The organism is Pseudomonas sp. CBS, from assembly GCF_024734645.1.
Classification (GTDB): Bacteria; Pseudomonadota; Gammaproteobacteria; order Pseudomonadales; family Pseudomonadaceae; genus Aquipseudomonas.
Window position 1 is genome coordinate 1 of record NZ_CP102929.1, and the last position, 228,640, is coordinate 228,640.

Below are 228,640 nucleotides of genomic sequence, written 5' to 3' on the forward strand. Positions count from 1 at the left end.
GTTTCAGACAATCCAGCGCCTGATCAGCCGAGGTTCGGGCCATCTCGATGAGGTGCACGGTAATTTCGGAAGCGGCCAGCGGAGAGCGGACCCCGCAACAGGCGCTGGATGGCTTGGCCAAGGATCAGGACGCGATCATGACGCGCCTGGAACGCTCCAAGGTGCAGCCGATTTGCGGACCGAAAATGAACGAAGAGCGGGACGCGCAGTACTGGTTCGACCAGCCGGGTGCGCCGAAGCCTAAGTTGGCGAATGAGAAGCCACAGGGCGAAACCGTCAGCTATAACGAGTTGCTGAAGTCGTGGGAGGCGGCGCGCAAGTAACCCAGGCGCAGCAGATCAAAAATGTGGGAGCGGGCTTGCTCGCGAAGGCGGTAGATCAGTCAGCAGCTATGTGACTGACAGACCGCTTTCGCGAGCAAGCCCGCTCCCACATTGGGTTTGCGGTGTTTTCGAATTTAGTGTGGTTTCAGACAATCCAGCGCCTGATCAGCCGAGGTTCGGGCCATCTCGATGAGGTGCACGGTATTTCGGAAGCGGCCAGCGGAGAGCGGACCCCGCAACAGGCGCTGGACGGGTTGGCCAAGGATCAGGACGCGATCATGACGCGCCTGGAACGCTCCAAGGTGCAGCCGATTTGCGGGCCGAAAATGAACGAAGAGCGGAACGCGCAGTACTGGTTCGACCAGCCGGGTGCGCCGAAGCCTAAGTTGGCGAATGAGAAGCCACAGGGTGAGACGTTTAGCTATAACGAGTTGCTGAAGTCGTGGGAGGCGGCGCGCAAGTAACCCAGATGCAGCAGATCAGAAATGTGGGAGCGGGCTTGCTCGCGAAGGCGGTAGATCAGTCAGCAGCTATGTGACTGACAGACCGCTTTCGCGAGCAAGCCCGCTCCCACATTGGGTTTGCGGTGTTTTCGAATTTAGTGTGGTTTCAGACAATCCAGCGCCTGATCAGCCAAGGTTCGGGCCATCTCGATGAGGTGCACGGTTTTTCTGAAGCGGCCAGCGGAGAGAAGACGCCGCAGCAGGCGCTGGACGGGTTGGCCAAGGATCAGGACGCGATCATGACGCGCCTGGAGCGCTCCAAGGTGCAGCCGATTTGCGGGCCGAAAATGAACGAAGAGCGGGACGCGCAGTACTGGTTCGACCAGCCGGGTGCGCCGAAGCCTAAGTTGGCGAATGAGAAGCCACAGGGCGAAACCGTCAGCTATAACGAGTTGCTGAAGTCGTGGGAGGCGGCGCGCAAGTAACCCAGACGCAGCAGATCAAAAATGTGGGAGCGGGCTTGCTCGCGAAGGCGGTAGATCAGTCAGCAGATATGTGACTGACAGACCGCTTTCGCGAGCAAGCCCGCTCCCACATTTGCTTCGTGGTGTTTCTGCAAAGGGGGGCTACTTGGGATACAGCGGCGGCAAGCTGGTGCTGTCCCCCGCAGGATCCTGCTCGCGCTCCGCCATCGGAATCGCCTTCACCGCCCGCCACAATTCCTCACCCTGCCAATACTGCCCACTCTCGCTGTACAGCGCGCCGTTCAACCCATCCAGCGCATCCGACAGCGGCACAAACCGCGCGGCCATGTCCGCCAGGGTTTCCGGCTGCTGCCGCGCCCAGGCATCCAGTGCCTGGCGCGTGGCCTGCGGGTCATTGGCCTGGCTCGCCCGCTTGAGGTCGTCCAGCAAGGTGCGCGGGCTCGGGCCGGTTTGCGCGGCGCGCAGGATTGCCGGCTGCCAGCGCGCACGCCACCACAACCCGAAGCCCAGCAGGGTGGTGCAGGCCAGGATCAGGCTGGTCAGTTGCCAGATCCACAGGCTGTCATTGTCCGGCGCGGTGATCACGGTCGGGCTGGCCGGCGTGTCGACGATCAGGCTCGGGTTGGTCGCCACTTGCAGGGTGCGCGCCGGCAGGCTGGTGCGTTCCAGGTGGTCTTCGTGGGTGTTCCACCACACCACTTCCACCGCGGGCAGTTCGAGTGCGCCGACACGGTTGGGCACCAGGGCTTCGCGGTCTTCACGGCTGCCGATCAGGCCACGGTCGTTGTTCTGGTTGCTCAGCACCGGCTGGTCGGGGTAGCGGCGCAGGCCGGGGATGTCGCTCAGCGCCAGCGGCGGCAGTTGCGCGCCGGCCAGGCCTTCGGCTTTCAAGGTGAGGCTGCGGGTCAGGGAGTCGCCGACCTGTACGTGATCGGGCTCGGGGTTCCAGCTTTCCGTGAGAGTCAGGCTGCGTGCCGGCAGCCAGGGAGCGTCGGCCGGGTACATTGCCGGTTTGGCCTTGACGGTCAGCGACAACTCCGGCGAGCTGACGTGGATCAGTTTGCCGGGCTTGGAGCCTTGGGGGTTGTTGTCCTGGGCGGGCCGTGGCTCCACCAGGGTGGCGCTGAATGTCTGCGCCGGAATGGTCAACGTGCCGCTGTGCTGCGGGTAGATCGCATAGCGGGTTTCGATCACGCCATGGCGTATGCCATTGATGACTTTTTCGTAGGTGCGCGACTCGCCCAATTGTTCGATGCGCGTATCGGCAACCTGCAACGGCGTGAGGCTGCTGTCGTCGTACAGCGACACCGAGTGGTAGACACGCACGGTGAGCAACGCCTGGGCCTGGACGTAGACACTGTCCTGGTCGAGGTTGGTTTCGATGAATACCGGGGCCAGTTGGGCCTCGGTGTTCTGGCTGACGGTCTCCACCACTTGCAGGGTGATCGGCTGGGTCTTGAGTTCGCCGATCTGCAACGGCGGAATCACCACGGTGCCGTTCTGCCTGGGCAGCAGGGTGATGATCCAGCGGGTGGTGGCGTGGTTATCGCCACCCAATGTAGTGAGCTGGTTGATCTGGCGGGTGCCGCTGACTTCAAACAGCGGGTCCAGGGGCGCCAGGTCCGGCTTGCCGAACAGCGTGACATCGTTGGACTCCACCGTCAGTTCCACCGTCTCCCCGGAATTGATGCGGCTGCGGTCGACACTGGCCACCAGGCCGGCTGCCTGGGCCTGGCTGGCCCACAACGCGAGGGTGAGAAGAAGGGCGGTGCAGCGGTTCATCGAGTCTTGTCCTGATGTTGTTGCTGTTCGTACCAGAATTTGCGTCGCAGCAGCTCGCCGGGGTTGTCCGGGATCTGCCGCAGCCATTGTTCCAGGGCCTGGCGCTGTTCGCCTTCAATGTTGCCGTTTGCGGGGCGCAGGGGCGGGGTGGTGGTTTGCTCATCACCCAACTCGCTGCCGGGGACCTCGTTGCTGCCGGCGTGGGGCGTGGCCCCGGTTTGCGTGTCGGTCGCGCCGGGCTGGCCCTGGCCTTGGGACGTCTGCTCGCCACCGGTGGCGGTCTGGCTGCTGGCGCCCGGTTGCGCAGTCTGGCCGGGTTGCGTGGTTTCGTCATCCTCGTTTTTTGCCGGTTTGGCCGGCTCGGTTTTTTCCGGTTCCTGCTGCATCAGGCTTTCCACCAGCGCTTTGTTCTTCAGCGCCGGCTGCAAGTCGGGCTGGGCTTCGAGGGCTTGTTCGTAGGCGTCGATCGCCGCTTCCAGCTCGCCGCTTTTGGCCAGGGCATTGCCCCGATTGTAGTGGGAATAGGCGTCGTTGCCCTCGGCAAACCGTTTGGCGGCTTCGGCATAGTTGCCCGCTTCATACAGCGCGACGCCTTGCCATTGAGGGTCTTCGAAATGTTCGGCCGCTTCGGCCGGGCGTTTTTTCTTCAGCAGCAGTTGGCCCTGTTGGTCGGGGCGCAACCACAGGTCCTGGAAGTCGAAGGCATAGCTGGGCTGCGGCGCGCCCAACAGCAGCAACGGCAAGAAGAACAGCCAGCCACGGCGCCCGGCGCAGGCGGCCAGCAGCAATAGCGGCAAGAGCAGCCAGTAACCCTGGTCGGCCCAGGTGTCGAGGTGCAGCAGTTGGCCGTCATTGCGCAGGCTTTGCGGGCCGTCCAGCATCCCGAGGTGGCGCAGGTCCTTGTCGTCCAGGCGTGCCTGGCGGTAGAGGCCGCCCATTTCGCTGGCGAAGGCCTTGAGGGTCGGGCTGTCGAGACGCGGTACGAGGATTGCGCCTTGGGCGTCCTTGAGGAATTCGCCGCTTTCCTGGGTCACCGGCGTGCCTTCACGGCTGCCGATGCCGAGGATCGACAAGCTCGGCGCCTGGTTGCTTTGCAACTGCAGGCGGATGCCCTGGCGCTCCTGCTTGGACAGGGAAGAGCCGATCAGCAGCAGTCGGCCCTGGCCGAGGCCGCCATGCTTGAGCAGGCTCAGGGCTTTTTCCACCGCCAGGTCTGCGCGGTGGCCGGGCTCGGGCATGATCGAGGGGCGCAGGGCTTCCAGCAGGTTATGGCTGGTGGCCAGGTCGTCGGACAGCGGCACCAGCGTGTGCGCGCTGCCGGCGTAGACCACGATGGCGGTCTGCGCATCGCTGCGGGCCTGAAGCAAGTCGAACAGCTTGCGCCGCGCCTGTTCGAGGCGGCTGGGCGGGCTGTCGGTGGCGAGCATTTCCGGGGTCAACTCCAGCAACACCACCAGCGGGTCGGCAGGTTTCTGGCTGGGCTGCTCGACGCGCTGCCAGCTCGGGCCAAGCAACGCCAGCACGGCCAGCAGCCAGGCGATGCCGAGCACCACCCATGGCGACTTGCTTTCGCGGCCACTGCCGCCGCTGAGCAACGCGGCATGGAACGCCGGCGGCAGAATCATCTGCCAGCGCCCGGCGCGTTTCTGGCGGTGCCACAACTGCCACAGCAGCCAGCCGAGCAGCGGCAACAGCAACAGCCACCAGGGGCGGAACCAGTGCGGCCACAAGGCGATCATCGACGCCTCCGCAAACGCAGGCGTTTGAGGCGCTCGCGCCATTCAGGATTGGGTTGCAGGAAACGGCCCTTGCTCGAGAGTTTGTTGAGCAGCCGTTGCAGGGCGTTATCCGGCCAGCGCTCCTGGATCACCAGCAGCATGCTGAGGACCAGCGCCAACGCCAGCGGCGCGCTGTACAGCGCTTGCGCAGGGCGCGCCTGAGTCGGTTGCTGGGCCACGGGCTCAAGCTGGTCGAGGGTTTCCTTGACCTTCAACAGTTCGTTGCCGTCGCGGGCGCGGAAGTAGCGGCCGCCGGTGGCATCGGCGATGGCCTTGAGGGCCGGTTCGTCAAGATCCAGGCTCGGGTTGACGCCGAGGACGCCCAGGGACCCGGTTTCCTCGGGGTCTGCGCCGATGCCGATCGGATAGATTTTCACGCCTTCTTCGGCGGCCAGGCGGGCGGCGGTCAGCGGGTCGATTTCGCCGGCATTGTTGGCGCCGTCGGTAACCAGAATCAGCACCCGGCTTTGGGCCGGACGCTGGCGCAGGCGCTTGAGGGCCAGGCCGATGGCGTCGCCAATCGCGGTGTTTTTACCGGCGATGCCGATTCGTGCTTCGTCCAGCCAGGTGCGCACGGTGCGTCGGTCAAAGGTCAGCGGCGCTTGCAGATAAGCCTGGCTGCCGAACAGGATCAATCCCACTCGGTCACCCTCGCGGCCCTCCAGGAAATCCCCCAGCAGGTGCTTGACCAGGCTCAGGCGGCTGACGTCCTCGTCCTGCCATTGCATATCGGGGAAGTCCATCGAGCCAGAAACGTCCACGGCCACCAGCAAGTCGCGGCCGCTGGCTGCAATCGGCAAGGGCTCGCCGAGCCATTCCGGGCGCGCGGCGGCGGTTAACAGCAGCAGCCACAGGAACACGAACGGCGCTTGCTGGCGCCATCCCGGCAGGTTGACCCGCGCACGGCGACGGGCCAAGCCTTCGAGGTCGCTGAGGAAGCTGACCTTCAGCGCCGGTTCGCCACTGTCGGCCGCCGGCAGGATGAGGCGCAGCAACCAGGGCAATGGCAACAGGGCAAAGATCCACGGCCAGGCGAACTCAAACATGTTTGCGAATCCAGGTGTCGACGGCTTGGGTCAGCCCGGCGATGGCCTTGTCGTCGAGTTTGCATTCGGGCTTGTAGGCACCTTCCACCAGCACCATCCAACGGGTCAGGCCAGCGGCGGGGCAGCGGTTGTCGAGGAACGCCAGCCATTTGCGGCCGTTGAGGGTGTGGCTCTGGCTGTAGGGGTAGTCATTGCGGCACAGGCGTTTGAGCAGGCCGTTGAGTTGTTGCAGCCAGGCACCGGCCGGCGCGCCGTCGTAGGGTTTGGGCATCAGGGCCAGTTCGGCGAGGGCGGCGATGCGCAGCGGGTCCAGGGGTTGCTCGGCACGGGCCAGCGGGCGCTTGGCCGGCAGGAAGCGGCGCAGCCACCAGAGGCCCCAACCCGCCAGCGGGATGATCAGCAGCAACAGCCACCAGCCCGGCGCCGGCGGCCAGAAGCCGATCACCGGCGGGGCGATCAGGGGTTGCAGTTGGTCGAGGCTGCTCATTGCTTTTTAACCGGGCGTTGCGGGTTCAGGTATTCGCGCAGTTGCTCGACCATTTCACCCTGGGTACTCAAGGGCATCAACAGCACCCGCAGCTTTTGCGCGAGCAATTCCCAGCGTGCGCTGCGGGCTTCGGCCTGGGCCTTGTAGGCCTGGCGCAGATCAAAATTCAGGGTGTCCAGTTCCAGCTGGGCGCCACGTTCCGCGAAGCGAAGCAGGCCGGCAGCGGGCAGGGCGTGGTCCAGCGGGTCGGAAACCGGCAACAGCAGCAGGTCGCAATGCCGCGACAACAGGCTCAGCTGTTGCTCGGCGCCTTCGGTCAGGGCGCGCTCGTCGCAGATTACAATCACCAGACTGCCTGGGCGTAGCACTTCCCGGGCACGGCGCAAGGCCATGCCGAGGGCGTCGGCTTCCGGGCGGCGCTCGGTGTTGAGGCTCTGGTTGACCCGTACCAGACGGTTGAGCAGTTGCAGCAGGCTTTGCTTACTGCGCCGGGGTTTGATTTCGTAGTGCTCGCTGTCACCGAACACCAGCCCGCCGACCCGGTCATTGTGGCCCAGTGCCGCCCAGCCAATCAGGCTCGCCGCCTGGGCCGCCAGCACCGACTTGAACATCTGCCCCGAGCCGAAGAACAAGCGGCAGCTTTGCTCCACCATGATGAAGATCGGCCGTTCGCGTTCTTCATGGAACAGCTTGGTGTGGGGCTCCTGAGTACGTGCGGTGACGCGCCAGTCGATGGTGCGTACGTCGTCGCCGGCCTGGTAGACCCGCACCTGATCGAAGTCGACCCCGCGCCCGCGCAGTTTCGAGTGGTGCAGGCCGATCAGCGGGCTACGCTGGCTCGGCGTGGAAAACAACTGCACTTCTCGGACGCGATGGCGCATCTCGATCAATTCGCTCAAGGTGACACGGGTTCCATCGCCAGCGTTCATGGGCGTCAAGCGACGGCAACGACGTCGAGAATGCGTTGCACCACGCGGTCCTGGTCGATACCGGCCGCTTCAGCTTCGAACGACAGAATGATCCGGTGACGCAGCACGTCGAACAGCACCGCCTGAATGTCTTCCGGGCTGACGAAATCGCGACCGGCCAGCCAGGCGTGGGCCCGGGCGCAGCGGTCCAGGGCAATCGAGCCGCGCGGGCTGGCGCCATAGGCAATCCACTCGGCCATTTCCGGGTCGAACTTGGCCGGGGTACGGGTGGCCATGACCAGTTGCACCAGGTATTCCTCCACCGCGTCGGCCATGTACAGGCCAAGGATTTCCTTGCGCGCGGCGAAAATCGCCTGCTGGCTGACCCGACGCTCGGGCTTGGTCTCGCCGTTTAGCGCTTCGCCACGGGCTTGCTGCAGGATGCGGCGCTCGACAGCGGCGTCCGGGAAGCCGATTTTCACGTGCATCAGGAACCGGTCGAGCTGGGCTTCAGGCAGCGGGTAGGTGCCTTCCTGCTCGATGGGGTTTTGCGTGGCCATCACCAGGAACAACGGCGACAACTCGTAAGTGCTGCGCCCCACGCTGACCTGGCGCTCGGCCATGGCTTCGAGCAATGCCGACTGCACCTTGGCCGGGGCCCGATTGATTTCGTCCGCCAGCACCAGGTTGTGGAAGATCGGGCCTTGCTGGAACACGAAACTGCCGGTTTCCGGGCGATAGATCTCGGTGCCGGTGATGTCGGCGGGCAGCAGGTCGGGTGTGAACTGGATGCGATGGAACTGTGCCTCGATCCCTTCGGCAAGCTCCTTGATAGCCTTGGTCTTGGCCAGGCCGGGAGCGCCTTCAACCAGCATATGGCCATCGGCGAGCAGGGCAATGAGCAAGCGCTCGATGAGTTTTTCCTGGCCGAGAATCTGCGTTGAAAGAAAGGTTCGCAGCGCAAGCAGCGCTTCACGATGTTCCATCGATGACGGTTCCTGGAGGGGTGAGACTGGGCATTGCGAAAAATGCCAGGCCTGGGGGCGTTACTTTAATGCATCGGAGGGGGTGGAGACTAACGGCGCGGGGGGTATTTTTTGGCAAATGTGGGAAATTTCTGAGGTTTTTGCCGACGGGTACCCTCCTTTGTGGCGAGGGAGCTTGCTCCCGCTGGGCTGCGCAGCAGCCCCAATAAGGCTGCCCAGTTTTTCCAGGCAGAACGCAGTTGGCTGGATTGGGGCCGCTTCGCAGCCCAGCGGGAGCAAGCTCCCTCGCCACATTGTGCGGGTTTGGCAGCTAGGCCCGGATATAGGTCCCGGTGCCCTTGAGAATGTTCTGCAGGGTTTCCTCCACTTCGGCCAGGTCCGACTCGGCGGTGCCGTGGCTGATTTCCAGATGATCGCTGCCGCCCAACGCATCTGCATCCGCTGCGCCAATCTCCACCACCAGCGTCGTAGTACTCAGGGTGATCTTCAGCCCGTCCAGGGTCGACGGCTCGTAATCCCAGGTGATCTCCACTTCGTCCTCATCCGGATAACGGGTCACCATGAACATCTCGCCCTTGTCGCCGTGGCAGCAGAGCATGGCCATGTTGTCTTCTTCGTCATCGCACGGGTTGACGATCAGGTGGGCGGTGGTGAGTTGCAATGGCATGGTTAATCCTGTCTGGGGGAGGGCGAAGCAGGGCAATTGTGCCATTGCGGCGAATTTTGTGCTGCATCGTGTGTCAGACCTTGTGGTATGACCTGACGGGCTATATCAGTCATTTCCGGTACTCGGCGCCTCGGGATTTCTCCGAAAACACTCGGTTGCCCAAGTCGCAACCCGTCAGCAGCGTGCCGATGACCGAATATGTCGCAGCGTCGCAAGCAGCCTGCTTCCTACACTCGTTAAGCTGCGCAACGGATGCGGCTCTCGTTCCAAGCCTGCCAGGAGTCTGACCTGCCCGTCGTACCGTCACCTGGCAAGGTACGCATCCTATGGAAGTTGAATGTGACCTCATTGTCTTGTCCAGCTTCACCCACCTGTCACTCTGAATTCGTTACTGTAGACCGCGAACAGAGCTGACGGTCTCCCCGCAAGGGGATAACACGCGACGCTTCCATCAATAACAAGCCCAAGCGGAGTACCACAGATGGCGTTCTTCACCGCAGCCAGCAAAGCCGACTTCCAGCATCAACTGCAAGCGGCACTGGCGCAGCACATCAGTGAACAGGCACTGCCACAAGTGGCGCTGTTCGCTGAACAATTTTTCGGCATTATTTCCCTGGATGAACTGACCCAGCGTCGCTTGTCCGACCTGGCCGGTTGCACCCTGTCTGCCTGGCGCCTGCTTGAGCGCTTTGATCACAACCAACCGCAAGTGCGGGTCTACAACCCCGATTACGAACGTCATGGCTGGCAATCGACCCACACCGCGGTCGAAGTGCTGCACCACGACCTGCCATTCCTGGTGGACTCGGTACGCACCGAGCTGAACCGTCGTGGCTACAGCATCCATACCCTGCAAACCACCGTGCTCAGCGTGCGTCGTGGCAAGAAGGGCGAGTTGCTGGAAATCCTGCCGAAAGGCACCCAGGGCGAAGACGTTCAGCAAGAATCGCTGATGTACTTGGAAATCGACCGTTGCGCCAACGCCGCCGAGCTGAGTGTCCTGAGCAAGGAACTTGAGCAGGTACTGGGCGAAGTGCGCGTTGCAGTCGCCGATTTCGAACCGATGAAAGCCAAGGTCCAGGAGCTGCTGGCCGGTATCGACGCCAGCTCGTACGTGATCGACGGCGAAGAAAAAGCCGAGATCAAGAGCTTCCTGGAATGGCTGGTGGGCAACCACTTCACCTTCCTCGGCTATGAAGAGTTTGTGGTACGTGACGAGGCGGATGGCGGTCATATCGAATATGACACCCACTCGTTCCTCGGTCTGACCAAGCTGCTGCGCCCGGGCCTGACGGCCGATGACCTGCGCATCGAAGACTACGCAGTGAACTACCTGCGCGAGCCGGCTGTGCTGTCGTTCGCCAAGGCTGCTCACCCAAGCCGCGTACACCGCCCGGCCTACCCGGACTACGTGTCGATCCGCCAGATCGATGCCGACGGCAAGGTCGTCAAGGAATGCCGCTTCATGGGCCTCTACACCTCCTCGGTGTACGGCGAAAGCGTGCGAGTGATTCCTTACATCCGTCGCAAGGTTGCGGAAATCGAACGTCGTTCGGGCTTCCAGGCCAAGGCGCACTTGGGCAAGGAACTGGCCCAGGTGGTCGAGGTGCTGCCCCGTGATGATCTGTTCCAGACCCCGGTGGACGAGCTGTTCAGCACCGTGATGTCGATCGTGCAGATCCAGGAACGCAACAAGATCCGCGTGTTCCTGCGCAAAGACCCGTACGGTCGCTTCTGCTACTGCCTGGCCTATGTGCCGCGGGACATCTATTCCACCGAGGTGCGCCAGAAGATCCAGCAAGTCCTGATGGACCGCCTGAAAGCCTCGGACTGCGAGTTCTGGACTTTCTTCTCCGAGTCCGTACTGGCTCGCGTCCAGCTGATCCTGCGGGTAGACCCGAAGAACCGCCTGGACATCGACCCGCTGCAACTGGAAAAAGAAGTGGTGCAGGCCTGCCGCAGCTGGCAGGACGACTACTCCAGCCTGGTGGTGGAAAGCTTCGGCGAAGCCCACGGCACCAACGTGCTGGCGGATTTCCCGAAAGGCTTCCCGGCCGGCTACCGTGAGCGTTTCGCGGCGCATTCGGCCGTGGTCGACATGCAACACTTGCTCAGCCTCACCGAAGCCAACCCGCTGGTGATGAGCTTCTACCAGCCATTGGGCCAGGTTTCCGGTCAGCGCGAGTTGCACTGCAAGCTGTATCACGCCGACACCCCACTGGCACTGTCCGACGTACTGCCGATCCTGGAAAACCTCGGCCTGCGTGTACTGGGTGAATTCCCGTACCGCCTGCGTCATGCCAATGGCCGCGAGTTCTGGATTCACGATTTCGCGTTCACCGCCGCTGAAGGCCTGAACCTCGATATCCAGCAGCTCAACGACACCCTGCAGGACGCGTTCGTGCACATCGTCAATGGCGATGCCGAGAACGATGCGTTCAACCGCCTGGTACTGACCGCCGGCCTGCCATGGCGCGATGTCGCGCTGCTGCGTGCCTACGCCCGTTACCTGAAGCAGATTCGCCTGGGCTTCGACCTGGGATACATCGCCAGCACCCTGAACAACCACACCGACATCGCCCGCGAGTTGACCCGGTTGTTCAAGACTCGCTTCTACCTGGCGCGCAAGCTCACCGCCGAAGACCTGGAAGACAAGCAGCAACGCTTGGAACAAGCGATCCTCACGGCCCTGGACGACGTTCAGGTGCTCAACGAAGACCGTATCCTGCGTCGCTACCTGGACCTGATCAAGGCTACCTTGCGGACCAACTTCTACCAGGCGGATGCCAACGGTCAGAACAAGTCGTACTTCAGCTTCAAGTTCAACCCGCACGCCATTCCAGAATTGCCGAAGCCGGTGCCGAAGTTTGAAATCTTCGTCTACTCGCCACGGGTTGAAGGCGTGCACCTGCGCTTTGGTAACGTCGCTCGCGGCGGCCTGCGTTGGTCTGACCGTGAAGAAGACTTCCGCACTGAAGTATTGGGCCTGGTAAAAGCCCAGCAAGTGAAGAACTCGGTGATCGTGCCGGTGGGCGCCAAGGGCGGTTTCCTGCCGCGTCGTCTGCCATTGGGCGGCAGCCGGGACGAGATCGCGGCCGAGGGCATCGCCTGCTACCGCATCTTCATTTCCGGCCTGTTGGACATTACCGACAACCTGAAAGACGGCGCCCTGGTGCCACCGTTGAACGTGGTACGCCACGACAACGATGACCCGTACCTGGTAGTAGCAGCGGACAAGGGCACTGCGACCTTCTCCGACATCGCCAACGGCATCGCCATCGATTACGGCTTCTGGCTGGGTGACGCGTTCGCTTCCGGCGGTTCTGCCGGTTACGACCACAAGAAAATGGGCATCACCGCCAAGGGTGCCTGGGTGGGTGTGCAGCGTCACTTCCGTGAGCGCGGCATCAACGTCCAGCAAGACAGCATCACTGTGGTGGGCGTGGGCGACATGGCCGGCGACGTGTTCGGCAACGGCCTGTTGATGTCCGACAAGCTGCAACTGGTCGCGGCCTTCAACCACCTGCACATCTTCATCGATCCAAACCCGAACCCGGCCAACAGTTTCGCTGAACGTCAGCGCCTGTTCGACCTGCCGCGCTCGGCCTGGACCGACTACGACACCAGCATCATGTCGGAAGGTGGCGGTATCTTCTCGCGCAGCGCGAAGAGCATTGCCATCTCGCCGCAGATGAAAGAACGCTTCGACATCCAGGCCGACAAGCTGACCCCGACCGAACTGCTGAACGCCTTGCTCAAGGCGCCGGTGGACCTGTTGTGGAATGGCGGTATCGGTACTTACGTCAAGGCCAGCACCGAAAGCCACGCCGATGTGGGCGACAAGGCCAACGACGCCCTGCGCGTCAACGGCAACGAGTTGCGCTGCAAGGTAGTGGGCGAGGGCGGTAACCTCGGCATGACCCAATTGGGTCGTGTGGAATTCGGCCTCAATGGCGGCGGTTCCAACACCGACTTCATCGACAACGCCGGTGGTGTGGATTGCTCCGACCACGAAGTGAACATCAAGATCCTGCTCAACGAAGTGGTGCAGGCCGGCGACATGACCGACAAGCAGCGCAACCAGTTGCTGGCGAGCATGACCGACGAAGTCGGCAGCCTGGTGTTGGGCAACAACTACAAGCAAACCCAGGCCCTGTCCCTGGCTGCCCGCAAAGCCTTCGAGCGAGCGGCCGAGTACAAGCGCCTGATGAGCGACCTGGAAAGCCGTGGCAAGCTGGACCGCGCCATCGAGTACCTGCCTTCGGAAGATCAACTGACCGAGCGTGCCGCCACCGGCAAGGGCCTGACCCGTCCGGAGCTGTCGGTACTGATCTCCTACAGCAAGATCGACCTCAAGGAAGCGTTGCTCAAGTCTCTGGTACCGGATGACGACTACCTGACCCGCGACATGGAGACCGCGTTCCCGCCGAGCCTGGTGGCGAAGTTCTCCGAAGCCATGCGTCGCCATCGTCTGAAGCGCGAGATCGTCAGCACCCAGATCGCCAACGACCTGGTCAACCACATGGGCATCACCTTTGTTCAGCGGTTGAAAGAGTCCACCGGCATGAGCCCGGCGAACGTGGCCGGTGCTTACGTGATCGTGCGTGACATCTTCCACCTCCCGCACTGGTTCCGTCAGATCGAAGCCCTGGACCACCAGGTTTCGGCTGAAGTGCAACTGGCGTTGATGGACGAACTGATGCGCCTGGGCCGCCGTGCTACACGCTGGTTCCTGCGCAGCCGGCGCAACGAGCAGGATGCTGCCCGTGACGTCGCGCACTTCGGTCCGCACCTGGCGGCGTTGGGCCTCAAGCTCGACGAACTGCTGGAAGGTCCGACCCGCGAAGGCTGGCAGAACCGTTACCAAGCCTATGTCGAAGCCGGTGTGCCAGAGTTGTTGGCGCGCATGGTGGCAGGCACTACCCACCTGTACACCTTGCTGCCGATCATCGAAGCCGCTGACGTGACTGGTCAGAGCGCTGCGGACGTGGCCAAGGCGTACTTCGCCGTGGGCAGCGCCCTGGACTTGCCGTGGTACCTGCAGCAGATCAGCGATCTGCCGGTGGGCAACAACTGGCAGGCCCAGGCCCGCGAAGCCTTCCGCGACGACGTGGACTGGCAGCAACGGGCGATCACCATCAAGGTTCTGCAAATGGCCGATGCGCCAGAAGACATGGAAGCCCGCGTGGCGCTATGGCTTGAGCAGAACGCCAGCATGGTGGAGCGCTGGCGCGCGATGATGGTGGAGATTCGTGCTGCGGTCGGTACGGACTACGCCATGTACGCGGTAGCCAACCGTGAGTTACTGGACCTGGCGATGAGCGGCCAGTCGGTGCTGTAACGGGTCTGACTGAGCGTTAAAACAAAAAGCCCGGTATCGAAAGATGCCGGGCTTTTTTGTGTGCGCCATTTACAGGGTTGGCTCTGCGTAGCAGCTGTCGAGCCTTGGCGAGGCTGCGTTTGCGGTGTATCAGACACACCGCCGACGCAGCCTCGCCAAGGCTCGACAGCTGCTACGTGATAAGGAGCTTGGCTTCCAGATGGTCCAGATGTTGAGTCATTAAGGCTACGGCTTTGCCGGCATCGCCTTGCTCCACCGCCTCCACAATCGCCATGTGTTCCTGCCATGCGCAATACGTGCAAGCCTTGGCCTCAAACTGCGCAATCGCCAATGAGGTGAGCGGCACCAGGCTGTTGAGAAATTGTGCCAGCGGCGCGTTGCCCGCAATTGCCGCCAATTGCAGGTGAAATTCTCCGGAAAGGCGAATCGCCGGGCCACGTTCGTCACGCTCGATGCAGTCGCGCTCCCGTGCGATCAACTCCCGCAGTTGGCGGATCTGCGCCGGTTTCGCCTGGGCACACGCCAACTGCACCACGGTGATTTCCGTCAGGCGTCGCGCCTCGAGAATCTGCTGGGTCTGTTGTGCATCCGGTGCCGCCACCTGGGCCCGATGGTTGGGCCGCAGGATGATCACTTGCTGGTGCGACAGCCGCGCCAGCACTCGGCGAATCACGCTGCGGCTGACGCCAAAACTTTGCCCGAGGCTCTCCTCGGTAAAACGGCTGGCGGGGGCGATGCGTTGCTCGAGAATGGCGTCGAACAACGCCGGGTAGATGTCGTCCACCGAGAGTTTCGGCTTGCCTACCAGGCGCAACGGCGTAAAGGGGAAAGGGGTGTGCAGGGCGTGAGCGGTCATGCGCGGTCTCCTGGAAGTCAGCTACCCAGATGGTCATCCGGGATGTTCAAGCGAATGCCCATGCGCAAGCCTTCCTGCAGGATATGCCGGCGCATTTCGGCGCTGGCGAGGGCGCTGTTTTTGTTGCGGATCGCGCGCACCACGGCGTCGTTTTCCTGCAAGCGTTCCGCCAGGTGTTCGGGGGAGTTGCGCAGCACCTGGGCGCTTTGCTTGAGGGCGTTGCTGGTCTGTTGCACCACGTTCTGGAAGATCGGGTTGGAGGTCAGGGCGAACAGTTCTTCGTGGAACGCGATGTAGGCGTTCATCCCGGCTTCGCTGTCGCCGGCGTCGAGGGCTTCGCGCATGTCCATCAGGGTCAGGCGCAGTTGCCCGACTTCCTTGCTGCTGATGGATTGCGCCACTAAACCTACGATAAACGGCTCGAGGGTGTAGCGCAGTTGCAGGATGTCTTCGAGGCTGGCGTCGGCCACGCCGCTGTCCTGGGCCTGGGATTCGCTGAGGGTGGTTTCCAGCACCACCACGCCCTTGCCGGGCATGGAACGTACCAGGCCGAGGGTTTCCAGTACGATCACCGCTTCGCGCAGGCTTGGGCGGCTGATGCCCATTTGCTCGGCCAGTTCACGCTGGCCGGGCAGCATCTCGCCGCGCCGCCACTGACCCCTCGCCAGGGCGGCGCGCAGTTTTTCTACCACTGAATTGACGACGGTTGACGAGGTGATCACGTGTGGCTCCCTTTAAATTGGACTGTCTGCTTTGTGTGGCGAGGGAGCTTGCTCCCGCTGGGGCGCGAAGCGGCCCCAAAAAATGGGCCTGCTGCGCAGTCCAGCGGGAGCAAGCTCCCTCGCCACAGGGGATGAGTCAGTCTCATCAGAACTCTTGGTGGGCGGGCACTACCGGCTTCTTGGCCTGGAAGGCATACCCTTGTTGCCCGTCCAGCACCTTGTTGGCGCGCTGGATATCGATGTCTTTTTCCCAGCGGGCGATGGCCACGGTGGCGACGCAGTTGCCGATCAGGTTGGTCAGCGCCCGGCCAATGCCCATGAACCAGTCCACCGCCAACACCAGCACCAGGCCCACCACGGGAATGGCCGGGATTGCGGTCAGTGTCGCCGCCAGAATCACCAGTGCCGAGCCCGGAATCCCGTGGGCGCCCTTGGAGGTGATCAGCGACACCAGCAGGATGGTCAGCAGGTCGGTCATCGACAGCGGCGTGCCGGTGGCGTTGGCGATAAACACGATGGCCAGGGTCAGGTAGATCGAGAAACCGTCGAGGTTGAACGAGTACCCCGTCGGAATCACCAGGCCCACGGTGGAGCTGCCAATCCCGAGGTGCTCCAGTTTACGCATGATCTGGGGCAACACTGCATCGGAGGAGGCGGTGCCCATCACGATCAACAGTTCTTCCCGCAGGTACTTGAGCAGCGGCATCATCCGCAGGCCCGACAGGCGCATCACCAGGCCGAGAATCACCGCGACGAACAGGAAGCAGGTGAGGTAGAACAGGCCCACCAGGCTGCCCAGGTGTTGCAGGGAGTCCAGGCCATAAGTACTGGTGGTGAAGGCGATGGCGCCGAACACGCCGATGGGGGCGAGGCGCACGATCATGCCCATGATGCGGAAGATCACGTGGCTCAGCTCGTTGATCAATCGCGAGATACCGGAGGCGGCTTCGCCCACCAGGTTCAGCGCGCTGCCAAATAACACCGAGAACAACAGCACTTGCAGCACGTTGTTGTCCGCGAAGGCGCCGATCACCGAGTTGGGGATCAGGTCCATCAGGAACTGGCTGGTGCCCTTGATGTGCTGGCCTTTGTCGGCCAGCTCATTCAAGCCGGCAGACGACAGTTGTTCCAGGTGAATATTGGCGCCGGTGCCGATCCCGGTGCTGAAGGCCATGATCAGGCCGATCACCAGGGCCACGGTGGTCAGTGCTTCGAAGTAGATCACCGACTTGAGGCCGATGCGTCCGACTTTCTTCAAGTCGCCGGCGCCGGAAATACCGCTGACCACCACGCAGAATACGATCAGGCCAATCAGCATTTTGATCAGCTTGATAAAGCCGTCACCCAGAGGTTTGAGTTGCGAGGAGAATTCGGGGAGGGCGAGGCCGCAGATTATGCCGATCACCAGGCCAATCACGACTTGCAGGAAAATCGAACGCGAGCACCATCTGAGCATGGGGAGGATCTCTATTCGGTGCCCTGGTGGGTCCAGGGCTTAATTGTTGTGGTCTGACCGGTATGTCCAGTGCGGGGCCAGTCTACGCTCGGATTTTTTCAAGTCGCAAGTAAATATTACGTGGTTGGCCGGTCCCGGTCTGACCAGTGGGTATGTAAGGTCTGTGCTTGAGCGGTTGGCGGCGGGAATTTTTTTTCGCTTATCATCCTCAGCTTGGCCAAACAGGTGAGCTATGGATATTCCGGGACTGACGACGGATGAGAATGGCCTGACGCGCTGTACATGGCGCACGGCAGCAGCGGAATACCCCGATTACCACGACCATGAATGGGGCGTGCCGGTGGCCGATGACATTGCGCTGTACGAGAAGATTTGCCTGGAGGGATTTCAGGCGGGCATGGCGTGGATCACCATCCTGCGTAAGCGCGAGGCGTTTCGGCGGGCGTTCGAGGGCTTTGATTTTCGCCGGGTGGCGCAGTACACCGAGCAGGATATCGAGCGGCTGATGGCCGACCCGGGCATCGTGCGCAATCGCGCCAAGATCGTGTCCACCATCAATAACGCCCGGCGCGCGTGTGAGCTGGTGGATGAAACCGGTTCGCTGGCGGCGTGGCTGTGGTCGTTTGAACCGTCCGCCGATGAGCGCCCGGCGCAGGTCGACCTGGCGTACTGGACGGCCAACCCGACTTCAGCCGCTTCAACACGCTTGTCGAAGGCCCTGAAAAAACGCGGCTGGAGCTACGTGGGGCCGACCACCATGTATGCGTTCATGCAGGCGATGGGCATGGTCAACGACCACCTTGAAGGCTGTGCCTGCCGACCTCGAATCGAACAGCTGCGCCACCATTTCAAACGCCCCTGAGCCACTGACTGTGCGCGGTTAAAACGGTGGGATCAGGCAAGCCAGCTCCCACAGGAGGGTGCGGTGGCGCGGGTTAGTGTGGCAGCGGCGTGAGTACGTCGGCCTTGTCATCCATCACCATCACCACCAGCAGTTTCGCCGGTTGGGTCTGGCTGGCATTGCTCGATTCAAAGTGCCGCGAGCCGGCGGGCTCGTAGAACGATTGGCCGACCTTGTAGGTGATCGCCTTCTCATCGTTGACCCGCGAGGTGATTGCACCTTCCAGCACGTAGGCCACGGCAGTGCCGGTGTGGCGGTGGGGAACGGTGGCCTGGCCCGGCGCATAGTCTACGGTGAGCATCACGGTTTTCTTGCCGGGGACGTTGGTCAGGGCGTGTTCCTGCAACACGTTGATCTTTTCCTGGTTGTACACCGGGTCGTGGGCAAAGGCGCTTAACGAGGCCAGCAGCAGGGTGGTGCCGAGCAGTACTTTCATGGTGAGGCTCCGAGTGAGTCGAGACCTGTTCACCCTAGGCCCCGATCCGGATTTGACCAATAGCCAATCCGGCGGAAATTCCCTCAGCCAATCTGTCGCAGGATATCCCGTACCACGTCCAGCGCCGGGTCAATGTCCAGGGTTTCGATCGCGCCAAACCCGATCTTCAGCCCCTCGCGTACCGGTGTGTCGTGGAAAAACACGCTCAGCGGATAGAGCCCCACGTCAGCCTCCCGTGCCAATTGGGTGAGCTGCGGGATATTCACCGGCACCTTGCACAGTGCGGCCAGATGGAACCCGGCCACGGTGGGCACCACGTCGAACCACGGCGAGAGGTCCCCCGCCAGGCGCTGCAGAATCCGTTCCCGGCGCCCGGCATATACCCCATGGCAGCGCCGAATGTGCTTGAGCAGGTAGCCTTCGCTGATGAACTTGGCCAGGGCCCATTGCGGCAGGGTGGAGCTGTGCTGGTCGGTGAGTTGCTTGGCCTTGAGCACCGCGCCGAAAATCGCCGGCGGCAACACCGTGTAGCCCAGGCGCAGCTCCGGCAGCAGGGTTTTCGAGAAGGTCCCGACGTAGGCGACCACGCCGCGGGTGTCCATGCTTTGCAGGGAGTCGGTGGGGCGGCCCTCGTAGCGGAATTCGCTGTCGTAGTCATCCTCGATCACGATGGCGCCCAGCGCCAGCGCACGTGCCAGCAATGCCTCACGGCGTGGCACGCTCATGGGCATGCCGAGGGGGAACTGATGGGACGGTGTCACGTAGATCAGCCGCGTGCCATCGGGAATCAAGTCGACCCGCAGGCCGTGCTCGTCCACCGGCACGCCCACCACGGTCGCCCCCATGGCGTCGAACATCAGTCGCACCGGGGTGTAGCCGGGGTCTTCCATGGCGACGACGGTGCCCGGTTCCAGCACCACGCGGGCGATCAGGTCGAGCGCCTGCTGGGCGCCGTTGGTGACTACGATGTCGTCTTCACTGCACCTGACTCCACGGGAAAATGCGATATGCCCGGCGATTGCACTGCGCAGGGCCGGCAAGCCTTCCGGCCGGCTGTAGAAGCCGCTGTCCTGTGAGATACGGCGCAAGGCATCGAGGGTGCAGCGCCGCCATTCATCCTGGGGGAACTGGCTGCGGGCGGTGGCACCGCCGATAAAGTCCCGGCTCGGGCGGGTTTCACGGTTGGGGTGACCCATGGGCGCGGGAAGGGCCTGCCACTTGGCCAGGTTGGCGGCGCAGGCAAGGTCGGCGGCACTTTGCAGGTGTTCGCGGCGCGTGGCCCAGGCGTTGACGAACGTGCCACGGCCGATCCTGCCGACCAACAACCCTTCGTAGGTCAGCGCCGCGTAGGTGTCTGAGACTGTCTTGCGCGACACGCCCAGTTGCAGGGCCAGCAAGCGGCTGGGAGGCAATTGCGACCCGGCCACCAGTTGTCCCGACTCAATGGCCGTGCGCAGTTGCTGGTAAAGCTGTTCGGCCAGGTCCTTGCGGCCCTTGATAACGACGTGCAGTTCCATGTTTCATCCAGAGGCAAGCAATCACCCGCAAGATTACCGCAAGTCACCCGCCAGCCGAATCAGGACAGGAAACCGCCGTCTACATTCAGCGACACGCCGGTGGTGTAGCTCGACGCATCGCTGGCCAGGTACAGCACCGCGCCGGCCATCTCGCTCGGGTCGGCCACGCGCTTGAGGGGAATCTGCGCCAGGGCCATTTTCAGGATCGAGTCGTTCTTCACCAGGGCCGAGGCGAACTTGGTGTCGGTCAGGCCCGGCAGCAGCGCGTTGCAACGAATGCCGAACGGCGCGCATTCCTTGGCGAAGACTTTGGTCATGTTGATCACGGCGGCCTTGGTCACCGAGTAGATGCCCTGGAACACACCCGGGGAAATCCCGTTGATCGAGGCCACGTTGATGATGCTGCCACCGCCGTTCTCGCGCATCAGCTTGCCGGCTTCCACGGACATGAAGAAGTAGCCGCGAATGTTCACGTCGACGGTTTTCTGGAACGCGCCCAGGTCGGTGTCCAGCACGTTGCAGAACTGCGGGTTGGTGGCGGCGTTGTTGACCAGGATATCCAGGCGGCCGAACTGTTCGCGGATCGCGGCAAACACATTCGTGATCTGTTCCATTTCGCCGATATGGCAAGCAATGGCGGTGGCCTTGCCGCCGTCGGCGATGATCGCGTCGGCCACGTGCTGGCAGCCGTCGAGCTTGCGGCTCGACACGATCACGTGGGCGCCTTGCTGGGCCAGCAACTTGGCGATGGCTTCACCGATACCGCGGCTGGCGCCGGAAACGAAAGCGATCTTGCCGTCGAGGTCGAACAGTTGAGTCTTGGACATGGTTTTTCCTTGAAGAGGGTCAGAGGGAAGACTGTTTGATGACGTTCAGGCTCATCTGCTCCAGCAGCTTGTTCATGTGAATGAACTGCGCAAAGCGTTTGTCCTGGGTCTGGCCATGGAAGAAGCGGTAGTAGATCTGCTGCACGATGCCGGCCAGTCGGAACAGGCCGTAGGTGTAGTAGAAGTCGAAATTGTCGATCTGGATTCCGGAGCGTTCGGCGTAGTAGTCGACAAACTGACGCCGGGTGAGCATGCCGGGGGCGTTGCTTGGCTGGCGGCGCATCAGTTGCACCGGCGCCGGGTCGGCCGCTTCGATCCAGTAGGCGAGGGTGTTGCCCAGGTCCATCAGCGGGTCGCCGAGGGTGGTCAGCTCCCAGTCCAGCACGCCGATGATCTGCATCGGGTTATGCGGGTCGAGGATCACGTTGTCGAAGCGGTAGTCGTTGTGGACGATGCTCGAGGTGGGGTGGTCGGCGGGCATCTTGTCGTTGAGCCAGGCGCGCACGGCTTCCCAGCTTGGGGCGTCGGGGGTCAGGGCCTTTTCGTAGCGGTCGCTCCAGCCGCGAATCTGCCGCGCCACATAACCTTCAGGCTTGCCCAGGTCGGCCAGGCCGCAGGCGCTGTAGTCGACCTGGTGCAGCTCGACGAACTTGTCGATAAAGCTTTTGCACAAGGCTTCGGTTTTCGCCGCGTCCAGGCCCAGTTCCGGCGGCAGGTCCGAGCGCAGGATGATCCCCTTGACCCGCTCCATCACGTAGAACTCGGCGCCGATCACCGACTCGTCGGTGCAGTGCACGTAGGCCTTGGGGCAATACGGGAAACCGTCCTTGAGCTGGTTGAGAATCCGGTATTCGCGGCCCATGTCGTGGGCGGACTTGGCCTTGTGGCCAAAGGGCGGGCGGCGCAGCACGAATTCCTGGCCGGGGTATTCCAGCAGGTACGTCAGGTTCGAGGCACCACCCGGGAACTGGCTGATTTTGACGCTGCCGCTCAAGCCCGGGATATGGGCCTTGAGGTAGGGATCGATGAGGCTGGCATCAAGTTCTTCGCCGGGGCGAATCTGGGTCGATTGGTCGTTAAGCGCCATGCTTATCCCTTCTGCTTATTCTTAAGGCCTTGGACTATTGGCTAATCTAATGCGCGCGGCCGCCCAGCCACAAGGTTGGGGCGGCTTAATAGGTTAGCGTGTTGGCCGATGATCAGCGGGCTTGATGTGTTCAGATCACCAGAATTGCGCGCCCGCCGGGGCTGCAGGACAGGTTGGCACCGATTTCGACTTTTGCCAGGTCTACGCCCAAACCGGCGAGAAGGTTATTGACCAATGGGTCGAGGAGCGGGCTGAGCACGCCGGAGATGATGCTGGTGAGGAGATTGAGCACGCCCGTCACCAGGCCGACCACCACATTCAGCACCAACCCCAAAAGCCCGCCTTGTGTGGGTGGATGGTTGATCAACTGGATGCCACTGAGGGTGTTGCTCAAGCTGCCTACCACGTTACTTGAACTGAAACTGAAGTAGGCGGGGGGCTGATTCACCTCCGGCGGCGACCCATAGGTGTGATTGCGGGTGGTCTTGGCCACGCTGCTGTCGACTCGCAGGCTGATGCCGCCCACGGCATAGGGTTGCCGAGGGTCGCAGGCGCCCTTGCTGCAGGTTTGTATGCCCAGGTCGAGCAAAGGAAACTCGTCGACGCTCAGCGGGGCGGTGGAAGAAAACAGGTTTTTCGGATCGATCTGGCCGACCATCAACCGCACGGCCGAAGTGGTGCCCACCACCGACAACGATTTGTCCGCCGGCCCATTGCAGCGAAAGCCGGTCACCTCGCTACTGCCACTGGCGGCTTCCAGGGCCACGTCGAGTTGGGTGCCGATTTTCGCGTCCAGGGAGCTGCCGAGCAACAACCCCAGCAGGCCTGTCACCCCGCCCACCACATCGTTCAGCACACCGACCACGGGCAAGTTCACGGAGATCAGGGTCCTGACTTGCGCGGTCCTGACGTAGATCGGCTGGGTGGCGATCAGCTTCGGGTTGCCGATGGCGGATATCTGCGCCGGTTCAATCACCTTGGTCTTGACCGTGATGTTCAGCAATCCCAGCACATCCACCGGCAGCTCCACCGCCACGGCGTTGTACTTGTTCGACAGTTGCACAAACCCCTGGATCAGGTTGAACAGTTGCAGCTTGACGTCCAGAGCGCTCTTGTCGGTGCCGTTCTGGATGGTCAGCAGGTCGCCCAGGTGCAGGATCTTCGTGCCGGGAGCAATCAGCTTGATCGCTTCCAGGTTATTGATCACCACCTTGACCGCATCGCCCCCTATCTTGATGACATCAATTGCGGCCTGGATCAAGTCGCCAACACTGGCGTCGGTCTTGAGCAGTTCGTCGTAGTTGCCGGCGCTGACATTCAGCCGGATGGCCAGGGCGTCCAGATAACTGAGCAGGCTGATGTTGGTGTTGATCAAGCCCTCCCAGCCCACCGCGTTGAGTTGCAACTTGCCCCCCAGCAGGCCGCCGATGAGCGCGTTCAGCGCTGCGGACTTGGTGCTGTCCACGGTCAACAGCGTGCTGCGGATGGTCAGCGTCGCCACCGGTGGTGCGGGGACGGCGGCCACGGCCACAGCCTGCAACCGGATGCTCGGCTCGAAAGGGCCAGGGGAGAACAGCATGAGCAGGCCATTGGCGATACTGGTGACAACACGATGGGTGGCGATGACCTGGATCGCATCGGCCTTGGAGGGATTGGGGCTGAAGGTGCGTATGAAGTCAGCCCCGGAGACCAGGGTGCCGCAGGCGGTGGCCAGGGTGCGGTTGTCGTCGATCGGGAAGTCATTGCGGGTCGCGCTTTGAATCGCGAATTGCGCGGCGTTGGTGTTCGGCGAGACGCAGGCGCCGCCGCGGGTCACCACTTCCAGTGCCGCAGTGTCGGCAACCCGTTGCAGCTTGCGCTTCTCCAGGTACAGCCGGCCGCTATCGACTACCAACAACATAAACAGCAGGGCGATGCCGAGGGTCATCGCGCCCATCAGTCCTATTGCGCCGCGTTGCCGGGCCGGGCCGAGTCCGTGGCAAACCATCCTGCGTTCCTTTGCCGGTCCAGTGCCGACGTCCTGAGCATCCCCGCAAGAGTGTAGTCAGGATTTGGATGGTTGCTGGCTATTGGCTACTATTTTTTAGGTGGCAATGTCACGGGTGTCAGTACAGGGCGGCCGGCGAAGTACTCCTGCAGGTTGTCTGCTACGCGCTGTACGGTGTCATGGGCGGCCTCCGGCGACAGGCCGGCGACGTGGGACGTGAGTACGGTGTTGCTGAGGCGCTTGAGCGCATCGGGCACGTTGGGTTCATCGTCGAACACATCCAGTGCCGCGCCGCCGATGCGCCGTTGTTCCAGGGCGGCAATCAGGTCGGCGGTGACCACCACGCTGCCACGGCCGATGTTCACCAGGAAACCGTTGGGCCCCAGCGCGTCGAGGGCCTGGCGGTCGATCAAATGCCGCGTGCTGGCGCCGCCGGGTGTGGCCAGGATCAGGAAGTCCGAGGCGCGCGCCAGTTCCACGGCGGTGGCGCAATAGGTGTAGTCCACGTCTTCGCGGGGCTGGCGGTTGTGATAACTCACCTCCATGCCGAAACCCAGGGCTGCGCGCTTGGCGATCTCCAGGCCTACGGCGCCCAAGCCAAGAATGCCCAGCTGTTTGCCGGCCAGGGAAGGGCGCATCACCTTGGGCCATTCGCTGCGCCGTACTGCCGCGTCCGCCCGGGGAATGTCCCGCACCAGCGACAGCAACAAGGCCATGGCATGGTCGGCAACCGACGGTGCATTCACCCCGGCGCCATTGGTGACCACGATTCCACGGTTGCTGGCGGCTTGCAGGTCCACGTGTTCATAGCCGGCGCCGACCACGCAGATGATCTCCAGCAGCGGCAGCGCGGCGATTTCCTCGGCGTACAGGCCCAGCGGGCCACGGGTCAGCACCGCCTGGATCTGCCCGCCATGGGTCTTGATGGCCTTGGCGCGTTCGGCCGGGGTCGGCGCGAGAATCACGTGAAAGCCATTGCCTTCGATGATCGGCAGGTAGTCGTTGATGGTTTCAACCAGGACCAGAACGGTGACGGGCATGCGAGGGCTCTTCCTGAAGGGTTTGATGGCTTCAGTATGCGACATTTTTTCCGAATGAATCCCGCGTTACGCGAAGAAAAATCCGACGCCCGCCGGGTATTGGTACTCCGGCGGGCGTTTTAAAGGGGAGGCTAAAAGCCGATATCTTCCGCCTTCACGCGCCGCACAAATGCCCCGGCCAAGGTCCCGTTGTGATGCTCGATAATTGCCTCGGCCGATAGCGCCGGAGTGTCCATACAAGTATGGGCATCCTCCGGCAGCAGCACCGAGAACCCCAGCTCCACGGCCACTCGGCACGTCGTGTCGATGCAGTACTGGGTTTTCATCCCGACGATCACCAGTTCATTCACCTGTGCCGCCGCCAGTTGCTGCGCCAGCTCGGTGCCGAGAAAACAGCTGGGCCGGGTTTTATTGAAAACCGTGTCGCGAGCTTCATCAACCTCCAGTGCTGGCCATAGCTGCCAAAACGGGCTGCCCACCTCGATGGGCGAACCCGCAGGGCCGGTGTGACGTGCAGCGAAAACCGGCACGCCAGTGTGTCGGGCGCGCTGAATCAGCTGGTTAATGTTGTCGAGTACGCGCTGGCGTTCGTAGGGTTTTTCCGGACCATCGTACAGACCGGTCTGCATGTCGATGATCAGCAGGGCGGGGCGCTTGTTATCAGGCATGGTACTGCTCCTTGTGTTTGCCAGATGGCGGAGCAATAAAAAGGCCCCGTCCATTGCTGGCGGGGCCTTGGGTAAATCCGGGTGGCTTAGTTTGCGCGCCACTCACCGCTACCACACGACCCGCCGGAAGCGGTCGTGGTGGTGGTGCGGGTGAGGGCCAGCTGAATAAGGTTCATGGGCCGATCATGCTGGCGCTGGCGTTTGGCTGTCAACGCATCAACCGAGGTTTTTTTTCGGGATCAGCAAATTCCTGGCGGCAGCGAGGAATTCATCAGACAGGCCGTTGCCTTTGGTCGCACGGGCCAGGGTGAGGGCGCCGACCATGATCGCGTACTGGGCAATGGCGGCCTGCCGATCACCTTCGGGTGTTCCGGTGGTCTGGGTAGCGGCCAGGATCCCCATGGACGCTTCAAAGCCCTGGATGAAGCTGCGTTGCAACGCGCTGTCGGCGGCTTCATGGCACATGTCCCCGGCAAACGCCGCAACCGGGCAACTGTCCCCGGGGTTGTCACGATTGGCCGCCGACAGATACGGATCAATCAACGCCAGGCGCGCAGCCTCGGGATCAGGGCTTTGCTCGACCCTGGCCTGCCAGCGCTCGCTCGACTGTTCGAACGCCCGGTTGCAGGCTTCGGTGGCCAGTGCCTCGCGGGACTCGAAGTGCCCGTAGAAACCGCCATGGGTCAGCCCGGCAGCCGCCATCACGTCCGACACGCTGATGCCATGGATGCCCCGCTCACGAAACAGCCGCGTGGCAGCCTCCACGATGATTTCGCGATTGAGTTCGGCTTGTTTGCGGGACACGCGTGGCATCGGGGGCTCTCTGGATCAGGTTGTGGCAGGAATAGGCGGCATCATAAAACGTTTAGCTGGCGTACTGCGCAATCCCGTTGCCGAACGACCAGTTTTCCTTCTTGACCTCCACCAGGCTGATAAACACGTCTTCCAGGCGCACCGCCAGTTCACGGTTCAGACTCTCGGCGATGGTCTTGTACAACAGCTTTTTCTGCTCGGTGCTGCGGCCTTCGTTCAGGGTGATCTGGATGATCACCAGGTTGTCGCTGCGCTGGATACCCAGGTACTCGGGGTCATAGATGAAGTGGTGTTCATCGTGCTCGGTGAGGATCTGGAAATTGTCGTGCTCAGGCACGCCGATGGCCGTGTGCATGGCGTTGTAGATCAGCACGCCGACGCGTTTGGCGTAGGTGACGTCGGGGTTTTTCCGAAGGTCGATGCGCACGATAGGCATGGCGGGCAGTCCAGTGAGGGGCGTGCTCTAAAAATACATGACGTGATGAATTTATAAAATAGATTTCTTATGAAATGTAAAATTGACCCTGCCAGAAACCCTTTCAATCCTCTGCACTGCACAACCATTCCTCAGCTAAGTCTTTGCTTCTTCAAGCGAATCCCGGACAATCGCGCCCCTGTTTCGGTCGTGGCGCTGCCTGTCAGGTTTTTCTGACTCGTCTCGACTGAGTGAATGCGGAGATCCGAACGGATGAATGATCAGGCCAATAGCGTCGACGAACGCTACGCAACGACACCTGCAACCCTCACAAGCTGGAGCCGCCAGGACACCACCTGGATGCTCGGGCTGTTCGGTACGGCCATCGGCGCCGGCACCTTGTTCCTGCCGATCAACGCGGGCCTTGGCGGCTTCTGGCCGTTGGTGATCCTCGCGCTGCTGGCATTCCCGATGACGTTTTTCGCTCACCGTGGCCTGACCCGCTTTGTGCTCTCGGGCCGTGAAGGCTCGGACATCACCGACGTGGTCGAAGAACACTTCGGCCTCAAGGCCGGTGCCGCGATCACCTTGCTGTACTTCTTCGCGATCTTCCCGATCCTGCTGATCTACAGCGTGGCGCTGACCAACACCGTCGGCAGTTTCATGGAACATCAACTGCACATCGCGCCGCCACCGCGGGCGATCCTGTCGCTGGTGCTGATCCTCGGCCTGCTGGCCGTGGTGCGTTGCGGCGAGCAGGTGATCGTCAAGGCCATGAGCCTGATGGTGTATCCGTTTATCGTTGCCTTGCTGTTCCTGGCGGTGTACCTGGTGCCACACTGGAACGGTGGCATCCTCAGCACCGCGACTACCGTGCCGGCCCCGTCGGCGCTGCTGCACACCCTGTGGCTGGCAATTCCGGTGATGGTGTTCTCGTTCAACCACTCGCCGATCATCTCGGCCTTTGCGGTGGACCAGAAGCGCCAGTACGGCGAGCACGCGGAAGAACGCAGCTCGCAGATCCTGTCCCGGGCGCACATCCTGATGGTGGTGATGGTGCTGTTCTTCGTGTTCAGCTGCGTCCTGACCCTGTCGCCGGCCCAACTGGCCGAAGCCAAGGCGCAGAACCTGTCGATCCTGTCGTACCTGGCCAACCACTTCAGCAACCCGACCATCGAATTCGCCGCGCCGCTGATTGCGTTTGTGGCGATTGCCAAGTCGTTCCTGGGCCACTACATCGGCGCCAGTGAAGGCCTCAAGGGCCTGGTGCTCAAAAGCGGCCGCCGCCCGGCTGCCAAGACCCTGGACCGCATGACAGCCGCGTTCATGCTGGTGGTGTGCTGGATCGTCGCCACCCTCAACCCGAGCATCCTCGGCATGATCGAGACCCTGGGCGGGCCGATCATTGCGTCGATCCTGTTCCTGATGCCGATGTACGCGATCCGCAAGGTGCCGGCGATGGCCAAGTACCGTGGCCAGGCGTCCAACGTGTTTGTGACGGCGGTGGGCCTGGTGGCGATTACCGCGCTGATTTATTCGCTGGTGTCCTGACAGCACCGGGTTTCAGTGCAATGATCACGGCCAATTCGCAAACAGCGGATTGGCCGTTTTTTTTGCCAGGGAATTAGGGATTGAACACCAAGCCTGAGAGCGACACCACGCCGAACCGTGCACAAGACTTGCTGGCCGGCCTGTCCATCGCCGGCCTGTTGCTGCCCGAGGCCGTGGCCTATTCCAGTATCGCCGCGTTGCCGCCCCAGGCGGGGGTGATCGCCTTGTTCGCCGGGTTGTTGTGCTACGGCCTGTTCGGCACCAGCCGCTTTGCGATTGTCTCTGCCACGTCGTCCTCGGCGGCGGTGCTGGCGGCAGCTACCGCGACGCTGGCGGGGGGCGACCCGACACTCAGGTTGAGCCTGGCCATGGGCCTGGTCATGGTGACCGGAGCGTTTTTCCTGTTGGCCGGGTTGCTCAAGCTGGGTGGGCTGACCTCGTTTATCGCCAAGCCGGTGTTGCGTGGCTTTGCCTTTGGCCTGGCGCTGACGATCATCCTCAAGCAGTTGGCCAGCGTGGTGGGCGTGCACCTGACTGATAACAACCTGATTCGCTTCCTGCCCCAACTCCTGGAGCAACTGCCGCGCTGGAACTGGGCCGCCGCTGCCGTAGCGGGTGTCGCGTTGCTGCTGCTCTGGCTATGCGCGCGAGTCCGGCGCCTGCCGGGCGGGTTGCTGGTGGTGATCCTCGGGATTGCCGCCGGCCAGTGGCTGGACTTGCAGGCCCATGGCGTGGCATTGATCGGCGTGATCGACCTGCGCCTGGAACTGGCGCACCTGCCCGTGTTGCCGTTTGCCGACTGGTTGCGCCTGGGAGAGCTGGCGTTTGCCATGGTGATGATTCTTTACGCCGAGTCCTACGGCTCCATCAGCTCATTCGCGCTTAAACATGGCGATCGCGTGTCATCCAACCGCGATTTGCTGGCGCTGGGTGCGGCCAACCTGTTGTCCGGGTTGTTTCAGGGGATGCCCACTGGCGCAGGCTATTCCGCGACCTCGGCCAATGAGGCGGCGGGCGCCAACTCTCGACTGGCGGGAGTCGTGGCGGCGCTGGTGGTGTTGCTGATCGTCTTGACTGTGCTGCCGTGGGTAGCGCTGACGCCGGAGCCGGTGCTGGCGGCCATCGTCATTTATGCCTTGGGTCGTGGCTTGAGCCTGCAGCCCTTGGGCCGCTATTTCTCCTGGCGGCGCGACCGGTTGCTGGTGATTTGCGCGGTGGCGGCGGTGTTGGTGCTCGGCGTGCTGGACGGCCTGCTGGTGGCGGTCGGCATCAGCGTGGTGTTGATGCTGCGGCAGATGTCGTCGGCAGACGTAAAGGAGTTGGGGCGCATTGACGGCGGGCATGATTTTGTCGACTTGCTGCGTCACCCGAGCGCCGAACGGATCCCCGGTGTGCTGATCGTGCGGCCCAGTGAAGCGCTGTTCTTCGCGAATGCCGAGCGAGTGTTGGGGGCGGTGTTGAGCCTGATGCGGCACGCTACGTTACCGGTGCACACGGTAGTGCTCAGCCTGGAAGAATCCCCCGACCTGGACGGCACCAGCATCGAGGCATTGCAGGCGTTTTTCGTACAAGTGCAAGGGGAGGGCAACTGCCTGGTGTTGGCTCGGGTGCGGCATGAGGCACAGGAGGTGTTGCAGACGTTGCCTGAGGCGTGTGCGCCGCAGGTGCTGATCAATGGGTTGAGTGTCGATGGCGCGGTGCAACTCGCGTTGCAACCCACCGCCTGAATGCAAAAAGCCCCGACGGGTCGGGGCTTTTTATTGAAGCAAGGCTTAACGGCGGCGGAACAACGGCAACGGTTCGTCCGTCGCGGCCTGGTACGTCACCGAGAAATCCTTGAGGCTTTCCAGCGCTTCGTACGGGTCTTTGTCTGCGCGCAAGGCGAAGGCATCGAACCCGCAGCGGCGCAGGTAGAACAGCTGGTCGCGCAGCACATCGCCAATCGCCCGCAGCTCGCCTTTGTAGCCGTAACGGTCACGCAGCAAACGTGCGTTGGAGTAGTTGCGACCGTCGGTGAAGGCCGGGAAGTTCAGGGCGATGACCTGGAAGTGCTCCACGTCATCACCGATCTCTTCGGCTTCTTCATCGGCGTCCAGCCACACACCCAGGCCGCCGTCGCGGGCCTTGAGGGCGTGAGCGTGTTCGCGCCACAGGGCCAGCGGCACGATCAGGTCGTCGCAGTTGGAGATGCCATCGAAGCTCGCGTCCTTGGGCAGCAGGTGCCAGGTTTCGTCGACGACTTCGTTGTTCTTAATGATTCGCTGCATAGACGCGCTCCTTGAACAGGTCAATGCCGATGCGCTGGTAGGTGTCGATGAAACGCTCATCTTCGGTGCGCTGTTCAACGTACACGTCGATCAGCTTACCGATCACGTCAGGCATGGCTTCCTGGGCGAAGGACGGGCCGAGGATCTTGCCCAGGCTCGCATCGCGGCTGGCGCTGCCACCCAGGGACACTTGGTAGAATTCTTCGCCTTTCTTGTCCACGCCCAGAATGCCGATGTGGCCGACGTGGTGGTGACCACAGGCGTTCATGCAACCCGAGATGTTCAAGTCCAGCTCACCGATGTCGAACAGGTAGTCCAGGTCGTCGAAACGGCGCTGGATCGATTCGGCAATCGGGATCGACTTGGCGTTGGCCAGGGAGCAGAAGTCGCCGCCCGGGCAGCAGATGATGTCGGTCAACAGGCCGATGTTCGGCGTGGCAAAACCCTGCTCGCGCAACTCGCCCCACAGGGTGAACAGTTGGGACTGCTCGACGTCGGCGAGGATGATGTTCTGCTCGTGGGAGGTGCGCAGTTGGCCGAAGCTATAGCGCTCGGCGAGGTCGGCGACGCCGTCCAGTTGCTTGTCGGTGATATCACCCGGTGCAACACCGGTAGGTTTCAGCGACAGGGTCACGGCCACATAGCCCGGCTTTTTGTGGGCCAGGGTGTTGCGGGTGCGCCAGCGGGCGAAACCCGGGTGCTGCTGGTCAAGCTCGGCCAACTCGGCGTCCTGATTGCTCAGGACCTTGTAGTCCGGGTCGACGAAGTGTTTGGCGACGCGGTGCACTTCGGCTTCGGTCAGGGTGGTCTGGCCGCCGCGCAGGTGTTCCATCTCGGCGTCGACCTTCTGGGCAAACACCTCGGGGGTCAGCGCTTTTACCAGGATCTTGATCCGGGCCTTGTACTTGTTGTCACGACGGCCGTAGCGGTTGTAGACCCGCAGGATCGCGTCGAGGTAGCTCAACAGGTCCTGCCACGGCAGGAATTCGTTGATGAACGCACCCACCACCGGCGTACGGCCAAGGCCCCCGCCGACGAGAACACGGAAGCCCAACTCGCCAGCGGCGTTATGCACCGGCTCCAGGCCGATATCGTGCACTTCGATGGCGGCGCGGTCCGAGGTCGAGCCATTGATGGCGATCTTGAACTTGCGCGGCAGGTAGGCGAATTCCGGGTGGAAGGTGGTCCATTGACGGACGATCTCACACCATGGGCGCGGGTCGATCAACTCGTCAGCGGCAACGCCGGCGAACTGGTCGGTGGTGACGTTGCGCAGGCAGTTACCGCTGGTCTGAATGGCGTGCATCTGCACGGTGGCCAATTCAGCGAGGATGTCCGGCACGTCTTCCAGGGCCGGCCAGTTGAACTGAACGTTCTGGCGAGTACTGATGTGGGCGTAGCCCTTGTCGAAGTCGCGGGCAATCTTGGCCATCATGCGCGTCTGACGGGAAGTCAGTTGGCCATAAGGCACGGCAACCCGCAGCATCGGCGCAAAGCGCTGAACATAAAGGCCATTTTGCAGGCGCAGAGGGCGGAACTCTTCTTCGCTCAGTTCGCCTGCCAGATAGCGTCGGGTCTGATCACGGAACTGCTTGACGCGGTCCTCGATGATGCGCTGATCGTATTCGTCGTATACGTACATATAGGTCCTGTTCTCGGCAAATCTGCGCGCACGGCCGCGCACTCCCAACGGAGCCGGCGCACGATACCAGTTTGCGTTTATGCGCAAAAGTGATGTTTGAGTATATGCAAATAACCAAATCGCCTAATGAGAACGGTTATCGTGATACCCACATTTGTCATGCGGGCAATCATGATCTTTACTGTGCTCGTGTCTTTGTGCAATCACCTATAAAACCGACAAGAGGCGATGCAATGAGCAATCCGACCAAAGCCCGCAAAAGTGACAGCAGTGTCGATGCCTGGGCCATTCTGTTCTTGATTATCCTGGTGGTTTCCACTGCCGTGTTCTGGGTCAGCCATCAATAAAGGGTGTTACCCGAGCTGAATTGTCCGACAATCGGCAATTAACCGAGATTGACCGGCCCGATGTCATTATCATGGGCGGTCATTCCGAAGGGCTCAGGCAACGATGTTGAAGGTTCTCTGCAAGTGCTTGCTGGTGCTGAGCATGCCGTTCTGGGCTGTTGCCCAAGCGACGTCGGTGGTGTTTCTCAACCCTGGCAATTCGACCGAGACCTTCTGGGTCAGCTACGCGCAATTCATGCAGGCCGCCGCCAGGGACCTCGGCCTGGATTTGCGTGTGCGCTATTCCGAGCGCAATCCCGAGACCACGCTGTTGCAGGCCCGTGAAGCCCTGCAGGGCAGCGAGCGTCCGGACTACCTGGTGCTGGTCAACGAACAGTACATCGCCCCGCAGATTTTGCGCCTGTCCCAAGGCAGCGGGGTCAAGCTGCTGATCGTCAACAACGCGCTGACCGCAGACCAGACTCAACTGCTGGATGCCGGCAAATACCCCAACTGGATCGGCAGCATGGTCGCCGACGACGAACAGGCGGGTTACCTGATGCTTACCCAGTTGTTGCGCCTGCATGGGCCTGTCGCCCCTGGCCAAACCCTCGACCTGATCGCGTTCTCCGGGGTCAAGACCACACCCGCCGCCCAACTGCGCGAGCAAGGTTTGCAGCGCGCCCTGGCGGATCATCCAGAGGTGCGCCTGCGCCAGTTGGTGTATGGCGAATGGAGCCGCGAGCGTGCTTTCGAGCAGGCCACACAGTTATTCAAACGCTACCCGCAGACTGCACTGGTGTGGTCGGCCAACGATGAAATGGCGCTGGGGGCAATGGATGCACTCAAAGGCAGTGGCCGCACGCCGGGCACGGACGTGTTGTTCGGCGCGGTCAACAGTTCGCCAGAAGCCTTGCAGGCACGCCTTGAGGGGCGCCTGAGTGTGCTGGTGGCCGGGCACTTCACCCTGGGCGGCTGGGCGATGGTGGTGCTGCATGACGATGCCCGGGGGCTGGGCATGGCGCAGTACGGCGGGCGTGAGCGCACGCTCGGGCTCTTTCGATTGATTGATCCGCCACAAGCCACGCGCCTTTTAGCGCTGCACGGGCGTGAGGACTACGGCGTCGATTTTCGCGCGCTGTCAGCCCAGGGCAAGCCCGCCACCTATCGCTACCCGTTCAGCCTGCAACTGCTGATGCATTGACCGGGTTCAAACACCGGCCAGGTGCAACACCAGCTTGACGATGCCAAACAGGGTCAAGGCAAACACGGCGGTAAACACAATACCCAGGATGACAAAGTGGCTGGGCTTGCCATGGGTAAAGTCGCGGGCGCGATTCTTCCCGCTCTGCACCCCGAAGGCGGCTGCCATCACGCTGTGAAGCATCTGCCAGAAAGTCGGTGGCTTGTTGTTGGAGTCGTCCATAAGGGCCTCGCGGTAGGGATCAAACCCATGGATGAGGATAGTCAAGTTCCCGCAAAACACCGGCTGTAGCTATCTACCGCCCTGGCGGTTGGCCCGTTCGCTGTACTGGAACTCCTTAACAGAGTCATCAGGAACGAGCGCATGCCAACCTTACCCGCCCCGACAGAGCAGGGGCTACACACCGCATTGATCAAAAACAGCTTGCCCGGCTGGATTGCCCGCAGCGCGGCTGCGGACATCCGGCGCTTGAAGCCGGGCCTGCTGCCCGGGCGCGTCCCCGAAGATGCACCACCTGCCTGGCTGAGCAGCGCGCCTCAGGAGCTGCGCCAGGCATTCGCCGACAGCCAGCTGGCCAGTCGCCGGGCCCATGAGCGGCTGGCCAAGACCCTTGACGGCCTCAAGGGCATCACCGAGTTTGCCCAGCCGCTGCTGGAAGACGCCTGGCGCAAACGGTTCGGTGAAGTACCGGACGTCCACAAGTACCAGTTGCACTACTTGCGCTACCGCCAGGTGCCACAACAGCATTCGTTGTTGCAGGCGGCATTGCTCAACTTTGAAGGCAATGAAGACTTTGCCGATATCGCCCTTGAGCAAACCAGCGCGCTGGCCCCCGAGGGGGCGTTGTACACCGAGTACTACGGCGAAATTCTGAACGACCATTCACGCCGGGCCCGCTATCGCTACCGCGAAAAGCTCGCCGTCACCCCGGACCAGTTTGCCGCGCTCTGCCGCACGCTGGACCTGGGGCAGCAATACCAGGCGCATTTGCAGCAGGTGTTCGAGGACGCGGGCACCAAGGCGGTGGTGCGCGAGCAGATGATCGACGCGAGCAAGAAACTGCTGGCCGTCAGGCTGCACACGGCGCGGATGAAGAACGAAATCAGCGACAGTGCCTATGCCATGCTCAACGCCTTACTGGCCGGTACCGAACGGCCGCAGTTGGATGGCAAGCCCGTCGCCTGCAGCCAATTGGCGATCCTCGGCTGCAAGGTGGGTGAAGTCGTGCTGATCGGGCCGGGCGTCGGCGCGATAGAAGATGCCCGGCAGCAGTTGGGCTGGGGCACTGTGCTGGTGCCCGGCGCCTCGCTCGGGGAATTGCTGGTGCCGGCCGCGGCCGACCAGCGGCTGGTGGCGTGGATCCCCGGTGCGCCGTTGTGCCCGCTCAAGGAATACCCGTCGATGAAGGCGTTCGAGGCGGACCTGGCGATCAAGCTGCGCTCCCCGGGCTATCAACGGCTGTTTGCCAGCCTGGTGCCGCAAGACGAAGCCCCGGCTTTCCTGCAACGACTGAAGACCAAGCTCTTTACCTTCGAGTGGAATTCCCGAGGCTACATGGAGCAGATCTACGACCCGAACATCAACCTGGCTCGCCGCGAAAATCTGATCAGTGGCGAGCTGTTCGCAGCGCTCTATGACAACCACCTGCAACGCCTGAAAGATAACGCCAGAACGCTCGCCGTACCCACCGCCGAGGCGGATCGCAAGGCTGCCCAGGAACGCCACGAACATTGGCTGAGTATTGGCTTGAATGTGTTGAACGTGGCGGCCTTTGTCGTGCCCGGCCTGGGGGAGGTGATGCTGGCGGTCACGGCGGTGCAGCTGGGCCTGGAGGTCTACCATGGCATCGAGTCGTGGAAGGAAGGCGACATGGATGCCGCCTGGGGGCATCTGGAGTCGGTGGCGCTGAACGTGGCATTCATGGTCGCCCTCGGCGGGTCGACGGCCCTGGCCAGCCGCGCGCCGAAGATCCAGGTGTCCCGCTGGGTGGATGGCCTGGTACCGGTCAAACTGCCCAGTGGTGAAGCCCGGCTGTGGAAGCCGGACCTGGCGCCGTACCGCTGCGAGGTGGTGCTGGACCCGGCACTCAAGCCCAATGCCCGGGGCCAATACGAGACCGGCGGCAGGATTTACGTGCGTATCGGCGAAAACCTGCATGAAAAGGGCTTCGACAGCCGAATCCGCAAGTGGCGGATCAAACACCCGGACAATCCCGAGGCTTATCAACCGATCCTTGAACACAACAACGCCGGTGCCTGGCGGCATGTGCATGAGCAGCCTCTCAAATGGAACCGCCTGACCCTGTTACGACGACTGGGGCCTGCCACTGAAGAACTCTCTGATACGACCCTGGGCATTATCGGGGATATCAGTGGGGTCCAGGATGACGTGTTGCGCAAGGCGTATATCGAAGGTAGGCCGCTGCCCGCCGTGCTGGCCGATACCCTGGAGCAGTTCCGCAGCCAGCCAGTGGCGGACACGGCGCCGCTGGCTGGCGATGAGGCGGTGCTGCAACGGCGCTTCCCAGGATTGTCGAGGCGAGCCATCCAGGAAATCCTTGATACCTCCAGCGAACCGGAGCGCTTGCAACTGCGCAGTCAGCGTGGAGCCTCGGCGCGCCTGGACAATGCCGCTCGCCGCGCAGTCCAACAAGGCCGCCTGAGCCGTGCCCTGGCGGGGCTGCATCGCCAGGCCGACGCCGTTGCCGACACTGACCGCCTGGCCCTGCATTGCCTGCAACACTTGCCGGGCTGGCCCACCAATCTGCGTCTGGAAGTGCGCTTTCAGGCTGTCGACGGGCCTTTACTGAACAGCATTGGCCCGCAAGATGCGCCGCTGCGCAGGTACCTGGTCAAGCAAGGCGAAACCTTCCAGGCCTACGACGAGCGCGGTGTCGCGCTGAACAGCCGGGCCACCGGACGGCGCAATTTCTTCCAGTCAGTCGTGCATGCGATCCCCCCTGCGGCACGACCTGGCCTGGACATGCCCGTGGCGACCCTGGACCGGGAACTGCAACAAGCGGTGGCCGGTTATGCCACCCGCCGCCGTAGCCAAATGTCCGATGTGCTCGGCCTGCGCGCACCGCGTTCGCGACCCGTGTTGACGGGGGCAGGGGGCGTCCTGGGTTACCCGTTGAGCGGTCGGGGCAAAGGCTTTGAAGTGGATGCATCGCTGACGGCGAGGGTGCAGGCGCTCTATCCCAACCTCAACGCCGGGCAGGCCAGCGAGTTTGTCCTGAGCCGATTGCAGGCCGGTGAAAGCGCCCAACAGGTCTTCACCCTGTTGGGAAACCGCCAGCGTGAGTTTGACCTGTTGCAGGCAGAGCTTGATCAGTGGACCGCCGCAGCGTTCCCACAGCCGGGTAGAGTCAGTGATCAGCAACGGATGGCGGCCGACATCATCAGTTGCTGGCGCCAGGGCATTTACCGCGAGCGGCCGCCGCTGAGCACCCTGTCGCTGGGCAGCGTGACGGACCTTCCGCGGCTGAGTGCAGACTTTTCCCATGTGCAGTCGCTGAGTGTGCGAGCCGAGGCCTTATCGGGTGAGCAGGGTACAAGGCTGGCTGAGCAATTCTGCGGCGTGCAACGCCTTGATGTATTCCTTGAGGCAACGCCAGGCATCGAGCTGGTCGACGGACTGAACCGCTTTACCGGGCTCACCCAGTTGACATTAAGCGGCCGGGATATGGCCTATCCGGCTGCGTTCATGCAACGCCTGGGGGGAATGGAGCCTTTGCAGCACCTGAGCATCGAGGGCGTTTCGCAACGCCTGGACGTCAGCGCCCTCACGCACTTGCGCTCGCTGCGCATGGAGGGCTCGGTGCAGGAGTGGCCACAGGGGGTGGCGTCACTTGAGCACCTTGAGAGGCTCGACCTGTGGCGAACAAACATCCGTTCGGTGCCCCCGTCGATGCTCATCGGGCATGAACGCCTGTGGCGCGGCTTGAACCTGCGGTGGGCCGCGTTTGACCGCCGGGAATTCATGGCGGTGTATGAACACGTGCGGGGCAATCCGGCTCACCTGCTCAATGAGCAAGCCCTGGTGCGAGGTTACTGTGAGGGCGTGATGGATCGTTTGAAAGACGTGCGCTGGGGGTTTGGCATAGACGTTGTCTCTCAGTTCCAGCAGCAGGGTCTGACCACTGAACAGATACTGGCCCGCACTCACCAGGTGCTCGACGAACAGCTCGCCCTGAGCCGGGACCTGGAGGCGTGGGCGGCCAGGGAGTTGCGGGTTGACCGCCGGCAGGTGGATGTCTTTTACCGCCAGCGCGCCGCCGAGCGGCTCCTGGACAGTTGGCGTGAAGGCCTGGGGCCGCGGTTTGCGCCGTCGGGCATGTCGGCGCGCTCCAACCTGCCGACCGCCACACTGAACCTGTCGGGGGGTGTGCTGGGCGACTTGCCCGGGTTGCCGGCGGCCGCGTTCGCCCATGTCAAACAGGTCAACCTGAGCGGCACCCGGGTTTCCATTGAGGCGCTGAATGACTTTCTCGGCGCATTCAACGCCATTGAAGACTTGAACCTCAGTGCCAGCAACCTGGCACAACTGCCTTCGGCCCTGGACAACTTCACCGCCCTGCGCCAGTTGGATCTTTCCCACAACCAACTGAGCATCATCCCGTCCATCCAGCAACGCTTGAGCCGCCTGACGACTCTTGAAACCCTGGACTTGCAATACAACCGTGTCGCGAACCTGGATGTGCGCGGCCTCAAGGCCCTGCGCCATTTGAACCTCAGCCGCACCGGAGTCACCGAATGGCCCGAGGGTGTTCTGGATGTGCCGACCCTGGAGAGCCTGGACCTGAGCCACAGCGCTATCACCCGCGTGCCCGCCCAGGCGCTCACCGGCCACGACAGGCTGTTGCTCAAGAGCAACCTGCGGGGTTGCCGACTGACTGCCAGGGCCTGCGCCGACATCCTGGCCTTTGCGCAACGCACCCTGCGGGAAAATCCATTGGGCCTTGATGTGGAATTACTGCCGTTGGTGGGGCCGGAAATCTACCTGCTCAAGCCGCTGGGCATTCCCCAGGAACAGCTGCGCATCGGCCGGACTGGCGGCGATCCGGAATATTTCCCGGTCAGGGTCACGGACGACCCCGGCCAGTTGCTGTTGCCCCTGCACGTTGAGAACGTCGACGCGCAAGCACGCCTCACTCCGGCGGCGCGCCTGCAACAACTGGATCCTGCCTTGAGCAGTGCCGAGGCGGTGGCGCGCATCGATGAATGGCTGGCCGCCGGCCTGGGCGCCACCGGCGTCGACACACGCCTGGTGCAATTGCACGCCGAGCATCAGCGCTTGAGCCGGGCGTTGAACAGTTGGATCGACATCGAAGGTTATCGTGAGGGGGGCGGCTGGGTCAGTGCCCTCGACCGTCGTCGTGCGGCCGGCCGGCTCCTTGAGAGCTGGCGCCACAACCTGCGTGCCCGGCCCGAGGTGCCGCCGGTGGACGGGCGCGAGGTACTGGACCTGTCCGGGTTGTATCTGGGCGACCTGCCCACGTTGCCGGCGTCAATGAGCCACGTCAGCGTGCTCGACCTCAGCGAGGTGAAGCTGACGGAGCAGGGTTCCAACGGGTTCCTGGGTAGCTTTCCCCACCTGCGCCGGCTTGTCCTCAACAAGAATGGCCTGGCGCACCTGCCCGAGGTGATCAACCAATACACGGCGCTGACTCATCTCGAAGCCACCTACAATGATTTGCGCGATGCCGTGGAGCTACAGGCACTGCTTGGCCCGTTAAGCGCGCTGGAATGGCTCGACCTTGGCGAAAATACCCTGGCCAGCCTGGATGTCAGCGGCCTGCGCGGGCTCACAAACCTGGACCTGCACAACAACGTCCTGGAGGAATGGCCGGCCGGGGCATTGGAACTGCCGCGACTGCGCACCCTCGACCTCAGCAATAACCAGATCGAGACCATCCCGGACGATGCCCTGTTGCCTCGGCACAACCTCCTGATGAGCAACACCAACCTGACGGACAACGGGTTGGAAGAACGTGTGTTCGAGCGCCTGAGCGACTTCCTCGAGGAAACGGGGTTCGGCCTGGGTTATACCCGGGAGCAAATTGATCGCGAGCTCGATGGCTTCCTCCTCAGTACCAGCCACGAGGAAGCGGATCTGAGCGGTGAGCTGCATCCGGAGCTGCTGACGCCCGCAGCACAGAAAGCCCAATGGTTTGCTGGCGTGGCGGCCGACTCCAGCAAACACGCGGTCTGGGAGTCGCTCAAGAGCGCTGACGACAGTGAGGATTTCTTCTACATCATTTCCCAGCTGAAAAACGCCCAGGACTTCATCACCGACCGCCCTGAGTTGACGCGCCGGGTATGGGAGGTGCTGGAGGCCGCCGAGCAACGTCCGGCGTTGCGCGAGCAACTCTTCGGCAAGGCTCGCGGCATGCGGATCAACGCGACCTGCGGTGACGGCTGGATCCTGCTGTTCAGCGACCTTGAAGTCAGTGTCTATGAGTTCAAGGCCCTGGAAACCGTGGAGCCCGGGAAAGAAGGCGCGGCGCTGTTCAAGCTGGCCAGAAGCATGATCCGCCTGGAACAGACTGAAGCCACCGCCAGCCGCGTGGTCAGCCTCAAGCCCAGTGTTGACCCGGCGGAAATTCGCCTGGCCTACCGCATCGGCCTGGCCCAACGTCTGGAGTTGCCGCGCCAGCCGTCCGGCATGCTGTACCGCAACCTTTCCCAGGTGAAACAGGCCGATATCGACCAGGCCTACGCCAGCATTATCGCCCGGGAGGCGACCGAGGCGTTCACGGCCGATCTGGTCACGCGCCAGTACTGGGTCGACTACGTGCAGAAGCAATACGCGGCCGACTTTAAGACGCTGGCCCAGACACAGGCCCGCGAGGCTGAAGCCCTGGAGGATCGCTATCCGGAGTTTGGTGCGCAGTACGAGGCAGAAGCCGTGGTACTGGCCAAGCAAAGGACTGAGCAACGCCAGGCCCTGTTGATTCGCCTGTCCGGGCGGGAGAGAGCAGCACTGAGGCTATAACAGCCTGTGCCCCGGCGGCAGGTCCGGAAACGGGCCTGCCGCGCCTCAGTGGTCGTAACCCAGGTTCGGCGCCAAGGTGCACAAAAACAATTATCTACCTGCGAAGGCGCTCGCCTGTTCGCTGTACTGGGCCTCCCTAAAGCGTTCTCAGGAAGCCGCACATGTCTACTCCACCTAATGCCCTCGCGGACGAAAGCTTGCACACCGCCCTGATCAAGGCACGCCTGCCCACGTGGGTTGCCCACATGGCCCCCGTCGATGTGCGCCGGCTCAAACATGGACTGTTGCCCGGCTGGGAGCGGCCTGCCACCAAGGTTCCGCTCTCGCCCGCATTGAACAAGGCACTCGATGACAGTCGCAAGGCCAGCCGCCAGTCCCGCGAAGCCTTGGCCAAGAACCTTGGCGCGCTGCAAGGCATTGTCGAATTCGCCCAGCCCAAGCTGGAAGCGGCGTTGCGCGAGGCGATGGGCGAGGCCCCGGACGTCAACAAAAACCAGCTGCATTACCTGCGGTATCGCCAGGCCCCGCAGCAGCATTCGTTGTTGCAGGCGGCGTTGCTGAACTTCGAGGGCGATGAAGACTTCACCGATATCGCCCTCGAACAGACCAGCGCCCTGGCGCCGCAAGGTGCGCTGCTGACCGAGTACTACGGCGAGGCGCGGGCGGATGGCTCGCGTGCGGCGCGTTATCGCTACAGTGAAACCCTGTCCATGACCCCGCAAACCTTTTCCACCCTGTGCCGCACCCTGGACCTGGGGCAGCAATACCAGGCCCATCTGGCGCAGGTGTTCGATGCCGCTGCCATTCGGGCCGTGGTGCGGGAGCAGATGATTCGCGCGCAAAAAGACCTGCTGACGGTACGCCTGTATGCCGCATGGGCCCAGGGCGACATCGGGGCGGCGGTGTTTCTCATGTTGCGTGAGTTGCTGGCAGGTACTTCGCGGCCGCTGCTGGAGGGTGAGGCCGTCCGTTTCGGTCAACTGTCGATCCTGGGCTGCGAGCTGGGGGAGGTGCTGCTGATCGGGCCGGGTGTCGCACCCACCCAGTCCGTGGTCCCGCCCTTGTTTCCGGGGGCAGGCGTGAGCGGGCTGCTTCCCATCGCGCGTGATACGCGGGTGGTGGCTTGGATTCCGGGCGCGCCACAGTGCCCGCTCAAGGAATATCCGTCGATGCAGGCGTTCGATAAGGAACTGGCGGTGAACCTGCGCTCGCCCGCCTATCAGCGGCTGTTTGCCAGTCTGGTACCTCAGCAACAGGCGCCACAGTTCCTTGAGCGCCTCAAGGAAAAACTCTACACCTTCACCTGGAACCCGCGAGGCTACAAGGAGCAGGTCTACGACGAGCAAATCAACTTGAACCGGCGAGAACGGATGATCGAGGGGGAGTTGTTCGGCGCGCTCTACGAGCGGCATGTACAGCGCCTCAAGGACAATGCCAGAACCCTGGCGGTGCCCACTGCGGAGGCTGACCGAAAGGCCGCACAGGCACGCCATGCACACTGGTTGAGCATGGGCTTGAACACATTGAATGTGGCCGCATTCATGGTGCCCGGCCTGGGGGAGCTGTTGCTGGCGGTCACGGCGATTCAGTTGGGCCTGGAGGTCTATCACGGCATCGAATCCTGGCAGGAGGGCGATATGGATGCGGCGTGGGAGCACCTGGAGTCGGTGGCGCTGAATGTGGGGTTCATGGCCACCCTGGGCGGGGCGGCAGCCCTCGCTGGCCGGGCGCCCGCTATCCAGGTGTCGAAATGGGTCGATGGGCTGGTGCCGGTGAAGTTGCCGAACGGCGAAAGGCGCCTGTGGAAACCCGACCTTGCGGCCTACCGCAGTCATACCGTTCTGGATGCATCACTCAAGCCCAATGCCCAGGGTCAGTACGCGCAGGGCGGCAAGATGTACGTGCGTCTGGGTGAGGGCCTTTATGAAAAGGCTTTTGATGCGCGGACTCGAAAATGGCGGATCCAGCATCCGAACAATCCGGCTGCGTACCAGCCGATCCTCGAGCACAACCAGGCGGGTGCCTGGCGCCATACCCATGAACGCCCACTGGAATGGGACCGCCTGACCTTGCTGAGGCGCCTGGGTCATGAAACCCAAGGCATCAACGATGCAACGTTGAGCGCACTTGGCGACATCAGCGGCATCAGTGATGACCTGTTGCGCAAGGTCCACATAGATGGTTTGCCGATGCCTGCCGTGCTGGCCGATACGTTGCAGTTGTTTCGCGGTGCGCCGCCACAGGCTGCACTGCTGTCCCCCGAGGGCGCAGTGTTGCAGCGCCGCTTTGCTTCTTTGTCCCGAGGCGCGATCAACGAAATTATCAGTACGGCCAGCGATAAGGAACGCCTGCAGATACTCGGCCGAACCGGTGTTGCGCCGCGCCTGGATAACCTGGCGCGGCGTGCGGTGCAGCAACGTCGCCTGAGTGGTGCATTGGCCGGCTTGTACCTGCCGGCGCTCGCCAGCCTGGACAGTGACCGGCTGGCGTTGCATTGCTTGCAGCAACTGCCGGGCTGGTCTCCCACGCTGCGCCTGGAACTGCGCGCCGACAACCCCAGTGGGCGCTTGCTGGCTGAAGTCGGGCCTGAAGACGCAGCAGTGCGCCGTTACCTGGTCAAAAAATGCGAGACATTCCTGGCTTACGACCTGCAGGGGGCTCCTCTTAACAGTCCGGTCCCCGGCAGTCGTAATTTCTACCCATCAATCGTCCATGCCTTGCCCGTGACCCTGCGCCAGTCACTGGGTTTGCCGCTGGCCAGCGCGGACGTCGATTTGCAGCAAACCCTGGCACGGTATGCCACGGCACACCGCCTCGAAATGGCCGCCGTGCTGAAGATACGCGCGCCCATGGCTCGCCCGGCGTTGCGTCTGGCGAGCGGGTTATTAGGTTATGCCCTGAGCGGCCGGGGTACGGCCCAGGCACCCAATGCCGCCCTGGCGGCCAGGGTTCGCGATGTTTACCCCAACCTCAGCGATGAGGCGGCCCAGCTGTTTGTGCAAAGTCTGTTGCAGGCCGGCCAGCGTCCCCCACAGATCTATGAGTTGATAGGCAACCGCGAGCGCGAACTGACCCAGTTACGCATGACCCTGGATCGTTGGGTGACGCAAAACAGTGCTCAGGCGGGGGCACAACATACGGCCGACACCCTGATCAATTGCTGGCGCGAAGGCGCGTACCGAGGCCTGAAGCCCCATGCCTATCTGTCACTGGGCAAGGCCGGTCATTTGCCAGCGCTGAATGCTGATTTTTCCCATGTGCGAGGGTTGGGCGTAAGCGGCGAAACCCTGGCGGGCGCCCAGGGCACCAGGCTTGCGCAGCAGTTCTCCAACGTCGAAGTCCTGAATGTGTTTACCGAGCCCGCCCATGTCGAAGCGATTGCTGCGGGCCTCGGGCTGTTTCCCAAGCTTGAAGAGTTGTCGATCGACGGCTGGGGCTTGACCTACTCGCCGGTCTTTTTGCAACGCCTTAACACGTTAAGCCAATTGCGCCGGTTGGCCCTGACGGGCGCGCTGGAGGCATTGGATGTCAGCGGCTTGAAACAGCTGCTTGCCTTGCGGGTGGCGGGCGCCCTGAAAGAGTGGCCGGTAGGCGTTCTGACGTTGGACAAACTGGAGACGCTCGACCTGTTGGCGACCGGGATAAATACCATGCCGGCGGCAATGCTTGAGGGCCACGAGCGCCTGTGGCGTGGCCTTACCCTCAACTGGGCAGCGTTTGAGCGGCGTGCGTTCATGCCGGTGTATCAGCACGTGAAAAACCACCCGGGGCATTTGGTGGATGAAGTGCTGATGGTGGACGCTTATTGTGAAGGCGCGTTGCGACGCCTGAAAGACAGCGACCCGGCGTTTGCGCCCAGTGCCTTGGCGTACCTGCGGCGCCATCGGTTGACCAGTGACGCCAAGTTGACCCGTGTGCATGCCTTGCTGGATGAACATGCAACGTTGCAACAGGCGCTGGAAGAGTGGCAGGGCAGGGAAGTGGAGGTCGACCGGCGACCGGTGGACCCGCTCAATCGTCAACGTGCGGCAGACAAGCTCATGGCTTACTGGCGTGATGGGCTCGACCGGCGTTTTGCCTCCCCCCGTGAGGTGGCCGGGCCTTCTTCGCCAGTCGCCTCGGAGGGCGTCATGCTGGACCTGTCGGGTACGATACTGGGGGATTTGCCGCTGATGCCGGCCGCAGCGTTTGCACACGTGCAGCGCTTGAACCTCGCAGGCACCCGGGTTTCAGTGGCGGCATTGAACGATTTTCTCCTGCAGTTTACCCAGGTCGTTGGCCTGGACTTGAGTCGCAGCAACCTGATGGACCTGCCTGAGTCCCTGACGCAGCTGAGGTCTCTCAAGCAGCTGGACCTGGCGCACAACCAACTGACGATCACCGACGCGATACAGCGGCGCCTCAGTGCCCTGGTCACGCTTCGAGGGTTGAACCTGGACTACAACCGTGTGGGTACCCTGGATGTCAGCGGGCTCAACCAGTTGCGCAGCCTGAGCCTGAGCCACACCGCGACCACCGCCTGGCCGACAGGTTGGCTGACATTGCCCGAACTGCGTCAAGTGGACCTGAGCTATAGCGCAATTACCACGATCCCCCAGGCGGCACTGACCGGCCATGACCTGCTGATGCTCAGCAGCAACGTGCGAGGTTGTCGCTTGACCTTGCCCGCCTGTGCCGACATACAGCGTTTTGCCCTGCGCACCTACCACGACAACCCGTTGAACGTCGCGCCGGCAATGCAACCGGTTTTTGGTCCGAGCGTTTACCTGGACAGGCCCTTGGGCATTCCTCGCGAGGGGCTGGCGGAGGGTAGAACGGGAGGCGACCCGGAATATTTTCCCCAGGAGGTAACAGACAGTCCCGATCTGCTCCTTGCACTGGAGGTGGACGTACCTGCCAGCGAAGTTCGGTCGACACCTGCGCAACGTTTGCGACAAATAGACCCTGCGCTGTCCACCCGCGATGCGGTGCGGCGCATTGACGAACTGCTTGCCACTGGCCTGGGCGCGCTGGAGGTCGAGGCATGCCTGGTTCGGTGGCGCACGGGCTACCGGGGTATGGTGCGGGTGTTGAACGAGTGGATCGATATTCGTGCTTATCGCCTGGGCGGCGGTTGGGTCAGCGCCGTGGACCGTCGTCGCGCGGCCGACAGGCTTATCGACAGTTGGCGCCATACCTTGCGGGCGCACCCCGAGGTTGCGCCGGGCGACGGGCGCGAGGTCCTTCAATTGAACGACCTGTATCTGGGTGACCTGCCGGCGTTACCCGAGCCGTTGGCCCATGTGAGGGTGTTGAACCTCAACGCAGTCAAGCTCACTGAGCAGGGCTCCAATGCGTTCCTGCGGGCGTTTCCCAGCCTGCGTACCTTGAGCCTCAACAACAACGGCCTGATGAGCCTGCCCGACGCGGTCGGCGAATGCTCAACACTCACCGAGCTGCACCTGAGCCATAACGAACTGCGCTATCGCAGCGAGCTGCAGGGCCAGCTCAATCGGCTGACCGCGCTGGAGCGTCTGGACTTGACTGAGAACCTCCTGGACTCTCTGGACATAAGCAGCCTGCCTCAATTGCAGTCATTGGAACTGCGCGGCAATAACCTTCTGGCGTGGCCGCAGGGTGTCCTCCAGGCTCCACAGTTGCGCCACCTGGACCTGCGCAGTAACCGTATCGAAACCATCCCTGAAGACGCGTTGTTGCCCCGGCACAGCGCCTTGATGTGGGGCACTGACCTGTCCGATAACCTCCTGGTTGAGGAAGATCTGGCACGCCTGCGCGCCTACGAGCAGCAGACCGACTGTGGTCTGGGGTTTTCGGCCGAGGAATTGGAAGACGCACTGGAGAGTTACCACAGTACCGATAGCAGCTCCGGGTCGGATATCCACCCTGAACTCTTGACCCCGGAACAACAGAAGGCCCAATGGTTCTCGGGTATTGCCGCCGATTCGGCCCGCCACCGGGTATGGAGCGTGCTCAAGCAGGCCGAAAACAGCGAATACTTTTTCTACATCATTTCCCAGTTGAAGAACGCCCAGGATTTCTTGCACGACCGCGCCGACCTGACTCGCCGGGTGTGGGCGGTACTTGAGGCGGCGGAGCAATACCCGCACTTGCGCGAACAACTGTTTGGCCAGGCACAGGCGATGCAGGTGAGGGCGACCTGCGGCGATGGCTGGATTCTCCTGTTCAGTGATCTTGAAGTCAGCGTGTATGAGTTCAAGGCCTTGCGGGTCAGGACGCCCGATCAGGAAGGCACCACGCTGTTCAACCTGGCCCGGCGCATGATCCGTCTCGATGAAGCGGAGCGCATTGCGGGTGAAGCGATCAACCGCAGCCCCAGCATCGACCCGGCGGAAATTCGCCTGGCCTACCGCATCGGCCTGGCCGAGCGCCTGGATCTGCCTCACCAACCGTCCACCATGCTGTACCGCAACCTGTCCCGGGTCACCCAGGCCAATATCGATCAGGCGTATACCGCCATTATGGCCAGAGAGAGCACCTCGGTGTTTATGCAAGAGCTGGTCAAACGCCCGTACTGGGTCAGCTACTTGCAGAAGCTGTACCCGGAAGAGTTTTCGGTGTTGGCGCAGGCGCATCAGGTCAAGGTAGATGCCCTGGAGGAGCTTCACCCGGACCTCAGTGCCCAGTACCTGAGCGAAGTTGCAGCCTTGGATACCGAGAACCTCGCCGAGCAACAGGCACTGGCGCTCAGGCTTTCGGGGCGGGCGAGGAGAGGATCTGGGGATCTGACCCGGGCGCCCAGCCGGCTGGACGCCCGGGTCAGCGCGCCACGACTTAGTTGTCGTAACCCAGGTTCGGCGCCAGCCAGCGTTCGGTCACGCTCAGGTCCTGGTCCTTGCGGGCGGTGTAGCTGGCGACCTGGTCCTTGTCGATCTTGCCCACCGCAAAGTACTGCGCCTGCGGGTGAGCGAAGTACCAGCCGCTGACGGCCGCTGCCGGGAACATTGCGTAGTGCTCGGTCAGGAACACGCCGCTGCGGCCGGCGTGCATCTCGCGGGCTTCAGGGTCCAGCAGCTGGAACAACTGGGCTTTCTCGGTGTGATCCGGGCACGCCGGGTAACCCGGGGCAGGGCGGATGCCGCTGTACAGCTCCTTGATCAGCGCGTCGTTATCCAGCACTTCATCCTTGGCGTAGCCCCAGTGTTCTTTACGCACCTGCTGGTGCAGCCATTCGGCGCAGGCTTCGGCCAGGCGGTCGGCCAGGGCCTTGACCATGATCGAGTTGTAGTCGTCGCCGGCGTCCTGGTAGGCCTTCGCCACTTCTTCAGCGCCGATGCCGGCGGTGGTAATGAAGCCACCGATGTAGTCGGTCACGCCGCTGTCCTTGGGCGCGACGAAGTCGGCCAGGGAGAAGTTCGGCTTGCCGTCGGTCTTGATGATTTGCTGGCGCAGGTGGTGCAGCTTGGCAATCGGCTGGCCATCGTCGCCGTAGACTTCCAGGTCATCGTCCTGCACCTGGTTGGTCGGCCAGAAACCGAACACCGCGCGGGCGCTGATGAGTTTTTCGTCGATCAGCTTCTTGAGCATTTCCTGGGCGTCGGCGTACAGCGCCGTCGCCGCTTCACCCACCACTTCGTCAGTGAGGATGCGCGGGAACTTGCCGGCCAGGTCCCAGGAGATGAAGAACGGTGTCCAGTCGATGTACTCGGCCAGGACGTTGAGGTCGATATTGTCCAGCACCCGGGAGCCGGTAAACGTCGGCTTGACCGGCGCGTAGCTGCTCCAGTCGAATTGCGGCTTCTTGGCGATGGCGGCCGGGTAGCTCAGGCGCTCGGTGCGCGCGCTGCGGTTGGACGTACGCTCGCGCACGTCGATGTATTCCAGGCGGGTTTTCTCAACGAACGCCGGCTTCAATTCCTTGGACAGCAACTGCGTCGCCACGCCCACGGCGCGGGAGGCGTCGGTGACGTAGATCACCGCGTCATTGCTGTATTTGGGCTCGATCTTCACCGCCGTGTGGGCCTTGGAAGTGGTGGCACCACCGATCATCAGCGGCAGGTGGAAATCCTGGCGCTGCATCTCGCGGGCGACGTGCACCATCTCGTCCAGGGACGGAGTGATCAGCCCGGACAGGCCGATGATGTCGCACTTCTGTTCCTTGGCCACCTGCAGGATTTTCTCGGCCGGGACCATCACACCCAGGTCGACGATGTCATAGCCGTTGCAACCCAGCACCACGCCGACAATGTTCTTGCCGATGTCGTGCACGTCGCCCTTCACCGTGGCCATCAGGATCTTGCCCTTGGCTTCCGGCTTGTCGCCTTTTTCCAGCTCGATGAACGGGATCAAGTGGGCCACGGCCTGCTTCATCACCCGGGCGGATTTCACCACCTGGGGCAGGAACATTTTGCCGGCGCCGAACAGGTCGCCGACGATGTTCATGCCGGACATCAGCGGGCCTTCGATCACCTCGATCGGGCGCGCGAACGACTGCCGGGATTCCTCGGTGTCTTCGACGATGTGGGTGGTGATGCCCTTGACCAGCGCGTGTTCCAGGCGCTTGTTCACCGGCCAGCCGCGCCACTCTTCAGTCTCGGCTTCCTTGACGCTGCCGTCGCCCTTGTACTTGTCGGCAATGGCGAGGAGGGCGTCGGTGCCTTCCGGGGTGCGGTTGAGTACGACGTCTTCCACCGCGTCACGCAGCTCGGCCGGGATCTGGTCGTAGATCTCCAACTGGCCGGCGTTGACGATACCCATGCTCAGGCCGTTGCGGATCGCGTACAGCAGGAACACCGAGTGGATCGCTTCACGCACCGGGTTGTTGCCACGGAACGAGAACGACACGTTGGACACGCCGCCGGAAGTCAGCGCATACGGCAGCTCGTCGCGGATGTAGGCACAGGCATTGATGAAGTCGACGGCGTAGTTGTTGTGCTCCTCGATACCGGTGGCGACCGCGAAGATGTTCGGGTCGAAGATGATGTCTTCCGGCGGGAAGCCGACTTCATTCACCAGGATGTCGTAGGAGCGTTTGCAGATTTCTTTCTTGCGCGCTTCGGTGTCGGCCTGGCCGGCTTCGTCGAACGCCATTACCACCACCGCCGCGCCGTAGCGCTTGCACAGCTTGGCGTGGTGAATGAACTGCTCCACGCCTTCCTTCATGCTGATGGAGTTGACGATGCCCTTACCCTGGATGCACTTCAGGCCGGCCTCGATCACTTCCCACTTGGAGGAGTCGATCATGATCGGTACGCGGGAGATGTCCGGCTCGCCGGCAATCAGGTTGAGGAAGGTCACCATGGCCTTCTTCGAATCCAGCATGCCTTCGTCCATGTTGATGTCGATCACCTGGGCGCCGGCTTCCACCTGCTGCAGGGCGACTTCCAGGGCTTCGGTGTAGTTGTCTTCACGGATCAAGCGGGCGAAGCGGGCGGAACCGGTGATGTTGGTGCGCTCGCCGACGTTGACGAACAACGAGCTGCGATCAATGGTGAACGGTTCCAGGCCCGACAGGCGGCAGGCCTTCGGAATGTCCGGGATCGGGCGCGGTGCGTAACCGGCCACGGCCTTGGCGATGGCTTCGATGTGGCCCGGCGTGGTGCCGCAGCAACCGCCGACAATATTGAGGAAGCCGCTCTGGGCGAACTCTTCGATGACCTTGGCGGTTTCCGACGGCAGTTCGTCGTACTCGCCGAATTCGTTGGGCAGGCCGGCGTTCGGGTGCGCCGACACGTGGGTGTTGGCCTTGTTCGATAGCTCTTCCAGGTACGGACGCAGCTCGCTCGCCCCCAGTGCGCAGTTCAGGCCCACAGACAGCGGCTTGGCGTGGCTGACCGAGTTCCAGAAGGCTTCGGTGGTCTGGCCCGACAGCGTGCGGCCGGAGGCGTCGGTGATGGTGCCGGAGATCATGATCGGCAGTTCGACGTTCAATGCTTCGAACACGCCCTGTACGGCAAAGATCGCGGCCTTGGCGTTGAGGGTGTCGAAAATGGTTTCGATCAGGATCAGGTCGGCGCCGCCATCGATCAGGCCTTTGGTGGCTTCGGTGTAGTTTTCCACCAGCTCATCGAAGGTCACGTTGCGGTAGCCGGGGTTGTTTACGTCGGGCGACAGCGAGCAGGTACGGCTGGTCGGGCCGAGCACGCCGGCGACGAAGCGCGGCTTGGCCGGGTTTTCCAGGGTCTTGGCGTCGGCGATCTTGCGCGCCAGGCGCGCGCCTTCTACGTTTAATTCGTAGGCGAGGTCTTCCATGCCGTAGTCGGCCATGGAAATGCGCGTGGCGTTGAAGGTGTTGGTTTCCAGGATGTCGGCGCCGGCATCCAGGTAGGCTTTTTCGATGCCGCCGATCACGTCCGGACGGGTGATCACCAGCAGGTCGTTATTGCCCTTGACGTCGCTCGGCCAGTCGGCGAAGCGTTTGCCACGGTAGTCCTGCTCTTCCAGCTTATAGCTCTGGATCATCGTGCCCATGCCGCCGTCGAGGATCAGGATGCGTTCCTTGAGGGCTTGGTGGAGGGCTTGCAGACGAGCGCTACGATCGGGCATGGGACTACTCTGGTCAGGTATTACGGAGGGCGAAGATCATAACAAACCTGTGCGCTTTTAGAGCATGTGCCGGGTTTGCATGAATATCGCTCATGTTGTCGGGGGTGTTACATCGGTAGAATCGCCAGGTTTTTCACCGCACGCATTGAATCGGGACCGGGAACATGTCACTTCGCCTCATCGTCAGCGCCATTTTTGCGCTGGTCGCTATTACCGCACAGGCAGAAGGTCCCGCTCCGGCGATCTCTTATACCCGTGATATCCAGCCGATCTTCACCGAGAAATGCGTGGCCTGCCACGCCTGCTATGACTCGGCCTGCCAGCTCAACCTCGGCAGTGCCGAAGGCGCCGCACGTGGCGCGACCAAAGTGCCGGTATATGACGGCGAACGCAGCCAGGCCAGCCAACCCACCCGTCTGTTTTATGACGCCTCCGGCAAGGCCGCGTGGCAGCAGAAGGGGTTCTACTCGGTACTCGATGCCCAGGGCAGCCAGGCCGCACTGATGGCGCGCATGCTGGAGCTGGGGCATACCGCGCCGCTCGCGCCCAACGCCAAGCTGCCCGACGACATCGTGCTGGGCCTGAACCGCGAAAACACCTGCCCGATGCCGGGGGAGTTCAACGCCTACGCAGGTAACCACCCGAAGGAAGGCATGCCGCTGGCGGTCACCGGCCTGACCGACCAGCAGTACCAGACCTTGCAACGCTGGCTGGCCTCCGGCGCACCGATCGACGAACAAGGCCTGGCCCCAAGTGCCAAGGAAGCTTTGCAGGTACAGCAATGGGAAAACCTGTTCAACCAGCCCGGCGCCCGGGAAAGCCTGGTGGCGCGCTGGTTGTTCGAGCACCTGTTCCTCGCCCACATCTACTTTGAAGGCGGCGAGCCGGGGCATTTCTTCCAGTGGGTACGCTCGCGCACCCCGAGCGGGCAGCCGATCGACCTGATCAACACCCGCCGCCCCAACGACGACCCGGGTACCCAGGTGTATTACCGCCTGTGGCCGGTGCAGGGGGTGATCGTGCACAAGACTCACATCACCTATCCGTTCAGCGCCGGGAAAATGGCCCGGATCAAGTCGCTGTTCTACACCGATGACTGGCAGGTGAACGCCCTGCCGGGCTACGGACCGGGCCGGCGGGCCAACCCGTTCGAGACCTTCGAGGCGATTCCGGCCAAGGCGCGCTACCAGTTCATGCTGGATAACGCCGAATACTTCGTGCGCACCTTTATTCGCGGGCCGGTATGCCGGGGCCAGATCGCCACGGACGTAATCCGCGACAACTTCTGGACCCTGTTCCAGGACCCCGACCACGACCTGTACATCACCGATGCCCGCTACCGCGGCCAGGCCACGCCGTTGCTGGCGATGCCGGGGCAGATTGATGATGTGGGCAGCGTGCTCAGCCTGTGGCTCAAATACCGCGACAAGCGCAACGAGTACGAAGCGTTGCGCCGGGACAGCTATGCCGACCTGCCGCCGCCGAGCTGGTCTTCCCTGTGGGCGGGCAACGACAATGCCTTGTTGAGCATCTTCCGTCACTTCGACAGCGCCTCGGTGACCAAGGGCTTGATTGGCGAGGTGCCGCAAACCCTGTGGCTGTTCGACTATCCGCTGCTGGAGCGCACCTACTACCAGTTGGCGGTGAATTTCGATGTGTTCGGCAACGTCTCCCATCAGGCCCAGACGCGCTTGTATTTCGACCTGATCCGCAACGGCGCCGAGCAGAACTTCCTGCGCCTGATGCCGGCGGATTCGCGAGATGACTTCCTCGACGATTGGTACCAGAACAGCGGCAAGGTCAAGCTATGGATGGACTATGAAGCCATTGACGATGATAAGCCCACGGGCCTCAAGCTCGATGAAAAAGACCCCAAGCGTGACTTCGCCAACCAGTTGCTGGCCCGTTACGGCGACCTGAACGCCAGCCCGGACCCGATCAACCGTTGCATCAGCGCCTATTGCTCGCGTCCTGGCATCGACCCGGCACTGCAGGACGCCGAACAGGCCCTGAGCCGCCTGACCAATCGCCCGGCGGCGGGGCTCAAAGTGATCGACCTGTTGCCGGAAGCGACCATGCTGCGCATCGAAACCCGCAGCGGCAAACGTGAGATGTATAGCCTGTTGCGTAACCGTGCCCATAGCAACGTGGCCTTTATGCTCGGTGAGGCTTATCGCTATCAGCCGGGCCTGGACACCGTGACCATTTATCCCGGGGTGCTGAGCAGCTATCCGAACTTCATGTTCAACATCCCGGCGGAGCAGGTGCCGGCGTTTGTCGCTGCCATGGAGAACGCCAAGGACGCCAATCGCTTCGAGAAGATTGTCGACCGTTGGGGCATTCGCCGCAGCCATCCGCAGTTCTGGCAGTACTTCCACGACCTGTCGCAGTACCTCCACGAAACCACGCCGTTGGAAGAAGGCGTGCTGGACATGAACCGCTACGAGAATCTTTGATCGACCTTTGACCGTCGACGGCTGTCCCAAGCCATAGGCACCTGAATAACCGGTGTCGAGGGTTGGGAGAGCGGGTCGACGATGTTGATTTCAGTACAGGCACTGCGCGCCCTGGCGGCCTGGACCGTGGTGGGTCATCACTTCATGCAGATTTTCTTTGGTTTCCAGGCTGATTCGGCGCTGGGGCATCTGTTTGTCGACAAGGGCGCGGCGGGCGTGGATGTGTTCTTCGTGATCAGTGGTCTGGTGATCTTCCTTTCCACCGAGAACAAACAGCTGCCGCCCTGGCGATTCCTGGTGTATCGCCTGCTGCGGATCGTCCCGGCGTACTGGTTCTACACGGTGTTGATGGCACTGTTGGTGGTGTTTGCCCGGCCGGTGTTGCCGGACCAGAGCGTTGATGCGGCCCATGTGTTGATGTCCTTGCTGTTTATACCTTCCGAAAATCCCGGTGGTTATGGGATGTACCCGACCTTGAATGTCGGCTGGACCCTGAACTACGAGATGCTCTTCTACGTGCTGTTTGCCTGGGCGCTGCTGTTTCGGCGGCAGTGGCGGGTGCTGGTGGTGGGCGCATTGTTGTTCGCGGTGTGCCAGGCGTGGACGTCGTTTGGCTGGATCAGCGATTTTTATCGTTCGGACATCGTGTACGAGTTCTTGCTGGGAATTGGCATCGGCATGCTGTATCGCAAGGGCTGGATTCGCCCCGGCCTGTGGCTGCCCCTGGCGGGCATTGCCGGTGCGTTGCTGGCGATTTATCACTGGCCGGCATCACCTCGCGCCCTGACCTGGGGCTTGCCGAGCGCGGTGCTGGTGGTGGCCTGTATTTCGATGGAACGCTATTTCGAGCGTAGCCGACTGCTCAAGGTGATGGGGGACTGTTCCTATTCGGTCTATCTGATGCACGTGCTGGTGTTGTCCGCCGGCGGTTTTGTTGCCCAGCGTTATGGGGTTAACGCCTACGTGATGCTCGGCGTGTGCGTGGTGTTGATCGCCCTTGGGTCGTTGGCCAGCTATCACTGGTTGGAAAAGGGCAGTTATCGTCGGCTCAAAGGCTGGTTCGATGGCGACGAACGGTTGGTTCTTTTCCGACAAAAATACTAGGACTTTGTACCTCGGTAATAATTTGGCGTAAACTGCCGGCAAGCCTGCGAGGAGTTTCCATGACCGCTATTACCATTACCGACGCCGCCCACGATTACCTGGCTGATCTGCTGTCGAAGCAGAACACCCCGGGCATCGGGATCCGCGTCTTTATCACCCAGCCCGGCACCCAGTACGCAGAGACGTGCATTGCCTATTGCAAGCCGGGAGAAGAAAAACCTGAAGATACGGCGTTGGGGCTGAAAAGCTTCACGGCGTATATCGATGCGTTCAGTGAAGCGTTCCTTGACGATGCGGTGGTTGATTACGCCACTGATCGTATGGGTGGCCAGCTGACCATCAAGGCGCCGAACGCCAAGGTGCCGAACGTTAATGCGGATAGCCCGATTAACGAGCGCATCAACTATTACCTGCAGACCGAGATCAATCCCGGGCTGGCCAGCCACGGTGGTCAGGTGAGCCTGATTGATGTGGTGGATGATGGTATTGCTGTGTTGAAGTTTGGTGGCGGTTGCCAGGGCTGTGGCCAGGCGGACGTGACCTTGCGTGAGGGGATTGAGCGTACGCTGCTTGAGCGGGTTCCGGAGCTCAAGGGTGTGCGGGATGTGACTGACCATACGCAGAAAGAAAACGCCTACTACTAAGGGTGTTTGCTGCGGATGTGGAAAAACGGCGCCTCGTGAGCGCCGTTTTTTTTGGTTTGGATTCAGTGGGTTGGGTGGGGATTGTGAGGTTTTGGGTTAGGTATGTTGTGTACATATCCGTTATTTAGGTAACGGCGGCTTATGGTTCCGCTCTTACAGCGGGTCACTTTTGGCAAACGCCCCAAAAGTAACCAAAAGGTCTTTGCCCCACCACTCGGTGCCTCGCCTGGGCTCGGCATGCCCGCACTCCGGCCCGATTCCGCGGGCCGCCGCGACGGGCCATCCATGGCCCGGCGCGGCTAAATCGGCTTCCCTGCCGATTTACCCGCTCCACCGTGCCTACTTGCGGCCATCGTGGTTAACGGGGCCCGCAGATCAAAATCAAAAGCAGATCAAGATCAAAGGCACGCAGCCTCGCTGGCGCTCGACAGCTGCTACGGTCGGGGTGGCTCTGCTTTTCTGTGGGAGCGGGCTTGCTCGCGAAAAACCTGAGAGCGCCGCGTTCATTCAGAATGCCCGCGTCATCGTTAACGACCTTCGCGAGCAAGCCCGCTCCCACATTTTTTGGACCGTGCCCGCTTTAGATTTTGATTTGGCTTTTAACACTCAAGCCGGCCGGGAGGCCGCTGTGCTCTTGATCTGCTTTTGATCTTGATCTTAGGCGCCCCGTTAAACCACGCTGGCCGAACGCAGGCTTTGGAGCGTGGGTAACCTGGCAGGACGCCAGGTTAGCCGTCCTGGGCCAGGGATGGCCCATGACGGCGGCCCACGGTCCAAAGCCGGAGTGAGGGCACACCGAGCCTAGGCGAGGTGCCGAGTGGTGGGGCAAGAGCGTTTTGCTTACTTTTGCGCTCTTCAAAAGTGAGCCGCTGTAAGAGCGGAACCCATAGTCGCCGTTACCTAAATAACGGATATGTACCCCATCCCCCCTCAGGGCCGATACAAATGCGCATGCCCCGCACGATACAACGACGACTCACCAAAACTATCACTGGCCAAAACCCGACCCACCACAATCAACGCCGTACGCCGAAACCCCTTGGCCGCCACCTTCCCGGCAATATCCGCCAGCGTACCAATGGCCCAATCCTGATCCGGCCAGGTCGCTCGGTGCACCACCGCAATCGGACAATCCTCCCCATAGTGAGGCACCAACTCAGCCACGATCTTCTCCAGATGATTCACCCCCAGGTGAATCGCCATGGTCGTCCCATGCTGCGCCAAACTACTGAACGCCTCACCCTCAGGCATCGCCGTCTTATCCGCATACCGCGTCAAAATCACACTCTGCGCAATGTCCGGCAACGTCAGCTCAGCCTCCAGCAACGCCGCACACGCCGCCACCGCCGTAACCCCAGGAATGATCTGAAACCCAATCCCCAGCTCCCGCAACAGCCGAATCTGCTCCCCAATCGCCCCGTACAAACTCGGATCCCCGGAATGCACCCGCGCCACATCCTGGCCTTTCTCATGGGCCGTCTTGATCAGCCCAATGATCTGCTCCAGATGCAACTCCGCACTGTTAACCACCAGCTCCGCCTGATGCCCCTCAAGCACCGCCGCCGGCACCAGCGAACCGGCATAGATGATCACCGGGCAACTGCGAATCAGCCGCTGCCCCTTGACCGTGATCAGTTCCGGGTCGCCTGGGCCTGCGCCGATGAAAAAGACAGTCATGGATTCATTCCTGTGAAAAAAGCACGCGAGCAGCCCTCCAGATGAAGATTGCTCATGATCAAAGATGACGATTATCGGGAATTCAGCCGGCGCAAGCCAATGCAAAGGTGGCCTGGGCGGTTTTTTTGCGGGTGATCAGCAGGGTAGCAGGGCCTTGGGACAGGTGTTCTGCCAGTGCCAGGGCGGCACTTTCCGCGATGCCGTAGCAACCGGTATAAGCAAAAACCGTCTCCGACTTATGGCTCAATCGATCTTCATAGGGCGCCAATTGCGCCGCACTGAAAACCACCAAAGGCAGCTCCAGAATCTCTGCCAACTCAAGTAGCCCCGGCTCATCCTGCTTGCGATCAAGGCTGGCCAGCGCAGTGACGCGCTGGCGCTCAATGCCACCCTCGGCGAGGGCGGCATTGAACAGTTCAAGCAGGGCGTCGACAGAACAACCCCGCTGACAACCCAGGCCCACCGCCAGGATCATGCCGAATACTGACCATCACGGTTACGGCGAAACAACCAGGCACTGATCAACCCCAGCGCCAGCCAGAAGGCAACGTTGGTCAACTGCGAGGCAATCTTGAACTGAGCTTCCAGGGCTTCCGGCGCGAGCATCGAGTGGACTTCCGGCTGTGGAGCGCCAATCACATGGGGCACCGCCAGGATTGCCACGCCCAGGATTTTCAGCAGCCAGTTACGACCGAACACAATCAGCGCGATACCGGCAGCGGTGGAGGCGGCAGTGCCGATCCACCAGATCTGCCGTTGCGCCAGGTCTGCCGCCGCCGTGCCCGGCAGTTCAGGCGGCAAGCCCAGGGTCGGCGCCAACACAAAGGTGGCGTAACCGGCCAGGCCCCACAGCAGGCCTTGGGCCGTGCGGGTTGGTGCACGCAAGGTGTACAGGCCGGCAAGCATCAGGGCAAAACCCACGGCAACCACCAGGTTACCGCCCGTGGTCGACAGCACACGCTGCCAGCCATCTTCCGGCTCCCAGGCTTCGGCGTCGTGGCTGTGGGCCGCAGCGCCGGCATGCTCATGCACTTCGGTGGCCACGGGGGCCTTTTCGAAGGTTTCCGCCTGCAGAATCAGTGGGGCAACCCAGAAGCTTTGCAGCAAGGTCAGCAGCAAGGCGGCCAGAAGACCGGTGAAACCTGCGGTTTGGGCAATACGCTTGATCATGTCGGCAGGTCTCAGTGGCACGGGAACGCGGCGCTGTGGCGGGTATCGTGGGCGGCGTTGTGCACCGCTTCGATGTGCGAGAAACCGGCGAAATACACCAGGCACGCGCCGAGGATCGACGCACCGATGGCGGCGGTCAGGCGTTGGCTCAGGGTGGCAGTGGTGCTGGCGGTAGAGGCGGTGCTGCTGATGATCGACATGGCGCGTCCCTTCAGGGTTCAGGGTGCACGAGCGCATGAAAACCCCACGAGCCAGGCACGCAGGGTTCTGAACAGCGCCCGCCCACCGCGGGTTTGTTATCTGATTTTTTCGGGCCGGTCTCCGGGCTTGCGAGGGGCCTGGGCCTTGAAAGCATCACCTTCCCATGCCCTGGAGGCACAGTGGATTTGACGCTTCACTCGCTTACCGTTGCGGGGGCAGCACCGGACTCGTCACGCCCTTGAGTAAAGGAACATGACTCACCGGTTTCCCGTTTCACCCTGTGAAGGGCACCCGAAACAAGATGTGTAGGAGAGCATGGGCGGGCGATGGGCGTCAAATCGCCGCGTTAACCCCAGCGTTTGAACAACACACTGGCATTCACGCCACCAAAGCCAAATCCATTGGAAATCGCGTATTCAATCGGCAACGGCCGGGCTTGGCCACGGACCATATCCAGTCCTTCGGCAGCGGGGTCCGGGTTGTCCAGGTTGAGGGTCGCCGGGGCAATCTGATCGCGCAGGGCGAGCACAGTGAAGATCGCCTCGATCCCGCCCGCGGCGCCCAACAGATGGCCGGTCGCCGACTTGGTAGCGCTGATCGCGACGCTGGCATTTGCACCGAATAGCGTATTGATCGCCGCCAGCTCGCCGTTGTCGCCTACGGGGGTCGACGTGGCATGGGCGTTCAAGTGCTGGATCTGTGCGGCGCTGATCCCTGCTTGCGCAATCGCGAGCTCCATTGCCCGGCGTGCACCTGAGCCATCTTCCGGCCCCGAGGTCATGTGATAGGCGTCGGCACTGGTGCCATAGCCCACCAGCTCGGCGATAGGCGTCGCCCCGCGAGCCAGTGCATGCTCCAGTTCCTCGATCACCAATATCCCGGCACCTTCGCCCATCACAAACCCATCGCGGCCTTGATCGAACGGGCGCGAAGCCAGTGCCGGCGTGTCGTTGTAATCGCTGGACAGCGCACGCGCCGCAGCAAAACCGCCGAGGCTGACCCGGTGGATGCAGGCTTCGGCGCCGCCACACACGGCGATGTCGATTTCCCCTGCACGGATCATGCGCGCGGCATCACCAATCGCCTGTACGCCGGCGGCGCAAGCAGTGACGGGGGAGCCCAGCGGACCTTTCAGTTGATGCTGGATCGACACATGCCCGGCTGCCATGTTGCCGAGGAATGACGGAATCGTGAACGGCGAAAGGCGGCGTGGTCCTTTGCTGTCAGCCGTTCGGACGGCCTCGGCAATCGCGGGAAAACCACCCACGCCGGAAGCGATAATGGTCGCAGTACGTTCCTGCTGCGAGGGCGTTTTCGGACTCCAGCCCGCCTGGGCCAGGGCCTCTTGCGCGGCGGCCAGGGCAAACACGATGAACCGGTCCATCTTGCGTTGTTCTTTGGCCGGGATGACAGTGTCCGGGTCAAAGCCGGCTTCAGGGTCTTGGGTGCGGTCGAGCACTTGGCCGCCGATGCTGATTGCCAGGTCGCCGATCAATGCCTCGGGTAGCCTGCGAATCCCGGATTCACCGGCCAGCAGGCGCTTCCAGGTCTTTTCCACGCCGGTTGCCAGCGGGGTCACTGCACCCATGCCGGTCACAACAATTCGCTTACTCATGATCGCTTAGCTCCGCAAATTTCAGGTTGGTAGCATTGCATGGACGAAGCTATCATTATGAAAGTAACATCCGATAGCTTAAATTTCCGTAGCCGCCCCACAGAGGAACTGCAATGCAACGTAAGTCGCTGGTGAATGCCGAATGCCCGGTAGCCCGTGGAGTGGAGCGGGTAGGCGAGTGGTGGAGCATCCTGATCATGCGCGACGCGCTGCAGGGCCTGCGCCGTTTCGACGAGTTTTCCCAGAGCCTGGGAATCGCTCCGAACATGCTGACTCGCCGGCTCAACAGCCTGGTGGACGCGGGGCTGTTGGAGCGCCGGCAATACAGCGAGCGGCCGCCACGTTTCGAGTACGTGCCCACGCCGGTCGGCGAGGATTTCCGGGTGGTGATCATGGCGTTCGTCGGTTGGGGCAACCGCCATTTCGCCAACGAAGGTGAAAGCCTGCAATTGGTCGACCGGGAAACCCGGCGCCCGGTGGAAGTGGCGGTGGTGGACGCCGACGGCGCGCGCGTGTCCGTCGAGCAATGCAGCGTTCAAGCCGGGCCTGCCGCCAGCGAGGGCATGCTGGAGCGCCTGGCGCTGCTTCGCGCCAAACGCTCGGACATTGACCCGTCCCTGCGCACTGCGTAGCCTTGCACCTTCGAGGTTCTTCGGCCCAGGCCGAAGCTAAGAAGGGAACGCGGTCAATGCCGCGGCTGCCCCCGCAACTGTAAAGGGTTTATCTGACTGCCACGCCACTGCCTGAACAAGGCGGGAAGGCGCAGCCAGCGCCGGCCTCACCGCCGGCAAGCCCCAAGCCAGGAGACCTGCCTCGCAACCGATTTTCTACTTCAACCGGGCGGGGTGATCCGGTGGCGAATTCTGCTTCTGCGCACCCGCGCAGGGCCACTCGTCCCGTATGCCCGCCCCAAAGGGCATCCGATGAAAACACTGGCCAAACTCCCCGTCACCATCGTTACCGGCTTCCTCGGCTCGGGCAAGACCACCTTGCTGCGCCACATGCTGGATAACGCCCAGGGGCGCCGCATCGCGGTGATCGTCAACGAGTTCGGCGAGCTGGGCATTGACGGTGAAATCCTCAAGCAATGCTCCATCGGCTGTACCGAAGAAGAGGCGAACGGCCGCGTCTACGAATTGGCCAATGGCTGCCTGTGCTGCACGGTCCAGGAAGAGTTCTTCCCGGTGATGCGCGAACTGGTGGCCCGTCGCGGCGACCTCGACCATATCCTCATCGAAACCTCGGGCCTGGCCCTGCCAAAACCCTTGGTCCAGGCGTTTCAGTGGCCGGAAATCCGCAGCGCCTGCACCGTTGACGCCGTGATCACCGTGGTCGACAGCCCAGCCGTGGCCGCCGGCACGTTCGCCGCCTTCCCGGACCAGGTCGACGCTCAGCGCAAGCTCGACCCGAACCTGGACCACGAATCCCCACTGCACGAGCTGTTCGCCGACCAACTGGCCAGCGCCGACCTGGTGATCCTCAACAAGTCCGACCTGATCAGCCCTGAAGACCTGGCCCGTGTGCGCCTGGAAGTGGCTGAAGAACTGCCGCCGGCGGTCAAAATCATTGAAGCCAGCAGCGGTCGCCTGCCGCTGGACGTGTTGATCGGCCTGGGCGCGGGCTCCGAAGAACACATCGACGGTCGCCACAGCCATCACGATCACCACGAAGGTGAAGACCCCCTTAACCACGAGCATGACCACGACGCCTTCGATTCCATCTCCATCGAACTGCCCCAAGCCGACGAAAGCCTGCTGCTGGACGCTTTGACGCAACTGGTGGTCAAGCACGGCATCCTGCGGGTCAAGGGTTTCGCGGCGATCCCGAACAAACCGATGCGCCTGCTGATCCAGGGCGTGGGCACGCGTTTCGACAAGCACTTCGACCGCGCCTGGCGCGCCGATGAGCCCCGCGCCACGCACCTGGTGCTGATCGGCCAGGAACTGGACGCCGCCTTGCTTGAAGCGCAACTGCGCGCCGCCCTCAGCGTTTAACCCATGCACCTGCTCAGGACTCAGCCCGGCGGTTTCGTTTCGGATGACAACATCGCCGACCTTGGGCAAACCCCCGCCGAGCTGGTGATCCTGTGCAGCGGTGATTCCAGCCTGGCGCTGCTGGCCGAAGCGGCCCAGCAGTTGCCCGAGGATTACCCGAGCCTGCGCCTGGCCAACCCGATGCAGGTGCAGAACCATGCTTCGGTCGACCTGTATGTGGACGAGGTGCTGCGTCACGCCAAGGTCATCCTGATTTCGCTGCACGGCGGCATCGGTTATTGGCGCTACGGTATCGAGCGCCTGGTGGAGTTGGCCGAGCGCGGCGTGCAGCTGATCCTGGTGCCGGGGGATGATCGCCCGGACCCGGAACTCAGTGGCCTCAGCACCGTGGGTGCCGAGGAACGTGACCGGCTCTGGCACTTCCTGCGCCAGGGTGGTTTGGGTAATGCGCTGGATTTCTATCGTTGCCTGGCCGCCGGCTACCTTGGCCGCGATTACGCCTGGAGCGAGCCGCAAACCCTGCCGCGCACGGCGATTTATCACCCGCATAAAGCCAATGCCCGTCTCAACGATTGGCAGGCTGACTGGCAAGCTGATTTTCCCGTGGCGGCGGTGCTGTTCTACCGCTCCCATTTGCAGGCGGCCAACACCGGCTTTATCGATGTTTTTTGCCAGCGCTTGCAGGCCGCGGGTCTCAACCCGCTGCCGATGGCGGTGGCCAGTTTGAAAGAGCCCGGTTGCCTGACCGTGGTCGAGGATTTGCTGGACGAGGTGCACGCCTCGGTGATTCTGAACACCACCGGCTTTGCCCAATCCAGCCCCGAAGCCCCGCACCTGCGGCCGTTTCGCCGCAATATCCCGGTGATCCAGGCGATTTGCGCCCAGGACAACGAGCCCGGCTGGCAGGCCAGCGAGCAAGGCCTCGGCCCCCGGGACCTGGCGATGCACATCGCGTTGCCGGAACTGGACGGGCGCATCATCAGCCGGCCCATCAGCTTCAAAGACCTGGCCTGGCGCAGCGAGCGCAGCCAGTCGGATGTGGTGTGCTATCGCGCGCAGCCGGAACGCATGGACTTTGTCGCCGAACTGGCGCGGCGTTGGGTCGAACTGGCGCGGGTGCCGAATGGCGAAAAACGCATCGCGCTGATCCTCGCCAACTACCCGACCCGGGATGGGCGTATCGGCAATGGTGTGGGGCTCGACACGCCAGCCGCTGCGCTGAACATCTTGCGCGCATTAAAGACCGAAGGTTATCCGCTGCCCGACGTGTTGCCGGAAAGCGGCACGGCGCTGATCCAGGAACTGTTGGGCGGTGTCAGCAACGACCTGGACAGCCTCGACCTGCGTCCGTGTCACCAAAGCCTGGCGCTCGACGACTACGAAGCGATGTTCAACCGCTTGCCCGAGTCTAACCGCCAAGCGGTTCTGGCACGCTGGGGCACACCTCATACCGATCCGATGTTCCGCGACGGCCGCATGATGATTGCCGGCCTGCGTTTGGGCCTGACCTTCGTCGGCATCCAGCCGGCCCGGGGTTACCAGGTCGACGCCAGTGCCGTTTATCACGACCCGGACCTGGTGCCACCCCACGGTTACTTGGCGTTCTACTTCTGGTTGCGCCAGACCTACGGCGCCCACGGCGTGATCCACGTTGGCAAGCACGGCAACCTGGAGTGGCTGCCGGGCAAGGGCGTCGGGCTTTCCGAAAACTGCTGGCCGGACGCATTGCTGGGGCCGTTGCCGAATATCTACCCGTTTATCGTCAACGACCCGGGCGAGGGCGCCCAGGCCAAGCGCCGCACCCAGGCGGTGATCATCGATCACCTGATGCCGCCGCTGACCCGCGCCGAAACCTACGGACCGTTGCGCGACCTGGAGCTGCTGGCCGACGAGTATTACGAGGCACAACTGCTTGACCCACGACGGGCCCGCGAGCTGCAAAAGGACATCCTCAAGCTGGTGCGGGAAACCCGTATCGACCAGGAACTGGCCCTGGACGAAAACCTCGACAGCGACGCCGATGCGGCGATCTGGCTGCCGCGGCTGGACACTTACCTGTGTGACTTGAAGGAGTCGCAGATTCGCGATGGCCTGCACATCTTTGGTGAGTCGCCCGAGGGCCGGTTGCGCATCGACACCTTGCTGGCCTTGCTGCGCATTCCGCGTGGCGATGGCCGGGGGCCGCAATCGAGCCTGCTGCGGGTATTGGCCAAGGCTTTTGAGCTGGGTTTCGATCCGCTGGACTGTGCCCTGGCCGAGCCGTGGACCGGGCGCCGTCCATTGGTGTTGCAGAAGATCGACACGCAATTGTGGCGCACCGCCGGCGACACCCGTGAACGCTTGGAGCTGTATGCCGCGCGCCTGATCGAGCAGGCCCTGGAAGGTGCGGTGGAGCAGCTTGAAGAGCCCGGTTGGGAAGACGTCAAGTCGGTGATCGAGAGCCTGCGCATCGTCGTCGCGCCGCGCCTGGATGCCTGCGGCCTGGCGGAAATGCGCGGGTTGCTGGACGCATTGAGCGGGCGTTTCGTCCCGGCCGGGCCCAGCGGTGCGCCGAGCCGGGGCCGCTTGGACGTGTTGCCTACCGGTCGTAACTTTTTCTCGGTGGATGTGCGCAACCTGCCCACCACCACTGCCTGGCGCATCGGCTTCCAGTCGGCGAACCTGATTCTTGAGCGTCACCTGCAGGATCATGGCGACCACTTGCGCCAGCTCGGCCTGTCGGTGTGGGGCACTGCCACCATGCGCACCGGCGGCGACGACATTGCCCAGGCCATGGCGCTGATGGGCGTGCGCCCGGTATGGGCCACGGGCAGCCAGCGGGTGGATGACTTTGAAATCCTGCCCATCAGCCTGCTGGACCGGCCACGAGTGGATGTGACCTTGCGCGTGTCGGGCTTCTTCCGCGATGCGTTCGCCAACCTGATCCGCCTGTTCGACGCGGCGGTGCAAGCCGTGGCGGCGCTGGACGAACCCGACGACCTGAACCCCCTCGCCGCCAAGGTGCGCAGTGAGCGCGAGGCATTGCGCCTGTCGGGCCTGGACGAGGAAGCGGCGGCGAAGCAGGCCGGTTGGCGGATCTTCGGCGCCAAGCCCGGGGCCTACGGTGCCGGCGTGCAGGGCGCGATTGACGGGCGCTTGTGGCAGAGCCGCGAAGACCTGGCGGAGGTTTACCTGAACTGGGGCGGCTACGCCTATGGCGGCTCCGACGAAGGCACCGCCGCCCGCGAACAGTTTGCTCAGCGCTTGAGCCAAGTGCAGGCGGTGTTGCAGAACCAGGACAACCGCGAGCATGACCTGCTCGACTCCAATGATTACTACCAATTCCAGGGCGGCATGCTCGCCGCCGTGGAAACCCTGAGCGGTGACAAGGCCGCCAGCTATCATGGTGACCACAGCCAGCCGGACCTGCCGAAGATCCGCACGCTGAAGGAAGAGCTGAACCGGGTGATCCGTGCCCGGGCGGCTAATCCGAAGTGGATTGAAGGGGTGAAGCGCCACGGCTACAAAGGCGCGTTCGAGATGGCCGCCACCGTGGACAATCTGTTCGCGTTCGACGCCACCACGGCGCTGATCGACGATCATCAATACGCGTTGCTGGCGGACGCCTATTTGCTGGACCCGGACACCCGCGCCTTTGTGCAGCAGCACAACCCGGATGCCCTGCGGGACATGACCGAACGCATGCTCGAAGCCCAGCAACGCGGCATGTGGCAGGAGCCTGGGGCGTACCGCGAGGCGTTGGAAAACCTGTTGTTGGATATAGAAGAAGGCAGTTGATGACCGACCTCCCGCATTTCCCGCTGTCCGCCGTTGTCGGTGCCGACGACTTGAAACTGGCCCTGTGCCTGACCGCCATCGACCCGAAAATCGGCGGTGTGCTGATCGAAGGTCCGCGCGGCATGGCCAAGTCCACCCTGGCCCGTGGCCTGGCGGACCTGCTCGCCAGCGGCCAGTTCGTTACGCTGCCGTTGGGCGCCACCGAAGAGCGTCTGGTGGGCACCCTCGACCTGGACGCGGCGCTCGGCGAAGGCCGCGCCCAGTTTTCCCCCGGCGTACTGGCCAAGGCTGACGGCGGCGTGCTCTATGTCGATGAAGTCAATTTGCTGCCCGATCATCTGGTGGACCTGCTGCTGGACGTGGCCGCCAGCGGCACCAACCTGATCGAGCGCGACGGGATTTCCCACCGGCATTCGGCGCGCTTCGTGCTGATCGGCACCATGAACCCGGAAGAGGGCGAGTTGCGCCCGCAACTGCTCGACCGGTTTGGCTTCAACGTGGCGCTGAGCGGGCACACCCAGCCGGCCGAGCGTGGGCAGATCATCCGTCGCCGCCTGGATTTTGACAGCGACCCTCAGGGCTTCTGCGGGCACTGGGCCGATCAGCAGGCCGCGTTGCGTGAGCGCTGCACTCAGGCGCGGGCTCTACTGGATAGCATTCCGCTGGATGACCAGGCGCTGGCGCAGATCACCGAACGTTGTTTTGCTGCGGGCGTCGATGGCCTGCGCGCCGACCTGGTCTGGCTGCGCGGCGCCCGTGCCCATGCGGCCTGGCGGGGTGCGACGGTCATCGGCGAGGAAGATATCGAAGCCGTTGCGGAATTTGCCCTGCGTCACCGGCGCCAGGAGCAATCACCGCCTGCTACTCCGCCTGCAGGCGGTCAATCAGCCAAGCCCAATGATTCAACAGAAGGCCAGGGCCAATGGGGCGACATGCCCGCGCCTGCGCTGACGACGGGGGCTCGCCGGGACGTGCCCACCTGGCCAAAAAAGCCCTAGGCATCCGCCCCAGGCCTCCAGCGGGGGCGGATGCGCGGCCCAAGGCGGGTCGACTGGACAAGGGCCGGCGAGGCCAGGCGCGCAGCGCGGCCGAAGGTTCGATCAACTGGCCGGGTACCTTGCTCGGCGGGCGGCCGCAGCGTCGTGAAGATCTGCTGTATCAACTGCGCAGCCGCACGCCCCATGAACTGTGGCTGGTGATTGTCGATGCTTCGGCGTCCACCCGGCGGCATCAGGCGCTGAGCGATGCCAAGGGATTACTGGCCCAACTGTTCGACGATGCCTATCGACAGCGGGCGCGGATGGCGTTGCTCACCGCGAGCGGACAGTCGCCAAAGTGGCAGGTGCAGGGATTAAAGGCGGAAAAAGGGCTTGGTCATTGGCTTGATGGCCTCGGTGCAGGCGGTGGCACGCCATTGTTGGCAGCGCTGAACGAAGCGGGGCACTGGCTGGCGGCTCGTCGCAGACGTTACCCGGTGGAGCAGCAGCGGTTGCTGGTGATCACCGATGGACGGCTGAAAGATGTGGCAGGGCTGCCGCAGCTGGACTGCCCGGGCTTGCTGGTGGACATCGAGCGCGGCCCGATCCGCTTGGGTCGCGCGAAAGCGCTGGCTACCGGGCTGCAGGTGGATTATCGGCACATCGATCACCTGTAAGCCCTCCGTAAATTCCCCCGCAAATCCGTCCGTAAATCCGTCCGTAGCAGCTGTCGAGCGTCAGCGAGGCTGCGTCGGGCGCGACTCGATAATGGAGGATGACTCGGCAACTGCGGTGCTGCCGACGCAGCCTCGCTGACGCTCGACAGCGGCCACGGGGGTGCCGGGTACGTTCGGCCACAGATCCGCCACCAGGAACAGCCGTTCGGCTTCTTCCCATTCTCCTTCGCTGTTTTCCACCAGGCGCACCAGCAATTGCGCGGGCGCCATGGGGTCCAGTTCGGTGAGCCAGTGATGCATCCGGGCCGCATCCCAAGCTCCATCCGCCGGGTAGTGCGCCGGTGCCAGCCACGCATGGCGGGGTAGCGGTTGCCAGCGACCGGCGGGACTTTGCTCGATAAACCTCGACCAATGGCGCTGATGCAACCAGCGGCCATTCAGGTGCTGCGGATGCGCGCCCACCGGCGCCTGCGCCATGCCGGGCCATGGGTAGAGCAAGTACCCGCCCAGCCATAGATGGGCATCAAATCTTTGGATATCCAACGCCGCCAGTATTTCGCGGCTTTCCGGCCGGGCGGAAATCGGCAATTGATGCTGCGCCAGATGCGCCAGTTTGCGGTCGAGCCGGTCATGACAGCCCGGGCCCAGCCATTGCGCGGTGTCCCGGCCGTCGCCGTCCTGGGGCCCAAGATAAAGTTTGATCGCCAGTTCCAGGTGATGCACGCCATCACGGTCCCGCAGCAGCATGTCCAGCTCGCCGAGGGTATGCCCGGCCTGGCGGATCGGCAGGTTGGCCGCCAGCAGTTCCACGCCCGGCGCGTGCTGCACGGCGAATTGCCACAGCCGTTCGTAATACAGCCCCAGCCGACGGGTACGTGCCTGGCTCAGCCAATGCAGCAAGGCGCTGCTGTCCTGGTCCAGCTGGCGCAGCCAGTGTTCCAGCAAATGCGGGGCCTGCACCCAGTCGCTGCCGGTCAGCGGGTGGCGTTGCGGCCAGGGCGTCTGCTCAAGCATCGGCGGGGCGAGCATCACCCACGCGAGGTCGCGCACCTCGGGGTGACGCAGTTGGCGGGGCAGGTGCTGTAAATCAGGGAACAGAGTCATGGTCCGAGCATAGCCTTTTACAGCCGGGAAGGGGGCTGAGAACCGTTGTCGTCTGGGGTTTGCGGCGACAAAGGATTTTGTGTAACGCCGGCTTTCGCCCATAATCGTTCTTTTTTGCCAGAACCCGAACCCCGCAGGAGCCCCATGGAGCAATTTCGCAATATCGGCATTATCGGTCGCCTGGGCAGTACCCAGGTGCTGGACACCGTCCGCCGGCTGAAAAAGTTTCTGCTCGAGCGCCACCTGCATGTGATCCTCGAAGACACCATCGCTGAAATCCTCCCCGGGCACGGCCTGCAAACCTCGTCGCGCAAGATGCTCGGTGAAGTCTGCGATATGGTGATCGTGGTAGGCGGCGACGGCAGCCTGTTGGGCGCCGCCCGTGCGCTGGCGCGGCATAACGTGCCGGTGCTGGGGATCAACCGTGGGAGCCTGGGGTTCCTCACCGATATTCGCCCCGACGAGCTGGAAGTCGAAGTGGCCAAGGTGCTGGACGGCCATTACCTGGTGGAAAACCGCTTCCTGCTGCAAGCCGAAGTGCGCCGCCATGGCGAAGCCATCGGCCAGGGCGACGCCCTCAATGACGTGGTGCTGCACCCCGGCAAGTCGACGCGGATGATCGAGTTCGAGTTGTACATCGACGGCCAGTTCGTGTGCAGCCAGAAGGCCGACGGCCTGATCGTCGCCACGCCTACCGGGTCCACGGCCTATGCGCTGTCGGCCGGCGGGCCGATCATGCATCCCAAGCTGGATGCCATTGTGATCGTGCCGATGTACCCCCATATGTTGTCCAGCAGACCTATCGTGGTCGACGGCAACAGTGAGCTGAAAATCGTGGTGTCCAAAGACATGCAGATCTACCCGCAAGTCTCCTGCGACGGGCAGAACCATTTCACCTGCGCCCCCGGTGACACCATCACCGTGAGCAAAAAGGCACAGAAGTTGCGGTTGATCCACCCGCTGGACCACAACTACTACGAAGTGTGCCGTACCAAGCTGGGCTGGGGCAGCCGCTTGGGGGGTGGAGGCGACTGATGCTTGATCCCGCGCGTAGCTACGACCTGATTGGTGACGTGCACGGTTGTGCTCATACCCTTGAGCACTTGCTCGACCGGTTGGGTTACCACAAGCAGGGCGGTACCTGGCGGCATCCGTCGCGAATGGCCGTGTTCCTCGGCGATATCATCGACCGTGGCCCGCGCATTCGCGAAGCGCTGCATATCGTCCACGACATGACCGAGGCCGGCCAGGCGCTGTGCATCATGGGTAACCATGAGTTCAACGCGCTGGGCTGGAGTACGCCGGCGCCTCCGGGCAGCGGCAAGCAGTTCGTGCGTGAGCACACGCCACGCCACGCGCGGTTGATCCAGGAGACGCTGACGCAGTTCGAGCAGCACCCGGCGGACTGGCACGACTTCCTCGGCTGGTTCTACGACATGCCGCTGTTTGTCGATGCCGGACGATTCCGCGTGGTGCACGCCTGCTGGGACAACGGCTTTATCGAACCCCTGCGCGCGCATTTCCCGGACGGCTGCATCGACCAGCACTTTCTGCAAGCCGCCGCCGTGCCCGGCAGTTTCGCCAGCAACGCCTTCGACCGCCTGCTGCGCGGCACCGACATGCGCCTGCCGGACGGCCTGACCCTGACCGGCGGCGACGGCCTGACGCGCTCGTTCTTCCGTACCAAGTTCTGGGAAGACGACCCGAAAACCTACGGCGACATCGTGTTCCAGCCTGATGCGCTGCCGGAACCGGTGGCCGCCACGCCGCTGTCGTCCACTGAAAAGAATTCCCTGCTGCGCTACGGCGTCGACGAGCCGTTGCTGTTCGTCGGTCACTACTGGCGCAGCGGCAAACCGGCGCCGATCCGCCCGAACCTGGCCTGCCTGGACTACAGCGCGGTGCTGTACGGCAAGTTGGTGGCTTACCGGCTGGATCAGGAAACTCGCCTGGACCCGCGTAAATTTGTCTGGGTCGATGTCGAGCGCCCGGAAGTATTGAAATGAGCCCACTGGCTGCGCATTCGAAATTTTGAGGAAACTCCATGGATGATTCGACGTTCGACCAACTGGAGGCTGCTCTGCACGCGGCCCCCGGCAACGTCGCGCTGCTGACCCTGTTGCTTGGCGCAAGCCTTGAGCGCGGCGAGCACGAGCGCGGGCTGAAGCTGCTGCCTGCCGACCTTGAGCAATGGCCCGACGCCGAGGCCCTCAAGCTGGCCGCCGCCAGGCTGTGCTTCGCCGCAGGTGATGCGTCGCGCGCCGTGCAACTGGCCCAAGGCGACGACGCGGCTTCCAGAATGCTCAAGGCCCGTGCCTTGGCTGCGCTGGACCGTTTGAAAGAGGCCCAGGTGGAATACCGTGCCGCAGTGGACGCCAACCCGGCCTTGGAAGACATGGCGCTGTGGCGCCGGCTCAACGTTTCGGTGCTGGACTTCCCCGGTGCCGAAGGCCGACCGCGTCTGCGGGTGATTTCCAATGACGACACTGACCAGAGCGAAGTGGTGCGCCTGCTGGTGCCGGAAAAGGAAAACCTGACCTTCGATGATATCGGCGGCCTGGATGAGCTGAAAAAGACCATCCACAAAAAGATCATCCTGCCGTATCAAAAGCCGGGCCTGTTCCAGCGCTTTCGCAAGAAAGTGGGGGGCGGCGTGCTGCTCTACGGCCCGCCGGGTTGCGGCAAGACCTTGCTGGCCAGGGCTACGGCCGGGGAGTGCAAGGCGACGTTTTTCAATGTGGCGATTTCCGATGTGCTGGACATGTACATCGGCGAGTCCGAACGCAAGTTGCACGCTTTGTTTGAACAAGCCCGCGCCCAGGCGCCGGCGGTGATGTTTTTCGATGAGGTCGAGGCGCTGGGGGGCAAGCGTTCCAACACGCGCGAGTCGACCTCGTCCAAGCTGGTGAGCCAGTTCCTGTCCGAAATGGACGGCTTTACCAACGACAATCATGGCGTGCTGATTCTGGCGGCGACCAACGTGCCGTGGTCGGTGGATTCGGCATTCCGTCGTCCGGGCCGGTTCGACCGCGTGCTGTTCGTGCCGCCACCGGATCGTCCCGCTCGGGAAAGCATGCTCAAGTTGATGATGAAGGACCGGCCAATGGCCAACGATATCGACTTAGGTTTCCTGGCCAAGAACACTTCCGGCTTCTCCGGAGCCGATTTGAGTGAATTGGTCGAAACCGCAGCCGACGAGGCGATTGAAGAGTCGATCAGCAGCGGCAGTGAGCAATCGATTTGCGACCGGCATTTCAAGCAGGCACTCAAGGAAGTGCGGCCGACCACCCTGGAGTGGTTGACCACCGCGCGCAACTACGCGCGCTATGCCAATGAAGGCAATCAATACGACGAGGTGCTCGCGTTCCTCGACAAGCACGGGAAGGGTCGCTGATGGCGCAGTACGGTGGTTACCGCATCGAGGACGAACCGCGTCCCGGTGCCTGGGCCAAGTTTGCAGTCTCGCCATTCTGGCCGCTGCTGGGGCTGATGCTGGGCGGCGCGTGGCTTGGCTTGCCATGGTTTGTGTTCAATTCGATTGCCGTGGGCAGCCCGACGCGGGTCCGCGAGTGGGTACTGGCCGGCGCCGCGCTGGTGGGCAGCCTGGTCATCGGCTTTGTGCTGCTGCAGTTGGTGGGGGCGGGCTACATTCAAACCCAGGCCGAGATTCAGTACGCCTTGCTGGCTCTGGTGGTGTGGAAGCTGAGCATCGGTTACCTGCTGTATATGCAGCAAAACGCGACCATTGAGATTTACCAGTATTACGGTGGTGTGTTGAACCGCTTCGGCTTGCCGTTGGCGTTGATCGGCGGGTTTGTGCTCAAGGGCATGGTCGTCAAGTTGTTGCCCTACACCCTCTGGTATCTGGTGGTGAGCTGATGAATACCGATTATTTGCTGCAACTGGCTTACCAACGCTTGCAGGCCGACCATAACGACGGCGCGATAGATGCACTGCGTCAGTTGTTGGCCAGCGATCCTCATTCGGCCGAGGCCCACGCGTTGCTGGGGATCTGCCTGATGAACATGCGCCGGGTACATGCCGCCCGGCACGAAGTGCAGTTGGCCCTGGCGGCCGATGCGCAATTGCCACTGGCTCACTACGCTGCGGCGCAAGTGGCGATTGCCTTGCGCAAGTTCAAACTGGCCCAGGAACATCTCAATCAGTTGCTGGATATGGAACCGCTGAACCCGGTGAATTACCGCTGCCTCGCCGAGTTGTACCAGTTGACCGGTCGCCTGGCCCAAAGCCGCGAACCCCTGGAAAAAGCCCTGGAGTTGGCCCCGGATGACGCGGCGAACCTGGTGGCCCTGGCGGAGTTTTACCGCGCCTGCGGTGACTGGAACAAGGCGCAGCTGTTTGCGCGCCAGGCCTTGCAGGCCGATCCGGGAAATACCGGTGCCGTAGTGGTGCTCGGGCATCTATTGCTGCGCGAGGGCGATGTGAATGGCGCTCGGGATCATGCGATCTGGGCGTTGCAGGAAAACGCCACCAGCCTGCCCGCGCTGCATCTGCTCACGGCAGTGAAAGCCCGCAGCAGTGTGCTCCTCGGTGCCTGGTGGCGCTTCAACAGCTGGATGAACGAACGCAGCGCCACCCGCGCCATCATCCTGCTGTTGTTTATGTTTGTGGCCTACCGTGTGGTGGTCATCACGCTGACGGCTCACGGTTATCCGCAAGTGGCCCAGGTGATTGATTGGGTGTGGCTGGCCTTTGCCGCCTATACCTTTGCCGCGCCCCAGATTTTCCGGCGCCTGCTGGACAAAGAACTGGTGCAGGTCAAACTGTCCAAGGAATTTTGAGTGCCCTTCGTGCGCTCGCTCAACTCGCGACATTTATCAGAGGTTGTTCACATGTCGTCTTTTGCTGAAATGATCGAAAACATCACCCCGGACATCTACGAGAGCCTCAAGCTCGCCGTGGAAATCGGCAAGTGGTCCGATGGCCGCAAGCTCACCGCCGAGCAGCGTGAACTGTCGTTGCAGGCGGTGATCGCCTGGGAGCTGCAGAACCTGCCGGAAGACCAGCGCACCGGCTACATGGGCCCGCAGGAATGCGCCTCGAAGTCGGCGCCGGTGCCGAACATCCTGTTCAAGTCGGATGCCATCCATTGATTGAGATTGGCCGTGGTGCAGTCAGCAAGATGTCGGCGCAGTTGGGTGAGCCGACCGTTCAATACGCGTTTCGCCTGGGTGACACCGAGGTGCCGGTCAACCCGTTGATTGGCACCACCGTGCGCCTGGAATACCTCGGCGCTATCCATTGCACCCATTGCGGTCGCAAGACCAAGACCAGTTTCAGCCAGGGTTACTGCTACCCGTGCATGACCAAACTGGCCCAGTGCGACCTGTGCATCATGAGCCCCGAGCGCTGCCATTACGACGCAGGCACCTGCCGCGATCCGGCCTGGGGTGAAAAATTCTGCATGACCGACCACGTGGTTTACCTGGCGAATTCGTCGGGGATCAAGGTCGGCATTACCCGCGCCAGCCAGCTGCCTACCCGCTGGCTGGACCAGGGCGCCAGCCAGGCGCTGCCGATCATGCGGGTTGCCACGCGCCAGCAGTCGGGCTTCGTCGAAGACCTGTTCCGCAGCCAGGTGGCCGACAAGACCAACTGGCGCGCGCTGCTCAAGGGCGACGCCCAGACGGTAAATCTTGCGCAGGTCCGCGACGAACTGTTCGCCAGCTGCGCCGAGGGTTTGCTCGGTTTACAGGAACGCTTTGGCTTGCAGGCCATCCAACCGGTGACCGACATCGAACCGATCCAAATCCGCTACCCGATCGAGCAGTATCCGACCAAGATCGTCAGCTTCAACCTGGACAAGAACCCGATTGCCGAAGGCACGCTGATGGGGGTCAAGGGCCAATACCTGATCTTCGATACCGGCGTGATCAACATTCGTAAATACACGGCCTACCAGCTCGCCGTGCATCAGTAGAAGGACGACAGACATGCGCACCGAACAGCCGAAGATGATTTACCTGAAGGACTATCAGGCGCCGGACTACCTGATCGACGAGACGCACCTGACCTTCGAGTTGTTCGAGGACCATAGCCTGGTCCACGCGCAGCTGGTGATGCGCCGCAACCCTGAGCGCGGCGCCGGCCTGCCGCCGCTGGTGCTGGACGGACAGCAGCTGGAGCTGCTGTCGGTAAACCTGGCCGACCAGGAACTGACTGACGCCGACTACCAGTTGAGCGACAGCCACCTGACCGTGCACCCCACCAGCGCGACCTTCACCCTCGACACCACGGTGAAGATCCACCCGGAAACCAACACCGCCCTGGAAGGCCTGTACAAATCCGGCGGCATGTTCTGCACCCAGTGCGAGGCCGAAGGTTTCCGCAAGATCACTTATTATCTGGACCGCCCGGACGTGATGAGCGTGTTCACCACCACGGTGATCGCCGAGCAGCACAGCTATCCGGTGTTGCTGTCCAATGGCAACCCGATTGCTTCCGGCCCTGGCGAAGATGGCCGGCATTGGGCGACCTGGGAAGACCCGTTCAAGAAACCGGCTTACCTGTTCGCACTGGTGGCCGGTGATTTGTGGTGCGTCGAAGACACCTTCACCACCATGACCGAGCGCACCGTGGCGCTGCGCATCTATGTCGAGCCGGAAAACATCGACAAGTGCCAGCACGCCATGAACAGCCTGAAGAAGTCCATGCGCTGGGACGAAGAAGCCTATGGCCGCGAGTACGACCTCGACATCTTCATGATCGTCGCGGTCAACGACTTCAACATGGGCGCCATGGAGAACAAGGGCCTCAACATCTTCAACTCCAGCGCCGTGCTGGCCCGCGCCGAAACCGCCACCGACGCCGCGCACCAGCGTGTCGAGGCGATCGTCGCCCACGAATACTTCCACAACTGGTCGGGCAACCGCGTGACCTGCCGCGACTGGTTCCAGCTCTCACTGAAGGAAGGCTTCACGGTATTCCGTGATTCGCAGTTCTCTGCCGACATGAACTCGGCCACCGTCAAGCGTATCCAGGACGTGGCCTACCTGCGCACGCACCAGTTCGCCGAAGATGCTGGCCCGATGGCCCACGCGGTACGCCCGGACGGCTTTATCGAGATCTCCAACTTCTACACCCTGACCGTGTACGAAAAGGGCTCGGAAGTGGTCCGCATGATCCAGACCTTGCTCGGCGCCGAAGGCTTCCGCAAGGGCAGCGACCTGTATTTCGAACGCCACGACGGCCAGGCTGTGACCTGCGACGACTTTATCAAGGCCATGGAAGACGCCAACGGCGCCGACCTGACCCAGTTCAAGCGCTGGTACAGCCAAGCCGGTACACCACGCCTGGCGGTGAGCGAGTCCTATGACGCGGCGGCTAAAACCTACAGCCTGACCTTCCGTCAAAGCTGCCCGGAAACCCCGGACAAAGTAGAGAAACTGCCGTTCGTGATTCCGGTTGAACTGGGCCTGCTGGACAGCACGGGCGCGGGTATCGCCTTGCGCCTGGCCGGTGAAGCCGCGGCGGGCGCCACGTCCCGGGTGATCTCGGTGACCGAAGCCGAGCAGACCTTTACCTTTGTCGACATTGCCGAACATCCGCTGCCGTCTCTGCTGCGTGGCTTCTCGGCGCCGGTGAAACTGAGCTTCCCGTACAACCGCGACCAATTGATGTTCCTGATGCAGCACGACAGCGATGGTTTCAATCGCTGGGACGCCGGCCAGCAACTGTCGGTGCAGGTGTTGCAGGAGCTGATCGCCCAGCATCAGCAGGGCAAGGCACTGGTGCTGGATCAGCGCCTGATCACCGCACTGCGCAGCGTGTTGAGCGATGAAAGCCTGGACCAGGCGATGGTTGCGGAAATGCTGTCGCTGCCGAGCGAAGCCTACCTGACTGAAATCAGCGAAGTGGCGGATGTCGACGCCATCCACGCGGCCCGCGAGTTCGCCCGTAAACAACTGGCGGATCACCTGTTCGAAGGTTTGTGGCTGCGCTACCAGGCCAACCGTGACCTGTCGAAGAAAACCCCGTACGTGGCCGAGGCGGAACACTTCGCCCGTCGCGCGTTGCAGAACATCGCGCTGTCTTACCTGATGCTCAGCGGCAAGCCGGAAGTGCTGGCGGCGACCCTTGAGCAGTTCGACGCGTGTGACAACATGACCGAGCGCCTGACGGCCTTGGCGGTGCTGGTCAACTCGCCGTTCGAAGAAGAGAAGGCCAAGGCCCTCGCGGTGTTTGCCGAGAACTTCAAGGACAACCCGCTGGTCATGGACCAGTGGTTCAGCGTGCAGGCCGGCAGTGGTTTGCCGGGCGCGCTGGAGCGGGTCAAGACGCTGATGCAACACCCGGCGTTCAACATCAAGAACCCGAACAAGGTGCGGGCACTGGTGGGCGCGTTTGCCGGGCAGAACCTGATCAACTTCCACGCGGCGGACGGTTCGGGTTATCGGTTCCTGGCCGACCTGGTGATCCAGTTGAACGGCTTCAACCCGCAGATTGCTTCGCGGCAGTTGGCGCCGTTGACCCGCTGGCGCAAGTACGACAGCGCGCGGCAGGCGCTGATGAAAGGCGAACTGGAGCGGATTCGCGCTTCGGGCGAGCTCTCCAGCGATGTGTTTGAGGTGGTGAGCAAAAGCCTTGCGTAACTGAGGCTGAGTACTGCATCTGTGGCGAGGGAGCTTGCTCCCGCTGGAGTGCGCAGCGCTCCCAAGATTTTGGGGCCGCTACGCAGCCCAGCGGGAGCAAGCTCCCTCGCCACAATGGGTCTTAGATAACCGGCGGCCAGCGCAGGTCCTGAGCATCATCGTCGGTATAACGTGGGAAGCGCTCTGCGATCATCTCGTGGGGCACCCCCAGCGGTATCGCGCTGGCAGCATCCAGACGGTCCACTTGCTCAGCCGAGAGTTGCACACTCAACGCGCCCAGGGTGCCATCCAGCTGTTCGCGGGTACGCGGCCCCAGGATCGGAATCAGCGCGGTGGAGGAGCGACGGGCCTTTTCCCGCAGCCAGGCGATGGCGATGTGCGTCGGCGTGGCGTCCAGTTCACCGGCGACGGCCAGCAGGGTGTCGAGCACTGCCGTTTCCCGGGCACTTTTTTCCGCGTGAACCAGAATCCCCAGCTTGCTGGCGCGAGTATCCTCCTGGCTGTTGCGATACTTTCCGGTGAGAAAACCACCCCCCAACGGTGACCACAACGTGGCGGCCAGACCCAGGGCTTCAGCCATGGGCAGCAGCTCACGGTCGGCTGTGCGTTCGGCCAGGCTGTATTCGGTCTGGATCGCTACCAGCGGCGCAAAGCCGCGCACTTCGGCGAGCAGGTCGGCGCGGGCAATGCGCCAGGCGGGGAAGTTGGACAGCCCGGCGTAGTGGATCTTGCCGGCCCGCACCAGGTCATCAAAACCCCGCAGGATCTCTTCCATCGGCGTGACGTTGTCGCTGATATGCGCCCAGAACAGGTCGATGTGATCGGTGTTCAGGCGTTTCAGGCTTTCTTCGACGGCGCGCACCATGTTCTTGCGGTTATTGCCGAGCTTGAGGGTGCCTTCGTCCTGAGGCTGGGTGCGCAAGGTGTACTTGCTGGCGATCACCAGGCGGTCGCGTTCCGACGCAATAAACTCGCCGAGCAGCACTTCCGATTGGCCGAACTGGTAGCCGTTGGCGGTATCGAGGAAATTACCGCCGGCCTCAAGGTAGCCGTCGTAAATCCGCTTGGATTCTTCGCGCTCGGCGCCGTGGCCCCAGCCTGTACCGAAGTTGGCGGTGCCCAGGGCCAGCTCCGAAACCCGCAGGCCGCTGCGACGGCCAAAGACTTTATTGCGCATACGAGAACTCCTGACGCTGTGGTTTGGTTTAAATGTTTTGCAACATCTATTTAATATGATGTGAGTCATATTTTTCGTCAAGCGGCTTTTTTTGCCGTTGAAGGGCAGGGCGCCTGCTCCTGACACTTTCTGACAGAGGCCTCTGCTAAGCTTCGCCACCTTCCTTTTTTCGAGCGTGATCAACGTGTCGCGTACCAGCCGTCTGCTGACCTTGTTGCAAGTCCTGCGGGGCAAGAAACGCCCGGTGACGGCCGCCGTGCTGGCGGCGGAACTGGAGATATCCGAACGCACGCTGTACCGCGACATCGCCGAGCTGACAGCGTTGGGCGCGCCGATCTATGGCGAGGCGGGCGTGGGTTATGTGCTGCGTGCAGGCCTGTTCCTGCCGCCGCTGATGCTCAATGCCGACGAGACCGAAGCCATCGTGCTGGGCTTGCGGTATGTCGACCAGCGCGGTGATGACGTACTGAGCCAGGCGGCGGCGAATGCCCTGGCGAAGATTGCTGACGTGCTTGATCCTGCGGCCCAGGAAGCGTTGCGCAATCCGACCCTGCTGCCCGGCCCGCCAGGGTTCGGCTACCCGGAAAATCGCGTGCCTCTGAACGTGTTTCGCGAGGCCATTCGCGGCCAGGCCAAGCTGCACATCGATTACGCCGACGCCAGCCAGACCGCCAGCCAGCGCCTGATCTGGCCCCTGGCCCTGGGTTTTCTCAACGAAGTGCGGGTGATCGTCGCGTGGTGCGAATTGCGCGGTGCCTATCGCACCTTCCGCACCGACCGGGTGGCCGCTGCCAGCCTTCACGGCGAGCGTTATCCGGGGCGGCGCAGCGACTGGTTGCGGGCCTGGCGCAAGCTGATGGAACAGAACGAATCCGGGCCATTCACTCCTGACAAGAACTGACACAACGCTGCTTTAGCATGGCTCCATAAATCACTAACAAGGAGCTGTCACCATGTCCCAACCCACCCCCGAACTGGCCCCGGCGATTGCAACCTACATTGCCGCTGCGAATGCCGGCGACACGTCCTTGGTCGCCGACTATTTTGCCGAAGATGCCAACGTGTTCGACGAAGGCGAGCACCAGGTCGGTACCGCGGCCATTGCTCGCTGGATGGAAGACACCGGGCGCCGTTACCAGCCCAAGGTCCAGGTGCTGAATGTGCAGCACCGCACCGGCAAGGTGCTGGTCAGCAACCTGATCACCGGCAGCTTTCCCGGCAGCCCACTGGAGCTGCGTTACACCTTCCGCCTCAATGAGCAGGGCAAGATTTCCCGATTGGATATTTCCCTGTAGCCGTCATGGCATACTGCCGGGCATGACTTTCGACTCGCCACTCGCCGCCTACCAGCACGCTATCACCGAACAGGGTTTCGTCCCCGACGACGCCCAGCGTGAGGCGGTGCAAGCCCTGCAAGATTGCCATCAAGCCCTGCACCATGGGCATGGGCCTATCACCGGGGTGTACCTGTGGGGGCCGGTCGGCCGGGGCAAGACCTGGCTGATGGACCAGTTCTACCAAAGCCTGCGAGTGCCTGCCCGGCGCCAGCATTTCCATCACTTCATGGGCTGGGTGCACCAGCGCTCGTTCCAACTGACGGGCACCCACGACCCCTTGCAGGCCTTGGCCCGTGAACTGAGCCGGGAAGTGCGGGTGCTGTGTTTTGATGAGCTGTTCGTCAATGACATTGGTGACGCGATCATTCTTGGCCGGCTGTTCCAGGTGATGTTCGAGGAAGGCGTGGTGATGGTCTGCACCTCCAACCAGCCACCGGACCAGCTGTACGCCGATGGCTTCAATCGCGATCGTTTCCTGCCGGGAATCGAGGCCATCAAACAGCATATGCGGGTGGTGGCAGTGGATGGCGGGGAAGATCATCGCCTGCATCCGGGGACCGCGCTGCAACGTTATTGGGTCGATCAGCCCGACGCGTTGGCCGAGGTGTTTCGCCAGTTGAGCCATGGGCAGGCGGTAAGCAGCGCGCCGGTTGCGGTCGGCTACCGCTCCATCGTGGCAGTACAGTCCAGTGAGACGGTGCTGTGGTGTCGTTATGCCGACCTGTGCGAACGGCCGTTGGCCGCCATGGATTTCATGCTGCTGTGTGATCGGTTCAAGGCGATTTTGCTGGGCGAGGTGCCGAATCTAAGCGCACAAAAGCGTCCGGGACGAATCGCCCGTGGCACCGAAGATGCTGCCGAACGGGTGGATGCCGGTGACCGGGAGCTGCCGGAACTGTCGGTGCATGACGACAGCGTCCGGCGTTTCATCGCCCTGGTGGACGAGTGCTACGACCGCAAGGTGCCGCTGTATATCGAGGCCAAAGTACCCCTGGAAAGCCTCTATACCGAGGGTTACCTGGAGTTTCCTTTTCGCCGCACCCTGAGTCGCTTGCAGGAGATGCAACTGGCGCGGTTTGGCGAACCTGGCGCGCTTTCACGCGGGCAAATGTAGTTAATCTCCTTCATCTAATGCCTGCTCCATGCTTACAATCGATCCCTTTTACGGGGACCGAGTCCCTGTTGCACCGTTAACGAGGAAGGAAATGGACACCCCAGACATCCTGGTGCTGCAAGCCAGCTACACCAATCCGGTACACGCCGAGGCCATTGGCCTGGTGCTCAATCATTACGCCGAAGACCCCATGGGCGGTGGCCACAGCCTGCCGGCCGACCGTTTGCAGCAACTGCCGGCGGAGTTGGCCAAGCGTGCCCATGCGTTCAGCGTGCTGGCATTTGTCGGCGGCACGCCGGCGGGTCTGGTGAACTGCTTTGAAGGGTTTTCCACCTTTGCTTGCCGTCCGCTGGTCAATGTGCACGACGTGGTGGTCATGGACAAATTCCGCGGCCTGGGTTTGAGCCAGAAGATGCTGCAAAAGGTCGAGGAAATTGCTCGCCAGCGCGGCTGCTGCAAGATCACCCTCGAAGTGCTTGAAGGCAATGACGTGGCGCAGTCGGCGTATCGCAAGTTTGGTTTCGAAGACGCTGTATTTGATGCGGAGCATGGCCGCATGTTGTTTTGGAACAAGCCGCTTTAATTAATGTTTATTTAATTAAAGGCAAAAAAAGGCGCCAGCAAGTGGCGCCAAATAAACCTTGGCTATCAGAGCGGAATAGCACAGGGTATTACGGGTAAATCAGGTATTAGGTGTCGTGGTAGTTTGGTCGGCAGTGGCAGGTTTTGCAGTCTTGCCGTCAGCCATCGCTGTTTGCTGGGCGGCACCGTGAGTCTGTTCCTGAACGAAGGTGAAGTTGTTGTAGAACTCCTTCGAGCGCTCTGAACCGCCTTCTGCGAAGGCGGCTACGGAGGTCATGGTCATCAGGCCGGCAAGGATAACAGTCGAAATTTTCATGGCAGTATCTCATTAAGTGTGTTGGGTTCCGCGCAGTGTGATCAGCGGCGGGATGGGGAGACTGTGGACCCATGATATTAAGTAAGGGTTAACCTCGCGCTGACCGAAAGTTAACGATTTCGTTAACTTCCACTCTTTCGCCGCGATGAATTCAGAGCTTCCAATCCAGTGCAAGGCTGATGGAGCGCGGGTCTCCCCAATACACGCCGTTATAAAAGCCGACACGTTCGTAATATTTTTTATCAAATAGGTTGTTGATATTAAGTGACGCCGACAAGTGGCTATCGAACTCATAGCGGGACATCAGGTTGACCACGGTATAGGCCTGCTGAGTGATTCGGGTCTGCTCCCTGATCAACGTTCCACTGGAATCCCTACCCACGGGGCGATAGGCAACGTCGTAGAAATCACTCTGCCAATTCACCGCGCCGCCCACTGTCAGTGCATGCCATTCGCCGGGCAGGCGATAGGCCGTGGACACCCGCAGCAGGTTCAGCGGCAGGTGGGTGTTATTGCGTTGCTTGTCGCCGTTCAATGAGTGGGTGTAGGTGTAGCCGGCGGTCAGGTTCCAGTCGGGGCGCACCTCTCCGGACACCTCTATCTCGAAGCCCTGCACGGTGTTGCCTTTGCCGCCGGACCCGTAGAACATCTCGCCGGTGTCTGGATCCGGTGGCGTCGAACTGTCCAGTTCCGCGACGTTGTCCTGCTTGCTCCAGAAATACGCGGCCGCCAGGTTCAGGCGTTCTTCCAGCAGGCTGCCCTTGATGCCCACTTCATAGTTGCTGCCCACCACCGGCTCCAGGTATTGCTTGCCGGCGTCACGCTGCTCTTGCGGGTTGAAGATATCGGTGTAGCTGGCGTAGACGGTGTACTCCGGGGTCAAGTCGTAGAGCAGGCCGGCGTAGGGCGTCCACATGTCGTTGTGGGTCTGGCTGGATTTTGTTGCACCGAGGTACTGGTCGGTGTCCTCGTGGTAGTTGTACGTGGTGCTCTCGATCTCCCAACTGCCATAACGACTGCCCAACACGGCATGCAGGCGGTCAGTCAGGCTCAGGCGGGTGGCCAGGTAGCCGGCCTTTTGGCGAGTGCTGCCTTGTTCGCCCTTGAGGCCGGTGTTGGAGTCCGGGAATTTGCCGATCCCGCCCATGTGTTTCCAGTCCTCAATGCTGGTGTAATTCTTCGGCACCGGACCGTCGCGCAGGTGTGGCGAAGAGTCGCGTTGTTCGGACTCGCCATAACCCACCATCAATTCGTGCTCACGACCCAGCAGGGAGTAGGACCCGGCCAGGTTCAAATCCACCACGTCCATTTTCGACGTGCCGAGCATGTGACTGGTCCAGGCCGTCATGCCGCTGCGGTCGGCATTGGGGAAGCCTGAGCCGCCGTAGTACACCTTGCCGTCCGTGTCGCTTTCGCGGTGGGTATAGGCGGCCTTCAGGTGCCAGTCACCGGCCAGCCGATGGTCGAGGGTGGCGAAGGTGGTTTCGTCTTTCAGCGGCCAGGAACTCCACTTGGCCGCAATGTTGGCGGAGCGGGGCAGCTTGGCTTTGCTGCCGTCGCTGTTCCAGTACGGCAAGGTGCCCCACGCGGTGCCCTGCACGTGCTTGTTCTGATAATCAAAGCCCACCGCCAGCACCGTGTCGTCGGTCAGGTCGCCTTCGAGGATGCCGTAGCCGACTTCCCGTTGCAGCGCGTAGTTGTCGCGGTAGGACTGGGTGTCACGGTAGGCGAGCACCGTGCGGCCCCGCAGGCGCCCATCAAACGCCAAGGGGCCGCCGACATCCAGGTAGCTGTAGTAATTGTCATCGGAGCCGCCACTGATGCCCGTCTTTGCCTGCCATTGGGCCGTCGGACGTTTGCGCACCATATTGACCGTGGCCGAAGGGTCGCCTGCACCGGTGGTCAAGCCGGTGGCGCCGCGTACCACTTCGATCCGGTCGTAGATGATGGTGTCGGCATCTGACTTCATGCGGCCGAAGGTGTTGAGCATGCCGTCAATCTGGAAATTGGTGATGCCGTAACCGCGTGAGGAGTAGCCGACCCGGTCGGAGTCCAGGTGTTGCACCACCACGCCGGTGGTCTGGCGCATCACCTCGGTCAGGGTGTTGAGGTTGAAGTCGTCCATCTGTTGGCGGGTGATCACCGAGACCGACTGCGGGGTTTCCTTGATGGACAGGTTCAACCGGGTGGCGGTGCTCATGGAGCCTGTGGTGTAGGCACCGGTGTGTTCGGTGTTGGCGCCAAGGCTGTCGGCGGTGATGCGGGTGCTGCCCAGTTCCAGGGCATTGGCCGGCGGGTGCGATTCCTTTTCAGGATCGTTTTCAGCCAGCAGGTCCGGGCTCAGCGCCACGCTGAAAAGGCCCAGGGTCAAGGTCATGGAACGGGTAATAGGCGCGAACATCGCGGCGAACTCCTTGTCGTCTATGAAAAATGCCATTGGCTCAAAGACGAAAGGAGGTGGGGAACTTTAGCGCTAAACGAGAATAATTATTATCTTTGTGCTGGAGGCCACGTCGGGTTTCACCGCATTGCGCAGGTGAAACCCAGGTGTTGGGCCTACTTGATGACCACTTCAGTCGAGTCGATTTTCTTCGGCTTGATCAGGCTGAAGTCAATCAAGGGCTTTTGCTGGCGTTCATAAGGATTGCCAATCAGCAGCGGCCGCGGCTTGAAGCTGTCACTGACCAGGCTCTTGCTGTGGTCCAGTTCATCAAAACTCAACCCCGCCATGTCGGCCCAGGTATGGATCAACTGCGAGCTGCTGTACGGCCGCTGCAAGTCACCGCCAAAGCTCCAGTCATGACTTTCACGCCACTTGGGCGATGCATAGGCCATGAACGGAATGGTGTACATCGGCGCCGTCGGTTTGCCTTCGTTACGGCCCAGGGTGCTGTGGCCGGCCGAATCGAAGACGTCTTCACCGTGGTCGGAGAGGTACAGCAGGAAGCCGTTCGGGTCAGTCTTGGCGTAGTCCTTGATCAGGCTCGACACCACGAAATCGTTGTACAGCACCGCGTTGTCGTAGCTGTTATAGGTCGGCAGCTGCGCGTCGCTGACCCCGGCAGGCACACCCTGGCGATCGGTGAACTTGTCAAAGGTCGGCGGGTAGCGGTACTGGTAACTCATGTGGGTGCCCAGCAGGTGTACCACGATGAATTTACGCTCGGCGGTGTCGGACATCGCCTTGGCAAACGGTTCGAGTACGTCGCCGTCGTACTGGCGCGCGTTCTGGTTGCGGTTGTTGTTCAGGTACACCTGCTCGTCGGCCTGTTCGGAAAAGGTCGTGAGCATGGTGTTGCGCTTGGTCATGGTCTGCTGGTTGGTGATCCAGAAGGTCTTGTAGCCGGCCTGCTTCATCACGCTGACGATGGATGGGGTCTTGAGGTACAGGTCCGGGTTTTCTTCGTCGGCGAAGGTCAGCACCTGTTGCAGCGCTTCGATGGTGTACGGGCGCGGGGTGATCACGTTGTCGAACACCGCCAGTTGATCCCGCAGCTTGTCCAGTTCCGGGGTGGTGTTGCGCGGGTAGCCATACAGGCTCATGCGCTGGCGGTTGGTGGACTCGCCGATCACCAGCACCAGGGTCGACGGCTGGCCGGCCATGCTGTCCTTGAGGTTGGTCAGGGGCGGGATCTTGCTGGCGCTGGTCAGCATGCCTTGCATGTTGTCCAGTTGTTCGGTGTAGCGGCGGTAGGCGACGATCATCTGCCACGGCACGGCAGGCTCGATGCGGGTCTCGAAACGATCGATGGCCAGTTCCATGGTCTCGCTCTTGGCGATCTGTTTGACCAGCGGGTAGCCGACGATGGCAATCACGATGGCGGCTGCCGCCAGCATGGCCTGGCCACGTGGCAGGTAAACCGGGCGTACACGGGTCCACAGGAAAACCGCCATGGCCGTGTGGGCAATGAACGCCAGCACGATCCACCAGGCAAAGTATTGGGTGGCGTACTCGCCGGCTTCAGAGATGTTCGACTCGAACATGATGAAGATGACGCTTTGGGAGAATTCCTGCTGGTAGATGAAGAAATAACCCAGGCTGGCCATGGAACAGGCCCACAGCACCACGCCAATCAACCCTGCCACCAGGCGCGCGCGACGCGGGAACAACAGCATCGGCGCCAGCCACAGGGCGCTCATGAAAAATGCCTGGCGAAAACCGCTGAAGCCGGAGGTGCCGGTCAGTTGGATCAGCAGTTGGGTAATGCCCGAGAAATACCAGAAGAACAGGAACATCCAGCCGAGGCCGGCCCAATCAAAACCTTTCGCAGACGTAGTGCTGCGTTTGAACATCGCCATCCAGCGCTCCAACCCGATAATTTTTCAGTGTTGACGCACAGGGATGCACGCCAACAGAGGGCCTGCGCACGTGGCGCGGCCCGATTCGGCGGGAGTATCGGGATGAGGATGTGAAAACTTCGTGAGTTATTCCTGAACGGTTCGTTCAGCTCACGTTCAGCAAAGTGCGGGCTGGGTGCCGGACGGCTGATTGAGCTGACCCTGCAAGTGCGAACGCAGGCGCATGACTTCCTGTTGCAGTTGGTCGCGTTCGTCTTTCAACTGGCGCAATTCATCACGGCGAATGGTGACGTAGAGGGTCTGTGGCGGACGGGTCATGTGTGCAGTGCTCATTGCTTACCTCGCAAATAGCCGGTGTATCGCGGTGCCAGAGCGCTTGATTCGAGGCTCTCGGCAACAGTCGGCGCAATTCTGAATTCTTTTTTAAGCGAAGGGAACTTTTTTATTTTTGACGGTCTCTGTGACTTTTTTCCCACTGAAGGCTAAAGGATGGCCACTTTTTGTCATGAAACTATGCCAATCCGCTCTGGACTAACCCTCATTAGCCTCATTGCGCTATAAACTGTGTCACACATTTATTCGTAGTAAGGAGCATCAGCACATGCAACTGGGGATTATTGGACTAGGCCGCATGGGTGGCAACATTGCGCGGCGCCTGATGCTCAATGGGCATACCACCGTGGTTTACGACCGCAATGAAGCATTCGTAAAAGGTCTGGCAGGCGAGGGCGCCACGGGCGTTGCCGACCTGGCGGGCCTGGTGGCCGGGCTGCAAAAGCCTCGGGCGATCTGGGTGATGCTGCCGGCAGGCGACCCGACCGAAAACACCATTGAAGAATTGAGCCATCTGCTGGAAGACGGTGATGTGATCATCGACGGCGGCAACACCTTCTATAAGGATGACATCCGCCGGGCCAAGGCCCTGTCGGAAAAAGGCCTGCACTACGTCGACGTCGGCACCTCCGGCGGCGTCTGGGGCCTTGAGCGCGGCTACTGCATGATGATCGGCGGCGACGCCGAGACCGTTAAACTGCTGGACCCGATTTTCGAAAGCCTGGCGCCGGGCCTGGGGACCATTCCGCGCACCAAGGACCGTTCTGCTGCAGCCGACAGCCGTGCCGAGCGCGGCTATATCCACGCGGGGCCTGCCGGTTCCGGGCACTTCGTCAAGATGATCCACAACGGCATCGAGTACGGGATGATGCAGGCCTTCGCTGAAGGTTTCGACATCCTCAAGACCAAGAACTCGGAAAACCTGCCGGAAGACCAGCGCTTCGACCTTAATGTTGCCGACATCGCCGAAGTCTGGCGTCGTGGCAGTGTGGTGTCGTCCTGGCTGCTGGACCTGACCGCCGATGCCCTGGCCACCGATCCGAAGCTCGACGGTTATTCCGGCTCGGTTGCCGACAGTGGCGAAGGCCGCTGGACCATCGAAGCCGCCATGGAGCAATCGGTACCGGTACCGGTGCTGTCCAACTCGCTGTTCGCGCGCTTCCGCTCCCGCCAGCAAAGTACTTACGGCGACAAAATGCTTTCTGCCATGCGCTTCGGCTTTGGCGGCCATGTGGAGACGCCCAAAAAATGACCGCCAACGGCAAGAAACCCAAGGCCGAACCCGCTCCGCCCACCACCCTGTTTCTGTTTGGTGCCCACGGTGATCTGGTCAAGCGCCTGCTGATGCCGGCGCTGTACAACCTCAGTCGTGATGGACTGCTGGGTAACGGCTTGCGCATCGTGGGCGTTGATCACAACGCCATCAGCGACGCCGATTTCGCCAAGAAACTCGAGGATTTCATTCGCACCGAGGCCGCCAGCAAGGTCAAGGGCAAGGGTGATGACGCCCTGGACCCGCAATTGTGGGCTCAGTTGGCCAAGGGCATCAGCTACGTCGAGGGTGACTTTCTCGACGACGGCACCTACGCGGACATCGGCAAGAAGATCGCTGACAGTGGCACCGGTAACGCGGTGTTCTACCTCGCCACCGCGCCGCGTTTCTTTGCCGAAGTGGTGCAGCGCCTCGGCGCTGCCGGCCTGCTGGAAGAAACCCCGGAGGCGTTCCGCCGGGTGGTGATCGAAAAGCCTTTCGGCTCCGACCTCGCCACTGCCGAAGCACTGAACGCCTGCCTGCTCAAAGTGATGAGCGAAAAGCAGATCTATCGCATCGACCATTACCTGGGCAAGGAAACCGTCCAGAACATCTTGATCAGCCGTTTTTCCAACGTGCTGTTCGAGGCGTTCTGGAACAACCACTACATCGACCACGTGCAAATCACCGCCGCCGAAACCGTCGGCGTGGAAACCCGTGGCAGCTTCTTCGAACACACTGGCACGCTGCGGGACATGGTGCCCAATCACCTGTTCCAACTGCTGGCGATGGTCGCCATGGAACCGCCAGCCGCCTTTGGCGCCGATGCGGTGCGGGGCGAGAAGGCCAAGGTGATCGGGGCCATACGGCCCTGGTCGCTGGAAGACGCACGGGCCAACTCGGTGCGTGGCCAGTACACCGCCGGTGAAGTCGCCGGCAAGCAACTGCCGGGTTACCGCGAAGAGGCCAACGTTGCGCCCGACAGCAGCACCGAGACCTTCGTCGCCCTCAAGGTGATGATCGACAACTGGCGCTGGGTGGGTGTGCCGTTTTACCTGCGCACCGGCAAGCGCATGAGCATTCGCGACACCGAGATCATCATCTGCTTCAAGCCGGCGCCTTACGCGCAGTTCCGTGATACCGAGGTCGATGAACTCAAGCCGACGTACCTGAAGATCCAGATCCAGCCGAACGAAGGCATGTGGTTCGACCTGCTGGCGAAAAAGCCCGGGCCGACCCTGGACATGGCCAACGTGGAACTGGGTTTTGCCTACAAGGACTTCTTCGAAATGCAGCCGTCGACGGGGTACGAAACCCTGATCTACGACTGCATGACCGGCGACCAGACCTTGTTTCAACGCGCCGACAACATCGAAAACGGCTGGCGTGCCGTGCAGCCATTCCTCGATGCGTGGAAACAGGATGACGGGATCCAGGCCTACAAGGCAGGCGAAGATGGTCCGGCGGCAGCCGATGCACTCTTGGCCCGCGATGGCCGTACCTGGCACAGCCTCGGATGAGTGACTTGCCGAGTCAACCCATCCGCTTTGTGTTGAGTGATATGGACGGCACGTTGCTGCATCCGGATCACAGCCTCAGCCAACGCACCATTGATACGGTTCGCGCCTTGCGCGCGGCCGGGGTGTTTTTCAGCCTGGCCAGTGGGCGTCCGCCCAAGGCCATGCGTCAGCAGGTCGAAGCACTGGGCATCGATGTGCCCATTGCCGGCTTTAATGGCGGCACGCTGGTCAATCCCGACGGCAGTATTCTGGTGGCGCATCACTTGCCGGCAGAAGCGGCGCTGGTGGCGTTGGCCTTGTTTACGCCGCAGCCGGACGTGGAAGTCTGGCTGTTTGCCGACGGTGACTGGCTGCGCCGAGATCCTGGCGGGCCCATGGCGGTTCGCGAGGAACATGGCCTGGGTTATGGGGCAATCGTCGTGGAGAGTTTCGAGCCGTTCCTGGATCGGGTCGACAAGATTGTGGCGGCCAGTACCAATACCCAGCTGCTGATCGAACTTGAGGCGCAGTTGCAGCCGAGAGTCGAGGGTTTGGCTCAGGTGTCCCGCTCGCAGCCGGTGTTCCTGGATGTGACGGCCATGAAAGCCAACAAGGGCGAAGCCTTGAAGACCCTGGCTGCACACCTGGGTGTGCCACTGGAACAGACCGCCGCCATCGGCGATGGCGGCAATGACCCGGCGATGTTTCACGTGGCAGGGTGGTCGATTGCCATGGGCCAGGCCGAAGAAGTGGTCAAGCGCCAGGCCAGCGTCGTGACCGGCAGTAATGTCGACGACGGTGCGGCGGAAGCCATAGAGCGGTTTATTCTCTCGGCCGATTGATTGGCAACCCCACTAATAAGTAGTCGGCTATGCAAAGTTGCAACTTGCATAGCTGACTATCTACTCGTGTTAGTGCGGGTCAATATACTGCGCCGTCAAACGGCACACTTTCTGGTGCCGTCCCACTGGAGTTTCAGTTACTTGGGCATTGCCCAGGATTGCAACTGATAGCCATCTTTATCGAGTTCAGCGCGGGCCTGCAACAGCAAGTCTTCGAGCTGTGCCGGGTCGGAATAAGTGCTGGAAGACAGCTGCTTGCTACCGATACGGGTATTGGTGCGGTCGATGACGCTCAGGCTCAGGGCGCCGTTGCCGTCGTGCCAGGCCACACATTGAAAGGGCTGGAAAGCACGGTCTGCGATCAAAAGAGCTTCGTTGATGCGGAGCGGGGCGTTCATGGGGTCTTCTCTCTAAATGCCCATTCAAGTGAAGCCGTTGGTTGGGCGTGCCTAACGACTGGTTACTTGTACTGATGCACGATCACCGGGTACGGGTCACATGTTAGAAGAAGATTTTTTAACTTTCCCTGATTAAAGTCATGTAAGGGGCTATGTTGAAAGCCTCATGAAAGTTACGCCGCGACATTTGACCGCACCCGACTGTTAGAAAAGGGCGGGTTTGTGCGCGCCTTATAACGAATGGGTACAAAGGTCGCGTCAAAATCTTGCTAGTGTTGCCGGCAGGCTTTCCAAATAACTGTTTTTGAATAACTTTAACGATTTTGACGCCAAGGAATAGTCATGATTGTTGCACCTGCGCCGCGCCGTCTGCTTGTGGTCGATCCCTGTGATGACTGCCACGGGCTATTACCGGGTTTGCGCACCGCCGGGTGGGACGTGGACAGCTGTGCCCTCGAGTCGGTGGGTGAACGCTCCTGCGACGTGGGATTGTTGCGCCTGCAGCCGTTTCATCTGGAGCGGCCCGAAGCGGTCAAGGAACTGATCAGCCGTAGCGGCACCGAGTGGATCGCCGTGCTTAACCAGGAAGTGCTGCGCCTGCAAAATGTCGGCGATTTTGTCTGCGAGTGGTTCTTCGACTTCCATACCTTGCCGTTCGATGTGTCCCGGGTGCAAGTCACCCTGGGCCGCGCCTTTGGCATGGCGCGCCTGCGGGGCAAGGGCAACAACGCGCCTGCCGGCCAGCCGGAGCACGAGTTGCTGGGCGACAGCCGCCCCATTCGTGAACTGCGCAAGCTGCTGGCCAAACTGGCGCCGACGGAGTCCCCGGTATTGATTCGCGGCGACAGCGGCACCGGCAAGGAACTGGTGGCGCGCACCCTGCATCGCCAATCCCAGCGCCACGCCAAGCCGTTTGTGGCGATCAATTGCGGGGCGATCCCCGAGCACTTGATCCAGTCCGAACTGTTTGGCCATGAGAAGGGTGCCTTTACCGGTGCCCATCAGCGCAAGATCGGGCGGATCGAGGCGGCGCATGGCGGTACCCTGTTTCTCGATGAGATCGGCGACTTGCCCATGGAGCTGCAAGCCAACCTGCTGCGTTTTCTCCAGGAAAAACAGATCGAACGCGTCGGCGGCAGCCAACCGATTCCGGTGGACGTGCGCGTATTGGCGGCCACCCACGTCGACCTGGAAGCCGCCGTTGCAAAAGGTGCCTTCCGGGAAGACTTGTATTACCGGCTCAACGTCCTGCAAGTGGTGACCGCGCCGTTGCGCGAACGCCATGGTGACGTGGCGATGCTGGCCAACCATTTTTCACACTTCTACAGCCAGGAAACCGGCCGGCGTCCCCGCAGCTTCAGTGAAGACGCGCTGGTGGCCATGGGCGAGCACGCCTGGCCGGGCAATGTACGGGAGTTGGCCAACCGCGTGCGGCGTGGCCTGGTACTGGCTGAAGGGCGGCAAATCGAAGCCGTTGATCTGGGACTGCAAAGCCAGCAGGCAATCGCGCTGCCGATGGCTACACTGGAGGATTACAAGCACCGTGCCGAACGCCAGGCGCTGTGCGATGTGCTCAACCGGCACAGCGACAACCTGAGTGTCGCGGCCCGTGTGCTGGGGGTTTCCCGGCCGACGTTCTACCGGTTGCTGCACAAACACCAGATCCGCTAGGGCGGGTAAACCGAAAAGCCCCGCAACGACCCTTATCGTTGCGGGGCTTTTCCTTGTCTGTAGGGGCGAGCTTGTTCGCGAAATTCGTGAACGATAACGCGGGGTTTATGGTTCCCCGCGTGGCTCTCAGGTTTTTCGCGAGCAAGCTCGCTCCTACAGTGTTCTGTTTAGAAGTAGTACGGGAATTTCAGGCTGAAGGTAAAGTCCGGCGCATCATCCGTCATGCCGATGGCCAGGTTCGGTACGATCGTCAGGTTGTTGGTTGCCGCAATCGTCATGCCGACGTTGAAGTAGCCGGCGTTGGCGTCGCTGGACACCACCGACTGCCAGTCGCCGCCGTCCGGCTTCAGCTTGCTCTTGCGCTGGATCAGGTCGGAGACCGAAAACGACATACTCATCTTCTCGTTGAGCGCAAAGGCCACGCCGACGCCGACCTGGAAGCTGTCTCCCAGGCGCACTTTGCCGCCGACTTTTTCATTGACCGTGGAACTGATGTCGTCAAATGAGTCTTCGAAGTTGTGGGTGTAGGACAGCGACCCAAACAGCACCGCCGGGTCGAAAGTCTTGACCAGGGAAATCCCCGGCGTAATCGACCAGACGCCGTTGCCGGTCGGCAGGTTTTCTGGCACGTAAAGGTTGGTGTTGTTGGGTGAACGTACCAACTTGATACCAAACGGTTCCTTACCGGTAGGCGCCTTGACGCGCAGCGACACCACGGCATCCGGAAGGCTGGCCGTCTCGTCGAGGAATTTATAGGCCACACCGAAGTTGACGTCGCCAATCGTCGGATCACGACTGACCGACTCCTCTGACGTCGCCGTACCGGCACCGCCATTGGCGCCACCGGATTGATAAGTCGATTCACGATAAACCACCGGCACGTTCACATCGAATTGCCAGCGGTTGTCGAGGTTGTAGCGCCCGGTCAAGTCCAGCGTCCAGTTGTCGGCCTTGATCCGGTCCAGGTTGATATTGCCCAGGAAGATCGAGTCCAGCGCCAAAAAGCCGTTGAGGGTTAACTGACGGGCATCGTAACGAGCATAGGTAATACCGGTTTCAAAACTGAATTTTCCATCGCCGAAGAAACCGCTCGCCTCGTTGTACAGGTTGCTCACACTCTGTGCCGGGGCCGAGTCGTCCTTGAGCGACTGCCCGTAGGATGCGCCGCCACCTGCACCGCCCGAGGCGGCAGCCGCACCGACGCCGGGGGTGTTTCCGGCCACCGTGGTGCCGCCTTTCTGGAAGTCTGCCGGGGATTTGGCCAGGCGTTTGGGAGGCGGGGCCGCCGGCTGTTCTTCAACCTGGCGTACCCGTTGTTCCAGCACCGCCAGTGCTTTTTGCTGCACTTCGTAGCGTTGCTTGAGTTCCAGCAGTTCCTTTTTCAAGGTGTCGATGTCGGTGTCCGGCGCGGCATACAACATGGATGCGGGCAGGAGCGTACTCAAGCAAATTACGGCACGTAACGATAGCGATCGATGCATGAAATAAGCCGTCCCTTTCTAATGCGCAAGTGTCGAGGCACAGCGTAGTTCAATAACCAAGGGTGCGTAGGCCTTTGAGTTGGTCCAGGTTGCAGTTCAATGCACCATTGCTCAGGCCGTTGCTGCCCATGACCACGTTCAGTTGGGTCATGTTGTTAACAAAATTGCTGTTGCCCTGCAAAACCGTGCCCTGTAGCACATTGCCGCCGCCGATTTGCTGCACGCTATTACCTTGGTTGTGATTGGCTTGGATAGCCATTTGCAGGCCGCCATTGGCGGCTGAGACGCTGACGTTGCCAGCTCCACTGGTACCCGTGACTGTACCGCCGGCCACCAGCACTTGCCCTGACTGCACAAGGTTGGCCGGTGCCAGCCCATTTTCGTTGATGTTGATGCCGACGTTGTTGGTCGCCGTGTTGCCGTCGCCCGCAGCGCGCACGCTTTGCACCACACCCTGACCGGTGCCCAGTCCGGCGCCGCCCGTCACAATGCCTGTGCCGGTAGTCTGACCGGTCCCGGTGCCCGTCCCGCCAGTGGTTTGTACATAGAATTGAGGGGTGATAGTGGACGAGTCGATCTGCATGGTGGCCTTGCCGGTGATGGAGTCGCCAACAGCGTTGGTCCAGGTGCTGCTCATCACGATGCCAAAGCTGATAATCCGCCCAGGCATCACATAGCGCCCACGCAGTTCCGCCAATTCCGAATCCTTGACTTCAATCGGTTTAAATCCGGAGGAGGCATAAACAGGCATTGAGGCTACCAGGTACATAACCGTAAGCCAGCGGTAGGTGTTCATCTTTGGCTCCTGGAGCGTCCTGCTCCTTATTGCGCTTCTAGAAGAAGTCGCTCTGGATAAAACCGAAGTCCATCAGCTCTGCATCACCCACGGGCCTGAACTCATTCATTTTGTTTTTCGCCGTCAGGGGTGTGGGTGGGTCGAGCAGGATGTTGGTCTTGTCGTAGCCTTCACCGAGTACGGCGAAAACGATGCCGTTCCAGCCCTTGACGAAGTCGTCACGCGAATAGCGTTTATGCCCCAGCACCGGGTCGCCGATATAGACCCAGTCCTTGTCGGCGCGCTGCATGACCACGAAGTGCTTGTAGCCGCGAATTTCCAGCAGTACCACGACGGGGATTTTCACGGTGACCAGGGTATCCGGCCCGATCTTGTAGCCCCGGGCACGCATGCCGATACTTTCGAGGTAGCGCTTCATGTCCAGCATGGAGAAGCCTTGGGTACGTACCAGGTCCTGGTCCGCGTTCACCAGCATGCCTTTGATGATGTGTGCTTCGTCGACGTCCAGCCAATAGGCCTGACGCAGGATGGTGGCGAGTGCCGCGGCACCGCAGCTGAAATCGGTCTTCTGTTCCACCAGGTTGGCGAAGCGGCGCTCACGAATGCTCTCGACCTTCTTGAATATCACCGCACCGCCGGGCATGGCGGAAATTGCCATTTGCCCTGCCCAGGCCGGGCCGGTGAGCATTAACAAGAGGGTGAGCGTCACGAGGCGCATGATCGTCTGACCTGTTGGACACTGGAAATAGAAAAGGGCCTTGTCGCCAAGGCCCCATTGCATCAGAAGCGTACGCCGTTGCCCGCTGCACATTGGGTGCAACCGCTGCCCAGTGTGAGGGTGTTGCTTTGTTGGTTGCCGGAACCTGCGGACACGTTGAGCCCGATGTTGCCGGAACCATAGTTGCCAGAGTTGTTCAGGCTGGCGTTGTTGCTGACATAGGTAGACTGGCCACCATAGCCATGGGTAGTCGCGGCTGCGTTGAGGAAGTGGTTGTCCAACGATTGTTGCTCGGTGTTGGAAGCAGCGGCTACGTTGTTGCCGTCGGCAGTCACGATAGCCAGGTTGTTTTTCTGTTGGTTGCCTTGACCGGCTGCAACGTTGACACCGGTGTTACCCGAGCTGTTGTTGGCCGAGTTGTTCAGAGACGCGTTGTTTTGCGTGCCTTTGTTGTCGAACTTGTTGTTGCTGCTTTCCTGATAAATGTCGGCGATGGCAAATACCGAAGCAGCATCATCGGCACTGCTGGTGATCGCAGCAGCATTGTCCTGCTCGTTGCCCGAGCCCGAAGCGGCGTTGGCGCCCAGGTTGCCGGAATGGCCGTTAAGCGAGCCAGTGGCTGAGGCGTTGTTGGTGGTTTTGGTGTCGTCGAATTTGTTGTCTTTGCTGACTTGGGTATCAGTCACGACGGCAGCCACGGTGCCGGTAGCCACTGGGGTTGGGTGCCAGCCGCCACCGCTACCACCTGCTTGTGCAGCAACAGCCATGAGCGCAGTCAGAGCGAAAACCAGTGGTTTAAGAGCCATTGTAGGTTTCATGGTGTATCTCCTTGCTTCTAATTAGTTGGTTAAGTGTTGGTACGGTCTAACGAACAAACACTGATCAAGCTGTTACTTGATAGTGATAGCCAGGGTGTTAGCCACTCGGTTCCCCACCCCCGCACTCTGGTTCACCTGTACCACTCCTCGGCTGCCGGTGAAGGCCTGGTCGCTGGTAACGACCTGGCGGCTGCCAGTGGTGGGGGTGAGCCCTGAGTCTGTTAACAGCGTCGTGTTCTGCTGCGACAAAACGCTGTCATCGATGCTTTGCGGACCCGGATTGATACTGATCCGCACGGCATTGATCATCTGTGTATTGGCCCCGGCCGACTGATTGACGCCCAGCACACCGTTGCCATTGCTGAAAGAGGAGCCCTGGATCGCCGCGTTGGCGTTCAGGGACGCATCGACCTTGCCATCGAGTTTCTGCACGAGTGAATCGTGGGCTTGCCCGCCGACGACGATGGCGCGACTGTTGATCTGCTGTTGCTGATTACCGGCAGACTGGTTGACCGAGGCGACGCCGCTGTATTGCTGGCCGCTGTTATTGATCGTTGCGTTGTTGTCGGCCATGGCCGATGTGCAACTCAGTGCGGCGATGATCAGCCAGGAGCGATTCATCACTGGCCCCCCATCATGCTGCCGATGTTGTTCAGCGGCGCCATGCCCCGCTGGATCGAACCATTGATCTGCCCAGCCATGCTGCTGCCGCCACCGCCATGGCCAGCGGATGCGCCGGCCCCCAGGGTTGAGGTGCTTGCGCCCAGGCTGTTACTCAGGCCGGGAAGGTTGCCGCCGGGCATCATGGCGCGGGTAATACTGGAACCGCTGCTGACCCCGGCGATATCGAGATCGCTGAGTTCGCCGGTCGTGGCGCTCAACACTTGTTTGGAGGGGTTGGCATTGACTGTGCTGGGGTTGCGATCCGGGGCAAAGGAGGAGCGGCCAGCCATGTGGCCCTGTACGGTGCGACCCACCACGATGGTGCCGTCACCCGCGAGCGCCGGAAGACTCACGCTGGTACTCAGTACACAGCTGATCAGCAGAAGGCTCAATGAGCCTGTATGAAGTGTCTTCACGACGGCGTTCCTTATTCTTGGCGCTGACCCTAAACAGCGCTGTCAGGAATAGAGCAGGAGCTGTGCCGCTTTTGATTTTATGAAGGGATTCAATGAGTTGGGGTCGATGAAAAAGAAAGGTCGGCGGGATGTGTTTCAAAGGTGAGACAACAGGCCTGAATTCAACTCGCCTGGCAGCTGTCTCAGGAATGAAACACTGGCTGCCATAAACCTGGCAGCCCGCAGCCGGCTGTCAGCTCAGCCGGTGCAAGTGTTTCAAAAGTGGACAGTTCCAGGCGAAGAACAGCCGTGGAGGAGGGCAGGCGCCCTGTCTCCAGGGTCAGCCCTTGGGTGTTTTACGCGGGATCGAATTGAGTACGGGGTTGCCGTCCTGGTTCTGGGTCAGGTAGACCGGCAGGACCTTGGGCAAGGAGGGGACGAGGTTGGATACCTCGTTGATGTTGTAGATGCCACCAATGCGGATCGCGCCGGTGTCGGCGTCGGCCAGCATCACCGGTTTGCTCAGGTAGCGGTTGATCAGCGGCAACGCGTCGGCCAGGGCCAGGTTGTCGAGGATCAGCTTGCCGTCACGCCAGGCCAGGGCAGTGTCGCCCGGGGCAATCGGCTGGGCCAGGGGGCTGGCGTCGCCATGGTTGTAGCTGGCCTGCATCCCGGGCGACAGGCGCAGGCCGCTGTGGGCGTCATCGCTGCTCACCAGCACCGAGCCTTGCAGCAGCATGACCCGCACATGGTCTTCGTATTTCCAGACGTTGAACTGAGTGCCGGTCACCCGAACCTGCCCGTCTCCGGCGTGGACAATAAAGGGGTGTTGCGGGTCATGGCTGACGTTGAAAAACGCCTCGCCCTTTTTCAGGGTGACCCGGCGCTGGTCTTTGTAATTGCTGTAGACCAGCTCGGTGCCCAGGTTCAGTTCAACCTGGCTGCCGTCATCGAGGGTGACCTGGCGCAGGCTGTTTTCGGTTTCGTAATGCTTATAGGAACTGGGCAACCATCCGGCTTCCCAGCCGGTAAAGGCCGCGAGTGGCAAGGCCAACAGGCCTATCGCCGCCGCTACTGCGTAGTTGCTTGAACGGCGGCGGGGCTGGAGTCGGACCCTGGCAGGGGCCGGTTCGCTGCGGGGCAGGTGATCGGCAACGTCCCAGATTTCCAGCATGGCCGCGTATTCGAAGGCATGCAGTGGATGCGCATCGTGCCACTGCTCGAACGCTCGACGCTCGGCCGTCGTGCAATCGCTGGCATGCAGACGCATGCACCAGTGCGCAGCGGCATCGGTGATGGCGTCATATTCGGCTTCTGATAGGGACTTATCTGTCATTAACTCATCCTGATTTCCCACATTCTAACCTCCACAGCAGGACGGCGAGAACAACCATCATGGCGATTGCACATCAATTGGAACTAATTCTCGTCTGCAAGGCCCTAAAAATCAGGACAGCTAACATTCAATCCCTGTATGGAGTACGAAAATGCTTAAGAAAACCTTAGCCGCCATCGTTGCAACCTCGGCCCTGCTCAGTGCCGGTGCCGCCCTGGCGGACAAACCGGGTGCAGGCTGGATCACCATTGAAAAAGCCATCGAAACCGCCAAGACCAAGGCCGGCTACCTCGAGATCTACAAGATCGAAGCCGATAACGATGGCTATTGGGAAGGTGAGGGGCGCAAGTCGGATGGCATCGTCTATGAGTTCCGTATCGATGGCGCATCCGGCAACGTGTTGCGTGACCAGAAAGACTGAATGAGCTGACTGGGTGCAGGCGTGTAGCCTGCACCCGCAGCTTACGGCGTGCCTTCGGCAATCGAGGGCACGGCGTCCAGTTGTCGTCCCAACGTTGTGATCAGCAAGGTCAATGAGTCAGCGTTATCCATCTGCGTGTTGAACCGCCGAGTCAGGTTGGTTTTGAAAATTCCCCGTGCATTGCTCAAGTCCACGCCACCGGTCGTGGCAAGAATCTGCTGCTTGATGTAGTCATCTTCCGGGTCGGTTCCCAGATCAGACCCGGTAGCCCCCCACGCGTCCGATGATTTGAACAATTGCCCGATTGGCGTACTGATCGAGTACGCATTCTCCTGCACGTTGCGCAGCCAGTCCCGAAGATCGCGACCGGCTTGGGTTTGTACTTCGATCAGGTCGGAAAAAGGCGATGTGGAGTTGAGGTAGGCGACGTCGGCGGTGTTGCTCACGATATGGGTCAACTCATGAATCAACGTAGTCGCACGGGCATGGGCTCTTTGATCGAAGTGATTGATCAGGTGCCCTTCAAAATCGGCTGTGGGCGGGTTGAAGAAGTTTTCGGTGAGATAGATGCGACGATCCGGGTCCCCGTCGATGGTAAACGCCCAATGCCGTTCGGGTTCGGCGATATGCGCGCCGGAGACGAAACGCCGGGAATTGAGCGAGTAGAGTGCCGGTTCCAGCGCCTCATCGAGGATGGCGGTCACCGTGTCCATGAGCTTTTGCGCGAGGACTGCCGGAAATTTGGCCGGGCCGGTGTCGGCGTCTATCGGGATGCCAAAGAAGCGGTTGATGAAGCGATGCACCCGGGTCACGGGCGGGTACTGATGATCGAGCAGTTTCAGGTTCTGCTGGCAGTTGTGCAGGTAGAAGGTTGCCAGGTCCAGTGCCTCGACGATCGCCTGGGCCCTGAGGGGCGAAACACGCCGAATTTCGCTCAGGCCTCGAGCTTCGACATTCATCACCCGGTCCACCTCTGTTCTCACCTCCCGGCGCTCCATCATGGCACTCCAGCCAGGGCCATGGCGGCGAACCGATGCGCCCAGGTCCAGAGTCCATTTGCGCTCGGCATCCAGGCGCACATAGGGCCCTTTGGACCGTGCACTGAAAAGCCGCCAATGGCCATCAACCTGCTTGGCTCGATAGACCTTGCCTGTGCAAGGCAGGTAATGCCGATTGTCTGTCGTTGTGTAGACCCCCGAGTTGCCAGCCGTCAGGCCCTCCAGGCTGATGTCGTTGGCTTCGTACGCCTGCAGGCGGGTCCGGGCCTGGGCGGTGATATCGATGTCTTGCCAGGCGCTGGCTGTTTGCATCGGCGCGGCGGTGTCTGGTGTCGGTGATTCATCCATCAATGTACGTATTGAGGCCATTTGCGCGACACCGCGAATAAAGCTTTGCAGCGCGTCGCGCCATCGATGTTGCTGCAAGTCTTCGGCAGAGGCCTTGAACAGTGTGTAGCTTTGCCAGATCACCAACGGCACCATCAGCTTGCCCGGTAGCAACGCCTGCGCCTGTTGCAGGCCATGGGTAAACAATGCCTTGAGGGTGTCCCAGGCTGACCGGCCATCGGCCTGGTTTTGCTGTTCAAACAGGCTCGAAATCAACTGAATGTTGTCGCGGTACAACTGCTTGAGCGCGTGGCCCTTGATCGGATTGTCCGCCAGGATGATTTCCGAGGTTCTCCCGACCGTGCTGGCCCAAAGGTTTTTATACGTGGCTCGCTCAGCCTCTGGCAGGCGGCCGATCACCCAGTCCTGCAACGGGCCGGGCAGGTTGAGCCGACGGATTAGAGCCGCCTCGTTTTCGAATTCCTGGAACGCCTGCTGCGGACCGTAAGGTGCATACATCACCAGGGGCGCCTTTTCGGCGGCGTTAATCAGGTAGACCCCAAGGGCCTTGATGGTGCGAGCGCCCGCCGTGGCGATCAACTCCAGGGGACGGACCGTCGAGGTTGCGCCGTTGACTGCTGCACGGGCGATTGCATCCGGCATGTCGAGGACTTGTTCGACCAGGCTCAAGCCCGCGGGCGATAGCAGTTCCTGCAGGCTCAGCGCATGGGCGTATTGCAGCAATTGCCAGGGCAGTTGGCGAATAAACAGTTGTTCCCGTGCTGCGGCGCCCGGTTTACTCGGCGTGAGTTTTTCGGCCAGGTAAGCCTGGTTGTCCTGCTTGAGAGACAGGCGCGCGAGTACCTGGCGCACGACAGTGGGGGTCAGGCCGGCGGCCGTTGATTCCACATCGAACGCAGCAGCTTGCTGGCTGATGTGATTGAGGGCGTAGTCCACCAGGTTTTGCCGTTGGCCGGCCAACACCAACTTTGGGAGGATGTAGACGTCTTGCGGGCGCACGCCATAGGCCTGCAACAGTTCGCCGAGCTTGCTGCCAACGTACTGTGGCAACGACAGGAAATCGTCCAGGTAATCTCTGTCGTCCGTGAGGCTAAGGCGGTATTGCTCAAGGATTTCGATGTGGCGACGCTGTTGGCTGACCGACGCCATCCCCAACCAGGCGGGCAGTGATTGTTGTGCCATGAAGGTCTGGGCGATTTGCGAGGCGTGGTCCAGGTCGTTGGCCGGCAAGGCCTTTTCCAGCTCCCCGAGACGCTTCAGCAAGGCGTCCCCCGATAGCGTCAGGGTGAGGCAGTGGGCCCGTTGTGCCTTGTAATGATCAATCCAGGACTGCTGGCGGTGCTGGGCGACCGCGTCGTTGATCAGCATGAATTGACCGAGCGGGCAGGCCTGGTGCGGCTTGCGGTAGCGCGGTTCGAGATTGGCCAGTAGCTGCATGCGAAGGTCCGGGGCGGCCAGGCGTCGTTTCAGCTCCGTCTGCAATTGGCTGACGTTGGCGAAACTCTCCAGACCGCGCGCCGGCGTCCACAGCACGGCCCGGCCTGAGTGGGACGGGTCGAGGCCGCCGCGTTCGGTGAGCATCAGGCAATGGGCCAGGGGCACCCGTTGCGTGAGGCCCTCGGGTTCGACGGTCAACGCATAGGCATCCGGGATGAACCCACCCAGCCCCTGGCGCCGTCGGCGATCCGGGTGTTGAAGGTCAAACACCGTTTGCACGATCGACTCATCAAGGGCGTCCAGGCTGTTGTCGAGGCGCCTGAGTCTGGCTTCGCCCTGGATCGCCACCGCCATGGCATGGGCCATCGGCGCCTTGAGCTGTTCCAGGTATTCGCGGGGAATATCAGCAATGTTGTAGTTATGAAACTTGATCAGGGCGGCATCGAGAACCGCGTTGGCTTGCGATATGTCCAGGCCGGTCAGTGGTGCGGCGCGCCCGCTGCCCTGATTGGCGTAAAGGCCGTAGTGCAGCGTTTGCGGAATTGGCCCGCGCCCCTGTATCAGGCGCGCAAGAAAGTAACTGAGCAGGCTCTGGCTTTCCAGGGGCGCAGTGGCGTGTGGCGTACTTGCGCCGGCGGCGTATCGATTGACGTAGATCTTCCCGGGGTCCTGGCCCGTCAGGCCACGGCGGTTGAACTCTAAGGTGAGTGCCTGATTGACGGTGTTGGCCAGTGTAGGCTGGGCGCGTACCTGGGCTGCCAGTGTGTCCCGGATGTTGACCAACTGCTTGTGCAGCAGAGCGGCCCGGTCGCCGGCCAGTGACACGGGACGCGTCGGGTCGGCCAGCACCGAATGAGGCGTCCAGCGTCCGGCTGTATCCAGGCCCGGGAGGTGGCTGTCGATCATGTACCGCACATCCAGCGCGTAGTCGAGCAAGGCCGAGGGTTCAATGCCGGCGCGGGTACGTCGGTACAGATCGAGGGCGTAGCGAAGGTTCTGTTGCTGCTTGCCGATGATGGCTTCGAGCACCTGCTCAAACAGAGGGCCTGTGATGGGAGTGCCGGAGAACTGCGGCGTCTTGAACCCGACAAACAACGCCCGCTCCTCGAGAGACATCAGGTTGTAGAGGTCGTCTTCATACCCTGGCGCTTTGACCATGGCCTTGAGGGTGTCCATCAGGTCGTCGTAGGTTCCGAGCACTTGCAAACCCTTGTCGGGGGTGTAGAGAAAGGTCTGCGAGTTGCCGATCATCAAGGTGCTGGCCAGCTCGACAGCATTGGCCGGCTGCTCCCAGATCTTCACGTTCTCCACGTGCAGTGTCTGGCCGCCCAGAGGGGCCTGGGATGAGTACAGCGCTGCCAATGCCTGGCTTTGCTCCGGACTGATGATGGATTGCTGGCGCTTGAACAGCAGATCCAGGCGCGCATTGGCGGCCATGGTCCGGGAGAACCAGGCCCGACGCGAGACGCCCGGCGCGATCTCGGTGTTCCAGAACGTCTCCACTGCACTGTGCAGGAACGGGATCAGTTGGCCGGCCGCTTGCTTGATCGCGCTTTCCCAGCGCTGCGTGTCGCGGGCCTTGCGTTCAGGGTCCTTGGCGTCGTCAGGCCGCGCGGGATGAAAAAACACCCGGGTTTGCCCGGCTGGCCAGGCTTGCTCACGGTAATACAACAGCACAGCGTCATTGAGTGGCAGCGAGTCGAGCCAGCGCGGCATTGTGTGCCCAGGGGGTTGCCTGGCGAAAAAACTGACGTGGGCTTCGCTGGGGGCAAGCCCGGGGAAGAGTGGGCGGCAGATGCTTTCAAGCAGGTTTGAAAGCAGGGCGCCCAATGGCGGCAACTGTTTCAACTCCGCCAGCAGCGCCTGGCGATTGACCTCCTGATAACGCCTGAGGGTTTTCTCCTGTTCACCAAACACGTCATCGAGCATCGCCTCCGGTGTCAGCACCAGGCGGTTGTCGAGCACCTGCGATGCCTGTTGCTGCAAGGGCAGGAAGCACAGCAGTCGCGTGGCGTCGGCCGGGATTTTCAAGCGCTGGGTCAGCGTCGTGAGCACGTGGGCGGGGCTGTCGAATTTTTCCAGGCCGCCGTAGGGGGTGTAGAGCCAGGCGTGCGGGTAGGCGTTGGTGGAACTCATCATGAAACTGCCCGCCAGTTCGACGGTGTTGGCGGTACTTTTATTCAGCCAGATGCGCTGTGCAATCATTGGCGGCGACTGTTGGCGACGGCCTGTATCGCTGGCAAAAAACACCTTGCCGAGAAACTCGATATCCCGGGTGTCGATGTTCAACTGGCGCTCACGGTCCAGCGCCCTCCAGCCAATGCGCATGGCTTCGGGGAAAAAATAGGGAGCCTGGCTCATCGTTGCGATCCTTGGGAAAGTACGGCACTCGACGCTATCCAGTCCCGGTGGCCCCGGGGGCTAGATATGTCTGGCACTCCCTGTCGACAGCCATGGGGCAAACCCTGTCTAATCGACGGACCGATTCTTGTACGCTGTTGCCCATTCCAATAATTAAACGGGAGCTTCAGATGTCTGCATCGCCTTTGGATGTCGAGTCTTCATCAGAGCGACTCAGTTTTGCGCAATTGACCGACCTGCTGCGCCAGGTATTCGTGCGCCATGGCACCTCGGCCGACGTGGCCCAGGTGCTGGCCGAGAACTGCGCCAGCGCCGAGCGCGACGGCGCCCACAGCCACGGTGTATTCCGTATTCCCGGTTACGTCTCGACCTTGGCCAGCGGCTGGGTCAACGGCAAGGCGGTACCGGTGGTCGAGGATGTGGCCAGCGGGTTTGTACGGGTGGATGCCGGTAATGGTTTTGCCCAGCCCGCGCTGCAAGCCGCCCGCCCGTTGTTGGTGGAGAAGGCTCGCAGTGCCGGGATTGCTCTGTTGGCCATCCATAACTCCCACCACTTCGCGGCACTTTGGCCGGATGTCGAGCCCTTCGCCGAAGAGGGCCTGGTGGCCTTGAGCGTGGTCAACAGCATGACCTGCGTGGTGCCCCACGGCGCCGACCGCCCACTGTTCGGTACCAACCCCATTGCCTTCGCCGCCCCCCGCGCCGATGGCCTGCCCATCGTGTTTGACCTGGCCACCAGCGCCATCGCCCATGGCGACGTGCAGATTGCTGCGCGCAAGGGCGAGCGCCTGCCACCCGGCATGGGCGTGGACAGCCTCGGCCAGCCGACCCAGGACCCCAAGGCGATCCTCGAAGGCGGCGCGCTGTTGCCGTTTGGCGGGCACAAGGGTTCGGCCCTGTCGATGATGGTCGAGTTGCTGGCGGCAGCCCTCACGGGCGGTAACTTCTCGTTTGAGTTCAACTGGTCCGATCACCCCGGTGCTCGTACTCCATGGACCGGCCAGTTGCTGATCGTGATCGACCCGAGCAAGACCGCCGGGCAGAGCTTCGCCGAGCGCAGCCAGGAACTGGTGCGACAGATGCATGCGGCAGGGTTGCGGCGTTTGCCGGGAGACCGACGCCATCGCACACGGGCGAAGTCGCAGGCAGGCGGCATTGAGATCGAAGCGGCAGAATTGAGCCGGTTGCGGGTGTTGGCACAGGCGTGAAGCGAGCTGCGCCCGGGGAGGGCGCAGCCGTTACATCAGATCAGTTGCGGCGGCCCAGCAGCAGGCCGACCACCAGGCCAAACCCGGCGGAAATCGCCACGGTCTGCCATGGATGGCCACCGATATAGGTCTCGGTGGCATCTACTACCGGCTTGCTGCGCTCGCGCACATTGGACACCGAGTCCAGTGCCTGCTTGAGCTTGATAGCCACCTGTTCACGCAGGGTTTCACCTTCCTCCCCCACCAGTGACGCGCTGCTTTTGAGCAGCTTGTCCGATTCTTCGATCAGCGCGGTCAGTTCACTGAAGGCTTGATCCTTGATTTGGTCTTCGACGGCTTGGGCGGCAGATTTGCGGGCCATTGGGTTAACTCCTTGCGGGTGAATGTGGCAATGAATGCGCTTGATGAAGAATGGAGTGTTTGAAGCAGGCAAAAGTTGCAGTTTTTTTCCTACGGTCAGCTTAGGTGAAATCCAGGCCAGGAAATTTCGACCTACAGTGTAAGATGTCACCTATTTGTGCAGCAGGTAATTCAACATGAGCTTCAATCTGGCCAACAAGCCCCTTGCCGAGCGCGCCGCGCTGGAAGATGAAAAGTCCCGTCTCTACGACCTGTGGCAAAGCAACCTGGGCAAAGCCAAGGGCGAGGCCGCCCGCCTGTTTGGCGAGCGCGCCAAGCGCAAGGGCAAATGGGCCGAATGGGTACGTGCGGAACTGGACGGCATGTCACCGCCGGAGTTCTCGAACATGGTACGCAGCGAAGTCAATCGCCTGATGGCGGCGAAGTAAGCGCAAAGCAGGCGACGATCGCCTCGCGCACCTTCAGCAGCAACGGATCGAGTTGCACTTGGGTGCGCCAGCCCAGCTCCACCGGGTAGCGCGGCAATGCCAGCGGGCAGGGCAGAACCTTCAGCCCGGTCATCTGCGCGATGGCCTGGGCCGCATGCCCGGGAATCGTTGCCACTGCCTGGCTGCCCTTGAGCAGAAACGGCAGCGCCGCGAAGTGTGTGGTTGAGGCGCCTACATGCCGGCTCAGCCCCTGCGCGGCCAGGCCCTCGTCGGTTATCCCGATAAACCCGCCGGATGACACCAACAGATGTTCACGCCTGACGAACTCGTCGAGGTCGATGGCCTGTTGTCCCGGTGCCAGGCTGGCGGGGTCCACCAGGCACGCATAATGGCCTTCCCCCAGCACCTGGCGGCTCAACCGGCGCTCGGCAAACCCACCGGCAGTGATCGCCAGGTCCAGGCTGCGATCGAGCAGGGCGCCGGCGACGATCTGGCTGTGGGTCTGGCGGAAAATCAGTCGCAGCTTTGGCGCTCGCCGGGCGATCTCTTCAATCAGCCGGCGACCGTAGGCGATCTCGAAATCATCCGACAACCCCAGCACCACCGAACGGCCCTGATACTGGCTGCCCTGGGGGTCGACCATCGCCAGGCTTTGGCGGCAGCGATCCAGGGCTTCGCTGATCACCGGTTTCAACTGGTTGGCGCGCAGAGTCGGCGCCAGGCCTCGACCGGTGCGCACGAACAATTGGTCGCCATACACATCCCGCAGGCGGCGCAATGCCGCACTGATCGCCGATTGCGTCACCCCAAGGCGCAGGGCGGCGCGGCTGGCGCTGGATTCGTCGTGCAGGGCCTCGAAGGTTTTCAGCAGGTTGAGATCGACGTTGGCGATATTCATCTGGCTCATATCAGTTAGCAGTGAAGTGGGCTTTATTCATGATTGCCGCTGGCCGGAGAATGGGCAACCCCCCATTGATTCGGAGTGATCGTGATGCCTGTTTCTACCGTGGCTGCGCTGCAAATCGGTTCCTTGCCGGGTGGCAAGGCTGAGACCCTGGAACAGATCCTGTCCTATGAGGACGAAATCCTGCGCAGCGGTGCGCAACTGGTGGTGATGCCCGAAGCCTTGCTTGGGGGCTATCCCAAGGGTGAAGGCTTTGGTACCCAGTTGGGTTATCGCCTGCCTGAAGGGCGGGAGGCCTTTGCCCGTTATTTTGCCAGTGGGATTGATGTGCCGGGTGTGGAGACCGAAGCGCTGGCGGGTTTGTCGGCGCGCACCGGGGCCAGCCTGGTGTTGGGCGTGATTGAGCGCAGTGGCAGCACGTTGTATTGCACGGTGCTGTATTTCGAGCCGGCGGGCGGGTTGGTGGCCAAGCATCGCAAATTGATGCCTACCGGCACTGAGCGGCTGATCTGGGGGAAGGGTGATGGTTCGACGTTGCCGGTGATTGATGCAGCGGTAGGGCGCATCGGTGGTGCCGTGTGCTGGGAAAACATGATGCCGTTGTTGCGCACGGCGATGTATGCCAAGGGCGTGGAAGTGTGGTGCGCGCCGACGGTGGATGAGCGGGAAATGTGGCAGGTGAGCATGCGGCATATTGCGCACGAGGGGCGGTGTTTTGTGGTGAGTGCGTGTCAGGTGCAGGCGTCACCTCAGGCGTTGGGTGTGGAGGTTGCGAATTGGCCGGTGGATCGGCCTTTGATCGCGGGTGGCAGTGTGATTGTTGGGCCCATGGGGGACATTCTGGCCGGGCCGTTGCTGGGTGGGGCGGGGTTGCTGGTGGCGCGGATTGATACGGATGATTTGGTGCGGGCGCGGTATGACTATGATGTGGTTGGGCATTATGCCCGGCCGGATATTTTCGAATTGATCGTGGATGAGCGTGCTAAACCCGGTGTGCGGTTTTTGGGTTGAGTACATATCCGTTATTTAGGTAACGGCGGCTTATGGTTCCGCTCTTACAGCCATCCCTTTCAAGGTCTTGGTTTAAAATCCCCTAACCAATCCAGTCAGGACGACGAAACTATGTGGGAAAAGGTTTTAGAACGGTTTGAAAAACAGGCGCCGGCCAGCGTCATGACCAAGTTGATATTAGAGCAGGCAGTAGATGCCGCTTGGGTTGACAAGGTGTTCGATGATCACCGCCAACGGCAGTACTCACGTGAGCTTTTGTTTTCAACCGTTGTTGAGCTGATGTCCCTTGTTTCATTGGGCTTGAGGCCGTCGTTACACGCGGCGGCGCGCAAGATGGAGGGCCTTTCGGTCAGTGTTTCGGCACTCTATGACAAGATCAAGCGAACCGAACCCGAGCTGCTTCGCGCCCTCATTTCGGGCAGTGCCGAGCGTTTGATACCGACCGTCGAAACGCTCGGCCATTCATCGATCCTGCCTGGCTGGCAGTTGCGTATTGTGGATGGCAACCACTTGCCGGCCACTGAAAAACGTCTAGGCGCTCTGCGCAATGAGCGCGGCGCAGCGCGCCCAGGATTTTCAGTAGTTGCCTACGATCCGGACCTGGATTTAGTCGTTGATCTTCAGCCGTGGGAAGATGCCTACGCCAGTGAGCGAGTCAGTGTTTTACCGCTGCTGGCCCGCGCATGCGCGGGCCAGTTGTGGATGGCTGACCGGCTCTATTGCACGCTGCCCGTCCTGCAAGCCTGCGAGGACACGGGGGCTTCGTTCATCGTTCGCCAACCCAGCAAGCATCCACGCCTGGTCCAGGAAAGTGAGTGGCAAGACTCAGGGACGGTCGATAGCGGAACCGTTCGCGAACAAATCATCGAAGTGAAGGGTGGCCGCCGCTGGCGACGTGTTGAGTTGAGCCTGCAAACGGCGAATGACTCAGGTGATTTGGTGATGTGGTTCTGGAGCAATTTGCCCGACACCATCGGTGCCCGGCAGATAGCCGATTTATACCGTCATCGCTGGAGTATCGAGGGAATGTTTCAGCGCCTTGAGTCGGTACTGGACAGTGAAATTACAGGCCTTGGCAGCCCGAAAGCCGCGCTATTGGGCTTTGCCTCGGCGGTCCTGGCTTACAACGTTTTGTCGGTTCTCAAGCGTAGCGTTGAGCAGGCGCACCGCGAAACGCAGCCAGAGGGTTGGGAGGTTTCGATTTTCCATTTGGCGGTGCATGTTCGCAGTGATTATCAAGGCTTGCAGATCGCATTGCCTGCGGAAAATTTCCCTCTTGAAAAGACTCCGCAAGGGCTGGCAGAGCGATTGCTGGCCCTGGCAAGGATGATCAAACCTAAGTCCGTAGCCAAAAGCCCTCGTGGCCCCAAAGTAGCCAAGCCCAAGGAGTGGCTGGAAGGTAAGGCGGCACGGGTGCATGTCTCAACAGCTAGGGTGCTTAAGGCGGCTAAGTCGGATAAACGTACTTAAACATGGCCTTAAACGGACTTTTAAACGCAGACCTTGAAAGGGATGGCTCTTACAGCGGCTCACTTTGGAAAAGCCCCAAAGTAAGCAAAGGGCTCTGCCCCGCCTGTCGGCACCTCGCCTAGGCTCGGTGTTCCCTCACTCCGGCATTGCTCCGCGGGCCGCCGCGATGGGCCATCCATGGCCCAGCGCGGCTAAACCGGCGTCCTGCCGGTTTACCCGCTCCGCACTGCCTGCGTTCGGCCTCGGGCTTATTGGGGCAGTCAGATCAAGATCAAAAGCAAGAGCACAGCGGCCTACCGGCCGGCTTGAGTGTTGAAGAGCAAAATCTAAAGCGGGCACGGTCAAAAATGTGGGAGCGGGCTTGCTCGCGAAGGTCGTTAACGATGACGCGGGCATTCTGGATGAACGCGGCGCTCTCAGGTTTTTCGCGAGCAAGCCCGCTCCCACAGAAAAGCAGATCTGTTTTCGCTCTGGTCTTTGCTTTTGCTTTTAACACTCAAGCCGGCTGGGAGGCCGCTGTGCTTTTGATCTGCTTTTGATCTTGATCTTAGGCGCCCCGTTAAACCACGCTGGCCGAACGCAGGCTTTGGAGCGTGGGTAACCTGGCAGGACGCCAGGTTAGCCGTCCTGGGCCAGGGATGGCCCATGACGGCGGCCCACGGTCCAAAGCCGGAGTGAGGGCACACCGAGCATTAGCGAGGTGCCGAGTGGTGGGGCAAGAGCGTTTTGCTTACTTTTGCGCTCTTCAAAAGTGAGCCGCTGTAAGAGCGGAACCAATCTCAGCCATCACCCGAATAACGGATATACACCCAAAACCCACCTCAGCCCCGCCGACTCCCCAGCCATTCCTCCCGGGTAATCTCCCAGATATCCTTGGGCAAACGCCCAGCGACAAACTGCCCCTCATCCGTCCTGACCAACCGCATCCCCGTCCGCTCGGAAATCCTGCGAGACGCCACATTCGGCGCCGCCTTGGGCACACGCATCACGGGCCGCTCCAGCACCTCAAACCAATACTCAGTCACCGCCGCACTGGCCTCGGCCATCAACCCCTGACCCTGCCACTGCGGCGCCAGCCAAAAGCCCCGGTTGTTATCCACCTCATCCATCAGGCTGACATTACCAATCAACACCTGCGGCGCGCTTTTCAGGCGGATCGACCAATGCCATTCCTCCCCCCGCGCCATGGCCGGCAACGCGACATGCTCCAGATAGCTGCGCGCACCATCCGCCGGGTACGGCCAAGGCACCTGAGCATTCAGATAACGCACCACTTCCCAGTGCGCAAACTGCTGCTGGACACCCTCGGCATCCTCCAGCGTCAGCGGCCTCAGGATCAGGCGTTCGGTATACAGCGTAGGTTGCGCATCCATGTCGTTACCACGTGGCAGTGTTGGGAAAGTCCAGGGTCCCGCGATCCACAAAGCGCATGGTGCCGAACAGGCCACCCGCGAGTTTCCCGCGCAACACGTAGGGCAGGTTATTCAAACTCTGGGTCTGGCTCAAGCCAAGGGTCTGGCGCAACACGGAAAACGCCGAAACACTCACCGGCACCGTCAGCACCGTCTCCGAAAAGCGCGGGATGGACCCACTCAGGTCACTCACCCCGGACGCCAGCGGCCGGCCGTTGACCTCAAGGTCCAGGGCCACGCCGCTGTAGTCGATCGCGGTTTCATTCGGGTTCTGCACCCGCAGCTTCACCGCGAAACGCACCTCCAGGTCCTGGCTTTGCAGCGGCTCGATGCCCACCACGTTGATGTTCACCGGGTCGCGATTGGGGAACAGCGCGCACGCGCTCAGGGTGAGGAGCAGCAGTGACAAAACCATGAGCTTGCGCATAAAACGGGTTCTCCTATTGCGTGACGTCCGGGTCCTGCATCACCTTGAGGGTGGAGGCTTCCGGATCAAATTCATCTTCTTCCAGTTCTATGAACTCCTCAGGCAGGAAGATGTTCAGCACGATAGCGCAGAACGCCCCCACGGTGATTGGCGACTCGAAGATGTTGTGCAGCGCCTTGGGCAGTTCGCGCAACACTTCCGGGACTGCCGCCACACCCAGGCCCATCCCCAGGGAGATCGCCACGATCAGCACGTTGCGCCGGTGCAGGCCGGCTTCGGCAAGGATCTTGATCCCGGCCACGGCCACGGTGCCGAACATGATCAGCGTGGCACCGCCGAGTACCGGCTTGGGCATCAGTTGCAGCACCGCGCCGATCATCGGGAACAGGCCCAGCAGCACCAGCAGCCCGGCAATGAAGTACGCCACGTAACGGCTGGCCACGCCGGTCAACTGGATCACCCCGTTGTTCTGGGCGAAGGTCACCATGGGCAGGCTGTTGAAAGTGGCCGCCATTACCGAGTTGAGGCCGTCGGCCAGCAGGCCGGACTTGATGCGCTTGATGTACAGCGGGCCCTTGACCGGCTGTTGGGAAATCATCGAGTTGGCCGTCAGGTCACCGGCGGCTTCCAGGGGCGAAATCAGGAAGATCACCGCCACGGGGATAAACGCTACCCAGTCGAACGAGAAACCGTATTTGAATGGCACCGGCACGCTGATCAGCGGCAGTTGGGGCAGGGCGGCGAGGTCGACGCGGCCCATCCACCAGGCCACCACAAAGCCGAGGGTCAGGCCGATCACGATCGAACCCAGGCGCAGGAACGGGTTATTGAAGCGGTTGAGCACCACGATGGTCAGCAACACCAGGGCCGCCAGGCCCATGTTGCCGGCGGCGCCCAGGTCGCTGGCGCCATAGCCGCCGGCCATGTCGGTGACGGCCACCTTGATCAGCGACAAGCCCATCAAGGTAATGATGGTGCCGGTGACCACCGGGGTGATCAGCTTGCGCAGCTTGCCGATGAACTGGCTGAGCACCACTTCGATAAACGCCGCGAAGAAGCAGATGCCGAAGATCGTCGACAGGATCTCATCGGTGCCGCCGCCCCGGGCCTTGACCATGAAGCCGGCGCTCAGGATCACGCTGATAAACGAAAAACTGGTGCCTTGCAGGCACAGCAGGCCGGAACCCACCGGGCCGAACTTGCGGGCCTGCACAAAGGTGCCGAGCCCCGACACAAACAGCGCCATGCTCACCAGGTAGGGCACTTCGCTTTCCAGGCCCAGCACGCCGCCAACGATCAGCGTCGGAGTGATGATCCCGACAAAGCTGGCCAGTACGTGCTGCAGGGCGGCAAATATCGCCGCGCTGAAGTGCGGGCGGTCGTCGAGGCCGTAAATCAGGTCGGATTTATAACGGGGGCGAGGGGTTTGAGTGTCAGACAAAATACGGGCCCGGGCAGGAAAAAGGAGGCGCAGGATGCCAGAAACTGCCAGTTGTCAGAAGTGTGAAAAAATATTTCGAAACCTCCCCCATTAAATCCTCAAGCCGGCCGATACCGTTTATAGGCCCACATACCAATTACAACAGTGGTGCCACCGGTCAGAGCGGCGCGTTGACGCCCATTGGCCGTGTCGCGGCAGGGATGCTCGCAGCCACCCCTTCTAAGAGCGCCCCCCTATGTCCCTTCGTCACTTGAATATCGCACCTCGAGCTTTTCTCGGTTTTGCCTTCATCGCGTTGCTTGTCGTTATTCTGGGGGTGTTTGCGGTGAACCGCATGACCCTGATTCGTCAGGCATCGGTCGACATGGGCGCCAACCAGCTGCCCAGCGTCGGGTATTTGGCCACCATGACCGAGAACGTCCTGCGCCTGCGGATTCTGTCGTTTCGCGTGTTGGTGAACCGTGAACCGGCGGCCTTGCAGGAAGCCCAGACCCGCATGGGCGTGCTGGAAGGCAAGGTCAAGACCGCCCAGGCAGCGTATGCCACCCTGCCGGCGGGGGATGAAGAGGCGGCGCTGTACAAGACATTTGCCCTCACGCTGGACAATTACCTCAAGGCTCAGGCCGAGATGGTGAGCTTTTCGCAGCAGAACAAAGTGGAAGAAATGCGCGCCCTGATCAACGGCCGCATCAAGGATGGCACCGACCAGATGGGCGAACAGTTGAATAAACTGATCGCCATCAACGCGGCGGATGCCACTCAGGCCGCCAATGACGCCGGGCAGAGTTACCAGCACGCCATCACGGGCATTATCGCCGTTTCGGTGATTGCGGCCCTGATGACCGTGTTGCTCGCCTGGCTGTTGACCCGCAGCATCGTCACGCCACTGCGCAAAGCGCTGGAGGCGGCTGAAGTGATCGCTGGCGGTAACCTCAGCAAAGTGATTGAGGACGACGGCAAAGACGAACCAGCCCGCCTGATCGGGGCCTTGGCTGCGATGCAAGCCAACCTGCGCCAGACCATCCAGCACATCGCCGGCTCGGCCACGCAGTTGGCCTCTGCCGCTGAAGAGCTCAGCGCTGTGACTGAAGAGGCCTCCAAAGGCCTGCAGCAGCAGAACAACGAAATCGACCAGGCCGCCACAGCGGTCAACGAAATGACCGCTGCGGTGGAAGAAGTGGCGCGCAATGCGGTGTCCACCTCAGAAGCTTCCAGCCAGTCCAACCAGGCCGCGCGGGAAGGGCGCGACCGAGTGGTGGAAACCGTGGGCGCGATCCAGACCATGACCCAGGATGTACAAAACACCTCGGTGTTGATCGAAGGCCTGGCGGCTCAGGGCCGTGACATTGGCAAGGTACTGGACGTGATTCGCGCGATTGCCGAGCAGACCAACCTGCTGGCCCTCAACGCAGCGATTGAAGCGGCACGTGCCGGTGAAGCCGGGCGTGGTTTTGCGGTGGTGGCGGATGAAGTGCGGGCCCTGGCCCATCGCACCGCGCAGTCGACCCAGGAAATCGAAAAAATGGTCGCTGGCATTCAGAGCGGTACGGGCGAGGCGGTGAACTCGATGCAGCAGAGCAACCAACGCACCCAAAGCACCTTGGAAATGGCACGGGCTGCCGGCGTGGCGTTGGAGCAGATCACCCAGTCCATCAGCCTGATCAACGAGCGCAACCTGGTGATCGCCAGTGCGTCGGAAGAACAGGCGCAGGTGTCCCGCGAAGTGGACCGCAACCTGGTGAACATCCGCGACCTGGCGACCCAGTCGGCGGCGGGTGCCAACCAGACCTCAGCCGCCAGTCACGAACTGTCGCGCCTGGCGGTGGATTTGAACGGGATGGTGGCCAGATTCGTCATCTGATCTGAAATGCGATCAAAAAAATGTGGGAGCGGGCTTGCTCGCGAAGGCGGTGTGTCAGTTGATGCATTCGGTGGCTGACACACCGCCTTCGCGAGCAAGCCCGCTCCCACATTGGCTTCTGCGGTGCTTCAGGAATCAGTGTTTCCAGGCCGCCGGATTCACCAGGTTCTTCGGCTTCTCACCCGCCAGCGCCGCCAGCAGATTGTCCACCGCGCACTTGGCCATCGCCTCCCGCGTCTCATGAGTCGCTGAACCGATATGCGGCGTCGCCACCACATTGCTCAAGCGCAACAACGGCGAATCATGCTGCAGCGGCTCGCGCACAAACACATCCAGTCCCGCCGCGCGTATCGTGCGCTGTTGCAACGCCTCGATCAGCGCCGGCTCGTCCACCACCTTGCCCCGGGAGATGTTGATAAAGATCGTCTCCGGGCCCATCAGCGCGAACTCTTCAGCGCCAATCAAGCCTTCGGTTTCAGCCGTCAGCGGCAAGGTCAGGCACACAAAGTCGGCTTCCCGGAGCAGGTCCGGCAGGCTGCGGTATTGCGCGTCAAAACGCTGCTCCACTGCAGGTTTTGGCGAGTGACTGTGGTAGATCACCGGCATGCCAAACCCGAAGTGCCCACGCTGGGCCAAGGCTTCGCCAATTCGGCCCATGCCGATAATGCCAAGCGTCTTGCCGTGTACATCGCTGCCGAAATGCAGCGGGCCGATGTTCTGGTTCCAGTTGCCGGCGCGCACCATATTGGCCAGTTCCACCACTCGCCGCGCAGTGGCGAGGATCAGCGCGAAGCCGGTATCCGCGGTGGTTTCAGTCAGCACGTCGGGAGTATTGCTGAGCAGGATGCCGCGCGCGGTCAGGTAGTCGATGTCGTAGTTATCGACGCCGACGGACACGCTGGCCACCGCCTCAAGGTTTGGCGCCAGGTCCAGCAATTTGGCGTCCAGGCGCAGGCTTGCGCCAAGCATGCCTTGGGCCGTAGGCAATGCCGCGCGCAGCTTGGCCAGGCCGCTTTCATCCAGTGCCTCGATCAGCGTGACTTCGGCCTGTTCATGCAGACGGGCCATCAGCGGTGCAGAGAGTTTCTTGTAGAGCACGACAGACTTTTTCATCAGGTCTTTACCTTCAATTCAAGGGATTGCAGCGGGGCGCGCTCGCGGTCGCTGGCGCCGGGCTTGAGGAAGATCGTCAGCACCACCGACACCAGCAACGCACCGCTCATCAGCAGGTACGAAGCGCCGGGGGAACCGGTGCTGCTGTTGAGGTAGCCCACCAGGTACGAACCGCCAAACGAACCGAGGGCGCCCATGCTGTTGATCAGCGCCATGGCGCCGCCGGCGACATTGGCTGGAAGGATCTCGGGGACGATCGCGAAAAACGGCCCGTACGGCGCATACATGCACGCCCCGGCGATCACCAGCAGGGTGTACGACCACCAGAAGTGTTCGGCGCCCAGCACGTAGGACGCATAAAACGCGATGGAGGCGATCAACAGCGGCGGCCACACAAAGCGTTTACGTTTTTGCAGTTTGTCCGAGCCCCAGGACACCACCAGCATGCCGATCACCGCCGCCAGATACGGCAGCGCAGAGAGCCAGCCGGCCTCGACCATGTCCATTTTCAAGCCGGCCTTGAGGATCGACGGCAGCCACAGCACGAAGCCATACACGCCAATGCTCCAGCAGAAAAACTGCAGCGCGAGGATGATTACCTTGGGCGAGCGAAAGGCTTCGGCGTAGTTCTTCACCGCCTTGATGCCTACCTGTTCTTCGGCGAGGGCGGTTTCCAGGTCTTTTTTATGCTGGGCGCTCAGCCATTTGGCGTCGGCCGGTTTTTCATCCGCCAGCTTCCACCAGATAAACGCCCACAGCACCGCCGGCAAGCCTTCGATGATGAACATCCAGCGCCAGCTGAAATGCTGCACCAGGTAGCCCGAGACCACCGACATCCACATCATGGTCACCGGGTTGCCGAGGATCAGGAAGGTGTTGGCCCGTGAGCGTTCCGCGCGGGTGAACCAGTGGCACAGGTACACCAGCATCGCCGGCATCACGGCGGCTTCCACCACCCCGAGCATGAAGCGGATCACGATCAGCATGTAGGCGTTGGACACCATGCCGGTCAGGGTGGCCAGGCCGCCCCACAGGATCAGGCTCACGAAAATCAGCTTCTTGACGCTGCGCTTCTGCGCATAGATCGCCCCTGGCACCTGGAAGAAAAAGTAGCCGAGGAAAAACAGCGCGCCGAGCAATGACGACATGCCGGGGGTGATCATCAGGTCTTCGGCCATCCCGGAGGCGGCGGCGAAGCCGTAGTTGGCGCGATCCAGGTACGCCAGGCTGTAGGTGATAAACACGATGGGCATGATGTACCACCAACGACGGGTGGCGAGTTTCAACGGTTCCATAAAGTTGCTCCTGAGCTTGTTGTAGTTGTGGCAACAGGTAACTGGGTAGCAGCGAGCTTGCTCGCGAAAAACATAAGAGCTCCACCTCTATTCAGGTGGCGCGTGTCATCGTTAACGACCTTCGCGAGCAAGCTCGCTCCTACAATAAGCAGGCAGATCTTCACGCAACGGCAAGCCTTCCATGTCGCCACGGCTCTGCACCGCGCGGCTGCCGATCCAGTTGCCGCGCTGCACGGCCTCGGCAAAACTGAGGTTTTCCAGCAGCGCGCTGATCATGCCCACCGCAAAACCATCGCCGGCGCCGACCGTATCGACCACCTTGGCCACGGGTACGGCGGCGACGAAACCCTGGTCCAGTTGCGTGCGGTAATACGCGCCGTGGGGGCCGAGCTTGATGGCCACGGCTTCCACGCCCTGGTCGAGGTAGAACGCGGCGATGTCGGCCGGGTCTTCAAAACCGGTGAGCAAACGGCCTTCGCTCAACCCCGGCAACACCCAATCCGCCAGGCAGGCGAGGGCGTTGATTTCGCTGACCATGCGTTGCTCGTTTGCCCACAGGGACGGGCGCAGGTTCGGGTCGAAGGACACACTGCGCCCAGCCTCGCGCATTTGCGTCATCAACTGGCGCGACAACTCGCGGGTGGCGTCCGACAGCGCCGGCGGGATGCCGGTGGCGTGCAGGTGGCGGGCTTGCAACAGCTCGGGCTTGATCGCCTCGACCGACAAATGGCTGGCGGCCGAGCCACGGCGGAAGTACTCCACCTGCGGATCGTCGCCGGCCTCTTCGCGGGACTTGAGTTGAAAACCCGTGGGGTGCAGCGGGTCGACCGCCACATGCCCGCAGTCCAGGCCTTCGTTCTGCAAGGTGTCCACCACAAAGCGCCCGAGGGAGTCGGCGCCCACGCGGCTTAGCCACGCCACGTTGAACCCCAGGCGCGACAGGCCGATGGCGACGTTGCTGTCAGCGCCGGCAATGCGTTTGTGAAACTGTGCGACCTGGGCCAGGTCGCCGGTCTGTTCGGCGACAAACATCGCCATGGTTTCGCCAAACGACAGGATATCGATCTCAGACATGGGCATTCTCCACGCGGGGCTGGCCAAGGACGGTGAGGGCGGCGACCTGCTGTGCGGTGACCTGCACCAGGTCATCACCTTGCAGGGGAAACTCCACAGCCCGGGTAATACCTTGAGTCATGTGCTTGAGCAGTTGTTCCCACAGATGCAGGTCGGCGACGCCCGGCGGCAGCGCCACCAGCTTGCCGTCGGCGCGACGGGCCACGGCCTTGCAGTGCAGGTAATCCACATGCCGGCCCAGCAGGCGTGCAGCGGTGGTCGCCGATTGGTCCTGCCATTGCCAGTTGCCGATATCGAAGGTCATTTTTACCGGCACGGCCAGGCGTTCGACTTCGTTGAAAAAACGCTGCATCGGCTCGATGCGCCCGCCGTGCAGGGTCTGGTCGTTCTCCACCAGCAGCTTGACCGGATGCCGGTTGAGCAGGGCGCTCAAGCTGTCCAGGTCGTTGGTGTCGGTGAAATAGCCGAGGGAGACTTTCAGCCATCGGGCGCCAAACGCCTGGGCGCGGTCGAGGGTGGCGGCCAGTTCGGCGTTGGGTTGCGAGCGGCCGGCCACCCAGAGTTCCAGGGGCGAGGAGAACACGCATTCCAGGCCTTGATCGGCGGCGGCTTGCGCCAGTTCAAGCGGTTGTTCAGTGGTCAGCAGTTCTTCGCGCCATTCGATACGTTGCGCGCCAGCGGCGGCCAGCACCGAGACGAAGCTCAACTGGCCCTGCTGGCGGACCAGGTCGGCGCCGTAGCTGGAAAGGCTGATGGAGACGGGGTATTTATGCATTGTTGTGGACCTCTGAAACCGGTTTCATTTTTATTCGCAAAATGTTGAATTGAACCAGCCGTAGCAGCTGTCGAGCCTGGGCGAGGCTGCGTCGGCGGTGTACCTGACACATCGCAAACGCCGCCTCGCCCGGGCTCGACAGCTGCTACGGGCGCCTGGTGGAGCCTCGAATGATCAGTTGCGGCAGGAAATCCAGGGTACGCGTCGGCTCGGTATCGCCGCGCAAACGCTTGAGCAAGCAGTCGAAAGCCTTGGCGCCGATGGCCTCGGTGGGCTGGGCGAGGGCGGTGATGCCGTTGCCCACCAGCGGGTACCAGTCGAGGTCATCCAGGGCGATCAGGCCTACGTCATCAAACAGGTCGCAGCCTAAATTTTTCAATGCGCGGGTACACGCCAGTGCCGCGATTCCGTTGGCACAGAACAACGCCTTGGGGCCGGATTTGGCCAGAAACTTTTGCAGACGCTGTTCCAGTTCGCCGTCCAACTCCAGTACCGCGCCGGTCAACGTCGGACGGCTGGCAATCTCTGCCTTGAAACTGTCCAGGCGCTCAAGCCGCGAACTGGTGCCGTCGGTGGCTTCACTCACTAACAGCAGGTCGCGATAGCCTTGCTGTTCAAGGTGTTCGACTGCCATGCGCACCGCCACCGGGTTATCCAGACCCACCAGGTCGCTGTGCAGCGGTTCGACCTTACGATCCACCAGCACCAGCGGCATTTCCCGTTGCAGCTCCAGCAATTGGTCGAGGTGATGGCCAAGGGTGTTCACGATCAGCCCTTCGATGTTGTAGGCGCGCAGGGCCGCGAGGTGCTGGCGCTCCTGCTCGTCATCGCGGTCGGTGTTGCACACCACAAGGCTGTAGCCGTGCTGGCGGCAGGCGGTTTCCACGCCATGCATCACGGCAATCGAATAGGGGTTGCGGATGTCGGCCACCAGCATGCCGATCAGGCGGGTGCGCCCGCGTTTCAGGCCGCGGGCCATCTGGTTGGGGCGGTAGCCGAGTTCATCGATGGCTTGCTCGATGCGCAGGGCGATGGCATCGGAGAGCAGGGCGCGGTCGTCACCGATAAAGCGCGAAACGCTGGCCTTGGACACACCGGCGCGTTCGGCTACGTCAAGCATGGTCACGCGGCTGCGTTGGGCGGCGGAAAAAGTAGTCACGGTGCAGGGCCTTTCTTATTGGATTTGTCGACGCGCGGGTAGTCCCACTGAAACCGGTTTCAGAAGACCATCCACCAAACAATTCGTCAAGTACGATTCATAGGGCGTTGCCGATTAAAACCGACGAATGGCTAGGTGTACCTGTGAGTTCTGACAGTATTCGAACCCCGGAATTGCGCGTTTAATCGAGGCAAACGCGCAGTCTCTGCGCAGGAGCGAACAGTTAGCCTGGAGGGTGACATGAGTGATCCCAAGACCATTGGATTGCGCAAGGGTGTCCTGAGTCTTAGAGACATCGAGGTGCCGATTCTGGATTACGTCGACCCTCCTATTGCGGATGGTTATATTCCCAGCCATCACCTGGACAGTGGGCTGGAGGTGGTGATTCCGACGTTATGGGACGGCTCGGCAGAGGAGGGTGAGTTCAATATCGTGAGGATTCGTTGGCTGCGTGGCGGGGCTGAAGGCAGGCCGCCTTACGTCCGCCGTTTTGACGGGCCCATTTCGCCGGGCATTTTTCCTCTGACGATTACGATAGAGCGAGATTATCTGGAGCAAGACGGTACGGTATTTCTGCATTACGAAATTCAAGATGAAACTGGACTGATCTCCCCGTCGAATCCGCGCATCCTGTATCTGGATCGCACGCCGCCCAATAACAACGTTGCGCCTGCGCTTTCGGCATTTCCTGTCGCGATTATTGATGAGGATTATTTGCGCGATCACGCCACCGTAGACCTCACTGTGGCGTATATCGGCCGCCGAGCCAGAGACAGGGCCTATTACTACGTTTCGGACAAGAGCCCGCCGCCCGATGCGGCGCCCGACGGTTATGTCGAATTCGCCCTTGAAACCACGCCACCGATTGTACGCCTCCCCGCAGACTTGTTTCGGTTGTACCCAAACGGTACCCAATACGTCCATATCCGGCTTGAGGATCGATCGGGCAACCGTGGCCCAAGATCCAATCAGGCGTCGGTTGAGGTCGATTTGGTGGGGTCTCCGACCCAACTCCAGCCTCCGGTCATCCCGGCAATGGCGGGTGGCCTGATCAACCGGCATGAAGCGCGTCTGGGGGTTGTTGCGAGGGTGAACTACACCGATTGGCAGCCAGGAGACCGGGTTGCCTTAAGATGGGGGAATACCGCGCTCGGGCTGCAAGAGGTCCCTCACGTACCCTTTGACGTGAATGTGCCGTGGTGGGCGTTGATCGACGACGGCTCGGGCCCCGCGCAGGGATTTGCCAGCTACACCATTTTGCGCGCCGGCAGTACGGTGCCCACTTTTCCGAGCCCTGGCACCAGAATCCGCTGGGATTTCAGCGTTGCAGGGCAAGATCATGCCAACGCTCCACAGTTGATCAACACTGACTTGCCACGGGTGGTGATAGTTGGGGAAGGCTCTACCACTGACAACCATATCGATATTCGTGACAAGGACCATCGTGTCTACGCCAGTGTTCCGCTTTACCACGCTCCTAAAGACGGAGAACTGTTGGAGTTGTATTGGGGGAGCTTCCCGTCCCTGGACTCACCGGTCGCCAGTTATCGCGTAGACACCAGCAAGGGGGATGTCGAGGGCGCGCGCGTGGAATTCAGCGATATACCCTGGCAAGTCATTGTGGATGCGGGTAACCATGACCGGCTGCAGGTGTATTACACGACATTTAATGGCGTGAATGAACAAATAGCTTACTTTACTGAAGTGGCAGTAAATGTAATTGCGCCTTTGATATTTACCCAGGCACAGTTCCCTAGTTGGGATCGCCAGACGTCCACCCTTAATTGTTCGTCCAATCCTCCCCTGTGGGACCATATTCCAATCGTTGTTACACCCAACCCCGAATTCAGGGAAGGTGACTTTGTTATTTTGAGCTGGATCGGATATACCGAAATTTGGGGAGGGGGGCGGCCAATTCCGGACACTGCAGAAACGCTCACTCATAGTCTGACCGCCGACGAAGCTATTAATGGCTATACCTTCAAGCTGGATAACTATGCTGAAAAAATAGCGCCTATAAAATCCCAGGATCCCAATAGTACGGCAAGTTCCGCCTATGCCGTTTATACCGTTTGGCGGGGTACTCGGTTTATCGGTTCATCACGGCTTTATTACGTGAAAATCGACCGGCGCAGGCCTAGCGGGCTCTACTGTGGGCCTGATGGTAACGGTCCGGAACTCTGAAAGTTGGGGCGTTGCTGGCAAGTAAGAGAGCAGGTACCTGAGGATCCAGGAACTCATGCCGTCATGTCGATGTGAATAGCGCGATGTGGGTTCACGTCATCTTACATTGTAACGATGTAGTTAACAGGCAAGTGGAGAGCACAAATGACTAGTTTGACTAAAAAACAACAGGCCGCCGTCGACTCGCGAGAAGCCAATAGGGTGTATTTGTCCGGTCGAAAGGCTGGGGTACTTAGCTTGAAAGTGCCGGAATTTGATAGTTTGAATGCCGATGGGCTGATCCCTTTTCAAGAGCCCAGGCAGCCGCTAACTGTCAGTTATGATCTTTCCGAAATGGCGGCGGATGGCGACATTGATCCTGCCACGGTTTATATCACTACGAATATTCGTGGCAAAGGCGCAACACAGTGGGGGCAAGCCATTCATGTGGTGAACTTTGCAAACCCGGCGGCTCCTACTTACGCTGATATCAGCGGGCCCTTTTTCCGCGATATTCCAGCATCGCTCCTAACCCAAGGCCAGCATGAAGTGGGCTACATTATTTGGGAAAGCCCTACATCGCCGACCGCGCTGCAAGTAGGTGCTCCACTGGAAATAGATGAAACGCCGCCTTACGGTCGTAGTTATCCACCCGCACCGGCATATCCTGACTATGTGTCGGACAAGGGCGAAATTACCGAAACTGATATTGCAGAAAATCCAGATGGGATGGTCTGTACATTCCCCGCCTATCCCGCCTATCGAAAAACGGGAGATAGGATTGAGGTCTATTTTTCCGAGGACTTTTCCTCACAATTGTCCACCCCGGCCCTGGAGGTTCCTGTTACGGACGCAGCAACCTTTACCGTGCCTTGGGATACGGTCAGGGCCAACGAAGCAGGGCGCAATTACTTGTTTTACGTCCTGCGTGACCTGGCCGGCAACCGCAGCCTGGATTCCACGCCAGCCCGCATCAACTTGCACTTGACTGATGATCCGGCTCCTCACCAGGCGGAGGTACCACTCGCGCTGCTGCCCGGTGACGGTCTTATTGACCTGCAGGATGTGTATCTCGCGGACGACGTTTTCGTCAGCATTCCTGACTATGACAATGCCCTGCCGGAGATCGATGTTATCCAACTGACTTGGGGGGATGAGGATCCACAACGTTACGACGTCGCGGATTACCTGCCGTTCCCGTTGCTGCTGCCCGTGAGCCGCGCCACGATCTTTGCCGACTACGGCACTGCAACCGGCGAGAAGGAAACCACCATTGAGTATCTCGTTGATCGCCGCGGGCAGGAATTTGATGCACCGCCCCTGGATATCCACGTTGACATCTCCGCACCGGGCCCCACCCCTGGGCCTGATCCTGAAAACGCGGCGCTCAATCGGCCGACGGTGTTTGGCAGCGACAGGGCGACGCCTAACGTGCTCACGCCCGCCGACTTCGGCAATCCTGCCACCGTCGAAATCGTGCTCTGGGACGTGCCCGTGCCTGCTCCAGACATCACTATTACTGGCTACTGGGGCGATCTGGCGCACCCTTTTGATCCTAAGACACTGACAACAGAAGGTCCTGGTGACCCCGTCGAATTGGAGGTCCCATGGGAGACCATCAAGGACGTCGGTAACGACCGCCAAGTCAAGGTGTTCTACAGCCTAAGCTGGCTGACCAATGGCAATATCCAGCGCTCTGTACCCCGGGAAGTGAACGTGACCGCGAACGTGACTACGCTGCCGCCGGCACAGTTCAGCAAGGCCACAGCAACATTGGCATGTACCGACCTTAACCCTGTTACCCGCAGCACGGTCGTCAGGGTTCCGGGCAATACAAACTTCAAGACGGACATGGTCATTCGAGGGGAGTGGCGGGTGTTCAGCGATGCTGCGGGCGAGACGCAACTGGGCGCCACTCACCCCTTCAATTCTCCACCGCTGACAGCCGAAATGGTTGCAAACGGGTTTGATGTGACGATTCAGCCTTACATGACGGTAGTAAGGCCCGCCGCTCGAAACTCGGTGGACTTCCATTACTTCGTCGACATCCCGGGTGAGGGCGAAGTTAAGTCTCAGCGGGCCTTTACCCGAACTCGTTTTGCCGATCTCAACGGCTTGTACTGTGAGGAACAGCCGATCTCGTTTGTGGATGAAGACTAGTCTCAAGCAATGATCAAGGGGCGTCCCGGCGCCTCTTGAATTTAAGCCGTTTTCCCCCGCGTGCCCACGACTTGCCATTCAAACCATTCAGATAAGTCCTACATCAACAGTTAGCACTCAACGGTAGCTTTGCGACCCTTGAATGGCCTGATTCCATCCCTCCGGAAACAGGCTGGACGGTTCCGCCGTGGAGCCTCTGTTGAGAGAGTGGTTTCTTGTGAAGATCAATACTGCGTTTAAGTTAAAGCCTTTAGTTGCAATGATGCAGGTCCCTTGCGTCGTGTCCGTTTTGGTCCTGGCACCTCACGCCCAAGCCAGGCTGATTGAAAATGAGACCTACACCATAGGGCATGGTGAACACATTGATTCGTTTGAGTTGCGCAACGCCACGCTTAACGTCAACAGCACGTTTACGCGGGATGTCTATGCCGACGCGTCCACGCTGAACGTCACCGACCGCAGCACCCTCCTCGGTACCGTGGTAGCCCAACGAGGCTCCAGTGTAAACGTGGCCAATAGCCGGGTGACCGCTTCAGGGGCGCTCAATAACGGTATTTCCTTGTTCAGCAGCAATGCCCTGATCCAGGGGAGTGTGATCTCCAGCGCGGACCACCTTGGCCTGTTGGTCGGTCGGTTCACGCCTGACACAAACGGCTCCACGGCGGTCGTGTCCGATAGCGTGATCTCCGGTGCTACCGGTGGCGCGGCGCTCACGGGCAACAGCTCGCTGGATTTGCTGCAAAGCGAAGTGATCGGTGTACACGAGGGCAGCTTCGGCCTGAGCCTGGAAAGTGCAACCGCCCGTGCTTTGCGCAGCAATATTACCGGCGGTCTTAACGGCATTGAGATGTCGGTTGATCGCCGTATACCCAATGCGAACACTTTGGTACTGGATCAAACCCGAGTCACCGGTACCACCGGTGCGGCCCTGCTTGTGCAGGGCGCGCGGGGGCAGGGCGCGGTCGCCGACATTCAGGTACGTAACGGCTCGACGCTTATAGGCGGCAACGGCAACCTGCTGGAAGTCAAAGGTGGCTCAACCGCCAATATGCAGGTCGATAACAGCCAGTTGCAAGGCGATGTCGTGGTCGAAGCCGGGAGTGCCGCCCACCTGCAACTGAACAATTTTGCGTCCTTGACTGGCCGTATGGACAACGTGTCCTCGTTGCAGATCGGTGATCAGTCGATGTGGGTCATGACCGGCAACAGCCAGGTCGGTGCGCTGAACTTGTCGGATGGCATGATCAAGTTCGGTGAAGGTGATGCGTTCTATCAACTGGACCTGGGAAGCCTCTCTGGCCAGGGTACTTTTGTAATGGGCACCGACTTCGCACAGGGCCTGACCGACTTTCTCAACATTACCGGCAATGCATCCGGTCATCACAATTTGTTGCTTGCCAGCAGCGGCGTGGAACCCCTCAACCCGGGCGACGTCCATGTGGTGCACACCGGGGGCGGTGACGCACAGTTCGAGCTGGTAGGCGGTTCGGTTGATGTGGGGGCCTGGTCCTACGGGCTTCGCCAAGACGGTACCGACTGGTTCCTCGACCCAAATAACCGCACCGTCAGCCCGGGCACCCGTTCGGTGCTGGCCTTGTTCAACACGGCACCGACCGTGTGGTATGGCGAGATGTCCTCGTTGCGCAGCCGTATGGGTGAATTACGCCACAATGGCGCCGAGTCCGGTGGCTGGCTGCGTGCGTATGGCAACAAGTACGAAGTATCGGGCGGCGCGGCTGGCGGTTACCAGCAGATTCAGCGTGGTTTCTCCCTGGGCGCGGACGCACCTGTCGGTGATGGTTGGTTGCTGGGGGTGATGGCCGGTCACAGTAACTCCGACCTGGACCTCAACCGGGGTACGTCGGGTGAAGTCAAAAGCTACTACGCCGGTCTGTATGCAACGTGGGTGGATGAAGACAGCGGTTACTACTTCGATGGCGTGGTCAAGGCTAACCGCCTGCAGAACTCATCGAAAGTAGGGTTGAGCGACGGCACGCAAACCAAGGGCAATTACAACACCAATGCGCTGGGCGCTTCTGCCGAAGTAGGCCGTCATATCAGGCTGGATGATGATTTCTTTGTCGAGCCTTTCGCGCAAGCATCGCTGGTGAGCGTACAAGGCAAGAGCTACAGCCTGGACAATGGCCTCAAGGCCAAGGGCAAGAACACTGATTCGGTGCTGGGCAAGTTGGGCGTGACCGTAGGGCGTGACTTCATAATGAATGACGGCAGTGTGGTACAGCCGTATCTGCGCGGCGCCGTTGCCCATGAGTTTGCCAAGAACAATACGGTGTTGGTCAACAATCAGACGTTCAACAACAACTTGTCGGGTTCACGCATAGAACTGGGCGCAGGGGTTGCCGTATCGTTGTCCAAGCATCTGCAATTGCATGCCGACTTCGACTATGGCCAGGGCAAGCATGTTGACCAGCCTTGGGGGGCCAATGTGGGCATGCGGTATAGCTGGTAAAGCGGCTGGTCAATAAAAACGCCCCGATACTCGGGGCGTTTTTTTGCAGCGCATGATCAAAGGCTGAACGAAATATTCAGTCCTCGCTCTGCACCACTGACATCATAGAAATAAACATCCAGTACGCCGCTGACATGGTTAGAGACAACGTCATGGAAAAACTCAACGGTCCCGCGATGTGCGCTATAGGCAGGCGTGGGGGGCTCATCGTATGTCATGTTAATGATCGAAAACCGATTTTCTCTTACGTCCTCTTTCAGTGTGTAGCGCCCGGAGGGTAATAGATCCCGGTCGTATGAGTATCTGAAGATGATCACTTGTTTGAAAATATCTGAACCTTGAGTTTTCCCCAGGCGCGAAGCGCTACCTGCCAGATCGGGCGGTAAGCCAGTCATCGTGCCTTCAGCCAACCAGAACCCGTTTTTCAGTTCATGGCTAAAAAACTGAGGCTTGAATTTCTTGCCTGCGACGATTCCTTCGAAAAAGCGTTCGTTGGTTGCGGTTCGGGTGGACCTGGCGGCGGGGGCCGTTGCAGTACTCATCATCAAACTCTCCTACAGTATCAGTGAGGTGTGCTGTGAATGTCGTTGGTACAAGGTGACTTCATTCAGCGCCCTAACGCCCTGCGCCACAACTGTCAGAATTCACAGGTTTTCTAACCACTCGTCGCTTTTTCTCTAGGTGCCAGCCAAGACGCTCAGCCAGGCGGACCCGAACAACAACAACGCCATGCCTTGGTTAAAACGCCGCATGGCCTTGGCCGAGCGAAACACCCGGCTCGACCCCATCCCCAGCAGCGCCCACACCCCCAGGCACGGCAACGAAATCATAAAAAACGCCAACGACAGGTACAGCACATGGCTCTGGCGTTCGTCGCCATTGCCGGCAAACACACTGACCACCGCCAGGGCCATCATCCAGGTCTTGGGGTTGACCCATTGCAGGCTGGCGGCACCCACCAGGCCCAGGCGTTTTTGCCGGGTGTTCGGGTCGATGGCGTCGGCCGGGGCGCGGTAGATCTGCCAGGCCAGATAGCTGAGCCAGGCCACGCCCACCCATTGCATCGTGGCCTGCACCCTGGGCAATTGCGCCAGCGACTGGCCCACGCCCGAGCCCACCAGTAACACAATCCCCGCCGCGCCCATGCAAGCACCCAACACAATAGGCAGCGCAGCCTTGAGCCCATAACGCGCGCTGTTGCTCAGCACCAGGATGTTGGTCGGGCCGGGAGTGATGGAGGCGACGAAGGCGAATAACAGAAAGGGCAGCAGGGTCGGGAACATGGGGTGTGACTCCAATCAGCAAGGCAATGGAGTCAATCTTCACAAGCGACCTGCTACCTGTCTGGAAGATTTGAGCAGCGCTTGCGGTACGCCGCCGGTGTCATGCCGTAGGCCCGCACAAACCAGCGGCCCAAATGGCTTTGGTCGGCAAAGCCCAGGCTGCTGGCAACCTCGGCAGGTTGCTCGCCCTTGGCCAGCAAATGGCGAGCTCGGGCCAGGCGCAGTTGCACCAGATAGGCATGGGGCGGCAGGCCGAAGGCGCTCTTGAAGGCACGGGTCAGGCGGAAGCGGTCTACGCCGGTCGCCAGGGCCAACTCATCCATGCCGACGTCCTGATGCAGATGGGCGTGCAGGTACTCGCGGGCCTTATGGGCCACCAAAGGCAGGCGCGGGTCCTGGTGATAGCGCTGGCGCCAGTGCAACTGGCCGGTCAGGCGCTCCAGCAAGTGGTCGAGGGCGCGCTGGCGCACGATGCGCAGTTCGCCGCTGTGCAGGCTTTGAAACGCCTGGCTGGTGGCAAGCGCCAGGCGTGGATCGCTGGCAAGGGTGGTGGCAAACCCCAGCTGACTGTTGGCCGGGGCTTCCTCGAACACCGCCGCCACTTCACGCTGCAGCCACTGCGGGTCGAGGTACAACATGCGGTAGGTAAATCCGGCTTCGGTGGGGGCGTGGCCGTCATGGATTTCCCCTGGCTCCAGCAGAAACACCTTGCCAGGTGTGCTTTGGTGCCGGGTGCTGCGGCAATTGAATTGCTGCACGCCTTGCTCTGTGACGCCCACCAGGTAGCTGTCGTGCCAGTGCGGATCGTAGGCATGGCCCTCGAAATGCGCACGCAGGGTCTCGATGCCGGTGTCGGCGTCCTGGGACAGGTCGATCCAGTTGTGGGCGGTCATAAAGCACCGATGGCAGGTAAACGTTGTCGCCAGTTAGCGCGCCCGGGCGGACGCTCGTCTAGAAGTTTTGTGCAGCTCAACCAAACAGCCCGGCGGCAATGTTGATCGAGAACCCCAGTATCGCCGTATTGAACAGAAACCCGATCAGCGATTGCCCCAGCACCACCTTGCGCATGGTCCGCGTGGCAACCCCGACGTCCGCGGTTTGCACCGCCACGCCGATGGTGAACGAGAAGTACAGGAAGTCCCAGTAATTGGGCGTGCGCAAATCCTCGGCAAAACGCAACGCCGGCTCGGGGCCGTCCCAGGTGTAATACAGCCGCGCGTAGTGCACGCTGAAAATCACCCCGATCAGCAGCCACGAACCGATCACCGTCAGCCCGGTAAACCCGTAGTGCAACAGGCGCGTCGTGGCGTCCAGGTCCTTGCTGCCCACCAGTTCAAAGGTGATGGTCGCCAGGCTGGCGATGGCCGCGATGCACACCATGAACAGCACCAGACCGGCGTTCTCGTCCTCGATCTCGGCGATGCGTTTTACATCGTCGGCGCGGGAATGGCTGGTCAGCCAGAGCATCAGCACCAGGTAGGTCCAGACGCCCGCGTTCCAACCGATGAGGATTTTGCTGATGATGGTATCGGCCGGAGCCAGGAGCCCCACCGCCAGGCCCAACACGGCGGCGGAGGACAGGCGAGGGTGGGTGCGGGCGAGGAAGGGCATGGGAACTCGATGGGCCAGGGTTTGCGTTACCTTAGCCCACCTGAGTCCTTTGTTCAGCTGTCTTTGTGGCGCTTTTTCACCAGCTTCATCACCACCACGAAGAACACCGGCACAAACACCACTGCCAGCGTCGCGGTAATCATCCCGCCGATCACCCCGGTGCCGATGGCCTGCTGGCTCGCCGAGCTGGCGCCAGTGGCGATCGCCAACGGCACCACGCCGAGGATAAACGCCAGGGACGTCATGATGATCGGCCGCAGACGCAGGCGTGCAGCCTTGAGCGTGGCATCGATCAGGTCTTCGCCCTGGTCATACAAATCCTTGGCGAACTCGATGATCAGGATCGCGTTTTTCGCCGACAGCCCAATGATGGTAATCAGGCCGACCTTGAAGAACACATCGTTGGGCATCCCGCGCAAGCTCACGGCCAATACCGCACCGAGCACGCCGAGGGGCACCACCAGCAGCACCGAGGTCGGAATCGACCAGCTCTCATACAAGGCCGCCAGGCACAGGAACACGATCAGCAGCGACAAGCCGAGCAACAGCGGTGCTTGGGAGCCGGACAACCGTTCCTGCAACGACAGGCCGGTCCATTCCTGGCCGAGGCCTGCAGGTAACTGGCTGACCAGGCGCTGAATCTCTTCCATCGCCTCGCCCGTACTGTGGCCCGGCGCCGATTCACCGGAAATCGCGATAGCCGGGTAACCGTTGTAGCGGGTCAACTGAGCGGGGCCCTGGATCCAGCGCGCTTCGACAAAGGCCGACAGCGGCACCATCTTCCCGGCGTTGTTGCGCACGTGGATCTTCATCAGGTCGGCCACCTGGCTGCGCTGATCACCTTCGGCCTGCACCACCACCCGCTGCATGCGGCCCTGGTTGGGGAAGTCGTTGATATAGGCCGAACCGATGGCCGAGGACAGCACATTGCCGATGTCGGCAAAGGAAATGCCCAGGGCGTTGGCCTGCTTGCGATCCACCTCAAGCTGCACTTGCGGAGCTTCGGCCAGGGCGCTTTCACGCACGTTGGCCAGGATCGGGCTTTTCTCGGCAGCGGCCAGCAGTTCGGTACGGGCCTCCATCAATGCGGCATGGCCCACGCCACCACGGTCCTGCAGGCGGAACTCGAAACCACTGGAGGTGCCCAGGCCATCCACCGGCGGCGGCAAAATCGCATAGGCAATCGCATCCTTCAGTTCGGTAAAGGCCGCGTTGGCACGGTCTGCAATGGCGGCGGCGGAATCCTTGCTGCTGCGTTCCGACCAATCCTTGAGCGTGGTAAATGCCAGCGCCGCGTTCTGCCCCGAGCCGGAGAAGCTGAAGCCCATGATCATCGTGGTATCGCCCACGCCCGGCTCGCCGGCGTTATGCGCCTCGATCTGCTCGGCCACCTGCACCGTGCGGTTCTTGCTCGCACCCGGCGGCAGCTGGATGTCGGTGATGGTGTAGCCCTGGTCTTCCACCGGCAGGAACGAGGAGGGCAGGCGGCTGAACAACACCCCCAGGCCCACCACCAACACCAGATAGATCAGCAGGTAACGCCCGCTGCGCTTGAGGGCATAGGCCACCCAGCCTTCATAGCGGTCGGTGAACTGCTCGAAGCGCCGGTTGAACCAGCCGAAAAAGCCACCTTTCTCATGGTGCTCGCCCTTGGCAATCGGCTTGAGCAAGGTGGCGCACAGGGCCGGGGTCAAGGTCAGGGCGAGGAATGCCGAGAACAGGATCGAGGTGGCCATCGACAACGAGAACTGCTGATAGATCACGCCCACCGAACCCGGCATGAACGCCATCGGCAGGAACACTGCCACCAGCACCAGCGTGATGCCGACAATCGCGCCGGTAATCTGGCCCATGGCCTTGCGCGTAGCCTCTTTGGGCGAAAGGCCCTCGGTGACCATGATCCGCTCGACGTTCTCCACCACCACAATCGCATCGTCCACCAGGATGCCGATGGCCAACACCATGCCGAACATGGTCAGCACGTTGATCGAGAAGCCCAGCAACAGCATGGTGGCGAATGTACCCATCAAGGCGATCGGCACCACCAGCGTCGGGATCAGCGTGTAGCGGATGTTTTGCAGGAACAGGAACATCACCGCAAACACCAGCAGCATCGCCTCGCCCAGGGTGTACACCACCTTGGTGATCGAGACCTTCACGAACGGCGAAGTGTCGTACGGGATCTTGTACTCGACGTTGGCCGGGAAGTAGCGCGCCAGTTCGTCCATCTTCGCCCGCACCAGAGTCGCGGTGCTCAAAGCGTTGGCGCCCGGCGACAGCTGCACGCTGACGGCGGTGGACGGCTTGCCGTTCAGGCGGGTGGAGAACTGGTATTCCTGGCTGCCGATTTCCACCCGCGCCACGTCACCAACGCGCACGGTGGAGCCGTCCGGGTTGGCCTTGAGCACGATGTCGGCAAATTCGGCCGGGGTCGACAGCTGGCCTTTCACCAGGATCGACGCAGTGATTTCCTGGGTCTTGGTACCCGGCAAATCACCGATGCTGCCCGCTGACACCTGGGCGTTCTGCGCCGATATGGCCGCGTTGACGTCCGCCGGGGTCAGGTTGAATCCGATCAATTTCTGCGGGTCGATCCAGATCCGCATCGCGCGCTCGGCGCCGTACAGCTGAGCCTTGCCCACGCCGTCCAGGCGCTTGAGTTCGTTCATCACGTTGCGCGCCAGGTAATCGCTGAGCGCTACGTCATCAAGCTTGCCGTCGCTGGAGGTCAGGGTGACCAGCAGCAGGAAGCCGGCGGAAACTTTCTCCACCTGCAAGCCTTGCTGCGTCACGGCTTGGGGCAGGCGCGGCTCCACGGCCTTGAGGCGGTTTTGCACGTCAACCTGGGCCATCTCCGGGTCGGTGCCCGGCTGGAAGGTGGCGGTGATGGTGGCCGAACCGAGGCTGCTCTGGGATTCGAAATACAGCAGGTGATCGGCGCCGTTAAGCTCTTGCTCGATCAGGCTGACCACGCTTTCGTCCAGGGTTTGCGCAGAGGCGCCCGGGTACACGGCGTAGATCTCGACTTTCGGCGGCGCGACGTTGGGGTACTGCGCGACTGGCAACTGCGGGATGGCGAGGGCGCCGGCCAGCAGGATAAACAGGGCGACCACCCAGGCGAAGATCGGGCGGTCAATAAAGAACTGCGGCATGTTTAACGATCCTTATTGGCCGGATGCCTGGGCGATGGGCGCGGGGCTGTCGTCAACCTGGACTTTCTCGCCAGGGCGGGCGTGTTGCAGGCCTTCGACGACGATACGGTCACCGGCCTTGAGGCCGCTGTTGACCACCCAGCGGTCATTGACTACCGAGCCCAGTTCCACCGGTTGCTGGCTCACGGTTTGCTCGGCGTCCAGCAGCAACACCATCGGAATCCCGGCGCTGTCGCGGGTGATCGCCCGTTGCGGCACGCTGATGCCTTGCTGGTCGACGGCTTGCTCCAGGCGTACGCGGATAAAACTGCCGGGCAGCAGGTCGAGGTCCGGGTTGGGGAATTCGCTGCGCAAGATGATCTGCCCGGTGCCCGGGTCGACGCTGATCTCGGCGAACAGCAACTTGCCCGGCAGCGGGTACAGGCTGCCGTCATCCTGGATCAGCGTGGCCTTGGCCTGGTCCTGACCGACTTGCTTCAAGTGCCCGGCGCGGAAGGCTCGGCGCAGGTCGTTCAGCTCGCGGGTGGATTGGGTCAGGTCGGCGTGGATCGGGTCCAGTTGCTGGATCAGCGCCATCGGCGTGGCTTCGTTCTGGCCCACCAGGGCACCTTCGGTCACCAGCGCGCGGCCGATGCGTCCGGAAATCGGCGCAGTGACGGTGGCATAGCCCAGGTTCAACTTGGCACGCTGTACGGCGGCCTGGTTGGCGGCGACATCGGCCGCGGTTTGCCGGGCGGCGGCGCGGGCGTTGTCGTATTCCTGACCGCTGATGGCGTTGCCTTCCACCAATTGGCTGTAGCGCTGCTCTTGCAGGCGGGCCTGAAACGCATTGGCCTCGGCCTTGCGCAGGCTGGCCTGGGCGCTGTCGAGGTCGGCCTTGAACGGCGCCGGGTCAATCCGGAACAGCACATCGCCCTGTTTTACGTCGTGACCTTCCTTGAACACCCGCTGCAACACTACGCCGGCCACCCGGGCGCGCACTTCGGCGATGCGTGGCGCGGCAATGCGCCCGCTCAGCTCGCTGGTGATGGACAGGGGCTTGGCTTCAAGGGTTTCGATCCGCACCTTGGCCAGCGGTGCCTCGGCAGCTTCGTCCGCCGACTTGCCACACGCGCTCAGCGCCAGTGTCAGGGTCAACAGGCAAAACGGCGCAAATAGATTCTTCGACATGCTCATATCCCAATATTGACTGGCGCATCCTACGGTCGCCCCCGCCACAGTGCTGTGAAGCTCTGTAGGTGGTGTGTGAAGAAATGTAAGGTGCGGCCCACAGATGCACGCGGGCGTATATCCTTCATAACCGCCGAACCTTACACGATCTTCCTGACACCGAAGATCAAATGTGGGAGCGGGCTTGCTCGCGAAAGCGGTGTTTCAGTTAACGCATACGGCGGCTGACACACCGCTTTCGCGAGCAAGCCCGCTCCCACATTGGATTTGCGTACTACTCAGAAATTGTATTATTTGGAAATACCATGCCCAACATTCTTCTGGTGGAAGACGACGCCGCGCTCTCCGAATTAATCGCCAGTTACCTGGAACGCAACGGCTATCACGTCAGCGTGCTCAGCCGTGGCGACCATGTGCGTGAGCGCGCGCGGCTCAATCCGCCGGACCTGGTGATCCTCGACCTGATGCTGCCGGGCCTCGACGGGCTGCAGGTCTGCCGGTTGCTGCGGGCCGACTCGGCCACGCTGCCGATCCTGATGCTCACCGCCCGGGACGACAGCCACGACCAGGTGCTGGGCCTGGAAATGGGCGCCGACGACTACGTCACCAAACCCTGCGAGCCGCGGGTATTGCTCGCCCGTGTACGGACCTTGCTGCGCCGCAGCAGCCTCACCGAACCCCAGGTGGCCAACGACCAGATCCTGATGGGCAACCTGTGCATCGACCTGTCGGAACGCACCGTGACCTGGCGCGACCAGCCGGTTGAGCTGTCCAGCGGTGAATACAACCTGCTGGTGGTGCTGGCCCGGCACGCCGGCGAGGTGCTCAGCCGCGACCAGATCCTGCAACGCCTGCGCGGTATCGAATTCAACGGCACCGACCGTTCGGTGGACGTGGCGATTTCCAAATTGCGGCGCAAGTTCGACGACCACGCGGGCGAGGCGCGCAAGATCAAGACCGTGTGGGGCAAGGGTTATCTGTTCAGCCGTTCCGAGTGGGAATGCTGAGCCATGTTTCGCGTCCTGATTCGGCTGTACCTGATCACCATCGTTACCTTCGCCGCTGCGATCTACCTGGTGCCCCGAGCGGTGATCCAGCTGTTTGAACACCGATACATGAGCTACAACATCGAGCAGTCCCGGGGGATGCAAAGCCTGATCGTCAAGGAATACCAGCGGGTGCCCATGGAGCAGTGGGCCAATGTCACCGTGCGCCTGTCGGCGGATTTTGCCCCGCTCAAGGTGCAACTGCTGCGCATCCAGGACGCCAGCTACACCCCGGAAGAACAGCGCCTGCTGGAAAAGGACCAGATGGTGGTGCGCCTGGGCGAGTGGGGCTGGGCGGACGACGTCAGCTCGCCGCTGGACGATCAACTGGTGGTCAAGGTCTCGGTCCCGCCGGACCCGCTGGACATGAACCTGTTGTACTGGAGCATGAACGTGCTGATCGGAGCGGCGCTGCTGGCGTGCCTGCTGTTCTGGCTGCGGCCCCACTGGCGCGACCTGGAGCGCCTGAAAAACACCGCCGCGCAACTGGGGCAAGGCAACCTTGCGGCGCGCACAAAAATCCCCCCCAGCTCCAACATCGGCAGCCTGGCAGCGGTGTTCGACACCATGGCCAACGACATCGAACAGCTGCTCAATCAACAACGCGATTTGCTCAATGCGGTCTCCCATGAACTGCGTACCCCACTGACGCGCCTGGACTTCGGCCTGGCGCTCGCGCTGTCCGACGACCTCCCAGCGGCCAGCCGCGAGCGGCTGCAAGGGCTGGTGGCGCACATTCGTGAGCTGGATGAGCTGGTGCTGGAGCTGCTGTCTTACAGCCGCCTGCAAAACCCGGCACATACACCCGAGCGGGTGGAAGTGGTACTTGACGAGTTCATCGACAGCATCCTGGGCAGCGTCGACGATGAACTGGAAAACCCGGATATCGTGATCGACGTGGTGCTGGATTGCGCGGTTGAACGCTTCACCCTGGACCCGCGCCTGACCGCCCGGGCCCTGCAAAACCTGCTGCGCAACGCCATGCGCTATTGCGAACGACGGATTCAGGTGGGAGTGAAGGTGTGCCCCAAGGGCTGTGAGATCTGGGTCGATGATGACGGCATTGGCATCCCGGTTGACCAGCGGGAGCGGATCTTCGAGCCGTTCTACCGTCTGGACCGCAGCCGTGACCGCGCCACCGGCGGGTTTGGACTGGGCTTGGCCATCAGCCGCCGGGCGCTGGAGGCCCAAGGCGGAACATTGACGGCCCAGGCTTCACCATTGGGTGGCGCACGCTTCCGCCTCTGGCTGCCCACATCATGATGCCATCGCGCCAAACCTGTGGCGAGGGAGCTTGCTCCCGCTGGGCCGCGAAGCGGCCCCAAACCCAGCCATCGAATTCTGCCTGAAGAAATGCGTTGCCTTGGTTGGGGCTGCTGCGCAACCCAGCGGGAGCAAGCTCCCTCGCCACATAGGCCCAGCTCAGTCCCGAATTTGGCGTTTGCACAGCCTTACCCCCTCTCACGGTGCCTTGTTATAGTTCGGCCCTTATTACAGCCGCCAGTCAAGGATCACTGCCATGTCCGAATACCAAGCCTTTGTCGTCGAACTCAGCGGCAACGTCGCCCATGTGCAGCTCAACCGCCCGGAAAAGATCAACGCGATGAACGCGGCGTTCTGGACCGAGATCATCGATATCTTCCAATGGGTCGAAGACACCGACGCGGTGCGAGCCGTGGTCATCAGCGGCGCCGGCAAGCATTTCTCCTCCGGCATCGACCTGATGATGCTGGCCTCGGTGGCCAATGAATTCGGCAAGGACGTAGGCCGTAACGCGCGCCTGCTGCGGCGCAAAATCCTCGAACTGCAAGCTTCCTTCAACGCGGTCGACAACTGCCGCAAGCCGGTACTCGCGGCGATCCACGGCTACTGCATCGGCGGCGCCATCGACCTGATCAGCGCCTGCGACATGCGCTACGCCGCCGAAGACGCGCAATTCTCCATCAAGGAAATCGATATCGGCATGGCCGCCGACGTCGGCACCCTGCAACGCCTGCCGCGCATCGTCGGCGACGGCATGCTCCGCGAACTGGCCTACACCGGCCGCCAATTCGGTGCCGAAGAGGCCCGCAGCATCGGCCTGGTGAATCGCGTGTACAGCGATCACCAGAGCCTGTTGGCGGGAGTTATGGAAATCGCCCGGGAAATTGCCGCCAAATCCCCGATCGCGGTCACCGGCACCAAGGCGATGATCAGCTACATGCGTGACCACACGATCAATGATGGCCTGGAATACGTTGCCACCTGGAACTCAGCTATGTTGCAATCCAACGACCTGCGCGTGGCCATCGCGGCCCATATGAGCAAGCAGAAACCCGACTTCGTGGATTGACTGAACATGACCCCAGGCTGGATTACCACAACGCTGCTGGACAACGACGCCCCGGGCGGCTGGGCCGTGGCCCGCAGCCGTGAAGGCTTTTTACACGACCAGAACGGCCCGCTGTTTCCCCGGGAATGGCTCAAGCGCCAGGACCTCTCGGTGTTTGCCGAGCATGGCATCGGCCATCTGGACGGCGAGCCGGTGTACCTGCTGGAGCTCAATAGCCCCGCCGATGTACCGGGTTGCGGCTGGCAGGGCCTGCGGGCGTTCATGCTGCAAGGCGACCACACGCTGTACAAAGTCCTCGGCTACGCCGCGCAAATCGGCACCTGGGCCCGTGAACACCGCTTCTGCGGCAGCTGCGGCCAGGCGATGGTGCAGGTGCCACGGGAGAGGGCGATGTTCTGCCAGGCCTGTGACCTGCGCAGCTACCCGCGTATCTCGCCGAGCATGATCGTGCTGGTGACCCGTGGCGACGAGATCCTGCTGGCCCGTTCGCCGCGCTTTGTCACGGGTGTCTACAGCACCTTGGCGGGGTTTGCCGAGCCGGGTGAGTCGGCCGAGGACTGCCTGATTCGCGAAGTGCGTGAAGAAGTGCAGGTGGAGGTCAAGAACATTCAGTACATGGGCAGCCAATGCTGGCCGTTCCCGCACTCGATGATGCTGGGCTTTCACGCCGAGTACGCCGGCGGCGACATCGTGCCCCAGGCCGACGAAATCGAAGACGCGCAGTGGTTCAACATCCATGAACTGCCGCCGTTGCCGGCGTCGCGCTCGATTGCGCGCTACCTGATCGACCTCTACCTGGCCCGTCGCTTAGGCCACGCTGAACCAGTGCTGCCAGGCTAGGCGCACCGTCAGGCCGAGCACGACGGTGATGAACACCGGGCGAATGAACTTGGCGCCGCCGCTGATGGCGCTGCGTGCGCCAAAGAACGCACCGCACATCACCGACACGCCCATGCACAGGCCGACAATCCAGTCTACCGAACCATTGAAAATGAACACCGTCAGCGCCGCCGCGTTGCTGACGAAGTTCATGCTGCGCGCCACGCCACTGGCTTTTACCAGGTCGATGGGGTGCAACAGCATGGTGCTCACGGTCCAGAAAGCCCCGGTGCCAGGACCGGCCACGCCATCGTAGAAACCCAGGCCGAAGCCTTGGGTGGATTGCCATTTCTTCTTGATCGGCGCGTCGTTATCCAGCGCCGCCTTGGGCGTGCCGCCGAACAGCAAATACAAACCGCAGCCGAACACAATCACCGGGAGCATCTTGTTCAGGGTTTCGGCGGGCAGGTAATGGGCGACGACGGCGCCGGTGAGTGCGCCGATCAGCGTGCCGACGATGGCATGCACCCACTGGCGCGGATGAAACAGCTTGCGCCGGTAGAAGGTAAAGCTGGCGGTGGCCGAGCCGAAGGTGGAGCTGAGTTTGTTTGTGCCCAGCACCAGGTGCGGCGGCATGCCGGCAGTCAGCAGGGCAGGCGTGGTGAGCAGGCCGCCACCGCCGGCGATGGCATCGATGAAACCGGCGATAAAGGCAACCACGGCGAGGATCGCCAGGGTGGTGAGGTCAACGCTGAGTTCGAAGGGCATGGGCAAGACTTAATCGGCAGGGCGCAGCAAGGGCTGCGCGAAAGGCCGGTATCTTACCGATTAGCGTGTGGGCCTGCGACTATGATCGTTCCCACGCTCCGCGTGGGAATGCCGCCTTGGACGCTCCGCGTCCTGCTGCCGCGAGGGTGACGCAGAGCGTCACGGGATGCATTCCCAATGTGGGAGCGGGCTTGCTCGCGAATGCGGTGGATCAGCCACTCTATCCGGTGACTGACACTGCGCATTCGCGAGCAAGCCCGCTCCCACATTTCAACCGTGCCCGCTTGGCTATTTATGTGTTTCGACCCACTCCAGTGCGGTACGCCAGATGCAGATCCCCAGGAAGTACGCCGACATCAGCAACCACAGGCCCAGCGTCAGGCGATTGGTGTACGGGAAATCAATCACCAGCAGCAGGCTGCACAACAGCCAGATGGTGGTCACTGCGATATTGAGCGGCATGAAGCGCTTGACCCGGAACGGGTGCAGGAACTTCATCGGCGTGACGGTCAGCAACGCCAGGCCGATCACGGTGAGCAAGGTGACCCAGGCTTCCGGCTGGATGATATAGACGCACAGCGCCACCACGTTCCATGCGGCGGGGAAGCCGACGAAGTAATTGTCCTTGCTCTTCATGTTGACGTTGCAGAAGCAGAACAGCGACGACACCAGAATCACCGACACCGTAAACAACGGGGTGAAGTCCGGCAGGGCGATATAGCGATAGATAAACAGCGCCGGAATAAACACGTACGTCAGGTAATCAATCACCAGGTCCAATACCGAGCCATCGAAGCTGGGCAGCACCGTTTGAACGTTCACCCGTCGTGCGAGGGAGCCGTCTACCCCGTCCACGATCAGGGCCAGGCCCAGCCACAAGAGGCAGGCCTTGGGCTGGTTGTCGAGCAGTGCCAGGGTGGCCAGGAAGGCCAGTACTACGCCGGTCGCGGTAAAACCGTGGGCGCCCCAGGCCTTGAGACGGGCTACATGCAGGGTCGATATCACAGGGGCGTTCTCCAAAAGGTGAAACAGGGCAGCCGACGGGGTAACACCGTCGAATCTGGCCAGAGTGTGCAGGTATCGACCGGGAAGGGTGGGATAAGGTTCACCACCCGGCGTAATGGTAAGCGTAGCAAGCGTAGGACGTTTCGGCATCAGCCTTGGCGAAACACCAGCGCTTTTAAGCCGCTTTGCGGGTCGATATCGGGAAATTCCGGCGGGTTTTCCAGCCGTTGCTCAAAGCGCAGGCCAGGTGCTTCGCGGGTTACGCCGTCGATCAGGAAGTCTTCGCCGAACGCCGGGTCGTTCATGCACGCCAGCACCGTGCCCTGGGCCGTGAGCAAATCCGGCAGGCGACGCAGTACGCGCTGGTAGTCCTTGGTCAGCAGGAAACTGCCTTTCTGGAACGAGGGCGGATCGATGATCACCAGGTCGTACGGGCCACTGTTGGTGACCTTGGCCCAGGACTTGAACAGGTCGTGGCCGAGGAAGGTCACCTTGCTCAGGTCATGACCGTTCAGGCGGTGATTGTCGCGACCCCGGCTCAGGGCGCCTCGGGCCATGTCCAGGTTCACCACATGCTCGGCGCCGCCTTCGATGGCGGCCACTGAGAAGCCGCAGGTGTAGGCAAACAGGTTCAGCACCCGCAGGCCTTGAGCCTGTTCACGCACCCAGTTGCGGCCATAACGCATATCGAGGAACAACCCGCTGTTCTGTTTTTTGCCCAGGTCGATGAGGTAGCGCAGGCCGCCTTCGGTAATGGTCAGTTCGTCAACGACCTCGCCCAGCAGCCACTCGGTAGTGCTTTGCGGCAGGTAACGGTGTTGCAGCGCCACGGTGTGAGCGCCGTAGGCCGACCAGTCGATATGCACCAGCATCTGCTTCAACGCTTCAAGTTCCGCGGCGTCAGGCTCCTTGAACAGCGAGACCAGCACCACACCTTGCAGCCAATCCACCGTCAGTTGCTCCAGGCCCGGCCAGCAGCGGCCACGCCCGTGAAACAGGCGCCGGGTCTCGGTGGAGACGGTTTGCAGGGCGGTCAGCAAGTGGGTGTGCAGCGTGGCGAGTGCGTCTGGGTTCATCGGGCAGCGTCGGTCATTGAGCGGGCGGCATTTTAAACACAATTGCGGGGTTTTCGGGGCTTCAAGCACAACGTGCTTTGAATTCGTCGATTGGCAGTGATTTGTGCTCAAAAGGCTGCGAGAGGCTGCGTATAACAGTCAAAAAATCCCCTGGCGCCGACATAAACTGGAAAAAAAGCCCGGAGGTGCCCATGAACGGTTTCGCGAACGCAGTGAGTCAGACAGCGATGGACCAGGAAGAACTGGCCGAATGGCGCGATGCCCTGGCCTCCCTGGTAGCCAACGCCGGGCCGGCGCGGGCGCAGGAGATCCTCGACATGCTGGCAGAGGCCGGCGGCGCGCCGCACATCGCCTGGAAACCCCGGCACGGCACGCCCTATATCAACAGCATCGCCGTGGAGCAGCAACCACCGTTCCCCGGCGACCTGGCCACCGAAGAGCGCCTGGCCTCCGTGGTGCGCTGGAACGCCCTGGCCATGGTGGTGCGCGCCAACCAGGCGTATGGCGAACTGGGCGGGCATATCGCCAGCTACGCCAGCGCGGCCGATTTGTTCGAAGTGGGCTTCAACCACTTCTTCCGTGCGCGCAACGACAGTTTTGGCGGTGACCTGGTGTTCTACCAGCCGCATTCCGCCCCGGGCATCTATGCCCGCGCCTTCCTTGAGGGGCGTTTGAGCGAGGCTGACCTGGCCCACTATCGCCAGGAAATCGGCGCCGGCAAGGCGGGCGCCCGTGGCCTGTCCAGCTATCCCCATCCGTGGTTGATGCCGGACTTCTGGCAATTTCCCACCGGTTCCATGGGCATTGGCCCCATCAGCTCGATTTTCCAGGCGCGGTTTATGCGCTACCTGCAGCATCGCGGCTTGCAGGACACCACCGACCGCCACGTATGGGGCGTGTTCGGCGACGGCGAGATGGACGAGCCGGAAAGCATGTCGGCCCTGACCCTGGCTGCCCGTGAAGGCCTGGATAACCTGACCTGGGTGGTCAACTGCAACCTGCAACGGCTCGACGGCCCGGTGCGTGGCAACGGGCGAATTATCGACGAGTTGGAAGCCTTGTTCGCCGGTGCCGGCTGGAACGTGATCAAGCTGGTCTGGGGCTCGGACTGGGATGCCTTGCTGGCTAAGGATGCTGACGGCTCGCTGGTGAGCACCTTGTCGCAGACCGTGGACGGACAGTTCCAGACCTTCGCCGCCAAGGACGGCGCCTACAACCGTGAGCACTTCTTCGGCCAAAGCGAGGCGCTGTCCAAACTGGTTGAAGGCATGAGCGACGAGCAGATCGACCGCCTCAAGCGCGGCGGCCATGACATGGTCAAGATCCACGCCGCCTATCACGCCGCACGCCGGGTCACCGGCAAGCCCACGGTGATCCTGGCCCAGACCAAAAAAGGCTTCGGCATGGGTGAAGCCGGGCAGGGCAAGATGACCACTCACCAGCAGAAGAAGCTCGACCGCGAGGCGTTGATCGCCTTCCGCAATCGCTTCCAGTTGCCGCTGTCGGATGAGCAGACCGAGTCCCTGAGCTTCTACAAACCGGCTGAAGACAGCCTCGAAATGCGCTACCTGCACCAACGCCGTGCCACCCTCGGCGGGTATGTGCCGAGCCGTGGCCAGCAGGCGCCTGCGGTGAGCGTTCCGCCGGTGTCGGGTTACGCTGCGTTTGCCACCCAGGCGGACGGCAAGGAAATGTCCACCACCATGGCCTTTGTGCGCATGCTCACCAACCTGCTCAAGGACAAGGCCCTCGGCCCGCGTATCGTGCCCATCGTCGCGGATGAAGCGCGCACCTTCGGCATGGCCAACCTGTTCAAGCAGATCGGCATCTATTCCAGTGTCGGCCAGCGCTACGAGCCGGAAGACATCGGCTCGATCCTCAGCTACCGCGAGGCCACCGACGGGCAGATCCTCGAAGAAGGCATCAGCGAAGCCAGCGCCATCAGCTCCTGGGTCGCGGCAGCCACCAGTTATTCGGTGCATGGCCTGCGGATGCTGCCGTTTTACATCTACTACTCGATGTTCGGTTTCCAGCGCGTCGGCGATCTGATCTGGGCCGCGGCCGATCAGCGTGCCCGTGGCTTCCTGCTGGGCGCCACTGCCGGGCGCACCACCCTGGGCGGCGAAGGCTTGCAGCACCAGGACGGCAGCAGCCACCTGACCGCGGCCACCGTGCCCAATTGCCGCGCCTACGACCCGGCGTTCGCTGGCGAATTTGCGGTGATCCTCGACCACGGCATGCGCCAGATGCTGGAGCACGATGTGGACGAGTTCTACTACGTGACCCTGATGAACGAAAACTACCCGCAGCCGAGCCTGCCGGCAGGCGTCGAAGCGGCGATCATCAAAGGCATGTACCGGCTCAGCGGGCAGCCCGATGGCAAGGTTCGCCTGCTCGGCTCGGGCACGCTGGTGCGTGAAGCCCAGGCAGCGGCGCAGTTGCTGGCGGACGATTGGCAGATTGACGCTGAGGTCTTCAGTGTCACCAGCTTCAGCGAACTGGCCCGGGACGCCCGTGAAGCGGAGCGCTGGAACCGCCTGCACCCGCAACAGCCGGCGCGGCGCAGCCACCTGGCGGACTGTTTGCCCAAGGGCGCACCGGTGGTGGCGGTGTCTGACTATGTAAGGGCGGTGCCGCAGATGATTGGGTCGTACGTGGATTCGGCGTACACCGTGCTGGGGACGGATGGTTTTGGTCGCAGCGATACCCGGGCCGCGTTGCGGGATTTCTTCGAGGTGGACCGCCATCACATCGTGCTGGCTGCGCTGACGGCGTTGGCGGAGCAGGGGAGCCTGGAGCGGGGCGTGTGTCAGCAGGCGATCGAGCGGTACGCATTGCAGACCGATCGCGAAGCCCCCTGGAAACTCTGATCCCCCCCCGTAGCAGCTGTCGAGCCTTAGCGAGGCTGCGTCAGCGGTGTATCAGACATACCGCGAACGCAGCCTCGCCTGAGCTCGACAGCTGCTACGAGCCTTAGCGAGGCTGCGTCAGCGGTGTATCAGACACACCGCAAACGCAGCCTCGCCTGAGCTCGACAGCTGCTACGAGCCGAAAGTGGCGATCAACGGCGGCCCAAACGATTCTCGCAGAAACCCCGGCGCGATATACCGCTCGTAATGCGCCTCGGACAACAGAAAAAACTCCCGGTCAATCGCATCCCGCAAATCGGTCAAATTCCCCTCGCGAAACTCCGGCAACAGCGCCAACCCATACGCATCCAGCTTCGAAATCACCCGCGCACCCCGGGCAATCAACTGATACGCCCAGCAATACGGCGACTGGAGAGGCACAAAATCTGATCCACTCCGTAGCAGCTGTCGAGCCTTGGCGAGGCTGCGTCAGCGGTGTATCAGACACACCGCAAACGCAGCCTCGCCTGAGCTCGACAGCTGCTACGAGCCTTAGCGAGGCTGCGTCAGCGGTGTATCAGACACACCGCAAACGCAGCCTCGCCTAAGCTCGACAGCTGCTACGAGCCGAAAGTGGCGATCAACGGCGGCCCAAACGATTCCCGCAGAAACCCCGGCGCGATATACCGTTCGTAATGCGCCTCGGACAACAGAAAAAACTCCCGGTCAATCGCATCCCGCAAATCGGTCAAATTCCCCTCGCGAAACTCCGGCAACAGCGCCAACCCATACGCATCCAGCTTCGAAATCACCCGCGCACCCCGGGCAATCAACTGATACGCCCAGCAATACGGCGACTGGTGAGGCACAAAACGGATCTTGCGGTCTTCCAGTTGCTGGCGCAGGCGCTGCGGGTCCAGCACCTGCAGCTTGCTGGTCATCACCTGCACCAGCAGGTGTTCCAGGCGCAGCCACACCGCCTGTTTCTCCTCGGCGTTGTAGCCGTTCCACTGAATCACCTCATGGTGATAACGCTTGCAGCCCCGGCATACCAGGTCTCCGTAAACGGTGGAGCACAGGCCGACGCAGGGTGTCTTGATGGTTTGATTGGGCATAAATAACGACTGCTTTTCTAATCCATGACAAAAGGGGGGATGGTGCTGAACCGTTCGCTCAACCACTGGTGAAACTGGGTGACGGCACGCGAAACCTGCCCTCGGTGGGGGCAGGCGAAGCTCAGGGGGTAAATATCGCCGGGGTGATCAGGCATCAGCACCATGAGCCGGCCGGCGTGCACATCGGCGCTGATATCCAGCCAGGATTTGTAGGCGATACCTTCACCCGACAGTGCCCAGCGCCGCACCACGTCGGCGTCGTCGCTGAACAGCGGTCCGGCGACTTGCACCGTCTGCGCGCCAAGTTGCCAGCGATCATGCAGGCGACCGTTTTGCAGGTAGGGCAGGCACGTGTGGCGCAGGAGATCGTCAGGCACCAACGGCGTGCCATGGCGCGCCACATAGTCCGGCGACGCAACCAGCACCCGGCGGTTCAATGGCACCAGGGGCAGGGCTATGTAATTGGCGTCCTCGTTAAAGCCGTAGCGGATGGCCACGTCCACCGGGTCGCGAAACAGGTTGCTGACTTGGTCGGAGAGCAAAAAACGCACGCACAACGCAGGGTGCAGGCGCCGAAACTCCGTGAGCCACGGCAGCAGGAGATTGCGCCCCAGGTCCGACGGTGCGGCGATCTGTAGCGTGCCGCGCAGCGGCGCATGCTCACCGCGCAGGTTTTCCCTGCCTTGCTCCAGGTGTTCGAGCACTGACCGAGCGGTGGGCAAGTACTGTTCGCCTTCAGCGCTCAGGCGCAGGCTGCGTGTGGTGCGAGTAAACAGGCGCACCTCCAGCTCCCGCTCCAGGCGCTTGATGGCGGCCGCGACCTGCCCCGGCAGCAAGTCGGCTTCGACCGCCGCAGCGGTAAAGCTGCCCAGGGCGGCGCTACGCAGAAATAGCCCGAGATCATCGATACGGATCATTTTCACTCCAGAAGTGAAAGTGTTGCTGCATTGTGTCGATTTTTCTTTGTAGTGGGAAAGGTAAAGATGCGCGCAACCCCATCACTAATGAGTTGCCATGAAAGCCATCACCTTTACCGACCACGGTCTGCCCATCGAGGATCCGCGCTCCCTGCAAGACGTGAACATCCCCCAGCCTGTCCCCGGTCGCAGGGATCTGTTGGTGGAAGTCGAGGCGGTTTCGGTCAACCCGGTGGACACCAAAGTCCGCGCCGGCACCTTCGCCCGGGAGCCGAAAGTCCTTGGCTGGGACGCGGCCGGCACAGTGCGTGAGGTCGGCTGCGAGGTGAGTTTGTTCAAGCCCGGCGACAAGGTGTACTACGCCGGGTCGTTGACCCGTGCGGGCAGCTACAGCGAACTGCAGGTGGTTGACGAACGCATCGTTGGGCACAGGCCGCAGTCGTTGAGCGCTGCTCACGCGGCTGCGCTGCCGCTGACCTCGATCACTGCCTGGGAATTGTTGTTTGATCGCTTGGGCGTCAGTGAGCGCGGTGGCGCCGGTGATGCACTGTTGGTGGTCGGCGCTGCGGGCGGGGTGGGTTCGATGTTGGTGCAACTCGCGCGCACATTGACGGATATGACGGTGATCGGCACTGCCTCGCGTCCGGAGAGCGTCGACTGGGTCAAACGTATGGGCGCGCACCATGTGATCGACCACGGCCAGCCGCTGCTGGAGCAGTTGCAGGCACTGGGTGTCGGGGAGGTCAGTCATGTGGTGAGCCTCACGCATACCGAGGAATACCTGACGCAATTGATCGAAGTACTACGCCCGCAGGGTCGCCTAGGGGTGATCGATGATCCGCGCAGCCTTGATGTGATGCCGCTCAAGCTCAAGTCCTTATCCCTGCACTGGGAGCTGATGTTCACTCGCTCGCTGTTCGAAACCCCGGACATGGTCAAGCAGCATCATCTGCTCAATCGAATTGCCCAACTGATCGATCAGGGCATCTTGCAAACCACCCTGGGTGCGCATTTCGGCGCTATCAATGCCGCGAATATGCGCAGTGCCCATGCCTTGGTCGAAAGCGGCAAGGCCCGGGGCAAAATCGTCCTCGAGAGTTTCCGATGAAAACACTGACCCTATGGCTGTGCGCGTTATTGATCACGGCATGTTCCAGCCAGCATTCGACACGTTTCCCAACCGGAGCCACCACCATGCAAAAACCCTTGATCTCCATCGCCGTACTCAAGGCCAAACCCGGCAAGCAACAGGCGCTCAAGGAAGGCTTGTTGTCGCTGGTGGAGCCTACGCGGACGGAACCCGGCAACCTTGACTATGTGTTGTTTGAACTGCGGGACGAACCCGGCACGTTCTACATGCGTGAAGCGTTCAAGGACCAGGCGGCACTCGATGCGCATTTTGCGACGCCGTACTTTCAGCGGTTTGCCGCAACGGCGGATGATTTGCTCAGCGAGCCGTTGAAGCTGATATTTCTAGAGCAAGTCTCGAACTGAACATGGCCCATGGGCCGCCGTTCCGCGGTCCATGGGCCATGGATGTCAGTCCCAGCTCAGCGCGCCGCCGGTCTGGTACTCGATTACACGGGTCTCAAAGAAATTCTTCTCTTTCTTCAAGTCCATGATTTCGCTCATCCACGGGAACGGGTTGGTGGTGCCTGGGTATTCTTCTTTCAAACCGATCTGCGACAAACGACGGTTCGCGATGAACTTGAGGTAGTCCTCCATCATCGCCGCATTCATGCCCAACACGCCGCGTGGCATGGTGTCGCGAGCGTATTCAATCTCCAGCTGAGTCCCTTGCAGGATCATCTGGGTCGCTTCTTCCTTCATCTCGGCATCCCACAAATGCGGGTTTTCGATTTTGATCTGGTTGATCACATCGATGCCGAAGTTCAGGTGCATCGACTCGTCCCGCAGGATGTACTGGAACTGTTCCGCCACGCCGGTCATTTTGTTGCGACGGCCCATGGACAGGATCTGGGTGAAGCCGCAGTAGAAGAAGATGCCTTCCAGGACGCAGTAGTACGCGACCAGGTTGCGCAACAACTCTTTATCAGTCTCGACAGTGCCGGTTTCGAACTTCGGATCGGAGATCGAACGGGTGTACTTCAAGCCCCAGGCAGCCTTTTTGGCGACCGATGGAATCTCGTGGTACATGTTGAAGATCTCGCCTTCATCCATGGCCAGCGATTCGATGCAGTACTGGTAGGCGTGGGTGTGGATCGCTTCTTCGAAGGCCTGGCGCAGGATGTACTGGCGGCACTCCGGGTTGGTGATCAGGCGGTACACGGCCAGTACCAGGTTGTTCGCGACCAACGAATCCGCAGTGGAGAAGAAGCCGAGGTTGCGCATCACGATGCGGCGTTCGTCGTCGGTCAGGCCTTCGGGGTTTTTCCACAGGGCGATGTCGGCGGTCATGTTGACCTCTTGCGGCATCCAGTGGTTGGCGCAGCCGTCGAGGTATTTCTGCCAGGCCCAGTCGTATTTGAAGGGTACGAGTTGGTTGAGGTCGGCGCGGCAGTTGATCATGCGCTTTTCGTCTACGGCGACGCGGGCAGCGGAACCTTCCAGCTCGGCCAGGCCTTCGGCGACGTCGAGTTTGTCGAGGGCGGCCTTGGCGCGGATGATCGCGGCGGAGTCGCTGGCGGTCACGTTGCGCGCTTCAAGGGCAGCGGCAGCGCCGGCGCCGTCGAGGCGGTCCATGTTGGCTTCGGTGGCGTGGCCGGCGTTGGCGCCTCGGATGACTACGTCGCCAGTGTCTGGTTGATCTGCTTCATCCCAACTCAGCATTGAATTGCTCCTTCCTGGTCCGTTTGACGGCGTGGGCTTCGATTCACCCAGCGTGTTCAAAAATGTGCGTTTTGCAGGCTTCAAGGCATTGAAATACAGCTCACAGTGTGGTCGGTATTCAGCGTTCTTGCACACTATGTAGTGGTTGTCTGTGTTTGTGGGCACACTATATGGGGTGTGATAACGATGGTCAACGCACAAGATGAACGGTCTTGAGTGGCTGGCATGACGCGGGTCAGCTATAAAGGCCGGGATCATTGACCCGAATCAGGACCTCAAAGGAATGAACAATCTGCTGATCCGCGCCGCCCGTCTGGAAGACGCCGAGGGCATTTTCCAGGTGCATAAAAACTCCGTCGAAACCCTCTGCAACGCCGATTACGGCCCGGACCAGATCAGCATGTGGCTCGACGGCCGCTCGCCCGAGACCTACCGCGAAGCGATCGTCGCCGGAAACTTCTGGCTGGCTTGCACCGATACGCTTCAGGGCTTCGTGGAAATCGACGGCCATGAAGTCAGCAAACTGTTTGTCCGGGGTGACGTCGCCGGGCAGGGGATGGGTGCCCGATTGCTGCTCGAAGCACTGCAACGGATCGGAGCTGCCGGCCATTCCAAGGCGTACCTGGAGGCGACCCTCACCGCCGAGAAATTCTATGCCGCGTTCGGCTTTCGCAAGATCGGCGAGGGCACCTTCAGCCGGGGCAACAGCCCGGTGTCCATCGAGATCATCAAGATGGAGCGATTGTTCCAGGGGGCATGACCAAAACGCACGTCAAGCAACCAAAAGGTCCTTGCTTAACCACTCGGTACCTCGCCCGCTCACGGCCATCGTTGTGAGCGTTAAAAGCAGAGGCAAGATCCAGAGCAAAAACAGATCTGCTTTTCTGTGGGAGCGGGCTTGCTCGCGAAAAACCTTAGAGCGCCGCGTTCATCCAGAATGCCCGCGTCATCGTTAACGACCTTCGCGAGCAAGCCCGCTCCCACATTTGGACCGTGCCCGCTTTAGCTTTTGATTGTGCTCTTCAACACTCAAGCCGGCCGGTAGGCCGCTGTGCTCTTGCTTTTGATCTTGATCTTAGGCGCCTCGTTAACTAAGCCGCCGTTACCTAGATAACGGATATACCCCCATCAACCCAGCCCCAACCGTCCATGCCACTGGGCAATCGACTCCTGCGGATACTCCTCAAACTCCAGATCCCCCGGCCGCACACTCACCTCAACCCAAGGTGCCTTCGACCCCAACATCAAATGCGTATGCTCCGGCGGCACCGGTAACGGCGTATCAATCGCCGAAGCAAACGGATGAATCAACTCCGGCCACTCCGGACTGAACAACCACAACCCCGACCCACACCGCGAACAGAAATGCCGCTCAGCCGTACTCGCATGCGCCCGGCTATCCCCCGGTCCTTTCATCCGCGCGTGATAAACCGAAATCAACTTACGCCCCCGCACCTTGAGGCTCTTGGCATCCCCCCCAAGGTTGATCGCATACCCGCCACCCCCTTGGGTCTTGCGGCAAATCGAGCAATAACACCGCTGATAAGGGTAGGGATGAGCACTCTCAAGACTGAATGTAACCGCGCCGCAATGGCAGGAACCTTCAAGCTGCATGACCGGATCTCCTTCGCAAAAGGTGAACGTTAGCTTAGGCGCCCGGCAACCGAGGCGGTTCCATCTCGGGCATCAAGGTCGCGATCAACGCACGAATGGTGCCGGGCAGCGCCTCCAGCTCCCGCACCAGAATACTGCGCTCGCGCACCGCCCAAACCTCATCCAGTTTCACCGTCACCAACTGCATGGTCCGGCTGTGCCGCACCGCCGCCGATTCAGGAATGATGCCGATCCCGACACCAGCCTCGACCATCCTGCAGATCGCTTCGAAACTCGACATCTGGATCCGCAACGACAGATGCTTGCCCAACCGCTCCACATGCTCACGCAGGAAACTCAGCAACGTGCTGCCGTCATGCAAGCCGATATGCTGGTAGGCCAGGGTTTGCTCCAGTGTCACCGAAGGCTGGCCCGCCAGCGGATGCCCCACGGGTACCGTCAACACCAGGTGGTCGGTGCTGAAATGCAGCACCTGCAACCCCGATGCTTCCACGGGCCCGGCGATGATGCCCATGTCGCTGGTGCCGTCGAGCACGCCTCGCACGATGTCTCGTGACAGCCGCTCCTGAAGGTCCACGGTGACGCCAGGGCGCGCGGAAAGAAAGCCAGCCAGCACTTCCGGGAGAAACTCGGTCACGGCGGTGGTGTTGGCAAAAATGCGGATATGCCCGGCCGAGTCGATGCCGTATTGGGTGAACTCGCTTTTCAGGTAGTCCACCTGACGCATGATCAACCGCGCATGGTGCAACAGGCGTTCGCCCGCCGGGGTGATCTCCACACCACGGCTGTCGCGGTACAGCAGGCGTGTGTCGAGCTGGCCTTCCAGGGCCTTGATCCGCGCACTGGCGGCGGCCGGGGAGAGGAACGCGCGCTTGGCGCCCTGGGTCAGGCTGGGGGATTCGGCGATATGGATAAACAGGCGTAAGTCAGCCAGATCGAAGTGCATGGAAGGCTCCGGGGGCAGCGACGAAGAACCCATGTGGGAGCTGGCTTGCCTGCGATAGCGGTGGGCCAACCAAAGCAGTGTTGACTGACAGGGCGCTATCGCAGGCAAGCCAGCTCCCACATTGATCATCCGGGTTCTTGAGATCTTTTTAGGGGCAATGGCGTTCAGCATAGCCGAACGCTGCTTTATTGAAATGCAAATTCTCAGAACGGCCAAGGCCCAGCATGATCCGGCTCAGATTCCCTGCCCGAGGACATGCACCTGATGAGCGCCACAGACTGGATCGGCCGTAGCGAAACAGCCCACGACCACTTGAGCCACAACCTGCTCAAACGCATCGCCGCCACCTTCGGCGAGGCGGTACCCGCAGATGGCGAGGCGGTTCCGCCGTTGTGGCAATGGTGTTTTTTCCAGGACCCGCTGCCCGAATCCGCCCTGGGCGGTGACGGCCATCCGGCCCGTGGTGGGTTCCTGCCACCGGCGGATAACCGCAATCGCATGTGGGCCGGCGGGCGCATCGAGTTCTTCCATGGGTTGCGCGCCGGTGAGGCTGCCACCCGCGTTTCGACCATCACTCAAGTGGAAGAAAAAACCGGTCGCACCGGCTCGCTGCTTTTCGTGACCGTGCGCCACGACTACTCCCAGGACGGTCGCCTGGCCATCCGCGAGGAACAGGACATCGTCTATCGCGAACCCACGCCGCCCAAGCGGGGCAGTGGTGATGTATTACCCGAAGGCGACTGGCGCGAAGCGGTCGACCCGACGCCAACCCTGCTGTTCCGCTACAGCGCCGTGACCTTCAACGGCCACCGCATTCACTACGACTACCCCTATGTCACCGGCACCGAAGGTTATTCGGGGCTGGTGGTGCACGGTCCGCTGATCGCCACCTTGAGCCTGCGCGCGTTTTGCCGCGCAAATCCGGCGGCCACGTTGCGCCGTTTTTCCTATCGCGGCGTGCGGCCGTTGATTGCCCCGCAACCCTTTGAAGTCGGCGGGCGTATCACTGCGCCGGGCGTGGCCGAATTGTGGGCGGGCAACGCTGACGGCCTGGCCCAGCGCGCCGAACTGCATTTCGAATAAACCTCCAAGAACAACAGGCGGAGAGCCGTTAATGAACCCGAATGACAACGAAGAACTGAATGCCATCCGCGAAGGCGTCCGCGCACTGTGCGCCGAATTCGACGCCGCCTACTGGCGCAAGGTCGATGAAGAAAAGGGCTTTCCGGAAGCCTTCGTCAAGGCCTTGACTGACGCCGGCTGGCTGTCGGCAATGATCCCCGAAGCATACGGCGGCTCCGGCCTCGGGTTGGCGCAAGCCTCGGTGATCCTGGAAGAAGTGAACCGCTGCGGCGGCAACTCCGGCACCGTCCATGGCCAGATGTATAACATGTTCACCTTGCTGCGCCACGGCAGCGAAGCGCAGAAAAGCTTCTACCTGCCCAAGCTCGCCAGCGGCGAATTGCGCCTGCAATCGATGGCCGTGACCGAGCCCACCACCGGCACCGACACCACCAAGATCAAGACCACCGCCGTCAAACGTGGCGACAAGTACGTGATCAACGGCCAGAAAGTCTGGATCTCGCGGGTGCAGCATTCCGACCTGATGATCCTGCTGGCCCGCACCACGCCGCTGGCGGAGGTGAAGAAAAAATCCGAAGGCATGTCGATCTTCCTGGTGGACCTGCGGGAAGCCATCGGCAACGGCCTGACCGTGCAGCCCATCGCCAACATGGTCAACCACGAGACCAACGAACTGTTCTTCGACAACCTGGAGTTGCCGCTGGACAGCCTGATTGGCGAGGAGGGCAAGGGCTTCCGCTACATCCTCGACGGCCTCAACGCCGAACGCACCCTGATTGCCGCCGAGTGCATCGGCGACGGCCGCTGGTTTATCGAGAAAGCCAGCGCTTACGCCCGTGACCGCGTGGTGTTTGGCCGGCCCATCGGGCAGAACCAGGGCGTGCAGTTCCCGATTGCCGAAGCGCATATCGAGATCGAAGCGGCCGACTTGATGCGCTGGCGTGCCTGTGAGGAATACGACAGCGGCGCCAACGCCGGGGCCAGCGCGAACATGGCCAAGTACCTGGCGGCCAAGGCGTCCTGGGAAGCCGCCAACGCCTGCCTGCAAACCCACGGCGGCTTCGGGTTTGCCTGTGAATACGACGTGGAGCGCAAGTTCCGCGAGACCCGTCTGTATCAGGTCGCGCCGATCTCTACCAACCTGATCCTGTCCTACGTGGCCGAGCATTTGCTCGAGCTGCCACGCAGCTTCTGAGGGCCCGACCATGAGCCACACCCAAGCGCTGTGCCGGTTCCTCGCGGAGTTGAGTTACGAGCAATTGCCGGACGACGTACTCGCCCGCACCGAAGACCTGTTCCTCGACTGGCTCGCCTCGGCGCTGGCCAGCCAAGGCGCGCATCCGATTCCGCTGTTCGAGCGTTATGCCCGCAGGATGGGCCCGGCCAATGGCCCGGCGCAGATCATCGTTAACGGCGGCAGCAGCAGTGCCTATTTCGCCGCGCTGGTGAACGGCGCGTCGTCGCACCTGGTGGAGCAGGATGACTTGCACAACAGCTCAGTCTTGCACCCGGCGACCGTGGTGTTTCCTGCTGCATTTGCGGCGGCGCAAGACCTCGGAAAGTCCGGTCGCGAACTGCTGTTGGCCTCGGTGGCCGGTTACGAGGCCGGGATTCGCATCGGCGAATTCATGGGCCGTTCCCACTACCGGATCTTCCACACCACGGCCACCGTCGGCACCCTCGCGGCGGCTGTCGCGGTGGGTAAATTGCTCGACTTCAATCAAGAGCAATTCATCAATCTGCTGGGCAGTGCCGGCACTCAGGCGGCCGGTCTTTGGGAGTTCCTGCGGGATGCCGCCGACTCCAAGCAACTGCACACCGCCAAGGCGGCCGCTGATGGTTTGTTGGCGGCGTATTTGACGGCGGATGGGCTGACCGGTGCGCGCAATATTCTGGAAGGTGATCAGGGGATGGCGGCGGGCATGTCCACCGATGCAGACCCCAGCAAACTCTCGGATCGCCTCGGCAGCCGTTGGGCGCTGCTGGAAACCTCGTTCAAGTTCCACGCTTCGTGCCGCCACACTCATCCAGCGGCCGATGCGCTGCTGGACCTGATGCAGCGCGAAAGTCTCGGCCATGAGCACATCACCCGTGTGGAAACCCGCGTCCACCAAGGCGCCATCGACGTATTGGGCCGGGTAACGCGGCCGCAGACCGTGCACCAGGCCAAGTTTTCCATGGGCACCGTGCTGGGGTTGATCGCTGTACATGGCAAGGCCGGGCTGACCGAGTTTCACGAGCTGGCGCTCAACGACGCAGACGTATCGGCATTTCGCGACAAGGTCAGCATGACCCTCGACGCCGAGGTCGACGGGGCTTATCCGCAGCGCTGGCTGGGCCGGGTGATTGTCACCACGGTCGACGGTCGCGTGCTGCACGGCGCCATCGACGAGCCCAAGGGCGATCCCGGCAACACCCTGACCCGTGCAGAGCTGGCCGACAAATTCCAGCGCCTGACCCAATTCAGCGGCGCCCGCACGCCCGCGCAAACCACCGGGCTGATCGAAAAGGTCTGGGATCTGCGCAACGCCACGTCCCTGGCTCACTGGCTTTAAGGAATCGTCATGACTGCTAATCAACGACCGTTGGACGGCATCACCGTCGTCAGCCTGGAACACGCGATTGCCGCACCGTTCTGCACCCGCCAGTTGGCTGACCTGGGCGCCCGCGTGATCAAGATCGAACGCCCGGGCGCCGGTGACTTTGCCCGAGGCTACGACGAGCGCGTGCGCGGCCTGGCCTCGCATTTCGTGTGGACCAACCGCTCCAAGGAAAGCCTGACCCTGGACCTCAAGCACGACGATGCCGGGGACATCCTGGAAACCTTGCTGGCCAACGCTGATGTGCTGGTGCAGAACCTGGCACCGGGCGCCGCGGCGCGCATGGGGCTGTCATTTGAGGCACTGCATAAGCGCTTCCCGCGCCTGATCGTCTGCGACATCTCCGGCTATGGCGAAGGCGGACCTTACGAGAAAAAGAAAGCCTACGACCTGCTGATCCAGAGTGAAGGCGGCTTCCTCTCGGTCACCGGCGGCCCGGGTGAGGACCAGATGGCCAAGGCCGGCTGTTCCATCGCCGATATTTCCGCCGGGATGTACGCCTACAGCGGCATCCTCTCGGCGCTGCTGCTGCGGGGCAAGACCGGGCAGGGCAGTCGCATTGACGTCAGCATGCTGGAAAGCCTGGTGGAGTGGATGGGCTACCCGATGTATTACGCCTTCGACGGCGCACCCCAGCCACCGCGCGCGGGTGCGGCGCATTCGACGATTTACCCCTACGGGCCGTTTCCCACCGGCGACGGCGGCACGGTGATGCTCGGTTTGCAGAACGAACGGGAGTGGGCGGCGTTTTGCGACAAGGTGCTGCTCACGCCGGAGCTGGCCACCGACGAGCGTTTCTCGGCCAACTTCAAGCGCTCGGAAAACCGCGACGTGCTGCGCCAGATCATCGTCGACCGCTTCGCGCAGATGAGTGCCGAAGCCGTGATTCAGCGCCTGGAAGACGCGCAAATCGCCAGCGCCCGGGTCAACGATATGCAAGGCGTGTGGGACCACCCGCAGCTCAAGGCCCGGGACAGCTGGCGGGAAGTCGACAGCCCGGCGGGCAAGTTGCCGTCGTTGCTGCCACCGGCGCGCAATGCCGCGTTTACCCCGCGCATGGACGCAGTGCCGGGGCTGGGGCAGCACAGCCAGGGGATTCTGGACCAGTTGGGTTACTCCGCTGAAGCCATCGACAGCCTGCGTGCACGCGGCGTTATCTGATAAGGAATTGAGCGATGCCAACTTCTCTTGTGCGCTCTGCGCTGTTTGTACCGGGCAGCCGGCCGGAACGTTTTGCCAAGGCCTTGGCCAGTGGCGCCGATGCGGTGATTGTGGATTTTGAAGACGCGGTGGAAGAGCCGCTAAAGCGTCAGGCTCGGGACAACCTCGGGGCGTTTTTGCAGGCGACGCCGGATGCGCGGGTGTGGGTGCGGATCAATGCGCCGGAGCATGCCGAGCATTTTGCCGATGTGGCGTTCTGTCAGGCCCATGCCGGGGTGGCGGGGGTGTTGCTGCCCAAGGTTGAAAGCGCGGCCCAGGTGGCCGTGGTGGCTGCAACGGGCAAAGCCATCTGGCCGATTATCGAAAGTGCGCGGGGCTTGCTGGCTGTGGCGGAAATCGCTCATGCACCGTTGGTGCAGCGCTTGTCATTCGGCGGACTGGACCTGGCGCTGGACTTGAACCTGAGTAGCGGCTCCCCGGCCGCCCAATTTGCCCTGGACCAGGCCCGCCTTGCCTTGATCGTGCATTCCCGCGCCGCCGGGCTGGTGGCGCCACTGGACGGCGTGCACCCGGCCATCGACGACCCCGAAGGCCTGCGCCGCGCGATTCGGCATGCCTATGAAATGGGCTTTGCCGGCGCGTTGTGTATCCATCCCAAGCAAGTGGCGGTGATTCACCAGGCGTTGGCCCCCAGCGCCGAAGATTTGGCGTGGGCCAAACGGGTGGTGGAAGCCGGTGCCCATGGGGCCGGGGCCTATCAACTGGATGGGCAAATGGTGGATGCACCGGTGCTGCTGCGGGCCCAACGATTATTAGCCGCGCAACCGTAGAAATGTGGGAGCGGGCTTGCTCGCGAAAGCGGTGGGTCAGCCAGTGCATCAGGTGACTGGCACACCACTTTCGCGAGCAAGCCCGCTCCCACATTGGATCTATTGTTTGCGAAGTCGGCGTTCGTCCACGCCGAACGCAGGTATCTAAAATTCGAAATTCTCTATACGCGTGACATCAGGCACCTTGCCCTATAACACAACAATAAGAAGGTGATTTTCCATGCTCAAGCTTTCTCGGGCGCTGCTCTGCGCCGCCACCTTGTTTGCTGCGGGCCTGGCCCAGGCGGCCGACCCCATCGTGATCAAGTTTGCCCACGTCGTCGCGGAAAATACCCCGAAAGGCCAGGGCGCGTTGCTGTTCAAGAAGCTCGCTGAAGAACGCCTGCCTGGCCGGGTGAAAGTCGAGGTGTACCCGAACTCCTCGCTGTTCGGCGACGGCAAGGAAATGGAAGCGCTGCTGCTGGGGGACGTGCAGATGCTGGCGCCATCCCTGGCCAAGTTTGAGCAGTACACCAAGCAAGTACAGATCTACGACCTGCCATTCCTGTTCAACGACTTGGCGGCGGTCGACCGCTTCCAGGCGGCCCAGGGCAAGGCGCTGCTGACTTCAATGCAAGACAAGAACATTCTCGGCCTGGCCTATTGGCACAACGGCCTCAAGCAGTTGTCGGCGAACAAGGCATTGCGTGAGCCCAAGGATGCCCGTGGCCTGAAGTTCCGCGTGCAAGCCTCCAGCGTGCTGGAAGAGCAGTTCAAGGCGATCCGCGCCAACCCGCGCAAGATGAGCTTCGCCGAGGTGTACCAGGGCTTGCAGACCGGCACCGTCAACGGCACCGAGAACACCTGGTCGAACTATGAAAGCCAGAAGGTCAACGAAGTGCAGAAGTACTTCACCGAGTCCAACCATGGCCTGATCGACTACATGGTGATCACTAATGCCAAGTTCTGGAACGGCCTGCCGCCGGATGTGCGCACCACCCTCGACCAGATCATGGTTGAAGTCACCGTCGAGGTGAACAAGCAGGCCGAAGCGCTGAACCAGTCGGCCAAGCAGAAGATCATCGACGCCAAGACCAGCGAAATCATCGAACTGACGCCCGAGCAACGCCAGCTGTGGCGCGAAGCCATGCGCCCGGTGTGGCAGAAGTTCGAAGGTGAAATCGGTGCCGACCTGATCAAGGCGGCCGACGCGTCGAATCAGTAATGGCCGCACTTGATCGTTCCCACGCTCCCGCGTGGGAATGCCGCCCCGGACGCTCTGCGTCCAGCTGCTAGCGAGGGCTTCAAGTCTTGCGCAGGGTGACGCGGAGCGTCACGGGATGCATTCCCACGCGGGAGCGTGGGAACGATCTACACACCTATCTCCGCTTCGCGAGGTTTTGCCATGCAAACGCTAAGGCGCGTCTGGGAGCACCTGGAGGAAGGCTTTATCGCCATCCTGCTGGCCGCCATGACCCTGGTGACTTTTGTCTACGTCATGCTCAACAACATCTACACCCTGTTCTTTGCCCTCGCTGATAAGTGGGCGTGGAGCAGCGGTTTCTTCAACGCCCTGGGTGATCACACCATGGGCTGGGCCCAGGACATGACCTGGAGCGTGGCGCTGACCAAGGCCATGTTCGGCTGGCTGATTTTCTTCGGCATTTCCTACGGCGTACGCACCGCCGGGCACCTGGGCGTGGATGCCCTGGTCAAGCTGACCCCGCGCCGTGTGCAGCGCCTGCTGGGCATGCTTGCCTGCCTGTGCTGCCTGGCCTACGCCGGGTTGTTCATGATCGCCAGCTACAAGTGGCTGAGCGCGGTGACGACGGCGCACATCGGCGCCGAAGACCTCGACAAGTTCGGTATCGACGTCGACGACATCGTGGTGATCGTGCCCATCGGTTTTGCCCTGGTGTTCATCCGCTACCTGGAAATTTTCTACCGCATCTTCACCCACCGCCAAACCGGGCTGGGCCTGGCCGACGAAGCCGGTGAAGCCAGCAAGTTGGCCGGCAGCCATGAGGAGCGTCACTGATGGCCGTTCTGTGTCTGTTTTTGCTGCTGTTCGTGTTCATGTTCCTCGGTGTGCCCATCGCGATTTCCCTGGGGTTGTCGGGCGCGGTGTCGATCCTGATGTTCAGCCCGGACTCGGTGAGTTCCCTGGCAATCAAGCTGTTTGAAACCTCGGACGCCTACACCTTCCTGGCGATTCCGTTCTTCCTGTTGTCGGGTGCGTTCATGACCACCGGCGGCGTGGCGCAACGGTTGATCGACTTTGCCAACGCCTGCGTCGGGCATATCCGAGGCGGGCTGGCGATTGCGGCGGTGTTGGCGTGCATGCTGTTTGCCGCGCTGTCGGGCTCATCGCCTGCAACCGTGGCGGCGGTGGGTTCGATTGCCGTGGCGGGCATGGTGCGCTCGGGCTATCCGAAGGAATTCGGCGCCGGGATCATCTGCAACGCCGGCACCCTGGGCATCCTGATTCCGCCGTCGATTGTGATGGTGGTGTACTCGGCGGCGACTGAAACCTCGGTGGGCAAGCTGTTTATGGCTGGGGTGATTCCGGGCCTGCTGCTGGGCTTGATGTTGATGGTCGCGATCTACATCGTCGCGCGCATCAAGAAGCTGCCGGCCCAGCCTCGGGCGACCTTTCGCGAGTGGCTGACCTGCGCCCGGCGTGCGTTCTGGGGCTTGTTGCTATTGGTGATCATCCTTGGCGGCATCTACAGCGGCATGTTCACCCCCACCGAAGCGGCGGCGGTGGCGGCGGTGTACTCGGCGTTTGTCGCGCTGTTTGTCTACAAGGACATGAAGATCAAGGATTGCCCCAAGGTGCTGCTGGAGTCCGGGCGCCTGGCGATCATGCTGATGTTTATCATCGCCAACGCCATGCTCTTTGCTCACGTGCTGACCACGGAGCAAATCCCCCAGGAAATCACCGCATGGGTGATCTCTGAAGGCCTGACCCCGATTGGTTTCCTGATCATGGTCAACGTGGTGTTGTTGGTGGCGGGCAGCTTTATGGAGCCGTCGGCGATTGTGCTGATCCTGGCGCCGATCTTTTTCCCGATTGCGATGAAGCTGGGGATCGACCCGATTCACCTGGGGATTGTGATGGTGGTCAACATGGAGATTGGCCTGGTGCATCCACCGGTGGGGCTGAACCTGTTTGTGACTTCGGCGGTGACCGGGCTGACCCTGGGGCAGACCATTCGCGCGGCGTTGCCGTGGCTGATGATTTTGCTGGTGTTCCTGATCATGGTGACCTACCTGCCGTTCATCTCCCTGGCTCTGCCGCACTGGTTGGGGATGTAAGCACCTGTGGCTTTCTGTAGGAGCGAGCTTGCTCGCGAGGGTCGTCAACGATGACGCGTGCATCCTGAATGAACGCGTCGCCTGACGGTTTTTCGCGAGCAAGCTCGCTCCTACAGGGGAGACGCTATTGGTCCATCGCGCTCAGGATCGCATGGGCCACTTTCACCCGTTCGGCATTCGGGTAGTTTTTGTTCGCCAGGATCACCACCCCCAGGTCTCTACTCGGCACATAAGCCACGTACGCCCCAAAGCCACCGGTCGAGCCGGTCTTGTTCACCAGCGTGTCGGCGTGGGGTGCCTGCGGTTGTGTCAGCCAATTGACCTTGTGGGGCTCCATGGCCATTTGTGTCGAGTTGCCTTCCACCAGGGCATCCAGTTTGATCGGGTAGGGGTACATCTCCCAGCCGAGGCCCTGTGTCATGCCATCCACCGTGTAGTAGCCGGTGTGGGTCGCGGCAATCGCCTGTTGCAGCGGCTTTTCCAGCTTCGCCGGGTGCATGTTCACTTCAACGTAGTGAATCAGGTCCGAGGTGCTGGTCTTGATGCCGTAAGCCTCGGCGTCCAGGGCGCCAGGACTGACGCGCACCGGTTTGCCGGCCTTGTCGTAACCCTGGGCGTACAGGTTCATTTGCGCCTTGGGCACGCTGATAAAGGTGTGCTCGAGGCCGAGTTTCGGCAGCACGGTCTGCTCCATCACGCGGTTAAACGGCTGGCCCAGGCTTTGCGCCGCCAGGTGGCCGAACAGGCCGATACTCGGGTTGGAGTAGAGGCGCTGGGTGCCGGGTGCGAAAGCCGGTTTCCAGTGCTGGTAGTAGCTGATCATCTTGCCGGTGGTGTCGGACTCATCGGGGAATTGCAGTGGCAGGCCGCCTGCGGTGTAGGTGCCGAGGTTGAGCAGGTTGATGTGATCAAACGTGTCGCCGCGCAATGCCGGCAGGTATTGGCTGGCCGGGTCTGACAGTTTCAGCTTGCCGTTGGCCAGGGCATAGCCTGCGAGGGTGGCGGTGAAGGTCTTGCTCACCGAGCCGATTTCAAACAGGGTGTTTTCGGTGACGGGCTGCTTGCTCTCCTTGTTGGCAACGCCGTAGTTAAAGTATTGCGCCTTGCCGTTCTGTATCACCGCGACCGACAGCCCGGCGATGTCCTGTTGCTGCATCAGGGGTTCGACGGTACTGTCGACCACCTGGCGAATATCGGTGGCGGCCATGCAGTTGCCGGCGCCGAGCAATAGGGCGAATATCGTGGTATTGCGCACGGTTGGGAAAATGGATGAATACATGATGACGTGACTTCCATGAAGTGATCGGGTGAATACCGTTGCCTGCGCAGGCGCCGCAAATTTAGGCAGTTTGTGATCCGACGGCAAACGATGATATCTCGCAACAGCCATTAGAAAAATTAGGGTCAAGCCATGCTCCGTTCCCATTTGCCTCTCAACGCACTGCGGGCTTTCGAAGCGTCTGCGCGGCATTTGAGTTTTACCCGCGCGGCGATTGAATTGTGCGTCACCCAGGCGGCGGTCAGTCACCAGGTGAAAAGCCTGGAGGCGCAGCTCAACGTTACGCTGTTCAAACGCCTGCCTCGGGGCCTCATGCTCACCAGCGAAGGCGAGACCTTGCTGCCGGTACTGCGCGAATCCTTCGACCGGATTGCTCAAACCTTAGGCCAGTTTGAAGCTGGGCATTACCGCGAAGTCTTGACGGTGGGCGCGGTGGGCACCTTTGCGGTGGGCTGGCTGTTGCCGCGGCTTGCGGACTTCCAGGCGCGCTACCCGTTTATCGACTTGCGCCTGTCCACCAACAACAACCGCGTCGATGTGGCGGCCGAAGGCCTGGATTACGCGATTCGGTTTGGTGCCGGCGCGTGGCACGGCACCGAGGCGTGCCAATTGCTGGAGGCGCCGCTGACGGTGTTGTGCGTGCCGCAACTCGCCCGGCAATTGCAGACGCCGGCGGACCTGTTGAAGCACACGTTGCTGCGCTCCTACCGCGCGGATGAGTGGGCGCAATGGTTCCAGGCCGCCGGCTTGCCAGCCGATACGCTGGTGCCGCGCAGCATTGTGTTTGATTCATCCCTGGCGATGATGGAGGCGGCGCTGCAAGGGGCGGGCGTGGCCCTGGCACCGGCGATGATGTTCAGCCGGCAGTTGGCGACGGATGTGATTCGCCAGCCGTTCGAGGTGGGCATCACCACCGGCAGTTATTGGCTGACGCGCTTGCAGTCGCGAGCCGAGACACCGGCGATGCTGGCATTCAAGGCCTGGTTGCGCGAAGTGGCGAGCAGCCGGCGTTAGTCAGGACAGGTCGTGCAGGGATTTACCGTTGGGCGCACCCACCCACAGTTCGGAAAACTCCACCTCCAGCCCACCGCGCTCTGGCGTGCAGCAGTAAGGCCCGACCTGATACGACTGCGCCACCGGGAACGGCGCCAGGCGCACCAACGGCCAGCTCGCGCCATCCACTGATACCTGCACGCGCAACACACCCTTGGCCACGGTGACGCGTATCCAGAAGGCTTCGGGATCACCCGGGAACACGCCGGTAGCCCAGTCCGACACGCCATCGGTCAATACGCTGCTCAGCAGCGTCACGCCGTCGGACAGCTCCGCGCCGATCTTTACCCAATGCGCTTCATCCACTCGTACCATCAACCCGGCCTGGTCATACAGGTGAGTGAATTCACTGTGGATTTTGACCTGAGCGGTAAAGTCGCCGTCGGTTTCGACAAACAGGAAATGCCCGTTATCACGCACAAAACCATAGTGGGTTTCACGCCAGAAATCGGTACTGGTGTCGGTACGGACCTTGAGACGCTCGCCTTCTCGGCTCCAGTGCCGGGGTTGATTGAGCCAGCGGGCTTTTTCAAACATAGGGAAGCTCCTTGAAGGTGGCAAAACATCGGAAAAGGTAGCGGTGCCATTGTCAACGCGTGTGCGCAGCGCAAACAACCACCGCAGCACGCCGACGCCGAGTGTATCCCCGGTAGTGATGACGCCGATGTGGCTCATGGATAGAAATCTCTGAAACAAATTGAAACATTTGTCGCGGCCCGGCCTCTACCGTATCTCCACGACGAGTACCTCTATGAAAACGCCGCGTCCCTCTTCACGAATGCCCCACCTCACGCAACTGCGCAACCTGAAGATGGCGCGCTCCGCCCACGCATACGTGCGGGGCAGTACGGTTCAGTTTTATGAGTGGCTGCACAGCCAGCGCGGCCGGCGCTTGCCCCACGGGCCGGCGATCTGGATCTGCGGTGACTGCCACGCCGGCAACCTCGGGCCTACGGGCGATACCAAGGGCCGGATCGACATGCATATCCGCGACCTTGACCAGGCGGTGATCGGCAACCCGACCCATGACCTGGTGCGCCTGGCGCTGTCCCTGGCCACCGCTGCCCGGGGTTCGGACCTGCCGGGGGTGACCACCGCCCGCATGCTTGAAGAAATGATGGTGGGCTACGCGCAGGCGTTTAAGGACAAGCCCGACGAGGCACCGCCGCGTCCATCCCAGGTCAAGGCCGGGATGCGCAGTGCGGTGGAGCGCACCTGGAAGAACCTAGCCCGCGAACGGATTGAAAACACCCGGCCGACGATTCCGATGGGCAAGCATTTCTGGTCGTTGTCGCGGGCGGAAAAGTCGGCCCTTGAAACGTTGTGCGCCTCGGATGAGATCCACCGGCTGGTGACGTCGCTTAAAGGCCGGTCCAACGATGACCAGGTCGAGCTGCTGGATTCCGCTTACTGGGTCAAGGGTTGCAGCTCCCTTGGGTTGTTGCGGTATGCGGTGTTGTTGGGGGTAGGGAGCCAGGACGATCAGGAATACTGCCTGCTCGATATCAAGCAAGCGGTGGGTGCTGCGGCACCGCGCGCGGCACGGGCGAAGATGCCCCGGGACAATGGTCGGCGAGTGGTGGAGGGCGCCAGGCACCTGTCACCGGCGTTGGGGGAACGGATGCTGGCGACGCGGTTTCTGGATCACGGTTTTTTTATCCGCGAGTTGCTGCCCCAGGACATGAAGCTGGAACTGGACGAGTTGAGCGAGATTGATGCGATGCACGCGGCCGGGTACCTGGCGCGAGTGGTCGGCGTGGCGCATGCACGGCAGATGGACCGGGATACGCGCAAGGACTGGATGGCGGTGTTGCAGGAGAACCGGTCGAAGCAGCTGGATGCGCCGTCGTGGTTATGGACCAGTGTGGTGCAGTTGGTGGGGAACCATGAGGAAGGGTACCTCAACCACTGCCGGCAGTATGCGCTGGAGCACTGATGACGATCCTACTGTAGGAGCGAGCTTGCTCGCGAAAAACCCGAGAGCGCTGCGATAAACCAGATGCGCTGCGTTATCGTTGACGTTCTTCGCGAGCAAGCTCGCTCCTACAATGAGGTTGGCATCAGGCCAGGTATTTGCGGAACCAACCCAAGGTCCGCTCCCACGCCAGATTCGCTGCCGCTTCGTCATACCTCGGCGTCGAATCGTTGTGAAAACCGTGATTGGCGCCCTTGTAGATAAACGCCTCATACGTCGTACCCGCGGCCTTCAACGCCTTCTCATACGCCGGCCAGCCCTCATTGATCCGCGTATCCAGCTCACCGTAATGCAACATGATCGGCGCCTTGATCCGTGGCACGTCCTTGGCTTCCGGCTGGCGCCCATAAAACGACACTGCCGCACCCAACTCCGGATACGCCACCGCTGCCGCATTGGTCACGCCGCCGCCATAACAGAACCCGGTGATCCCCACCTTGCCGGTGCTTGCATCGTGGTGCATCAACCATTCGATGGCCGCGAAAAAGTCGTTCATCAGCTTCTCGGGATCGACTTTCTGTTGCAGCTCCACACCTTTCTCATCGTTGCCGGGATAGCCGCCCACGGAGGTCAAGCCATCCGGTGCCAGGGCAATAAAACCGGCCTTGGCCAACCGACGGGCGACGTCTTCGATATACGGGTTCAACCCACGGTTCTCATGCACCACCACCACCGCCGGCACCTTGCCGCTGGCCTTGGCCGGGCGCACCAGGTAGCCGCGCACCGTGCCGTTGCCCTTGGGCGACGGGTAGGTGATGTAGTCGGCAACGATCTCAGGGTCGGTGAATTTCACCTGTTCGGCCAGGGCGTAGTTGGGGCTCAGGGCGGCGAGCAGGGCCGAGGCCGTCAGCCCGCCAAAGGTGAACAACGCCGCGCGGTCGAGAAACTCCCGGCGGTTGATCTTGCCGTGGGCGTAGCCGTCGTAAAGCTCCAGCAGTTCAGGGGCGAAATCTTTGGCGGTCAGACGAGTCATCGGTAGCGTCCTCGATTAGCGGTGGGACTGAATGTAGACCAGTATCAGGCTTCCCGGCCATGGGCGGCGGCGGCCAACTGCCCGGTGTCCACCCGCACGAAGACCGAATCGCCAATGGCCGTCAGCACGCCATCGGCGTACACCTCGCACACCACGCGGGTTTTGCGCCCCACGTCACCTTCGACTTTTGCGCGCAAGGTCAGTGGTACGCCCATCGGTGTCGGCTTGATGAATTTGATTCCCAGGTTGCCGGTCACGCAGTCGATACGCGGCAGGCTGCCGGGTTCGCGTTGCTCGGCCCGGTAGTGGTAGGCCATGGCGGTCCAGTTCGAGTGACAGTCCACCAGCATCGCGATCAACCCGCCATAGACCAGGTCTGGCCAGCCGCAGTATCGGGCGTCGGGCTGGTGCTCGGCGATCACGTGGATGCCGTCGGCGTCCCAGCGGCTTTTGATGTGCAGCCCGTGGGGGTTGCGGCTGCCGCAGCCATAACAGACGCCTTCGGGGGCGGTGGTGTCTTGCAGGGAAAGCGCGGGCATCGTGGCTCCTTGTTGTTTGAGTTCCGTCGAGGCACGAGCCTAATGCCAGGCACGTGAATAAATCCAGCACCTACGCTGTTAGCAGTGCACAGCGTGTTCATTCCCGGTTGAGAATCCCATGAAACCCCGATTGCTAGCGGCCCTTCTTACCCTCGGCACCTTGTCCAACACGTATGCGGTGGAATACACCGACGTGAATCCGGCGGCCAGCACCCTCAGCTTCACCTATGACCAGATGGGCCAGCAGGTGTACGGCACGTTTGGCAGCTATTCGGCGACCCTGAATTTCGACACGCAAAACCCGGCCGCCGCCAGCACCGTGCTGACCATCCAGCTGCCGAGCATCAATGCCGGCAGCGACGACGCCAACACCGAACTGCCCAAGCCCGGTTGGTTCGACATGACGACTTATCCAGTGGGCACCTTCACCTCGACCCACATCACTGACCTGGGCGGCAACCGCTACCTGTTCAGCGGCAACCTGACCCTCAAGGGCCAGACCCGGCCAGTGGAGGTCAAGGTGGCGCTCAAGGAGCAGAGCGGCATTGGCGTGTTCGACGGTGAATTCGTGCTCAAGCGCGACGACTTCAAGATCGGCGCGGGGGAGTGGGCGGACAGCGTGGTGTCCAATGGGATTGTCATCAAGTTCAAGATGGTTGCGCCTGAGCGCTGAGAGCTGAGATTCTGGCGGCTCTGAATAACGGTCGGTAACGTCATGGACGATATTGCTTACAGCGACAGGCAACGCTGGCTGGCCCTGACCCGCATCAACACCCTGTCGGTGCTGTCCCAGATCGTGCAAATCGGCACCATCACGCCGTTGCTGTCGCTGTCCCTGGAGCAGAAGGGCGTGGACCCGGCGAAAATCGGGGTGATTGTCAGTGCCTCGTGGATCGCGATCCTGCTGCTGTACAAGGTCGTCCCGCGGTTGCTGGGGCACCTGGGGTTGGTCAAGGCCAATCTTCTCAGTGTTGTGCTGACCGTGTTGGGGTTGATCGGCATGACGCTGACCCATTCACTGGCGCTGCTGTTCGCCCTGAACTTTGTGCTGGGTATCGGGTTGATTCTGCGCTGGATCGCCTGTGACACCTGGATCGTCTCCGTGGCCACCGACAGCGAACGCGGCCGCGCCATTGGCGTGCATGAAACCCTGATGGGCCTGGGGATTGCCGTCGGGCCATTGCTGCTGGTGGTGTTCGGCGTCGACGGTGGGATTCCCTATTACGCCTGCGCCGCCATTGTGCTGCTGTCTGGCGGGCTGGCACTGAGCTTGAAGGCGCATGACTCGCGGCCAAAAACGCCGGTGGAGAAACGTCACGGGAAACTGTTCAGCGTGATCCCGGTGGCGTTGTGCGGTGCGTTTATCGCCGGGTTCTCGGAGACTTCATCGGTGTCCTTCCTCGGCGCCTACAGCCTCTCGGCGGGCTATGTACTCACGGCGGCGACGTTGTTGATTTCGGTATTCGGCATTGGCGGCACCGTGCTGCAACTGCCCATTGGCTGGATGGCCGACAAAAGCTCCTACAAGACCGGTCAGCTGATCTGTGGCCTGGTGCTGCTGCTGGGCACCCTGGCGATTCCATTCAGCCAAGGGCTGCCGTGGCTGTCGACGTTGATCGTCTTTGTATGGGGCGGCGCGATTGGCGGGATGAACACTCTGGCGGTGATCGAGGCAGGGGACCGGGTGGCCGAGCATCAGGTGTCTACCGCCATGACTGCGATTGCGCTGTTCTACACCCTGGGCAGTGTGCTCGGGCCGATTGCCACGGGGGCGACGGTGTCCTATGTCAGCCCCCATGGCTTGATGATCAGTGTCGGCGTGGCCGGCGGGCTGTTTATCGCGCTCTTGATGCTCAGGAGAGCCCCTTAACGGGCGAATTTCCTGGCCCCCGCCACACACGCAATCACCGCGACCGTCACCACCAGCATGCCCAGGCTCACTTGTTCATGCAGCAGCGTGGCGGCCAGTGCCAGGCCGAAAAACGGTTGCAGCAACTGCAATTGCCCGACGGCGGCGATGCCGCCCTGGGCCAGCCCGCGGTACCAGAACACAAACCCGATCAGCATGCTGAACAGCGACACATAGGCCAGGCTCAGCCAGGCCGGCAGGCTGATGTTCGCGAACGAGGCAGGGGTGAGAATCGCCGTCAGAGGCGCCACAATCGGCAGCGAGATCACCAGCGCCCAGCAGATCACCTGCCAGCCACCCAGGGTGCGCGACAGCTTGGCGCCCTCGGCATAACCCAGGCCGCACACCAGTATCGCCAGCAGCATCAGTAAATCCCCGGCGGGCGCGGCGCTCAGGCCCTGGGCAACGGCGTAGCCCACCACCAGCAGGCTGCCCAGGATCGAAAACAGCCAGAACACCGGCTTGGGCCGCTCGCCGCCACGCAATACACCGAACACGGCGGTGGCCAGCGGCAGCAAGCCGACAAACACGATGGAGTGGGCACTGGTGACGTACTGCAAGGCCAGGGCGGTGAGTAGCGGGAAGCCGATCACCACGCCCAGCGCGACAATCGCCAAGGGCAACAACTGGCCACGGGCCGGGCGCTTTTCCTTGAACAACCACAGCAGGCACAGGCCAAGCAGGGCGGCGATGGTGGCGCGGGCGACGGTCAGGAACACCGGATCAAATTCCAGCACCGCCAGGCGTGTGGCGGGCAGCGAGCCGCTGAAGATCACCACGCCGATCAAGCCATTGATCCAGCCACTGGGGTTGTGTTCCTGGGTGTTGAGGTGCGTGGTGCGTTCCATGGGCGTCGGGCTCGATAAGGATGAGTTGCGTCTCCCGCATCCTATGATTCACCATTGAGACAATCAAAAAATTGTCATGGATACATCGCTATGCCTCGCGCCCGCTACAAGACATTGGTGGATACCTTCGCCCGGGATATCCGCTCCGGCACCCTGGCGGCGGGCACCCGTTTGCCGACCCACCGCCAGTTGGCCGCCAGCCACGGCCTGGCATTGGTCACGGCCAGCCGGGTGTACACCGAGCTTGAAGCCATGGGCCTGGTCAGCGGCGAAACCGGGCGCGGCACCTTTGTGCGGGAAATCGCGTTGTCGCCGGGGCAGGGCATCGGCCAGATCGCGGTGGCGGCGGGCATGATCGACCTCAACTTCAACTACCCGTCGCTGCCGGGCCAGACCGACCTGCTGCGCACGGCGTTGCGTCAGTTGGCGTTGTCCGGCGACCTGTCGGCCCTGCTGCGCTACCAGCCCCACGCCGGTCGGTTGCACGAACGGGCGGCGGTGGCGCGCCACCTGGCGAGCCGTGGGTTGACGGTGCCGGCCGAGCAGGTATTGATCGTCAGCGGCGCCCAGCATGGGCTGGCAGTGACCATGATGTCGCTGCTCAAGCCCGGCGATGTGGTGGCGGTGGATGCGTTGACCTATTCGGGGTTCAAGGTGCTGGCCGAGACGTTGCACCTGGAAATCGTCGCAATCCCGGTGACCGCGACGGGGCCCGACTTGGCCTTTCTTGAACAACTCTGCGCCCGGCGCCCGGTACGCGCCGTGTACAGCATGCCGACCCTGCATAACCCGTTGGGTTGGGTGATGAGCAGGGAGCAGCGCGAGCACCTGGTGGCGATTGCCCGCCAGCATGATTTGATCCTGATCGAGGACGCGGCCTACGCGTTTTTAGCCGAGGACCCGCCGCCGCCGGTGGCCGAGTTGGCACCGGAACGCACGGTGTATGTGTCGGGGCTGTCCAAGAGCGTTGCCACCGGCCTGCGGGTGGGTTTTGTCGCCGCTCCGCAGCAGTGGATGGCGGCGCTGGAACGTACGGTCATGGCCACCACCTGGAACACCCCGGGGGTGATGACTGCGGTGGCTGCCGCGTGGATCGACGACGGCACGGTGCTGCAGCTTGAAGCGCAAAAACGTAAGGACGCCCAGGCGCGCCAGGCGGTGGCCGATGAGGTGTTGGCGGGGTTGAATGTTATCCGCCATCCGTCTTCGTATTTCTTGTGGTTGCCGTTGCCGGAAGATGCCCGCGCCGATCAGATCACCATGGCGCTGGCCAGGGAAAATATCTCGGTGTCCACCGCCGAGCCGTTTGCCGTCTCGGCCCACGTGCCCCATGCCTTGCGAGTGGCGCTGGGGTCGGTGGACCGGGAGGTGCTGCGCGAGGCGTTGGTGAAAGTGCGCTGGGCGGTGGAGGCGTACTAGATCGCGCTTGAGACTACTGTGGCGAGGGAGCTTGCTCCCGCTGGAGTGCGCAGCGCTCCCAAAGATGTCGGGGCCGCTACGCAGCCCAGCGGGAGCAAGCTCCCTCGCCACAGGGGAAGCGTCGGTCTGCTGTCAGAATTTGTACGCCTGGCGCCCAATCAGCAGCCATTTGCCTTTCTGCTTCTGCCAGACCTGGAAGTTTTCAATTTCGGTGGGCACCTCGACGCCGCTGTTCACCGCCTGCGCGGAAAAGTGGTTGCGCACCAGGGCGGTGTCGCCATTGAGGGTGATGGTCTGTTTCTGCATTTCCAGGGTCTTGAAACCGCTTCTGCCGGTTTCAATGTCCGCGATAAATTCCTGCTTGTTCTGGACCTTGCCGCTGGAGTGGCCGTAGGTGAGATTGTTCGCGGTGAGGGCCTGCAGTTGCGGGATGTCCTTGTGCAGCATGGCCTGGGTCAGGTGATCGACCGCAACGGCGACATCCTTGTCAGCTGCGGCAGGCGCGGCGGCCGCGTAACCGCTGAACAGGCACAGAAAACCAATCAGAACCTTGACGTTTTGCATGGGTGTTTCCTTGTTGTTGTGGGTACTGGGACGACTCAGGAGCTGCGCTTAAGTCGTCGTACAACCATGCCGTATTTCGTGGGGTCAAGGAAAGTGAAATTTGTAATTGGCCAGGATGTATGCGCTGTTTGCCCGTATTGGTCGTCGTATCACTTGCGAAATAACGCTCGGCGCTTCCCGTGGAAATGGCACATGGCTATGCTGTGGCCGGCGACTTCATGGTGTGGATTCGCAACAGCCAGTGAGGACAACAAAAATGACACCGGACCAAAAGTACGCGGCAGCCATGGTGCGCCTGGGTTACCAACTCAACGAGTTCAAGATCGGCGGCAACTACACGCCGCTGCTCAGGGATGGCAATCACGTTTACATCAGCGGCCAGATCCCGCGGGTGGGTGACGTGATCGTGCTGCCCGGCAAGGTCGGCGAAAGCCTCAGCCTGGCCGATGCACAGATTGCCGCCGGCGTCAGCGCATTGCGTTGCCTGGGCTTGCTCAAGCAGGCACTGGGCTCCCTGGATCAGGTCAAGGCGATCCTCAAGATCAATGTGTACGTGCGCAGCGCGGATGACTTTGACCAGCAAAGCGAAGTGGCCAACGGTGCGTCGGACCTGTTGAACGAGATCCTGGGGGCTGCCGGTTCTCACACGCGCACCTCGGTGGGCGTGCTGCAACTGCCCAAGGGTGCCGCCGTGGAAGTCGACATGATCGCTGTGGCGCAGGGCTGACGCCGAGTGATCGCCGACGCTTTTACAGTCCTGATTCACTATGGGATTTATCTGCTGCCAGGGCTGATCCTGTTTGGCCTGTGGTTCGGCCTCACCCCGAAAACAATGCCGGGCGTGCGCATCGTTATTCTGCTGTTGGCGTTCGTGCTGATGCGCGATGCGATGACGCCGCTGGGCATGTGGTCGCTGAGCACTGAGGTGCAGATCCAGTTTACGGCCAACCCCTTCGTGCTGGCTGCGCTCGGCGGCTTGTCCCTTGGGCTGATTTCACTGCTCGCGCGCCTGGCTCCGGAGTTATGGCAACTGACGGTGCTGTTCAAGGGCAATCGTGCTGTGGGCCTGGCAGTGGGGCTGGTGGCCGGCTGTGTGATTGGCTTGCCATTGCGCCTGTATCAAGGCATCGAACCGGCGGCGATCCCGGCTTACTGGACCTGGATGATGGGCATGCTGATACTTGCCTACTGCGCCAATGCGTTGGAAGAGGTGTTGTTTCGCGGCTTCTTGCAGGGTTATCTCGAACAGCACGTTACGCCGCTGCGTGCGGCGTTGCTCAGCGGGTTGGCGTTCGCCGCGTGCCATTCATTTCTGGCGTTGAGCGTGACGCAACTGGGCTGGCCAGTGTTGGCCTTTACCCTGATTGAAGGCGTGGCCTGCGGGCTGGTGCGGATGCGCTACGGCGTGGTGGCGGCGACGGCCACCCATGGCACGGCGATCTTGCTGATTGCCGTGCCGATGGTGTGAGCCGTCTCAGGCCTGTACATCAACGCCGATGTGGGCCTGGAGCCAGTCCTTGTAGACCGCGATGTTATCGGTCGACTGGTCGCCATTTTTCGCGGTGACAGTCTTGCCGTCCAGGCGCCCGATATCCAGCAGGTACTGAAGACCATTGGCCACATGGGTGGCGTCACTTTTGCTGAGCGACTGGACATCAGGCAGTCCGACGGCATTGTTTTCATCGTCGAAGGTCGCCCAGGAAGGGTTGGCCCGGGCGGTGGCAACGGTTTGCGCGGTCGAGCGCACTTGCTCCTGATAGCTGGCTTCCAGCTTGGCCTTGATCTCGGGCGTGGCGTTGGTGACTTCAATCCTCCCGGCCCGCAGGGTGCCGTTTTCCATGGACTGTGTAAAAGCCTTCTGTCCCAGCGCTAACAGACTTGTCGTGCTTCCTATCATGGTGCCGCTCCCTTATTGGTAGCAGCAACAGAGCAAAACCCGGGCCATGTGCTGCATGCCTTGTGCGGCGCGGGCTGAATGGTATTGCCGGGGCAGGGCGCAGGCCAGGAGTTGCCGGGGCTGGCAAAGGGTTGCCACGGCGGCTCGCGCGAGCGCATTTCAGAACGTTGGAAACTAAGTTCAGAATCTCCAGTCTGTAATAGCGTATCGCCACCTCTACAAGGAATTAACATGAAGCTTAAGGTCGTTTTGCTGGGCACGGTTTTGTTGGCTGCGCCGCTTTACCAAGCGGTTGCCGAGACGTGCAGGGCGAACAGTTATGGTGGGTCCGATTGCGAATACGACAATGGCACCTCTTCCAAGAGTCGCGCCAATAGCTACGGTGGGCAAGACACCCAATACAGCGATGGTACTTCCTCCAAGAGCCGCTCCAATAGTTATGGCGGGCAGGATATCCAATACGGCGACGGCACCTCGGCCAAGACCCGTTCCAACAGCTATGGTGGGCAAGACACTCAATACAGCGACGGCACCTCAGCCAAGAGCCGCTCCAATAGCTACGGCGGGCAAGACACCCAATACAGCAACGGCTCCTCCTCCAAGAGCCGCGCCAATAGCTATGGCGGGCAAAATACGACAAATAACTAATGGCCCCGCCGCGGCTTTCTACCTCACCAATGACCGCTCATACGCGGCGGTCATCACCTGCCACGTCTGCGCATCCGCCGGAATCAAATGCTCGATGCGCAACGACGTTACCGTGATGTCCTGAGGCATGCCGAAGGTGGTGAAGGTCGACATGAAGTTCAGCTCACCTTCACGGGAGTTGACGCGTGTCAGCACCAGTGGCGGCGGTTCATTGACCAAGGCTTCGGTACTTTGCGGGGCCGGCAGGCTGTCCAGAAGCCTGGCAAGTTCGGGGTTGCCCAACGCCTCGCGCGTCGCCCGTTGCCAGGCGATGGTGCGGATTTCGTCAGCGTTGATCAAATGATCACCCAGGCCGCCAGGCTGTAGCAGGGTGACCAGCAAATTCAGCCCATCAGCCGCCTCCGGATTGATCCCCACCAGCTCGAACAGCACCTGCGTACTGGCGTTGGCGCCGAGCACTTCCCAGTGGCTGCCCAGCACGATCGCCGGCGCAGGATTATTCGCGTGGAGCACATGACTGATCGCCTCGCGAATGGCATCCATCGACGGTGAAGAGAGCGGCGTCGCCTCATAACGCGGGGCGAAGCCGGCGGCGAGGAACACGCTGTTGCATTGCTCCAGCGGAACCTCCAGCGCCATCAGCAAATTATGCAAGGTGCCCGGGCTCGGCTTGGCGCGCCCGGTCTCGATGCAGCTCAGGTGGCGTTGGGAAACCCCGGTGATCAGCGCCAGTTCCAGCTGGCTCAATCTGGCGTGCCGACGCAGCACGCGCAGTTGCGTGCCGGCGGTGGTGTCGGGGTTGGCGCGGGGGAAAGGTTGGCTGCTCATGGGTTGACTCTGGCCGTGCGGGTCGGTGGTGTCGATGACCTTTGAGGTCATTGAGAGGGGAGCGACGTTATCACTAATGTGCAGCTTCCCGAACCGTTGTCTCCAAGGAGGAGAACATGCGCAGACCCTGGATTGCCCTGGCCGGGCTGTTGGCTTTTGCCCTGTACACATTGATCACGATGCTGATCGCCGAACAATCGCTCATGGCGTTCGGACGTGAATTGATATCGAGGCCGGATACTGCCCAGGTGGTGATTGACTTGTATCTGATGGCGGCCTTGGCGGGCGTATGGATGTACCGGGATGCGCGGGCCAGGGGCAAATCCCTGGCGTCGGTGTTGCCCTACTTACTGGTAACGGCGGTTTTCGTATCCATCGGTCCGTTGCTGTATATCGTGGTCAACGGGTTCCGCGAACCTTCAGGGGGCCGGTGATGGAGGTTTATGCGCTGTGCGTATTGGTGCTGTTCTTGAAGATGCTGGCGATCTCCTGTTACCAGGGTTTCTTTCGACTCGGATTCCGTGCATTCACCAACCCCGAGGACGCCGGTTTCTTCCATCGCGATGCGAATTCCCGGGAGTTACCGCAAGTCTCCCGGGCTGCGAGAGCCTGGGTCAATGACCTGGAAAATATTCCGTTGTTTTTCGTTCTGGGTGGGTTGTGCATTGCAGTGCAGGCGACCGGCGTTGTCACGACCTGGCTGTTCTGCACATTCACCGTCGCGCGGGTGATGCATACGGTGATGTACCTGAGCGGCCGCCAGCCATGGCGTACGCTCGCTTATGGCGTGGGCCTGATCTGTTTATTGGGCCTTGCGGGGGCCATTGGATTGAGATTGATGTGGCGATGACAACCCACTGTAGGAGCGAGCTTGCTCGCGAAGAACCGGAGGGCGCCGCGTTGAAACAGGGTGCGAGCGTCATCGTTAAGGACCTTCGCGAGCAAGCTCGCTCCTACAGGGAGGCAGTTTTTTAGATCCGCGCCAACGCCTGCGCCAAGTCCGCCCGCAAGTCTTCCACGTCCTCAACCCCCACCGACAACCGCACCAACCCGTCACCAATCCCCAACTGCGCCCGCGTCGCTGCCGGAATGCTCGCATGGGTCATGATCGCCGGGTGCTCGATCAAACTTTCAACGCCCCCCAGGCTTTCAGCCAACGCAAAGATCTTCACGTTTTCCAGGAAACGTGTGGCACCCGCCAGGTCACTTTTCAGGTCCACCGAGATCATCCCGCCAAACCCGCGCATCTGCCGGCGTGCCAGCTCATGCTGCGGATGCGATGCCAGGCCGGGGTAGTAAACCCGTGCCACCTGCGGCTGCTGCTCCAGCCATGTCGCCAGTTCCAGCGCATTGCTGCAATGGCGCTCCATGCGCAGCGCCAATGTCTTCACCCCACGCAGGGTCAGGAACGCGTCAAACGGCCCGGCAATCGCTCCCACGGAGTTTTGCAGGAAGCCCACGCGTTCGGCCAGTTCAGGATTCTGGCCCACCACGGCAATGCCGCCGATTACATCGGAGTGGCCGTTGAGGTACTTGGTGGTGGAGTGCACCACGATGTCGAAACCCAACTCCAGCGGGCGCTGGATCCATGGGCTGGCGAAGGTGTTGTCGGCCACGCAGAGGATGCCCCGGGCCTTGCAGATGCGGGAGATGGCGCTGAGGTCGGTCAGGCTAAGCAGCGGGTTGCTCGGGGTTTCGACCCAGACCATCCGCGTATCGTCCTGCAACGCGGCTTCGAAAGCCGACAGGTCGGTCAGGTCGGCGAAACTGAAGCGATGCCCGGCGCTGCGTTGGCGAACTTTGTCGAACAGGCGGAAGGTGCCGCCGTACAAGTCATTGCCGGAGACCACGTGGGAACCGGCGTCGAGCAGTTCCAGCACGGTGGAAATCGCCGCCAGGCCGGAGGCGAACGCGAAGGCCTGGGTGCCGCCTTCCAGGTCGGCCACGCAGCGTTCCAGGGCGAAGCGCGTCGGGTTGTGGGAGCGCCCGTAGTCGAAACCTTTGTGAACGCCGGGGCTTTCCTGCAGGTAGGTGGAGTTGGCGTAGATCGGCGGCATCAGCGCCCCGGTAGTCGGGTCGGGGGATTGCCCGGCATGGATCACGCGGGTGGCAAAGGCGCTTTTATCGTGCTGGGTCATGCAAGGGATCTCCGTAAGTGATTAAGCAGGTCGACGCGGGTGATCAGGCCGTAAAAGCCCGACGCGTCAGCAATGATTGCCACCAGTCCGCGATCCAGCTCGGCCTGCAATTGCGCAAGGCTGGCGCTGGGCGCAAGGGTGTGAAGGGCGTTGGTCATGGCGCTGGCCACGGTCATGGAAAAATGCGCGGCGTTCTGATGCAGGCCGAGCAATACGTCCGACTCGTCGAGCACCCCCACCAGTTTTTGGCCGTCCACCAGCACCGGTAATTGCGACACGTCCGCCAGGCGCATGCGCTGGAAGGCGGTGAGCAGGCTGTCGTCGGGGCCGACGCTGATCACTCGGCCGTCCTCGAAACGGCGGGCGATCAGGTCGCGCAGGTCGCCGTAGTGTTTGTATTGCAGCAGGCCGGCGTCGTTCATCCATTGGTCGTTGTAGACCTTCGACAGGTAGCGCGTACCGGTGTCGCAGACGAAGGTGACGACGCGCTTGGGCTCGGTCTGTTCGCGGCAATAGCGCAGGGCGGCGGCGAGCAGGGTGCCGGTTGAAGAACCGCCGAGAATGCCTTCGGCCCGCAGCAGTTGGCGGGCATGGTCGAAGCTTTCTTCGTCGCTGATGGAATAGGCGTGGCGCACGCTGGAGAGGTCGGCGATCGAAGGGATGAAGTCTTCGCCGATGCCTTCCACGGCCCATGAGCCGGGTTCGGTCATGGTGCCGCTGCGGCTGTACTCAGCCATTACCGAGCCGACCGGATCGGCCAGCACCATGGCCAGGTCGGGTTGCACGCGCTTGAAGAAACGGGTCAGGCCGGTGAGGGTGCCGGCCGAGCCGACGCCGACCACAATGGCATCGAGGTCATGTTGGGTCTGGGCCCAGATTTCCGGCGCAGTGCTGGTCTCGTGGGCCAGGGGATTGGCCGGGTTGTTGAACTGGTCGGCGAAGAACGAATCGGGAATGTCCTTGGCCAGCCGTGCCGCCACGTCCTGGTAATACTCGGGGTGGCCTTTGCCGACGTCGGAGCGGGTGATGTGCACCTCGGCGCCCATGGCTTTGAGGTGCAAGACCTTTTCGGTGGACATCTTGTCCGGCACCACCAACACCACCCGGTAACCTTTGGCGCGGCCCACCAGGGCCAGGCCGAGGCCGGTATTGCCGGCGGTGGCTTCGATAATGGTGCCACCGGGGCGCAGGCGGCCGTCGCGTTCTGCGGCGTCGATCATGGCCAGGCCGATGCGGTCCTTGATCGAGCCGCCGGGGTTCTGGGATTCAAGCTTGAGGAACAGCGTGCACGGGCCGGTATCGAAGCGGCTGACCCGCACCAGCGGGGTGTTGCCGATCAGTTCGAGCACAGCGGGGCGGGAAGCGGTGGGCATGTCGTCACCTGACTACGGAAAGGGCGTATGGGATGGACAGCAGTTTTTAAAGCATGGTTTCGAACATAGGCCGGTATCGACCTGCTCGCAACCGCGCGGCCGCCTGAATGTCTTTTTTTGGCGCATTGCTGCTTCATCACGGAGCACGGTTGAGGGCGGCCAATCCCCCGGTTTTCTGCCAGCGCCACGTATTCATTGGCTTGCAGCTGATTGGCCCAGCGCTTGCTAAAAGAAATCCAAACTTGGATACAAGATGGAATCCTCAATGCGCAACGAACAACTCGGCTGGACCCTTGGTGAATGGCAGGCCGCTTACCGCAGCCAGGCGTTGACCCCCGACATCCTGTTGACGCTCGTGGGCACGTTTCCCGCCGAGGACAACGCCTGGATCAGCCGGGTGCAGCCGCAGCAACTGCATGACCAGTTGGCGCAACTGGCCGAGCGGCTTGCGGCGGTCGACGGCGATATCGACAAGTTGCCGTTGTATGGCGTGCCGTTTGCCATCAAGGACAACATCGATGCGGCGGGTTGGGAGACCACGGCGGCGTGTCCGGAGTTTGCCTATCGCGCTGCGGCGGATGCCACGGTGGTGGCCCGGCTGCGGGCGGCCGGGGCGATCCTGATGGGCAAGACCAACCTGGATCAGTTCGCCACTGGCCTGGTCGGTACACGCTCGCCCTACGGCGCGGTGGGTAACAGCTTCAACCCGGACTATGTCAGCGGCGGCTCCAGCTCCGGTTCGGCTTCGGTGGTTGCGCGAGGCCTGGTCGCGTTTTCCTTGGGCACCGACACCGCCGGTTCCGGGCGGGTACCGGCGGGCTTCAACAATATCGTCGGGTTGAAGCCGACCAAGGGGCGGCTATCCAACACCGGGCTGGTGCCGGCCTGTCGCACCGTGGACTGTATTTCGGTGTTTGCGCTAACCGTTGAAGATGCCGAGACGGTTGCTGGCGTCGCTGCTGCTTACGACGCCAGCGATGCCTATTCTCGCGTCAACCCCAACACTGCTCCCGTAGCGGTCGGCGCCACGATCAAGCTGGCAGTGCCGGCCAGCCTGGAGTTTTTTGGCGACGCGCAGAATCAGGCGGTGTTTGAACAGGCGCTGCGCAGGTTCCAGTCCCTCGGGGCCGAGATCACGGCGGTGGATTTCAGCCCGTTCCAGCAACTGGCCGAGCAGCTTTATTACGGGTCCTGGGTCGCGGAGCGCACGGTGGCACTGGAAGGCATGCTCGCCAGCAACGCCGAAGCGATCAACCCTGTGGTGCGTGGCATCGTGGAAAACGGCCACCAGTACAGCGCCTGCGATGCCTATAAAGCCGAATACCTGCGCGCCGAACTGAGCCGCCGCATCAACGACAGCCTGGCCGGTTTCGACGCCTTGCTGGTGCCGACCTCACCGACGATCCGTGCCCTGGCAGAAATGGCTGTGGAGCCGGTGCTCTACAACTCGCAGTTCGGCTTCTACACCAACTTCACCAACCTGGCCGATCTCTCGGCGCTGGCCGTACCTGCCGGGCTGCGCAGCGATGGCCTGCCGTGCGGCATCACGCTTATCGCGCCTGCCTGGCACGACACGGCCCTGGCGCATCTGGGCAAACGCTGGCAGGCCGGCCTCGGTTTGCCGCTGGGCGCCACCGAACGCCACCTGCCACAACCGGCCCCTGCACGGCAGGCTCCGGGCAGCGTGCGGGTAGCGGTAGTGGGCGCGCACCTCACCGGGATGCCGCTGAATTTCCAGCTGACCACCCGCAACGCTGTGCTGGTGGAGCAAACCCTGACGGCGAGCCACTACCGCTTGCATGCGCTGCCAGGTACGGTTCCGCCAAAGCCTGGGCTGGTCAAGGATGACTTGGGCAGTGCGATCATCGTCGAGCTGTGGGACATGCCCATCGCTCGCTTTGGCGAGTTCGTCGCGGAGATTCCCGCGCCGCTGGGCATCGGCAACCTGACCCTGGCGGACGGGCGCAGCGTAAAGGGGTTTATCTGCGAGCCCTGGGCCCTGGCAGGCGCTACCGACATCACCGAATTCGGCGGCTGGCGCGCCTACATGGCGAGCAGGAAATAGCCATGCAGCTCTCGACCATGAGAAAGCCCAGCGAACGGCCGGACAGCCTGGCGGAACGGGTTTACCAGCAGTTGAAGGACGACATCTTCGACTTTCGTTTGTTGCCGGGTGACCGCTTCAGTGAGGGTGACGTGGCCGAGCGCATGCAGGCCAGCCGCACGCCGGTGCGCCAGGCGCTGTATCGGCTGGAGCGGGAAGGGTACCTGGAGGTGTTTTTCAGGAGTGGCTGGCAGGTGCGGCCGTTCGACTTCAACTATTTCGAAGAGCTGTACGACGTTCGGATCGTGCTGGAGTTGGCCGCCGTCAATCGCTTGTGTCGCATGGCGGAGCAAGGGCTTGAAGGGCTTGAGGCGATTTGGCAGGTGGACGAAAGTGCCCGGCTGGATGACGCCCAGATCGTCTCGGCGTTGGATGAAGCGTTCCACTGCGGGCTGGTGCAGGCCACGGGCAACGCGGAAATGGCGCGCATGCATTACGAGATTACCGAGAAAATTCGCATCATCCGGCGGCTGGATTTCACTCAGCATGCGCGTATTGCAGCGACCTATGAGGAGCACGGAAGCATCCTCGATGCGATCCTGCGACGGCAAAGCGATCAGGCGCAGCAACTGCTCAAGACTCACATTGAGGTGAGCAAGCAGGAGGTGCGCAAGATCACGTTGCATCGGTTGGCGGTGGCGAGAGGATAAGCAGCCCGTGCCCTGTGGTGAGGGAGCTTGCTCCCGCTGGGGTGCGAAGCGCCCCCAAAACCGGTCACCTCATGTTACCTGCCGAAAACGCGGTGCCTGAATGGGGGCTGCTGCGCACCCCAGCGGGAGCAAGCTCCCTCGCCACAGGTTATTCCAGCGCGGCTAATACGTGTTGCAATCGGCTTTCCAGCGTCTCACTCGCCCTCAACATCGGCGGCCGCAACTCACTGTCGATCAACCCTTCCATCGCCAGCGCTGCCTTCACCGGCGCCGGATTGGGCTCCACGAACATTGTGTGAATCAACGGCAGCAACCCGAAAAACGTCTCTCGAGCCGCCAGCAACTGGTGATCGCGAACCTGACAATACAACGTCACAAAATCCGCGGTCCGCACATGCGCCGACGCGGCAATCGCCCCGGTCGCTCCCAGGCACAGTGCGTTGAATATCTGCACATCCTCGCCACACAACACATCAACCTTCCCACTGGCCAACAACGCCAAGGTGTTGGCCAGGTTCCCGCCGCAATCCTTGATCGCGACGATTCGCTCATGGGCAACGATGTTCAGCAGCGTCGCCTGTTCGAAGGCAATGCCGGTGCGATAGGGGATGTCATACAGAATGATCGGCACACTGGAGGCATCGGCCACGGTGCGGAAGAACGCCTCAAGGCCCGCCTGGGACGGGCGGATGTAGCTCGGCGGCGGCACCAGCAAACCGGCCACCGGGCGCTTCAGGATTTCGGCCTGGAACTGCAACAGCTCAATCTGGTTATACCCCGCCAGGCCCATCACCACTTGCTGCGGCGGTACGAGTTCCAGGACGGCATCCAGCATCGCCAACTGCTCCTGGCGGCTCAGCGAGGCGGCTTCGCCGGTGGTGGTGCAGACCATGATCCCGGCCACGCCTTTTTCCAGCAGATGGCAGACCAGGCGGCGCAAGCCAATGAAGTCGATGGCGCCGTTATGAAACGGTGTAACGACGGGAACCCAGATACCTTGAAACGATGACATGCGCTTTCTCCTGATGGTTGACCGATTTCGTCACCGTCAGAAGGGCAAAGGGAAGTAAGCAAGAGGAGGGGGTCCTTCGCGCTCAATGTCCTGTCAGCTCATCTGACGGGACAGCGCGCCCCGGTCACATGAGCGACTGTTTCTTCGATTTGAGGGCGTGCGCAACGCAACCTTGCGCCTTGGCATTCAAGCCAATGACGGAAAAGTTGAAGGTCGTTGCAGACATTGAGGACACACCCTGAAGAAGACGCTCATCTTTATGGATTATTACAGGGTGTGTCAACTCACAGCGATCAGTCGCGGTTCAACCCGTGGCGTACGAAACGCACCGTTGGGGTTAACGCGGGGAGCGTGCCAGGACGCGAGCGCATTCTTGTCGGTAGCGGTACTACACTGCAAGTCCGAACCTCCACGCTGGAGAACACTCATGCTCAGCAAAAACACGGTGTGCCTTTGGTACGACGGCAGTGCACTGGACGCTGCCAACTTCTACGCCAGGACCTTCCCGGACAGTACGGTGACCGCAGTCCATCACGCGCCCGGGGACTATCCGGCGGGCAAGCAGGGCGATGTGTTGACCGTGGAATTCACGGTCATGGGCATTCCTTGCCTTGGACTGAACGGCGGCTCTGGCGTGCAGCACAACGAGGCGTTCTCGTTCCAGGTGGCCACCGATGACCAGGCGGAAACCGATCGCCTGTGGCACGCAATTGTCAGCCATGGCGGCCAGGAAAATGTCTGCGGCTGGTGTCAGGATAAATGGGGCGTGCGGTGGCAGATTACCCCGAGGGTGCTGAGCGCGGCGATCACCCATCCCGACCCTGCAGCGGCCAAGCGGGCGTTTGACGCGATGATGGGAATGACCAAGATCGATGTCGCGGGGATTGAGGCGGCGCTTAAAGGTTGACGCGCCGATTGAGTCAATCAGCGCTCACCGCAGTCCGGTCCACCAGACGAATACGGTTGCGTCCACCGCGCTTGGATTCATAAAGCGCTGCGTCGCCTTGCTCGATCAAGGCGGCAAGGCTCGCGGGCGGCGTGTCGAACAGGCTGGCACCGATGCTCAATGTCACCGCCTCGGGCGTGGCGAACGCCTGTGAGGCGGCCTGATGAAACTCTTCACGCAGGGCGCTGCCCAGCTCGACAATACGCGCGTTCGAGGTGTTGTTGAGCAGGATCACGAACTCATCACCGCCCAACCGCGCCGCCAGCGAATCATCGGGCAGCTGCGCGCGGATCATCTCGCTCAGGGCCACCAGCAGCCGGTCGCCTGCGGTATGGCCGTACAGGTCGTTGATCAGCTTGAAATTGTCGATGTCGATCAACAGCAGGGCACCTGGCCGGGCCTGCGAGACCTTGCTCAGCAGGCTTGGCGCTCGCACTTCAAGGGCGCGGCGGTTGTACAACGCCGTCAACGGATCGCGGGCGGCCAATCGTGCAATCTGTTCTTCACGGCGATAGCGCTCGGTGCCGGTCATCGACAATGCAATCAGCATGATCGCCATGGCGCCTTCCACCAGCGACACCTGAATAATCTCGCCACGAAACGCCGTCAGGTCGATCAGCGTACCCGGCACGATCGCCACCAGCGACTTGGCCAGATAAAACAGCCCGTGGGCCAGCAGCACATAACGCAGCTGCACCGCCCCCACGCTGAGTGACCGGCCATGGGGCCGCAGCAGGAAACTGGCCCGCAGGGTCGGCAGAGCAACCAGCAGCGAGTTGGCCAGCAGCATGGCCTTGGACCACGACTGTCCTTCCGGCAACAGCAGCATGGCAAACCAGGCCACGAAGATCAGGTACCAGGCGCGAGACAGGCGCACCTGAGTAAAACGCGCAACGCCCAGCAAGAACAGCCAATGAGCGGTGATCAGCAGCCCGTTGGCGAACCAGATGCCGATCAACACCAGGCCGCTGGCCCGCAGCAGCGCCAGGGTGCTGCCCACGCTGATGATGGCGAAACCGGCGGTCCAGTACAGCAGCGACGGTTCGCGAACGTTGCGCCACTCGACCGCCAGGTACAGCGCGGCGGCGCCTGCCAGGGCGATGGTGAGGACCAGTATGGTGATGGGGTCGAGCGCCATGGGCGAACTGGCCTGCCTGAGTTGCGGTGAGACGGTGATTGTAAGCGTTTTGGCAGGTTTTTCGCAGGACTCAGGCTCTGCGCGCCATCAGCAGCACTGTCGCCGCTGCAGACAACAACCCGGCGCAGCAGCGGTTGAAAATCCGCTTGCCCCGAGGCTGCGCGAACCAGCGGCGCATATGCAAACCCATGTAAGCGTAGGCGCTGATGGCGATCCATTCCAGGGCCAGGAACATCGCCCCCAGCAGGGCGAATTGCGGTGTGATCGGCTGTGCCGGGTCGACGAATTGCGGCAGGAAGGCGGTAAAAATCAGGATTGCCTTGGGATTGCCGGCGGCCACCAGGAACTCCTGTCTTGCCAATGCCCACAAACCGGCCTTGGGCGCTGTCGACTCAGCCTCCGCCTGCGGATTGGCCCGCCACAGTTGATACGCCAGATAAAACAGATACGCCGCCCCCAGGATCTTGATCCCGTAGAACAGCAATTCGGAAGTTTGCAGCACCACCGCCAGCCCGGCGGAGGCGAGGGCGATCATCCCGGCGAAGGCCAGCAAGCGCCCGACGCCCGCCAGGCACGAAGTACGGTAGCCGTAGCGGGTGGAGTTGCTTACGGACAGCAGGTTGTTCGGGCCGGGCGCCATGTTCAGGGCGAAGCAGGCCGGGAGGAAGAGGGTGAGGGTGGCGAGGTCCATGAGGGCTCCGGCGGGCGTTGGCAGGTGAGGCCACGAGGATAAGGGATGTGAGGCGGTTGAACAATTTGCGCTAATGGGTAGAACCGATGGGGCTCTGCCCATGTCTGTGAGTCGCGGATAAATAGATCGTTACCCGTGACGCTCATTCGTTAATATGCCCGGCATGCCAATCGGGTAAAGGAAGTTGGCGTGAAGCACGAAGTGCTTTTCCCGGGAATTAAAAATAGAGTAGGCAGGGAATGGAATATCCTTCATTTGAAAATAAATCAAAGAAAAGAACCTTGTTGTTGGTAGTGTTCCTGGTATTTGGAGCATGGATTGCTTATATGCTCTGGGCCGCTCGTATTGGAATGCGAACGGTTTTAATGCCATCGATTCCCGAGTGGACGACCTATATAGTCATTGGTTGTCTGGTTGGACTCTTTTTTGCTGCAAGGGCCACCTACTATCGTCCGGCTGTAAGAAACCCGAACCGTGTTGGAGAATCTTTTTTTGGTGGTTTTTGCCTGGGTCTGATTTTGTCCTTACACAGTTATGACGTCGTTACATACCTGTTGCCCGGCGACATTGTTCAGTATGCGTCACCTTACGAGCTGGATACTCCGGGGCCCTACGTTGGAAAGTTCAGTCGTTGTGAGGCGGGTCTGCGGATTAAGGATTTAAAGACTGAGCGCTGGGTTGAGCTTTGTACCACTCAGTCGGAATTCAACGATCAAAGAAAGAAAGGCATGAATGCAGTGTGGGTGACTGCTCATTCAAACAAGATAGGTTCTTATATCGAGGCGTATGAATTTATTTATAAATAAATCATGTTGCCTGGGTGTTTAGGTAGATCCGACCGTGGTGCCAGCGTCGCTGATGAGCTACTGGCACCGCGGAATTTGTGGATCAACGCTTCATGGCATCACACTCGGCACGCAAGTTACTGTCGCTGATATTGGCACAGCTTTGGCCATCGACTTTGGCCTTGCAGTAGGCGCGTTGATCGTTGTCACTGATATTGCTGCAACTTTGACCTTCGATTTCCGCCTTGCAACTTGCCCGAAGGTTGTTGTCGCTGATATTGGCGCAGCTTTGGCCATCGACTTTGGCTTTGCAGTAGGCACGTTGATCGTTGTCACTGATGTTGCTGCAACTTTGACCATCCATTTCCGCCTTGCAACTTGCCCGGAGGTCGTTGTCGCTGATATTGGCGCAGCTTTGGCCGTCGACTTTGGCTTTGCAGTAGGCGCGTTGATCGTTGTCACTGATGTTGTTGCAATCGGCATATGCGTAGCCACTCAACATCAATAACATTGCAATGATGACTCTCATCACTCTCTCCCTGTTTTGTCAGGAAATGGCCTGACGCTGACTGATCCAAAATATCTCGCTCTTGTGAAGAGCTATCAAATTGACATCATTCTTTTGATAAGTTCCATGGTGGGAGTAGTACGCCGCAAAAAAAGATGCACTGCCCGAGGGTCTTGGTCGTGTAGAGCCACATAAAGTTCTAGGCACCCGCGCTCATTTGCCGGGAAGACCGCGCTCCGTAGTCGCGCCGCGTAATCGGCGTCGATCAGTTCGTTGAAAGCCTCGGATGAATAGATCCGCCCCTTTCCTATCAAAGCGCCGCATAGACAAGGGATGAAAGCCGGCCGGGACGGGGATCAATCATCGAATGGCTGCCCGAGGTGGTGGTGACAAAGCCAAAGCTCACTTGCCTTTCGGGATCGGCGAAACTGATCGGGCCGCCAAGCCCGATATGGCCAAAGGTGTCTGGGCCCATCGCATGGGAAGCCGTCGGGTCGCGTTGCTGCTCCAGCATGCAACCCAATCCATAACGCATGGGGCGCATCCATACCCGATCCATGCCATGACTGTGCTCTCGAGTGAACTCACTGAGCAGTTCGGGGCCGATAAAGTTTCCCGCCATCAATGCACTGTAGAAACCGGCCAAGCCGTGAGCCGAACCGTGTCCACAGACGGCGGGTTGCCGGTAGGCCCACCAGCGCGGGTCACTGGTTCGTCGGGGCACCATTCCGGGGTTGGTGAAGGCGAGTGTCGCGATATGCGACGGCTCGTTTTTCACCACGGTTCGCAACGCCTGCGAGTAAGGATCACCGACCCGTCCCGTGGCACTGTCGAAACGCGCGATACGATGAAAGTGTTCTTCGTCCACGCCAAGGTGCACGTCCAACTCATGGGGATCCAGAATCTCTTCGTGGATAAATACACAAGGATCTCGCCCGTCCACCCGACGAATCAATTCACCGAGAATCCAGCCAAACGTGGTGGTGCCGTACCCCAGGTCTGTTCCCGCTTCCCACCAAAGCGGCTCGGCTTCCAGGACCCGCAGCATATGTTCCCAGTCATACATCATGGGGTTATGGTCGGGTGCTCGCAGCGCCGGCAGGCCTGCGGTGTGGTTCATCACTTGGCGCAAGGTGACCCGTGCTTTCCCGCTCTGGGCGAATTCAGGCCAGTAACGGGCCACGGGCGCATCCAGCTCTAATTTGCCGTCCTCGACCAACATCAGGACGGCCACCGCGACATAGGGTTTTATAACGCAAAAGGTATTGGCCAGCGTATCGCGGGTCCAGGGCTTCGTGCCTGCCAGATCCGCCATGCCCGCCCAGAGGTCGACAACTGTCTCTGCGCCTACCTGCACGCATAGGCCGGCCCCACGTTCCTGCGGATCATCAAACATGTCCTCGAAGGCCTGCCTGACCGCTTCAAACTGCTTCGCACACATCCCTTGCGCTTTCATACCTCAACGTCCTCGTATTTGAGTGCGGCCCTTGATACTTGCCGAACACCGATAATGGGCGTGGGGAACTTCACCCACGAGACCGAGTTTGGGAGTGCTCCATGGAGAAGCGGTTCGCTCGTTTGTAGGTGCCGAAGTCATTGAACCTGACACCGGCCTGGGCCATGACTTTATGAGCATACGGTGCCGTCATCTGGCGCAGATAAAACGGGTCTCTCACCACGAAGTGATGGATGCTGTGGGTGCTGCCAAAGCGAAACAGAACAACTGGAACGGCCACAGCCACCAAGGGTTCATCACCTGGGTTTGTTGTAATGCGTTACGCGGGGCAACATCGCCGTAATAGTGCATATTTGAGCTTATAAAGAATAGGCAGAACTGCCGTATCATATTGGGCGCTATAAGAATAACTACTGCGCTATTGACGATGCCCATTAATTCCATCGTCGTGGCAGAGCTGTGAACCTCTATCCCAATCATTGACCCAAACCCGACATACAGGTGGTAGCCGAGGAACACATACCAGCACCCCCAATACAGAAGCCCGAATGGTGTATTGAGTCGAATAATCTTGCCTAACAATTTTACCTTTTGCCGCCATCCCGGGGCAAAAACCGCATTTAGAAAACCAAATACAAATCCGTCCACCAGTTTTAATAATCGCAGTATTCCCCATGGACTGCCGCTCGTGGTGATCCAGGCCTCGACATCCGAATCAGTTCCAGACTCCTTATGGTGATGAAAGTGCAGATTGCGCCTTAGCCACGGACTGGGCATTCCCGGCCGAGCCAGCCAGCAGAAGAGCATCATGGCATTATGGGCCAGCGGCTGCTTTCTGAAATAAAGGCGATGAATCAGGTCATGTTCGATTTCATGAATGAATGAAGTCAGCAGCGCATTGACCAAAATACACGTCCATGCGGGAATAAAACCCTTTATATAGAGCCCTCCCGTAATGACCATCCCTAGCAGGGAAAACGCCATGACACTCGCACCCAGCGCATCCTGGTGCTGCAGGAGCGGATAACGCTTTCGCAGGTAGTTCCCATGATCCGTAATACTCCGAGTTACCTTGTCAATCTTTTGCTGATCGGTAGTTGGGTGATCAATTTCGATGGTGTTTTCCAAGACCTTCATCCAGTCATCCTCTGATTGCATCGATAAATACCAGCGCGTCAAGTCGGTCAAGTCAATTGTTGAGGCTATAAAACAGTAGTTGCTCATATTGTTTGCTTGAATTGCACGGGTCATTCAAGAAATACGAAATCGACTTTTTTGCGAAAAGCTTGTTAGAATTCTATGCTTCAAAATGATAAGGCAAGTTCAACTCTTTGCAACTGTGTATTTTGGGTGGGTTCAATGTTACAAGTGTCGGTGTAAGGAATTGATAATTTAGTTACAGTTTGTACAAGTATAAAATAACGCTGTACAAGTATTGCCAAGGAGGCACCATGAGATTGCATCGCATCAAATATTTCCGGCGCGCTCTACAAGAGCCCGAGATCGCCGTAGAGAAAATAACAAGCGATGATGTATTTGATGCCGTGTTTTGCGATGAGCCGGCAGACAATGCCGCGAATCCTGCTGGCCTGGAAAGGCTACTCCGCCACTTGCAGTGCGGGGATACCGTGGTGGTGGACAGCATGGCAGCGCTTACCTCCAGCACGGACCAGTTGTGCACCATCATTCGCCGGTTGATTGAAAAGCAGGTCACGCTGGAGTGTTTGAACGAAAACCTGGTGTTCCGGCATGACTGTCTTGAAGTCGTGGAGTCCATCATTGCGGTAATGGAGCTGATTGCAGAGTTCGAGCGCGCTGCGATGAGGGAAAGACAGGCGGCGGGAATTGCCAGCGCAAAGAATCGTGGGACTTATAGAGGTCGCAAGAAAAAACTGTCTGACAATTAGGTTGTAAACTTAATTGACCGGGCCGGTGCTGGAGAAAGTAAATCCAAGTTGGCGCGTGATTTTGAAATCAGTCGGCAGACGCTCTATCGGTACTTGAGATCTGGATAGGGGCTTCTTCAGGTCGCACGCGGGAGCGGCTGCCAACAAGCCTACCGTTGAAAAAACCTGTCAGGACGGCATGGCCCTAAAGCGGCGGAGGTCTTGCCATCAGTGATTTCTTCACTGGCAAGGCGTCCCACTATTGCGGCCAACGCAACCCCAGGGTGCATCACACAGATGTACACGCCCTCCACGTTGGGTAGATAACCAATGATGGGGAGGTTGTCTGCGGGAATGGGCCTGAGTCCGATACATGCCAACTCCGGCTCAATCGAATCAACGCCATGGAGCTCGTGCCGCATGGTGTTGGCCGTGCGTAGCGCGATTGCCATCGGCTGGTTTTCCACGGCATCGCCCAGGTAATCCTCTGCCGCCAGCAACGTACCGTCGGCCGCTTGCCTGACTTCCATTTCCGGGCTGGAGATAAGTGTCTGCACCAGGTTGGATTGCGCGGTGTAGCGGATGAAAATGGACGGCGACGCGTGTATTGGAAGGGGCGCCCCAAGCATGTCTGCCAGCGTCGAGATGCCCGTCCCGGCGGCCATTACCACAACGTCGGCATCGATGATGCCCTTGGCGGTTTCGACGCCCGTGACCCGGCCGTTCGCGGTTTTGAAGCCGAGAACCTGGGTCTGCGTGAGTACCTTCGCCCCTAGCGTCTGGGCGCCACCGACCAAGGTATGGGTGGCGTGCACCGCATCCAGGGCGCCTTCTTCGGCGACATACAGGGCATGTTCAGGAGGGTTTTTCAGGTTGGGCTCAAGGTCGAGAATCTGCGAGCGCGATAACCGGTGCGCCGAAGGCTGCTGCAACGCCCTTGAGTTCGCGCCGTAAGACAGGGCGCCTGTCCAACGAATGTTCAGGCCCGGCAGTTGGGTTTCAAGACGGTGATAGTCGTTGATGGCCTCGCCACGCAAGGCGGCGATCGGGTCCGGCCCTCGGTGTGAAGTGGTGATCCAGGCAAATGAAGTGGCCGTCACGCCGGAGGCGACTTCTGCAGCCTCGACCAAGGTCACGCTCGCGCCTTTGACCGCCAGGTGATACGCCAGGGAAGCGCCGACGATGCCTGCGCCAATGACCACGACGCGCTTTTCTCCTTGCTCTTTCATATCCTGCTCCATCTATTCAAGGCAGCCTTCAGATACTGCGGGCAAACCGTCGAGAAACTCGGCGATCTGTTGGCCACCGCGCAAGTGCACCACGGGCACCAACGGACCTGCTGCCAGGCGCACCGCCTCGATACTGGGCCGGTAGCTGCGATCAAACGTCCACACGTACTTCAGGAATGTCAGGAACGCCCGGTCGAGTTTCTCGATACAGCCTGCGGGAATGTCCGGGCGCTGGCGGATTTTCCGCTGCCGGCATTGCCGAGAATCATGATGCATTGCATGAGGGACGTCCTGTCGCGGAAAAGCCCGCAATTGTGCAGGTTTTGCATGACCGGTTAAAGCCATATGCGGTAGGTTGACCACCCAGGGACCGGACCCTGTCGACCAAGGAAGCGCCTTCATATGCCAACCGCCTTTTCCCGAATCAGCGAACGCCTGAACAATCGCCGCTTTGTAGTAGCGGGCAATACTCACGGGCTGTCCGGTACGGGCACCGTGTTTGAATATCACGTCGATGGAAATGCCATCTGGGGCACTTACCAGGGCGGCCGGATTCGCATGGGCAATCAGGTCGGGCGCGCCACAGGCCCCGATACCATCGAGTTGCTGTATCAGTGCCTGACCAGCGAGGGCGAGATTCTTGCCGGCTGGTCTCGGGGTACCGTAGGCGTTGATGACGCCGGGCATACCACTCTGGCCTTCGTGTGGGGTTGGCTGTCAGGTGCGGAGGGCGGCGGGGAGTCCAGCTACGTCGAGCTTGTTGCACAGTCGTGACGGATTACGCCAGCTGGACCCTGGAACAATCGGCGCCGGCTATTGTTTTGCCCTGATCATCAAATCCAGGTTTTGCACGGCGGCACCTGCGGCGCCCTTGCCGAGGTTGTCGAATATCGCCGCCAGCAGGACCTGGCCCGTCTCGTGGTTTTCACACACGATCAGGCGCACATCGTCCGTGCCGTTCAGCGCTTGGGGGTCAAGGTAGGTCAGCTCCTTGGCGACCTGCATCGACAGCACCTGGACGTGATTCGTATCGCGGTAGTGCTGAGTCAAACAGTCATGCAACCGCGAGCCATCCACACCCGGCGCCAATAACCGAAGGTGCAGGGGGATGGTCAATACGATCCCCTGGCGAAAAGCCCCGTAGGCCGGCACAAAGGTCGGCCTTTCCGTCAGCCCGCTTTGCAGCTGAATCTCCGGCACATGCTTGTGTGCCAGCCCAAGCCCATACACCAGGAAGGCGGGCGCTTGTGAGGCGTCGGCGCCCTCATGTTCCTGCACCCCGGCGCGGCCCTTGCCGGAATAACCCGACACGGCATGAATGGTCGTCGGATAGTCCTTTGGCAGCAATCCGGCCTCAAGCAAGGGGCGCAACAGTCCAATCGCTCCGGTGGGGTAGCAACCGGGATTGCTGACCCGCTGCGCCGTGGCAATGCGTTGCGCCTGTTGCGGGCTGATTTCGGCGAAACCGTAGGTCCAGTCAGGATGAGTACGGTGGGCCGAACTCGCGTCGATCACCCGCACGGCCGGATTCTGGATGCTGGCGACGGCATCGCGTGCGGCGTCGTCGGGCAGGCAGAGAATCGCGATGTCGCAGGCGTTGATCATCTCGGCGCGTTGCTGCGGGTCCTTGCGGTGTTCCGGGCTCAGGGTGATCAGTTGCAGATCGGTGCGGTCGCGCAGGCGCTGATGGATCTGCAACCCGGTGGTGCCTTGGTCGCCGTCGATAAATACAAGAGGGTTTGCCATGGGATGCACTCGCAGTGGAAATCAGGTGTTCCAATCTTCGGCGAGCCGCTAGGATAGGAAAAGTTGAATTTCCCAACGATGAAGTTCAGGTTTTCTGAATGAGGATTGACCCATGCGCGAAATCAGCCTGGACCGCCTGCGCACACTCGTAGCGATTGCCGACCTTGGTTCGTTCGCCGAGGCGGCCCGCATGCTGAACCTCGCGCCACCTACGGTCAGCCTGCACATTGCCGATCTTGAGTCGCGAGTGGGCGGCAAGCTGTTATCGCGTACCCGTGGACGGGTTCAGCCTTCGGCGATTGGCGAAACCCTGGTGGAGCGGGCGCGCCGGTTGTTGGCGGATGCGGAACAGGCGCTTGAAGACGTGGAGCGCCAGGTGCTGGGCCTGGCAGGGCGGGTGCGGCTGGGGGCCTCCACCGGGGCCATCGCACAGTTGCTGCCGCAAGCCCTCGAGACCTTGAGCCAACACCATCCTGCTATCGATGTGCAGGTTGTAGTGCTCACCTCGCAGGACACGCTGAAGAAACTTGCCGAAGGCGCACTCGAAATTGGCCTGGTGGCGCTGCCGCAGGCGCCAGTGAAGGGTTTGCGCATCGAGCCCTGGCGGCGGGATCCGGTCATGGCGTTTTTGCCGGCGCGCCGGGAATGCCCGGAGGTGGTGACACCTGCTTGGCTGGCCGCCCAGCCTTTGATTCTGAATGACACCACCACCCGGCTTTCACGCCTGACTTCGGAGTGGTTCGCCAGTGACGGGCATCAGCCCACGCCGCGTATTCAACTCAACTATAACGACGCAATCAAAAGCCTGGTGGCTGCCGGTTATGGCGCTACGTTGTTGCCCCATGAGGCGTCCACGCCTTTGCCTGACAGCCGGATCGTGATGCGCCCAATCCAGCCCTTGCTGTGGCGCCAACTGGGGATTGCCCACCGCGCCGGGGACATCGAGCGGCCAACGCAACATGTGCTGGATGTGTTGTGGGGGTTGAGTGCGGGGTAGCCGCCTATAAGTTGTGTGTTCCGGGCGGGACGGGTAGCCTTGCGCCCCGATGTAACTAGCCATTTCAAGGAAGGAAGCGCGCGTGAAGATTTTTCGAGGAGTGATCGGGTTGGCGGGATTAGGCCTGTTGCTCGGTTGCAGCATTGCCCAGGCTAAAGACGGTGTCTCCTTTGGCGACGATCCGCTTGGGTGGTCATGCCTGAAGTTCTCCACCTTCACCTTGCTGACTTCGGAACTGACCACACGTCCCGGCAGCTTTCTTTCAGCCAAGAATGACGCATTGGCGTTTGTAGGGTCCGAGGGCCAGATCCGGGGTGCGTATTTCGAGCAGGCGTTGCGGGATTTTCGCGGTGCTGGCGGTAACGCTGATGTCAGCGATGCGCAGTTTGCCGAGGCGGTGGCGGTAATAGAGTAAACACGTTTCAACCCTGAACCTGACCTGCTCATGGAGAGCTTATGCCATTTCGTAACGTCCTCGTTTTTACCCATCTCGCCTTAGCGCTGTTGCTTTCAGGCTGTGCAAACCCTCAGGTTGCTGTCGCACCGGCGGCGCCCTTTGATCTTGAACCCCTGGGCCAGCCGCTGGCGCAGACCAGCGTCCGTACTGCACTGATCGACCAGATCATCGTCAAGGACCCAGTGGTGATCTCATCGCAAAAGCCGGTTCTCGCGCCTTCTGATAACGATGCGCGCATCGCCAAACTACGCAAAGCAGACGGCGGCGCACTGCCTGACGGTTACTGGGCACTCTACAAACAAAACCTTGAAGCGATGCAGTACGACCTCAATCACCAGCATGACGCCGCTCGTGTGCAGTACGAGCAGACGTATCGTGACGAATTGAGCCGGGTCGATGACAGCACGCTGCAAGTCATGGCCACGGCGCCCACGACGCTGGATGAGCCGACGCGGCGTCAGTGGAACGCCCGCATGGCCGATAGACAGTCGCAGTACATAAAGACCAGCGAGCAAGCGCTACGCGCCGCTACCGATGCGCATATCAATCGCATGGCCTTGATGGATCGACAATACAACGTGTGCGCACGTAACCCGGAGTGCTGGGATGCGCCGGTTAAGAAGTAATGCGTTGTCCTTGACCATGACGGGCTGAATCATACGATTGGGCTATGAGTGCCTTAGTGACTCTGGAATTTACACAGGTCTGAATCTCCTTGAGATTGGCGGCTTTGGGCCGCCAATCTGCTTAGCGCGGTCGTTTTTTTCAAGGAGTCAGCCATATGCCCGCGCCCGAACCGTTCACCCATGCACAGCTCCCCATGACGGTCGACGCTGTGCCGTTGAACATCGCAACGATCCACCGCGCGGGCGGCCTGGCGCCAATCGTGTTCCTGCATGGCTTTGGCTCCACCAAGGAAGACTACGCCGACATCGTCCAGCAACCCGCATTCGACGGTCACCCGTTTGTGGCCTACGACGCCCCCGGTTGCGGTGAAAGCCAGTGCGGCGACCTGTCGAAGATCTCAATCCCGTTCCTGCTGCAAACCGCCAAGCAAGTGCTTGACCACTTCAATATCGAGCGCTTCCATCTGGTAGGCCACTCCATGGGCGGGCTCACCGCTCTGATGCTGGCGCACCAGTTCCCGGGCAGGGTGCTGAGCTTTGTCGATATCGAAGGCAATATCGCTCCGGAAGACTGCTTCCTCAGCCGGCAGATCGTCGACTACCCGGCAGATGATCCCGAGGCGTTTTTCAGCGCTTTTATCGAGCGCACCCGCCAGGCGCCGGCCTATGCCAGCGCGCTGTATTCGGCGAGCCTGAGGCACAAGGTGCGCGTCGGTGCGGTGCGGGGGATTTTCCAGTCCATGGTCGAGCTGTCCGATAACGCCGACCTGATGGGCAAGTTTCTCGGCCTGAAATGCCCGCGCCTGTTCATGTACGGCGAGCAGAATGCACACCTGTCGTACCTGGCGCATATCCAGGCGCAGGGCGTGCGGCTGGCACCGATTGCCCAGTGCGGGCACTTCCCGATGTACTCCAACCCGATCGCGATGTGGCAGCAGATTGCGGACTTTCAGCACAGCTGATCTCAACCACCAACGATCAGGCAAGCCCGAAAGCACAAGACTTACGCCTCGAAACCCGGATAATGGCGGCCATATTTTGCTCGCTATTCTGGTAATCCCGCATGGAAATCAAGGTCAATTTTCTCGACAACCTTCGACTTGAAGCCAAGTTCGACGACTTCACCGTGGTGGCCGACCAGCCTATTCGCTACAAGGGCGATGGCTCGGCCCCGGGTCCGTTCGATTACTTCCTGGCTTCGTCGGCGTTGTGTGCGGCTTACTTTGTGAAGTTGTACTGCGAAACCCGCAACATCCCCACCGACAACATTCGCCTGTCCCAGAACAACATTGTCGATCCGGAAAACCGCTACAACCAGATCTTCAAGATCCAGGTCGAGTTGCCGGCGGACATCTCCGACAAAGACCGCCAGGGCATCCTGCGTTCCATCGACCGCTGCACTGTGAAAAAAGTGGTGCAGGCCGGGCCGGAGTTTGTGATCGAGGAAGTGGAAAACCTGGATGCCGATGCCCAGGCATTGCTGATGCCGAGCGCGGCGTCCGATGCGGGCACCTACATTGCGGGCAAGGACCTGCCACTGGAAACAACCATCGCCAACATGTCGGCCATCCTGGCGGGCCTGGGCATGAAGATTGAAATCGCGTCGTGGCGCAATATCGTGCCCAACGTGTGGTCGCTGCATATCCGCGATGCGCACTCGCCGATGTGCTTTACCAACGGCAAGGGCGCGACCAAGGAAGGCGCGCTGGCGTCGGCGTTGGGCGAGTTTATCGAACGGCTGAACTGCAACTTCTTCTACAACGACCAGTTCTGGGGCGAAGACATCGCCAACGCGGCGTTTGTGCATTACCCGGACGAGCGCTGGTTCAAGCCGGGCCGTAAAGACGAACTGCCGCCGGAAATTCTCGACGCCCATTGCCTGCATATCTACAACCGCGATGGCGAGCTGCGTGGCTCGCACCTCTACGACACCAACTCCGGCAACGAAGAGCGCGGCATTGTTTCGCTGCCGTTCGTGCGCCAGTCCGATGGCGAGGTGGTGTATTTCCCCTCCAACCTGATCGAGAACCTGTACCTCAGCAACGGCATGAGTGCCGGTAACACCCTGGCTGAAGCACAGGTGCAGTGCCTGTCGGAAATCTTCGAGCGCGCGGTAAAACGCGAAATCATCGAAGGCGAATTCGCGCTGCCGGATGTGCCGCAGGAAGTGCTGGCGAAATTCCCGGGCATCCTCGCCGGTATTCAGGGCCTGGAAGCCCAAGGCTTTCCGGTACTGGTGAAGGATGCGTCCCTGGGCGGTGAATTCCCGGTGATGTGCGTGACGTTGATGAACCCGCGCACCGGCGGTGTATTCGCCTCGTTCGGCGCCCACCCGAGCCTGGAAGTGGCGCTGGAACGCAGCCTGACGGAACTGCTGCAAGGCCGCAGCTTCGAAGGCCTGAATGACTTGCCGCAGCCGACGTTTGAAGGTCACGCGGTGACCGAGCCGAACAACTTCGTCGAGCACTTCATCGATTCCAGCGGCGTGGTGTCGTGGCGCTTCTTCAGCTCCAAGTCGGATTACGAGTTCGTCGAATGGGACTTCTCCGGCCAGGGTGAAAACTCCAACGCCGAAGAGGCCGCCACCTTGTTCGGCATCCTGGAGGGCATGGGCAAGGAAGTCTACATGGCGGTGTACGAGCACATCGGCGCGACCGCCTGCCGCATCCTGGTGCCGGATTATTCGGAGATCTATCCGATCGACGATCTGATCTGGGACAACACCAACAAGGCGCTGTTTTTCCGCGAAGACATCTTGAACCTGCATCGTCTCGATGAGGCTGAATTGAAGGGGCTGGTTGAGCGTCTGGTGGAAAGCGAGCTGGACGACTACACCGACATCACCACCTTGATCGGCATCGAATTCGATGACAATACCGCGTGGGGTCAGCTAACGATTCTGGAATTGAAGCTGCTGATTTACCTGGCCTTGCAGCAGTTTGAAGAGGCTAAGGAACTGGTGGAAATGTTCCAGCAATACAACGACAACACGGTCGAGCGTGGCTTGTTCTACCAGGCCGTGAATGCGGTGCTGGAGATGGAGCTGGACGAAGATCTGGAACTGGCGGATTACGAAGTGAACTTCCGCCGGATGTTTGGTAACGAGCGGATGGATGCGGCGATAGGGTCGGTGAACGGTACTGTGCGGTTCTATGGTTTGACGCCGACGAGCATGAAGCTGGAAGGTTTGGATCGGCACCTGCGGTTGATCGACAGCTACAAGAAGCTGCACGCGGCGCGGGCCAATACGGCGCGCTGACGGATGCCTGTCAGGGAGGATATTGTACCTGTGGCGAGGGAGCTTGCTCCCGCTGGGTCGCGAAGCGGCCCCAGAAAATGGGACTGCTGCGCAGTCCAACGGGAGCAAGCTCCCTCGCCACAGGTTATTGGTTGCTTGCTCTAGCTCTTACAACGTCCATCCCAACCCCAGCGCCTTGTGCAGCGACGCAAAGTCCTTGAGCAACGCCGCATCCCCGGAAATCCGGCTTTCCTGCGCCTGGTACCGCGTACGTTCCGCATCCAGCCAGTCCAGCGTGCTCGCCGTACCTGCTTTATAACGCTGGCGCGTCAGGTCCGCAGCCCGTACCGCCGAAGACTCCACATTACGCAGCACCACCACGTTCTGCCGCTGGTTGCCATACCGGGCCAACGCCACATCCGCATCACGCAACGCACTCAACACCACACTTTTGTAATGAGCGAGAGCCTCATCGCGCCCGGCTTCTGCGCCTTTGACACTGGCCGCTACCCGGCCGAAATCCAATGCGTTCCAGGTCAACCGCGGCAACAGCAGCCAGGTGCCGCTGTCCTTGCGCGCCAGGTGCCCGGGGTCGGCCGCCGAGAACGACAAGTCACCCATCAGGCTGAGCTTGGGAAACCAATCGGCGGTTTTCTCACCGATCTGCGCGTTGCTGGAGGCCAGCTGGCGCTCGGCGACGCGGATGTCAGGCCGTGCTTTCAGGATGGCCGCCGGGTCGGCAAACGGCACCTGGCTCGGGATGGCGGGCAGGGCTTGGGGCGTGCTGAGCTGTGCGTCCAGCTCGCCCGGTTCCAGGCCGCAGAGCAGGTTCAGTTGATCCACGGCCTCGACAATGGAGGCTTGCAGCGGCAGTCGCTGGGCCCGGGTGTTTTCTGCCTGGGTCAGTACCTGCTCCAGTTGCAACTGCGAGGCCACACCACGGCTACGCCGTTGCTGGGTCAAGTCCAGCGCCTGCTGCTCGATGTCGACACTGGCGTCCACCAAGGCGAGGCGTGCCTGTTGGTCGCGCAGGTCGGCGTAGGTCTGCACCACCTCGGCCGCCAACTGCACCTGGGCATCGGCCAGTTGCGCCTGAGAAGCGTCGTTTTCCGCCTGGGCCGCCTCGATGGCACGCCGGGTGCCGCCAAACAGGTCGGCTTCCCAGCTGGCATCAAAGCCGGCGAGGTAAAGGCTCAATGGCCCGCGACCGCCGCCACTGCTGCCACCCAGCGCCGAGGTGTCGGGGGAACGCAGCTTGAGCATCGCCGCATCGCCGGTGACCTTGGGCAGGGCGTTGGCATTGGCGCCACTCAGGCTGGCCCGCGATTGCTTGAGCCGGGCCTGGGCGGTCGCCATGTCCGGGCTGTTTTGCAACGCCTGGGCCACCAGTTGATTGAGTTGCGGATCGCCGAGGGTCTGCCACCATTGGGCGACACCCGGCGTACTCGACTCGCTGCCTGCGTGAGGCAAGCGCCCGGCCGCCAGGGTTCTTGGCGCGGCATCCGGTGCGCCATGGTAGTCCGGCCCCACAGTACAGGCCGCCAGCAGGCCGACGGTGAAGAGCAGGGGAAGTGAGCGATAAATCATGTTCGTTGGCCTGCCTGCGCCGCGCGCTTTTTCAGGATGAAGATCAGGGGAAGGCACGCCAGCATGGCGAGTCCCAGCACGTAGAACGCATCGTTATAGGCCATCACCGCCGCTTGTTGGGCGATGTCGTTGGCCAAGTGGCTGAGGGCTTGCAGCGAGGCGGTGGACGGGTCGCCGCTTTGCGCCAGGTAGCTGGCGGTGTTGCTCGCCATCTGGTCCTGGGTCAACTGGGTGTTGGCCTGGATGCCTTCGCGCAGTATGTCGTCATGGAAATGGCTGCGCCGGTCCATCAGTACGCCGAGCAGCGCCAGCCCCAAGGTGCCGCCGAGGTTGCGCGACATGTTGTAGAGCCCGGCAGCGTCGCCCGCATCGCGGGTGTCCACCGAACGCATGGACAGTTGGCTGAGGGGCATCATCACCAGGATCTGACCAAAGCCCCGCAGTATCTGCGACCCGTAGAAATCATGGCCGACGCTCTGGGCGGTGAGTTGGGTGTCGAGAAAACAGCTGGCCCAGTACATCAACAAACCCACGCCGACCATCATTCTGAGGTCGAGGCGGCCAAGCATTCTCGGCAGGATCGGCATCAGCAGAAACGCCGGAATCCCCGACAGCAACATGATCGAACCCGACTGTTGCGCGTTATAACCCGACAGGATGCCGAGGAACTGCGGCACCAGATACGCCGTGCCATACAACCCGGCGCCGACCGCCGTGGCAATCAGCAGCACGCTGCCAAAGCTGCGGTTGAGCACCAGTTGCAGGCGCAGGATCGGCGTACTCGAGCGGACTTGCCCGACGGCGATCAGGAAGAAACCGATCACCATCGTGATGCTTAACCCGATGATTAACTGCGAGTCGAACCAGTGTTCGCGCTGGCCTTCTTCCAGCACCACGGTGAGCGAACTCAGGCCCATGGCCAGGCCAATGATGCCCAGCCAGTCGGCCTTGATGAACTGTTGAAGGTTCATGCGTTCACTGGGCAGGCCGGTGATCAGCAGGGTGATCAGGGTGATGCTGACGGGCAGGTTGATGAAGAAGCACCAGCGCCAGTTGATGTTTTCCGTGAGCCATCCGCCAATCACCGGGCCCAACAGCGGGCCGAGGATCACCGTCATACCGAACATTGTGGTGCCGATTGCCAGCTGGTGAGCGGGCAGGCGGGTGCGCACGATGGTCTGCGCAGTCGGGATCATTGCACCGCCGGCAAAGCCCTGGCCGATACGCCCGGCGATCATCGCGCCGAGGCTCGACGACAGCCCGCAGAACATCGAGAAAAACGTGAACATCAACGCGGTGCCGATCAGGAATCGGCGCAGGCCGAATACCCGAGTCAGCCAGGCGGCGAGGGGGATCATGACGATCTCCGACATCAGGTAACCCGTGGCGATCCACGTGCCTTCCGTGCCGGTTGCACCGATCTGGCCCTGGATTTGCGGGAGCGCCGAGTTGGTGATCGAGATGTCCAGGGTCGCCAGCAACGCCCCCAGCGAGCCGGCGGCGACCGCGATCCAGTCCGTCAGCGAGGCGTTGCGCGGTTTGTCCGCGGGCACCTCGGTCAAGATGGCTTCAGCCATGGTTGGCGTCTGCCGTGTGGGTGCGAGTGTCGACCTCTACGGTGGCGGACAAGCCGGGCACCAGTGCCTGGCGAACGTCGTCATCCGGTACATTCAGGGAAATCCTTACCGGCACGCGCTGCACGATCTTGGTGAAGTTGCCGGTGGCGTTCGACGGCGGCAGCAACGCGAACTGTGCGCCGGTGCCAGGGGAGAGGCTGTCGATATGGCCCTGGATGGCATGGCCGGGCAGTGCGTCTACATGCACGGTGACGGTCTGCCCGGCGCGCATCTCGCCGATCTGGGTTTCCTTGTAGTTGGCGGTCAGGTAGATCGCGCTGACCGGCACCACCGTCAACAGGCGCGTCCCCGGCTGCACGTATTGGCCGACACGCACACCACGGTCAGCCACGCGACCGTCGAGGGGGCTGCGGATCACCGCGTCGTCCACATCCAGCTGGCTTTGCGCTTCACTGGCCTTGGCCACGCCGAGTTGTGCCTGGGCTTGCTTGAGCTGGGCTTCGAGGGTGCCGTAGCGGGTTTGGCTGGAGCGCAACGCGGCCTGCTTGGCGGCGACGGTGCTGCGGGCTTGGGCGAGTTGGTTATTGAGCTGCGCCAGGCGCTCTTCCGGCTCGGCACCGGAACGCGCCAGGGGGGCATAACGCGCGACTTCGGTTTGGGCGTGCTGGGCGTCGGCTTGGGCGCCTTGGAGTTGGGCGCGCGCTTCGGCGATGGTCGAGTCCTGCTGCACCAGGTCGGCCTGGGCCTTGGCAAAGTCGGCCTCGCGGGCGGCAATCGTCGCCGAGGCTTCGTCACTCACCGCTTGGTATTTGCGGGCGTCCAGGCGCACCAGCACGTCGCCGCGCTTCACGTTCTGGTTATCCGCCACCAACACCTCGGCGACGTAGCCATTGATTTTGGGGGCGACGCTGATGCTGTCGGCTTGCAGGTAGGCGTCGTCGGTGGTCTCGATAAAGCGCCCGGTGAGCCACCACCAGGCGCCCCACGCCAGCCCGGCCAACAGCGCCACGCCGGCGAGCGTCAGCAGAATCCGCCGGGCTTTGCCGCGTTGGCCGTTGACGGTGGTATCAGGAATGACCTGAGAAGAGGGAAGTGCAGCGGACATCAAGTCACTCCAGTTTTATATCAGTTGGAATAAATTCGTTTTTCCGCGAAAATTTGTCAACTGGTATATTTTGGTTACGTTAAAAAAATGGAGTTACCCATGGCACGACACAAACCGGCCGCCGAAGGGGGTTATCAGCGGGGTGAAGAAACCCGTGCACGTATTGTCGAGGCGGCCGTCGTGGTCTTTGGCGAGCGCGGCTACGATGGCGCGTCCACCCGGGACATCGCGAATGCCGCCGGGGTCAATGCGCCTGCGATCCAGTACTACTTCGATGGCAAGGAAGGCGTGTACCTGGAATGCGTCGAGCATTTGATCAAGCTGTTATGGCGGAAAATGGCGCCCACTGTTGAAGCGGCGGAAAGCGCATTGGCGGAGGACGGCGCTAATGATCAAGGGTTGATCGAGGCCTCATTGGGCATCCTGGGCGCAGTGGTTTCAACGATTCAGGACAGTCCCCAGACCACTGCGTGGCGAGCGTTTCTTGATCGTCATCAGGCTGGACTGTGCCCCGAAAGCGCGACCATGGCTTTCGAGGAGCGCTTCAAGGCGCGCATCGCCAACGTGATCCGCCTGCTGATCGCGCGCCTGGCGGGCCTTGCGGTTGACGACGAGCGCACGGTGATTCACTCCATGGCGCTGTTTACCCAAGGGCTGGCGTTTCGGGTGCAGAAACCCAAGCTGCTCTCCGCCTTGAACTGGACTGAAGTGAACCAGAAGGAAATGGAGTTGGTGCGGGAGGTGGTGCTGATGCAGGCGCGGTTCACCCTCGAAGGCTTGGTGCGGCACCGGGGCCGGCACTGACCTCAGCGCTTGCTGAACGCCAGCCGGGCCGCGAACAGCACAAAGATCATGCCGGTGGTGCGGTCCATCCACTTGATCACCTTTTCACGCCGCAGCACACCGGCCAGTGGCTGCGTGGCGCCAATCAGTATCAGTGACCAGATCAGGCTGATCACCACATGGATGCTCACCAGGCCGAACGTCCACACCACCATGGAATGCCCCTGGGGAATGAACTGCGGCAGGAAAGACACGTAGAAAATCCCGATCTTGGGGTTGAGCACGTTGCCCATCATGCCCTTCAAAAACCAGTTGGCGCCGGGTTTTCCATCGGCCTCGATAGGCGCCAGCGAGCTGCGCGGGCGCAACAGCATGTTCAAGCCCAGCCACGCCAGGTAAGCCGCGCCGCAGTACTTCAAGACGTTGAAAGCCACCTCGGACACGGCAATCAACGCGCCCAGCCCAAAGGCCACCGCCGCGCCCCACAGCAAGCAGCCCGCGTTGATACCCAGGGTGGCGCGCAACGCTTGTTGCTTGCCTTCGACCGTTGCGGTGCGCAGCACCAGGGCCGTGTCCAACCCTGGGGTCAGCGTCAGCAACGTGGCGGCGAAGGTAAAGGCGAGCAGGTTATCGGTGATGGACATGGTTATTTACCTGAAATCAGAAACTCTCAAGACTGGCGTTGATACCGGCAATACGCGCCAGCTCGATGGTTGCCTCGACCTGTTCAGCATCGATGATAAAGCCCTGGAAATCGTCATCTCCCGAGTCCAGGTGGACGTAACGCTTGCCGAACCGAGCCAGCCATTGGTCGAAACGACCCAGCACCTCAGCCATTGAGGACCTGCCGTCATGCACGTAGACGTAAGGTTCTTGCACGCCGCTGGTGCTTGCCAGGTAGGGCGCGAGGTATTCAAAGCTGTCATACCCACGCCAATCGACGGCCAGCAGCGTCAGGTAGTCGAGTTTCTGTCCGCGGGTGTCTTCAAGCAAACCCAGCGACAGCGCCGTGGCGGCGTCTTGCCCGACGGAGTACTGACGCAGCACTCGCCGTACGAGCCTGGCGCTTTCCGCTTCCGGCGCGCGGGCCAGCAGCGTTTGGGTCAGTGTTTTGAGCGCCTGCTTCTGCTGCGGGAATTCGGGAGGGCGCATCTCTCGCATGATGGCGGCATGGCTGGCGTTGGTTTCCTCGGACGGTGGCATGGTAAAGCGCCCGCCAAACAGACGATCCCAAATGCCCATACTGTCCTCCCTGGATACGTTGTGTTCATCGTTTGTGGGGCAGGTTACGGTCATGGGCGCGCGGCTGTCGATAGTTAATCAAACGCGTTGTGGCTTTGTGGAAAGGCTCATGACGCACTACGCCGTCATGCCACGCGATTACGCCCCGACGACTTGGCCCGATACAGCTGCTGATCCGCACGCTTGATCAGCACTGTCGTGTCGCTGTCCGACGCTTCAGCGAGTCCCACGCCAATGCTCACCGTGACTTGCCCAGCCGTTTCGAAATACGCCCCGGCGATGGCCGCGCGAATCTTCTCGGCCACTACGTCCGGGCTGTCCGGCACTTCGATTTCCGGCAACAGCACCGCAAACTCTTCACCGCCGTAACGGGCGACGAAGTCGGTGGCGCGGGTGGCTTGCTGAATCAGCTGCGAGATCTGGCGCAGCACATCATCCCCAACGGCATGCCCGTGGGTATCGTTGACTCGCTTGAAATGATCGACGTCAATCAGCAGCAACGCAAACGCGCGCCCGCTGCGCTTAAACAGCAGGCTGTAATCCGCCAGTTTTTCATCGAAACGCCGACGGTTGTAGACACCGGTCAGGGCGTCATGGCTGGCCAGGTTCAACAGCTCGGCATTGGCCTGGGTGAGGGCGGCAGTGCGTTGGGCGACGGTGGCTTCCAGGGACGCGTTGGTGTCCTGCAGTTCGCGCTCCTTGCCAAGCAGCGATTGAGTCATGCCCTTGATGGAGCGTCCGAGCTGGGCGATCTCCCGCACGAAATGGTCCTGGGGGAAGTAGGCGCCGGGCTGTTGGTCCTGGACCTGCTTGGCCGAGCGCGCCAGCTCCTCGATGGGCCGGCTCAGGTACGACGCGAGGTAATACGCCACGAAGCCGAAAGCCACGGCGGCGATCACGCCCAACAGCAGCAGTTTGTAGAGCAGCACGCGCGCTGGATGCAGGGCGATTTCCAGCGGCTGGCGCATCACGATGTACCACGTGAGGCTGGAATTCGACGGGCTGGGCACCGCCACGGCGCTGGTCACGTAGCCATTATCGACCGACCAGCCGGTGGCATTGGTCAGACGGTCCTGGGGCAGGTGCTGGCCGGCCAGGTGTTCCGGGTAGAGCACCTTGCCGTCGTTGTCGATGATCAGCGCCTCGATATCCGGCGCACTGCCTTTGGCCGCCTCGACAATTTGCGTCACCCACGACCAATGGGCGTGAGCCCCCAGTACGCCGATCACCTGGCCCCCGGCGTTGCGAATCGGTGCGGCAAAATCGATGAAGCGCCAAGGTTCACCGTTGGACCCCGGCAGCAGCTTGGCAAGCAGGACCGCCTCGTGGGGATCGCCGGTGTAGTTACCCTGCAAACCGGCCTGGAACCAGGGGCGTGCGGTTACGGATTGATTGACCAGTAGCCCGTTCACCGCCTGGCGCACACGCCCGTCGGTGTCGGCCACACCCATCCATGCGTACTCGGCGCGGGACTGGGTGCGTTGCTCCATGGAGGTCAGGATATCCGGATCGTCCAGGTTGCCCCGACTGAACAGCGGCGCGCGGCTGAGCAGTGACACCTCAAGCTGGCGTTCACGCAGTTGCACCGCCAATAGCGCGGCGGTAGAGCGGGCGGTGCTTAACAATGCATTACCACTGGCGAGTTTCAGTTGCTCAGTGGCGATGTGCCCAACGTAGAACCCTACGCTCACCAGGGTGAGCAGCGACAACCCGGCAAACCAGAGGGTCAGGTGAGTGCGCAGGCTGGCTTTGATCATTGTGGGCTATCTGAAAGGAGTGTGATGACATGGTAGTCATACCATTCGGATAGTTGCCATAGCCTGATGGTTTATAGGTGCCTTGATTTCACGCCTGCTTTCCTATCACGGCCATGCCAGAATATGGCGCTTAGCCACTTAGGGAACTCAAGGATGAAAACGCTGTGTGTTGCTCTGTTGTTGATGGTTGCGTCCGGGCTGGCTCAGGCCCGTGACGTGCGGATAGGCTTCCAGGAAATAGTGATTCCCGACCCGGAACACGGCAGGCCGTTGCAGGTGGCGGTGTGGTACCCGACCCATGCTGCCGGCACGCCGCAACTGATCGCTGACAATCCGGTGTTTGTCGGCGCGCCGGCCTTGAAGGACGCCGCGCCAGCTGCCGGCGAGCATCCGCTGGTGGTGATCTCCCACGGCATCTTTGGCAACTGGATCAACCAGTCGTGGCTCGCCAACGCGTTGGCCGGGCAGGGTTACATCGTCGCCTCGCCCAACCACCCCGGCACCACCAGCAAGGACCGCACCCAACCCGCGGCCTCCGAACTTTGGAAACGTCCCCTTGATATCCATCGGGTGATTGATGCCGTGATCGCACAGCCAAAACGTTTTGGCGCGGTGGCCGAGCGCAAGATCGCCGTGGTGGGGCACTCGCTCGGCGGCTGGACCGCGATGGAAGTTGGCGGCGCCCGCTTTGATCCCCAGCGCTTTACCGAGGACTGCAAGGTGCATTCCGAGATCGCCCCTTGCAAGGCGTACGACCTGATCGAGGTGGGTCGCACGGAGCAGGCCAAACAGCACCTGGCCGAGGACCTGAGTGACTCGCGCGTGGCGGCCATCGTTTCCCTGGACCTGGGCTTCGCCCGCGGCTTCAGCGACGAAAGTCTCGCGGCGCTGAACCGCCCCACGTTAGTGATTGCAGCAGGCACACCGTCCCCGGAATTGCCCGCCGCGCTGGAGTCGGCCGACATGGCCAAGCGCTTGCCGCAGGCCACGTCGCGCTACGTGGAAATCAGCGACGCCACGCACTTCAGCTTCCTGCCCCTGTGCAAGCCGGGCGCGGTGGAGCGGATTGAACAGAGCGACCCCGGCGAAGGCTTCATCTGCCTGGATGCCAAGGGCGCCCGTCCCAAGCCGCAGATTCAGCAGCAGATACTCAGCTTGATCAGTGAGTTCCTGCAGCAGTCCCTGCGCTAGCCGTCAGATATCCTTGGATAGCACCATCCCCCTGCACATTCTGAAGTCGCCGAACAACCTGTGGCGAGGGGGCTTGCCCCCCGTTGGGCTGCGCAGCAGCCCCGGCAATCCGCCAAACGCCACTGCTCTGTCAGAAAACCACCAACCCGTGGCGAGGGAGCTTGCTCCCGCTGGGGTGCGAAGCGCCCCCCAAAACAGGACTGCTACGCCGCCCAACGGGGGACAAGCCCCCTCGCCACCGTCTAGCTAGCCGAATCGTGGGATAGAAAACAAAAACTGATTTCCCACTACATCACTTTCCCACCCGCCCCGGAATCGCCACCCGACTCGTCGCCTTCACCTCCCTTAACGCCAAACTCGACTGAATCGACGCAATCCCCAACTGCCGCCGCAACACGCTCTCCACAAAATCGCTGTACGCATCCAGATCCTCCGCCAACACCTGCAGCAGATAATCCGCATCCCCGGTGATCTTGTGGCACGCCTGCACCTGCGGCAGTTCCTTGATCACCGCTTCAAAATCTTCCGGCGTATGGTCGGAATGCACCGCAAACCGCACGTGCACAAACGCCATGATTTCCAGGCCCAGCATCTTGCGATCGAGGTTGGCCTGGTAATCCTTGATCACGCCTTCTTCTTCCAGCCGCTTACGCCGTCGCCAGCACGGCGTGAGGCTAAGGGACAGGCGCTCGCTGAGTTCGGCGTTGGAGATACTCGCGTCTTCCTGCAGCAACGCGAGGATGGCGAGATCGGTGTCGTCAAGTGCGACCTGTTTGGTTTTATTTTTCTTCATGGCGGCTCATCGGGGTAAAAATGCCCGATTACGCTAGCATTGGCGCACATAAAAGCAAAGAAAGCCCACCACAGCCAGAACAAAATAATCACCTGTCTTTCACGGGTGGATGCCTTTCATGTTGACTGTTTTTAGTGATTCTCATCGTTTGCACCATGGCACCGAACTCAAGGATGGCGTGCTCAAGCCGTCCTTCGAACAACCCAGCCGCGCCGACACGGTGCGTGACCGGGTCAAGCACGTGGGCCTGGGGGATATCATCGTCCCGCGCACGTTCGACCGGGCCTGTTACGTCAATGCCCACAGCGAACGCTACGTGGCTTTCCTGGAAACCGCCTGGGCTGAATGGACCGCCATCGGCCGTGCCCATGATGCGTTGCCGCTGGTGTGGCCGGTGCGTGATCTGGCCAACGAACAGGTGCCGGAATTCATCGATGGCAAACTCGGCTTCTTCGCGATGGATGCCGGTTCGCCCATCACCAGCACCACCTGGGAAGCGGTGAAGACCAGCGCCGATATCGCGCTCACCGGTCTGGCGTTGATCGATGAAGGCCACAACAGTGCCTTCGCCCTGTGCCGTCCACCGGGCCACCATGCAGCGCGGGAATACATGGGCGGTTATTGCTACCTGAATAACGCGGCCATCGCAGCGCAGCAGGCGATCACTCAAGGCGCCAAGCGTGTTGCGGTGCTGGACGTGGATTTCCACCACGGCAATGGCACGCAGAACATTTTCTACGACCGCAGCGACGTGATGTTCGTCTCGCTGCATGGCGAACCGTCCGTGTCGTATCCCTACTATTCGGGCTTTGGTTCCGAGCGCGGCGCAGGGGCGGGCGAGGGGTTCAACCTCAACTACCCGCTGGCGAAAAACACCGGTTGGAGCACCTATAGAGATGCGCTGCTCGACGCCTGCATTCAACTGCGAAAGTTCTCGCCGGAAGTGTTGGTGATCTCCCTCGGCGTCGACACGTTCAAGGACGATCCCATCAGCCATTTCCTCCTCGAAAGCCGCGACTTCCTGGGTATCGGCGAGATCATCGCCAGCGTCGGCGTGCCCACCCTGTTTGTGATGGAAGGCGGCTACATGGTCGATGAAATCGGCATCAATGCCGTCAACGTGCTGCATGGTTTCGAGAACAAGCAAGCCTGATCCCGACCCCATTCCAACAATAAAAACCCCCTGACTTTTTTTCTGCCAAAACTCAAAAACATAACAAGAGGTTTTGTGATGAAAACAACCGCGCCCGGGCTTATTGAAAAGCCCGCTTTGCAACGCACCCTCAATAACCGACATATCCAGCTGATGGCCATGGGTGGTGCGATTGGCACCGGCCTGTTCATGGGCTCGGGCAAGATCATCGCGCTGTCCGGCACCTCGATCATCCTGATCTACATGATCATCGGGCTGTTTGTGTATTTCGTGATGCGCGCCATGGGGGAGCTGCTGTTATCCAACCTGAACTTCAAGAGCTTCGCCGACTTTGCCGGTGCCTATCTGGGGCCGCGTGCCGCGTTTTTTCTCGGCTGGTCGTATTGGCTGAGCTGGAGCGTAGCGGTGGTGGGGGATGCGGTGGTGGTCGGGGGCTTTTTCCAGTACTGGTTTCCGGATGTGCCGGCCTGGATACCGGCGATCGCCATGCTGCTGACTCTGTTTGCGCTGAATGTGCTGACGGTACGGCTGTTTGGTGAGGTGGAGTTCTGGTTCGCGATCATCAAGATCATCGCCGTGGTGACCTTGATCAGCGTGAGCGTGGTGCTGATTGCCAGCTCGTTTGTTTCGCCCACTGGCGTCACGGCTTCCCTCAACCATTTGCTGGATAAACAGGCGGCGTTTCCCAATGGCTTGTTCGGGTTCTTTGCCGGATTCCAGATGGCGATCTTTTCGTTTGCCGGCACTGAGTTGATCGGCACGGCGGCGGCGGAAACCCGCTCGCCGGAGAAGACGCTGCCCAAGGCGATCAACTCGATTCCGCTGCGGATCATCCTGTTTTACGTGCTGGCCCTGGCGTGCATCATTGCCGTGACGTCCTGGCAGCAGGTGTCGCCCAGCAAGAGTCCGTTTGTCGAGTTGTTCCTGGTGGCCGGCTTTCCGGCCGCCGCCGGGATTGTGAATTTTGTGGTGCTGACGTCGGCGGCCTCGTCGGCCAACAGCGGGGTGTTTTCCGCCAGTCGGATGTTGTTTGGTTTGGCGGACCTGGGGGATGCTCCGGGAATCTTCCGGCGCCTGTCGAAACACAGCGTGCCGTTTATCAGCCTGGCGTTTACCACCTTCCTGATGCTGCTCGGGTTGTTGTTGCTCTTTATAGTCCCGGAGGTGATGACGGCCTTTACCATCGTCTCCACCGTTTCGGCGATCCTGGTGATTTTTACCTGGTCGACCATCCTGGCGTCCTACATTGCCTATCGTAAAAAACGACCGGAGCTGCACGCAAAATCCCTCTACAAAATGCCCGGTGGCGTACCGATGGCCTGGGTTTCACTTGGTTTCATGGCGTTTGTACTTTGCCTGCTGGCGCTGCGCCCAGACACGCGGCTGGCACTGTGCGTGATGCCTGCCTGGTTTGTATGGCTGGCAGTTGCCTACCAATTTTCGCATGTTCGCAGCCGACTTCAGCCTGATCAGCGCGCGGCGCTCTAGCGGTCGTCATACAACTCACTGGCACTCAAGCCTATAAAAAGGCCGTCTTCTACGGCCTTTTCATGACGGTTTTTTCATCGCTACATGACAAAGATTTCACATTCTGCGCCATCAGCCCCATGCCACAATCCGCAGCGTTTGCAGGGCCGCAACGGTATTCGCTCGAAGGACAGTAAAAAAATAATGTTCACAGGGGCGCAGTAAATGAAACTCTCTACATTAGCTTTGGCTATCACCGCGGCTGTCCTCGCACAACAGGCCTGTGCAGATGACTTTGGGCTTGGTTCACTCGGCACGGGTAACGGTCATAGCGGCTTCCTCGAAGACAGTCACTCGTCGATCAGTTCGCGCACCATGTACTACAACGCCGACGTTCACGCCGGCACCGCGAACGACCTGCGCGAGGCGGCTCAAGTACTGCGTTTCGACTACAAATCCGGCTACACCCAAGGTACCGTAGGCGTTGGGTTCGACGTGATGGCGTTCGGCGCCTTGCGTCTCGACGGTGGTGACGGCCACGCAGCCGGTAATGGCCTGTCGGGTAACGGCAACAGCTTCTTCCCGGTCAAGAACAACGGCACCGAGCCTGCTGACAGTTTCGGTCGCGCAGCCGGCAACGTTAAATTCCGTATTTCCCAGACTGAATTGCACGTAGGCGGTGGCTTGGCGCCGATCCTGCCGATCCTAGTGTCCAACGATAGCCGTGCCGCACCGCAAACATTCGACGGCGGTATCCTGACCTCCAAGGACATTCCTAACGTCACCTTCACCGGTGGCGAGTTGAACAAGGCTGAAGGCCGTGCATCGAGTAACTCCACTGGCCTGAGCGTCGCCGGTGCCACTCGCGACAGCGACAGCTTCCGTTTTGGCGGTGTTGACTACCAGCCGTTTGGTTCTTCTGACAACGTCATCGCTAAAAACCTGACGTTGCAGTACTACTACGCCGACCTGGAAGACTTCTACAAACAGAACTATTTCGGCCTGGTGCACGTACTGCCGCTGGGTAATGACCAATCGTTCAAAACCGACCTGCGCTATTTCGACAGCACCAGCGACGGCAAAAACGGTTCGGCTGGCTACGCGTTCAACAACAACGGTGGCTACGCCAAACACGCCGGTGAAGTCGACAACAAAACCTACAGTGCTGCCTTCACCTACCAGTTGGGTGGCAGCCAGTTGATGCTTGGCCACATTGGCGTGAGCGATGACGGCGGCTTCGTCTGGGTCAACCAGGGCAGCATCGCCGACCCCACCGCACAAGGCGCGGCGGGCTCCGACTTCTACCTGTTCACCGACGCGGTGGTTGGTCAGTTCTCCCGTGCGGGCGAGCAGGTCAATTTCGGCCAGTACCTGTATGACTTCAGAACCCTGGTGCCGGGCCTGAAAGCTTCCGTTGCCTACCTCAACGGCAGCGACATCAAGTCCAAGGTTGCCGGCGGCAGCGATCAGTCGGAACGCGAAACCGATTTCCGTCTGGATTACGTCGTGCAAGCAGGCCCGCTGAAGGGCTTCGGTACCACCTTCCGTACCGGTAGCTACCACGGCCACAACACCGGCACTGCCGATCAGGATCAAACCCGCCTGATCTTCAACTACACCTACGCGCTGTTTTGATCAGTCGCCGGTAAATGCTCTACAAGAAGGCCGCCCATTGGGTGGCCTTTTTTTGCAACCCGCGATGCGCTGGCAGCGCCAGTGCCAGAAAAACACCACCCACCGTAGCAGCTGTCGAGCCCAAGCGAGGCTGCGTCGGCGGTGTATCTGACACACCGCCGACGCAGCCTCGCTTGGGCTCGACAGCTGCTACGGTGGGGGGCCGGTTGCGGCGGCGTTTGTTGTGGGCGCTAAGGCGCCAGCCGGGTAAATACGTAATCGTGGTTCTTCACCAACGCCTGATGGCAGGCAAAGCACGTTTCATGCTGCGCCTGGTCCGCTGGCTTGCCGTTGATGAACCGTCCAAAGCCCCAGCCTCCCGTCGCCGCATATTTTTTCGAATCCTTGACCATGAACTGCACGGTGGTGGCCGCGCCGGGAATCGACGCGGTCTTGAACTCGGGCGACTGCACGTGTTTCCACGCCAGCTTCGCCAGCACGGTGCCGTCGGGGAAGGGCAGCGTGCCGTCGCGGTAGGCCTTGAGCGCGATCTTGTTGCCCAGCACCACCCGCAGTTCATTCAGTGGGTCGGCTTCCTGAGCCGGTGCGATCAGCTCCCATTGGCGGTAGCCGTCGGGAATGGTCACGCCGTAGATCGGTGACGGCTCACTGGTGGTAGAGCCGCCAAAGGCGAACCCGGTAGCGGTGGCCACCACGGCGGCGGTTGCAGCGACAAGTGCAGCAAGATGCAGGCGCTTCATCACAAATGGTCCGCATCAATCACAGCCTTGGCAAAGGCTTGCGGGGCTTCCTGTGGCAGGTTGTGGCCGATGCCGCCGCTTATCAAGCGGTATTCGTATTTGCCGGTGAAGCGCTTGGCGTAGTCTTCCGCGGCCGGATGCGGCGCGCCGTTGGCGTCGCCTTCCAGGGTGATGGTGGGTACGCCGATGGACGGGGCGGTGGCGAGTTTTTGCTCCAGCGCTGCGTATTTCTTCTCGCCCTGCACCAGGCCCAGGCGCCAACGGTAGTTGAAGATCGACACGGCAACGTGGTCGGGGTTGTCCAGGCCTTTGGCGCTGCGGTCGAAGGTGGCGTCGTCAAACGCCCATTTCGGCGAGGCGATCTGCCAGATCAGCTTGGCGAAGTCGTGGGTGTTTTTTGCATAGCCGGCGGCACCGCGGTCGGTGGCGAAGTAGAACTGGTACCACCATTGCAGCTCGGCCTTGGGCGGCAGCGGGTTCTTGCCGGCAGCCTGGTTACCGATCAGGTAGCCGCTGACCGACACCAGGGCCTTGACCCGCTCCGGCCACAGCGCTGCGACGATGTCGGCGGTGCGTGCGCCCCAGTCATAGCCACCGAGCACGGCGTGTTTGATTTTCAGTGCATCCATGAAGTCGATCAGGTCGACCGCGAGTGCGGCCGGCTGGCCATTGCGCAGGGTCTTTGCCGACAGGAAATGTGTGTCGCCATAGCCGCGGGCGTAAGGCACCAACACTCGGTAGCCCTGGGCGGCCAGCAGCGGTGCTACTTCGGAGTAGCTGTCAATGTCGTAGGGCCAGCCATGCAGCAGGATCACCACCGGGCCCTCCGCCGGGCCGACTTCGGCGTAGGCCACGTCCAGCAAGCCGGCCTTCACATGCTTCAACGGGCCAAGCGTGGTGTGGGCACTGGCGCTGGCAACTGCAGGCGCTTGTGTGTCTTGTGCATTGGCTACGCCGAAGGCACCGAACTGCAACAGCGTAAGGGCCAGCAGCGACGCGCCCATCAGGCGGCGCGGCTTGAAACCGGGTGAGGTGTTCAACTGTGGGTGCATGGTGAGTCTCCAGCGGCGGGTTGTGTGCCTGGCTCACAGTTGAACGCAGTGGTGTATCCGGCCTGTTTCGAGAAAACCATCGGGTTAAACGTTTTGTATCGCAGGGTGGTCTGGACACACTGCGATACATAGTTCAGAGAGGCCGGGTCGCCCTGTACACCAGGCTCGGCGCTTGCCCGGGCACATCGTCCAACTCATCGATGCGTTGCATGCCGATTTTTTCCAGCACGTTGATCGACGCCTGATGCGCCGGGCGCACCACGCCGTAGACCTCTGGCTGATCCAGCTGCACAAAACCAAATTGCAACGCGGCCCTGGCAAGCTCTGTTGCATAACCCTGGCCCCAGGCGCTGACGGCGAAGCGGTAACCCAGGTTGATCCGCTCAACCTCGTTGTAGTGGTACAGCGTGATGCCCCCAAAGCCGATCACGCGTTGCGGCGCCTCTTGGGTCACGATCGCCCATTGGCCAAAGCCATGTTCTGCCCAGTGTTCCAGCCAGCGATTTAGCACGGCTTTTGCTTGATCCAGGTCCGTGAGGGGGCCTGCCGGGTTGTAGCGGTTGGTCTCGGGATCGCCATAAATGGCGAATACACTGGCCGCGTCGTCGACCGTTGGGGGCCTTAGCATCAATCGTTGGGTGGTTATCGGTTGGTTAGGCATGGATGGGCTCTGATCCTAGGGGCGAGAGAGAAGGTGTTCACCTATATTTATCCTGCTTTCGGCGCTCTAGCACGCTTGATTCAGTTGTTAGGGGTACTGGCAGGATGCCACAATGGCACTTTGTCGCGGCAGTAAGATCAGGCGGACCCAATGAATGGCCTTGAACGTGGGCAGGACCAGGATTGCTTCATCGAGGAGCAGGTACGAACCGATCGCTTGCACCAGCTGTTTCGCCAATCATTTTCGGCGGTGTTCGGCAGTTATATGGCGGCCGCCATGCTCTGCTGGCTGTGCTGGGAACGTTTCGACCACTCGGTAATGCTGGTCTGGCTGGTGGTGCTGGCGGGCACGTCGCTGCTGCGAGTGTCGATGTTCATGGCCTGGTTTCGCTGCCCCAACAGTGATCGCACCCCCGCACGCTGGGAACGGCGTTACTGGATGACGCTGATGTTGTCAGCCGGAGTCTGGGGGATCGGTGCATTCGCGCTGATGCCCACCGACGACCGACTCTCCCAGGCCCTGGTGATGTTGTTCACCGTGGGCATGTCGGTCAGCGCCGTCTCGTGTTACTCGGCCTATCGCTACATGACCCTGGTTTCCATGGGCCTGGTCTTGCTGCCATGCACCCTGTGGCTGCTGTTTCAACCCTCCTCGATGCAAGTCGGCATGGCGCTGGCGGTGCTGGTGTTTTCTTCGTTTGTTGGCGGCGCCACGCGCAAGCTGTCGGATGCCCTGGAGAAAGCCTTTCGCCTGACCCGGCAAATGGAACGGGCCCACAATATCTCCACCCGCGCCGCACAAACCGATGAACTCACCGGCCTGATGAACCGCCGGGCGTTTTTCGAGCACGCGCAGTTGCTCTATGAACAGTGTCGGCACAACCAGCAGCCGTTGTGCGCGCTGATGATGGACATGGACCACTTCAAAAACATCAACGACACCTACGGCCACCAGGCCGGGGACCAGGTGCTGCGGCAGATCGGCGGGGTGATCAGCGCGTCGTTTCGTCAGGCCGATGTCTACGGGCGGCTGGGCGGCGAGGAGTTTGCGGTGTTGCTGCCGGATACGTCGCTGGAGACCGGGCGGCACATCGCCGAGCAGTTGATCAAGGCCATCGCAGGGCTGGCCAGCGAGCCGGTCCATGGGTTGACCGCGAGCCTCGGCGTGGCCTGGGCCCGGGCGGTGGACCAGGACCTGCACGGCTTGATGAACACTGCAGACAAGGCGCTGTACCGCGCCAAGGCCCTCGGGCGCAACCAGGTGGCCGTGGCGGAATAGGCCTCAGCCTTTGAGCAATGCCTTGGCCAGTACCTGTGAGACCTGGTCGGCGGAGTAGGGCTTGGGCAGGAAGGCCAGGCCTTCGTAGCCGCTTTCTGCCAGTTCCTCGCTGTAGCCCGAGGTCAGCACCACCGGCAAGTCAGGCCTGCGCCGGCGCAATTCCTTGGCCAGCGCCACGCCGGTGATGCCGGGCATCACCACATCGGAAAACACCGCATCGAATTCCTTCACCTCTGCACCGGCCAGCTCCAGGGCCTGTTCGGCATTGGTCGCCCAGGTGGTCTGGTAGCCCAGGTCCTGGAGGATCTGATTGGCAAAACGGCCCACTTCCAGGTTGTCTTCCACCACCAGAATATGGCGTTGGGCGCAGTCCGCGATCAGGCCACACCGCTCGGGTGCGCAGCGCTCTAAGCCCTCTTCGGGCACCACTTGCGGCAGGTACAGGGTAAACACCGTGCCTTGGTCGACCTGGCTGGCCACGTCGACGTTACCGCCTGACTGCTTGGCGAAGCCGAACACCTGGGACAGCCCAAGGCCGGTGCCCTTGCCGACTTCCTTGGTGGTGAAAAAGGGTTCGAAGATGCGCTCGAACGTCTCACCGGGAATCCCGCTGCCGGTGTCGGTGAGGGAGATCGCAATAAACGCCTGCCGTGAGCCGGCGTCACCGCGGATGCTCGGCAGTGCCTGCTCGGCATCCAGGCGCAGGGTCAGGGTGCCTTGGCCGCTCATGGCGTCCCGGGCGTTGAGGGCGATATTGATCAGTGCGGTTTCAAACTGGCTGGAGTCGGCGCGGATATAACACGGCTGGCCAGGCAGTTCGACGCGCACCTGAATCCGCGCGCCAGTGACCGTCTCGAGCATCTCGCCGATGTTCTTGACCCGCTGGGCGGCATCGAACACTTCCGGGTTGAGCGGCTGGCGGCGGGCAAACGCGAGCAACTGGCTGGTCAATTTACCTGCTCGCTCCACGGTATCGGTAACGGCGCTCATGTAGCGCTGGCGACGTTCTTCGGACAGGGTGGGCAGGCGCAGGAAGTCCACGGATGAACGAATGATGGTCAGCAGGTTGTTGAAGTCATGGGCCACGCCCCCGGTCAACTGGCCGATGGCTTCGAGCTTTTGCGATTGGCGCAATGCGGCTTCGGTCTGGATCAGCAGGGTGGTTCTTTCATTGACGCGTTGCTCCAGGCTCGCATTCAACTCGGTCAATCGCCGGGACAGGACAACGGTGGCGGTGGTTTCGGTGACGGTGTCGAGCATGCCGACGACTTTGCCCTGCACGTCGCGGATCGGGCTGTAGCAGAAGGTGAAGTACGCCTGCTCCGGCGCGCCGCCGCGTTCGACGATCAACGGGAAATTTTCGATAAAGGTGGCTTCACCGGCGAAGGCGGCATCGGCGATCGGGCTGATTTCGGTCCAGGCTTCCTGCCAGATCTGGCTGAAAGGCCGCCCGAGTGCATCGGGCTTGTTGCCAAGAATCGGGATAAAGCCGTCGTTGTACAGCGTGATCAGCGAAGGCCCCCAGATGATCGCTTGAGGGAAACTGGAGGCAAGGCACAGCGCGACGGTGGTCTTCAGTACGTCTGGCCATTGGTCCAGCGGCCCCAGTGGGGTATTGGCCCAATCGTGATGCCGGACCCGTTCGGCCATTTCGCCGCCGCCTTGCAGCCAGTTTGTCATTCGGTGAACGCCTTCTTTGCCACGGTTTGCTGAGTAGGGATGCCAAGCAACAGACACCCCTGGACCCAGCCAGTTCAGCGGGATTATCCACTAGATGGCACTTTAATGCCTGCGCTGGAGAATGACCCGCCAAACCGCCTTCAGACCACGCTGATCGCAACCTCGATATTGCCGCGAGTGGCCTTGGAATACGGGCACGTCTGATGGGCAAGGTCCACCAGTGCCTGAGCGGCCGAGTGTTCAATACCCGGCAGGCTGACCCGCAGCCGCGCTTGCAGGTAATAGCCGTTTTCCGGGCTGTTCACCAGGTCCACATCGGCGCTCACCGCAGTGTCTGCCGGCAGGCGGATTTGCAGGGTTTGAGCGGCCTTGCCCATCGCGCCGATAAAGCAGGCAGACCAGCCGGCGCCAAACAGTTGCTCGGGGTTGGTGCCGGCCGCCTTGGAGCCGGGCGGCGACAGCTTGATGTCCAGTTGCAGGTCATCGCTGTGGGAAGCGCCTTCACGGCCGCCAGTGGTGTGGGTTTTGCCGGTGTAGAGCACGGTGCTGTTCTGGGACATGACGGTTTCCTTGTGAGTGGCCCGGGGTGGGCCGGTGTGCACAGGAAACCGTGTTGGCGTATCCGCAATGTGTCATCGCCAATGGGGCCGCGCCTCGCAGTGTATCGCCTCGGCGCGAAGATACGTTGGGATACAAAACGCTACTGCTGCACCCCAAACAACCCCGTCCAGTAGATGCCGGCATCACTTTTCGGGTCCATGGCATAGGCGGCGCCCATTTCGCGGAACTGCGGGTTCATCAGGTTGGCGCAATGCCCGGGACTGGCGAGCCAGCCGTCGACCACCTTGCGCGGGGTGTCCATGCCGGCGGCGATGTTCTCGCCGATCTGCTGGCCGATGTAGCCCGCCAGTTCAGCCCGGTCCCCCGGCGTGCGGCCGTCGTGGTCGAGGTGATCGAAGAAGTTGCCGTTGGCCATGTTGCGGGCGTGGCCGGCGGCGGCGTTGGCGAGTGCCTCGTTCCAGCTCAGCGGCGTGGTGGCGGCAAAGGCCTGGCCGCCACATTGGTGGGGTTGCTGGCGGGCGGCGTTGATGAGGTCGAGGACCTTTTTGCCTTCGGTCTGGCTCTCGCCCAGGCCACTGGTCAACAGCGGACGGGCCAGCACAATGCGCCAGTCCTGGCCGCTGTTGCTCACCCCGATATCAATGAATTGCGGGTCGAGCACCACCCGGCAAAAACTTTCGCGCACGGCTTTCATTGCGGCTTCAGCGTTCTTGGGCCCCGACAGGCTGATGGCCTGGACGTTGACCATCGGGTACGCCGCCCGCGCCAACGCCTGCTGCAGGTCGCCGACGCTGTTGACCGGCAACACCAGCCGCGTGTCGCTGGCCAGCGGCGGCAACTCCTGGGAACCCTGAGTGCCGCAGCGCTGAACCTGGCTGCGGTATTGATTGATCGAGTCGATCAACAGGCTTTCTTCACCCGCCTGCGCCTGGGCGCTAAACACCAGACTGGCGGCCAGCGTCGTAAGACCCATCATCAATGACAGAACGCGCATGGACGTTTCCCTTGAGCTTGAAAGTGCCCATGATGCGCGATGAAGGGGCATCCATGCACCCGTTGGTCCGAACTTTTTGCCTCAGTTCTTGAATGCCGAGTGTTTACGGCCCTGATCGCACAAGGCGAACACCACGACCAGCAGCGATGAGATGGCGAGGATTATCACAACGCCATCAGTGGAGTGGGTGGCCGACGCCGCGACCATCGACAACGCCCCTAATGGCGCGAGGCCACCTGCGATCGCGGTGCCGATTTCGCGCCCGGTGCCAAAGCCTGAAGAGCGGGTCTGGGTCGGGAACTGCCGGCTCAGGAACGAACCCTGGGGCGCGAACATCATCGGGGCGAGGATGCCGGTGCCCACGCCGATGGCAATGTAGATCATCAGGCTCTCACCGGTATTGAGCAGCGCGAGGAACGGATAGGCAAACAGCAGCGACAGCAGGCCACCGAGCATCAGCACGGTCTTGCTGCTCCACTTGTCGCACAGCCAGCCGAAGCACGGCACGGCGACGATGGCGATCAGGCTGGCGATGGTCACCGACAGCGACGTCACGTGCACATCAACGCCTTTGAACTGGGTCAGGTACGCCAGGGAAAAAGTCTTGAAGATGTAGCTCAGGGCGTTGTAGCCAATCGCCACGAAGAACACCACGGCCAAACCCTTGAGGTCGTTCTTGAACAGCGCCTTGAGCGGCGAGGCCTTGGCCTTCGCGGTTTCCTTGCTCAGTTCTTTGAACTCCGGGGTTTCCGGGATGCTGTTGCGCACCCACAGGCCCACACCCACCAGCGCGATGCTGCAAATGAACGGGATCCGCCAGCCGCCGGCCAGCAGGAATTCGTTGCCGTTGATGGTCAGCAGGTACACGGTCAGCGACGACAGCAGCAAACCCAGGTTCAGCCCCAGCGCCGGCCATGCACCCTGGCTGCCGCGCTTGCCTTCCGAGGCGTGCTCGTAGGAAGTGACCGCCGCGCCGGACAATTCGGCCCCGGCGCCCAGGCCCTGGATGATGCGGATAAACACCAGCACGATCGGCGCCCAGATGCCGATGGAGGCGTAGCTGGGGATCAGGCCGATCAGCGTGGTGCACACGCCCATCATGCAGAACGTCAGCACCAGCACTTGTTTACGCCCGAACTTGTCGCCCAGGTAGCCGAACAGAATGCCGCCGAACGGGCGGGCGATAAAACCGATGGCAAAGGTGGAAAACGCCATCAGCGTGGCGGCTTTCGGGTCGCTGTTATCGAAGAAAATCTTCGAGAACACAATCGCCGCCATGGTGGCGTACAGGTAAAAGTCATACCACTCCAGCATCGAGCCGAAGATCGTCGCGGCCGCGACTTTGCGCAGGCGTTTCTTGGTTTGCTCGGGGGTTTCAACGTCCGGGGTGCGGGCTGTTGCCGTCATTCTGTACTTCCTTATGAGTCATTATATTTATTGTCAAAGTGACGCGTGATGCAGGGTGTCAGTCGGGCTTGAACATGCGGTCGGCGATCATCGCGCCGATGGGAATTGCAGAGGTGGCAGCGGGTGAGGGCGCGTTGCACACGTGGAGCATTCGCGGGGTCTGGGCGAACAGGAAGTCGTGCACCAGGGTGCCGTCGCGCATCACGGCCTGGGCGCGGATGCCGGCTTCATAGGGCAGCAGGTCTTCGATGTTGAGCGAAGGGCAGTACTTGCGGCACTGCTCCAGGTAGCCGGACTTGAACAGCGAGTTCTTCATCTCGACGCTGCCGGAACCGAGGTTCTGCCAGAGGGTTTTCCAGAAGCCCGGGAAGCTTGCGTACTGCGCCACATCGCGCCAGTTCACCGAGAACTTGCGGTAGTTTTCGCGGCCCAGGCCGAGTACGGCATTCGGGCCGACGGTGACGCTGCCGTCGATCATGCGGGTCAGGTGCACGCCGAGGAACGGCAACTCCGGATCAGGAATCGGGTAGATCAGGTGGTTGACGATGTTGTTCTTCGATTCCGGCAGGCGGAAATATTCGCCGCGAAACGGGATGATCTGGTGGTCGATCTTGACCCCGGCCATTACCGCCAGACGGTCCGATTGCAAACCTGCACACACCACCAGGTGCTTGGCCTGCCAGCTTTCACCCCGGGTGCTGACGGTAACTTTGTCGGTGTCCTCGACGATGGAGGTCACCGTGCGTTCCAGGCAGATTTCCCCACCGGCACGGCGGATGACCCGGGCCATGGTTTCGCAGACTTCGCGGTAATCGACGATACCAGTTGCGTCGAGAAACAACCCGCCCAGCCCGACGATGTTCGGTTCGCGCTGGCGCAACTGGTCGGCGTCCAGGCGTTCGACCTTCATGCCGTTGAGCTGCGAGCGGGCGTAGAGCGCTTCCATTCGCTGCACTTCCAGCGGGGTGGAGGCCACCAGCAACTTGCCGCACACCTCGAACTTGATCCCGTGCTCAGCGCAGAACTGCTTGGTGGCCTCGGCGCCGCGTTTGCACAAGTCGGCCTTGAGGCTGCCCGGCGCGTAGTAGATGCCGGCATGGATCACGCCGCTGTTATGGCCGGTCTGGTGCTTGGCCAGCAGGCTTTCCTTTTCCAGGATTACCAGGGAGGCGTTCGGCTGACGCTTGAGCAACTCCATTGCGGTGGCCAGGCCGACGATGCCGCCACCGATGATGCAAAAGTCATAAATCATTGTTTTAGGTACCTACGCTTTTCAGTCTGCTTATCAGGTTGTCAGACTAATGATTTTGTTAAAAAAACGGCGCGCCCCACGGCACGCTTCAAAAGGGTCTGGATCGGTTAATTGATAGCGGGCAGTTCCAGATGCAGACGCCGTGCTGCGGCGCGCAAGTGGGCTTCGGCACAGGCAGCGGCGCCTTGGGCGTCACCGTCGACGATGGCCTGGTACAGCGCGGTGTGTTCCTGGGTGGCGTCGGCTGAACCACTGACAAAACGGGTGGCAGAGTTTTCCCAGGCGGTCTTGCGCGCACTGGCCAGTTGGCTGCGGAGGAAGTCATGGAAGGCCACGAAATAGTCGTTCTTGCTGGCCTCGGCGATGGCGCGATGGAATTCCACATCGGCCAGGGCGGCGGCTTCGAAGTCGGCGCGCTTGTCGTGCATTTCCTGCAGGGCGGTCTTCATGCGGTGCAGGTCAGCGGCATCACGGCGCTGGGCGGCAATCGAGGCGGCCTGGGTTTCGATCCACAGGCGTACTTCGAACATCTGCGCCAGGTCCGGACGGCGGCCGTTCTTTTCCGGGAAACGGAACACGGTGCCGGCCGGAGTCTGGGAAATAAATGAGCCCAGGCCACGCCGCGCAGTCAATACGCCGTCGGCCTTGAGCTGGGCAATCGCTTCACGCACCACTGAGCGGCTGACGTTGAGCTGTTCAGCCAGTTGTTGTTCGGTAGGCAGGCGCGCTTCGGGCGCCAGTTGGCCGGAATCGATTTCTGCACGAATGGCGCTGACAACGCGCATAACGAGCGAATCAGGGCGCTGGAGCTCAAGCATGGGAAAACCTTGGTAATCAGGTTGTCAGACAATAGTCGTTACGATTTTACCTTGTCAAGACAGCTGTTACGCGGAACCGGGCGCGTAGGGCCAGGAAAAGACCTACACCAATCAGTACCAATGCCACGCCGAACGTGGCTCGCATCCCACTTCCCACGTCGGCGGGAGTGGCCGTGGCGAGGTCACCTGAAATGTGCGCAAAGACCGCACCCAATGCCGAGGCGCCCGCGATCAGCCCCACATTGCGCGACAGGTTGAGCAAGCCGGCGACTACGCCACGGCGGTCTGGCAGTACGTCGCTCATCACCGCGGTGTTGTTGGCGGCCTGAAACTGGGCGTAGCCGAGGGTGAGGATGATCAGCGGGCCGATGTACCCGGCGATCCCGAGATTCAGCGGCGTCAGTGCGAGCAACAGGCAGCCGGCCAGCATCGCCAGCAGCCCGACAATCGTCATCGGGCCGCTGCCGAAACGGTCGGTCAAACGCCCCGCAGGTACGCCCATCAATGCTGAAACGCAGGGCCCGACTGCCATGGTCAGGCCCATCCAGGCGGGGTCGAGGCCCGCACCGTGGGTCAGGTAGAAGGGCCCGACGACGAGTGTCGCCATCATCACCGCCGACACCAGGGCGCTCATGGCCAGGCCGGCGCTCAGGGTCGACTCCCGTAGCGTCGACAAGAAACTGAACCCGGATTGCACGGGCTGTTGCTCGCGGCGGTCGACCCGCAGATAACGCCGGGCGAGGGCAAAGGTCAGCAACCCCAGCGGCACGGTGATGAAGAACAGCGCGCGCCAGCCAAACCCGGCGATCAACATTCCGCCAAGGCTTGGCCCCAGCGCGGTGCCTATGGCCGACATCGTGCCGAGCAAACCCATGGCACGGCCGGTACGCTCCTTGGCGACGGTCTCGCCCACCAGCGCCATGGTCATGGCCATCATGATCGCCGCGCCCAGGCCTTGCACGGCACGCGCCGCAATCAACAGCCCGAGGGAGGGGGCCGCGCCGCACAGGGCCGAGGCCACGGTGAAGAGCAGTAACCCTGCCAGTAGCAAGCGGCTGCGGCCCATCAGGTCGCCCAGTCGCCCGACGCTGACGATCACGGCGGTGATTGCCAGCAAGTAGGCAAGCACCACCCACTGCGCCGCTTGAAAGGATGCGTCAAACGCTTGCACCAGGCTTGGCAGGCCAACGTTGGCGATGCTGGTGCCCAAAGACGCCAGCAACATGGACAGTGACAGGGCGGCGAGGGCGCCACGAGGTGCAGGTGATTTCATCAAGAGGCTCCAGGGTTTGACCGCTGTCGGAAATCTACGCCGTCACCTAACATGGCGGAAGGCGCAGCATTTGCACTTTATACGTGCGCCAAACGCCCTGTGAGGTTTGCCGTGTCGACACCTGATTTCAATCTGCTGGTCACCCTGGATGTATTGCTCGCCGAAGGCAGCGTCGCCCGTGCCGCTCAACGCTTGCGCCTGAGCCCGTCGGCGATGAGCCGGGCCTTGGCACGACTGCGGGAAACCACGGGCGATCCGTTACTGGTGCGTGCCGGGCGTGGCCTGGTACCAACGCCGCGGGCGTTGGCGTTGCGCGAACAGGTCAGTCAGTTGGTGCAGGACGCCGAAGCGGTGTTGCGACCCGCTGCGACGCTGGACTTGAGCCAACTGGTACGCACCTTCACCTTGCGCACCAGCGACGGGTTTGTTGAAAACTTCGGCCCGGCGCTGTTGGCGCGGGTCGCCCGGGAAGCGCCTGGCGTGCGGTTGCGCTTCGTGCACAAGCCGGACAAAGGCAGTACGCCGCTGCGCGATGGCAGCGTCGACCTGGAAACCGGCGTGGTCGACAGCAGCGCCAGCCCTGAAGTGCTGACCCAAGCGCTGTTCCGCGACCGGTTTATCGGCGTGGTGCGCAAAGGGCACCCCCTGAGTCAGGGCGAAGTCACACCGCAACGCTTCGCCGAAGGCCAGCACATCTACGTGTCCCGGCGCGGCCGTGATCAGGGCCAGATCCATCAGGCCCTTGAAGCGCTCGGGCTGACCCGGGACGTGGTGACCATCGTCGCCGGCTTCTCCACCGCCCTGGCACTGGCCCGCAGCACCGACCTGATCGCCAGCGTACCGGAGCGCCATACCGCCAACCTGCACAGCGACCTCTACCGCTTTGCGCTGCCGTTCGCCTTCCCGGACTTCACCGTATCGATGCTCTGGCACCCACGCCTGGACGCCGACCTGGCCCATCGCTGGCTGCGCGGTTGCCTGCGGGAGGTGTGTGCGCAATGAGCCGAGCCCGGACAGGAAAGCACCGACCCCCCTGTGGCGAGGGAGCTTGCTCCCGCTGGGCTGCGAAGCGGCCCCAAAACCGGCATCCTGTTTCCAACTGAAAGAACGCGGTGCGCTTAATGGGGCTGCTACGCAGCCCAGCGCGGAGCAAGCTCCCTCGCCACAATGGGTGTTTCCGGGTCCACGGCGGCCCTTCAGCAGGTACAATCCGCCTGGCCTTAAAATGAAACACCAGGAATTCGAATGTTCAGCCTTACCCATTATGAAACCCCATGCCCCGAGCCGATCAATGCGCAGATCCTGCAAATGGTGGTCGACAACCTGACCGACATCAGCATGGTCGCCATCCCGCCGAGCAACCTGCTGTACAACGTCTACCAGTACGCGATCGGCTACGAAGTGCACCTGTACCTCGAAGCGCTGGGCGGCTCCAAGGGCATTGCGGTTGAACTGATCGTCGCGCTGGACGCGCAGGAGCAGGTGATCGGCTTCCTGCTGTACCTGCCGGTGAAAGACGATCCCGAGGCGTGCGGCGTGGCGTACATGGCGGTGCACGCCAGCCATCGGCGCAAAGGCGTGGCGCGGGCGATGATGCAGGACATGCTCGCTCGCTACCCCCATGCCGAACTGACCTGCGCGGTCGAGAAGGTACCGGCGTTCGAGTCCATGGGCTTTCAACTGCGCGGCGTGCGCGGTACTCAGGTGCTGATGAACACCCGCGACTACAGCACTGACGGCTTGATGGGGCTGCTGGATGTGGCGTCGATCTACAGCTCGCTGGAGGTGCGGCAGATCCACACCTACCTGCTGCAAAAACACGGCAAGCGGGCGATGATCGATGCGGAGAAACAGCGTGATCGACACTTCGACCAGATGACCCACAAGGCCCGAATGTTTGTGCACGCAAGGCTGGGTTAACGCGCTCCTCGACTCACCATCGACTTGATGCTCGCAAACAGTTCCTCCTGTGCCTCCACCGGGCTGATCTCTGCGCTGGCGGCGGCGTGGGACAGCGCTTCCGCTGCGCCCAGCATCCCCCTCAAACCGGCCTGACTTATCACACCGTCCGCGGCAAAGGGGGCGAGGGCATCCCGGCACTTGCCGAGGAAAATCACGTCGTACTCACGCTTGATGCTCTCCAGTTCCGGGCTGCCGGCCAAAGCAGCAATCACCCCCGGAATTTCACGCCCTTGTAGCAACACACAGTCGACGTAGCACGAGGCGATGACCCACGCGCGGTCGTCCAGGGTGGGTTCGCTGGCCTCGATTGCGGCGGCAAATACCTGGTTCTGACGGGCGTCGAAATCTTCATACAGCGCGGCCAACAGCCCTGCGCGATCGCCAAAATGGTCATACACCACCGGCTTTGTAACGCCGGCCAACTCAGCCAGATGCCCCAGGGTCAGGGCATCGGTGCCTTCTTCTCGCACCAGTTGCCAGGCCACGTCGAGCAGCTGGCGTAACCGGTCATCCCGGGACAGGCGGCGGCGAGGGGCGGGGGATTGATCGCTTGACATGCTTATATACCAAAAGTAACTTACCAACGGTAACTTAGCTCAAGCCTACTCAATTTGCCTTCTCATCGCTACCCCGACGGAGTCACTGCCATGCACGCGCTGATCGTTGTTGCTCACCACGACTCACACTCCCTGACCCACAGCCTCGCCAAACAGGCGGCTGCCGGCATAACTGCCGCCGGCCACACCTTTGAAATTGCCGACCTCGCCGTTGAAGGTTTCGACCCGCGTTACAACGCCGCCGACCATAAAGTGCATCGCACCCGCGCCACGCCGCCGGCCGACGTACTGGCCGAACAGGCCCGTCTGGACCGCGCCGACGCGTTGGTGCTGGTGTTCCCGATCTTCTGGTGGTCAATGCCGGCCTTGCTCAAGGGCTGGATCGACCGGGTATTCGTCAACGGTTGGGCCATCGACTACAGCCTTGAGACGAAGGTGGTGAAAAAACTCGGCCACTTGCAGGTGCACTTGCTGGGCGTCGGCGGGGCGGATGAGGGTGTGTTTGAACGCCACGGCTATGCCGACGCCATGCGCACGCAAATCGACCATGGGATCTTTGATTACTGCGGTGCGAAAGTGCTGACATCCGAGCTGCTGTTGGACTCGGAAAGCGGCGCTGCCGAACAGCATCTGGAGACGGCGGCGAAGTTGGGGCGACAACTGTTCGTCACCCTGGAACCCTGTGAAACCGCCTAAACCAGGCTGCTCTGTATGAGCGCTGCCAGCTGTGCTACCGCAGCGCCTGGCGCTGGATGGCTGCAATGCAATTCATAGCCAAGGGACGGCACCGGCGGCAGACCGTCGAGTACACGCAGGTGCGCAGGCAAACCGATACGGGTGCGCAAGGTCACACCCAACCCGGCATCGACCGCCGCCCAGATCCCGCCCACGCTGGGGCTGGTCAAGGCAATGCGCCAGGCAATGCCGGCGCGGTCCAGGGCTTCGGTGGCGGCGCTGCGCAATACGCAGGGTGCCTCGAACATCACCAGCGGCAGCGGCGCGCCCTCGGCGCGCGGTAGTTGAGGTTTGTCCCGGGGCCCGATCCAGTGCATGGGTGTTTGCCCCAGGCGGGTGCGGCAGGACGATGTCTGACCGGTTTCCCAGGTCAGCGCCAGGTCCAGGCTCGCGCTGTCGATCAGGGTCAACAGCTCGGCATTGCGGCCTATCCGCACTTCAAGACTGATCATCGGGTACAGCCTGGCGAAGCGCCGCAGGATGTCACTGAGCACATGCTCGCCGAAATCCTCCTGCAAGCCGAGGCGCAAGGTGCCTGCGGTTTGGGTTTCGTTAAGGCTGCTGAAGACAGTGTCATTGAGGTCCAGCAACCGCCTGGCGTGGCCGAGCAGCGCTTCACCCACCGGCGTCAGCACCAGCCCGCGCCCGGATTTGCTCAGCACCGGCGTGCCGACCTGTTCTTCGAGTTTCTTTAATTGCGCGCTGACGGCTGAGGTCGAACGGCCCAGGCGATCCGCCGCCCTGGCAAAGCTGTTCAGCTCCACGCCGGTGACGAAGGTGCGCAGTACATCAAGGTCGAAGGTGGGACGGCGCATTGAATGGTCCATTAAAACGGGATGGTGGATACCATTAAATCTGATATTCGGAATGATCCTGGCTTGCTAGTTTTTGCCCGTCAACTGAATTGTCGGAGCGAGCGTCCATGAGCAACAAATTTACCGAGCTGACCCGCGACGTGCTGTTCGCCGATATCTGGGAGCGCGAGGGCCTGTCGCCCAGGGAGCGCAGCCTGATCACCGTGGCGGCACTGGTGGCGATGTACCGTCTGGAGCAACTACCGTTTCACTTGCAGCGGGCGGTTGGCAATGGCTTGAGCGTCGAGGAACTGGGTGAAGTCATCACTCACCTGGCGTTTTACTCTGGCTGGCCAACAGCGGCGTCGGCGCTGAACCTGTTGGCAGCCATCCATCCTGCGGAGTAACCCCATGCCTTACGCTCGAATCTCTCTGCACCGCGGGAAATCCCCTGAGTATCTGCAAGCGCTTTCACAGGGATTGCATGACGCTCTGGTTGAAAGCTTCAAGATTCCTGACGCGGATCGCTTCCACGTGATCCACCAGCACGAAATTGGCGAGATGATCATCGACCTCAACTATTTGGGCGGCCCGCGCAGCCACGACTATGTACTCATCGCGATCACGGGCGGTAAACCTCGTGATACCGAGACCAAACGGCGGTTTTACCAGGTGTTGGTGGAGCGACTGGAGGCTGCGATCGGGCTGAGCCCTGAGGATGTGATGGTGGTGATTACGACGACGGCGGCGGATGAGTGGTCGTTTGCAGGTGGCAGAGGGAATTAGCAGCACGGGCGTACTTTTCCAATTGGAATGATTGCCCACAAGGTATGGAGAGGTGATCGGGAAATGTCAGTCTGGAAAGGAGGACCTTTCTGACAACCTTTCAGGCGGCTCAGTCTTACTCTTTGCGCTCTTGTGGAATCCAGGAGTAAAGGAATGACTTCCAGCGCCTTGAAGGACGGTTTTCCAGCTGCCTATCGCACCACCCGCAAACGGATCGAAGGCAGTATCGACCTCGGCCGGTTGTTTGCCGCGATCGATGCTGACCCGGCGATTGCGGGCGCAGGGGGTGTGTACCTCGACGATCAACTGTGGCCGGTGACGTTGCGTGAGCTTCAGCCGGTTTGCAGTTTGTTGCCCAAACGGGTGATTTTGCGTGAAGCGCCGAGGTACATGGCGCGGCTGGATCTTATACGCGAGCTGCAGCAGTAGCCGAGGGAGTCGCATGGGTACTTGAGGCCGTCGGTATGGGTGCAACCATGAGTGTCATAGGCAGCGGCGTCTCCGGGAATATCCGGACACTGGCCATCGGCCTATATGAAGAGTTTGAATAATGGAACTGAGAAATTCCCCTAGAGCTTTTATGGCTCACTATTTTCCGGTTTTCGTCTGTGCTTTTATGTTTGCGCTTTTCGC

At 61.3% G+C, this 228,640-nt stretch carries 191 protein-coding genes, 10 pseudogenes and 2 riboswitches; of the genes and pseudogenes, 95 read left to right on the forward strand and 106 right to left on the reverse strand.

Annotation, left to right across the window (positions count from 1 at the left end; translation table 11 throughout):
- Positions 1-62: 62 nt before the first annotated feature.
- From NVB75_RS00005 to NVB75_RS00015, 3 pseudogenes are all read left to right on the forward strand, one after another.
- Positions 63-323: pseudogene (locus NVB75_RS00005) on the forward strand (carbohydrate ABC transporter substrate-binding protein); the annotation flags it as partial.
- 203 nt (positions 324-526) lie between these two features.
- A pseudogene (locus NVB75_RS00010) lies at positions 527-787 on the forward strand (carbohydrate ABC transporter substrate-binding protein); the annotation flags it as partial.
- A 206-nt stretch (positions 788-993) separates the two neighbouring features.
- Positions 994-1,251, forward strand: a pseudogene (locus tag NVB75_RS00015) (carbohydrate ABC transporter substrate-binding protein); the annotation flags it as partial.
- 141 nt (positions 1,252-1,392) lie between these two features.
- Here the strand turns inward: NVB75_RS00015 and NVB75_RS00020 are convergent.
- From NVB75_RS00020 to NVB75_RS00050, 7 genes are all read right to left on the reverse strand, one after another.
- On the reverse strand, positions 1,393-3,033 hold the full coding sequence (locus NVB75_RS00020; protein WP_258345214.1) for a BatD family protein: 1,641 nt from the start codon (positions 3,031-3,033) through the stop codon (positions 1,393-1,395).
- Complete coding sequence (locus NVB75_RS00025; RefSeq protein WP_258345216.1) at positions 3,030-4,772, reverse strand: tetratricopeptide repeat protein; 1,743 nt, start codon at positions 4,770-4,772, stop codon at positions 3,030-3,032. Before NVB75_RS00025 ends, NVB75_RS00020 begins: the two co-directional genes overlap by 4 nt.
- On the reverse strand, positions 4,769-5,857 hold the full coding sequence (locus NVB75_RS00030; RefSeq protein ID WP_258345217.1) for a VWA domain-containing protein: 1,089 nt from the start codon (positions 5,855-5,857) through the stop codon (positions 4,769-4,771). Before NVB75_RS00030 ends, NVB75_RS00025 begins: the two co-directional genes overlap by 4 nt.
- Complete coding sequence (locus NVB75_RS00035) at positions 5,850-6,344, reverse strand: DUF4381 domain-containing protein (protein ID WP_003218539.1); 495 nt, start codon at positions 6,342-6,344, stop codon at positions 5,850-5,852. Before NVB75_RS00035 ends, NVB75_RS00030 begins: the two co-directional genes overlap by 8 nt.
- Positions 6,341-7,273: a DUF58 domain-containing protein gene (locus NVB75_RS00040; RefSeq protein WP_003218540.1), complete on the reverse strand. Its 933-nt coding sequence runs from the start codon at positions 7,271-7,273 to the stop codon at positions 6,341-6,343. Before NVB75_RS00040 ends, NVB75_RS00035 begins: the two co-directional genes overlap by 4 nt.
- A 5-nt stretch (positions 7,274-7,278) precedes the next feature.
- Positions 7,279-8,238 carry a MoxR family ATPase gene (locus NVB75_RS00045; protein ID WP_003218556.1) on the reverse strand — a complete coding sequence of 320 codons (960 nt, stop codon included), beginning with the start codon at positions 8,236-8,238 and terminating at the stop codon, positions 7,279-7,281.
- Between the two features lie 310 nt (positions 8,239-8,548).
- On the reverse strand, positions 8,549-8,905 hold the full coding sequence (locus tag NVB75_RS00050; RefSeq protein ID WP_258345222.1) for a hypothetical protein: 357 nt from the start codon (positions 8,903-8,905) through the stop codon (positions 8,549-8,551).
- A 481-nt stretch (positions 8,906-9,386) separates the two neighbouring features.
- Between NVB75_RS00050 and NVB75_RS00055 the strand changes: the two genes are divergently transcribed.
- Complete coding sequence (locus tag NVB75_RS00055; RefSeq protein WP_258345223.1) at positions 9,387-14,246, forward strand: NAD-glutamate dehydrogenase; 4,860 nt, start codon at positions 9,387-9,389, stop codon at positions 14,244-14,246.
- A 172-nt stretch (positions 14,247-14,418) separates the two neighbouring features.
- On the opposite strand, the gene NVB75_RS00060 is transcribed toward NVB75_RS00055, so the two are convergent.
- The 3 genes from NVB75_RS00060 to NVB75_RS00070 form a co-directional block, all read right to left on the reverse strand.
- Entirely contained in the window at positions 14,419-15,102 is a 684-nt protein-coding gene (locus tag NVB75_RS00060) for a GntR family transcriptional regulator (RefSeq protein ID WP_258345224.1), read from the reverse strand.
- A 17-nt stretch (positions 15,103-15,119) separates the two neighbouring features.
- Entirely contained in the window at positions 15,120-15,824 is a 705-nt protein-coding gene (locus NVB75_RS00065; protein ID WP_003212959.1) for a FadR/GntR family transcriptional regulator, read from the reverse strand.
- A gap of 145 nt (positions 15,825-15,969) precedes the next feature.
- Positions 15,970-17,280 carry a C4-dicarboxylate transporter DctA gene (locus tag NVB75_RS00070; RefSeq protein WP_258345226.1) on the reverse strand — a complete coding sequence of 437 codons (1,311 nt, stop codon included), beginning with the start codon at positions 17,278-17,280 and terminating at the stop codon, positions 15,970-15,972.
- A gap of 232 nt (positions 17,281-17,512) precedes the next feature.
- On the opposite strand from NVB75_RS00070, the gene NVB75_RS00075 reads away from it, so the two are divergent.
- Complete coding sequence (locus NVB75_RS00075) at positions 17,513-18,142, forward strand: DNA-3-methyladenine glycosylase I (RefSeq protein WP_258345227.1); 630 nt, start codon at positions 17,513-17,515, stop codon at positions 18,140-18,142.
- A 73-nt stretch (positions 18,143-18,215) separates the two neighbouring features.
- Here NVB75_RS00075 and NVB75_RS00080 read toward each other — a convergent pair whose 3' ends face one another.
- From NVB75_RS00080 to NVB75_RS00120, 9 genes are all read right to left on the reverse strand, one after another.
- Complete coding sequence (locus NVB75_RS00080; RefSeq protein ID WP_258345228.1) at positions 18,216-18,617, reverse strand: cupin domain-containing protein; 402 nt, start codon at positions 18,615-18,617, stop codon at positions 18,216-18,218.
- Between the two features lie 83 nt (positions 18,618-18,700).
- Entirely contained in the window at positions 18,701-20,134 is a 1,434-nt protein-coding gene (locus NVB75_RS00085; RefSeq protein WP_102604666.1) for a PLP-dependent aminotransferase family protein, read from the reverse strand.
- Between the two features lie 59 nt (positions 20,135-20,193).
- On the reverse strand, positions 20,194-20,961 hold the full coding sequence (locus NVB75_RS00090) for an SDR family oxidoreductase (protein ID WP_093209187.1): 768 nt from the start codon (positions 20,959-20,961) through the stop codon (positions 20,194-20,196).
- A 19-nt stretch (positions 20,962-20,980) separates the two neighbouring features.
- Entirely contained in the window at positions 20,981-22,048 is a 1,068-nt protein-coding gene (locus NVB75_RS00095; protein ID WP_258345233.1) for a phosphotransferase family protein, read from the reverse strand.
- A gap of 130 nt (positions 22,049-22,178) precedes the next feature.
- A complete protein-coding gene (locus tag NVB75_RS00100; RefSeq protein ID WP_258345235.1) occupies positions 22,179-24,035 on the reverse strand; it encodes a pilus assembly protein TadG-related protein in 1,857 nt (618 codons plus the stop codon).
- Between the two features lie 89 nt (positions 24,036-24,124).
- A complete protein-coding gene (locus NVB75_RS00105; RefSeq protein WP_258345236.1) occupies positions 24,125-25,075 on the reverse strand; it encodes a 2-hydroxyacid dehydrogenase in 951 nt (316 codons plus the stop codon).
- Between the two features lie 131 nt (positions 25,076-25,206).
- Positions 25,207-25,743, reverse strand: coding sequence for a cysteine hydrolase family protein (locus NVB75_RS00110; RefSeq protein ID WP_258345238.1), 537 nt, complete (start codon positions 25,741-25,743; stop codon positions 25,207-25,209).
- Between the two features lie 216 nt (positions 25,744-25,959).
- Positions 25,960-26,556, reverse strand: a complete 597-nt coding sequence (locus NVB75_RS00115) for a TetR/AcrR family transcriptional regulator (RefSeq protein ID WP_258345240.1) — start codon at positions 26,554-26,556, stop codon at positions 25,960-25,962.
- 52 nt (positions 26,557-26,608) lie between these two features.
- Positions 26,609-26,992 (reverse strand): tautomerase family protein, encoded by a 384-nt coding sequence (locus NVB75_RS00120; protein WP_063029436.1) that lies wholly within the window; start codon positions 26,990-26,992, stop codon positions 26,609-26,611.
- A gap of 252 nt (positions 26,993-27,244) precedes the next feature.
- Here NVB75_RS00120 and NVB75_RS00125 point away from each other — a divergent pair, with 252 nt between their 5' ends.
- Together NVB75_RS00125 and NVB75_RS00130 are read left to right on the forward strand one after the other, a co-directional pair.
- Complete coding sequence (locus NVB75_RS00125; RefSeq protein WP_258345241.1) at positions 27,245-28,522, forward strand: serine/threonine transporter; 1,278 nt, start codon at positions 27,245-27,247, stop codon at positions 28,520-28,522.
- An 80-nt stretch (positions 28,523-28,602) separates the two neighbouring features.
- Positions 28,603-30,249 (forward strand): SulP family inorganic anion transporter, encoded by a 1,647-nt coding sequence (locus tag NVB75_RS00130; RefSeq protein WP_258345244.1) that lies wholly within the window; start codon positions 28,603-28,605, stop codon positions 30,247-30,249.
- A gap of 45 nt (positions 30,250-30,294) precedes the next feature.
- Here NVB75_RS00130 and NVB75_RS00135 read toward each other — a convergent pair whose 3' ends face one another.
- Together NVB75_RS00135 and NVB75_RS00140 are read right to left on the reverse strand one after the other, a co-directional pair.
- Entirely contained in the window at positions 30,295-30,789 is a 495-nt protein-coding gene (locus NVB75_RS00135) for a DUF934 domain-containing protein (protein ID WP_017479943.1), read from the reverse strand.
- Positions 30,773-32,431, reverse strand: coding sequence for a nitrite/sulfite reductase (locus NVB75_RS00140; RefSeq protein WP_258345245.1), 1,659 nt, complete (start codon positions 32,429-32,431; stop codon positions 30,773-30,775). Before NVB75_RS00140 ends, NVB75_RS00135 begins: the two co-directional genes overlap by 17 nt.
- Before the next feature lie 450 nt (positions 32,432-32,881).
- On the opposite strand from NVB75_RS00140, the gene NVB75_RS00145 reads away from it, so the two are divergent.
- Positions 32,882-33,961 carry an ABC transporter substrate-binding protein gene (locus tag NVB75_RS00145; protein WP_258345247.1) on the forward strand — a complete coding sequence of 360 codons (1,080 nt, stop codon included), beginning with the start codon at positions 32,882-32,884 and terminating at the stop codon, positions 33,959-33,961.
- Positions 33,962-33,967: 6 nt separating this feature from the next.
- Here NVB75_RS00145 and NVB75_RS00150 read toward each other — a convergent pair whose 3' ends face one another.
- Positions 33,968-34,183, reverse strand: a complete 216-nt coding sequence (locus NVB75_RS00150; RefSeq protein ID WP_008432997.1) for a DUF2970 domain-containing protein — start codon at positions 34,181-34,183, stop codon at positions 33,968-33,970.
- A 141-nt stretch (positions 34,184-34,324) separates the two neighbouring features.
- On the opposite strand from NVB75_RS00150, the gene NVB75_RS00155 reads away from it, so the two are divergent.
- Together NVB75_RS00155 and NVB75_RS00160 are read left to right on the forward strand one after the other, a co-directional pair.
- Positions 34,325-40,957 carry an NEL-type E3 ubiquitin ligase domain-containing protein gene (locus NVB75_RS00155; protein ID WP_258345249.1) on the forward strand — a complete coding sequence of 2,211 codons (6,633 nt, stop codon included), beginning with the start codon at positions 34,325-34,327 and terminating at the stop codon, positions 40,955-40,957.
- 245 nt (positions 40,958-41,202) lie between these two features.
- Positions 41,203-47,511 (forward strand): annotated as a pseudogene (locus NVB75_RS00160) (NEL-type E3 ubiquitin ligase domain-containing protein); the annotation flags it as partial.
- Positions 47,512-47,749: 238 nt separating this feature from the next.
- On the opposite strand, the gene metH reads toward NVB75_RS00160, so the two are convergent.
- The gene (metH, locus tag NVB75_RS33090; protein WP_275708436.1) at positions 47,750-51,460 is read right to left on the reverse strand and encodes a methionine synthase; all 3,711 of its coding nucleotides are present in this window, start codon (positions 51,458-51,460) and stop codon (positions 47,750-47,752) included.
- Positions 51,461-51,624: 164 nt separating this feature from the next.
- Here metH and NVB75_RS00165 point away from each other — a divergent pair, with 164 nt between their 5' ends.
- From NVB75_RS00165 to nfuA, 3 genes are all read left to right on the forward strand, one after another.
- Entirely contained in the window at positions 51,625-53,916 is a 2,292-nt protein-coding gene (locus tag NVB75_RS00165) for a fatty acid cis/trans isomerase (RefSeq protein WP_258345254.1), read from the forward strand.
- 81 nt (positions 53,917-53,997) lie between these two features.
- Entirely contained in the window at positions 53,998-55,020 is a 1,023-nt protein-coding gene (locus tag NVB75_RS00170; RefSeq protein WP_258345257.1) for an acyltransferase, read from the forward strand.
- Positions 55,021-55,079: 59 nt separating this feature from the next.
- Positions 55,080-55,664: a Fe-S biogenesis protein NfuA gene (gene nfuA / locus NVB75_RS00175; protein WP_003210817.1), complete on the forward strand. Its 585-nt coding sequence runs from the start codon at positions 55,080-55,082 to the stop codon at positions 55,662-55,664.
- Positions 55,665-56,594: 930 nt separating this feature from the next.
- On the opposite strand, the gene cobM is transcribed toward nfuA, so the two are convergent.
- The 5 genes from cobM to fabF all read right to left on the reverse strand — a co-directional run bounded on the left by cobM (position 56,595) and on the right by fabF (position 60,327).
- Positions 56,595-57,341, reverse strand: a complete 747-nt coding sequence (gene cobM, locus NVB75_RS00180; protein ID WP_258345259.1) for a precorrin-4 C(11)-methyltransferase — start codon at positions 57,339-57,341, stop codon at positions 56,595-56,597.
- Positions 57,342-57,423: 82 nt separating this feature from the next.
- On the reverse strand, positions 57,424-57,816 hold the full coding sequence (locus tag NVB75_RS00185; protein WP_258345260.1) for a cobalamin biosynthesis protein: 393 nt from the start codon (positions 57,814-57,816) through the stop codon (positions 57,424-57,426).
- Entirely contained in the window at positions 57,813-58,511 is a 699-nt protein-coding gene (locus NVB75_RS00190; protein ID WP_258345261.1) for a CbtA family protein, read from the reverse strand. The genes NVB75_RS00185 and NVB75_RS00190 overlap by 4 nt, the downstream gene beginning before the upstream one ends.
- An 11-nt stretch (positions 58,512-58,522) precedes the next feature.
- Positions 58,523-58,711, reverse strand: a complete 189-nt coding sequence (locus tag NVB75_RS00195) for a CbtB-domain containing protein (RefSeq protein WP_003217883.1) — start codon at positions 58,709-58,711, stop codon at positions 58,523-58,525.
- Positions 58,712-58,805: 94 nt separating this feature from the next.
- A riboswitch (cobalamin riboswitch) is annotated at positions 58,806-59,022 on the reverse strand.
- Between the two features lie 36 nt (positions 59,023-59,058).
- On the reverse strand, positions 59,059-60,327 hold the full coding sequence (fabF, locus tag NVB75_RS00200) for a beta-ketoacyl-ACP synthase II (protein WP_258345263.1): 1,269 nt from the start codon (positions 60,325-60,327) through the stop codon (positions 59,059-59,061).
- Between the two features lie 113 nt (positions 60,328-60,440).
- Between fabF and NVB75_RS00205 the strand changes: the two genes are divergently transcribed.
- The 5 genes from NVB75_RS00205 to NVB75_RS00225 all read left to right on the forward strand — a co-directional run bounded on the left by NVB75_RS00205 (position 60,441) and on the right by NVB75_RS00225 (position 67,752).
- The gene (locus NVB75_RS00205; protein WP_167664784.1) at positions 60,441-60,959 is read left to right on the forward strand and encodes a helix-turn-helix domain-containing protein; all 519 of its coding nucleotides are present in this window, start codon (positions 60,441-60,443) and stop codon (positions 60,957-60,959) included.
- Positions 60,956-61,158: riboswitch (cobalamin riboswitch) on the forward strand. It overlaps the preceding gene by 4 nt.
- A gap of 92 nt (positions 61,159-61,250) precedes the next feature.
- Positions 61,251-62,321: a cobalamin biosynthesis protein CobW gene (cobW, locus tag NVB75_RS00210; RefSeq protein WP_258345264.1), complete on the forward strand. Its 1,071-nt coding sequence runs from the start codon at positions 61,251-61,253 to the stop codon at positions 62,319-62,321.
- A 3-nt stretch (positions 62,322-62,324) separates the two neighbouring features.
- Positions 62,325-66,098: a cobaltochelatase subunit CobN gene (gene cobN / locus NVB75_RS00215; RefSeq protein WP_258345266.1), complete on the forward strand. Its 3,774-nt coding sequence runs from the start codon at positions 62,325-62,327 to the stop codon at positions 66,096-66,098.
- The gene (locus tag NVB75_RS00220) at positions 66,098-67,096 is read left to right on the forward strand and encodes an ATP-binding protein (protein WP_258345268.1); all 999 of its coding nucleotides are present in this window, start codon (positions 66,098-66,100) and stop codon (positions 67,094-67,096) included. The genes cobN and NVB75_RS00220 overlap by 1 nt, the downstream gene beginning before the upstream one ends.
- Positions 67,021-67,752 carry a VWA domain-containing protein gene (locus tag NVB75_RS00225; RefSeq protein WP_258345269.1) on the forward strand — a complete coding sequence of 244 codons (732 nt, stop codon included), beginning with the start codon at positions 67,021-67,023 and terminating at the stop codon, positions 67,750-67,752. The genes NVB75_RS00220 and NVB75_RS00225 overlap by 76 nt, the downstream gene beginning before the upstream one ends.
- Positions 67,753-67,812: 60 nt before the next feature.
- On the opposite strand, the gene NVB75_RS00230 is transcribed toward NVB75_RS00225, so the two are convergent.
- Positions 67,813-68,856, reverse strand: a complete 1,044-nt coding sequence (locus NVB75_RS00230) for a DUF1853 family protein (RefSeq protein WP_258345270.1) — start codon at positions 68,854-68,856, stop codon at positions 67,813-67,815.
- Between the two features lie 144 nt (positions 68,857-69,000).
- On the opposite strand from NVB75_RS00230, the gene NVB75_RS00235 reads away from it, so the two are divergent.
- Genes NVB75_RS00235 through pepN form a run of 8 tightly spaced genes read left to right on the forward strand, consistent with a single transcriptional unit; the run spans position 69,001 to position 77,468 of the window.
- On the forward strand, positions 69,001-69,891 hold the full coding sequence (locus NVB75_RS00235; RefSeq protein ID WP_003217892.1) for an NAD(+) kinase: 891 nt from the start codon (positions 69,001-69,003) through the stop codon (positions 69,889-69,891).
- Positions 69,888-70,862: a metallophosphoesterase gene (locus tag NVB75_RS00240; RefSeq protein ID WP_258348471.1), complete on the forward strand. Its 975-nt coding sequence runs from the start codon at positions 69,888-69,890 to the stop codon at positions 70,860-70,862. Before NVB75_RS00235 ends, NVB75_RS00240 begins: the two co-directional genes overlap by 4 nt.
- A gap of 38 nt (positions 70,863-70,900) precedes the next feature.
- Positions 70,901-72,250 carry an ATP-binding protein gene (locus tag NVB75_RS00245; RefSeq protein ID WP_258345271.1) on the forward strand — a complete coding sequence of 450 codons (1,350 nt, stop codon included), beginning with the start codon at positions 70,901-70,903 and terminating at the stop codon, positions 72,248-72,250.
- A complete protein-coding gene (locus NVB75_RS00250; protein ID WP_258345272.1) occupies positions 72,250-72,735 on the forward strand; it encodes a hypothetical protein in 486 nt (161 codons plus the stop codon). The genes NVB75_RS00245 and NVB75_RS00250 overlap by 1 nt, the downstream gene beginning before the upstream one ends.
- Positions 72,735-73,658 (forward strand): lipopolysaccharide assembly protein LapB, encoded by a 924-nt coding sequence (locus tag NVB75_RS00255; protein WP_258345274.1) that lies wholly within the window; start codon positions 72,735-72,737, stop codon positions 73,656-73,658. The genes NVB75_RS00250 and NVB75_RS00255 overlap by 1 nt, the downstream gene beginning before the upstream one ends.
- A gap of 51 nt (positions 73,659-73,709) precedes the next feature.
- Positions 73,710-73,970: a YeaC family protein gene (locus NVB75_RS00260; protein ID WP_124367263.1), complete on the forward strand. Its 261-nt coding sequence runs from the start codon at positions 73,710-73,712 to the stop codon at positions 73,968-73,970.
- On the forward strand, positions 73,967-74,797 hold the full coding sequence (locus NVB75_RS00265) for a DUF2797 domain-containing protein (RefSeq protein WP_258348472.1): 831 nt from the start codon (positions 73,967-73,969) through the stop codon (positions 74,795-74,797). The genes NVB75_RS00260 and NVB75_RS00265 overlap by 4 nt, the downstream gene beginning before the upstream one ends.
- 13 nt (positions 74,798-74,810) lie before the next feature.
- Positions 74,811-77,468 carry an aminopeptidase N gene (pepN, locus tag NVB75_RS00270; protein ID WP_258345276.1) on the forward strand — a complete coding sequence of 886 codons (2,658 nt, stop codon included), beginning with the start codon at positions 74,811-74,813 and terminating at the stop codon, positions 77,466-77,468.
- Positions 77,469-77,589: 121 nt separating this feature from the next.
- Here pepN and NVB75_RS00275 read toward each other — a convergent pair whose 3' ends face one another.
- Positions 77,590-78,645 carry an aldo/keto reductase gene (locus tag NVB75_RS00275; protein ID WP_258345277.1) on the reverse strand — a complete coding sequence of 352 codons (1,056 nt, stop codon included), beginning with the start codon at positions 78,643-78,645 and terminating at the stop codon, positions 77,590-77,592.
- Positions 78,646-78,829: 184 nt separating this feature from the next.
- On the opposite strand from NVB75_RS00275, the gene NVB75_RS00280 reads away from it, so the two are divergent.
- The 4 genes from NVB75_RS00280 to NVB75_RS00295 all read left to right on the forward strand — a co-directional run bounded on the left by NVB75_RS00280 (position 78,830) and on the right by NVB75_RS00295 (position 81,679).
- Positions 78,830-79,546, forward strand: a complete 717-nt coding sequence (locus NVB75_RS00280; RefSeq protein WP_258345278.1) for a YafY family protein — start codon at positions 78,830-78,832, stop codon at positions 79,544-79,546.
- A gap of 52 nt (positions 79,547-79,598) precedes the next feature.
- Complete coding sequence (locus NVB75_RS00285; protein ID WP_258345280.1) at positions 79,599-79,940, forward strand: nuclear transport factor 2 family protein; 342 nt, start codon at positions 79,599-79,601, stop codon at positions 79,938-79,940.
- Between the two features lie 22 nt (positions 79,941-79,962).
- Complete coding sequence (gene zapE, locus NVB75_RS00290) at positions 79,963-81,096, forward strand: cell division protein ZapE (protein ID WP_258345281.1); 1,134 nt, start codon at positions 79,963-79,965, stop codon at positions 81,094-81,096.
- Between the two features lie 91 nt (positions 81,097-81,187).
- Positions 81,188-81,679 carry a GNAT family N-acetyltransferase gene (locus tag NVB75_RS00295; RefSeq protein ID WP_258345282.1) on the forward strand — a complete coding sequence of 164 codons (492 nt, stop codon included), beginning with the start codon at positions 81,188-81,190 and terminating at the stop codon, positions 81,677-81,679.
- A 99-nt stretch (positions 81,680-81,778) separates the two neighbouring features.
- Here the strand turns inward: NVB75_RS00295 and NVB75_RS00300 are convergent, their stop codons facing one another.
- The 4 genes from NVB75_RS00300 to NVB75_RS00315 form a co-directional block, all read right to left on the reverse strand.
- Entirely contained in the window at positions 81,779-81,994 is a 216-nt protein-coding gene (locus tag NVB75_RS00300) for a hypothetical protein (RefSeq protein ID WP_076014847.1), read from the reverse strand.
- A 151-nt stretch (positions 81,995-82,145) separates the two neighbouring features.
- Positions 82,146-84,395, reverse strand: a complete 2,250-nt coding sequence (locus NVB75_RS00305; RefSeq protein WP_258345283.1) for a TonB-dependent siderophore receptor — start codon at positions 84,393-84,395, stop codon at positions 82,146-82,148.
- Positions 84,396-84,550: 155 nt separating this feature from the next.
- Positions 84,551-86,293 (reverse strand): phosphoethanolamine transferase CptA, encoded by a 1,743-nt coding sequence (locus NVB75_RS00310; RefSeq protein WP_258345284.1) that lies wholly within the window; start codon positions 86,291-86,293, stop codon positions 84,551-84,553.
- Between the two features lie 156 nt (positions 86,294-86,449).
- Positions 86,450-86,626: a DUF6026 family protein gene (locus NVB75_RS00315; protein WP_177046542.1), complete on the reverse strand. Its 177-nt coding sequence runs from the start codon at positions 86,624-86,626 to the stop codon at positions 86,450-86,452.
- Positions 86,627-86,870: 244 nt separating this feature from the next.
- On the opposite strand from NVB75_RS00315, the gene gnd reads away from it, so the two are divergent.
- From gnd to NVB75_RS00330, 3 genes are read left to right on the forward strand one after another with little or no spacing between them, the layout of a single operon-like run.
- Positions 86,871-87,878 carry a phosphogluconate dehydrogenase (NAD(+)-dependent, decarboxylating) gene (gnd, locus tag NVB75_RS00320; protein ID WP_269458737.1) on the forward strand — a complete coding sequence of 336 codons (1,008 nt, stop codon included), beginning with the start codon at positions 86,871-86,873 and terminating at the stop codon, positions 87,876-87,878.
- Complete coding sequence (gene zwf / locus NVB75_RS00325; RefSeq protein ID WP_258345289.1) at positions 87,875-89,398, forward strand: glucose-6-phosphate dehydrogenase; 1,524 nt, start codon at positions 87,875-87,877, stop codon at positions 89,396-89,398. Before gnd ends, zwf begins: the two co-directional genes overlap by 4 nt.
- Complete coding sequence (locus tag NVB75_RS00330) at positions 89,395-90,219, forward strand: HAD family hydrolase (RefSeq protein WP_258345290.1); 825 nt, start codon at positions 89,395-89,397, stop codon at positions 90,217-90,219. Before zwf ends, NVB75_RS00330 begins: the two co-directional genes overlap by 4 nt.
- Before the next feature lie 137 nt (positions 90,220-90,356).
- On the opposite strand, the gene NVB75_RS00335 is transcribed toward NVB75_RS00330, so the two are convergent.
- Positions 90,357-90,617 carry a hypothetical protein gene (locus NVB75_RS00335; RefSeq protein WP_063029505.1) on the reverse strand — a complete coding sequence of 87 codons (261 nt, stop codon included), beginning with the start codon at positions 90,615-90,617 and terminating at the stop codon, positions 90,357-90,359.
- A 342-nt stretch (positions 90,618-90,959) separates the two neighbouring features.
- Between NVB75_RS00335 and NVB75_RS00340 the strand changes: the two genes are divergently transcribed.
- Both NVB75_RS00340 and NVB75_RS00345 read left to right on the forward strand, forming a co-directional pair.
- Positions 90,960-92,288 carry a sigma-54 dependent transcriptional regulator gene (locus NVB75_RS00340; protein WP_258345291.1) on the forward strand — a complete coding sequence of 443 codons (1,329 nt, stop codon included), beginning with the start codon at positions 90,960-90,962 and terminating at the stop codon, positions 92,286-92,288.
- Between the two features lie 71 nt (positions 92,289-92,359).
- Positions 92,360-92,458: pseudogene (locus NVB75_RS00345) on the forward strand (outer membrane lipoprotein carrier protein LolA); the annotation flags it as partial.
- Here the strand turns inward: NVB75_RS00345 and NVB75_RS00350 are convergent.
- The 7 genes from NVB75_RS00350 to NVB75_RS00380 form a co-directional block, all read right to left on the reverse strand.
- On the reverse strand, positions 92,456-93,769 hold the full coding sequence (locus NVB75_RS00350) for a hypothetical protein (RefSeq protein ID WP_258345292.1): 1,314 nt from the start codon (positions 93,767-93,769) through the stop codon (positions 92,456-92,458). The pseudogene NVB75_RS00345 and the gene NVB75_RS00350 sit on opposite strands and share 3 nt — an antisense overlap.
- 49 nt (positions 93,770-93,818) lie before the next feature.
- On the reverse strand, positions 93,819-94,565 hold the full coding sequence (locus NVB75_RS00355) for a hypothetical protein (RefSeq protein WP_258345293.1): 747 nt from the start codon (positions 94,563-94,565) through the stop codon (positions 93,819-93,821).
- 37 nt (positions 94,566-94,602) lie between these two features.
- Positions 94,603-95,283, reverse strand: a complete 681-nt coding sequence (locus NVB75_RS00360; protein ID WP_258345294.1) for a C39 family peptidase — start codon at positions 95,281-95,283, stop codon at positions 94,603-94,605.
- Positions 95,284-95,345: 62 nt separating this feature from the next.
- Positions 95,346-96,101, reverse strand: a complete 756-nt coding sequence (locus NVB75_RS00365; protein ID WP_258345296.1) for a hypothetical protein — start codon at positions 96,099-96,101, stop codon at positions 95,346-95,348.
- Between the two features lie 72 nt (positions 96,102-96,173).
- On the reverse strand, positions 96,174-96,722 hold the full coding sequence (locus NVB75_RS00370; RefSeq protein WP_258345297.1) for an adhesin: 549 nt from the start codon (positions 96,720-96,722) through the stop codon (positions 96,174-96,176).
- The gene (locus tag NVB75_RS00375) at positions 96,722-97,180 is read right to left on the reverse strand and encodes a hypothetical protein (protein ID WP_258345298.1); all 459 of its coding nucleotides are present in this window, start codon (positions 97,178-97,180) and stop codon (positions 96,722-96,724) included. The genes NVB75_RS00370 and NVB75_RS00375 overlap by 1 nt, the downstream gene beginning before the upstream one ends.
- A gap of 319 nt (positions 97,181-97,499) precedes the next feature.
- The gene (locus NVB75_RS00380) at positions 97,500-98,495 is read right to left on the reverse strand and encodes a FecR family protein (RefSeq protein WP_258345299.1); all 996 of its coding nucleotides are present in this window, start codon (positions 98,493-98,495) and stop codon (positions 97,500-97,502) included.
- 151 nt (positions 98,496-98,646) lie between these two features.
- On the opposite strand from NVB75_RS00380, the gene NVB75_RS00385 reads away from it, so the two are divergent.
- A complete protein-coding gene (locus tag NVB75_RS00385; RefSeq protein WP_258345300.1) occupies positions 98,647-98,916 on the forward strand; it encodes a PepSY domain-containing protein in 270 nt (89 codons plus the stop codon).
- A 41-nt stretch (positions 98,917-98,957) separates the two neighbouring features.
- Here NVB75_RS00385 and NVB75_RS00390 read toward each other — a convergent pair whose 3' ends face one another.
- Entirely contained in the window at positions 98,958-104,060 is a 5,103-nt protein-coding gene (locus NVB75_RS00390) for a DUF6543 domain-containing protein (RefSeq protein ID WP_258345301.1), read from the reverse strand.
- Positions 104,061-104,230: 170 nt separating this feature from the next.
- Between NVB75_RS00390 and NVB75_RS00395 the strand changes: the two genes are divergently transcribed.
- Complete coding sequence (locus tag NVB75_RS00395; protein ID WP_258345302.1) at positions 104,231-105,268, forward strand: Ldh family oxidoreductase; 1,038 nt, start codon at positions 104,231-104,233, stop codon at positions 105,266-105,268.
- A gap of 40 nt (positions 105,269-105,308) precedes the next feature.
- Here the strand turns inward: NVB75_RS00395 and NVB75_RS00400 are convergent, their stop codons facing one another.
- Positions 105,309-105,629 carry a YqjD family protein gene (locus NVB75_RS00400; RefSeq protein WP_003217958.1) on the reverse strand — a complete coding sequence of 107 codons (321 nt, stop codon included), beginning with the start codon at positions 105,627-105,629 and terminating at the stop codon, positions 105,309-105,311.
- 175 nt (positions 105,630-105,804) lie between these two features.
- Between NVB75_RS00400 and NVB75_RS00405 the strand changes: the two genes are divergently transcribed.
- A complete protein-coding gene (locus tag NVB75_RS00405) occupies positions 105,805-106,056 on the forward strand; it encodes a hypothetical protein (RefSeq protein ID WP_003217960.1) in 252 nt (83 codons plus the stop codon).
- On the opposite strand, the gene NVB75_RS00410 is transcribed toward NVB75_RS00405, so the two are convergent.
- Positions 106,031-106,963, reverse strand: a complete 933-nt coding sequence (locus NVB75_RS00410; protein WP_258345305.1) for a LysR family transcriptional regulator — start codon at positions 106,961-106,963, stop codon at positions 106,031-106,033. The two genes, NVB75_RS00405 and NVB75_RS00410, sit on opposite strands and share 26 nt — an antisense overlap.
- Before the next feature lie 84 nt (positions 106,964-107,047).
- Between NVB75_RS00410 and NVB75_RS00415 the strand changes: the two genes are divergently transcribed.
- Positions 107,048-107,971 (forward strand): carbon-nitrogen hydrolase family protein, encoded by a 924-nt coding sequence (locus tag NVB75_RS00415; protein WP_258345307.1) that lies wholly within the window; start codon positions 107,048-107,050, stop codon positions 107,969-107,971.
- A gap of 162 nt (positions 107,972-108,133) precedes the next feature.
- Entirely contained in the window at positions 108,134-109,441 is a 1,308-nt protein-coding gene (locus NVB75_RS00420; RefSeq protein ID WP_258348477.1) for an IS4 family transposase, read from the forward strand.
- Between the two features lie 821 nt (positions 109,442-110,262).
- On the opposite strand, the gene NVB75_RS00425 is transcribed toward NVB75_RS00420, so the two are convergent.
- From NVB75_RS00425 to NVB75_RS00435, 3 genes are read right to left on the reverse strand one after another with little or no spacing between them, the layout of a single operon-like run.
- The gene (locus NVB75_RS00425) at positions 110,263-110,814 is read right to left on the reverse strand and encodes a GNAT family N-acetyltransferase (protein WP_258345309.1); all 552 of its coding nucleotides are present in this window, start codon (positions 110,812-110,814) and stop codon (positions 110,263-110,265) included.
- A gap of 4 nt (positions 110,815-110,818) precedes the next feature.
- Positions 110,819-111,280 (reverse strand): LEA type 2 family protein, encoded by a 462-nt coding sequence (locus tag NVB75_RS00430; protein ID WP_258345311.1) that lies wholly within the window; start codon positions 111,278-111,280, stop codon positions 110,819-110,821.
- Positions 111,281-111,293: 13 nt separating this feature from the next.
- Positions 111,294-112,721: a nucleobase:cation symporter-2 family protein gene (locus NVB75_RS00435; protein ID WP_017477424.1), complete on the reverse strand. Its 1,428-nt coding sequence runs from the start codon at positions 112,719-112,721 to the stop codon at positions 111,294-111,296.
- A 235-nt stretch (positions 112,722-112,956) separates the two neighbouring features.
- Here NVB75_RS00435 and NVB75_RS00440 point away from each other — a divergent pair, with 235 nt between their 5' ends.
- Positions 112,957-114,582 carry a methyl-accepting chemotaxis protein gene (locus NVB75_RS00440; RefSeq protein WP_258345312.1) on the forward strand — a complete coding sequence of 542 codons (1,626 nt, stop codon included), beginning with the start codon at positions 112,957-112,959 and terminating at the stop codon, positions 114,580-114,582.
- A gap of 135 nt (positions 114,583-114,717) precedes the next feature.
- On the opposite strand, the gene NVB75_RS00445 is transcribed toward NVB75_RS00440, so the two are convergent.
- The 5 genes from NVB75_RS00445 to NVB75_RS00465 form a co-directional block, all read right to left on the reverse strand.
- Positions 114,718-115,695 (reverse strand): NAD(P)-dependent oxidoreductase, encoded by a 978-nt coding sequence (locus NVB75_RS00445; protein WP_258345313.1) that lies wholly within the window; start codon positions 115,693-115,695, stop codon positions 114,718-114,720.
- Positions 115,695-116,990, reverse strand: a complete 1,296-nt coding sequence (locus NVB75_RS00450; protein WP_258345314.1) for an MFS transporter — start codon at positions 116,988-116,990, stop codon at positions 115,695-115,697. The genes NVB75_RS00445 and NVB75_RS00450 overlap by 1 nt, the downstream gene beginning before the upstream one ends.
- A 111-nt stretch (positions 116,991-117,101) precedes the next feature.
- A complete protein-coding gene (locus tag NVB75_RS00455; RefSeq protein ID WP_258345315.1) occupies positions 117,102-118,064 on the reverse strand; it encodes a sugar kinase in 963 nt (320 codons plus the stop codon).
- On the reverse strand, positions 118,057-118,839 hold the full coding sequence (locus tag NVB75_RS00460) for a sugar phosphate isomerase/epimerase (RefSeq protein ID WP_258345316.1): 783 nt from the start codon (positions 118,837-118,839) through the stop codon (positions 118,057-118,059). The genes NVB75_RS00455 and NVB75_RS00460 overlap by 8 nt, the downstream gene beginning before the upstream one ends.
- 145 nt (positions 118,840-118,984) lie before the next feature.
- Positions 118,985-119,998 (reverse strand): LacI family DNA-binding transcriptional regulator, encoded by a 1,014-nt coding sequence (locus NVB75_RS00465; protein ID WP_275708386.1) that lies wholly within the window; start codon positions 119,996-119,998, stop codon positions 118,985-118,987.
- 240 nt (positions 119,999-120,238) lie between these two features.
- Between NVB75_RS00465 and NVB75_RS00470 the strand changes: the two genes are divergently transcribed.
- The 3 genes from NVB75_RS00470 to NVB75_RS00480 all read left to right on the forward strand — a co-directional run bounded on the left by NVB75_RS00470 (position 120,239) and on the right by NVB75_RS00480 (position 126,791).
- Positions 120,239-122,182 carry a hypothetical protein gene (locus NVB75_RS00470; RefSeq protein WP_258345317.1) on the forward strand — a complete coding sequence of 648 codons (1,944 nt, stop codon included), beginning with the start codon at positions 120,239-120,241 and terminating at the stop codon, positions 122,180-122,182.
- 144 nt (positions 122,183-122,326) lie between these two features.
- Entirely contained in the window at positions 122,327-124,321 is a 1,995-nt protein-coding gene (locus tag NVB75_RS00475) for a hypothetical protein (RefSeq protein WP_258345318.1), read from the forward strand.
- Positions 124,322-124,583: 262 nt separating this feature from the next.
- Positions 124,584-126,791 (forward strand): autotransporter outer membrane beta-barrel domain-containing protein, encoded by a 2,208-nt coding sequence (locus NVB75_RS00480; protein ID WP_375378923.1) that lies wholly within the window; start codon positions 124,584-124,586, stop codon positions 126,789-126,791.
- Between the two features lie 56 nt (positions 126,792-126,847).
- Here NVB75_RS00480 and NVB75_RS00485 read toward each other — a convergent pair whose 3' ends face one another.
- From NVB75_RS00485 to NVB75_RS00510, 6 genes are all read right to left on the reverse strand, one after another.
- Positions 126,848-127,336, reverse strand: a complete 489-nt coding sequence (locus NVB75_RS00485) for a hypothetical protein (protein ID WP_258345324.1) — start codon at positions 127,334-127,336, stop codon at positions 126,848-126,850.
- Positions 127,337-127,468: 132 nt separating this feature from the next.
- Complete coding sequence (locus NVB75_RS00490; protein WP_258345325.1) at positions 127,469-128,074, reverse strand: LysE family translocator; 606 nt, start codon at positions 128,072-128,074, stop codon at positions 127,469-127,471.
- Between the two features lie 53 nt (positions 128,075-128,127).
- Positions 128,128-128,967: an AraC family transcriptional regulator gene (locus NVB75_RS00495; RefSeq protein WP_063029552.1), complete on the reverse strand. Its 840-nt coding sequence runs from the start codon at positions 128,965-128,967 to the stop codon at positions 128,128-128,130.
- A 76-nt stretch (positions 128,968-129,043) separates the two neighbouring features.
- A complete protein-coding gene (locus NVB75_RS00500) occupies positions 129,044-129,685 on the reverse strand; it encodes a DUF1345 domain-containing protein (RefSeq protein ID WP_076016534.1) in 642 nt (213 codons plus the stop codon).
- A 53-nt stretch (positions 129,686-129,738) separates the two neighbouring features.
- Positions 129,739-132,837: an efflux RND transporter permease subunit gene (locus NVB75_RS00505; protein ID WP_258345327.1), complete on the reverse strand. Its 3,099-nt coding sequence runs from the start codon at positions 132,835-132,837 to the stop codon at positions 129,739-129,741.
- Positions 132,838-132,849: 12 nt separating this feature from the next.
- Positions 132,850-134,007 carry an efflux RND transporter periplasmic adaptor subunit gene (locus tag NVB75_RS00510; protein ID WP_258345328.1) on the reverse strand — a complete coding sequence of 386 codons (1,158 nt, stop codon included), beginning with the start codon at positions 134,005-134,007 and terminating at the stop codon, positions 132,850-132,852.
- A 305-nt stretch (positions 134,008-134,312) separates the two neighbouring features.
- Between NVB75_RS00510 and NVB75_RS00515 the strand changes: the two genes are divergently transcribed.
- The 4 genes from NVB75_RS00515 to nudC all read left to right on the forward strand — a co-directional run bounded on the left by NVB75_RS00515 (position 134,313) and on the right by nudC (position 138,225).
- On the forward strand, positions 134,313-135,014 hold the full coding sequence (locus NVB75_RS00515) for a response regulator transcription factor (protein ID WP_003214048.1): 702 nt from the start codon (positions 134,313-134,315) through the stop codon (positions 135,012-135,014).
- 3 nt (positions 135,015-135,017) lie between these two features.
- The gene (locus NVB75_RS00520) at positions 135,018-136,316 is read left to right on the forward strand and encodes an ATP-binding protein (protein WP_258345329.1); all 1,299 of its coding nucleotides are present in this window, start codon (positions 135,018-135,020) and stop codon (positions 136,314-136,316) included.
- 256 nt (positions 136,317-136,572) lie between these two features.
- Positions 136,573-137,385, forward strand: a complete 813-nt coding sequence (locus NVB75_RS00525) for a crotonase/enoyl-CoA hydratase family protein (RefSeq protein ID WP_258345330.1) — start codon at positions 136,573-136,575, stop codon at positions 137,383-137,385.
- A 6-nt stretch (positions 137,386-137,391) separates the two neighbouring features.
- Positions 137,392-138,225 (forward strand): NAD(+) diphosphatase, encoded by an 834-nt coding sequence (nudC, locus tag NVB75_RS00530; RefSeq protein WP_008430294.1) that lies wholly within the window; start codon positions 137,392-137,394, stop codon positions 138,223-138,225.
- Here the strand turns inward: nudC and NVB75_RS00535 are convergent.
- The 3 genes from NVB75_RS00535 to NVB75_RS00545 form a co-directional block, all read right to left on the reverse strand.
- The gene (locus tag NVB75_RS00535) at positions 138,193-138,972 is read right to left on the reverse strand and encodes a TSUP family transporter (protein WP_169388171.1); all 780 of its coding nucleotides are present in this window, start codon (positions 138,970-138,972) and stop codon (positions 138,193-138,195) included. The two genes, nudC and NVB75_RS00535, sit on opposite strands and share 33 nt — an antisense overlap.
- Before the next feature lie 288 nt (positions 138,973-139,260).
- Positions 139,261-139,977, reverse strand: a complete 717-nt coding sequence (gene pcsA, locus NVB75_RS00540; RefSeq protein WP_258345333.1) for a phosphatidylcholine synthase — start codon at positions 139,975-139,977, stop codon at positions 139,261-139,263.
- 149 nt (positions 139,978-140,126) lie between these two features.
- On the reverse strand, positions 140,127-141,053 hold the full coding sequence (locus NVB75_RS00545) for a class I SAM-dependent methyltransferase (protein ID WP_258345334.1): 927 nt from the start codon (positions 141,051-141,053) through the stop codon (positions 140,127-140,129).
- A gap of 191 nt (positions 141,054-141,244) precedes the next feature.
- On the opposite strand from NVB75_RS00545, the gene mdeB reads away from it, so the two are divergent.
- The gene (gene mdeB / locus NVB75_RS00550) at positions 141,245-143,923 is read left to right on the forward strand and encodes an alpha-ketoglutarate dehydrogenase (RefSeq protein WP_258345336.1); all 2,679 of its coding nucleotides are present in this window, start codon (positions 141,245-141,247) and stop codon (positions 143,921-143,923) included.
- A gap of 171 nt (positions 143,924-144,094) precedes the next feature.
- On the opposite strand, the pseudogene NVB75_RS00555 reads toward mdeB, so the two are convergent.
- From NVB75_RS00555 to NVB75_RS00565, 3 genes and pseudogenes are all read right to left on the reverse strand, one after another.
- Positions 144,095-144,346 (reverse strand): annotated as a pseudogene (locus NVB75_RS00555) (DUF1289 domain-containing protein); the annotation flags it as partial.
- Positions 144,347-144,522: 176 nt separating this feature from the next.
- Entirely contained in the window at positions 144,523-145,017 is a 495-nt protein-coding gene (locus NVB75_RS00560; RefSeq protein ID WP_258345337.1) for a DUF1289 domain-containing protein, read from the reverse strand.
- A 17-nt stretch (positions 145,018-145,034) separates the two neighbouring features.
- Entirely contained in the window at positions 145,035-145,934 is a 900-nt protein-coding gene (locus tag NVB75_RS00565) for a LysR substrate-binding domain-containing protein (protein ID WP_258345342.1), read from the reverse strand.
- 97 nt (positions 145,935-146,031) lie between these two features.
- On the opposite strand from NVB75_RS00565, the gene NVB75_RS00570 reads away from it, so the two are divergent.
- Both NVB75_RS00570 and NVB75_RS00575 read left to right on the forward strand, forming a co-directional pair.
- Positions 146,032-147,042: a zinc-binding alcohol dehydrogenase family protein gene (locus NVB75_RS00570; RefSeq protein WP_258345343.1), complete on the forward strand. Its 1,011-nt coding sequence runs from the start codon at positions 146,032-146,034 to the stop codon at positions 147,040-147,042.
- Positions 147,043-147,128: 86 nt separating this feature from the next.
- Entirely contained in the window at positions 147,129-147,428 is a 300-nt protein-coding gene (locus NVB75_RS00575; protein WP_258345344.1) for a putative quinol monooxygenase, read from the forward strand.
- Positions 147,429-147,473: 45 nt separating this feature from the next.
- Here NVB75_RS00575 and NVB75_RS00580 read toward each other — a convergent pair whose 3' ends face one another.
- The gene (locus NVB75_RS00580) at positions 147,474-148,724 is read right to left on the reverse strand and encodes a ribonucleotide-diphosphate reductase subunit beta (RefSeq protein ID WP_008432895.1); all 1,251 of its coding nucleotides are present in this window, start codon (positions 148,722-148,724) and stop codon (positions 147,474-147,476) included.
- Positions 148,725-149,007: 283 nt separating this feature from the next.
- Here NVB75_RS00580 and NVB75_RS00585 point away from each other — a divergent pair, with 283 nt between their 5' ends.
- The gene (locus NVB75_RS00585; RefSeq protein WP_258345345.1) at positions 149,008-149,484 is read left to right on the forward strand and encodes a GNAT family N-acetyltransferase; all 477 of its coding nucleotides are present in this window, start codon (positions 149,008-149,010) and stop codon (positions 149,482-149,484) included.
- 368 nt (positions 149,485-149,852) lie between these two features.
- Here NVB75_RS00585 and NVB75_RS00590 read toward each other — a convergent pair whose 3' ends face one another.
- The gene (locus tag NVB75_RS00590; RefSeq protein ID WP_258345346.1) at positions 149,853-150,338 is read right to left on the reverse strand and encodes a GFA family protein; all 486 of its coding nucleotides are present in this window, start codon (positions 150,336-150,338) and stop codon (positions 149,853-149,855) included.
- A 34-nt stretch (positions 150,339-150,372) separates the two neighbouring features.
- Positions 150,373-151,284 carry a LysR family transcriptional regulator gene (locus tag NVB75_RS00595; protein ID WP_258345347.1) on the reverse strand — a complete coding sequence of 304 codons (912 nt, stop codon included), beginning with the start codon at positions 151,282-151,284 and terminating at the stop codon, positions 150,373-150,375.
- A gap of 264 nt (positions 151,285-151,548) precedes the next feature.
- Here NVB75_RS00595 and NVB75_RS00600 point away from each other — a divergent pair, with 264 nt between their 5' ends.
- From NVB75_RS00600 to dctM, 8 genes are all read left to right on the forward strand, one after another.
- Entirely contained in the window at positions 151,549-152,367 is an 819-nt protein-coding gene (locus NVB75_RS00600) for a MaoC family dehydratase N-terminal domain-containing protein (protein WP_258345348.1), read from the forward strand.
- A gap of 31 nt (positions 152,368-152,398) precedes the next feature.
- On the forward strand, positions 152,399-153,562 hold the full coding sequence (locus tag NVB75_RS00605; protein WP_258345350.1) for an acyl-CoA dehydrogenase family protein: 1,164 nt from the start codon (positions 152,399-152,401) through the stop codon (positions 153,560-153,562).
- A gap of 10 nt (positions 153,563-153,572) precedes the next feature.
- Positions 153,573-154,922, forward strand: a complete 1,350-nt coding sequence (locus tag NVB75_RS00610) for an MmgE/PrpD family protein (RefSeq protein ID WP_258345351.1) — start codon at positions 153,573-153,575, stop codon at positions 154,920-154,922.
- 9 nt (positions 154,923-154,931) lie between these two features.
- Complete coding sequence (locus NVB75_RS00615) at positions 154,932-156,128, forward strand: CaiB/BaiF CoA-transferase family protein (protein ID WP_258345353.1); 1,197 nt, start codon at positions 154,932-154,934, stop codon at positions 156,126-156,128.
- A 14-nt stretch (positions 156,129-156,142) separates the two neighbouring features.
- On the forward strand, positions 156,143-156,958 hold the full coding sequence (locus tag NVB75_RS00620) for a CoA ester lyase (protein WP_258345355.1): 816 nt from the start codon (positions 156,143-156,145) through the stop codon (positions 156,956-156,958).
- A gap of 220 nt (positions 156,959-157,178) precedes the next feature.
- Positions 157,179-158,162, forward strand: a complete 984-nt coding sequence (gene dctP, locus NVB75_RS00625; protein ID WP_258345356.1) for a C4-dicarboxylate TRAP substrate-binding protein DctP — start codon at positions 157,179-157,181, stop codon at positions 158,160-158,162.
- A 180-nt stretch (positions 158,163-158,342) separates the two neighbouring features.
- The gene (locus tag NVB75_RS00630) at positions 158,343-158,975 is read left to right on the forward strand and encodes a TRAP transporter small permease (protein ID WP_258345358.1); all 633 of its coding nucleotides are present in this window, start codon (positions 158,343-158,345) and stop codon (positions 158,973-158,975) included.
- Entirely contained in the window at positions 158,975-160,255 is a 1,281-nt protein-coding gene (gene dctM / locus NVB75_RS00635) for a C4-dicarboxylate TRAP transporter large permease protein DctM (RefSeq protein ID WP_010169752.1), read from the forward strand. The genes NVB75_RS00630 and dctM overlap by 1 nt, the downstream gene beginning before the upstream one ends.
- Positions 160,256-160,379: 124 nt before the next feature.
- Here dctM and ampC read toward each other — a convergent pair whose 3' ends face one another.
- Positions 160,380-161,534 carry a class C beta-lactamase gene (ampC, locus tag NVB75_RS00640; protein ID WP_258345359.1) on the reverse strand — a complete coding sequence of 385 codons (1,155 nt, stop codon included), beginning with the start codon at positions 161,532-161,534 and terminating at the stop codon, positions 160,380-160,382.
- A gap of 132 nt (positions 161,535-161,666) precedes the next feature.
- On the opposite strand from ampC, the gene NVB75_RS00645 reads away from it, so the two are divergent.
- Positions 161,667-162,548: a LysR family transcriptional regulator gene (locus tag NVB75_RS00645; protein WP_258345360.1), complete on the forward strand. Its 882-nt coding sequence runs from the start codon at positions 161,667-161,669 to the stop codon at positions 162,546-162,548.
- Here NVB75_RS00645 and NVB75_RS00650 read toward each other — a convergent pair whose 3' ends face one another.
- On the reverse strand, positions 162,549-163,124 hold the full coding sequence (locus tag NVB75_RS00650) for a DUF1349 domain-containing protein (RefSeq protein ID WP_258345361.1): 576 nt from the start codon (positions 163,122-163,124) through the stop codon (positions 162,549-162,551). It abuts the gene before it with no gap.
- A 214-nt stretch (positions 163,125-163,338) separates the two neighbouring features.
- On the opposite strand from NVB75_RS00650, the gene NVB75_RS00655 reads away from it, so the two are divergent.
- Positions 163,339-164,523, forward strand: a complete 1,185-nt coding sequence (locus NVB75_RS00655) for a DUF2252 domain-containing protein (RefSeq protein ID WP_258345362.1) — start codon at positions 163,339-163,341, stop codon at positions 164,521-164,523.
- A 124-nt stretch (positions 164,524-164,647) separates the two neighbouring features.
- On the opposite strand, the gene yghX is transcribed toward NVB75_RS00655, so the two are convergent.
- Together yghX and NVB75_RS00670 are read right to left on the reverse strand one after the other, a co-directional pair.
- Positions 164,648-165,535 (reverse strand): YghX family hydrolase, encoded by an 888-nt coding sequence (yghX, locus tag NVB75_RS00665; RefSeq protein ID WP_167664731.1) that lies wholly within the window; start codon positions 165,533-165,535, stop codon positions 164,648-164,650.
- 44 nt (positions 165,536-165,579) lie between these two features.
- Complete coding sequence (locus NVB75_RS00670; RefSeq protein WP_258345363.1) at positions 165,580-166,074, reverse strand: PaaI family thioesterase; 495 nt, start codon at positions 166,072-166,074, stop codon at positions 165,580-165,582.
- Between the two features lie 118 nt (positions 166,075-166,192).
- On the opposite strand from NVB75_RS00670, the gene NVB75_RS00675 reads away from it, so the two are divergent.
- Complete coding sequence (locus NVB75_RS00675) at positions 166,193-166,747, forward strand: YceI family protein (RefSeq protein WP_258345364.1); 555 nt, start codon at positions 166,193-166,195, stop codon at positions 166,745-166,747.
- 42 nt (positions 166,748-166,789) lie between these two features.
- Positions 166,790-167,944, forward strand: a complete 1,155-nt coding sequence (locus tag NVB75_RS00680) for an MFS transporter (RefSeq protein WP_258345365.1) — start codon at positions 166,790-166,792, stop codon at positions 167,942-167,944.
- Here NVB75_RS00680 and NVB75_RS00685 read toward each other — a convergent pair.
- Complete coding sequence (locus NVB75_RS00685; RefSeq protein WP_258345366.1) at positions 167,941-168,831, reverse strand: DMT family transporter; 891 nt, start codon at positions 168,829-168,831, stop codon at positions 167,941-167,943. The genes NVB75_RS00680 and NVB75_RS00685 overlap by 4 nt on opposite strands.
- Before the next feature lie 90 nt (positions 168,832-168,921).
- Here NVB75_RS00685 and NVB75_RS00690 point away from each other — a divergent pair, with 90 nt between their 5' ends.
- Entirely contained in the window at positions 168,922-170,250 is a 1,329-nt protein-coding gene (locus NVB75_RS00690) for a PLP-dependent aminotransferase family protein (protein ID WP_258345368.1), read from the forward strand.
- Positions 170,251-170,382: 132 nt separating this feature from the next.
- Here NVB75_RS00690 and NVB75_RS00695 read toward each other — a convergent pair whose 3' ends face one another.
- Positions 170,383-170,814 (reverse strand): nuclear transport factor 2 family protein, encoded by a 432-nt coding sequence (locus NVB75_RS00695; protein WP_063029654.1) that lies wholly within the window; start codon positions 170,812-170,814, stop codon positions 170,383-170,385.
- A 256-nt stretch (positions 170,815-171,070) separates the two neighbouring features.
- Here NVB75_RS00695 and NVB75_RS00700 point away from each other — a divergent pair, with 256 nt between their 5' ends.
- Positions 171,071-171,541 carry a RidA family protein gene (locus NVB75_RS00700; RefSeq protein WP_258345370.1) on the forward strand — a complete coding sequence of 157 codons (471 nt, stop codon included), beginning with the start codon at positions 171,071-171,073 and terminating at the stop codon, positions 171,539-171,541.
- 6 nt (positions 171,542-171,547) lie between these two features.
- Positions 171,548-172,282 (forward strand): CPBP family intramembrane glutamic endopeptidase, encoded by a 735-nt coding sequence (locus NVB75_RS00705; protein WP_258345371.1) that lies wholly within the window; start codon positions 171,548-171,550, stop codon positions 172,280-172,282.
- Positions 172,283-172,288: 6 nt separating this feature from the next.
- Here the strand turns inward: NVB75_RS00705 and NVB75_RS00710 are convergent, their stop codons facing one another.
- Complete coding sequence (locus tag NVB75_RS00710; RefSeq protein WP_258345373.1) at positions 172,289-172,654, reverse strand: hypothetical protein; 366 nt, start codon at positions 172,652-172,654, stop codon at positions 172,289-172,291.
- A 288-nt stretch (positions 172,655-172,942) separates the two neighbouring features.
- On the opposite strand from NVB75_RS00710, the gene NVB75_RS00715 reads away from it, so the two are divergent.
- A complete protein-coding gene (locus NVB75_RS00715) occupies positions 172,943-173,359 on the forward strand; it encodes a hypothetical protein (protein ID WP_003215097.1) in 417 nt (138 codons plus the stop codon).
- Between the two features lie 18 nt (positions 173,360-173,377).
- Here the strand turns inward: NVB75_RS00715 and NVB75_RS00720 are convergent, their stop codons facing one another.
- The gene (locus tag NVB75_RS00720; RefSeq protein WP_258345375.1) at positions 173,378-174,187 is read right to left on the reverse strand and encodes a helix-turn-helix transcriptional regulator; all 810 of its coding nucleotides are present in this window, start codon (positions 174,185-174,187) and stop codon (positions 173,378-173,380) included.
- Positions 174,188-174,303: 116 nt separating this feature from the next.
- Between NVB75_RS00720 and NVB75_RS00725 the strand changes: the two genes are divergently transcribed.
- Both NVB75_RS00725 and NVB75_RS00730 read left to right on the forward strand, forming a co-directional pair.
- Positions 174,304-174,621 (forward strand): DUF2834 domain-containing protein, encoded by a 318-nt coding sequence (locus NVB75_RS00725; protein WP_003215101.1) that lies wholly within the window; start codon positions 174,304-174,306, stop codon positions 174,619-174,621.
- Positions 174,621-175,037, forward strand: coding sequence for an MAPEG family protein (locus NVB75_RS00730; protein ID WP_258345379.1), 417 nt, complete (start codon positions 174,621-174,623; stop codon positions 175,035-175,037). Before NVB75_RS00725 ends, NVB75_RS00730 begins: the two co-directional genes overlap by 1 nt.
- On the opposite strand, the pseudogene NVB75_RS00735 reads toward NVB75_RS00730, so the two are convergent.
- From NVB75_RS00735 to NVB75_RS00745, 3 genes and pseudogenes are all read right to left on the reverse strand, one after another.
- Positions 175,037-175,132: pseudogene (locus NVB75_RS00735) on the reverse strand (outer membrane lipoprotein carrier protein LolA); the annotation flags it as partial. The gene NVB75_RS00730 and the pseudogene NVB75_RS00735 sit on opposite strands and share 1 nt — an antisense overlap.
- 26 nt (positions 175,133-175,158) lie before the next feature.
- Entirely contained in the window at positions 175,159-176,325 is a 1,167-nt protein-coding gene (locus NVB75_RS00740; protein ID WP_258345380.1) for a cystathionine gamma-synthase, read from the reverse strand.
- Positions 176,322-177,698, reverse strand: a complete 1,377-nt coding sequence (locus NVB75_RS00745; protein WP_258345381.1) for a cystathionine beta-synthase — start codon at positions 177,696-177,698, stop codon at positions 176,322-176,324. The genes NVB75_RS00740 and NVB75_RS00745 overlap by 4 nt, the downstream gene beginning before the upstream one ends.
- Positions 177,699-177,963: 265 nt before the next feature.
- On the opposite strand from NVB75_RS00745, the gene atzF reads away from it, so the two are divergent.
- Positions 177,964-179,763, forward strand: a complete 1,800-nt coding sequence (gene atzF / locus NVB75_RS00750; RefSeq protein WP_258345382.1) for an allophanate hydrolase — start codon at positions 177,964-177,966, stop codon at positions 179,761-179,763.
- Positions 179,764-179,765: 2 nt separating this feature from the next.
- Positions 179,766-180,452: a GntR family transcriptional regulator gene (locus tag NVB75_RS00755; protein WP_258345383.1), complete on the forward strand. Its 687-nt coding sequence runs from the start codon at positions 179,766-179,768 to the stop codon at positions 180,450-180,452.
- A gap of 148 nt (positions 180,453-180,600) precedes the next feature.
- On the opposite strand, the gene dapA is transcribed toward NVB75_RS00755, so the two are convergent.
- Positions 180,601-181,464 carry a 4-hydroxy-tetrahydrodipicolinate synthase gene (gene dapA / locus NVB75_RS00760; protein ID WP_258345384.1) on the reverse strand — a complete coding sequence of 288 codons (864 nt, stop codon included), beginning with the start codon at positions 181,462-181,464 and terminating at the stop codon, positions 180,601-180,603.
- Between the two features lie 427 nt (positions 181,465-181,891).
- Between dapA and NVB75_RS00765 the strand changes: the two genes are divergently transcribed.
- The gene (locus NVB75_RS00765; RefSeq protein ID WP_258345385.1) at positions 181,892-182,371 is read left to right on the forward strand and encodes a VOC family protein; all 480 of its coding nucleotides are present in this window, start codon (positions 181,892-181,894) and stop codon (positions 182,369-182,371) included.
- 13 nt (positions 182,372-182,384) lie between these two features.
- Here NVB75_RS00765 and NVB75_RS00770 read toward each other — a convergent pair whose 3' ends face one another.
- Together NVB75_RS00770 and NVB75_RS00775 are read right to left on the reverse strand one after the other, a co-directional pair.
- Entirely contained in the window at positions 182,385-183,548 is a 1,164-nt protein-coding gene (locus NVB75_RS00770) for a GGDEF domain-containing protein (protein ID WP_258345387.1), read from the reverse strand.
- A gap of 70 nt (positions 183,549-183,618) precedes the next feature.
- Positions 183,619-184,239: a LysE family translocator gene (locus NVB75_RS00775; RefSeq protein ID WP_258345388.1), complete on the reverse strand. Its 621-nt coding sequence runs from the start codon at positions 184,237-184,239 to the stop codon at positions 183,619-183,621.
- Between the two features lie 239 nt (positions 184,240-184,478).
- Here NVB75_RS00775 and NVB75_RS00780 point away from each other — a divergent pair, with 239 nt between their 5' ends.
- A complete protein-coding gene (locus NVB75_RS00780) occupies positions 184,479-185,045 on the forward strand; it encodes a hypothetical protein (protein ID WP_258345389.1) in 567 nt (188 codons plus the stop codon).
- Between the two features lie 52 nt (positions 185,046-185,097).
- Complete coding sequence (locus NVB75_RS33180) at positions 185,098-185,532, forward strand: hypothetical protein (protein ID WP_375378905.1); 435 nt, start codon at positions 185,098-185,100, stop codon at positions 185,530-185,532.
- Between the two features lie 310 nt (positions 185,533-185,842).
- Here NVB75_RS33180 and NVB75_RS00790 read toward each other — a convergent pair whose 3' ends face one another.
- Both NVB75_RS00790 and NVB75_RS00795 read right to left on the reverse strand, forming a co-directional pair.
- Positions 185,843-186,988 carry a serine hydrolase domain-containing protein gene (locus NVB75_RS00790; RefSeq protein WP_258345391.1) on the reverse strand — a complete coding sequence of 382 codons (1,146 nt, stop codon included), beginning with the start codon at positions 186,986-186,988 and terminating at the stop codon, positions 185,843-185,845.
- A 70-nt stretch (positions 186,989-187,058) separates the two neighbouring features.
- Positions 187,059-188,125 (reverse strand): annotated as a pseudogene (locus NVB75_RS00795) (fatty acid desaturase).
- A gap of 314 nt (positions 188,126-188,439) precedes the next feature.
- On the opposite strand from NVB75_RS00795, the gene NVB75_RS00800 reads away from it, so the two are divergent.
- Positions 188,440-188,895, forward strand: a complete 456-nt coding sequence (locus NVB75_RS00800) for a recombinase family protein (protein ID WP_258345392.1) — start codon at positions 188,440-188,442, stop codon at positions 188,893-188,895.
- A 12-nt stretch (positions 188,896-188,907) separates the two neighbouring features.
- On the forward strand, positions 188,908-189,003 hold the full coding sequence (locus NVB75_RS33185) for a helix-turn-helix domain-containing protein (protein WP_275713499.1): 96 nt from the start codon (positions 188,908-188,910) through the stop codon (positions 189,001-189,003).
- Between the two features lie 41 nt (positions 189,004-189,044).
- Here NVB75_RS33185 and NVB75_RS00810 read toward each other — a convergent pair whose 3' ends face one another.
- Positions 189,045-190,103: an FAD-binding oxidoreductase gene (locus NVB75_RS00810; RefSeq protein ID WP_258345393.1), complete on the reverse strand. Its 1,059-nt coding sequence runs from the start codon at positions 190,101-190,103 to the stop codon at positions 189,045-189,047.
- A gap of 12 nt (positions 190,104-190,115) precedes the next feature.
- A pseudogene (locus NVB75_RS00815) lies at positions 190,116-190,340 on the reverse strand (AAA family ATPase); the annotation flags it as partial.
- Between the two features lie 165 nt (positions 190,341-190,505).
- On the opposite strand from NVB75_RS00815, the gene NVB75_RS00820 reads away from it, so the two are divergent.
- A complete protein-coding gene (locus NVB75_RS00820; protein ID WP_258345394.1) occupies positions 190,506-190,877 on the forward strand; it encodes a hypothetical protein in 372 nt (123 codons plus the stop codon).
- Between the two features lie 39 nt (positions 190,878-190,916).
- Here the strand turns inward: NVB75_RS00820 and argC are convergent, their stop codons facing one another.
- Positions 190,917-191,849, reverse strand: coding sequence for an N-acetyl-gamma-glutamyl-phosphate reductase (gene argC / locus NVB75_RS00825; RefSeq protein WP_258345396.1), 933 nt, complete (start codon positions 191,847-191,849; stop codon positions 190,917-190,919).
- Between the two features lie 112 nt (positions 191,850-191,961).
- Here argC and NVB75_RS00830 point away from each other — a divergent pair, with 112 nt between their 5' ends.
- From NVB75_RS00830 to NVB75_RS00850, 5 genes are all read left to right on the forward strand, one after another.
- The gene (locus tag NVB75_RS00830) at positions 191,962-192,846 is read left to right on the forward strand and encodes a LysR family transcriptional regulator (protein ID WP_258345397.1); all 885 of its coding nucleotides are present in this window, start codon (positions 191,962-191,964) and stop codon (positions 192,844-192,846) included.
- Positions 192,847-192,928: 82 nt separating this feature from the next.
- Complete coding sequence (locus NVB75_RS00835) at positions 192,929-193,261, forward strand: DUF2388 domain-containing protein (protein ID WP_258345398.1); 333 nt, start codon at positions 192,929-192,931, stop codon at positions 193,259-193,261.
- A gap of 41 nt (positions 193,262-193,302) precedes the next feature.
- Entirely contained in the window at positions 193,303-193,929 is a 627-nt protein-coding gene (locus tag NVB75_RS00840) for a hypothetical protein (protein WP_258345399.1), read from the forward strand.
- A 155-nt stretch (positions 193,930-194,084) separates the two neighbouring features.
- Entirely contained in the window at positions 194,085-194,891 is an 807-nt protein-coding gene (locus tag NVB75_RS00845; RefSeq protein WP_258345400.1) for an alpha/beta fold hydrolase, read from the forward strand.
- A gap of 101 nt (positions 194,892-194,992) precedes the next feature.
- A complete protein-coding gene (locus tag NVB75_RS00850; protein ID WP_258345401.1) occupies positions 194,993-197,188 on the forward strand; it encodes an OsmC domain/YcaO domain-containing protein in 2,196 nt (731 codons plus the stop codon).
- 147 nt (positions 197,189-197,335) lie between these two features.
- On the opposite strand, the gene NVB75_RS00855 is transcribed toward NVB75_RS00850, so the two are convergent.
- Genes NVB75_RS00855 through NVB75_RS00865 form a run of 3 tightly spaced genes read right to left on the reverse strand, consistent with a single transcriptional unit; the run spans position 197,336 to position 201,436 of the window.
- A complete protein-coding gene (locus NVB75_RS00855; RefSeq protein ID WP_258345404.1) occupies positions 197,336-198,754 on the reverse strand; it encodes an efflux transporter outer membrane subunit in 1,419 nt (472 codons plus the stop codon).
- Positions 198,751-200,331, reverse strand: coding sequence for a DHA2 family efflux MFS transporter permease subunit (locus NVB75_RS00860; RefSeq protein WP_258345405.1), 1,581 nt, complete (start codon positions 200,329-200,331; stop codon positions 198,751-198,753). The genes NVB75_RS00855 and NVB75_RS00860 overlap by 4 nt, the downstream gene beginning before the upstream one ends.
- A complete protein-coding gene (locus tag NVB75_RS00865) occupies positions 200,324-201,436 on the reverse strand; it encodes an HlyD family secretion protein (protein ID WP_258345406.1) in 1,113 nt (370 codons plus the stop codon). The genes NVB75_RS00860 and NVB75_RS00865 overlap by 8 nt, the downstream gene beginning before the upstream one ends.
- Positions 201,437-201,535: 99 nt before the next feature.
- Between NVB75_RS00865 and NVB75_RS00870 the strand changes: the two genes are divergently transcribed.
- Positions 201,536-202,240 carry a CerR family C-terminal domain-containing protein gene (locus NVB75_RS00870; protein WP_258345407.1) on the forward strand — a complete coding sequence of 235 codons (705 nt, stop codon included), beginning with the start codon at positions 201,536-201,538 and terminating at the stop codon, positions 202,238-202,240.
- A 2-nt stretch (positions 202,241-202,242) separates the two neighbouring features.
- Here the strand turns inward: NVB75_RS00870 and NVB75_RS00875 are convergent, their stop codons facing one another.
- From NVB75_RS00875 to NVB75_RS00885, 3 genes are all read right to left on the reverse strand, one after another.
- The gene (locus NVB75_RS00875) at positions 202,243-202,863 is read right to left on the reverse strand and encodes a LysE family translocator (RefSeq protein WP_258345408.1); all 621 of its coding nucleotides are present in this window, start codon (positions 202,861-202,863) and stop codon (positions 202,243-202,245) included.
- Between the two features lie 16 nt (positions 202,864-202,879).
- Positions 202,880-203,461 (reverse strand): hypothetical protein, encoded by a 582-nt coding sequence (locus tag NVB75_RS00880; RefSeq protein WP_258345409.1) that lies wholly within the window; start codon positions 203,459-203,461, stop codon positions 202,880-202,882.
- A 125-nt stretch (positions 203,462-203,586) separates the two neighbouring features.
- On the reverse strand, positions 203,587-205,218 hold the full coding sequence (locus tag NVB75_RS00885; RefSeq protein ID WP_258345410.1) for a diguanylate cyclase: 1,632 nt from the start codon (positions 205,216-205,218) through the stop codon (positions 203,587-203,589).
- A 153-nt stretch (positions 205,219-205,371) separates the two neighbouring features.
- Here NVB75_RS00885 and NVB75_RS00890 point away from each other — a divergent pair, with 153 nt between their 5' ends.
- The gene (locus NVB75_RS00890; RefSeq protein ID WP_258345411.1) at positions 205,372-206,409 is read left to right on the forward strand and encodes an alpha/beta fold hydrolase; all 1,038 of its coding nucleotides are present in this window, start codon (positions 205,372-205,374) and stop codon (positions 206,407-206,409) included.
- A gap of 292 nt (positions 206,410-206,701) precedes the next feature.
- Here the strand turns inward: NVB75_RS00890 and NVB75_RS00895 are convergent, their stop codons facing one another.
- On the reverse strand, positions 206,702-207,202 hold the full coding sequence (locus NVB75_RS00895; protein ID WP_017475545.1) for an Lrp/AsnC family transcriptional regulator: 501 nt from the start codon (positions 207,200-207,202) through the stop codon (positions 206,702-206,704).
- A gap of 118 nt (positions 207,203-207,320) precedes the next feature.
- Here NVB75_RS00895 and NVB75_RS00900 point away from each other — a divergent pair, with 118 nt between their 5' ends.
- The 3 genes from NVB75_RS00900 (at position 207,321) to NVB75_RS00910 (ending at position 211,457) form a co-directional block, all read left to right on the forward strand.
- Positions 207,321-208,355, forward strand: coding sequence for a histone deacetylase family protein (locus NVB75_RS00900; protein WP_258345418.1), 1,035 nt, complete (start codon positions 207,321-207,323; stop codon positions 208,353-208,355).
- Positions 208,356-208,433: 78 nt separating this feature from the next.
- Complete coding sequence (locus NVB75_RS00905) at positions 208,434-209,843, forward strand: amino acid permease (RefSeq protein ID WP_258345419.1); 1,410 nt, start codon at positions 208,434-208,436, stop codon at positions 209,841-209,843.
- A gap of 204 nt (positions 209,844-210,047) precedes the next feature.
- Positions 210,048-211,457, forward strand: coding sequence for an OprD family porin (locus NVB75_RS00910; protein ID WP_258345421.1), 1,410 nt, complete (start codon positions 210,048-210,050; stop codon positions 211,455-211,457).
- A 230-nt stretch (positions 211,458-211,687) separates the two neighbouring features.
- On the opposite strand, the gene NVB75_RS00915 is transcribed toward NVB75_RS00910, so the two are convergent.
- From NVB75_RS00915 to NVB75_RS00925, 3 genes are all read right to left on the reverse strand, one after another.
- On the reverse strand, positions 211,688-212,197 hold the full coding sequence (locus NVB75_RS00915; RefSeq protein WP_258345422.1) for a cytochrome P460 family protein: 510 nt from the start codon (positions 212,195-212,197) through the stop codon (positions 211,688-211,690).
- Complete coding sequence (locus NVB75_RS00920) at positions 212,197-213,249, reverse strand: alpha/beta fold hydrolase (RefSeq protein ID WP_258345423.1); 1,053 nt, start codon at positions 213,247-213,249, stop codon at positions 212,197-212,199. Before NVB75_RS00920 ends, NVB75_RS00915 begins: the two co-directional genes overlap by 1 nt.
- Positions 213,250-213,382: 133 nt before the next feature.
- Positions 213,383-213,910, reverse strand: coding sequence for a GNAT family N-acetyltransferase (locus NVB75_RS00925; RefSeq protein WP_258345425.1), 528 nt, complete (start codon positions 213,908-213,910; stop codon positions 213,383-213,385).
- A 150-nt stretch (positions 213,911-214,060) separates the two neighbouring features.
- Between NVB75_RS00925 and NVB75_RS00930 the strand changes: the two genes are divergently transcribed.
- Positions 214,061-215,188, forward strand: coding sequence for a sensor domain-containing diguanylate cyclase (locus NVB75_RS00930; RefSeq protein ID WP_258345426.1), 1,128 nt, complete (start codon positions 214,061-214,063; stop codon positions 215,186-215,188).
- Between the two features lie 3 nt (positions 215,189-215,191).
- Here the strand turns inward: NVB75_RS00930 and NVB75_RS00935 are convergent, their stop codons facing one another.
- From NVB75_RS00935 to NVB75_RS00965, 7 genes are all read right to left on the reverse strand, one after another.
- Positions 215,192-216,868, reverse strand: a complete 1,677-nt coding sequence (locus NVB75_RS00935; protein ID WP_258345427.1) for an ATP-binding protein — start codon at positions 216,866-216,868, stop codon at positions 215,192-215,194.
- A gap of 140 nt (positions 216,869-217,008) precedes the next feature.
- A complete protein-coding gene (locus NVB75_RS00940; RefSeq protein ID WP_258345428.1) occupies positions 217,009-217,428 on the reverse strand; it encodes an organic hydroperoxide resistance protein in 420 nt (139 codons plus the stop codon).
- Positions 217,429-217,568: 140 nt separating this feature from the next.
- Complete coding sequence (locus NVB75_RS00945) at positions 217,569-218,423, reverse strand: CAP domain-containing protein (protein ID WP_258345430.1); 855 nt, start codon at positions 218,421-218,423, stop codon at positions 217,569-217,571.
- A gap of 81 nt (positions 218,424-218,504) precedes the next feature.
- Entirely contained in the window at positions 218,505-219,830 is a 1,326-nt protein-coding gene (locus NVB75_RS00950; RefSeq protein ID WP_063029757.1) for an MFS transporter, read from the reverse strand.
- 58 nt (positions 219,831-219,888) lie between these two features.
- Positions 219,889-221,082 carry an L-2-hydroxyglutarate oxidase gene (gene lhgO / locus NVB75_RS00955; protein ID WP_258345431.1) on the reverse strand — a complete coding sequence of 398 codons (1,194 nt, stop codon included), beginning with the start codon at positions 221,080-221,082 and terminating at the stop codon, positions 219,889-219,891.
- 107 nt (positions 221,083-221,189) lie between these two features.
- The gene (locus NVB75_RS00960; RefSeq protein ID WP_063029761.1) at positions 221,190-221,900 is read right to left on the reverse strand and encodes a FadR/GntR family transcriptional regulator; all 711 of its coding nucleotides are present in this window, start codon (positions 221,898-221,900) and stop codon (positions 221,190-221,192) included.
- 46 nt (positions 221,901-221,946) lie between these two features.
- Positions 221,947-223,173, reverse strand: coding sequence for an MFS transporter (locus NVB75_RS00965; RefSeq protein ID WP_258345432.1), 1,227 nt, complete (start codon positions 223,171-223,173; stop codon positions 221,947-221,949).
- Positions 223,174-223,284: 111 nt separating this feature from the next.
- Between NVB75_RS00965 and NVB75_RS00970 the strand changes: the two genes are divergently transcribed.
- Positions 223,285-224,175, forward strand: a complete 891-nt coding sequence (locus NVB75_RS00970) for a LysR family transcriptional regulator (protein ID WP_258345433.1) — start codon at positions 223,285-223,287, stop codon at positions 224,173-224,175.
- Positions 224,176-224,418: 243 nt separating this feature from the next.
- The gene (locus NVB75_RS00975; RefSeq protein ID WP_063029767.1) at positions 224,419-225,093 is read left to right on the forward strand and encodes a GNAT family N-acetyltransferase; all 675 of its coding nucleotides are present in this window, start codon (positions 224,419-224,421) and stop codon (positions 225,091-225,093) included.
- Here NVB75_RS00975 and NVB75_RS00980 read toward each other — a convergent pair.
- Positions 225,090-225,692, reverse strand: a complete 603-nt coding sequence (locus NVB75_RS00980; protein WP_258345434.1) for a TetR/AcrR family transcriptional regulator — start codon at positions 225,690-225,692, stop codon at positions 225,090-225,092. The genes NVB75_RS00975 and NVB75_RS00980 overlap by 4 nt on opposite strands.
- A gap of 90 nt (positions 225,693-225,782) precedes the next feature.
- On the opposite strand from NVB75_RS00980, the gene NVB75_RS00985 reads away from it, so the two are divergent.
- Complete coding sequence (locus tag NVB75_RS00985) at positions 225,783-226,388, forward strand: NAD(P)H-dependent oxidoreductase (protein ID WP_258345435.1); 606 nt, start codon at positions 225,783-225,785, stop codon at positions 226,386-226,388.
- On the opposite strand, the gene NVB75_RS00990 is transcribed toward NVB75_RS00985, so the two are convergent.
- Complete coding sequence (locus NVB75_RS00990; protein ID WP_258345438.1) at positions 226,385-227,242, reverse strand: LysR substrate-binding domain-containing protein; 858 nt, start codon at positions 227,240-227,242, stop codon at positions 226,385-226,387. The two genes, NVB75_RS00985 and NVB75_RS00990, sit on opposite strands and share 4 nt — an antisense overlap.
- Before the next feature lie 107 nt (positions 227,243-227,349).
- Between NVB75_RS00990 and NVB75_RS00995 the strand changes: the two genes are divergently transcribed.
- From NVB75_RS00995 to NVB75_RS01005, 3 genes and pseudogenes are all read left to right on the forward strand, one after another.
- Positions 227,350-227,628 (forward strand): carboxymuconolactone decarboxylase family protein, encoded by a 279-nt coding sequence (locus NVB75_RS00995; RefSeq protein ID WP_008436391.1) that lies wholly within the window; start codon positions 227,350-227,352, stop codon positions 227,626-227,628.
- Between the two features lie 4 nt (positions 227,629-227,632).
- Positions 227,633-228,007, forward strand: coding sequence for a tautomerase family protein (locus NVB75_RS01000; RefSeq protein ID WP_258345442.1), 375 nt, complete (start codon positions 227,633-227,635; stop codon positions 228,005-228,007).
- A 153-nt stretch (positions 228,008-228,160) separates the two neighbouring features.
- Positions 228,161-228,430, forward strand: a pseudogene (locus NVB75_RS01005) (NAD synthetase); the annotation flags it as partial.
- Positions 228,431-228,640: the final 210 nt, after the last annotated feature.

What these genes read in the sequence shown, in the direction of transcription:
- NVB75_RS00020 (WP_258345214.1), bottom strand. Translation starts at nt 3,033, where the DNA reads ATGAACCGCTGCACCGCCCTTCTTCTCACCCTCGCGTTGTGGGCCAGC.
- NVB75_RS00025 (WP_258345216.1), bottom strand. Translation starts at nt 4,772, where the DNA reads ATGATCGCCTTGTGGCCGCACTGGTTCCGCCCCTGGTGGCTGTTGCTG.
- NVB75_RS00030 (WP_258345217.1), bottom strand. Translation starts at nt 5,857, where the DNA reads ATGTTTGAGTTCGCCTGGCCGTGGATCTTTGCCCTGTTGCCATTGCCC.
- NVB75_RS00035 (WP_003218539.1), bottom strand. Translation starts at nt 6,344, where the DNA reads ATGAGCAGCCTCGACCAACTGCAACCCCTGATCGCCCCGCCGGTGATC.
- NVB75_RS00040 (WP_003218540.1), bottom strand. Translation starts at nt 7,273, where the DNA reads ATGAACGCTGGCGATGGAACCCGTGTCACCTTGAGCGAATTGATCGAG.
- NVB75_RS00045 (WP_003218556.1), bottom strand. Translation starts at nt 8,238, where the DNA reads ATGGAACATCGTGAAGCGCTGCTTGCGCTGCGAACCTTTCTTTCAACG.
- NVB75_RS00050 (WP_258345222.1), bottom strand. Translation starts at nt 8,905, where the DNA reads ATGCCATTGCAACTCACCACCGCCCACCTGATCGTCAACCCGTGCGAT.
- NVB75_RS00055 (WP_258345223.1), top strand. Translation starts at nt 9,387, where the DNA reads ATGGCGTTCTTCACCGCAGCCAGCAAAGCCGACTTCCAGCATCAACTG.
- NVB75_RS00060 (WP_258345224.1), bottom strand. Translation starts at nt 15,102, where the DNA reads ATGACCGCTCACGCCCTGCACACCCCTTTCCCCTTTACGCCGTTGCGC.
- NVB75_RS00070 (WP_258345226.1), bottom strand. Translation starts at nt 17,280, where the DNA reads ATGCTCAGATGGTGCTCGCGTTCGATTTTCCTGCAAGTCGTGATTGGC.
- NVB75_RS00075 (WP_258345227.1), top strand. Translation starts at nt 17,513, where the DNA reads ATGGATATTCCGGGACTGACGACGGATGAGAATGGCCTGACGCGCTGT.
- NVB75_RS00080 (WP_258345228.1), bottom strand. Translation starts at nt 18,617, where the DNA reads ATGAAAGTACTGCTCGGCACCACCCTGCTGCTGGCCTCGTTAAGCGCC.
- NVB75_RS00085 (WP_102604666.1), bottom strand. Translation starts at nt 20,134, where the DNA reads ATGGAACTGCACGTCGTTATCAAGGGCCGCAAGGACCTGGCCGAACAG.
- NVB75_RS00090 (WP_093209187.1), bottom strand. Translation starts at nt 20,961, where the DNA reads ATGTCCAAGACTCAACTGTTCGACCTCGACGGCAAGATCGCTTTCGTT.
- NVB75_RS00095 (WP_258345233.1), bottom strand. Translation starts at nt 22,048, where the DNA reads ATGGCGCTTAACGACCAATCGACCCAGATTCGCCCCGGCGAAGAACTT.
- NVB75_RS00100 (WP_258345235.1), bottom strand. Translation starts at nt 24,035, where the DNA reads ATGGTTTGCCACGGACTCGGCCCGGCCCGGCAACGCGGCGCAATAGGA.
- NVB75_RS00105 (WP_258345236.1), bottom strand. Translation starts at nt 25,075, where the DNA reads ATGCCCGTCACCGTTCTGGTCCTGGTTGAAACCATCAACGACTACCTG.
- NVB75_RS00110 (WP_258345238.1), bottom strand. Translation starts at nt 25,743, where the DNA reads ATGCCTGATAACAAGCGCCCCGCCCTGCTGATCATCGACATGCAGACC.
- NVB75_RS00115 (WP_258345240.1), bottom strand. Translation starts at nt 26,556, where the DNA reads ATGCCACGCGTGTCCCGCAAACAAGCCGAACTCAATCGCGAAATCATC.
- NVB75_RS00120 (WP_063029436.1), bottom strand. Translation starts at nt 26,992, where the DNA reads ATGCCTATCGTGCGCATCGACCTTCGGAAAAACCCCGACGTCACCTAC.
- NVB75_RS00125 (WP_258345241.1), top strand. Translation starts at nt 27,245, where the DNA reads ATGAATGATCAGGCCAATAGCGTCGACGAACGCTACGCAACGACACCT.
- NVB75_RS00135 (WP_017479943.1), bottom strand. Translation starts at nt 30,789, where the DNA reads ATGCAGCGAATCATTAAGAACAACGAAGTCGTCGACGAAACCTGGCAC.
- NVB75_RS00140 (WP_258345245.1), bottom strand. Translation starts at nt 32,431, where the DNA reads ATGTACGTATACGACGAATACGATCAGCGCATCATCGAGGACCGCGTC.
- NVB75_RS00145 (WP_258345247.1), top strand. Translation starts at nt 32,882, where the DNA reads ATGTTGAAGGTTCTCTGCAAGTGCTTGCTGGTGCTGAGCATGCCGTTC.
- NVB75_RS00150 (WP_008432997.1), bottom strand. Translation starts at nt 34,183, where the DNA reads ATGGACGACTCCAACAACAAGCCACCGACTTTCTGGCAGATGCTTCAC.
- NVB75_RS00155 (WP_258345249.1), top strand. Translation starts at nt 34,325, where the DNA reads ATGCCAACCTTACCCGCCCCGACAGAGCAGGGGCTACACACCGCATTG.
- metH (WP_275708436.1), bottom strand. Translation starts at nt 51,460, where the DNA reads ATGCCCGATCGTAGCGCTCGTCTGCAAGCCCTCCACCAAGCCCTCAAG.
- NVB75_RS00165 (WP_258345254.1), top strand. Translation starts at nt 51,625, where the DNA reads ATGTCACTTCGCCTCATCGTCAGCGCCATTTTTGCGCTGGTCGCTATT.
- NVB75_RS00170 (WP_258345257.1), top strand. Translation starts at nt 53,998, where the DNA reads ATGTTGATTTCAGTACAGGCACTGCGCGCCCTGGCGGCCTGGACCGTG.
- nfuA (WP_003210817.1), top strand. Translation starts at nt 55,080, where the DNA reads ATGACCGCTATTACCATTACCGACGCCGCCCACGATTACCTGGCTGAT.
- cobM (WP_258345259.1), bottom strand. Translation starts at nt 57,341, where the DNA reads ATGACTGTCTTTTTCATCGGCGCAGGCCCAGGCGACCCGGAACTGATC.
- NVB75_RS00185 (WP_258345260.1), bottom strand. Translation starts at nt 57,816, where the DNA reads ATGATCCTGGCGGTGGGCCTGGGTTGTCAGCGGGGTTGTTCTGTCGAC.
- NVB75_RS00190 (WP_258345261.1), bottom strand. Translation starts at nt 58,511, where the DNA reads ATGATCAAGCGTATTGCCCAAACCGCAGGTTTCACCGGTCTTCTGGCC.
- NVB75_RS00195 (WP_003217883.1), bottom strand. Translation starts at nt 58,711, where the DNA reads ATGTCGATCATCAGCAGCACCGCCTCTACCGCCAGCACCACTGCCACC.
- fabF (WP_258345263.1), bottom strand. Translation starts at nt 60,327, where the DNA reads ATGAGTAAGCGAATTGTTGTGACCGGCATGGGTGCAGTGACCCCGCTG.
- NVB75_RS00205 (WP_167664784.1), top strand. Translation starts at nt 60,441, where the DNA reads ATGCAACGTAAGTCGCTGGTGAATGCCGAATGCCCGGTAGCCCGTGGA.
- cobW (WP_258345264.1), top strand. Translation starts at nt 61,251, where the DNA reads ATGAAAACACTGGCCAAACTCCCCGTCACCATCGTTACCGGCTTCCTC.
- cobN (WP_258345266.1), top strand. Translation starts at nt 62,325, where the DNA reads ATGCACCTGCTCAGGACTCAGCCCGGCGGTTTCGTTTCGGATGACAAC.
- NVB75_RS00220 (WP_258345268.1), top strand. Translation starts at nt 66,098, where the DNA reads ATGACCGACCTCCCGCATTTCCCGCTGTCCGCCGTTGTCGGTGCCGAC.
- NVB75_RS00225 (WP_258345269.1), top strand. Translation starts at nt 67,021, where the DNA reads ATGGGGCGACATGCCCGCGCCTGCGCTGACGACGGGGGCTCGCCGGGA.
- NVB75_RS00230 (WP_258345270.1), bottom strand. Translation starts at nt 68,856, where the DNA reads ATGACTCTGTTCCCTGATTTACAGCACCTGCCCCGCCAACTGCGTCAC.
- NVB75_RS00235 (WP_003217892.1), top strand. Translation starts at nt 69,001, where the DNA reads ATGGAGCAATTTCGCAATATCGGCATTATCGGTCGCCTGGGCAGTACC.
- NVB75_RS00245 (WP_258345271.1), top strand. Translation starts at nt 70,901, where the DNA reads ATGGATGATTCGACGTTCGACCAACTGGAGGCTGCTCTGCACGCGGCC.
- NVB75_RS00250 (WP_258345272.1), top strand. Translation starts at nt 72,250, where the DNA reads ATGGCGCAGTACGGTGGTTACCGCATCGAGGACGAACCGCGTCCCGGT.
- NVB75_RS00255 (WP_258345274.1), top strand. Translation starts at nt 72,735, where the DNA reads ATGAATACCGATTATTTGCTGCAACTGGCTTACCAACGCTTGCAGGCC.
- NVB75_RS00260 (WP_124367263.1), top strand. Translation starts at nt 73,710, where the DNA reads ATGTCGTCTTTTGCTGAAATGATCGAAAACATCACCCCGGACATCTAC.
- pepN (WP_258345276.1), top strand. Translation starts at nt 74,811, where the DNA reads ATGCGCACCGAACAGCCGAAGATGATTTACCTGAAGGACTATCAGGCG.
- NVB75_RS00275 (WP_258345277.1), bottom strand. Translation starts at nt 78,645, where the DNA reads ATGCGCAATAAAGTCTTTGGCCGTCGCAGCGGCCTGCGGGTTTCGGAG.
- NVB75_RS00285 (WP_258345280.1), top strand. Translation starts at nt 79,599, where the DNA reads ATGTCCCAACCCACCCCCGAACTGGCCCCGGCGATTGCAACCTACATT.
- zapE (WP_258345281.1), top strand. Translation starts at nt 79,963, where the DNA reads ATGACTTTCGACTCGCCACTCGCCGCCTACCAGCACGCTATCACCGAA.
- NVB75_RS00295 (WP_258345282.1), top strand. Translation starts at nt 81,188, where the DNA reads ATGGACACCCCAGACATCCTGGTGCTGCAAGCCAGCTACACCAATCCG.
- NVB75_RS00300 (WP_076014847.1), bottom strand. Translation starts at nt 81,994, where the DNA reads ATGAAAATTTCGACTGTTATCCTTGCCGGCCTGATGACCATGACCTCC.
- NVB75_RS00305 (WP_258345283.1), bottom strand. Translation starts at nt 84,395, where the DNA reads ATGTTCGCGCCTATTACCCGTTCCATGACCTTGACCCTGGGCCTTTTC.
- NVB75_RS00310 (WP_258345284.1), bottom strand. Translation starts at nt 86,293, where the DNA reads ATGGCGATGTTCAAACGCAGCACTACGTCTGCGAAAGGTTTTGATTGG.
- NVB75_RS00315 (WP_177046542.1), bottom strand. Translation starts at nt 86,626, where the DNA reads ATGAGCACTGCACACATGACCCGTCCGCCACAGACCCTCTACGTCACC.
- zwf (WP_258345289.1), top strand. Translation starts at nt 87,875, where the DNA reads ATGACCGCCAACGGCAAGAAACCCAAGGCCGAACCCGCTCCGCCCACC.
- NVB75_RS00330 (WP_258345290.1), top strand. Translation starts at nt 89,395, where the DNA reads ATGAGTGACTTGCCGAGTCAACCCATCCGCTTTGTGTTGAGTGATATG.
- NVB75_RS00335 (WP_063029505.1), bottom strand. Translation starts at nt 90,617, where the DNA reads ATGAACGCCCCGCTCCGCATCAACGAAGCTCTTTTGATCGCAGACCGT.
- NVB75_RS00340 (WP_258345291.1), top strand. Translation starts at nt 90,960, where the DNA reads ATGATTGTTGCACCTGCGCCGCGCCGTCTGCTTGTGGTCGATCCCTGT.
- NVB75_RS00350 (WP_258345292.1), bottom strand. Translation starts at nt 93,769, where the DNA reads ATGCATCGATCGCTATCGTTACGTGCCGTAATTTGCTTGAGTACGCTC.
- NVB75_RS00355 (WP_258345293.1), bottom strand. Translation starts at nt 94,565, where the DNA reads ATGAACACCTACCGCTGGCTTACGGTTATGTACCTGGTAGCCTCAATG.
- NVB75_RS00360 (WP_258345294.1), bottom strand. Translation starts at nt 95,283, where the DNA reads ATGCGCCTCGTGACGCTCACCCTCTTGTTAATGCTCACCGGCCCGGCC.
- NVB75_RS00365 (WP_258345296.1), bottom strand. Translation starts at nt 96,101, where the DNA reads ATGAAACCTACAATGGCTCTTAAACCACTGGTTTTCGCTCTGACTGCG.
- NVB75_RS00370 (WP_258345297.1), bottom strand. Translation starts at nt 96,722, where the DNA reads ATGAATCGCTCCTGGCTGATCATCGCCGCACTGAGTTGCACATCGGCC.
- NVB75_RS00380 (WP_258345299.1), bottom strand. Translation starts at nt 98,495, where the DNA reads ATGACAGATAAGTCCCTATCAGAAGCCGAATATGACGCCATCACCGAT.
- NVB75_RS00385 (WP_258345300.1), top strand. Translation starts at nt 98,647, where the DNA reads ATGCTTAAGAAAACCTTAGCCGCCATCGTTGCAACCTCGGCCCTGCTC.
- NVB75_RS00390 (WP_258345301.1), bottom strand. Translation starts at nt 104,060, where the DNA reads ATGAGCCAGGCTCCCTATTTTTTCCCCGAAGCCATGCGCATTGGCTGG.
- NVB75_RS00395 (WP_258345302.1), top strand. Translation starts at nt 104,231, where the DNA reads ATGTCTGCATCGCCTTTGGATGTCGAGTCTTCATCAGAGCGACTCAGT.
- NVB75_RS00400 (WP_003217958.1), bottom strand. Translation starts at nt 105,629, where the DNA reads ATGGCCCGCAAATCTGCCGCCCAAGCCGTCGAAGACCAAATCAAGGAT.
- NVB75_RS00405 (WP_003217960.1), top strand. Translation starts at nt 105,805, where the DNA reads ATGAGCTTCAATCTGGCCAACAAGCCCCTTGCCGAGCGCGCCGCGCTG.
- NVB75_RS00410 (WP_258345305.1), bottom strand. Translation starts at nt 106,963, where the DNA reads ATGAGCCAGATGAATATCGCCAACGTCGATCTCAACCTGCTGAAAACC.
- NVB75_RS00415 (WP_258345307.1), top strand. Translation starts at nt 107,048, where the DNA reads ATGCCTGTTTCTACCGTGGCTGCGCTGCAAATCGGTTCCTTGCCGGGT.
- NVB75_RS00420 (WP_258348477.1), top strand. Translation starts at nt 108,134, where the DNA reads ATGACCAAGTTGATATTAGAGCAGGCAGTAGATGCCGCTTGGGTTGAC.
- NVB75_RS00425 (WP_258345309.1), bottom strand. Translation starts at nt 110,814, where the DNA reads ATGGATGCGCAACCTACGCTGTATACCGAACGCCTGATCCTGAGGCCG.
- NVB75_RS00430 (WP_258345311.1), bottom strand. Translation starts at nt 111,280, where the DNA reads ATGCGCAAGCTCATGGTTTTGTCACTGCTGCTCCTCACCCTGAGCGCG.
- NVB75_RS00440 (WP_258345312.1), top strand. Translation starts at nt 112,957, where the DNA reads ATGTCCCTTCGTCACTTGAATATCGCACCTCGAGCTTTTCTCGGTTTT.
- NVB75_RS00445 (WP_258345313.1), bottom strand. Translation starts at nt 115,695, where the DNA reads ATGAAAAAGTCTGTCGTGCTCTACAAGAAACTCTCTGCACCGCTGATG.
- NVB75_RS00450 (WP_258345314.1), bottom strand. Translation starts at nt 116,990, where the DNA reads ATGGAACCGTTGAAACTCGCCACCCGTCGTTGGTGGTACATCATGCCC.
- NVB75_RS00455 (WP_258345315.1), bottom strand. Translation starts at nt 118,064, where the DNA reads ATGTCTGAGATCGATATCCTGTCGTTTGGCGAAACCATGGCGATGTTT.
- NVB75_RS00460 (WP_258345316.1), bottom strand. Translation starts at nt 118,839, where the DNA reads ATGCATAAATACCCCGTCTCCATCAGCCTTTCCAGCTACGGCGCCGAC.
- NVB75_RS00470 (WP_258345317.1), top strand. Translation starts at nt 120,239, where the DNA reads ATGAGTGATCCCAAGACCATTGGATTGCGCAAGGGTGTCCTGAGTCTT.
- NVB75_RS00475 (WP_258345318.1), top strand. Translation starts at nt 122,327, where the DNA reads ATGACTAGTTTGACTAAAAAACAACAGGCCGCCGTCGACTCGCGAGAA.
- NVB75_RS00480 (WP_375378923.1), top strand. Translation starts at nt 124,584, where the DNA reads ATGCAGGTCCCTTGCGTCGTGTCCGTTTTGGTCCTGGCACCTCACGCC.
- NVB75_RS00485 (WP_258345324.1), bottom strand. Translation starts at nt 127,336, where the DNA reads ATGATGAGTACTGCAACGGCCCCCGCCGCCAGGTCCACCCGAACCGCA.
- NVB75_RS00490 (WP_258345325.1), bottom strand. Translation starts at nt 128,074, where the DNA reads ATGTTCCCGACCCTGCTGCCCTTTCTGTTATTCGCCTTCGTCGCCTCC.
- NVB75_RS00495 (WP_063029552.1), bottom strand. Translation starts at nt 128,967, where the DNA reads ATGACCGCCCACAACTGGATCGACCTGTCCCAGGACGCCGACACCGGC.
- NVB75_RS00500 (WP_076016534.1), bottom strand. Translation starts at nt 129,685, where the DNA reads ATGCCCTTCCTCGCCCGCACCCACCCTCGCCTGTCCTCCGCCGCCGTG.
- NVB75_RS00505 (WP_258345327.1), bottom strand. Translation starts at nt 132,837, where the DNA reads ATGCCGCAGTTCTTTATTGACCGCCCGATCTTCGCCTGGGTGGTCGCC.
- NVB75_RS00510 (WP_258345328.1), bottom strand. Translation starts at nt 134,007, where the DNA reads ATGTCGAAGAATCTATTTGCGCCGTTTTGCCTGTTGACCCTGACACTG.
- NVB75_RS00515 (WP_003214048.1), top strand. Translation starts at nt 134,313, where the DNA reads ATGCCCAACATTCTTCTGGTGGAAGACGACGCCGCGCTCTCCGAATTA.
- NVB75_RS00520 (WP_258345329.1), top strand. Translation starts at nt 135,018, where the DNA reads ATGTTTCGCGTCCTGATTCGGCTGTACCTGATCACCATCGTTACCTTC.
- NVB75_RS00525 (WP_258345330.1), top strand. Translation starts at nt 136,573, where the DNA reads ATGTCCGAATACCAAGCCTTTGTCGTCGAACTCAGCGGCAACGTCGCC.
- nudC (WP_008430294.1), top strand. Translation starts at nt 137,392, where the DNA reads ATGACCCCAGGCTGGATTACCACAACGCTGCTGGACAACGACGCCCCG.
- NVB75_RS00535 (WP_169388171.1), bottom strand. Translation starts at nt 138,972, where the DNA reads ATGCCCTTCGAACTCAGCGTTGACCTCACCACCCTGGCGATCCTCGCC.
- NVB75_RS00545 (WP_258345334.1), bottom strand. Translation starts at nt 141,053, where the DNA reads ATGAACCCAGACGCACTCGCCACGCTGCACACCCACTTGCTGACCGCC.
- mdeB (WP_258345336.1), top strand. Translation starts at nt 141,245, where the DNA reads ATGAACGGTTTCGCGAACGCAGTGAGTCAGACAGCGATGGACCAGGAA.
- NVB75_RS00560 (WP_258345337.1), bottom strand. Translation starts at nt 145,017, where the DNA reads ATGCCCAATCAAACCATCAAGACACCCTGCGTCGGCCTGTGCTCCACC.
- NVB75_RS00565 (WP_258345342.1), bottom strand. Translation starts at nt 145,934, where the DNA reads ATGATCCGTATCGATGATCTCGGGCTATTTCTGCGTAGCGCCGCCCTG.
- NVB75_RS00570 (WP_258345343.1), top strand. Translation starts at nt 146,032, where the DNA reads ATGAAAGCCATCACCTTTACCGACCACGGTCTGCCCATCGAGGATCCG.
- NVB75_RS00575 (WP_258345344.1), top strand. Translation starts at nt 147,129, where the DNA reads ATGCAAAAACCCTTGATCTCCATCGCCGTACTCAAGGCCAAACCCGGC.
- NVB75_RS00580 (WP_008432895.1), bottom strand. Translation starts at nt 148,724, where the DNA reads ATGCTGAGTTGGGATGAAGCAGATCAACCAGACACTGGCGACGTAGTC.
- NVB75_RS00585 (WP_258345345.1), top strand. Translation starts at nt 149,008, where the DNA reads ATGAACAATCTGCTGATCCGCGCCGCCCGTCTGGAAGACGCCGAGGGC.
- NVB75_RS00590 (WP_258345346.1), bottom strand. Translation starts at nt 150,338, where the DNA reads ATGCAGCTTGAAGGTTCCTGCCATTGCGGCGCGGTTACATTCAGTCTT.
- NVB75_RS00595 (WP_258345347.1), bottom strand. Translation starts at nt 151,284, where the DNA reads ATGCACTTCGATCTGGCTGACTTACGCCTGTTTATCCATATCGCCGAA.
- NVB75_RS00600 (WP_258345348.1), top strand. Translation starts at nt 151,549, where the DNA reads ATGAGCGCCACAGACTGGATCGGCCGTAGCGAAACAGCCCACGACCAC.
- NVB75_RS00605 (WP_258345350.1), top strand. Translation starts at nt 152,399, where the DNA reads ATGAACCCGAATGACAACGAAGAACTGAATGCCATCCGCGAAGGCGTC.
- NVB75_RS00610 (WP_258345351.1), top strand. Translation starts at nt 153,573, where the DNA reads ATGAGCCACACCCAAGCGCTGTGCCGGTTCCTCGCGGAGTTGAGTTAC.
- NVB75_RS00615 (WP_258345353.1), top strand. Translation starts at nt 154,932, where the DNA reads ATGACTGCTAATCAACGACCGTTGGACGGCATCACCGTCGTCAGCCTG.
- NVB75_RS00620 (WP_258345355.1), top strand. Translation starts at nt 156,143, where the DNA reads ATGCCAACTTCTCTTGTGCGCTCTGCGCTGTTTGTACCGGGCAGCCGG.
- dctP (WP_258345356.1), top strand. Translation starts at nt 157,179, where the DNA reads ATGCTCAAGCTTTCTCGGGCGCTGCTCTGCGCCGCCACCTTGTTTGCT.
- NVB75_RS00630 (WP_258345358.1), top strand. Translation starts at nt 158,343, where the DNA reads ATGCAAACGCTAAGGCGCGTCTGGGAGCACCTGGAGGAAGGCTTTATC.
- dctM (WP_010169752.1), top strand. Translation starts at nt 158,975, where the DNA reads ATGGCCGTTCTGTGTCTGTTTTTGCTGCTGTTCGTGTTCATGTTCCTC.
- ampC (WP_258345359.1), bottom strand. Translation starts at nt 161,534, where the DNA reads ATGTATTCATCCATTTTCCCAACCGTGCGCAATACCACGATATTCGCC.
- NVB75_RS00645 (WP_258345360.1), top strand. Translation starts at nt 161,667, where the DNA reads ATGCTCCGTTCCCATTTGCCTCTCAACGCACTGCGGGCTTTCGAAGCG.
- NVB75_RS00650 (WP_258345361.1), bottom strand. Translation starts at nt 163,124, where the DNA reads ATGTTTGAAAAAGCCCGCTGGCTCAATCAACCCCGGCACTGGAGCCGA.
- NVB75_RS00655 (WP_258345362.1), top strand. Translation starts at nt 163,339, where the DNA reads ATGAAAACGCCGCGTCCCTCTTCACGAATGCCCCACCTCACGCAACTG.
- yghX (WP_167664731.1), bottom strand. Translation starts at nt 165,535, where the DNA reads ATGACTCGTCTGACCGCCAAAGATTTCGCCCCTGAACTGCTGGAGCTT.
- NVB75_RS00670 (WP_258345363.1), bottom strand. Translation starts at nt 166,074, where the DNA reads ATGCCCGCGCTTTCCCTGCAAGACACCACCGCCCCCGAAGGCGTCTGT.
- NVB75_RS00675 (WP_258345364.1), top strand. Translation starts at nt 166,193, where the DNA reads ATGAAACCCCGATTGCTAGCGGCCCTTCTTACCCTCGGCACCTTGTCC.
- NVB75_RS00680 (WP_258345365.1), top strand. Translation starts at nt 166,790, where the DNA reads ATGGACGATATTGCTTACAGCGACAGGCAACGCTGGCTGGCCCTGACC.
- NVB75_RS00685 (WP_258345366.1), bottom strand. Translation starts at nt 168,831, where the DNA reads ATGGAACGCACCACGCACCTCAACACCCAGGAACACAACCCCAGTGGC.
- NVB75_RS00690 (WP_258345368.1), top strand. Translation starts at nt 168,922, where the DNA reads ATGCCTCGCGCCCGCTACAAGACATTGGTGGATACCTTCGCCCGGGAT.
- NVB75_RS00695 (WP_063029654.1), bottom strand. Translation starts at nt 170,814, where the DNA reads ATGCAAAACGTCAAGGTTCTGATTGGTTTTCTGTGCCTGTTCAGCGGT.
- NVB75_RS00700 (WP_258345370.1), top strand. Translation starts at nt 171,071, where the DNA reads ATGACACCGGACCAAAAGTACGCGGCAGCCATGGTGCGCCTGGGTTAC.
- NVB75_RS00710 (WP_258345373.1), bottom strand. Translation starts at nt 172,654, where the DNA reads ATGGAAAACGGCACCCTGCGGGCCGGGAGGATTGAAGTCACCAACGCC.
- NVB75_RS00715 (WP_003215097.1), top strand. Translation starts at nt 172,943, where the DNA reads ATGAAGCTTAAGGTCGTTTTGCTGGGCACGGTTTTGTTGGCTGCGCCG.
- NVB75_RS00720 (WP_258345375.1), bottom strand. Translation starts at nt 174,187, where the DNA reads ATGAGCAGCCAACCTTTCCCCCGCGCCAACCCCGACACCACCGCCGGC.
- NVB75_RS00725 (WP_003215101.1), top strand. Translation starts at nt 174,304, where the DNA reads ATGCGCAGACCCTGGATTGCCCTGGCCGGGCTGTTGGCTTTTGCCCTG.
- NVB75_RS00730 (WP_258345379.1), top strand. Translation starts at nt 174,621, where the DNA reads ATGGAGGTTTATGCGCTGTGCGTATTGGTGCTGTTCTTGAAGATGCTG.
- NVB75_RS00740 (WP_258345380.1), bottom strand. Translation starts at nt 176,325, where the DNA reads ATGACCCAGCACGATAAAAGCGCCTTTGCCACCCGCGTGATCCATGCC.
- NVB75_RS00745 (WP_258345381.1), bottom strand. Translation starts at nt 177,698, where the DNA reads ATGCCCACCGCTTCCCGCCCCGCTGTGCTCGAACTGATCGGCAACACC.
- atzF (WP_258345382.1), top strand. Translation starts at nt 177,964, where the DNA reads ATGCGCAACGAACAACTCGGCTGGACCCTTGGTGAATGGCAGGCCGCT.
- NVB75_RS00755 (WP_258345383.1), top strand. Translation starts at nt 179,766, where the DNA reads ATGCAGCTCTCGACCATGAGAAAGCCCAGCGAACGGCCGGACAGCCTG.
- dapA (WP_258345384.1), bottom strand. Translation starts at nt 181,464, where the DNA reads ATGTCATCGTTTCAAGGTATCTGGGTTCCCGTCGTTACACCGTTTCAT.
- NVB75_RS00765 (WP_258345385.1), top strand. Translation starts at nt 181,892, where the DNA reads ATGCTCAGCAAAAACACGGTGTGCCTTTGGTACGACGGCAGTGCACTG.
- NVB75_RS00770 (WP_258345387.1), bottom strand. Translation starts at nt 183,548, where the DNA reads ATGGCGCTCGACCCCATCACCATACTGGTCCTCACCATCGCCCTGGCA.
- NVB75_RS00775 (WP_258345388.1), bottom strand. Translation starts at nt 184,239, where the DNA reads ATGGACCTCGCCACCCTCACCCTCTTCCTCCCGGCCTGCTTCGCCCTG.
- NVB75_RS00780 (WP_258345389.1), top strand. Translation starts at nt 184,479, where the DNA reads ATGGAATATCCTTCATTTGAAAATAAATCAAAGAAAAGAACCTTGTTG.
- NVB75_RS33180 (WP_375378905.1), top strand. Translation starts at nt 185,098, where the DNA reads ATGAGCTACTGGCACCGCGGAATTTGTGGATCAACGCTTCATGGCATC.
- NVB75_RS00790 (WP_258345391.1), bottom strand. Translation starts at nt 186,988, where the DNA reads ATGAAAGCGCAAGGGATGTGTGCGAAGCAGTTTGAAGCGGTCAGGCAG.
- NVB75_RS00800 (WP_258345392.1), top strand. Translation starts at nt 188,440, where the DNA reads ATGAGATTGCATCGCATCAAATATTTCCGGCGCGCTCTACAAGAGCCC.
- NVB75_RS00810 (WP_258345393.1), bottom strand. Translation starts at nt 190,103, where the DNA reads ATGAAAGAGCAAGGAGAAAAGCGCGTCGTGGTCATTGGCGCAGGCATC.
- NVB75_RS00820 (WP_258345394.1), top strand. Translation starts at nt 190,506, where the DNA reads ATGCCAACCGCCTTTTCCCGAATCAGCGAACGCCTGAACAATCGCCGC.
- argC (WP_258345396.1), bottom strand. Translation starts at nt 191,849, where the DNA reads ATGGCAAACCCTCTTGTATTTATCGACGGCGACCAAGGCACCACCGGG.
- NVB75_RS00830 (WP_258345397.1), top strand. Translation starts at nt 191,962, where the DNA reads ATGCGCGAAATCAGCCTGGACCGCCTGCGCACACTCGTAGCGATTGCC.
- NVB75_RS00840 (WP_258345399.1), top strand. Translation starts at nt 193,303, where the DNA reads ATGCCATTTCGTAACGTCCTCGTTTTTACCCATCTCGCCTTAGCGCTG.
- NVB75_RS00845 (WP_258345400.1), top strand. Translation starts at nt 194,085, where the DNA reads ATGCCCGCGCCCGAACCGTTCACCCATGCACAGCTCCCCATGACGGTC.
- NVB75_RS00850 (WP_258345401.1), top strand. Translation starts at nt 194,993, where the DNA reads ATGGAAATCAAGGTCAATTTTCTCGACAACCTTCGACTTGAAGCCAAG.
- NVB75_RS00855 (WP_258345404.1), bottom strand. Translation starts at nt 198,754, where the DNA reads ATGATTTATCGCTCACTTCCCCTGCTCTTCACCGTCGGCCTGCTGGCG.
- NVB75_RS00860 (WP_258345405.1), bottom strand. Translation starts at nt 200,331, where the DNA reads ATGGCTGAAGCCATCTTGACCGAGGTGCCCGCGGACAAACCGCGCAAC.
- NVB75_RS00865 (WP_258345406.1), bottom strand. Translation starts at nt 201,436, where the DNA reads ATGTCCGCTGCACTTCCCTCTTCTCAGGTCATTCCTGATACCACCGTC.
- NVB75_RS00870 (WP_258345407.1), top strand. Translation starts at nt 201,536, where the DNA reads ATGGCACGACACAAACCGGCCGCCGAAGGGGGTTATCAGCGGGGTGAA.
- NVB75_RS00875 (WP_258345408.1), bottom strand. Translation starts at nt 202,863, where the DNA reads ATGTCCATCACCGATAACCTGCTCGCCTTTACCTTCGCCGCCACGTTG.
- NVB75_RS00880 (WP_258345409.1), bottom strand. Translation starts at nt 203,461, where the DNA reads ATGGGCATTTGGGATCGTCTGTTTGGCGGGCGCTTTACCATGCCACCG.
- NVB75_RS00885 (WP_258345410.1), bottom strand. Translation starts at nt 205,218, where the DNA reads ATGATCAAAGCCAGCCTGCGCACTCACCTGACCCTCTGGTTTGCCGGG.
- NVB75_RS00890 (WP_258345411.1), top strand. Translation starts at nt 205,372, where the DNA reads ATGAAAACGCTGTGTGTTGCTCTGTTGTTGATGGTTGCGTCCGGGCTG.
- NVB75_RS00895 (WP_017475545.1), bottom strand. Translation starts at nt 207,202, where the DNA reads ATGAAGAAAAATAAAACCAAACAGGTCGCACTTGACGACACCGATCTC.
- NVB75_RS00900 (WP_258345418.1), top strand. Translation starts at nt 207,321, where the DNA reads ATGTTGACTGTTTTTAGTGATTCTCATCGTTTGCACCATGGCACCGAA.
- NVB75_RS00905 (WP_258345419.1), top strand. Translation starts at nt 208,434, where the DNA reads ATGAAAACAACCGCGCCCGGGCTTATTGAAAAGCCCGCTTTGCAACGC.
- NVB75_RS00910 (WP_258345421.1), top strand. Translation starts at nt 210,048, where the DNA reads ATGAAACTCTCTACATTAGCTTTGGCTATCACCGCGGCTGTCCTCGCA.
- NVB75_RS00915 (WP_258345422.1), bottom strand. Translation starts at nt 212,197, where the DNA reads ATGAAGCGCCTGCATCTTGCTGCACTTGTCGCTGCAACCGCCGCCGTG.
- NVB75_RS00920 (WP_258345423.1), bottom strand. Translation starts at nt 213,249, where the DNA reads ATGCACCCACAGTTGAACACCTCACCCGGTTTCAAGCCGCGCCGCCTG.
- NVB75_RS00925 (WP_258345425.1), bottom strand. Translation starts at nt 213,910, where the DNA reads ATGCCTAACCAACCGATAACCACCCAACGATTGATGCTAAGGCCCCCA.
- NVB75_RS00930 (WP_258345426.1), top strand. Translation starts at nt 214,061, where the DNA reads ATGAATGGCCTTGAACGTGGGCAGGACCAGGATTGCTTCATCGAGGAG.
- NVB75_RS00935 (WP_258345427.1), bottom strand. Translation starts at nt 216,868, where the DNA reads ATGACAAACTGGCTGCAAGGCGGCGGCGAAATGGCCGAACGGGTCCGG.
- NVB75_RS00940 (WP_258345428.1), bottom strand. Translation starts at nt 217,428, where the DNA reads ATGTCCCAGAACAGCACCGTGCTCTACACCGGCAAAACCCACACCACT.
- NVB75_RS00945 (WP_258345430.1), bottom strand. Translation starts at nt 218,423, where the DNA reads ATGCGCGTTCTGTCATTGATGATGGGTCTTACGACGCTGGCCGCCAGT.
- NVB75_RS00950 (WP_063029757.1), bottom strand. Translation starts at nt 219,830, where the DNA reads ATGACGGCAACAGCCCGCACCCCGGACGTTGAAACCCCCGAGCAAACC.
- lhgO (WP_258345431.1), bottom strand. Translation starts at nt 221,082, where the DNA reads ATGATTTATGACTTTTGCATCATCGGTGGCGGCATCGTCGGCCTGGCC.
- NVB75_RS00960 (WP_063029761.1), bottom strand. Translation starts at nt 221,900, where the DNA reads ATGCTTGAGCTCCAGCGCCCTGATTCGCTCGTTATGCGCGTTGTCAGC.
- NVB75_RS00965 (WP_258345432.1), bottom strand. Translation starts at nt 223,173, where the DNA reads ATGAAATCACCTGCACCTCGTGGCGCCCTCGCCGCCCTGTCACTGTCC.
- NVB75_RS00975 (WP_063029767.1), top strand. Translation starts at nt 224,419, where the DNA reads ATGTTCAGCCTTACCCATTATGAAACCCCATGCCCCGAGCCGATCAAT.
- NVB75_RS00980 (WP_258345434.1), bottom strand. Translation starts at nt 225,692, where the DNA reads ATGTCAAGCGATCAATCCCCCGCCCCTCGCCGCCGCCTGTCCCGGGAT.
- NVB75_RS00985 (WP_258345435.1), top strand. Translation starts at nt 225,783, where the DNA reads ATGCACGCGCTGATCGTTGTTGCTCACCACGACTCACACTCCCTGACC.
- NVB75_RS00990 (WP_258345438.1), bottom strand. Translation starts at nt 227,242, where the DNA reads ATGCGCCGTCCCACCTTCGACCTTGATGTACTGCGCACCTTCGTCACC.
- NVB75_RS00995 (WP_008436391.1), top strand. Translation starts at nt 227,350, where the DNA reads ATGAGCAACAAATTTACCGAGCTGACCCGCGACGTGCTGTTCGCCGAT.
- NVB75_RS01000 (WP_258345442.1), top strand. Translation starts at nt 227,633, where the DNA reads ATGCCTTACGCTCGAATCTCTCTGCACCGCGGGAAATCCCCTGAGTAT.